Source organism: Citrobacter sp. C1 (assembly GCF_014596895.2).
In the GTDB taxonomy this organism is placed as follows: Bacteria; Pseudomonadota; Gammaproteobacteria; order Enterobacterales; family Enterobacteriaceae; genus Citrobacter; species Citrobacter gillenii.
On sequence record NZ_CP115035.1, the window covers coordinates 2,585,097 to 2,813,875 of the forward strand.

Here is a 228,779-nt window from a genome sequence, read left to right on the forward strand (position 1 = left end):
TTTATCAATCATCCGTATTTATACGCCCTATTATCCTTCGATAATGTGATTTGTAACGCACTAAAATTAGGTAAAACGTTTTATCTTCTCGCCATCATTCGTTGGTCGATTTTTTACAAGGAGTCGTTAGATGACGACGAGAACCACACCAAAAGTCACGTTATGGGAATTTTTCCAGCAGTTGGGCAAAACCTTTATGTTGCCCGTAGCACTGCTCTCGTTTTGCGGGATCATGCTGGGGATCGGCAGCTCATTAAGCAGCCATGATGTCATTACGCTGCTCCCCGCGTTGGGGAACCCGATGTTGCAGGCGCTGTTTACCTGGATGAGCAAAGTCGGATCCTTCGCATTTAGTTTTCTGCCGGTGATGTTTTGTATCGCTATCCCGCTTGGCCTGGCGCGCGAAAACAAAGGCGTTGCGGCCTTTGCCGGTTTTGTCGGCTATGCGGTAATGAACCTGGCCGTCAACTTTTGGTTAACGGCCAAGGGAATATTGCCCACCACGGATGCGGCGATCCTCAAAGCTAACAACGTGCAAAACATTCTGGGGATCCAGTCGATCGACACTGGGATCCTCGGTGCGGTAATCGCCGGGATCATTGTCTGGATGCTGCATGAACGTTTCCACAACATTCGCCTGCCGGATGCGCTGGCGTTCTTCGGTGGTACCCGTTTTGTGCCGATTATTTCGTCGGTAGTGATGGGACTGGTCGGGCTGGTCATTCCGCTGATTTGGCCGTTCTTCGCCATGGGTATCACTGGCTTGGGTAACATCATCAATAGCGCCGGTGATTTTGGTCCGATGCTGTTTGGTACCGGTGAACGTCTGCTGTTGCCGTTTGGCCTGCATCACATTCTGGTGGCCTTAATTCGCTTCACTGAAGCTGGCGGTACGCAGGAGGTGTGTGGTCATAGCGTTAGCGGCGCGCTGACTATTTTCCAGGCCCAATTGAGCTGCCCTACCACTCAGGGCTTCTCTGAAAGTGCCACGCGTTTCCTGTCCCAGGGCAAAATGCCGGCGTTCCTCGGCGGTTTACCGGGCGCTGCGTTAGCGATGTACCACTGTGCTCGCCCTGAAAATCGTCACAAAATTAAGGGATTATTAATCTCCGGCCTGATCGCCTGCGTGATTGGCGGTACCACCGAACCTCTGGAATTCTTATTCCTGTTCGTCGCACCATTGCTGTACGTTATTCACGCACTGTTGACCGGACTGGGCTTCACTATCATGGCTGTGCTTGGCGTCACTATCGGCAATACCGATGGCAACCTGATTGACTTCGTGGTGTTTGGCATCCTGCACGGGTTGTCCACCAAGTGGTATCTGGTACCGGTTGTCGCTGCTATCTGGTTCGCGGTGTACTACGTCATCTTCCGCTTCGCCATCACCCGCTTTAATCTTAAAACACCGGGTCGTGATGTCGAAATTGCCAGCAATATTGAGAAAGTCATGGCAGGAACGCCGGGCAAATCAGGCTATAACGTCCCGGCTATTCTGGCGGCGCTGGGTGGCGCTGAGAATATCGTCAGCTTGGATAATTGCATTACCCGCTTGCGTCTTTCCGTGAAAGATATGTCGCTTGTGAACGTGCAGGCACTGAAGGACAATCGCGCGATTGGTGTCGTTCAACTCAATCAGCATAACTTGCAGGTCGTCATCGGTCCGCAGGTCCAGTCGGTGAAGGACGAAATGACGGTTCTGATGAATACCGTACAGGCATAAGGGCAACAATATGTTTGATTTCTCAACTGAAGTGGACAGGCACGGTACCTGGTGCACCCAATGGGATTATGTCGCCGACCGGTTTGGTTCAGCCGACCTGCTACCATTCACCATCTCAGATATGGATTTTGCCACCGCACCATGCATTCTCCAGGCGCTGACGCAGCGCCTGTCACACGGTGTGTTGGGCTACAGTCGCTGGAAAAATGATGATTTTTTGGCGGCAATTAGCCACTGGTTCCTGACCCGCCATAACACCCAAATCGATCCGCAATCTGTAGTTTATGGCCCCTCCGTCATCTATATGGTGTCGGAGCTGATCCGCCAGTGGTCATCAACGGGTGACGCGGTGGTTATCCATACTCCAGCTTACGATGCGTTTTACAACGCCATCAAAGGCAACCAGCGTACAGTGCACCCTGTTGCACTGGAGAAACGTGCGCACGGCTGGTATTGCGATATGGCTAAGCTGGAAGAAACCCTCTCGCGGCCTGAAAGCAAAATTCTTCTGCTCTGTAGTCCGCAGAATCCGACCGGCAAGGTCTGGACCCGAGATGAACTGGAAACCATGGCCAGCATGTGTCAACGGCACGGCGTGAAGGTCATTTCCGACGAGATTCATATGGACATGGTATGGGATCAACAACCTCATATCCCATGGAGTCAGGTTGCTCGAGGCGACTGGGCGCTGCTCACATCCGGCTCCAAGAGTTTTAATATTCCGGCGCTAACCGGGGCTTACGGGATCGTTGAAGACGCCGATAGCCGTAACCACTACCTTGCGGCGCTAAAAAGCCGAGATGGCCTTTCCTCACCTGCAGTACTGGCGCTTACCGCGCATATTGCTGCTTATCAGCACGGCGCCCCGTGGTTGGATGCGTTACGCGATTATCTGGCCGCTAATCTGCACTATGTCGCACATGAGCTTAATGCTGCGTTCCCTGAGTTAAACTGGCAGATCCCACAATCAACTTATCTGGCATGGATTGACCTGCGTCCGCTCAATATTGATGATCATGCGTTGCAGGATGTACTCATCCATCAGCAAAAAGTCGCGATCATGCCGGGATATACCTATGGTGAAGAAGGTCGCGGTTTTGTCCGTCTGAATGCCGGATGTCCGCGTGCAAAACTGGAAAAAGGTGTGAATGGGTTAATAAACGCTATTCGTTCGCTACGCTGACTGTATTTGCGCAATGAGCCTTTTCATTGCGCAAATTTTACCTGCTGGGGAATCCGCCTTCTTTGTTACTCTCTCACCATTGCACAATAGGGCAATGTGAGAAAAAACAGTATTTTTCAGCTAACCGTGTATAGTGGGCTTCCACTCAAATCAGGAAGAGCCTATGTCTGAACGTAAAAATGTGAAATCCCGCCGTAATTTTCTTATCAAATGTCCTTGCCCTAACTGCACCGCGCATTCTGAACACAGTTTTTCTCGCGTACAAAAAGGTGCCATGTTGATTTGCCCGCAGTGCAATAAACTATTCCAGGCCGATACCAAACTCGTCGCGTAAACTGCTATTCAGATAACCGCTGCTCAAAACAATTATCATGAATTGCGGTTATCACAGCATAAATCATCACTCCGAATCTCACGACATCTGTCATCTATAATTTCAGCAAATATCACGCCTAAATTAGGCTATTACAAAGCGAATACCTACTTTCTGGATGGTTTTAGCGGATGATGTTTCTGTTGTATAATGGTGCGCACTTTTACTAAAAACAAAGAGTGCGACCATGATTGATAAATCCCTCCCCTTAACCGACATCCATCGCCACCTTGATGGCAACATTCGTGCGCAAACCATTCTCGATCTTGGCCGTCAGTTCAATTTAACGCTTCCCGCTCAAACGCTGGAAACGCTGATCCCGCACGTGCAGGTCACCTCGACAGAACCGGATTTAGTCAGTTTTTTGTCGAAGCTTGACTGGGGCGTGAAGGTACTGGCCTCGCTGGATGCCTGCCGCCGCGTGGCATTTGAAAATATTGAAGATGCCGCCCGTAACGGGCTGCACTATGTGGAACTGCGCTTTTCGCCCGGCTATATGGCGATGGCGCATCAACTCCCCGTCGCGGGCGTGGTTGAAGCAGTGATTGCGGGCGTACGTGAAGGCTGCAAGGCTTTTGGCGTGGAAGCGCGCTTAATTGGCATTATGAGCCGTACTTTTGGCGAAGCCGCTTGCCTGCAGGAACTGGATGCGCTGTTAGCACACCGTGACCACATTACCGCACTGGACCTGGCGGGCGATGAACTGGGTTTCCCAGGCAGTCTGTTCCTGTCTCATTTTAATCGGGCGCGCGATGCAGGCTGGCACATTACCGTGCACGCTGGTGAAGCAGCAGGCCCTGAAAGCATCTGGCAGGCAATCAGAGAACTGGGCGCTGAACGTATTGGTCATGGCGTTAAAGCTGTGGAAGATCGTGCATTGATGGATTTTCTTGCCGAGCAGCGAATTGGCATCGAATCCTGCCTGACCTCCAACATCCAGACCAGCACCGTTGCTTCACTGGCTGCACATCCGCTGAAGACGTTCCTCGAACAGGGTGTGTTGGCCAGTCTAAACACCGACGATCCCGCGGTTCAGGGCGTGGATATTATTCACGAATATACCGTTGCTGCTCCAGCTGCAGGGTTGAGCCGCGAGCAGATCCGTCAGGCGCAAATTAATGGTCTGGAAATGGCGTTTTTGAGTACTGAAGAGAAACGTGCGTTGCGTGAGAAAGTCGCAGCGGCATAACGATGATAGTGCCGGATAGCGCTAACGCTTATCCGGCATTTCCGCAATCAGGCAAGACACAACGTAGAACGATGTTTTGCCGATTCAATACCCAGCTCAATCAGTTCCATAATTTGAATGGCCTGTCGTGCTGGAACCGGGTTTTCACCATTGCCGTTCAGTGCATCACGGATACCCGCATAATAAGCCGGATAGTTACCCGGCACGGTTAACCAGGTCTCTTCCACACGTTCTTCGCCTTCGACCCGCGTCAGCACGCCATCGCGCATGTCGTAACCCCAGTCTTCCTGCGGCAAACGTTCACCATTTTTTAAACGTTCTTCCTGCGGATCAAGACCGTATTTCACATAGCTCCCACGCGAACCGTGCACGATGTAGCGTGCCGACTCGGCGGCAGCCAGCATCGTGCCGTGCAGAACCACCCGACGCTGAGGATAAGTCAAAATGGCGTGGAAATAATCTGTCGATTGTGCGCCAGGACGCAACTGCGCAAGGTCCACCGTCAGGCTGACGGGCAAACCAAACAGGTTAATGGCCTGATCCAACAGATGAGGCGCTAAATCGTACCAGATACCGCTTCCTGGACCGCCCTGTTCACGCCAGCGGTCGCGGACCTGCGGACGGAAACGATCGAAGTGGGATTCAAAGTAAGCGACTTCACCCAACACTCCGTCTGCCAGCAGGGCTTTCAGCGTCAAGAAATCACTGTCCCAGCGGCGGTTATGGAAAACAGACAGCACACGACCCAGGCTACGCGCCAACGCATCCAGCTCGCGAGCTTGTGACAGTGTCACGGTAAATGGCTTATCAACAACCACGTGTTTACCCGCTTCCAGCGCTGCTTTAGCGAGCGGGAAATGCGTGTCATTCGGCGTGGGGATCACAATCAGGTCGATGCTGGGATCGTTAAACAGATGCTTAGGCTCACTCACCACCGTAACAGAAGGCCAGTCCGCCTTCACTTTTGCTTCGTCACTACTGGATACCGCGGCCAGCTCCAGCCCCGGGGTGCCCACAATCAGAGGGGCATGGAAAGTTTTGCTGGCATAGCCATAGCCAATCAGCCCAACGCGGATGTTGTCACTCATGTTATTGCCTCTCAATTCAGGACCGACCTATTTCACACCATACATCGCAACGTCACAACAGTTTAATAACCTTTGCAGGGAAAAGGTTGTTTCTTAACTTAAGTCAAACATATGCCACTTAGCGATAACTTGCTGCGAAAAAGTCGTCGAAATCGTTCCCAATGCTCTTGCCGTCTTACTTATTGATAAGTAACATTTGCCTCCTGTGTTTAAGGATAAATCAAAGCAAATGTCGTCAGTAATGAATCGTCTTATTGAGTTAACAGGTTGGATTGTTCTCGCGGTTTCCGTCATCCTTTTAGGTATTGCCACGCATATCGACAACTACCAGCCACCAGAACCAACGGCTTCGGTGCATACGGTGCAGAAAAAATAACCCACGGCCTCCTTTTTTAACCCAGCAGTCATGCTGGGTTAGGTTGTAACAGCGTCATTTCTATCAAAAATAGCGAATTGTGCAGTCCCCCACCTTGGCACTTATTGCCTGCGATAGCGAAGCGCGTTACCCTTTGACCGGGTGCTCAGCGTGCCTGCGTATCTATCAGTACGAACACTCTTATTTGTATCTTTGCACACCCTGCGTTTTTATCTGTGCAACCTTGTTTATTTTTTAATATTAACTACTCCGTTGGTGTTATTTTCTTAATATGGATCTCCACATATGACTGTTCAGGATTACTTATTAAAATTCCGCAAAATCAATTCCCTCGAAAGCCTGGAAAAACTGTTCGATCATCTTAACTACACGCTCACCGACGATCGCGACATTATCAATATGTATCGCGCGGCGGATCACCGCCGGGCGGAGCTAATCTCCGGGGGACGCCTGTTTGATATCGGCCAGGTGCCAAAATCCGTCTGGCATTATGTGCAATAAATAAGAAAGTAGCGCTCATCGTTAAAAGCTTTATAATAATCGCCCCAAAATGAATGGCATGTTTGTTTGCACGCGTAAATCTGGAGAAGAGATGACGACGACACCGGCACAACGTATCGGAGGCTGGCTACTTGGTCCACTGGCCTGGCTGTTAGTGGCGTTGTTGAGCGCTTCGCTGGCGATCCTGTTGTATGTAACTGCGCTGGCAACTCCGCAAACGTTTCAGACGCTCGGCGAACAAAGCGCCACTAATTTACTGTTATGGGGCGTTTCCTTTATTACCGCTATCGCCATGTGGTACTACACGCTGTGGCTGACTATCGCGTTTTTCAAACGCCGACGCTGTGTACCTAAGCACTACATTTTATGGTTACTGATCTCCGTGTTACTGGCTATTAAAGCCTTTGCGTTTTCACCTGTTCCGGATGACTTTGCCGTCCGCCAGCTACTGTTCCCGTTGTTGGCTGCTGCATTGCTGGTGCCCTATTTCAAGCGTTCGCAGCGCGTGAAATCGACGTTTGTGAACCCGTAATAACCCTACAGTTAACCTGTTGTCGCCTGTTGTAGATTGTCAGATAATAGGCGGCTTTTTTATTTCAGGCCGAAAAATGACTGATTACCTGCTGCTGTTTGTCGGAACTGTACTGGTCAATAACTTTGTACTGGTCAAGTTTCTGGGTCTCTGCCCGTTTATGGGCGTTTCCAAAAAACTGGAAACGGCGATGGGCATGGGCCTCGCCACGACCTTTGTAATGACGCTGGCATCGATTTGCGCATGGCTGATTGACACCTGGATCCTCATCCCGCTCGATCTCATCTACCTGCGTACGCTGGCGTTTATCTTAGTCATCGCCGTGGTCGTGCAATTTACCGAAATGGTGGTGCGCAAAACGAGTCCTGCTCTGTATCGCCTGCTGGGGATCTTCTTACCGTTGATCACCACTAACTGTGCGGTACTGGGCGTCGCGTTGTTGAATATCAACCTCGGTCATAACTTTTTACAGTCGGCGCTGTACGGTTTTTCCGCTGCCGTCGGCTTCTCGCTGGTGATGGTACTGTTCGCCGCCATTCGCGAGCGCCTCGCCGTGGCTGATGTTCCGGCACCTTTTCGCGGTAATGCGATTGCGCTGATTACCGCCGGTTTAATGTCATTGGCCTTTATGGGCTTTAGTGGTTTGGTGAAGCTGTAATGAATGCTATCTGGATTGCCGTTGCTGCAGTGAGTCTACTGGGTCTGGCATTCGGCGCTGTTTTAGGCTATGCCTCCCGACGTTTTGCCGTTGAGGACGACCCGGTCGTTGAAAAAATCGATGAGATCCTTCCGCAAAGTCAATGTGGCCAGTGCGGTTACCCTGGCTGTCGCCCGTATGCGGAAGCGATTGGCTGTCAGGGCGAAAAAATCAATCGCTGCGCCCCCGGTGGTGAAGCGGTGATGCTAAAAATTGCGACGCTGCTGAACGTCGATCCGCAGCCTATTGATGGCGAGGAACAGGACGTTACGCCGGTGAGAATGCTGGCGGTCATTGATGAAAATAACTGTATTGGCTGTACAAAGTGCATTCAGGCCTGCCCGGTTGATGCCATCGTCGGCGCGACGCGTGCGATGCACACAGTCATGAGCGATCTCTGTACCGGATGCAACCTGTGCGTTGATCCTTGCCCGACTCAGTGTATTGAATTACGTCCGGTTGCCGAAACGCCTGATAGCTGGAAGTGGGATTTGAACACTATCCCCGTGCGCATCATTCCCGTGGAACAACATGTTTAAGCTATTCTCTGCATTCAGAAAAAACAAAATTTGGGACTTCGAAGGCGGCATTCATCCGCCCGAAATGAAAGCCCAGTCAAACGGCACGCCGCTGCGACAAGTACCACTGCCGCCGCGTCTGGTGATTCCGCTCAAACAGCATATTGGTGCTGAGGGTGAGCTGTGCGTAAACGTCGGTGACCACGTCCTGCGCGGCCAGGCGCTGACGCGTGGACGAGGCAAAATGCTGCCAGTGCACGCGCCAACCTCCGGCACCGTTGTGGCCATTGCTCCGCACTCCACTGCGCACCCTTCAGCATTGGCCGAGCTCAGCGTCATAATCGATGCTGATGGCGAAGATCGCTGGATTGAGCGTGAAGGCTGGGCTGACTATCGTTCCCGCAGCCGAGAAGAGCTTATTGCCCGTATTCATCAGTTCGGCGTTGCCGGACTGGGCGGTGCTGGTTTCCCTACTGGCGTAAAACTGCAGGGCGGCGGCGATAAAATTGAAACATTGATCATCAACGCTGCGGAATGTGAGCCCTACATTACCGCTGACGATCGCCTGATGCAGGATTGTGCAGCTCAGGTGGTGGAAGGCATCCGAATTCTGGCCCACATTCTTCAACCGCGCGAGATCCTGTTGGGGATTGAAGATAACAAACCGCAAGCGATATCAATGCTGCGCGCGGTGCTGGCGGACTCACATGATATCAGCCTGCGCGTTATCCCAACCAAATATCCTTCCGGCGGCGCGAAGCAGTTGACCCAAATTCTGACCGGAAAACAGGTCCCACACGGTGGACGCTCCTCGGATATCGGCGTCCTGATGCAAAACGTCGGTACGGCCTATGCTATCAAACGCGCCGTGATCGACGGAGAACCGATCACCGAACGCGTCGTAACGCTGACCGGCGAAGCCGTTAGCCGTCCAGGCAACGTCTGGGCACGTTTAGGCACGCCTGTTCGCCACCTGCTTGATGACGCAGGTTTTTGCCCTTCCGCAGAGCAAATGGTCATCATGGGCGGCCCGCTAATGGGCTTCACCCTCCCCTGGCTTGATGTCCCCGTAGTGAAGATCACCAACTGCCTGCTGGCGCCATCTGCCAGTGAAATGGGTGAGCAGCAGGAAGAAAAAGGCTGCATTCGCTGTAGCGCCTGCGCCGACGCCTGCCCGGCCGATCTCTTGCCTCAGCAGCTTTACTGGTTCAGTAAAGGACAGCAGCACGACAAAGCAATCGGTCACAATATCGCTGACTGCATTGAATGCGGTGCCTGTGCGTGGGTATGTCCCAGCAATATTCCGCTGGTGCAGTATTTCCGTCAGGAAAAAGCTGAGATTTACGCCATAAGCCAGGAAGAAAAACGCGCCGCAGAGGCAAAAGCACGATTCGAAGCCAGACAGGCACGCCTTGAGCGTGAAAAAGCCGCGCGTCTTGAACGTCATAAAAGCGCCGCCGTTCAGCCTGCCGCGAAGGACAACGATGCCATTGCTGCCGCACTTGCACGGGTGAAAGAGAAACAAGCACAGGCTTTACAACCGATTGTTATTCAGGCCGGAGAGAAACCGGATAATAGTGCAGCCATTGCCGCCAGAGAAGCGCGGAAAGCACAGGCCCGGGCCAAACAGGCGGAAAATGTGCCTGCTAACGACAGCACCACCGATACCGATCCGCGCAAAGCCGCGGTAGAAGCCGCTATTGCCCGTGCCAAAGCACGCAAGCTTGAGCAGCAACAGGCCGTCGCCGAGACTGCAGAACCGGTTGACCCGCGCAAAGCCGCGGTAGAAGCCGCCATTGCCCGCGCCAAAGCACGCAAGCTTGAGCAGCAACAGGCCATCGCCGAGACTGCCGAGCCGGTTGACCCGCGTAAAGCCGCGGTAGAAGCCGCTATTGCCCGTGCTAAAGCACGCAAACTTGAGCAGCAGGTTGTCGCCGAGACCACCGAACCAGTTGATCCACGCAAAGCCGCCGTTGCGGCCGCTATTGCACGCGCTCAGGCTAAAAAGGCCGCCCAGCAGCAGGTTGTTAACGAGGAATAAATGGTATTCAGAATCGCAAGCTCTCCCTATACCCATAACCAGCGCCAGACATCGCGTATTATGCTGCTGGTGTTAATTGCCGCGTTACCGGGGATTGCCGCTCAGCTTTGGTTTTTTGGTTGGGGCACGTTGGTACAGATTTTTCTCGCCGCCATCAGCGCCATTGCCGCTGAAGCAGGCGTATTGAAACTGCGTAAACAGCCGGTTGTCGCTATTTTAAAAGACAACTCTGCCTTGCTCACCGGGCTACTGCTTGCCGTCAGCCTTCCGCCGCTGGCCCCCTGGTGGATGGTGGTCCTGGGTACCGTATTTGCCGTGATCATTGCCAAGCAACTGTATGGCGGCCTCGGGCAAAACCCGTTTAACCCGGCGATGATCGGCTATGTGGTTCTGCTTATCTCCTTCCCGGTGCAGATGACAAGCTGGCTTCCCCCGCATGAAATTGCGGCCACGGTACCGGGATTTGTTGACGCCATTAACGTCATTTTTACCGGACATACCTCAAGCGGCGGTGATATGAACACCTTACGCATGGGTATCGATGGCATTAGCCAGGCGACGCCGCTTGATACGTTCAAGACATCGTTGCACGCCGGACGCACGGTAGAACAGGTTATGCAGTACCCCATTTACAGCGGGATGCTTGCAGGCGCAGGCTGGCAGTGGGTAAACCTGGCCTGGCTGGCGGGCGGCGTCATGCTATTGTGGAAAAACGCTATTCGCTGGCATATTCCGGTCAGTTTCCTGCTGTCGCTCGCTGTCTGTGCGACGTTAGGCTGGCTTTTCTCTCCCGAGTCGCTGGCGTCACCACAGCTGCACCTGCTCTCTGGCGCAACCATGCTCGGTGCGTTCTTTATTCTTACCGATCCCGTTACGGCATCGACGACCAATCGCGGTCGGCTGATTTTTGGTGCACTTGCCGGTCTGTTGGTATGGCTGATTCGCAGTTTTGGTGGGTATCCGGATGGCGTGGCCTTTGCGGTATTGTTGGCAAATATCACGGTCCCGTTGATTGATTATTACACCCGCCCTCGCGTGTACGGACATCGCTAAGGACACCCTATGCTGAAAACGATTCGTAAACACGGTATCACTCTGGCACTCTTTGCCGCTGGCTCTACGGGCTTAACAGCGGCAATCAATCAGCTGACTAAGTCTACGATTGACGAGCAGGCAACGCTGCAGCAAAAAGCGCTGTTTGATCAGGTTCTGCCAACTGACCGCTACAATAATAATCTGCGCGACAGCTGTTATCTGGTCGCGGCCCCGGCGTTGGGTAAAGGGGTGCACCGTGTTTATATCGCCCGCCAGGACGAGCGACCGATTGCTGCCATCCTCGAAGCCACCGCGCCAGACGGCTACTCCGGCGCGATACAACTGCTGGTTGGTGTCGATTTTAACGGTACTGTGCTGGGTACGCGGGTCACGGAGCATCATGAAACGCCCGGTCTGGGTGATAAAATCGAGCTTCGACTGTCCGACTGGATAACGCACTTTAGCGGCAAAACGATCTCTGCTGAAAACGATCCTCATTGGGCGGTGAAAAAAGATGGCGGTGACTTCGACCAGTTCACCGGTGCCACCATCACCCCCCGCGCAGTCGTCAATGCGGTGAAACGCGCGGGCCTGTATGCACAGACGCTGCCTGCACAACTTCCTCAACTTCCCGCCTGTGGAGAATAAACCATGAGCGAAATTAAAGACGTTATTGTTCAGGGATTGTGGAAAAACAACTCCGCACTGGTACAGTTACTTGGCATGTGTCCGCTGCTGGCAGTCACCTCTACCGCAACCAATGCCCTTGGGTTGGGACTTGCTACCACACTGGTTTTAACGCTAACCAACTTGACCATCTCTGCCCTGCGCCGCTGGACGCCGTCTGAGATTCGTATTCCTATTTATGTCATGATCATCGCGTCGGTAGTCAGTGCCGTACAGATGCTTATTAACGCCTACGCCTTCGGGTTGTATCAGTCGTTGGGGATCTTCATCCCGTTGATTGTGACCAACTGTATTGTGGTTGGTCGTGCCGAGGCCTTTGCGGCAAAAAAAGGCCCCGCACTCTCCGCGCTGGATGGGTTTTCCATCGGAATGGGGGCAACCGGTGCGATGTTTGTGCTGGGCTCACTGCGCGAGATTATCGGCAACGGCACGTTGTTTGATGGCGCTGATGGTCTGCTGGGTAGTTGGGCAAAAGTGCTGCGCATTGAGATTTTCCATACAGACACACCGTTCCTGTTAGCCATGCTGCCGCCAGGCGCGTTCATCGGGCTGGGGCTGATGCTGGCCATCAAATATCTTATTGACGAGAAGATGAAGAAACGTCGCGCGCAGGCTGCGTTAACAGACGTTCCGGCGGGTGAAACAGGGAATGTGTCATGAACAAAGCAAAACGGCTGGAAATACTGACGCGCCTGCGCGATAACAATCCGCACCCCACCACCGAACTCAATTTTACGTCGCCGTTTGAGCTACTGATTTCGGTGCTGCTTTCGGCGCAGGCGACCGATGTCAGCGTCAATAAAGCCACCGCAAAACTGTACCCTGTCGCTAACACCCCAGCCGCGATGCTGGAACTTGGGGTCGACGGCGTAAAGTCTTATATTAAGACCATCGGATTGTTCAACAGCAAAGCGGAGAACGTGATTAAAACCTGCCGTATTTTGCTCGAACAGCACAATGGCGAGGTTCCGGAGGACAGAGCAGCACTGGAAGCGTTGCCTGGCGTCGGGCGTAAAACCGCCAACGTGGTGCTCAATACCGCCTTTGGCTGGCCCACTATCGCTGTCGATACTCATATATTTCGAGTGTGTAACCGAACACAATTCGCCCCAGGGAAAAACGTCGAGCAGGTCGAAGAAAAGCTGCTGAAAGTCGTTCCCAGTGAATTTAAAGTCGACTGCCATCACTGGTTAATTCTTCATGGTCGCTACACCTGCATTGCCAGGAAGCCGCGCTGCGGCTCCTGTATCATTGAGGATCTCTGTGAATTCAAAGAAAAAGTCGACATCTAATGCAATCGGGGTAACGTTCGTTGCCCCTTATTACCATAACGATTAGTTATGCACTCTCCAATCGCTTAATCCCCGACAATGATGCCATGCTATTGCGTATATCTAATGCAATATTCTTGTGCTTTAACACCTGAGCAGGTTAATCGTTTTTTTAGTAGTAGAAATTTCTATTCATACGTGATCAAGATCACATTGATAATGTGATGTTAATTTTTCTTATTTTTATAGTTAAAATGACAATCAGATGACCTATTCCCGTCGATTCGATACAAAACATTACACTGGGTATTTTTCAGATAATGGCCTATATCACTGGATTCAACACTGAATAGCAGAACATATCGCCGCTTTGCCATTTTCGCCCCCATTGAACAGTGAAAAAAACTGCCATTTTTCAATTGAAGAAATTTAACGCTAGATAACATTTACCTGCCCCGATGATTTCACCACCTTGGATATATGTAACAGAGTATTACAAACCTCTTGTCTGAAGGGGCAAGATAGTGAACATTACTTGCCGTTTCCCCTCCCACTATAACAATCGGACGGATGAACTTGACTCATCACGTACCTGAACACCCCCGTAGATATGGGATGTAAAAAAAGAGGTAAAAGTGTCTACTGCAAACAATAAACCAACTGAAAGCGTGAGCTTAAACGCCTTCAAACAACCAAAAGCGTTCTATCTCATTTTCTCAATTGAGTTGTGGGAACGTTTTGGCTACTACGGCCTGCAAGGGATTATGGCCGTCTACCTGGTGAAACAACTGGGTATGTCAGAAGCGGATTCCATCACCCTTTTCTCCTCCTTTAGTGCCCTGGTTTACGGCCTGGTGGCTATTGGCGGCTGGTTAGGTGATAAAGTTCTGGGTACTAAGCGTGTCATTATGCTGGGTGCCATTGTACTGGCTATCGGTTATGCGCTGGTCGCATGGTCCGGTCATGATGCTGGTATCGTTTATATGGGTATGGCGGCCATCGCGGTCGGTAATGGCCTGTTTAAAGCGAACCCATCATCCCTGCTTTCTACCTGCTATGCCAAAGATGACCCGCGTCTTGACGGTGCATTTACTATGTACTACATGTCCGTCAACATCGGTTCATTCTTCTCAATGCTTGCTACTCCATGGCTGGCGGCACGATACGGCTGGAGCACCGCGTTCGCACTCAGTGTCGTCGGGATGCTGATTACCGTCGTAAACTTCGCATTCTGCCAGCGTTGGGTTAAACAATACGGGTCTAAACCAGACTTTGAGCCGATCAACTTCCGCAACCTGCTGCTGACCATTGTTGGCGTGGTGGTGTTGATTGTTATCGCAACATGGTTACTGCACAACCAGGGCATTGCACGTATGGTTCTGGGCGTCGTGGCTATGGGTATCGTGTTTATCTTCGGTAAAGAAGCCTTCGCCATGAAAGGTGCCGCACGTCGTAAAATGATCGTCGCCTTCATTCTGATGCTGGAAGCGATTATCTTCTTCGTGCTGTACAGCCAGATGCCGACATCACTGAACTTCTTTGCAATTCGTAACGTTGAGCACTCTATTCTGGGCATCGCGTTCGAACCTGAGCAGTATCAGGCACTGAACCCGTTCTGGATCATCATTGGTAGCCCAATCCTTGCCGCTATCTATAACAAGATGGGTGACACCCTGCCAATGCCGACCAAGTTTGCTATCGGTATGGTGCTGTGTTCCGGTGCATTCCTGATCCTGCCGCTGGGTGCGAAATTTGCCACCGATGCGGGTATCGTTTCCGTTAACTGGCTGATCATTTGCTACGGTCTGCAGAGTATCGGTGAACTGATGATCTCTGGTCTGGGTCTGGCAATGGTTGCGCAGTTGGTACCACAGCGTCTGATGGGCTTCATCATGGGTAGCTGGTTCCTGACCACTGCCGGTGCAAACATCATCGGTGGCTATGTTGCTAACATGATGGCTGTACCGGAGAATGTGACCGACCCACTGATGTCTCTGGAAGTCTATGGTCGTGTGTTCCTGCAAATCGGTATTGCAACGGCAGTTATCGCTGTTCTGATGCTGCTGACAGCACCGAAGCTGAACCGTATGACTCAGGACGATGATGTCAGCGAGAAAGCCTCTAAGACCGCAACAGCGTAATTCTCAGGGAAACTTCTTTTCAGGCCGCTAACTGATGTTAGCGGCTTTTTTTTTGGCTGAGGTCGCACTACCATACGATATACCTCAGCCAAAAGGAGTTACCGATGAAACTGTTCTACAAACCGGGCGCGTGTTCTCTCGCTTCGCACATCACGCTTCGCGAAAGCGGTAAAGATTTCACCCTTGATGGTGTTGATCTGATGAAGAAACGCCTGGAAAACGGCGATGATTTTTTCGCGGTAAACCCAAAGGGACAAGTTCCTGCTCTGCTGCTGGACGATGGTACGCTACTAACCGAAGGCGTGGCCATCATGCAGTACCTGGCCGATTCGGTACCCGATCGCCAGCTTCTTGCCCCAACCAGCAGCCTCTCGCGTTACAAAACGCTGGAGTGGCTTAACTATATTGCGACAGAACTGCATAAAGGCTTTACGCCATTATTCCGTCCCGATACGCCGGAAGAGTACAAGCCGACCGTACGCGCACTGCTGGAGAAAAAAATGCAGTATGTGAACGATTCACTGCAGGACAACCCGTGGATCTGCGGCCAGCGTTTTTCCATTGCAGATGCTTATCTGTTCACCGTACTGCGTTGGGCGTATGCCGTGAAATTGAATATGGCAGGATTAAGCCATATCGAAGCCTATATGGCGCGGATGGCTGAGCGCCCGGCAGTGGCAGCGGCGCTTAAGGCAGAAGGGTTAAATTAATGGTTGTTGCCGGGTGGCGCATGCTCACCCGGCCTACAGCCAAACAAACGTAAGCCCGATAAGCGTGAGCGCCATCGGGCATTGATTACAGCTGCGTAGCGCTAAAATAGTGTTCTGGTTTTGCAATGCGATCCTGTGCAGCAACGACCTGCAGTTCATACTCATGCATCTCTTTGGTCGCAATCATAATCTCATACACCGCCGCCGTTACATGCTCAAGCGCCTGCTGCACCGTCGCGCCCTGTAACAGTTTTACCAGTAGCAAACCGCTGGTCACATCACCCACACCCACAGGCTGACGCGCACCAAAATCCACCAGCGGACGACTGATATGCCACGCCTGCTCAGCGGTGACCAGCAGCATCTCGAAACGGTCGGGACTCATCCCTGCGCGAGCAAGATGTTTCACCAGCACCACCTCAGGCCCTTGAGCAATCAGCTCACGCGCCGCTAATACCGCTTCATCCACGTTGGTCACCGCGTGCTCGCAAAGGATCTCAAGCTCTACCAAATTAGGCGCGATAATATCGCTGGCCGGCAACGCGTGGCGCACGTGAAACTCGGCGACGCCCGGTGCGACAATACAGCCTTTTTCCGGATGTCCCATCACGGGGTCGCAGAAATACTTCGCCTGTGGATTAGCCGACTTTACCTGACGGACAATTCCCAGAATATGTTCGCCCTGCTCTGCTGAACCGAGGTAGCCGCTCAGCACAGCATCACAAGTTTTAAGTTTATCGATATCGGCAATACCCTGGACAATTTCGGTCAGGTGGCTGGGCGGCATCACGCAGCCGGTCCATTTGCCGTATTGGGTATGGTTAGAGAACTGAACGGTATTAAGAGGCCAGACGTTGGCGCCAAGACGGCGCATCGGAAATTCTGCTGCACTGTTGCCCGCATGACCAAAAACAACGTGGGACTGGATGGCGAGGATATTCTTCATTTTTTTACCTGAACAAAAATAAGGGAGTGATTTCTCACTCCCATTCCTTAACGCATTATTTCCAGCAAATCAGACAATAGTTCTTTTTGCCGCGGCGCAGTAACGTGTAGCGCCCAAACAAAATGTCACTGTCCTGGAAGAAGTATTCCGGATCTGACTGTTTTTCACCGTTGATGGTTACCGCATTCGACGCAATGGTCTTACGCGCCTGGCCGCGAGACGGCTGCAGTTCTGAGTCCACCAGCGCCTGCATCAGATCGGCACCTTTTTCCATTTCGATCATCGGCACGCCATCCTGCGCCAACTGCTCGAAATCGGCTTCGCTGAGATCGCTTAAGTTCCCGTTGAACAGGCATTCGGTGATGCGTTTTGCCGCCACCAGACCTTCTTCACCGTGAACCAGACGCGTAACCTGCTCCGCCAGAACATACTGGGCACGCGGCGCTTTACCGCTGTTCTTATCTTCTTCTTCCAGGGCATTGATCTCTTCAATGTCCATAAAGGTGAAGAATTTAAGGAAGCGATAGACATCAGCATCGGCGGTGTTAATCCAGAACTGGTAGAACTTGTACGGACTGGTTTTCTTCGGATCCAGCCAGACTGCGCCACCTTCCGTTTTACCGAACTTGGTCCCGTCTGCTTTGGTGATCAGCGGAACCGTCAGGCCGAACACCTGATTCTGGTGTAAACGGCGGGTCAGATCGATACCGGAGGTAATGTTACCCCACTGGTCAGAACCCCCGATTTGCAGCGCCACACCGTGCAGTTTGTTCAGGCAGGCGAAGTCATACCCTTGCAGCAGGTTGTAAGAAAACTCGGTAAAGGAGATGCCCTGATCGTCACGGTTCAGACGCTGCTTCACCGCTTCTTTGTTGATCATCTGGTTCACAGAGAAATGCTTGCCGATATCACGCAGGAAAGTCAGTACATTCATACCGCCAAACCAGTCGTAGTTGTTCGCAGCAATCGCGGAGTTGTCGCCACAGTCGAAATCGAGGAACGGTGCAACCTGTTTGCGGATTTTATCCACCCACTCTTGCACGGTGTCTTCGGTATTCAGTTTACGCTCGGCGGCTTTAAAGCTCGGGTCACCAATCAGACCGGTTGCACCACCTACCAGTGCGACAGGCTTATGGCCTGCCTGCTGGAAGCGTTTCAGGCATAACAATGGAACCAGATGCCCCAAATGCAAGCTGTCAGCGGTAGGGTCGAAGCCGCAATAGAGCGCGATCGGGCCTTGCGCCAGTCGCTCTGCTAACGCTTCTTCGTCCGTCACCTGGGCCACCAGCCCCCGCTCTTGCAATTGTTTAATCAAGTTACTGCTTGCCATCAAAATCTCCATGTATAAAACGACTGCACCTTTGCCGGTACACGACTTTTCGCCTGATGCGAAAGAGACATAGAATAAAGCGCCGGATTCATCAGTGCCAGCGCTTAAAACAAGAATTTTGCATCTTTAGGGGGCCAGGCGATCGATTTTCCACGCGTTGTCTTCACGCTGGTATAAAAAACGATCGTGTAAGCGGTTTTCGCCGCCCTGCCAGAACTCCATTTGCTCAATACTCACGCGAAAACCGCCCCAGAAACTTGGCAGCGGGACTTCCCCCTGCTGAAACTTCTGCTTCAGTTCAAGAAATTTGCTTTCGAGAATACCGCGTGCGGAGATACGACTGGACTGTTTTGATACCCAGGCGCCAATTTGGCTGTCGCGTGGGCGACTGTGGAAGTACTTCACTACCTCAAGCGTAGAAAGACGTTCGGCCTTACCAATCACCATCACCTGCCGTTCCAGCGTATGCCACGGAAACAGCAGGCTAATGCGGGGGTTATGCTCTATCTGGTGCGCCTTACGGCTGCCCATGTTGGTATAAAATACCAAACCTTTGTCATCATAATGTTTGAGCAACACGATGCGCTGGTACGGCTGGCCGTTTTCATCAACGGTGGCCACTACCATGGCAGTCGGATCGGCGAGTTTGGCGTCACAGGCTTGTCCGAGCCAGCGCTCAAAAAGCGCAAGCGGCTCGGCGGGAAGATCGCGGCGGCGAAGACCGCCTTTCGTGTATTCACGGCGCAGATGCGCGATTTGCTGCAATTCGTCGTTATCAGACATGATGTTTGGGCTACGGATTGTCAGTGGGTGACGCTATTGTGCGCCGCCCAGGTGAAAATCTCAACGCTTCGGGTTCTGTAACTGACAGTTATTTAACACAACTCTGTCACGTTTATAGACCGTCGCGCTGTCGCCTTTAGACCAGAAGACATAGATGCCATCGGTGTAACGCGCGCCCGATGCTGATACACCCTGTTTAAGATTCACTAACTGATTATCGTAAACAAAGCTTGCCGTTTGTTGGGTATTGTTCAATTTCACGGTCAGCGGTTTTTCATCACAGCGATATTCGAGGGTATCCGTTTGCATACGCTCGACAAATTGGTTGTAGACACTACAGCCGGTAAGCAGTACCGGCAAACATACCAATAACAGTTTTTTCATAGCCCTATCCTGAAGACATTCCTGGTCCCGGAGGGGAATAACCCCCTCCCTAACATCCCTAGTTTACCGGCATCGTCGCCAGGATAATTTCAGTTAACTCTGAGTTCGTGGGTTTGCGGGAAAAATAGCGCCTAAAACGCTGGACTCCGTCGCACCGGTAACTGAGGGTAAATTACCCGGTAATCCCGCCAGTGTGCGCCATGCCAGCCAGGCAAAAGCTAACGCTTCCATATCATCCCCGCTAATACCGGCTTCATCGGTCGAGGTCACTTCCGTGCCGGGCAACAGTGCCGCCAGGCGCATCATCAGCAGCGGATTACGGCTTCCACCGCCGCAGACCATCAAGCGCTCGCAGCCACCGCTCAACAGGACCTGCTCGGATATCGTCACCGCCGTCAGTTCAGCAAGCGTCGTCTGCACATCACGCGCGGCCAGTCCCGGGAACTGCGCCAGATGACGTTCGATCCAACCATAATTAAAGTACTCGCGGCCGGTACTTTTAGGTGCCGGCGCGGCAAAATAGGGATCGCTCAGCATGCTTTGCAACAACGGAAGAATAACCGTACCTTCGCAGGCCCATTGCGCGTCTTTATCGTAAGGTTTTCCACATTGCCGCCAGATCCAGGCATCCATCAGTATATTACCAGGCCCGGTGTCATAACCGCGTACAGGGCGCTGAGGAATAAGCAGTGACAAATTAGCTATACCGCCGATATTCAACACCATCCGACGCTCAGTTGGGTGCGCCAACAGCGCCTGATGAAAAGCGGGAACCAGCGGTGCACCCTGCCCGCCTAGCGCAATATCACGCCGGCGAAAATCGCCGACTACGGTGATGCCGGTATGCGCCACAATCTGGTTGTTGTCGCCAATTTGCAGGGTATGCGGCGCACTGCCTGTCGGCTCATGCCAGACGGTTTGTCCGTGGCAGCCAATTGCGACAATATCCTGCGGCTTTAATTTTTGCTGCGCCAGCAGCGCATTTACCGCCTCGGCGAATAAACGCCCCAATTGTGTATCCAGTTGCCCATACTGCGAGAGGGTGAGTTGCTGCCCCTGGCAGATATCGAGAATGGCCTGTTTCAAATGGAGAGGGATGGGCCAGGTCAGACTCGCCTGCTGCGCGACCATCGTTTCATCTATTGCTGCCAGCACAACATCAACACCATCAAGGCTGGTTCCAGACATAACACCGATAAAACGGCCCGATTTCATACGTCATCCTTTTAAACACGTTAGCCTTGACACTCAACCATAAAGTGCTGATTAATTCCATGCTTCGTTGATGATTTTTGATGGCTAATCATGACAAGCTGCCATCTATTCAATCAATTTGATGAATGATTCGTTTATACTCAGTTAACCTGATTTCGGTTAAGATTTTCATACTGTTCCAGTAGAACATGTGACCTTAGGCTCACAAATGCCATATAATTTAACCATGAAGGGTGCTTTATTAGCGTTTCGTGGTGTAAAGGAGAGTTATAAATGATTAAACGTGCACTGATTGTTTCATTAATGGGATTATCTTTAGCGGGTTGTGTTAACAGTGATAGTCTTTCAGGTGACGTGTATACCGCATCCGAAGCGAAACAGGTGCAGAACGTAACCTACGGTACGATCGTTCATGTCCGTCCGGTGCAAATTCAGGGTGGCGATGATGCCAACGTCATCGGCGCGATCGGCGGCGCTGTACTCGGTGGATTCCTTGGTAACACCGTCGGCGGCGGTTCTGGTCGTTCATTAGCTACGGCGGCAGGTGCGGTTGCAGGCGGCGTAGCAGGTCAAAGCGTCCAGGGTGCGATCAATAAAACACAGGGTGTGGAACTGGAAATCCGTAAGGATGACGGGAACACCATTATGGTGGTGCAGAAACAAGGCGCGACCAAATTCGCTTCAGGTCAGCGTGTTGTGATGGCCAGCAACGGCAAAGAAGTTACCGTTTCTCCGCGCTAATCGAATTTACGTGTGGTCAGTCAGATACTGGCCACACGTAGATTTTCGCATCAGCCCTGAGACTGTAGCTCAATAATATTGTGTTCCAGTCGGGCAACCAGTTTAATCAGCAGATTAATTTCCTCGGTTGAAATCCCTTCCAGAATCTCTCCGCGCGTTTTGTTGATAACCGCTTCCATATCAGCGATCAGCGGCTCGGCTTTCTCCGTCAGTTTAATTCTCTTTGCTCGACGATCGCTGGCGCAAGTCTGTCGTGAAATGAGTCCCTTTTCTTCCAGTTGGTCGAGCGTACGCACCAGAGAAGGCTGCTCAATCCCTATCGCTTTAGCCAGCTGGATCTGCGATTGATCCGGTGGCAGCTGATGAATGTTGTGCAGCGTCACCCAATGCGTCTGCGTCAACTCCAAAGGCTTCAGGCGATGGTCAATCAGAGCACGCCAAATGCGCACCAACCGTGCCAGATCAGAACCTAGTGGCGATTCCAATTTCATCTCCTTATAATTAGCTTGCTAAGTTGTTATGCTGATTTTAGAATAGTGTGCAGCATTTGTATTCCCAAAACAAATGTATTGCCAAATTTGCTTACCGGATGACATTTTTTCAGACATTATGCGTTAAAGAGACTGATTGTCCCTTTTTTTGCTAAACCTATAGCAATGCTCTCTTCCGTCAAGGATTTTGCCCGTGAAGTTTATGTTTAATGCAACAGGATTGCCCCTACAAGATTTAATGATCGGTGCATCTGTTTACTTCCCTCCACTTTTCAAAGCGTTTATCTGCGGATTTATCTTCTGGTTGGTTGTTCATCGCGTACTGCGCGACTGGATGTACTCCGGCGAAATCTGGCATCCCTTGTTAATGGATCTGTCGCTCTTTGCGCTTTGCGTGTGTCTGGGCTTTGTTATGCTGATTGTGTGGTGATTATGTCGCTCAAAACCGTTAAATACTTCTCCACTATTATAGTCGCAGTTGTTGCCGTTCTCGCGGGTTGGTGGATGTGGAATTATTATATGCAGTCCCCCTGGACGCGCGATGGCAAAGTTCGTGCGGAGCAGGTCAGTATCACCCCACAGGTTTCCGGCAGCATTACCCAACTCAATATTAAAGATAATCAGTTTGTTAATGCAGGCGACGTGCTGTTTGTTATCGATAAGACGCCGTTTCATATTGCTGAACTGAATGCACAGGCGCAGCTGGCGAAAGCACAGTCCGATCTGGCAAAGGCTAATAACGAGGCCAATCGCCGCCGTCATCTGTCGCAAAATTATATCTCTGCCGAGGATCTGGACACGGCCAACCTCAACGTGAAAGCGATGCAGGCAAGCGTGGAGGCAGCACAGGCCCAATTACGGCAAGCGCAGTGGCAATTGACCCAAACGGAAGTTAAAGCTCCTGTCGCTGGTTGGGTGACGAATCTTTCTACACGCGGTGGCGATTATGCCAGTACCGGTAAACCCCTGTTTGCGCTGGTCGACAGTCGTTCATTTTATGTGATGGGCTATTTTGAAGAAACCAAGCTCCGCCATATTCGCGAGGGCGCACCGGCGCTGATTACATTGTACAGCGGCAATATAAAGTTACAGGGTCACGTTTCCAGTATTGGTCGTGCGATTTACGATCAAAGTGTAGAGAGTGATTCCGGTCTGATTCCTGACATCAAACCCAACGTACCGTGGGTGCGTCTGGCGCAACGGGTGCCCGTGCGTATCGAATTTGACGCACTACCGCACGATGTCACACTGGTTTCAGGTACCACCTGCAGCGTGTCGATTGGTCAGAAAAAATGAAACGGCTTCACCTGACGCTGGGCAATTTACCGTGGTTGAAAGCCAACGCGGCACAGTGGCGTTACGCGCTGCGAAACACCATCGCGATGTGCCTGGCGTTAACATTCGCCTATTACCTGAATCTGGATGAACCCTACTGGGCGATGACCTCCGCTGCGGTGGTTAGCTTTCCCACCGTGGGCGGTGTCATCAGCAAAAGTCTGGGCCGCGTGGCAGGCAGTTTGCTTGGTGCCACGGCGGCATTGATTATTGCTGGCCACACCCTCAATGAACCGTGGTTATTTTTACTCAGCATGTCGGCCTGGATTGGTTTATGCACCTGGGCCTGCGCGCACTTTACCAACAACGTGGCCTACGCGTTTCAACTGGCAGGCTACACCGCGGCTATTATTGCGTTTCCGATGGTCAACACCATTGAGGTTACGCAACTGTGGGATATTGCCCAGGCGCGCGTGTGCGAAGTGATGGTCGGGATACTCTGCGGGGGCATGATGATGATGATCCTGCCCAGCACGTCTGATGGTACAGCGTTGCTGACGGCGCTGAAAAACATGCACGCGCGTTTGCTGGAACATGCTAGCTTACTCTGGCAACCCGAAACCACCGATGCGATCCGCTCAGCCCACGAAGGGGTAATCGGCCAGATTCTGACCATGAATCTGCTGCGTATTCAGGCATTCTGGAGCCACTATCGCTTTCGACGGCAGATTGCCCTGCTCAATTCACTGCTGCATCAGCAACTGCGTCTGACCAGCGTGATCTCCAGCCTGCGCAGAATGCTGCTTAACTGGCCAAATCCTCCTGCTCACACCCGGGAAGTCATCGAACAGCTACTCAGTGCACTGGTGAAATCCGATACCGATAGCTACACGGTAGCCCGCATTATTGCCCCCCTGCGTCCGCAGGACTCCCACGACTACCGGCATGTCGCCTTCTGGCAACGGCTACGTTATTTCTGCCGAATTTACCTGCAAAGCAGCCATTATCTGCATTTGCTGGAAAAAGGCGTGACCGCCGAGCGCATCAGCGTGAACCGCACGCCGGGCCTGGCTCGCCATACCGACAACGCGGAAGCCATCTGGAGTGGGTTACGTACCTTCATCACGTTGATGGTGATTGGCGCGTGGAGCATCGGCGCACAATGGGAATCCGGCGCGGGTGCGCTGACGCTGGCGGCGATTAGCTGCGTACTGTATTCCGCCGTTGCCACCCCGTTCAAATCACTCTCACTGCTGATGCGCACGTTAGTGCTGCTGTCATTGTTCAGCTTTGTGGTGAAGTTCGGTCTGATGGTACAAATTACCGACCTGTGGCAATTCATTCTGTTTCTCTTCCCACTGCTCGCCACCATGCAACTGCTAAAGCTGCAAATGCCTGCTCTGGCGGGGCTTTGGGGGCAGTTGATCGTCTTTATGGGATCGTTTATCGCCGTAACCAATCCGCCGGTGTATGACTTCGCCGATTTCCTGAATGATAATCTGGCAAAAATAACCGGCGTAGCGTTATCCTGGTTGGCCTTTGCTATCCTGCGGCCAGGCTCAGACGCGAGAAAGAGTCGTCGTCATATTCGCGCCCTGCGCCGGGATTTTGTCGATCAGCTCAGTCGGCATCCGGCACACAGCGAACATGAATTTGAGTCGTTAACCTATCATCATGTCAGCCAGCTCAGTAACAGCCAGGATGCGCTGGCGCGGCGGTGGTTATTACGCTGGGGCGTCGTGTTGCTGAACTGCTCGCATGTGGTGTGGCAGCTGCGCGCCTGGGAAGCGCGCTCCGATCCGTTGGCCCGCGTCAGAGATGTGTGTATTTCACTGCTGCGCGATGTGATGAGCGAGCGTGGCGTCCAGCAGCGTCCACTGAATGCCACGCTTAACGAGTTACAGCGCATCTGCGATACGCTTGCACATCATCATCAGCCTGCCGCACAAGAGCTGGCGGCGCTTATCTGGCGTTTACACTGTTCGTTGTCTCAGCTTGAACAGGCTCCGCCGCCAGGCACGCTGAGCCGTTGATTATTTGATAACCCCGCAGGCGTAACGCGCCCCGCCACCGCCTAGAGGTTTTGGCTGATCGGACATGTTATCGCCACCCACATGGACCATCAGCGCCTTACCTTTGACCTCATCCAGTGATTTCAGGCGTGGGGCGGTAACAGCCGTTGTGGCGTGACCTTCGGCATTGACCACCAGCAACGGTAGGTCGCCCATGTGCCCAGCCCCCTCCGGACCTTCATGTTTTCCGGTTTTATGCGGGTCAAGATGTCCCCCTGCCGATTCAGCGGCAGAAGCTTTGCCTTCTTTAATCGCAGGCTGACAGCTGCCGTTGGCATGGACATGGAAACCATGTTCTCCTGGCGGCAGTGCTTTCAGGTCAGGCGTAAACGCCAGCCCTTGCGCAGTTTCAGAAATAGTTACTGAACCAATCGACTGACCTACCCCTTGCGAAGTCACCAGGTTCATCTCAACTTGCTCACTGGCAGCCTGTGCGCCCGCACAGGCCAGTAAGGTGATTATGGCGATACTCAAACGCTTCATACGACCTCCGTCACTATGTGTCTGACTGATAAGTGTAAACCAGTGACGCAATTTTGAGCGACGGAACGCCGAAAACGCGATTACGGTACGTCGTAACCCAACGCGGCTTTACGGATACGGAACCATTGCTGGCGGGACATGGTTAACGATTCGGCCTCAATAGCAGCGCGAACGCGCTCAATTTTCCCTGAGCCAATAATCGGCAGCGGCTGTGACGGTAGACGAAGGATCCACGCATAGACCACCTGCTCAATGGACTGCGCATTCAATTCTTGCGCAATGGTGGCGAGTTCATTGCGCAGCGGTTGGAAAGCATCATCATTGAACAGTCGTCCACCACCCAGACAGGACCAGGCCATTGGCCGGATACGCAGTTGTTGCAGCTGATCTAAGGTGCCATCCAGCAGCAGTGGCTGATGCACCGGGGAAATCTCAACCTGATTGGTTGCCAGCGTAAACGGCAGACGTGATTGCAACAGGGAAAACTGCGCAGGCGTAAAGTTAGACACGCCAAAGTGACGCACTTTGCCGCTATGATGCAGTTTCTTAAACGCCTCAGCCACTTCGTCGGCATCCATCAGCGGATCGGGACGATGGATCAAGAGCAGATCAATATGGTCGGTCGCCAGCAGTTTCAGCGACTGCTCCGCGCTGGCAATAATATGGTCGCTGTCGGTGATGTAGTGACCGAGGGTATTTTCCGCCCGTGCCGTGGTGGCAATACCGCATTTGGTCACGATCTGCATTTTTTCACGCAGATGCGGAGCCAGCTTCATCGCCTCGCCAAACGCCGCTTCGCACTGGTATCCACCATAAATATCAGCGTGATCGACGGTGGTTACGCCCAGGTCAAGATGTTCTTCAATAAAGCTGACGAGCTGGCGCGCGGACATATTCCAGTCCATCAGCCGCCAGTACCCCATGACAAAGCGAGAAAATTCCGGGCCTTGCGGCGCAATAGTAATACGCTGAACCATAGCAGCTTCCTTAACAATGAGTGTGCATCGAGTATACGCAATTACGCTTTTAAAAGAGTGAAGGTTGTTGCGGTTCTTCTGGCGGGCTGGGATTGTTTGCACGTAATTTACGCATCAGACGCTGACGACAAAGACGCAGCACATCCTGCTTTTCGGCATCGCTCATTTTCTGCCAGTTAAAGCGCTCATCCCGGCTACGAAAACATCCACGGCAAAAGCCGCGTTCGTCGGACTGGCAGATCCCGCGGCACGGGCTCTGGACGGGGAAAAACTCCAGCTGTTCGGCCACATCCCCTCCTTACGTAAGATAGTTATACCTATTGAAGACGCTAACTGAATTTCTGGCAAGCGCTATTGCATTAGACCGACTGGTCTATTACACTCCATGCCATGAACAAAGCAACTGAACACGACACACGCGAACATCTTCTGGCAACCGGCGAGCAGCTTTGCATGCAGCGCGGTTTCACCGGTATGGGTTTAAGCGAACTGCTGAAAACCGCCGAGGTGCCCAAAGGGTCGTTTTACCACTATTTTCGCTCTAAAGAAGCGTTTGGTGTTTCCATGCTTGAACGCCATTACGCGGCCTACCACCTTCGGCTGGCCACACATTTAGCATCGGGTGCCGGTAACTACCGCGACAGAATCCTCGCCTACTATCAGGAAACCCTGAATCAGTTTAGTCAACACGGCATTATTAGCGGTTGCTTAACGGTCAAACTGTCGGCTGAAGTATGCGATCTCTCTGAAGATATGCGTACGGCGATGGATAAAGGCGCTCGGCACATTATTACCCTGCTGGCGCAAGCGCTGGAAAAAGGTCGCGACACACACTGCCTGTCGTTTAGCGGCGAACCGCTGCAGCAAGCGCAGGTGCTGTATGCGCTGTGGCTCGGGGCCAACCTGCAGGCCAAGATGTCTCGCAGTGCCACCCCACTGGAAAATGCGCTGGCACACGTTAAAAACATTATTGCAACGCCTGCCGTTTAACAGGCGTTTTTATTTACCCAATCGCTAGACGACCGGTCTATTCATACCTGGAGTTAATATGTCATCTGAAAAATTGTTTTCCCCGCTGAAAGTAGGAGCCATCACGGCGGCCAACCGCGTATTTATGGCCCCACTGACGCGCCTGCGTAGCATCGAACCTGGCGACATCCCAACTCCGCTGATGGCCGAGTATTATCGCCAACGCGCCAGCGCTGGTCTTATCATCAGCGAGGCCACTCAGATATCTGCTCAGGCAAAAGGCTACGCCGGTGCGCCGGGATTACACAGCGCAGCACAAATTGAAGCCTGGAAAAAAATCACCGCCGCCGTCCACGCTGAACAAGGTCATATTGCCGTACAGTTGTGGCACACCGGTCGTATCTCTCACGTCAGCCTGCAGCCGAACGGACAACCGCCAGTTGCCCCTTCTGCCATCAGCGCCGGTACCCGTACCTCGCTGCGCGATGAAAACGGTATGGCAACGCGTGCCGACACCTCAATGCCGCGCGCCCTGGAAACCGACGAAATCCCGGGCATCGTCAATGATTTCCGTCAGGCAATCGCCAACGCACGCGAGGCTGGCTTTGACATGGTTGAGCTGCACTCTGCCCATGGCTATTTGCTACACCAGTTCCTGTCACCCACCTCTAACCAGCGTACCGATCAGTACGGCGGCAGCGTCGAAAATCGTGCACGTCTGGTGCTGGAAGTCGTTGATGCCGGTATCAAAGAATGGGGCGCAGACCGGATTGGCATCCGCGTATCCCCAATCGGCTCTTTCCAGAACGTTGATAACGGCCCGAATGAAGAAGCCGATGCGTTGTACCTGATTGAACAGCTGGGTAAACGTGGTATCGCTTATCTGCACATGTCCGAACCAGACTGGGCCGGCGGAGAGCCGTATAGCGATGCGTTCCGCGAGAAAGTTCGCGCGCGTTTCCACGGTCCGATTATTGGTGCTGGTGCCTACACCCCGGAAAAAGCAGAAGCGCTGATTGAGAAAGGGTTGATCGACGCCGTCGCCTTTGGCCGCGCCTATATTGCCAACCCGGATTTGGTCGCACGTTTGCAGCACAAAGCAGAACTGAACTCGCAGCGCGCAGAGAGTTTCTACGGCGGCGGTGCAGAGGGTTACACGGATTATCCGACCCTGTAATTGCGCAATCTCCGTTCTGGCATTGATAGCGGCGCAACAACGCCGCTATACTAAAACAACATATTGAATGTACTAGCCATTTTTGAAGGGGAAAAAGATGCGTTTACTTCATACCATGCTGCGCGTAGGTGACCTGCAGCGTTCCATCGAATTTTACACCAACGTGCTGGGCATGAAGCTGCTGCGTACCAGTGAAAACCCTGAATACAAGTATTCTCTGGCCTTTGTCGGTTACGGTCCTGAGACCGATGAAGCCGTCATTGAGCTGACCTACAACTGGGGCGTCGACAAATATGACCTGGGCACTGCCTACGGCCACATTGCTCTGAGCGTAGACAACGCCGCAGAAGCCTGCGAGCGCATTCGTCAGAACGGCGGCAACGTGACGCGCGAAGCGGGTCCGGTCAAAGGCGGGACGACGGTTATCGCATTTGTAGAAGATCCGGACGGTTACAAAATCGAACTGATCGAAGAGAAAGACGCAGGCCGCGGCCTGGGTGACTAACCACCCCTCGGGCGCAGATCGTCTGTGCCCGTAGTTTTATACTCATCATTTTGTCATAATACGCGCTGCAATTTTCCCGTATTAAGAGACCCAGATGTCCGATAACGCTCAACTTTCCGGTCTGTGTGACCGTTTTCGTGGTTTTTATCCTGTCGTCATTGATGTAGAAACAGCGGGATTTAACGCCAAAACCGATGCGCTGCTCGAGATTGCGGCCATCACGCTGAAAATGGATGAACAAGGCTGGCTGATGCCGGACATGACGTTGCATTTCCACGTCGAACCGTTTGAAGGGGCAAATCTGCAACCAGAAGCACTTGCGTTTAACGGTATTGATCCGAGCAACCCGTTGCGCGGCGCGGTCAGCGAATACGACGCCCTGCACGCCATCTTCAAAATGGTGCGTAAAGGCATCAAAGACAGCGGCTGCAATCGGGCGATTATGGTTGCGCATAATGCCACCTTCGATCACAGCTTCATGATGGCAGCCGCCGAACGCGCCTCGCTGAAGCGCAACCCATTTCACCCGTTTGTGACCTTTGACACTGCGGCCTTAAGCGGTCTTTCGCTCGGGCAAACCGTACTGTCTAAAGCGTGTCTGGCTGCAGGAATGGAGTTTGATGGCAACCAGGCGCACTCTGCGCTGTATGACACCGAACGGACGGCAGTGCTGTTTTGCGAAATCGTTAACCGCTGGAAACGTCTTGGTGGGTGGCCCCTGCCAATGCCTGAAGAGGCATAAGCGGACCATAAAAAAAGCGACCAGACTGGTCGCTTTTTCGTTTCTGCTGATTACTCAGCGTCCGGCTCTTCGGTTTTGTACTTCGCCGCAGTCTCTTTGATAAGCTGCTGCAATTCACCGCGCTGGTACATTTCGATTAAAATGTCGCAGCCGCCAACCAGCTCACCATCAACCCACAGCTGCGGGAAGGTTGGCCAGTTTGCGTATTTCGGCAACTCGGCGCGAATATCCGGGTTTTGCAGAATATCAACATAAGCAAAGCGTTCACCACAGGCAGACAGCGCCTGCACAGCCTGAGCGGAAAAACCGCAGCTTGGCAGTTTTGGAGAACCTTTCATGTACAGGAGAATCGGGTTTTCAGCGATCTGGCGCTGGATTTTTTCGATAGTGGTGCTCATTATCTTGCTTCCTTAACTTCTTTTACGGCAGTAGTCTGACATTGTAACGGGTCTGACTGACAACGGAAAATAACATTTTTCTTACGGTTATTATTTTATCGCCAGTCGCCATAAGTTGCATTCAGAATCTTACTTATCCCTTTTATGCACAAGGAATTGATTATCCCTTCGCCAGTATTGGCGTTGATTGCTGTTTTTTTTTGCGGTCGGTAACGAAACACTATTTTAAACAAAAAAAGCTATTAACTTTCCCCGTTTCTATAGATTAGAATCATCAAGTTTTGAAAATCACACGCAGGCATGATAGACCTGCCCTAACAGAGGACTGCTCAGTGGCGCGGATAAACCGGATCTCGATCACGCTCTGTGCTTTGCTTTTTACCACACTCCCTTTTACGTCAGTGGCCCATGCTTCGAAGCAGGCCAGGACGACACCTGCCGTTTCCCACACGCTCAAAACGGTAGATAAAAAGAAAAGCGCGACAGCCAGTAAAAAAGTCACACAAACCAGCAAGAAAACGGCAAAAAAAACCACCAGTAAATCCAGCACCAAAACCGCTTCCTCTTCCAAAAAACGCACCGCGACACCTGCAAAAACAACCAAAACGGTCAACCGTCGCAGTAAAGTCGCAACAACACAAACCGCTGCGGTCACCTGGACTGAAAAATGCACCCCGCGCAAAGGTCACAAGCCGCGCTGTGTAAAAGTAAAATCAACAGCCCCGGTAGCCCTCGCTGATGCCCATAAAGTGAAAGTGCAAAAAGCGACCAAAACCGCGATGTCTACTCTGATGAACCAGATCGGTAAACCCTACCGCTGGGGTGGCTCTTCGCCGAGAACCGGTTTTGATTGCAGTGGTCTGGTTTATTACGCGTATAAGGACCTGGTGAAGTTCCGCATTCCGCGTACTGCCAATGAAATGTACCACCTGCGCGACGCAGCACCGATCGACCGCGATGAACTGAAAAACGGCGATTTGGTCTTCTTCCGTACCCAGGGCCGCGGCACCGCCGATCACGTTGGTGTCTACGTTGGCAACGGTAAGTTTATTCAGTCACCACGTAGCGGTCAGGAGATCCAAATCACCTCCCTGAGTGAAGATTACTGGCAGCGCCACTATGTGGGCGCTCGTCGTGTCATGACGCCAAAAACAATTCGCTAAAATCTTACCCTACAGTATGTGCTGTAGGGTAAGTTCTTCTTTTGCATAACCTTTCAATTTGCTACCCTATCCTTACTCACAATGAGGCTATTGTGTGTACTCAATATAAATAATAAGGAGAGAAGCAATGTCGTTCGAATTACCTGCATTACCGTATGCCAAAGATGCTCTGGCGCCGCACATTTCTGCTGAAACGCTGGAATACCACTATGGCAAACACCACCAGACTTACGTTACTAACCTGAATAACTTGATCAAAGGCACGGCGTTTGAAGGCAAATCACTGGAAGAGATCGTACGTAGCTCTGAAGGTGGTGTGTTTAACAACGCGGCTCAGGTCTGGAACCACACCTTCTACTGGAACTGCCTGGCACCCAACGCGGGCGGTGAACCGACCGGTGAACTGGCTGAAGCCATTGTTGCATCTTTTGGTAGCTTCGCTGACTTCAAAGCGCAATTCACCGATGCGGCGATCAAAAACTTCGGCGCTGGCTGGACCTGGCTGGTAAAAGGTACTGATGGCAAACTGGCTATCGTTTCCACGTCAAATGCCGGAACACCGCTGACCACCGATGCAACGCCGCTGATGACCGTTGATGTGTGGGAACACGCCTACTACATCGACTATCGCAACGCGCGTCCTGGCTACCTGGAACATTTCTGGGCGCTGGTGAACTGGGAGTTTGTTGCGAAAAACTTCGCAGCATAAAAATGATAACGCAGAAGGGACTCCCTTCTGCGTTTTAGCGTTAGTTCGTGACGCTGCAGGCCTCGTCAGGCTGTTTTCTCGCGGAGACAAAGACCAGTAGCAACGCCATCCCAGCCACAATTGCCCCCATCACCGGGACAAAACTGTAACCTAAACCACCCGATATCACTGCGCCACCCGCCGCCGCACCTAGCGCATTCCCCAGATTAAACGCACCAATGTTGACCGAGGATGATAAGCCCGGCGCGTCGCTGGCAACGCGCATCACACGCATCTGTAACGGCGGAACTACCGCAAAGGTTGCCGCACCCCAGACTACCATGCTGATGGCTGCACCCAATTCACTACGCGCCAGTAACGGGATTGCCAGCATAATCACCATCAATAGCAGTAAGAAGCCTTTCAGCGTGCCGTTGACTGAGCGGTCCGCCAGTTTACCGCCCAGATAGTTACCGATTGAGAACCCGACGCCAATCAGCACCAGCATTCCGGTTACAAAGGCAGGCGTGGCATGGGTGATGCTATGCAGCACCGGTGAAATATAGGTATAGAGCGTGAACATCGCACCGGCTCCCAGCACAGTAGTCAGCAACGCTGACACCACCTGCGGGCGCATGAGCACCGCCAGCTCTTTGCGCACGTTCGGGCGCTCCCCTGCTCCGCCTTTCGGCAACGAGAAGAACAGGCTGACCATCGAGATAACCCCCAGACCCGCCGTTGCCATAAAGGACATGCGCCAGCCGATGGTTTCACCCAGCCAGGTCGCTGCAGGAACGCCGCCAATATTGGCGATGGTGAGTCCCATAAACATGGTGGCGACAGCGCTGGCCTGTTTGTGCTTTGGAACCACGCTTGCCGCTACAACCGAGCCGAGACCAAAAAAGGCCCCATGGTTAAGACTGGTCAGAATACGCGACAGCATCAGAGTAGTGTAATCGGGAGATAACGCCGACAGCACGTTGCCGAGCGTAAAAATCGCCATCAGAAAAATCAGCGCATTGCGGCGCCCGCGATGAGAAAGCAATAAGGTCATTAACGGTGCACCGACCATCACCCCTACCGCATAGGCGCTAATTAGCATCCCTGCCGCCGGAATCGAGACATCGACGCCTTTAGCGATGACGGGTAATAACCCCATCGGAGAAAACTCCGTCGTGCCGATACCAAACGCCCCTATCGCCAGCGCCAGTAGTGGATAATTTATTTTCATACAGCGACTCCGTAACGTCGAGCCGTAGCACGACACAGAATAAGAGTCAAAAGCATGACATTGATCGCAAAAATAATAAAGTTAACAAAAATGCAAAAGACTTTTGCTTATTTGCAAACAATAGCAGTGGGAGGACGGGTTGGCGGGATGAGGGAGATAGCTCTCCCTCGGCGATACATCAATGCAGCGCGGCGGTTAAACCACTGGCAACAATCAAACCCAGAACAATAATGGTGGTGACTAACGAAAATTTCAGATCGGTGCTCATCAAGTTTTCTCCTTTTTATTCCCACACAAAAAGTGATATTGCGCATTTTTGCACACTTGAAGGTAAAAATCTCTCACGATTTATATTGATAAATGCTTTTAACTCTTCCCCTTTTCGTAAAGATCAGACAAAATTCCACGCTTACTTGATTAGCGTACCGGCCATTGACCCCTTCCTGACGTTCCGTGTCGTTTTCCTGGCGTACCGCAACCCTGATGTTGCGCGAAGGGTGTGTGAAGGCAAACGTTTACCTGGAGTATTCTCAGGAACTTAGGATATGGTCTGGAGTGAGATGTAATGGCAACAATTAAAGATGTAGCGAAGCGAGCAAACGTTTCCACTACAACCGTATCACACGTAATTAACAAAACACGCTTTGTCGCGGAAGAAACGCGCAATGCCGTCTGGGCAGCAATTAAAGAACTACATTATTCCCCAAGCGCGGTGGCACGCAGTCTGAAGGTGAATCACACTAAATCGATTGGCTTGTTGGCGACCAGCAGCGAAGCCGCCTACTTTGCGGAAATCATCGAAGCCGTTGAGAAGAACTGCTTCCAGAAAGGCTATACGCTGATTCTGGGCAACGCGTGGAACAGCCTCGAGAAGCAGCAGGCCTACCTCTCCATGATGGCGCAGAAGCGCGTAGATGGTCTGCTGGTGATGTGTTCTGAATACCCGGAACCTCTGCTTTCCATACTCGAAGAATATCGCCATATTCCGATGGTGGTGATGGATTGGGGCGAAGCCAAAGCCGATTTTACCGATACGGTCATCGATAACGCCTTTGAAGGCGGTTATATGGCAGGCCGTTATCTGGTTGAACGCGGTCATCGCGAGATTGGTGTGATCCCAGGGTCTATGGAGCGTAACACCGGCGCCGGACGCCTGGCGGGCTTTATGAAGGCGATGGAAGAAGCGCTGATTAAAGTGCCTGACAACTGGATTGTCCAGGGCGATTTTGAGCCTGAATCCGGGTATCGCGCCATGCAGCAGATCCTCTCCCAGTCGCACCGCCCGACCGCCGTCTTCTGCGGTGGTGATATCATGGCGATGGGCGCACTTTGCGCCGCTGATGAGATGGGCCTGCGCGTCCCGCAAGATGTGTCGCTGATTGGTTACGACAACGTGCGTAACGCCCGCTTCTTCACCCCGGCATTAACCACCATTCATCAGCCAAAAGATTCGCTCGGTGAAACGGCCTTTAACATGCTGTTAGACCGTATCGTGAATAAACGCGAAGAGTCACAGTCTATTGAGGTGCACCCGCGCCTGGTAGAACGTCGCTCCGTGGCCGATGGTCCGTTCCGCGATTATCGTCGATAATCTGTTGTGCGGGAGCCTTACTCTGGCTCCCGCAGCCACTCTTTATTCAACGTTTCACTGTCCCCTAAATAGTCCAGCAGCCATCTCAGTGCGGGTGACGTATCGTTTTGCTGCCAGGTCAGGCAACACGCGGCATCAGGAAAGGGATTTTCAAGCTGTAGTGCAACCCATTTTCCGCTGTCGATCCACGGTTTGGAAAAATGCGTCGGCACCATCCCAACACAGAGCCCAGCCGATAAGCAGGTGGCAGATGACTCCCAGTCAGGCACTACCACCCGTTTTTGGTTATCCAGTAGCCAGGTAATACGTTTTGGCAACGTACGGGAGGTATCTTCTCGTACCAGCGACGGCCAGTTGCGCAACGTATCGTCACTGAGCGGTCCCGGCATCGACGCCAGCGGATGATGACTTGCCACCACGCAGTTCCAGCTCAACATTCCCATATCGCGAAACGTATAGCGCCCCCCTACCGGAATAGCCTGCGTCGCGCCAATCGCCAGCTCCACGCGCCCGTCCGATAACGCATCCCAGACGCCGTTAAACACCTCCTGAAAAACGATTAACTCCACATCATCAAAATGACGGTAGAAATCCACAATCATCTGCCGGGTCCGCTCCGGCCTGACAATATTATCGACGGCAATCGCCAGTTGCCCACGCCAGCCGTTGGCAATTTGCTGACATTGTTGGCGAGTGATCTGCATTTTTTTGATAACAGAACGCCCTTCTTTTAAAAACCACGCCCCGGCGGGGGTTAATTCCACATCCCGATGGCGACGTTCGAAAAGAGGCACAGCCAACCACTCCTCCAGTTGACGCACGGTATAGCTCACCGCCGAAGGCACGCGGTGCAACTCCTGGGCGGCAGAACTAAAGCTGCCGTTGCGTGCGACTGCATCCACCACTTCAAGGGAATATTCTGACCACATACTCTGCCTGCAAAAAATTTGAAATCAATAAGCAAATATTAGCGTTTCACAGCAAGAATTTCACTCACTACACTCAGCGGCACTGTTCTATTGCTTATAAAGAGAAATAATGATGCAACCTGGAAAAGGGTTTTTAGTCTGGCTGGCAGGTCTTAGCGTGCTCGGTTTTCTGGCAACGGATATGTATTTGCCAGCATTTGCGGCTATTCAGTCCGATTTGCAAACCCCAGCATCAGCCGTCAGCGCCAGCCTTAGCCTGTTCTTAGCGGGTTTTGCCATCGCGCAACTTCTGTGGGGGCCACTCTCCGACCATTATGGCCGCAAGCCTATTTTGCTACTGGGCCTCTCCATCTTCGCGCTGAGCAGTCTTGGCATGCTTTGGGTCGAAAACGCCACCGGCTTGCTGGTGCTGCGCTTTATCCAGGCTGTGGGTGTCTGTGCGGCGTCGGTTATCTGGCAGGCGTTGGTTGCTGATTATTATCCCTCGCAAAAAGTGAACCGTATCTTTGCCACCATTATGCCGCTGGTCGGGTTATCTCCCGCGCTCGCGCCATTATTAGGCAGTTGGATCCTGATGCATTTTTCCTGGCAGGCTATTTTTGCCACCCTGTTTGCCATCACCCTGATCCTGATGCTGCCGGCCCTGCGCCTGAAGCCCACGGCTAAAGCGCGTGACGATAGCCAGGATAAGCTCACCTTTGCCACCCTGCTGCGCTCCAGAACCTACCGCGGCAACGTGCTGATTTATGCGGCCTGTTCCGCGAGCTTTTTCGCGTGGCTGACCGGCTCGCCGTTTATCCTGAGCGAGATGGGCTATAGCCCGGCCGTCATTGGCCTGAGCTATGTGCCGCAAACCATCGCCTTTTTGATCGGCGGATACGGCTGTCGTGCCGCCCTGCAAAAATGGGAAGGTCGTCAATTACTGCCGTGGCTGCTCATTCTGTATGCGGTGAGCGTTATCGCTACCTGGGCGGTCGGCTTTATTCACCACGTTGCGCTGGCCGAAATCCTGATCCCATTCTGCGTGATGGCAATAGCGAACGGTGCTATCTATCCGATTGTCGTTGCTCAGGCTTTGCGTCCCTTCCCACAGGCAACAGGACGTGCCGCAGCGCTGCAGAATACGCTTCAACTGGGCTTATGCTTCCTGGCAAGTCTGGTTGTGTCGTGGTTGATCAGCACGCCGCTATTCACCACCACCGGCGTCATGCTGTCTACGGTGTTGCTGGCCGCGCTGGGGTACAAAATGCAGTCGCAGAAAGAATGTCGCTCTCACGCTGATGAGGTTTCTACTGCTGCGCCCGGCGAATCACATTCATAGCGCTTGAATAATTAATTAGCGGGCTAATATTTTTTGATTGAACCCACAAAAATTCAGGCCTATACTGATTTCCAGTTGTTACAAAAACGATAATTTTTATGTGTTAACGGGAATACGCATGTTCCCGCTTAACCACGGATGGCCTTTTCGGTAAGGGGTTCTCCCTTCCTCTGTTCTACGTCGGAAAACAGATTCGCGGATTCATTCCGTGAGATTTCTCACAAAGCCCAAAAAGCGTCTACGCTGTTTTAAGGTTCTGATCACCGACCTGTGATGGAGAAGCTATGAGTTCATCGTGTATAGAAGACGTCAGCGTACCAGATGATGACTGGTATCGAATCACCAGTGAATTATTAAGCCGTGCGGGCATTACCATTAATGGCACTGCACCGGCAGATATTCGCGTTAACAACCCCGATTTTTACAAGCGCGTTTTACAGGAAGGTTCGCTGGGTTTAGGTGAAAGTTATATGGATGGCTGGTGGGAATGCGATCGGCTGGACATGTTTTTTACTCAGGTTTTACGTGCCGGCCTTGAAGGCCAACTCCCCCGCCACTTTAAAGACACACTGCGAATCGCCGCCGCGCGCCTGTTCAATTTACAGAATAAAAAACGCGCGTGGGTTGTCGGAAAAGAACACTACGATTTAGGCAACGATCTCTTCACCCGCATGCTTGATCCCTACATGCAATATTCCTGTGCCTACTGGAAGGACGCCACGACCCTGGAGTCAGCCCAACAGGCGAAGCTCAATATGATCGCCGAAAAATTACAGCTCAAACCGGGGATGCGCGTGCTGGACATCGGCTGTGGCTGGGGAGGCTTGTCCCAGTTTATGGCCGCCCATTACGGCGTCAGCGTCGTGGGGGTGACCATTTCTGCCGAACAGCAGAAACTGGCACAAACACGGTGTGAAGGGCTGGATGTCACTATTTTGCTTGAGGATTACCGCGACCTGCACGATCGTTTCGACCGCATTGTCTCCGTTGGCATGTTTGAGCATGTGGGTCCAAAAAACTATAACACCTATTTTGATGTTGTCGATCGCAATTTAAAACCAGAGGGTCTGTTTTTGCTCCACAGCATTGGATCCAGAAAAACCGACAATAACGTCGATCCGTGGATCAATAAGTATATTTTCCCGAATGGTTGCTTGCCGTCCGTGCGCCAGATTGCGAAAGCCAGCGAGCCGCATTTTGTGATGGAAGACTGGCACAACTTTGGCGCCGATTACGATACTACACTGATGGCCTGGCATACGCGCTTTATGGCAACCTGGCCTGAAATCACCGATCACTACACCGAGCGCTTTAAACGTATGTTCAGCTACTACCTCAACGCCTGTGCCGGCGCATTTCGCGCCCGTGATATTCAGCTCTGGCAGGTGGTGTTCTCACGTGGCGTAGAACACGGTCTGCGCGTTCCACGCTAGTCATTCTCGCCCCCGCCTTCAACGGGGGCCTGGAAACGCGCCGGCTTAGACTTCGCCGGTGACGTGATTTACTGCACTTTCTTTTGCCGCCAGCACGCGCTCAACGGTATCCACGACCGCCTGCGTTTGTGGGTCGATTTCGATGTTGACCCGAGCCCCCAGTTTTTTCTTACCAAGCGTCGTACGCTCCAGCGTTTCCGGGATCAAATGCACGCAAAAACGCGTCGGTGTTACTTCGCCAACCGTCAGGCTGATACCATCAATGCCGATAAATCCTTTGTACAGGATATATTTCATCAACGACGCATCCTGCACCTTAAACCAGATCTGACGATTATTTTCTGAGGTCAGAATTTTTGATATCTCAGCGGTAGTCATAATATGGCCTGACATTAAATGCCCGCCGATCTCATCGCTGAATTTTGCCGCGCGCTCTACGTTGACCCGATCGCCCACTTTAAGCTCGCCCAGATTAGTAATACGCAGCGTTTCTTTCATCAGGTCAAAGCTGATGTGATTGCCGTTAATGTCGGTCACCGTCAGACAACAACCATTGTGTGCCACCGATGCACCCGTCTCCAGGCCATCCAGCATGTATTCCGGTAACTCCACTACATGCGTACGAAAATTTGGTTTCTCATCAATAGACACCAGTTTCGCGGTGCCCTGCACAATACCCGTAAACATACCTCTAACTCCTGAACGTAATTAAGACATATCTGTTGTGCACAATAGCAGGTGAAAATTGCCGTTGCCAGCAATGCACCGCCCCCACCTGTTTTTTCACTGGAGAATTACGTATTCCTCGCTACAATAGACTGCAATTTCCCCTGTATTTTCTTCTTGCTGCCCTCTCAGGCGGCTTTTTTAGTCTCTCAAATAACAACAATATAATGGTGTAAACGTGCAAAAGTATGTAATCGAAGCGCGTCAGTTATTAGCTCTGGCAATTCCGGTGATTCTTGCGCAAATCGCCCAAACCGCAATGGGGTTCGTCGATACCGTCATGGCGGGTGGATACAGCGCGACGGACATGGCTGCCGTCGCTATCGGGACCTCCATTTGGCTCCCGGCCATCTTATTTGGTCACGGACTCCTGCTGGCATTGACGCCAGTCATTGCGCAACTTAACGGATCGGGTCGCCGCGACCGCATTGCTCATCAAATACGCCAGGGTTTCTGGCTGGCGGGCAGCGTATCTGTGCTCATTATGGTGGTGCTCTGGAATGCGGGATACATTATCCGCTCCATGGATAATATCGATCCGGCGCTGGCCGATAAAGCCGTCGGCTACCTGCGCGCGCTGTTGTGGGGCGCGCCTGGCTATTTATTCTTCCAGGTAGCTCGTAACCAGTGTGAAGGTCTGGCCAAAACCAAACCGGCGATGGTGATGGGGTTTCTCGGCCTGTTGGTCAACATCCCGGTTAACTACATTTTCATCTATGGGCATTTTGGCATGCCAGAACTCGGCGGCGTAGGCTGCGGCGTTGCCACTGCGGCGGTGTACTGGGTGATGTTTCTCGCCATGTTGTCCTACGTTAAACGTGCGCGCTCAATGCGTGATATTCGCAACGTCCGCGGTTTCCAGAAACCCGATACCGCGGTGATGAAGCGCCTGATCCAGTTGGGCTTACCGATTGCGCTGGCATTATTCTTTGAAGTAACGTTGTTCGCCGTAGTGGCATTGCTGGTTTCCCCGCTGGGGATTGTAGACGTGGCCGGACACCAAATCGCGCTGAACTTTAGCTCGCTCATGTTCGTTCTTCCTATGTCGCTGGCAGCCGCCGTAACGATTCGCGTGGGTTATCGTCTGGGCCAGGGGTCAACGCTTGATGCCCAAACTGCAGCCAGAACCGGGTTGGGCGTCGGTGTTTGCATGGCGGTGTTAACCGCAGTGTTCACCGTGACCCTGCGTGAGCACATCGCCCTGCTCTACAACAATAATCCTGAAGTGGTGACGCTGGCTGCCCAGCTCATGTTGCTGGCCGCCGTGTATCAAATATCGGACTCGATTCAGGTCATTGGCAGTGGGATCCTGCGTGGTTATAAAGATACGCGCTCCATTTTCTTTATCACCTTTATCGCTTACTGGGTGTTGGGTTTACCGAGCGGATATATCCTCGCACTGACCGACCTGGTAGTTGAACGCATGGGTCCAGCAGGTTTCTGGATCGGCTTTATTATCGGTCTGACCTCTGCTGCAGTAATGATGATGCTGCGCATGCGTTATCTGCAACGCCAGCCGTCCGCCATTATTTTACAACGCGCGGCGCGATAACACCCCGCAATAGCCGCCCCCCGGCGGCTATTGTCTCCACCCTATTCAGAACGGACTGCCATTGTGGGCGTTGATCGCTTCTCCGCTGACAGGATGCTTAAAATGCAGTTCGCTGGCATGCAGCATCAGTCGTGGCGTCCGTTCTGTACCCGGCAACAGACGCCCCCCATACAGATCGCAGCCCCAAATGGCGTATCCCAGATGTTGACAGTGAATACGCAACTGATGGGTGCGACCGGTTTCGGGGAAAAGCTGTACCCGCGTTAACGGCAGTACAGTCCCGTCTTCCAGCGGATGATTAAAGCGCTCGACAACCCGATAGCGGGAGCGCGCGGGTTTGCCGCTGATGGCGCATATCGACATCAGCGGAAACAGCGCCGGATCCTTGGCAATAGCAGCGTCTATCACCCCTTCATCCTCGCTCAAATGCCCACAGAGCAAGGCGCTATACACCTTGGTAACAGCGCGCAGGCTGAATTGCTGGCACAGCGCAGCATTGGTAGCCTTATTGCGGGCAATCACCATCAGCCCGGAAGTGCCAAAATCAAGTCGATGCACCAGCGTGCAGCCGGGATAAATCTGAACCAGCCGGTGATGTACCGAGTCGATATTTTGCGGATTTTTTCCCGACAGGCTTAGCAAACCGGTGGGTTTATTGATAAGAAGCAGATGGTCGTCCTGATAGAGGACCTCTATCTCGTCATGGCACGGCGGAGCAATAAAGGTATCAAAGAGAGTAGACATCAGGCAGCCATGATAAAGTACGGGAGCGGATCATAACGAATTTTCAACCGACTGGCGAATCAGCGATCTTTTGCCGTTTATTGTGCAATAAATTAAAAATAAGATACTGACTTACCCGCATCAGCGTTATCCATGGAGGAATTATGTCAAACACACTATTGCAGTTGCACTTTGATTTTCAGGGCCCGTTTGGCGAAGAGATGTCACGCCAGCTTGTCGACCTGGCAGAATCCATTAACCAGGAGCCTGGCTTTATCTGGAAAATCTGGACAGAAAACGAAGCAACCCAGGAAGCCGGCGGCATCTACCTGTTTCAGGACAAAGAAACTGCGCTGGCATATGTTAAAAAGCATACAGCCCGTCTGAAGCCGCTGGGTGTGCAAAACGTGCAATTCAAAATCTTTAATGTCAATGAACCGTTAACGCGCATTAACCACGGCATGGCTGAGTAACATTGTTGCTTTATCACAGGCAAAATAGAGGGCGGCTTTACGTTCAAGCTGCCCTTTAGCAGGAGGTTATGTACTCTTAGCCGACATGACTGCTATCCTTGCTTGTAATAAGAGATCGTCTGGCACATCAAGCATTGCGCTCTTCTGAATGGTGCAATATGTTATCGCTAATCTCTTGTAACTCATTGATCAATCTTGCCACATGAAAACCATCGCACACGGAATGATGTACCTGAACGGCGAGGGGTAACATTACTTTTCCATCCTGGTTGTAGTATTTCCCAATAGTGAACATGGGGGAAAAAAAGTTCTGCATGTTGGCAACGTTGATATTGAAACTGGTAAAACTTACCCAAGGAATGGCCGACACGAAAAATATATTTTCCAGCGACTCTCCCTTAGGCCAGTAAGAAAGGTTATTACCATAACGTGCCATGTCTTCTGCATAAACATGTTGAAAGTGATGAATATTGCCATCGTAGTGACTCCATAATGATGAAAAGGTCTCCGTTTCATTATGGAAAATCGTATAACTTGGATGAACTTCATTCCATATGACAAGCTCATTGTCCTTTATCGCCATACGAAACTCTGTATGTCTGTTTACGACTTTAGAAAGCAGGAAAATAATAGTAGGATAAAATTTCCAGCCAACCTCTTTTATATGTTTTAACAGCGCGGTAATGTCTAAGAGAACTGTTTGGTTAATTGTGCTTTGAGCAAAGGTCTGAAATACCTCAAAATGCTCCTTCCTTGCCCAACAAGATAAGTCAACTGGCGTATATTCTGGGATTATTTTTTTCATTTTTAGTAGCCTTTAATAAGCACGCATACAGACCCGAACCATTTTGGTTGCGAACGCATTCGTGAGAGTAGCGCATCCTTGTAAATAAGGGAAGGAAATGATAACCCTTTAATATATAAGATGATAAAGGGAGACGTATCGCCTCCCTTGAAGTATTGAACGCGAGCACTATCAATGCGCTAACACGACAACGCTGTCAGTTGCGTATCGTTTATCATTCGAACCAGCAACGGTTGCCATTATCTGCCTGGGAGGCATCGGGGATTTCATCACAAGGCGGCAGAGTGAATCCGTCTCGAGTCACATAATGGCTATGATTTCCTGCTTCTTCATTATAACCCTTATTGTTTTTATGATGATGGTGGCCAGCTCCCTGATAATCATCATTTGCAAGAGGTACCACACAGCCATAGAGGGAACCACAAACCGCAGAAACCATCAGAATTTTAAAAATAGTTTTCATTGATCAACTCGATAAAGATGAAGTGTTATGATGTAACCTACTAAACAGACTACCGCCCACAGTATAAAAATAGGATTATTCATTATTTTAAATTTACGCCCTGTACCTGATCATTAGACTGATTAACGTCTAAAATCATCCGTACACCTTCTTTTGAGACAAATTCTAAAGGTGCGTTATCATCCTGTTCCCAGCCATTAGCAACCAGTAGGGGAACAACCTCACTCAATTTTTTACCGGCTACAGCCTGATCTATAGTGCGTTCAGCGGGGGCTAATTCCGCGTGATGGTGTTTCATGTTTTCGCGTTTACTTTTATGAATATCACATGTGCCGTTACCATCAGTAACTTGTGTGCAACCTGATTTCTCAAGCTGGCTACGGTATGAGGCGCTAATAGCGTTAGCATTACCCACCACAGACAAACAAAGCAACACCATAATTAATTTTGCTTTCATTACATTTACCCTTTGTGTATATCGTCAATGTTTTTTTACAGATCACTCAATCATACCGCCACGTATTTTATGCTTTAAAAAGCTTTTCTTTATCCATGGCGATAAACTACATATTTCTGAAGAACATCCCCCCTATATCCAAAATAATTCGAATTTCATAAAGTCAGTAATTGTGTGATAAATTCGTCAGGAACGAATTTGAACAGCCGAAGGCTGGCCCCCGGTGTGGGGTCTTTTATTACTTGATGATCTGGGCATTTGCCACAAATCCTTTTTTATCCTCAATGACGCGCATCAGGTGAGCGCCTTTTTTCCAGTCGCCATCTGCCTGCTGACGCCAGCCACGCTCTATCAAATATTCTTCTGCGGCGATCCCTTTGAGGTTGATAATATTCTCAGCCTCTTTAACGTACTGCGGCACGTTGGATTCATTTACCGAGTTAGGTGTATGCTTCACGGCGTTTTTTGCATTCTCTGCCTTTGTTTTGTGGATGTCGCACCCCTTGCCAGCATTCATCTCGTTGCAGCCGGAACGCTCCAACTGGGCACGGTACTGTGCGTTGATGGCGTGCGCTGGTGCGGTGGTCATTGCGACTAAGGTCAGGCTAGCGATGAGTACTTTTTTCATTCTTTGGTTTCCAGTTCGTTAAATCCGTTGCACCGCGTCCACGGGCGGTAGTGATATTTAGCGTGTTGAAATATGACCGTCTGGTAAATTCAAGTCAACGGCTGAAAACACCTTGAAATTTGTTCGTTAAATGTTAAAAGCAGCATCTATTTAGCGCATTTACTTCATATGAAAGTTATCATAACAAGTGGGAAATCAGAAGAACGATGAGAAGACACAGTGATATTGAAAGGAAAATATGGTGGCATTGAATACATAAAAGTGAATCTGCATTACACTATGCTCACTTTAATTATTAGCACTGACAATACATTACGATATATAATAAAAATCGGTTTATAATATATTAATGTATACATTCACACCTTCCCAGTCATTAACTTTTCAATTTCCCCACTCGTCAAGTATCTCCTCTTAGCAATAACCCTCTATCATCTCTGTCCATATCTGTAACAACCCCTTAAAGAGGGATGCGTATTTATCTCTAAAGGAGTAGTAAAAATAGGACTAAAGATTGATGTAAGTCAATTGGCATCGCGTATTTTTATTTGTGAGCGTCCTTGCGCACAAGTGTGGTATTAAAAAGACAAATTTTAGAATAGAACATTATTCCAGTAAGGTTTATGAGTAACAGGTTATGGTTACGGCTTCCGACAGGGGTTCAGCTCACCGTGGGTATTGCGTACAATGCAGGGTCGATACTCTCTGGAAATGGCTGTGGCGAATACTATGAATCTCAATCGCGGTTGTTATTTGCTGCTGATCCTCGCCGCGATCGGCAGCCTGTTTACATCTCATCCCTTTATTATATGGTTACTGCTCGCCAACGTACTGACGCTGGTGATTTACGGCATGGACAAAATGGCGGCGCGAAAAGCCTGGCGCAGAGTGCCAGAGTTCACATTACTGATGTTTGGCGTTGTCGGCGGATGGCCCGGCGCGATAGCAGGTCAGCAACTCTTTCGCCACAAAACACAAAAACAGCCATTCAAAACCTACTTTATCATCAGCGTATTATTGAGCATCTCCGTGATGGTAGCGGTGTATCAGCTCTATCCTTTTTCGCCTTTCTGAACATTGGCTACGCGCGAACTATACAGCTTTACAACATCTGCCTGATAAAGTCGTGGAGATCGTCGCTGGCCAACTGACATTTTTCAGGTGAAGGATGAATAATCAGGTTCTCTGAGTACCCGTTAAGCATGGCAACGAACTGGCGTGTAACACGTTCGGCATCCAGCGCCCGGAACGCTTTCAACCCCACACCTTCACGAATAATGTCGGCGATCATTTCCATCCAGCAATTCATATTGCGCTCTGCAAGCTCTGCGTAAGCGGCGTCATGGCTCGCCAGACGCCATAAAGAGTCATAAAGCTGCCAGACGGCATCCGGACCTTCAGGAAGGTAGTATTTGATCAATACACTTAACTTTTCGTGAGGTTCGCGCCCGGCTAACGATTCGGCTAAATCGTCCAGCTCTTGTTGCATAAATCTTTCCAGCGCGGCAAGGCACAGTGACTGCCAGTCCTTAAAGTAGTGATAGATATGGCTGCGAGAAAGGCCGAGATGTTCCGTCAACTCCCGGGTTGTCACCTTCTCTATCCCTTTTTCGATAAACAGCGCCACCGCGCCATCCAGAATTCGTACTCTCAACTCTTCTGTCTTTTTTTTCATCAATTCACCCCGCATTGACTTTGAGCAACCGCTCAAATACACTCGACCTGCAATAATTGAGCAACCGCTCAATTATTAATTTTAACAGAATCACAGATAATGATAAGCCTGAAGAGTCACGATAAATCCACATCCTTATACAGTGCAGTTGGCACGCTTAAGTCTCTGGCCCGCCGCCACCGTAAAAAACTCCTGGTCACATTTCTTCTCGTAGTTGCCGAGAACCTGACGTATCTGCTGTATCCGCTAATGGCCGGCTTTGCCATCAATGCAATTATTGCGGGTAACGCCTTACACGCGGTTTTTTATGCAGTTGTGGTCTTTATTATGTGGGCCATAGGGGCGGCTCGTCGGAGTGTTGATACCCGTACATTTACCCGGATCTATGCTGAGTTGGCTGTTCCCGTCATTCTCGCTCAACGTCGGGACAATCAAAATACCTCGACCATTGCAGCACGGGTCGCGCTTTCCCGCGAGTTCGTCGATTTTTTTGAAAAGCATCTGCCTGCGCTGATCACCTCGATCGCCTCTATTCTGGGGGCTGCCATCATGCTGCTGGTTATAGAGTTGTGGACGGGTGTGGCCTGCCTTGTCATTCTTGGTTTTTTTTCACTGTTCCTGAGCAGCTATACGCGCAAAAACGAAGCGCTTTTCCTGCGATTAAATAATCGACTCGAAAAAGAGATAGCCATGGTCAATAGTGCCGCCGCCTCCCCGCTCGGCAAACATTACCGCCTGTTGTCCAGGCTGCGTATTTGTTTATCCGACCGTGAGGCGCTGGGTTACTTGTCCATTGGCATTGTGGTCGCTCTGTTATTTGGCATGACGATCCTCATCATGACGTTCGGCGGCGGGGCTGATGCGGGTCACATTTACTCTGTGATGACCTATATGTGGATGTTTGCCATGAGCCTGGATGATGCTCCGCAGTTGCTGGAAAAGTATTCTCAGCTCAAAGATATTGGTAAACGAGTAAACACCGGACATGAATAAACCCCGGTAGACTCGCGTCCATTTCGCTCAGCGTGCCCTGGCACGCCGACAGTTGCAGGTTGGTAAATCCGCTGAACAGTTCTATAGTCGGGACTGCTTCTTATTTACAGGATCCACTAATGCGTTTTAACGGACTGACCAAAGGTTTTTTCATTTTCATTCTCGCCCTGGTGACGTGGGCGTTCTTTGATGTGCTGTCCCCTTACTTTTCCGCCATTCTGTGGGCCGCGATATTAACCACTATTTTTAATCCGGTGAAAAACAAACTGCGCAGTGCGCTGGGCGATCGCAACGGGCTGGCGTCGCTTATCACCATTGGCATTATCTGCCTGATTGTCTTTATTCCCCTGATGGTGATCCTGTCATCACTGGCTATCGAACTGAACGTGGTGTACAGCAAGCTGCAACAGAACGACACGCAGTTCCCGGAAGTCGTCACCGCGATCCTGTCGTATCTCCCTGACTGGGCCAGAGGATTCCTTGCGGACCACCATCTGGATAACGTGGCACAAATTCAGCAAAAGCTCTCCGATGTTGCATTACAGGGCGGGCAGTACCTCGCCGGCAGTGCATTCCTGATTGGCAAAGGGACATTCGGCTTTGCCATCAGCTTTGGCATCATGCTGTATCTGCTGTTTTTCCTGCTCAAGGACGGGCCGTACCTGGTGCGTCAGATTCTGGATTCTTTACCGCTGACCGATTTCGCTAAACAGCACCTGTTTGCCAAATTTGTCGGTGTCACCCGTGCCACGGTAAAAGGCACAGCGGTGGTCGCGGTGGTTCAGGGCACACTCGGTGGCATTGCTTTTGCCATTGTGGACATCGACGGCAGCGTTCTGTGGGGCGCATTGATGGCGTTTCTCTCACTGGTGCCTGCAGTGGGTTCAGCCATTGTCTGGGTACCCGCGGCAATTTTCCTCTTTGCCACACAGCAGTTGTGGCAAGGACTGTTTATCGTCGGATTCTTCGTCATTATCGTCGGGCTGGTAGACAATATTTTGCGCCCATTGCTGGTGGGCAAAGACACCAAGATGCCCGATTATCTAATTTTGATCTCCACCCTCGGCGGGATGGAGATTTACGGTATTAACGGGTTTGTCATTGGCCCGTTGATCGCGGCACTGTTCCTTGCCTGCTGGAATCTGTTATCCGGGCGCGATCACGAGGGCAACGTGGAGGAGATCGATAAAGACTTTATGGAAGAAGGAAAAAATCCTCCAGATTTATAACGGTATGACGATAACAAAGGGCGACCACGGGGTCGCCTTTTTATTGTCACGCAAAATCATACGTTTTCTATAATTTCAATCATGCACATTCATTACTCGTCGCAAAAGGAATAAACAGGTGCGAATAGCCACAATCACCAACTGGGCCTACAGTGCGACGGTATGCCTGACCCTCGCCTCCGGCGTGGTCATGCTAATGGCGTCAAACGCCGATAACACCGAACGACAGGCGGTAGAACAGCGGTATATATTCGATCAGCTGACCGAAGAAGTTGAAATTGACGCCTGGTCACTGTCCGATCTGGCGCGCCTGTATGTGGTCAGTAAAGATCCTGATGCGTTGCAAGCCTACCAACAGAAAGAGACCTCGCTAAAAGCCGTTGAGCACCGATTGACGAAACTGAAGGATACCGGAGCATCAGGGGAAGAATTGGCGCTCCTGCACGAGGGATTGCAAATTGTTGATACGCTACAGAACGAACAACAGACGGCGATCGAAAGCGTCGCGCGCGGAGAGCAGGCGCAGGCTATCGCCCTGCTCTTCGGTAAATCCTATGAGCAGGAGCTCGAACGGACGCAGGATAAAATAGACCATTTCCGCCAGATGCTCGACAGCCGCGCCCGCAACGCCATTGAGGACGCCACGCAGACGTCCCGTACACTGCGCACGCTGTCTGAAGTGATGGTCGGACTGACGGCACTGCTGTTTTTGTTTGTCCTCGGCTTTATTTTAAAACGTCGGGTGCTACGCCCCGTCGTGCGACTGAGCGACGTCGTTCATCGACTGGCCTCGCAGGATTACGCGGTTGAAACACCTAACTTTAACCAGATTGATGAAATCGGCGATATGGCACAGGCCATCCGCATTTTTCGCGAGAACGGCCTGGTACGGCAGCGGCTGGAGAAAGAGCGTGACGCCGACTGGGCGATACGCGAACTGCTGGCACGGATGACTCAGCGCTTACAGGGCTGTGAGAACTTCGCTGACGTTATCAATGTTGCACAACTGTTCGCGCCGAATATTGCTCCCGGTGTCGCCGGACGCCTCTACATTCTTGACCGGGAACCGTGGCAGATGCGCTGCGTCGCTGAGTGGCTTTCTCCGCAGGGAAAAGCAGATGCCTTCCACCCGGACGAATGCTGGGCCGTGCGTCGCGGGCAGAGTCATCCCCCGGTCCACGGCGAGCCGGACATCGCCTGCTACCATCTGCCAGAGTCATGTCAGGATCACACGCTGTGTGTGCCGTTGATTGCTCAAGGTGAGGCTATCGGCCTGCTCTCATTTCAGAATCTCAGCGATGATACCGCGCCTTCCCGCGCGTATCTGGAACTGATGGCAGAAGCGCTCGGTCTGGCATTAGCCAATCAGCGTCTGCGCGATGCGTTACTGGAAAAAGCACTCTACGACCCGCTGACCGGTCTGCGCAATCGCCATCATCTGGAAGACACTTTGCGCACCCAGATGGGCCAGGCGATACATAATCAGACACCCATCAGTTGCCTGATGATTGATATTGATCACTTCAAAGATGTCAACGATCGGTTCGGCCACGAGGCGGGCGATGGCGTTATCAAGGGCGTTGCCGCGATTATTCAGCGCGCCATACGCGACAGTGGGATGGCGTTCCGCTACGGTGGTGAAGAGTTTCTGGTCCTGCTCAGCGGCATGGGTGAAGAAGAGGCTAACCGCATGGCGACGGACATCTACAACGGCGTGCATGCGCTTACGCTGCGCTTTGGGACGTCGGACATCAGCCATATCGACGTGTCTATTGGCGTTGCCAGCTACCCACAGCACGCCCAAAGCGACAACCTGCTGCGCGCCGCTGACGTGGCCCTGTATCGCGCCAAAGAGTTGGGCCGATCGCGAATCGTGAGCTTCGGTATGCTGCAAGCGAGCTAAACGCGGGCATATCGCGATATGTTATTGCCTGCAAGAGCATAAACCAATACGAAATTGCACGTTGTCATGGCATGGTAGAGCGTGAGATGACCGGAGAACAACAAGAGGACTATACGATGAAGCACATTGATTTTTACATGATAGATGCCTTTACCAACACCACTTTTGGTGGCAATGCCGCCGCAGTGTGTCCTCTTACAGAATGGTTGCCCGATGAGATATTATTAAAAATGTCTCAGCAACATAACCAGTCAGAAACCGCCTTCTTTGTCACCACCGATAGCGGCTTTGAGCTACGTTGGTTTACCACTCAGGGTGAAATCAATTTATGCGGGCATGCCACACTGGCTGCTGCACACGTCATCTTTGAACATCTTGACTACCCGGACACCACAATTCACTTCGAAACCCGATTTGTTGGCCCGCTGACCGTGACCCGCAGTGGCGAATGGCTGACGCTTGATTTCCCCGCCTGGAATACCGAATCGGTTATACCGCCGCCTTTACTATTGGAAACGCTGGGTATCACGGAATACAAAGAAGTCCGCGTGGCACGTGATTACATGGTCGTTATGGAGAATCAGCAGCAGATTGCAGCAGTACGCCCGGATATTCACGCTATGCTTCCGCTGGGAAAAATGGTCTGCATTACGGCGCCAGGCGATGGGGAATACGATTTTGTCAGTCGTTTCTTCTGCCCAGGCGAGGCCGTTGCGGAAGACCCTGTCACAGGTTCGGCACATAGCATGCTCATTCCATACTGGGCTGAGAAACTGAACAAAACACAGATGCTGGCACGCCAGGTGTCCGAGCGCGGCGGGGATTTACGCTGCAAGTTAGTGGGCGATCGTGTCCATATTGGTGGTCAAGCCACAACGTATCTGACAGGTAAAGTACAGTTGCGTGAGAACGCGCGATAACAACGGTTGTCACGCCAATCAGCTCGCAGCGTGCATGGCTTTACCTCTTCATCACACCATGATATGTTCATTAAATGAATACAAAACACGATGTAAACAGCGTTAATAACAACCTGTGGTGGCAGCCTTCTTAAAGGCGGCCAGAATGTGTTTTCCCCATTTTAAATAACCGCCGAAAGGCGGTTATTTGCATTTGAAAGACCCCTTTCGGTTTGATGACTAAGGAGTCTGGCATGAACAACAAAACCATTATTCTTACTGGCGATCGCCCAACCGGCCCATTACATCTCGGCCACTTTGTTGGCTCGCTACGCCAGCGTGTTGCCCTGCAACGTGATTATCAACAATTTGTGCTGGTCGCGGATCTTCAGGGGCTTACCGATAACGGCAGCAATCCGCAAAAGATCCGCAATAACATCCCCGAAGTGCTCGCCGATTATCTTGCCGCGGGGATTGATCCTTCACTCACGACAATTTGCTTGCAGTCTGCTCTACCGGCGCTTGCTGAACTGACTGCGCTTTATATGAACATTGTTACCGTGGCGCGCGTAGAGCGTAACCCAACGGTAAAAAATGAAATTATGCAAAAAGGGTTCACCCGCTCTTTGCCGGTTGGTTTCCTGGTTTACCCGATCAGCCAGGCGGCAGATATTACGGCCTTCAAAGCCAACGTTGTTCCCGTCGGCGACGATCAATTACCGATGCTCGAGCAGACTAACGAAATTGTACATAAGATGAACAGCCTGTTACCGACTCCCGTTTTACAGCATTGTAAGGCAATGCTCAGCGAAACCAGCCGCCTCCCGGGTATCGACGGCAACGCCAAAATGTCGAAATCACTTGGCAATACGTTGCTCCTTTCTGCCAGCGAAGAGGCCATTCATCGCGCGGTCAGCGCCATGTACACCGACCCTCACCATTTAAAAGTGACCGACCCGGGGCAGATAGACGGCAATATAGTGTTCACATATCTGGACGCATTTCACCCGAACAAAGCAAAAGTTGCGGAGATGAAAGCGAACTATCAACAAGGCGGGCTGGGGGATAAAACCTGTAAAAATGAGCTGGAGGTGTGTTTACAAGAACTCATTGCCCCCATGCGAGAACGCCGTGCGACCTACATCCAGGATAAGGGCATGTTGATGGCGCTATTGCAAAAAGGGAGCGAGCGGGCGCACGACGTCACGCAGAAAACAGTAAGGGAAGTGAAGTGTGGGCTGGGATTACCCGTTTTCTGACACGCGCAATTTCCCGCTTCTCAGCAGCGCCATCTCTTGCTTGCAGAGCAGCACCACAGCCTGACGTCCCTTGACACGGCGGGATGTCAGAGCCCTTTTCACCGTACGGCGACTCGCGCCAGATTCCAGCATCTGAAAACACATCAGGGAGAGCGTCGGATTATTTTTCATCAAAAATTCACTTGGTTGAGTTAGCCAGTAGCGTTGCGGCAGAAAGCGGACATTTTACGCTAATCCGGGCACGGCTTAAACCCGGTCTACGGGTAGGTCCTGTTGCAGAATTCCCCATGGTGAAACCGAACAAAAAACAACCAGGCTGATATAATTGAAGAGCGGCCATGTGCGTAATCAAGCTAAGGAGGTGCGCAATGGACAAAGCAGATGTGAAATCATTCGATATACCAGATGAGGTTCGCGAGTTTGCGAATGGACGACTGGAACTTCTCAATATCGGCGGAGCCATCGTCGGACGTGCGGTGCTGGAGCCCGGCTGGCGATGGGCGACATCGATCCAGTCGATAGCGGGAACAAAGAGTTGTGAAGCCCCGCATTTTCAATACCACGTAGCCGGGGTGCTGCGGGTAAAAATGGACGATGGCAGTGAATTTGATTGCCGCCCCGGCGATCTGTCACGCATCCCTCCAGGGCACGATGCCTGGGTCGTCGGGGATGAGTCGGTGGTCATTGTTGACTTTCAGGGCATGGTCGACTGGGCCAGACATAAAAATACCGGCTGTAACGACTCGCCATAACAGCAAAAAGCCCCGGATGTTCGCGACATTCGGGACTTACTGGAGTGGTTCTGATTCTCCCCCGCACGCCTGACTTGTGCACCCAAAGGATCGGGTGAATAAAAAACACGCTGCAAAATCAACAAAATATAATCAACTTGCTTAATTACTCTGCAATCGCGTGAAAACATGCAGAAAAACACAATTTCCCTCTTGCCTCATTCGGTCTGTGCCGCTAATATTCGTCCCCGTTGTCACCTACAACGTTGCGTTCATAGCTCAGTTGGTTAGAGCACCACCTTGACATGGTGGGGGTCGTTGGTTCGAGTCCAATTGAACGCACCATCTTGCGTCCGTAGCTCAGTTGGTTAGAGCACCACCTTGACATGGTGGGGGTCGGTGGTTCGAGTCCACTCGGACGCACCAAATCAATTCCCGTTGATTTGGTGCTTACTCTCTCGTCTTTCTCTATACTTTCTTGTTTTTCAAAAAAACACTCTTACGTAATTGCTATTTGGCCTTCAACAATTGGCTGTGGCTGCCTGCTTTCCTCACCGTCTTACAGGCAACCATCCGTTAAGAAAAACGCCTTAATTCACATCCGCTATACAGACCACATGACTGCTTTTCCTGCTATTCGTCACTATCCCGTTACTCATATTCAACGTATTTTTACTGCCCAGTTCATCTATCCAGTAAGGTGCGTTGACCCAGTTGCCACCAAAGTTGTACAACGGCCCCCACTCGCTCCACCAGCGTCCGGTTGAAGCCGCTCGCTCGCCGTTGCGGGTCGATTCCTCTGCAGTCGGCCGACGATAGCCATCATCTTGTTTACCACACCAGTCATTATTAAATCCTGTTGGATTGCCGTCAGTGATTAACCACTTCGTGACCGTGAAGGTATAAGCATAAGACCCACCGTCATTTTTCGACCGTATGGTAATGGTGGCAGTTTTCTCTGCGCCTTCAGGCCGACGGTTAAACGTCACCACACCCTTATCATCCACGCTTAACCACGAACGATCGTCATGCCAGGAATACTCCCGGTTGCTGGCAGCATTGCCATTCATGCGCAACTGGAAGCTGGCACCAACCAATCCGCTGCGAGGAAAACCGCTGTCGGTATCAAACGTGGCGCCATTGACGTGAATAGTCGTGTTCCCAGGGAGGACGTTGCTGCCGCCTGGTGCCACTTGCTCGCTGACCGTACTGACCATTGTCCCCATTACCGTGTCATAGCTTGCTGGCGTGGCTTCCACCACCAGATAGCGATTTACATCCTCTGCAACGGGGGTATAACTTTTTTCAACCGCGCCTGGAATTGCCGTTTTTCTGGCCGTTCCTGCGGCGTTATCCGCACGAAACCACTGAAAACGCGACCGGTCGGGAATCGTCTCATTCCCCTGATAAAGATAGGAAAGCGTGACATCTTCCCCTTCGCGGGGCGCCGGTATCGCTAAATTGACGATCGCCGGGAGCGTGTCCGGCGTACCGGTTTGCGCGCACACCACTGTCTGTCTGCTGGCGTTTGCCGCCGCGCTACTACGCCCATCGGTAAAAGCATTAATCACCGCATGGTGCGTATCATTGAGCGCGCGTGTCGTCCAGATAGCGTTACGTCCAGCAATGCCATAGGTATGCCGTAAATCGCCTTTAGAATCTTGCCCCACACGATTTGCCCGAGTATAGGTCACAAACATATCCTGCAGATCGCCCTCATCTGGTAAACGCATGCCGTTGTTCGCACAGTGCATATACGCATCCCCCCAGCGCAGCGCTGGCGAAGCATAATGAAACGCGGCCGACAAGTCTGCTCGCGCGGGTAGCACCGGCGCGTTCGCGTTTGGGCTGACAAAAGGCGCATCCGGTCGGTCGGGATCGGAAGGTTCAATCTCAACCGGCAACACCTTAACCGTCAGGTAGCGTTTATTCTGCGCGGGGCCGGGCGTGTAAAGACGCTCATTCGCCCCTGAGATTACCTGCTCGTCGGCCAACCAGCGAAACAGGGTCTCTGATGGACTTTCCTGCAAACCATCAGGATCGTGAAGTTGATACGCAATCTCCAGCGTATCTCCCTGAGCCGGATTTAATCCCGGCGCAGAGGTGTTAATCACCTGCAGTTGACCGGCCACGGGCGGGCGTCCTTTTACCGTCTCGGTCTGTGCTGTCACCGCCAGGGCTTCCGTGGCGACAAAAACAACCAGCACACCCGCGGCGCTGCGCAGAGTGAGCGCGACACTATTCAGCTTCATAGCTCTGGCAATCCGAATGAACGGCGATTATACGCAGCAGCGCTTGAACACTTCGCTGCTGCACAATGGGTGACATTAATTCACCTCGATCTGTATCTTACGTTTCTGATCCCCGGCTACCGGTTTGTAAGTCTTACCGTTCGCACCAGGAATATTTTGGTATACGCCAGAACCAATCGCGGTCTCAATCTTCCACTGGTAGGTGCCAGCATCACCGGCGCTGCCGTCAGCCAGTTGTACGACGGCGCTAAGTTCAGTATCAACCTGCGGGAAGCCATTCACTGCGCCATCAATCTGTACGGCGATCGGCGTTGATGCAGAAGCCGCTGACAGCTCATTTGACGCAACTGCGATACCGGTATCCGGATCGGTTATCGTTGGATCAGTATGCGGCGTAACCAACACGGTGATCTTTTTGCCTAAATCACTCGCCGTCACGGTGTAGGTATCACTGGTGGCGCCCGAAATATCTGCCCCATCCGCCTGCCACTGAAAGGTTCTTTGCGATTCTGCATCCCCGTCCGGGTCGCTGAACGCGCCTTGCTGGCTGATGGAAATCACATCGCCAATGTCGAAGACGCCGTTGCTGTTGGTATCAGCAGAAACAATCGTGCTCTGGGTGATAACCGGCACGCGTCCTTTTACGGTATCGGTTGGATCGGACAAGACGGCCAGGGCGGGAAATGACAGGATTAACATCGCGCTACTGGCGGTTAAGGTAAAGTTTTTGCGTTTCATTTGCGTACTCAATAATAAAAAGGGATTAAGGCGTCAGCCGGGAAATTACGGGTTTCAGGGTGATTCTTGTGTTTCCACGCGCAAAGCACGTTTTTGCCATTCGCCAGACACAACATAGATACGGCCCGTCGCCTGTGGAATCGCGGTGAACTGGTTACTGCCTGCAGCGGTTTCCCCCTGCCACTGAAAATGTTCTGGCTGCTCCTCGCAGACAATTTCACCGCACATGACGACAGCGGATAAACGGTCGCCCACCTGCGGATGGGTGGTCAGCGCTTGCCCATTGCGTAGCACTTTCACCGATGATGCAAAGGGGGCAAAATTAACCGACACGTGCTCGCCGCGACGATTAATTAGCGCCACAACCTCGCTGCGTCCCGCAGCAGTGCTCGTCAGGGTCGCTGTTATCACGCCGTTCGCATCGGTCACACCCTGTGCAGAAGCACGTACGCCGTGGCTGGCCTTAAATTTCACCTGCTGCCCCGCCACAGGATTACCAAACGCATCCCTGACGGTCGCGCTGACTTTATTTTCAGCAGTGCCGTTAGCTAATGCGTTGTCCGCTATGATGCGCAGGTCGCCAGGGAAAATGGTGGCGCTGCCTTCATCAGACAGAAAGGTGAGTTCAACCTGCTGGACATGTCCGTTTAACATCACCGACACCACGGATTTTCCGGCGATGCGGTTGGTCACCATGGCCATTGCTTCGCCTTCGCTATTAGTCATCACCGAGGTGGGTACTGCCGCCCCGTTAGTCGCCACGAATCGCACCGCCTGCGCGCTGGCCGGACGCCCATCCGCATGGTGTATGGTGACCTTCACCTGATTCGCCGATCTGCCATTGGCCGGCGCATTGTCTGCCACCACCTGCGTGACGCCCTGCCCGGCCTCACCCACTTTTGGCGTGAGCGTAACGCTCACTGGAGTAACCGCAAAGTGATGGTCATTCACGTTGACAGAAATCTCGGCCACGCCCGCTGTTACGCCAGATAACGACGCTTTATACAGGCCGTTATGGTTATCCTTAGCCTGACTGATAGTCGTGCCCTCCAGAGGACTGGTGAAGGTCACTTTTTGCCCGGTAACCGGGTTGCCCTGCTGATCCCTTAATAAAAAGTGAATAAATGATTCAGCATTGCCATTCGCTTCAATACGTTCAGGGACGACATTCAGTTGAGATTTCGCTGGATCCAGGCTGTCATCATCAACGGCAAAACTCGTTTCAACTTCCTCTGTGCTGCCGTTAAGTTCGACAATCACCGTGACCTCACCCGCGACCCGACTGGTCAACGACACCGAGGCCTCACCGTTAGCATCGGTGGTGGCTGCTGGGGGAATATCCGCATGATTGTTCGCGTACAGTCGTACGGTTTCACCCGCAGCAGGCGTCCCATCCGCGTTAAAGGTGGTGACTTTGATGACATTCTCATCTACACCATCCGCCAGCGCATGATCGTCAAGCACCACCACAGCCTCAAGACTGACCGAATTGTCATCACGTACCAGCTTGACCACCGTCGGCGCGATAGTGGTCAGAAACCCATTAACATGCGTCCTTATTTTTGCGTTTCCGGTTGCGGTACCCGTCAATGTGGCGGTATACGTACCATCCTCCCGGTTAGTGACGTTGCCGATCGTCGTTCCGGCGAGGCTACTGGTAAATCGGACGTTTTTTTCTTTCAGTGGGTTCCCGCTGCTGTCGGTTAACTGCAGAACCAGAGTCGATTCCGCGTTACCATTGGCGGATATTCTTCCCGGCGTCGCATTTAAAGAAGATTGCTGCGGGTCGACAGGGTTACCGGTGGAGATGAGGGTAACCGGACGGCGCAAGGTCTTCGCCACAACATTTCCCTGCATAACCTGCACCACGCCTTTCCCGGCATGAATACCGCTCAACTTTGCACGATAGATACCCGGCGCGACTTCACGCACTACTGTGGAGGTGGTATTGGGCACACCGGACACCTGAAACGACACGTTCTCGAGGCCCGTTACCGGCTCGCCCTCGCTGTTATTGGCTTTGTAGGTCATTTCAGCAACATCTTCGCCATCGGCCCGAATCACCGCCGGGTTCACCAGCAACACCGAGTACATTTCATCGACACCCGAATTCGCCTGGCTATACAATACTTTCGCGCTCTGGCTCAGTTCATGCACCCTGGCCGTCGCCGTTGCCTGACCCGCAACGTGAGAGACCACGCTGTACATCGCCCGCCCAGCCGCATCGCTCATCACATCCTCAGCGGTGATACTGCCGTCGGCGAATGTCATTCCCATGGTGATATTTTTTCCGCTAACCGGTTTGCCGTCATCATCGACCAGGGTTGCGGTCACAGTAACCGGCGTTTTACCATCAGCGGGCGCACCGTTACCGGTGACCTGTAACGCATCGCCAAACGCCAGATTTACGGGTAGAACCTCAATCAGCAAGGTCTGGGCATTACTGGTATTCCCTTCGGTATCCTCTGCCATCGCAACGACGCGATACTGGTTTGCCGTCCCGTCTGAGGATGGCGAGCGTTGGTAAGGAGGCAATGTCAGTGAAAACATATTCACGCTCAGCTCGCGAAACTCTCCGCCAGCCGCCAGAAAGGCCGCGTTATCCCAGGTGACCTGCGCCAGCGGGTATTCACTCGTGACATCGGTCGAAATCGTATGCACCGTATATTCAGCGTCCTGAATCGCCTCTTCAGAAAGCGTCAACTGCACAAGATCCTGTGCCTGATATTCCAGAGTGATGACATTATTACGATCAACCAGGCTGTAGCGGCTACCTTCCAGCTCGCGCAGAGAGGCCACTTCATCAGGCGAAAGTTGAGACTCCAGGGTTTCACCCGGTCGCCACGCCAGCTCCATTTGCACGCTGGTGTCTCGCTCATCACCCTTTTCCATACTCTGCTCAATACCCAGCGTCATCAGTGGGAACGGCGTCCAGGTGATACCGGTCGTGAAGGCCCAGGCATTTTTCTCACGTTCGTCTTCGCCAGACAGCCCGACCTCATCGCCAAAATACTGCTCATAGATAAACTTGCCGCCAAGGTGCGGATAGTCAGGCAACCAACCTTGCACTCTGACATCAAAACCGTTCGCCGGGCGTTCGTCATAATTTTCCACGTCTTTCGAGGCCTTCCAGTCAGACAGTCTGAAATACCCGTTGGTAGCAAGTTGAAAATAGTCGCGCCACAGTTCAGCCCCAACGCCAAGGCGACGATGATCGCCACTCAAATCGGCGTCATAAAAGGTATTAAATCCCAGCATCCAGTCATGGCTGAAATGACGTACGCCCACGCCAACGTTCAGCGTATTACGGTCGTCCTGATTCTGATAACCCAGTTGGGTGAATAAGACATTCGTCTGTGTTTCATATACCGGCACCAGCCAATCTACGCTGCTGTCATCAAGGGAAAACTGTTCGCCGACATTCAACTGCGCCCGTACCGTGCCAAACTGCCCTAACCAGCCAGTGACTGTTTCATTCGCTTTACTGTTAATTTCCGAACGGACCAGACCGCTGGCCGCTTGTGCCGCATCGCCATTTTCCAGAATATTCGCCAGGCCCGAAGCACCGCTGGCAAGGCGTTTAACCCCGGTGTCGTTTTCCTGTTCCTGGTGTAGCTTGTCACTCTCGCCTGCCGCCTTATTCCCACCGGAGGCTGGGGCCGGAATATCAAGCTCATCACCCTGACCTAATTGTTCAAACGGTTTGTTAAATGTTCTGAATTGGTTGAAATAGCGCAGTTGGGTGGTTGTCAGACCTAAGCGTTCGGCAACGGAATCCGTCGTTTCTTCGGCCTGAAGCACATATACGACAGAAGGTCGTGCAAGTAATTCGCTTTGCCATTGCGACGATTGAGGTTCGCTTGTTATTGTTGCCAGTACCGGCGTCGTAATGATCGACAGGTGTACAATCAGGCAAAGCCATGCAGTTCTTTCGATCATAATAAGTGTGCAACTTTTACAGAGGGCTCAGGGTTTAATTTGTAATAAAAGTGAATAAAACGTTATTCATTCGGTAAAATTTGCTTAAGTATTAACTCGTTATCCCTGAATCCAGCCTGTGACCATAAATTTGCGCGGTATTCTAGTCAGATTCACCTCATGCGTCTCGCAAACAATGTGCATAACATTATGCGTAATAGATATAATGCGTTACCTACACTCCTGCAGTAACCTTAAAATGGGTAGAAACAGGCTTTATCTACCGCCCACCCATTATCAAAATAGTCATGAACCCCGTAACAACACGTTTATTCATTGTAATTTTCGCATTTTGCTTTTTTGTTTTCTTACACAAACCATGCTATCTTTTAATGGATAAGAATTGGTTAAAATATTATTGTGCAACCGTTTAAAAGGTATGTTCACGTAACATGCCTGCGCTATTTTTGTTGGCTGGACTGTATACATTCAATTTCAAAAGACACTGGCCGAAGCCGTGCGGGAATGTATACAGATAATATTCACAAGGCATATCTGAGGTCTCAGTGGTCCAGAAAATCAGCTTTAACGATAACGAACTCCGTATCCTTTATGAACTTTCGTGTACCCGTAGTTTGAGTCTGGCTGCGGAAACGCTAAAAATTGCGCAACCCAATATCAGTAGAACCTTACAACAACTGGAGGACCGTTTTGGATTCTCCGTGTTCGATCGCTCTTGTCGGCCGATAAAATTGACCCGTTTCGGTGAAGAGCTTCTCCCCTACGTCAAAAAACACATGAAGTCATGTGAAGATATCCAGAAGTTTACAATGGCCTATAAGCTGGCGTCTGATGGGTTTGTCAGGATCCATGCCCCTACCGGTCAGCTGTTATTTATCTCCAAGTACGTCATTCCTGGGTTGAAAGCGCAGCATCCGGAAATTAAATTAATGCTGACCACCAGTAACCTCAGCAACGCTGAATTTACCCTTGGCGTCCCTTTTAGTGATGACTGCGACATCTTGTTTACGCATTCATTGCCCGACAATGACGAACTTATTGCGCGAAATATCGCATCGATTCCGGCCAATATATATGGCACCCGCGACATGATTGCGAGATATCCGATCCACTCCATTGAAGATTATGGACACAGTCCCTGTATACTTTTTTTCTCACATATGGAAGACAATCATAACATCTGGTATATAAATGACGACTCACATAAAGAAATAAGAAAGATAATCATTAGCGGTGATTTTGCCTGCGATAACTCGTATGCCGCAATCGAACTCGCCAAAGCGGGTCTTGGTTATTTATTTATGCCCGAGTTGATCATTAAAGAAACAGATATCGACGGTCTGGTCCCTACACTTCCTGATAACTTCTCCACCCATCTGGATCTGTTTGTGATTTACAGTAAAAAGACACAGCAGCCTTTCCGGGTACAGCTAATCATTAATTCAATTGTTAATATCTTAAAAAAATTATTACCCAGATAATTATTGCCATTTGCATCGAATAGTTGGTCATATACAATATGATGACGTTTAAGATGTCTATCATTCATTTCGGACCTCGAATTCAGGACTCGCTACATTATGTCATGCCCCATCACGCTCTTCGCTGCTGGCAGTTTACGGCTGGCCTTTACCCCGCTGCTAAACCAGTTCACGTCTCTAAGCGGAATTGACGTTTGTGTGGAATACGGCCCGGCCGGATTATTACGCGAACGTATAGAAGCCGGTGAACCTTGTGCCTTATTTGCCTCGGCCAATCGTGCACATCCGCAGCAGTTGCTGGCCAGCGGTAGGGCACTGTCCGCGCATACCTTTTGCTGGAACCAACTGAGCCTCACCACCCGCAAAACCGGCGAATGGCTGGAGTTACTGCGAGATCCAACCCTGCGTATTGGCACCTCAACCCCCGGCTGTGACCCTTCCGGGGATTATACCTGGGCATTATTCGACAGCCTCGATGTGCTCGAACCCGGCCTTGGACAGCGCCTGCGCGAACGCGCTATTCCCCTTGTCGGTGGCCGTGACACGGTTAAGGTGCCAAATGGCGAACTGGCCAGCGCGTGGATTATTCGCCAGGGCCTGGCGGATTTGTTTATTGGCTACGCGCACTATGCAACAGCACTTGCCGGGCAGCCCGATATTCGCTGCGTAACGATCCCCACGGACCATAACATTCGCTGTGAATACCAGCTGGCGGTGCTCGAGGCGTCTAAAAACGTCAAAGCGCTGGTTGATTTTATCCTCGCGCGCGACGGACAAACATGTTTGGCCAGCGCCGGTTTTAAAACACTTAACGATGAATGGTAAACAGCGGCGCGATAAACGGCGTCGGATGCGGGTCCACGCTAAATTTTCGCATCGGTAAACCGTACGCCTGGAACAAATTATCTTCCGTCACAATCTCCTGAGTTGGCCCCGCCAGCCATCTCCCCTGCGGCAACAACAGCAGCGTATGACTGGCTATCTGTAGTGCATGCTGCGGATCGTGCGTTGTAAAGAGAATGCTGCAGCCCTGGCGATACGCCAGATCGCTGATAAGCTGCAGCACCACCTGCTGATTAGCTAAATCCAGCGCGGAACAGGGTTCATCAAGCAACAGCGTTTGACAATCCGTGACCAACGCCCGGGCGATCATTACCAACTGTTGCTGCCCGCCGGAAAGTGAACAAAAGGTACAGGACGCAAGATGCGCAATATTGAGCTGCTCCAGCGCCTGCATCGCCCGCTTTTTATCCTGCTGGCCCGGTTGAGCAAATAACTTTACATGCTGCGCGCGGCCCATCAGCACGACATCGCTAACGGTGTAGGGAAACGGTAAGCGCGTATGCTGCGCCACAATACCCATTCCCCCCTCACTTTGTATGTTTCCACCCAACAACGGCAGCGTACCGGTCAGCGTATCCAGCAACGTGCTCTTCCCCAAACCGTTACGCCCGAGCACGGCCCAGATATTGCCTTTCTCACAGCGGAACGTGAGCGGCGCAAACAACGGCATCCGGTAGCCATACTCCAACTGATCGACGTTAAGTGCGGCAGATATCATCGTATCCCCCGTCGGCTGGACTGAATCAGCAAAAAGGCAAACAGCGGCGCACCGAGCAAGGCGGTGATGATCCCCAGAGGAATTTCCGTAGGTAGCAGCGTGCGGGCAATATCATCCACCACAATCATAAAACCGCCGCCCAGCCAGAAAGCACAGGGGAGTAACCGACGGTGATCAACGCCTACCAGCAGGCGGGCCAGATGCGGGATCACCAGACCCACCCAGGCAATACTGCCGCTGACGGAGACCTGCGCCGCAACCAGCAATGCGCAGCACAGCAACACGCCGCGCCGCAGCGGAACCACCGCCACCCCGAGCGCTTTGGCGTCTTTATCGTTGAGTGATAACAGGTTGATTCGCCAGCGCAACTGGTACAACAGCATGGCCGCAATGCCGACCGGCACCGCCAGCAGCCACACTTTATGCCAGTTGGCGGTCGCAAAACTGCCCAACAGCCAGAATACAATGCTGGGTAACGTCTCTTCGGTATCGGCCTGGTATTGAATCAGGCTCACCAGCGCGGCAAAAAAACCACTCAAAATAATGCCCGAGAGGATCAGCACCAGCGTGTTTTCCAGCCCCTGTAGCGCGGCAATGGTATATACCAGAATCAACGCCGCCAGACCAAAGAAGAACGTCGACCCCATCATCAGGAACGGATCAAGCCCAAGCAAAATCGCCAGCGTACCGCCAAATGCTGAGCCAGAGGTCACCCCAATAATATGCGGGTCCACCAGCGGATTATGAAACACGCCTTGCAGCGTAGCCCCACATAACCCCAGCGCGCCGCCCGCCAGCAGTGCCATCAAAATACGCGGGAGTCTGACGGTCCAGACGACCTGGTGCGCCATACCCTGCGAGTCTGCGTAATGGCTCAACAGTGAGAACACATCGCGCAGCGACAGCGGATATTGCCCCACACACAGTGAACCAACACCCAGCAGTAGCACCACGGTAATCAGTATCGGTTGCAGGGGGAAAGCGCGATTACTTAGCGGCATCGGACTGCCAGTTCACGCGGTAAAAACGGTGGTAGTAATCCTGTGCCTGCGCATCAACATCGATGTTTTTATAGGCATTCGGATAGAGTTTTTTTGCCATCCAAAATTCACCCAGCGCCAGCGCTTCCGGCATCGGATATCCCCAGGCTTTGGCGTATTCCGGCATCAGCCAGACGCGATGATTTTTTACCGCATCGATGTTCTGCCAGTTGGGATCGTTTAGGATCTCCGTCACCACCTGCGGGTAGCGGTCCTGGACAAAAATCACCTGCGGGTTCCACGCTAACACCTGCTCCAGCGAAACCTGCCGCGCGCCTTTAACGCTCGCCGCAGCCACGTTTAGCCCTCCGGCATGCTGCATCATCAGGCCCGTGTACTTTCCGGCACCGTAAGTCATGAGATCGGGGTTGGCCATATAGATACGGACTTTTTGCGCCTGTGCAATCGCCGCCACCGGCGCATTGAATTTAGCCCTGGCCGAAAAAACGTAGTCGATCAGCGTTTCAGCCTGCGGTTTACGTCCCACCACGTCGGCAATCAGGCGAATCCCCTGCTTTAAGCCTTCGTTGTAGACCTGCTCTTCGTCAGCCATAGTCGGGTTCATTTTGTTCTGCTGGCCAGCAGCATCCTGACGTAATGAGATAGCCACCACCGGAATCCCGGCATTCTGAATCTGCTGAATCATCTCGGCAGGTGCATAGTTGGCAACAAACACCACTTGCGTGTGGGTAGCCAGCAGGCTTTCAATATTCACGCTGGTGAGATCGCCCGGCGTCGGCAGGGTCGTAATCGTCGGCATAAAGCGGGCGAACGCCGGTCCAAGCTGTTTTTTCCAGCTCGACATCACGCCGACAATGTCCTGCGTGGCATCCAGTTGAACCAGAATATTCAGCGTCTGGTGTTGTAACACCACCACCTTATTGACGCTATCGGGGATCGTGACCTGGCGGCCAAGCTGATCGGTTATCGTGCGGTCTGCCTGCGCCGAAAACGCAAACAACATGCTGGCGCATACCAGCAAAAATGAACGAAGAGTTAACATAGACACCATCTGGACAGGAGAAAAACCGATATGCATTAAATTATATAGCGAGGTATCTGGCAACGCTTTTCCAATAAATCAGGTAACTCTACCGATAAAGATCAATTGACGTTGAGAAACCCACAGGAACAAAAAAGCCGACGATGTGTACCACCGTCGGCCAGGGTTGACGCTATACGCGCACTATCATGATTTAGTGACGGATTTAATAATTTCCAGCGCTTTTACGAACTGATCCTGCGGAATGGTCAGCGGGTAAAGGAAACGGATCACGTTGCCGTATTGGCCGCAGGTAAGCAGCAGCAGTCCCTGCTCAAGGGCTTTCTTCTGTACGCGTTGCGCCGTGGCTGCAGAAGGCTCTCCGGTGCTGGCATCACAAAACTCAGCGGCAACCATCGATCCTAACCCACGCACTTCGGCAAGTTCCGGACACCACGCACGGGCATCGGTCAGCGTGGCACGCAGTTGTTCACCCAGCGCTGCTGCTCGCTGGCACAGTTGCTCATCATGAATGATATCAAGCACCGCGTGAGCGGCCGCCACGGCGAGCGGGTTACCGGCATAGGTACCGCCCAGACCACCCGGTGCAGGGGCATCCATAATTTCGGCTTTGCCGACCACGCCAGACAGCGGCATACCGCCCGCCAGGCTTTTCGCCATGGTCATCAGATCGGCTTTGTGGGCGTAATGGTCCATGGCAAAAAGCTCGCCGGTGCGGGCAAAACCACTCTGGACTTCATCGGCAATCATCACAATACCGTGCTCATCGCAGATGCGACGAATAGCGGCAACGAATTCAGGTGGGGCCACCACAAAGCCCCCTTCACCCTGGACAGGTTCGAAGATAATCGCTGCGACCTGGCTGGCGTCGATATCAGCTTTAAACAGACGCTCGATGGCTTTTATCGAATCTGCGGTGGTGATGCCCTGCAACTCAGAAGGATACGGTGCGTGGTAAACCGATCCCGGGAACGGCCCGAAGCCTTTTTTATACGGTGCGACCTTGCCGGTCAGCGCCATCGTCATATAGGTACGGCCATGAAATCCCCCGCCAAACGCGATCACGCCGGGACGGCCGGTGTGCGCGCGGGCAATTTTAACCGCGTTTTCGACGGCTTCTGCGCCGGTGGTAAAGAACGTGGTTTTACGCAAACCGTCAATCGGCGCGGCCGCATTGATTTTCTCCGCCAGCGAGACGTAGCTTTCGTACGGGACAATCTGATAGGCCGTGTGGGTAAAGGCTTGAAGTTGCGCTTCAACCGCCTGCACCATACGAGGATGACGGTGTCCAGTATTCAGGACGGCAATCCCGGCAGCAAAATCAATATATTGATTGCCTTCGATATCGGTAATGGTGCTGTTTTCTGCCGACTGGGCGAAAAAGTCACACATTACGCCCACGCCACGCGGGGTTGCATCCAGACGACGTTGTTGCAGGTTTTTATTATTCATTCTCTACACCTTGTTCATAAACACATTCAGGGTTGAATTACCCTTTAAATCTAGACGCCATCTGGTACTTTAATCGAGAGCCAAATCGTTTTATTTTAAGGATCCAAATGCGTTCACTTGCCGGAGATGTGATCAAGCATGCATTTAGCCAGCAAACCGACGAGAAACTGCACCGGCGTTTGTATGCCGCCATCTGCAGCTGCATTCTTGAAGGCAGCTTGAAACCCGCCACCCGTATGCCACCTTCGCGCGATCTGGCGGGCGAACTGGCGTTATCGCGCAATACCGTCTTGCGAGTGTATGAGCAACTGCAAGCCGAAGGGTATATTTCTGCACGTACCAGCAGCGGCACGTTTGTCACCGACAGCGTGCTGGACAACCTCGCGCAACGGCCCGATAAAAAAAACGCGCCCCCCGCACAAGAAGACCGCGCCAGCCTGTCCGCCCGCTGCCTGGAGCTGCTCGGTAATGCCAGCGCCAGCCCGCGCCAGTGGGGGGCGTTTATTCCTGGCGTTCCGGATGTACAACATTTCCCCCACCGCACGCTTAAAAAAATTCAGGACCGGCTGGCAAGACGCCTGCGCCCGGAGTTTCTCACCTATGATGCGGCGGGTGGCGACGGTGAACTAAAAGAAGCGCTGGCGGACTATTTGCGTACCGCGCGCGGCGTCAGGTGTGCTCCTGAACAGATACTGATCACCGAAGGCATTCACCAGGCGTTGGATCTGGTGACCCGCACCCTGTGTAACCCTGGCGATAACGCCTGGATTGAAGAGCCAGGCTATTGGGGAATCAAAAATATTCTGCGCATCAACGCGGTTAACTTCTCGGCGATGGCGGTTGATGAACAGGGCATGGTACCGCCAGTGTCGTCAGCGGTGTCCCCGAAGCTGATTTTTGTGACACCGTCACATCAGTATCCGCTGGGGTCGGTGATGAGCCTGAGCCGGCGACGGCAGTTACTGTTTCGCGCACGTGAAACACGCAGTTGGATCGTGGAAGATGACTACGACAGCGAGTTTCGCTTTTCGGGGCAGCCTATTCCTTCACTGCAAGGACTGGAGGAAGAAAGTCCAGTTATCTACATCGGCACATTCAGCAAAACGCTCTATCCTGCCCTCCGACTCGGGTATGTTGTGCTGCCCAAACCGCTCGCTGCACCGCTGAAGAAAGTTCATAACGACCTCTATCGCGGCGGACACCTTTTGATTCAGGCCGCGCTGGCAGAGTTTATCCGCGAAGGCTACTACGCCGCGCATATCCGTAAAATGCGCCAACTGTACAGCCGCCGTCGTCAGACGCTGGTGGACCTGATCGCCACGCAACTCGGAGAGGATTATCTGGGACCGTTCAACAGTAACGCCGGGCTGCATCTGATATTACAATTGCCAGCCCATGCCGACGACAGCATGATTGCACAGCTGGCGAATACGCAGGGGTTATTGGTACGACCGCTGTCACGTTACTACGTCAACGAAGAGAAACGCAGCGGTCTGTTGCTGGGTTTTGCCAGTATTGAAGAACATGAGATGGCCGCGGCGTTTTCCCGGTTGGCGGGCATTATCAAGGCAAACGTAGGATAAACGTTGCCGGATGGCGTCACTAACGCGTCTTATCCGACCTACAATACGGTTTTTATAGGTCGGATAAGCGCAGCGCCATCAGGCATAACGCTTAGTGTGTAGCTGGTTTAAGTCCGGCAAGCTCCTCCTGACTGACCTCGCCATTGCCTTCACCCCAACTTTTTCGTACATAGTTGATCACATCGCGCATCTCAACTTCGGTCAGCAATCCGTTATACGCTGGCATCTTAAACGACACGTTGCCCCGCGTGGTCGGCGTTTCCGCGCCCTGCGAAATCACCCTGAACAGCGGGGTCGGATCGTCAACCATCACCAGCGGATTGTGGATCAGTGACGGCGCGTTGTTATCCGTGCCCTTGCCTTCCAGACCGTGACAGGTCGAGCAATAACGGTTGTAGACCACTTTTCCCGCCTGCGGTGAATTCGACCAGGACGCCGTGGTGGTGCCCGCTCGTGTCGTCTCCGGTTTGGCGTTTTTCAGGCTCCGCAGATACTGTGCAATCGCTGCAGCATCTTCATCCGTCAGGTATTGCGTACTCTCACTGACGACTTCAGCCATTGAACCCGAAACCGCAGCATGCTTGCTTTTACCGGTCAGTAACAGCGACGTTAACTCCTGCTCAGACATCCCGGTGCCCCGAAGGGACGGCGCATACCAGCCGTCAATCATCGCCCCGCTCAGGTACTGTGCATCGGCATGAGTATAGGCTTTCTCATTCATCGCCATTCCCCTCGGGGTATGGCAGGAGCCACAGTGGCCGGGTCCTTCAACCAGATAAGCTCCGCGCTGGATCCGCGCGGCACTGGGATCGGTACTGTTGCTACCTACCGCAGCCGTTGCAGGAGCGTCGGTAAAGAGCCAGTTCCAGATATGCAGCGGCCAGCGGGCTGAAATCAGCCAGGGGATCTCATTCTCTTTATTTGCTGTCGCAGACGGCGTGACATCATGCATAAAGTAGCGATACAGCGCCTGGACATCTTCGTCGGAGAGCTTTGCGTAAGACGGATATGGCATGGCCGGGTAAAGCGGATGGCCATCTTTGGCAATGCCCTGACGCACCGCTTTTTCAAAATCCTCGTAGGAATAGTTACCGATGCCGTGGGTTTTGTCCGGCGTGATATTTGTCGAGAAAATATCACCGACCGGCGTGGGAAACTTTTTGCCCCCTGCCATCGCGTCCCCACCCTCAGCGGTGTGACAGGCTACACAGTCTGAAATTCTGGCGATGTACTCACCGTGAGAGTCCGCGGCGGAAACCGTCGCGCTAAACAAACAGGCGACAAGAACGGTTACATTACGCATAGATCACCTCATACCCTTGAGTTCGTTAACCGCCCGCAATGCCTGATCGATCGCCGCATGTGCATACGCGCTCCAGTCGGCATCAGAGTTAGCAATCGCAATTCGGCCGATGGGTTGGCGTGCCCGCTCAACAACCTTCTCCATTTCATCCATGTCGTCGAACAGCGGGTTGGCGTAATAGGCATAGCCATGTGCCCAGCGGTTAACCGTAATAGCCGCGATATCACGTTGATTGTCAAAGCCTGTCGAGCCAAACATCTCCTGCAACTGGCCACGGATCATCTCTTCATGCGCAGCAAACGTGGTCCCCAGCAGATAGGCCCGTCCCAGGCGGAATTGTTCTCTCGCCGGTAGGTTACTGCCCGGATAGGTTGGCACATAGACCATATGAATCACCATCGGATCGTCTGGGGTCGCCGGGTGCTGATAGCCGCCAATGCTGACTGGATAGTCGAGCTTAATGCGGCTGTACGGCGCAGCCGGGGAATAAAACTCATGTACGCCGAGTTGCTTAAACGCCTGCCAGTTTTTCACCACTACGTTGGTGTAAACCAGCGGCGCCTTTACGTTCAGCTTGAGGTCTGCCTGCTGTTGTTTCGGCATTTCCGGCACCAGGTACGGGATCATCATGTTATAACCCGCCATGATGGCATTTTTTGCGTGCACTCGATGCAATTTGCCGTCACGCAGATAGGTTACGGCCACGCCGCCCGGCACGTTGGCCGCATTAATCACGCTACTGTTGAGGCGTAAACGCGTGGTATTTTCCGGCAGATCCAGCTTTTCGTAATGCAATCTGGCGAGGACGGAATCCTCCATGGTGGTCCCCGGCAAGGCATCCGGGAGCATATATCTGACCATTATTCGTGCCAGTCCCGCGTTGCCATCGGGGAAGTGATAAACATACGGCTCTTCGAGGTCGGCCAGTGACTCGCCGTCCAGCGGCGGCAGACCTAACGCTTCCATGCCCGGTAAGGCGCATGCCCGGGCATCGCTACAGGAAATGCCCTCAATGCCGATAGCAAAGAAATCGTTGGAGCGCTGCTGGAAATAGAGCAGTGCCATTTTGCTTAAACCGACTTTCGTGGCCAGAAATTCACTGTAGCTGTGGGTATCCAGCCAGCTACTTTTCTCCTCGACCGTCATGCCCGGAAGGTAGTCGCCAGGGCGTACATGCAGGTCGATAAGCGCTTTTCGGTCGCTCTCACTCAACGGAAAATCATTGATAAAGTCTTCAATCTTACGACCGTTGAGCCGGTCCGGTGGAATATCGTCGGAAACAGCGCGTCCCGGATCGCCGCTGACGATTTTGGTCTCGCCAAAATTCTTTTTGTCGAAAAAGACGCCGCGACTGAGCTGCCAGTCTGGATAGAAGTTGACGTCAAAACTCTCTTTGAGCTTGGTGGCGCTCACGCCGAGTGTTTCCATCAGCTTTTGTACGTCCGGGCTGAAATTATGCGCTGGCGACTGAAACGACTCACTGCCGCCATAGCCGATCAGTTTTTTTCCGGCTGTGCTAAATTCGTTACGTTTGGCGTGGCCGCCAAAATCATCATGGTTGTCGAGGATCAGAACCTTGCTGTTTTGCCCGACAAGTTGCCGCCAGAAACATCCGGCCGCCAGCCCGCTAATGCCGCCACCAACCACCACCAGGTCGTACTCTTCCTCGACCGGAAGCGCCGTTAAATCAAATTTTTTCTGTTCCCGGCCCAGCGCGTGAGCCATTTCAAACGAGCCCGGATGGTTACCACGCAGCCCCGTCAGGCTGGGAGGGTAATAACTTCCATCGATAAATTCATGTTCTTTTCCTGCCGCTCTGACCATATCCAGAGGGGTCAGCCCCGCGGCGATGGTGACCGCCACACCGTTGAGAAAATCACGTCGGGTAATTGCCATTAACTTGTCCTTTTGCCACGCACACACTGCCCTAAACACAGCACAAATGAGAGGGTCCCCCTCTCACAAGGGGGACCACCGACTACTTCACTGGCTTGAGTTCTTCATCCAGTTTTTTAGAATCATAATAATCACCCTGCCAGGTGATTTTTCCTGCCTTAACATGAATATAGCTGACGCCTTCAAATTTGATCGGATTATTTGTCGGCGGACTTCCTGCCCATTCGCCGCTATTTTTACCCGAGAACTCCCAACGAAATGCCACGGTATCTTCGTCATAGACGGGTTTGCCGACCATTTTCCAGTTCAGATCCGGGACCGCCTTAATGAATGCTCCAATCACCTCTTTCTCGGCTTTTTCCCTGCCAGTTATCGGCTCCCCGGCGGCGGCATCGTAATAGACCGCGTCGTCGGCCAGATACTGCGCTGCGAGCGGCGCGTTATGCGCATTCCAGGCCGCCATATACGCTTTTACGGTGTTCAGCGGGGAGCTGTCTGCCAGACTAAACCCCGAGAACATCACCAGCGACAGCGCAGCTATTTTTAATGTTTTCATCGTATTACCCGCTATTCAGAAATATCGCACATGATATGTTTCACTCGGGTGTACTCATCGAGTGAATAAGAGGAGAGATCTTTACCGTAGCCGGATTTCTTGAACCCGCCGTGCGGCATTTCCGCACACAGTGGAATATGGTTGTTGATCCACACCGTGCCAAAATCGAGGTCAATGCAAAAACGCTGTGCGCGGCCGTGGTTACCGGTCCAGACGCTTGCGGCCAGGCCGTATTCCACATCATTGGCTTTGTGCAACGCGTCTTCGTCAGTCGAAAAGGACTGAATCGCCATTACCGGACCAAACACTTCATGTTGAATGGCTTCGTCGTGCTGATGCAAACCGGAGATGATGGTTGGCTCAAAGTAGAAGCCCGGTCCGGGCCCTGCTCTGCCACCCGTTTCAATTTTTGCATGCGCAGGCAGACGCGCAATAAAACCTTGCACCTGCTCCAGTTGGTTCCGGCTATTCAACGCGCCATATAGCGCATCCCTATCCTGCGGGGGACCAAATTTGATGCTTTTTGTTTTCTGGATCAATTTTTCCAAAAACTCAGCATAAACGGACTGCTCGACGAGAATTCGCGTGGCGGCAGTACAATCTTGCCCGGCATTGAAAAAGCCGGCGGTAGCGATCGTCTCAATCGCCCTGTCGATATTCGCGTCGGCAAATACCACGGCGGGCGCTTTACCGCCCAACTCCAGATGGGCTTTGGTCAGGTTTGCCGCCGCCGACGCGGCCACCTGTAGACCCGCACGTACCGAGCCAGTAATCGAAACCAGTGAGGCCGTCGGGTTCGACACCACCAGCGAACCGGTTTTGGCTTTCCCTAATACCACATTAAACGCCCCTTTCGGGAACAGCGGCGCGGCCAGCTCAGCCAGCAGCAGCGTGCTGACCGGCGTGGTGTCACTCGGTTTAAGCACCACCGTATTTCCTGCCGCCAGCGCAGGGGCTATCTTCCACACCGCCATCATAAACGGGTAATTCCACGGCGTGACTTGCCCCACAATACCCAGCGGTTCGCGACGAATGGTTGAGGTGAACCCGGCAGAATATTCACCGGCAGCCTTCCCTTCAAGGCAGCGCGCGGCACCGGCAAAAAATCGAATGGCGTCGCAGGAGGCCGCGATCTCTTCTTTCTCAATAAAATGGCGCAGCTGTCCAGTTTCCTGACTCTGGGCGTTAACCAGTCGCTCTACATTGCGTTCGATTTCATCAGCCAGTGCCAGAAGCGCTTTTTGCCGCTGTGCGGGCGTCGATTTCTTCCAGATACTGAACGCGGCAGCGGCGGCCGAGTAGGCCAGATCGACTTCTGCTGCCCCACCATTGGGCGATAACGCGTATGTTTCACCGTCCACCGGGCTGACCAGCTCAAACGCGTCTTCGGTACTGCCCGCCACGTAGTGTCCGTTAATAAAATGCTTCAGGGTTTTCATGACTGTCTCCTGCCCGTTAATACATAAAGAATCTTATGTAATATATATATTGTAAATTTTTTTCAAATGCGCAACATTGACAGTATGATAAACGTCGCATTTTTAACTTAAATTTTACATTTTCGCGGTAAGGTTATTCATCGTCATTTGACGCTAACGGGACACACATCCGCCTGTGCAACGGTTCTGTGCATGGGCAGGTAAAATAACGCGACCATTCTGACCTTCCTTGCCTGACAGGCTTGTGTTAGAAAGGGTTGTTGTTTCAGGGAATTGAGTGCAGAAAAGATTATGATTACTCATGCGGTCATATTTGCGCCTATCGGGCAGGTCAGTCGTTCCGACCAGATTGTGCAGCGCCTTTCAAACGCCATCATTACGGGATTGCTCGAGCCAAAAGAGCAACTGCCCAACGAAACCGACCTGGCAAAGATGATGGGCGTCTCACATATCACCATCAGAGAAGCACTCAACACGCTTCGGGCTAATAATCTTATCCATACGGTTCGTGGCCGAAATGGCGGCAGCTTCGTTTGCGAAAATATTGATGGCAAAAATAGCGTCCTGCATCCGTTTAAATCGATTGGCACCGATTACCTTTCCGACTTAGGCGAAATGCATTGCGCCATTATCAGCCACAGCGCCAGGCTGGCCTCCCGGCGCATGACCAATGCGGATATCGCTAAATTTCGCGAGTTTGTTGAGGTGTTAAGAAAGGCTGATTCACCCGAATTAATGACCCAGGCCGATATGCGTTGCCTGCTGGCGATCGCCGCCAGTTCGCATTCAGCGCGGCTGGCGAATCAGGAGCTGCAGGTGCAGGCGGAGTGGGCTTCGCTGGTCGCTATACTCTATCGTTCTGGCACTATTCACGCCGAGATCATTGCGCTCTATTCGGCGCTGGCCGATGCGCTGGCCGCGCATAATGAGACAGAATCGGTGCAATTTGCCACCCAGATTATCGATACCTGTACCTATTATCTTATTGAAAAAAAGCTGAAATATAACGCGAACTGACCATCAGTGAAGGCAGGAAAGACCATGAGCTCTTCGACATCCCTTAGCGCATTAATCCGTAAAATTGATGATATTACTGTCTCTACCGTAGAGTCTACCGTTGCGCTGGCGAGGAGCATCCACGAGGCGATTGCCGGTGTACAAAAAGGCTCGGCAGAGGTGGTCCTCGACCCGGCAGTGAGAGCCACTGTTCAGCAGCACATTAAACACACGCTGAATCACAATCACTATTGCTCGGGTGCCGGATTCGCCAGCCATATTGAGAATACGCCAACCCGCAACGAGTATTGGCTGCTGGAGTGGTGGTATAAGAAAGATAACGGTCTGAGTCAGGCGCATCTGGATTTAGATCAGGCTACCCAACAGCGGCTGGATTTCAGAACCTTCGAGTGGTTTAAGCATTCTCCTCCTGCAGGTGAAGCCTATATTCACGGGCCTTACGTCGACTATATCTGCAACATTTCTTACACACTGACCTCGGCGGTGCCCGTTTACTACCATGACCAGTTTCTTGGCGTCGCCGCTGTCGATCTGCTGGTTAGCCAGATCGAGGCAGAACTGCTCTCCTGCCCTCAACCTTACTATGTCATTCTGACCAATCTGGAAAACCGGATTATCTTTTCCAGTTGGCCGCGCTGTCGCGTGGGAGAATTACTGTCACCGATGAATACCCGTATTGTGTATCAGAGCGACTACTTCATTCTTTACCACTATCAACACTAAGGGGATAGGCTCTAAGGGCCCGAAGGCCCTTTGTTTAATTATCCTGCCCCATATTGAGCTTGTTTGCGTAGGCTATCGCATCATTTTCCGGCGCAGCAGAGCGACCAAACGGACGCGTCATGAACATGTAGATAAGCCCCGAACCCACCACAATCGCCAGGCCAAACAGCACCGTCCAGCGGTCGATGAAATCACTGCTGTCAGCGGGTTGGGCCAGCAGCCAAATCCCGCACAACCCGTAAGCTAACGCCAGCACGTTAACCAGAGTCCCCCAACCACCGATGGTCCACTCACCCGCCGGTTTCCAGCCTTTCAGGCGCTGGCGCAGCGCTGCCAGCACGACCATCTGGAAGGAAATATAGATACCGATAACGGCAAACGCGGTAATGCGCGACAGATTATCGGGCTGGAAATAGACCCAAACACAGATAATCACCGGCAGTAAGCAACTGACCACCATGGCATTATCGGGAACACCATTTTTAGAGATTTTGGACATCCACTCGCTTCCCGGCAGCATTCTGTCACGGGAGAAAGAGAAGATAAGGCGGCTCAGCGCAGCCTGGAGAGACAGAATACACGACAGCATGGCGATAATCGCGACGATGATAAAGACCGTCGCGCCGGTTTCCCCCAGGGCCTCATTGAGGATAGCCGGGATCGGATCGGCCGTTTTACCGTTGACAATACTGACCAGATTCGGCGAAGCCAGCAGATACCCCATGACGGAAATAATGGCCGAGATCGCACCAAACACGATACTCAGGATCATCGCAATCGGGATTTTTTTGCTTGGGTTCTTCACCTCTTCCGCAACGTTGCCGCAGGCTTCAAAGCCAAAGAACATAAACAGGCCCATCAGCGCGGCAGACATAAAGGCGGTGGAGTAGCTCCCGTCCTGGGCCAGCACGCCCATTGAATCAAATATCACCGAGAATGGCTGTGAACGGTGGAATATCAGCAGGTAAATCCCCAGCGCAATCACGCTGACGATCTCACACCAGAAACCAATTTTGGCGACCCGGGCAAGATTCTTTGTCCCGGACATATTCACCGCCATCATCAAGAGCAGCAGCACCACGGATGTCAGCAGCATGGTGGCCGGAGTCTGACCATAGTGGAATAATGACTCGACGAAGGTTGAGGTGTATTCCGCGATTGAGGTGATGGTCACCACCAGCGCCCACAGGTAAATCCAGGCGGCGATCCACGCATATTTTTTCCCCCACAACCTTCTGGCCCAGGGATACAGCCCTCCGGTAATCGGATACTGAGACGCCACTTCGCCAAACACCAGCGCAACCAGAAGCTGCCCACAGGCGACGATTAAAATCCACCATACCGCCGGTGGCCCTGCCAGCGTTACGGCAAGCGCAAACAGCGAATACACGGCGGTGAGTGGCGACAGGTAGGTAAAACCCAGCGCAAAGTTAGAGATAAGTCCGATCGAACGGTTGAACTGCTCTTTGCCATCTTTTTGAAAATTATCGTTTTTATTATCAGGTATCTGTTCCATATCTCTTTCTCTTTTGTGGAATAGTCACAGGGGTTAACGATTAATGTATAAAAGATATTAAGTTATATGTATAGTGATTTTGTCATGATATTGTTAAAAATGATCGCACATCACGTTCCTGAATAAACAGGCTTGCCGCATGATTGCGAAACATATTATTAACATTTTTGCGAGTTGTGACGGGTTAAAAAACGGACAAAAAAGAGGGGGTTAGCGAGGTCCGCCGCGCACCGGAGCGGTGTTTCAGTTCAGGGGCGCGGCGTTGGCGTGCATGTCAGGTTATCGGTTCGGACAACACCGACAAACCGAACTGTTCAATAAAGCGATCGACTGTATTTTTATCCTCATCCGTTAAGGTCCAGCCGGGTTTTCGACAATACTCATCCTGAGCGCCGCCAACCGACATCTGTGGACCACGCTACCGGAAAAATACGCACATCTGATTTGATAGTCGCCTCTAAATCGCAAGAATCGCTGCTGTTCAGCAACATTTTTGCAATATAATAAGGGGGATGTTAAACGCTGAACCTGAACAGGTGACTGATGGAAATTGATCTCGATAATCTGGTCTTTGATGGGCTCGATGAAGCGCAAGAGCGCAATGCGGAACGTCTGGAAGATGCAGACAAAAAAGCACAGGAAATGATTGCGGATAATGACTGCGGCGATGCCTGCAAAATCTAATCCCTGAACCGGCGTAATGCCGGTTTTTTTATCTCCAGTCTGCGTGTATAGCGCAATGCTTCAATCAGCTGTGCAAAGGCAGAGGTGTGCTGTTTGCGGCTGGGATAATACAAATAATAACCCGTAAACGGCGCGCCTGGCCGTCTTTGAGATAATAGAGATCGTTAAAATTATCACGCAGCATGACTGGCCCCCAATTCCACATCGGTTATCGGTTTATGGTACAGGCCCGCATGGAAATACAGTAGCGTTTCTGGATAATTTGCATTGTATTTACCCATTGTTAACAGCTATTTCACTAATATCATTTTGTATATAGATAAGAATTTTTTCTTATTTTGCGCCATCGATAAGTTATGGGAGCGTTAATAGCACAAACCAATAACTACAGGGATTTCATATAATGATGGCAACGAAAATTCAGCGCGCTAAAAAATCAATCCTGGCACTTAGCATATTGTCCGCGTCGGGCATGATGGCTTCGCAGGCTCAGGCCGATCAACTGGCCGATATCAAAGCTGCAGGCGTGGTGAAAGTCGCGACGTTCGACGCTAACCCACCGTTTGGCTCTGTTGATGCGAAAACACATAAAATTGTCGGCTATGACGTGGATTTTGCCGAAGCGCTGGCAAAATCACTCGGTGTAAAACTGGAACTGGTAGCAACTAATCCGGCCAACCGCATTCCGCTGTTGCAATCCGGTAAGGCCGATTTAATCGTTGCGGATATTACGATTACGCCGGAGCGGGCGCAGGTCATCGACTTTTCGGTCCCCTATTTTGTCACCGGACAGCAGTTCCTGGTGCCCGCAAAATCCCCGGACAAGCTTGATGATTACAGCAAGGCACGCATCGGCGCGGTGAAAGGCACTACCGGTGAACAGGCGCTACATCAGCGCTTCCCACAGTCACGCGTGCTGGCCTACGACGATATTCCGCTGGCGCTGACCGCACTGCGCAATGGCAATGTTCAGGCCATCACCCAGGACAGTACTATTCTGGCGGGCCTGTTAGGTGGCGCACCGGATAAAGCAGATTTCAAAATTTTACCTGACCTGCTGAGTAAAGAAGAGATCGGCGTAGGGGTGAAAAAAGGCGAAACGGCGCTGTTAAACGCGGTAAACGACGAGCTGCTGAAGCTTGAGTCGACCGGTCAGGCGGCCAAAATCTACGATGTCTGGTTTGGGCCTGAAACCAAAAATCCCCAGCCCCGCGCCTTTAAAATAGAAGCGAAGTAATATGCTCTCAGGTCTGTTTCCTCGCTCCGCAGCGCCAGCTGCGGATTTTACGCAGTTGCGTCAGGCGCGGGTCGAGCTGCGCAATGTGCATAAACAGTATGACGCACAGGTGGTGTTAAATGACGTTAACCTGACCGTGGAGCCCGGTGAAGTGGTCACCATTCTGGGCCCTTCCGGCTCAGGGAAATCTACGCTTATTCGCCTGATCAATCAGCTTGAATCACTTAGCGGGGGCGATATTTTCATTGATGACCACCCGATCGGCCAGCTGCGCGGCGCGGCCTTACGTCAGTTACGCAGTCGCATTGGTTTTGTGTTCCAGCAGTTCAATCTTTACGCACATCTGACGGCGCAGCAGAACATCTCGTTGGCGCTGGAATATGTTCACGGCTGGAATAAAACGGAGGCGAAACGACGCGCGCTTGAGCTGCTGGAACAGGTCGGACTGGCTGACAAAGCCGAGGCCTACGCCGCACAGCTTTCCGGCGGTCAGCAACAGCGCGTTGCCATCGCCCGCGCCCTGGCCTCCTCCCCACAAATCATCCTGTTTGATGAACCCACTTCCGCGCTGGATCCCGAAATGATCGGCGAAGTGCTGCTGGTGATGAAAAACCTCGCCCATAGTGGCATCACGATGATTGTCGTCACTCACGAAATGCATTTCGCCCGCGAGATTGCCGATCGGGTGGTTTTCATTGATGGCGGCGACATTCTCGAAGTGGCGCCCCCCGAGGCGTTCTTTACCCGCCCACAGCACCCAAGGACCCGACGCTTCCTGAAAAAAGTTCTCGACCCGTTACATCAGGAGTCATCGTTATAATGCACGCAATGGACTGGCAGGGAGTGCTGAGCGGGCAACCTCTGCAATGGATAATGTCAGGTTTTCTGACCACGCTATGGGTGACACTGGCGGGGATAGTACTCGCCACATTGCTGGCCATCTTACTGCTCGGCCTGCGCCTTTCGGGTAATCGCATCGCCGGTGGCATAGTCAGCGTGTGGGTTTCAGTTTTTCGCAACACGCCGTTACTGGTACAACTGATGTTCTGGTATTTCGCCGCATGGAATCTGCTTCCCCGGGGGGTAATTACCTTCATCAATGCTGAGCACCCGTGGTCCATTCTGCCGGGAGAGGTCTGGTGGTTAACGCCGGAGTTTCTCTGTTCGGCCTGGGGGCTGGGGATTTTTACGTCAGCTTTTTTGGTGGAGGAAATCGCCTCCGGTTTACAGGCGGTGTCCAGCGGGCAGCGGGAAGCCGCCGTGGCGCAGGGTTTTTCTTCCTGGGCGACCTTTCGGCATATTCTGTTGCCTCAGGGCCTGGCGAACGCCTGGCAGCCAATCGTCGGGCAGTATCTCAATTTAATGAAGCTCTCATCGCTTGCCAGCGGTATTGGTTTCGCTGAACTGACCTACCAGGTTCGGCAAATCGAGAGTTATAACGCCCACGCACTGGAAGCGTTTGCCGTCGGCACCGGGCTGTATCTGCTCACTGGGCTTGTGCTGGGAATGCTGCTCACGCGACTTGGCCCTCGGCCCGTACCGGCAAAGCGATCTGCGGTAAAAACCCACATTTTGAGCATCCGGAGTCCACAGCATGATCGCTAATATTTCGGTGATTACCGACAATCTGGACTATCTCCTGTGGGGACGCGCGGCACAGGGACAGCCGGGGGGAGTTCTGCTCACGTTACTGATGGCAATTGGCGCTGCGGTGCTGGCGCTGCCCGCCGGGATTCTCCTCGCCTGCTGCGCGTGGCGGTTCCCGGGCGTGGTGCGCAAGGGACTGTTTGTCTGGGCGGAGTTTATTCGCGGCATTCCGCTCATTTTTGTCATTTTCTGGATGTGGTACCTGCTGCCCGTGCTGACAGGCAGCGATCTGCCAGGGGCGGCGACCGTCACACTGGCGCTAGCCTGGTTTACCGCCGCCTCGGTAATGCACTCCGTGTATGCGGGCTTAAACGCGCTGCCTGGCGGTCAGTATGAGGCGTCAGTGGCTCAAGGATTTCGCCCATTTCAGACGTTGTGGCTGATTTTACTGCCACAGGTGCTGCGTAATATTCTGCCATCGCTGACGGGGATTTTTATTGGGTTACTAAAGGATACGTCGCTGGCGTTTATCGTCAACATCCCTGAACTGACGACGGTTGCCGGTCAGGTGAACAGCCGCGTGCAGATTTACCCGGCTGCGATTTTTGTCTTTACCGGACTGGTTTACTACCTGCTGTGTTTTGGGCTGGAGAAAGTCGCCCGGCATCGGTTCGCGCTAAAATAATGCCACGGCTCAACAGGCCACGAACTGGTGGTCGTCGTTGAGCCGGTATTTCACACCGGCACGGATATTATTCTCACCCTCGATGGCAACGGCAAACCGCATTCTCTCCCCGTCGTGATAGGCAAGCGCAGCACATCCACCGGGGCCGAGAATGATTGAATCGACCTCGCCGGTACTGGCAACGACCGCATTTTCACCGCTGGCAATAATGTGCACATTGTCAGCACAGTTAGCAATCTTTGACTCAGGGCCAAAGCTGGCGATCTGCGTGAGATCGCCGCTGCTGGCAATACGGCTGCGCTCGCCCAACGAACTGATACGCACACGCATGCCGGTACTGGCGATGCGCGTGCCGTTTCCCACGCTGCTGACGCGCGTGGAATTTCCCGCAACCGCAATTCTGCTGCGATTGCCGGAGCTGCCGACATGCGTATTGTACCCCACGCTGCCAATGCGGGCGCTGTACCCCGCGCTGGCAATCTGTGCGGCGTACCCGGCGCTGGCGATTTTGACGTTATCACCTGCACTGCCAAGGCTGTCGCTGTCCGTTGCACTCGCCAGCTGTCTGCCATTGTCGTCTGCCGTTTGCGGGCTGGCTAAACGCGCCATCGCGAAAATATCCTGCTGCACAAAACGTGCTTCATCCAACCATTTAGACCAGCCATATTCCACGAGGCTGTCCGCCCAGTCGCCGAAACCCTCTCGCTCAAGCGCACGGTGAACATCCGCATAGCTGCCACCGTCCGGAAACGAACGCAGAAACCAGCGGTACAACACGGGCCCGACGCGCCAGGCCCGTAAGTCACTAGAGGTTATCATCATTGCTTAATGCCGATGATAGCCATCCACCATGCACCTGAAGGTTTCGCCCGGTGTGCGTCCCGTGGTGCAGAGATAAAGATGTCCAAAAATGAAAAACAGACTCACTATCGCCAGCGCAAAGTGCGCCTGCAGCAACCAGTAACGCACACCCGGGAACAGATCGCCCACCGCTTGCGGATACAGCGACAGCAAACCAGAAATCAGCAACAGCGGTAACAGTCCGTACATTACGCCGACATAGGCCGCCTGCTGTAACGGGTTGAACTTAGACCGCGTGGATGCCGGGAACGGGTGTGCCTCACCCTGCATAATGCCAAACAGATAAAACCGCGTCTGTCGTTGCGCCCGCCCAATCCAGCCCTGGCGTTTAATCATATAGTGATGCCCGTTGCCACCGATCAGGTTGATCAGCACAAAGCCAATCCAGCACGCCAGCAGCAAGAAGCCACAGATTTCGTGCACAGCATGCAGGCTTTTCATTACCGGGGCGCTGACGGCAGAAAAGTGGTTGAGCAGGCCACTGCCCAGCAGCAGTAAAAACAGCAGCGCATTCGACCAGTGCCACAGGCGGACCGCCTTAGAGTACAGATAAACTTTCTCACCGTGCCCGGCTGACGCTTTATTGGCAGAGCGAAAGCGCAACATGGCGTGTAGCGCCAGCACCAGCCACATCCCCACCAGCATTAACCCGGCAGCCACCAGCCAGACGGGCCAGTAGTCGGGCTTAAACAAGGGGACGTACTGCGCAAGTTGCGCATGAAACTGTTCGGCATTCTGCGACGCGTTCATACATTATCCTTTTTAATCAAATGTTGACCGAACCGACGATACAGATGGGGTTTCCCGGCGCCTGCCAGCTGATACTCGTAAAACTTGTTTTCGCGCAGCCAGGCCTGAACCTGCGGACTATCTTCGCGCCCAAATATCAGCGCATGTTCCGGGCACGCATTCACGCAGATAGGCGGGAAGCCTTTTGCCAGACGTGACTCGGCGCAGAAGTCACATTTGTCGGCCACTTTGGTTTGCGGATTAAGATAGCGAACCTGATAAGGACAGGCCCCTATGCAGTAGCTACAGCCAATGCAACGCGCGGCGTCAACCCGCACAATCCCATTCTCATCGCGCCAGGAAGCACCGGTCGGACACACCTCAATACAGGGCGCATCGTCACAATGCTGGCAGGACTGGCGGAAATAGTGATACAGGGTTTCGTTGTCGTTATCCGACACCGGAATATGGGCAATCGACAAACGGCTACCCTGGGCTGGAACATGGTTGGTTTTTCTGCACGCTCGGGCACAAATATTACAGCCGTTGCACAATGACTCATCATGAATCATGACATAACGAACCGCTTGCGTATTTTTGGCACTTGCTAACAAGGTTTGGCCTGGGCCGGTGAAAAAAATCACCGTCCCCATGCCAATGACAAATTTTCGTCGGGTGAAGGACATCGGGTTATCCTCTAATGCTGTGACAGTGATCGTCCACACGTTCCATGACATTTACCTGATCAATTCAGGGGTTCTGGTACTGCTCAACCTCAAGCCATTCACACAGGCCGTACGCCTTGCCGTAGCGCATAAAGCGCTCGCTAAACAGATAAGGTTCCGCATTCGACGCTTCCACAACGCGTATATCTGCGTAATCCGGGTGCGTTTCCATGGCAGTCAGCGCCGCGGCTATCTGTTGAGGTGCAAAGTGATACGGCGACTGTCCGAGCATGGCGACCTTATACGGGCGAGGATACGTTCGGCAGTCAAAGCGCACCGCCTCGGCGATCGCCCGGCAGATATCGTTTTCCACCACCTGCACGCACATGTCGGCATAGTTAGCCGTCATGGTCTGCGTCGAGTAGAAATACACATCTTCCGCACCCTGCACGCAGGTAATATCCGCACTTCCCGCCTGCTCATGCATGGCGTCCAGCAGCAGCGTAAGGTCTGTTTCAGGCATTGAATAAGGTGGCTGCAAAAACACACCGCGCGCCACCAACTGGCCCGACGTAGAGTGCTGGCGGATAAAATCCGCCATTATTGACTCCGCCGTCACCGGCTCTTCGACCTGCGGCGTGTTGCTGTGCTCTACGGCCGGGTGTAACGCCTGTAGCCACTGTCGTTTTTGGCTATCCACCTCATCAGGAAGCGCTATACACGCTTCCTCATCGGCGACCAGAACGTCGCTCACGTTAGTCATCTCGCGTTCCTTACGCCGGCAGCAGATTCTGCGCAGCCAGATCGGCTGCCACATCCTCAAGACCGAGGCGATTCAGGGTTTCACGCGTTGGGCAGCCGAGTTCCGGGTCCCAGCCCATTTCCTGATAGAACATCGTCAATGACTGGCGCATATCTTCCCGATCCATTTTGTCGGTCCCTTCGGTAAACACCGGGATCTTAGGATCTTTGTCGAAGACCCAAGAGCAGATAAGATCGTGCTCATTGCGCATATCTTTGGTTTGCATCAGTTTCACTGTATAGGCACGGTGCAACGTAAAAATACGCTCGGCGGCGAGATCCAGGCTTGCCTGCGTTGTTTCATCACCGGTTACCGCCTGGAAGAATTTCGCTTCCAGATCCAGATCCCCACGATAGTTTCGACTCTTCAACGGCGACACCGTCATCGGCCAGACCCAGTTGCACAGCGTGACGGCGTTATGGAGACAGACCTTCAGCAGCGTCCATTTGGCATATTTAATTTTGGCGGCGTTGATTGGGGTGTAGTTTTTTGTTTCGTCGTAGGCATCCTGTGAGCCAAACAACTCACCCGCCACTTCACGCTGTAATTTCAACGGCAAACCAGAGCCGATAAAGTTGATGTGGGTGTGCGCCATGCAGTCACGGTTAAACATGCAGTTGGTGATCGCCCCCACCTGTGCCGAGGCCTCGTTAGCATGGTGAACAGGAAAACCAAACGGCGACCACAATTTGTTTTTGGCATAGCCCCAGTACTCGTCGCCTAAATTCCAGCGTTCGGCAATGGCATATGACCCATCTGCAAGGTGGCTGAGTTCGCCGACGCGATGCGCCAGGCGGTAGTAGAAATCTTTAATAAAATTAGGATCGCCCGCTTCCAGCTGATCCCAACGGATCTCGGCATACTCTTCAGCCGGCAGCACGCGTTTAAAAACGCCTTTGGCGTAGCAGTAGGTAAAATCACGGTGCAATTGCCCGTAGTTACACCAGATACCGTAGTCGTCGAACAGGTTCAGGCCAACCAGATTCCCCACCACGCGGCCATCATCTTTCTCGTCAAAATCTTTCGGGCCGTTCGGGAAAATCGTGGTGTGCACGAAGTTCGCCACGCAGGTGTTACCACCGGTACTCGGTACACCAAAATCTTTAACACGCGGGACGTTGAGCTGGGTCATACAGCGAATCGGGCATGAGTGACAGCCGCTCATTTTGACCGTGTATTTTTCTGCGGCCGGTCCGAGATCGAACACCGACTTGTAGGTACGAAAGCCGACGGTATTTTGGTTGCCTGGCGGGATTTCCCCCGTTTCAATCGGGCCGCCTTCCGCCGCGCCCCAGAACAGCCCTTTACGCGCCGTCCAGCGTGAGTTTGGCGATGAATATTCAGCCCACGCCTGTGGCGTGCTCGGCACCACATGGTTGTTGTTAGCGCCGATAAGCTCGGTCATCATGTAATCGTTCAGCCGCTTCATCTCTTTGCGATCGGCGATGTTGACCCCTTTTGTGCCTTCAACCGCAATGGCCTTCAGGTTCTTCGAGCCCATCACCGCACCGGTGCCAGCACCGCCGCTGTGGTTGCGGCTGTTGATCATACAGGACAGAGGTACCAGATTTTCTCCCGCCTGACCGATGGCGGTGACGCAGGTTTCCGGGCTGGTGATGCGACAAATTTCTTCGGTCGTAGCGCGTGTACCCTTGCCCCACAGGAAGTCGGCTTTTTCGATGCTGACTTTGTCGTCTTTGATATTGATCCAGACAGGCGATGCCGCCTTACCTTCAATCACAATCGCGTCATAGCCGGCAAATTTCATTTGTGCCGCAAAGAAGCCGCCCATATGGGCATCAACGACTAAATTACCTTTGGTAAAGGTTGATAATGAGGTGATATTGACGCGTGAACTGCAGGGTGCGCCCGAGCCAGTGAGGGGACCGGTGGCGAAAACCAGTTTATTCCCTTCATCAAAAGGTTTTGTGCCTGGCGGGACTTCGTCGTACATAATTTTATAACCAAAGCCCATCCCACCGACAAATTTTTTAAATTTACTGGAATCTTCCACGGTGATATTACCCGTCGTGAGATTGACCCGTAAAATATTACCTGTCCAACCATTAGCCATCATGTTTTCCTTTGCTAGAAGGTTTAATAGATATACCCGTCATTTTGCTGGCCGCATTTCCGTACATAGCGGCAATTTTTTGGCAATTAATGACGCGTATCAGGCAAGCCTGCGATCCATCAAACGGTAATCTCTTTCCATTCGATAATTTTTAATGCTCCAGTCGGACAAGCATTGGCGCATTCCCCACACAACACACATTTCGAGGATTTTTTAGTTTCGGTATTCACGGTCGCCATCATCCAGGGACAGGCCGTGGTACACGCGCTACAGCCAATACAGCGCTTGTGATCCACCGCAATACAACCGTCTTCCTGTTTCCAGGTAATTGCGCCTATCGGGCAGACAGCCATACATTGCGGATCTTTGCACTGGCGGCAGGTATCGGCGGTGTAGTTTAAATCGCCGTATAGTCCGCCACCGGAACCGACACCGTTGTCACCAAAGAAAAAGTTGCGATGGATTTTGATACGGGAAAAGAAGGTGCCAACGGCGCCATCGTTATAATTCGTACAGGAAATTTCGCAGCGGTGGCATCCTGTGCAGCGTGCACGTTGCGTCACCAGCACTCCTTTCGGCGTGTTAATCAGCCCGACAGTGCCGCTATCGACATCTTCCTGCTTACAGCCAAAAAGTGATAACAGTGCGGGGGCAATGGTTAACCCTGCCAGACCTTTTCCTGATATCCGTAGAAATTCAAGTCGCGTTAAACCACAATCTAAAAATGGACGATCAACCTGGTTCATTTATTTCGCATCCTCTTCGCAAACGCTGTAGCAGCAACACATCCAGTGCTCATGTTTATACGCGCCGGGCAGGCCAAATCGGGCCACTGATGTTGCCGACAACACGTGATATTTTTGCCCTAACCTGATCGCATCAATGACGGTGGTTAAACGGAGTGAATCTTTACCCTCAAGACAGGAATAACCCTTTAGGGTTAGGCGGATAAATAATGTGGTTATTCATAGCCTGTAACCTTGATCGTTATCAAGTAAAAACGGGAAGGAGAATAATTAATGCGGAGTGATATTTATTATCATTAAGGCAGGTTGAAATAGTATTTCATCTGCATTACAAATATTTGTGATTACACCTCCAAATATAAGCGTTTGTTTTAATCGATATATAATATAATACATAACGACAAATACATTTTTCTGCACTTTTTATTTTCAAAGATGAATTATATATATTGATAGAATACCGTGGCAGAATTACAGGGCGGTAGCCTTTCTCCACCGCCCTTTTCAGGATTAACCGGCTAACGCTTTAATCACCGTCTCCATGGCCTGTTTTTCTAACTCACTGCGTTGCACACGCTGATTGGCGAGGGTGGTTCTCAGTACACCGGCAATGACGATATGCTTAGGCTCTTGTCCCAGATCGCGCATTTCCAGTACTACTTTACCAACAACTCTGCACATCTCGCGGTACAGTTCGTCATCTTTGGTCTGATTACCCATATTTGCCTGCTCGTCATTAGCTCAAACCAACAGCATATATCAGTCTGGCTTATTAGACAAAAAATCAATGAAAATCAAATAACTGTCATGAATCTACAGAACCTGCTGGAGTCGGTGAACCAGCTCAGCCAGGCTCCCCGCCTGCATTTTTTCCATCACTCTTGCCCGGTGAACCTCAACGGTACGGACCGCAATATTCATTGCATCTGCGATTTCCCGGTTCATCAACCCTTGTGCCACCAGACCGGCCAGTTGGCGTTCCTTTGGGGTAAGCTGTTGGTAGCAAGCGACAATCTCATGGCGCGTGCATGCCGTAATGGAAACCTGCAGAGCATGTTCCAACGCGACCTGAAGTGGTCCGGCAGAAACCGGCTTTTGCAGAAAATCGACCGCTCCACGTTTCATTTGCGCGACCGCCATCGGTACATCGCCATGCCCGGTAAGAAAGACCACCGCCAGCGTGCTGCCGCGCCGTAGCATCTCGTCATGTACACCTTGTCCATCCAGTCCCGGCATACGCATATCCAGCAATACAACCCCGACCTGATGCAGATTGACCTCGGCCAGGAAGGTTTCTCCGTGCTGCCAGCACCGGACCTCGTATCCCAGACTTTCCAGTAAAAATGCGCAGGCCTGGGTGACGGCTACATCGTCATCCAGCAGATGAATGATCGCCACAATCGCCCCCTTTCTGTGTTGGCTTAAAATGTAATCTTACCGCGACACCCGCCCGACCATCTGGAGCCTGTTGATTGTTGATGCTAATCTCGCCGCCGGCATAGCGAACCAGGCGTTGGCATATGACCAATCCCAGCCCCATTCCTTCTTTGCGGGTAGTCATAAACGGTTGGAACGCTTGATAAAGCTGAGTTTCATCGATTCCCCCGGCGTTATCCTGTACCTGTATGCTGATACCGTCGTCCTCATGTTGAGCGGTAAACCACACCGTGCTGGCCCCTGCCTGAGCGGCGTTAAGCACCAGATTTGCCAGTACTTGTTCCAGCAGAACGCTGGGCAGCGTCAGCGTTAAGTTTGCGCTGACCGTCGTTTGCAACGTGACGTCAGGGAATTGCTGTGTCATACGCAATAATTGCCACACGTGGTGGACAGCATCACGGATGTTGATCGCCTGCCAGTCATCCGTCATTACTGGATTGCCCTGGGCCTGGCTGGCCCACAGACGCAGATTGCGCAACGTATCGGCCCCCCGCTGTGCCTGAGCATCTATCTGTTCAAGCGCAGGTAACAGCGGATGCTGTTGATCCTGACCGCGCAGGCGAATCAGGCAGCCTTGCGCATAGTGACGGATAGCCGAGAGCGGCTGGTTAAGTTCATGGGCAAACCCGGACGTCATCTCGCCGAGGACGCTCATCTGACGCGCGGTTTCCAGTGCCTGCTCCTGCTTGCGCAACAGCACATTGTTACGCTCCAGCAGCCTGCCGCGACGACGGACCAACAGCATCACCCAGATGTAGTTGAGTGTGAGCAACAGCAGAACTACCGCTGCTGCCCCCATTACCAGTTGATGCTGGATAAACCAGCTTTTGATATCCAGCCACAGTTGACGCTGCTGCGGGTGCTGACGAACGTCACGTAGTAACGTTTCGACCTCGCGGGTCGAGGCGGGAGCTCCCCAGCGAAAAGGCGCATCTTGTGGTGCATTAAACAGAACCCGGGTGAAGCGATCGGCAAGTTCATCACTCACTGCTGGCAGTGCGGCGAAGGACCAGTCAGGATAAAGCGGCGTGCTGCTCAGGCAGGGAATCGACGTCGGATGGTTGAGCACCACCTTAAAATCGGCTTTATGGATCAGCCCTTCTTCATCCATTTTTTCCAGCAGACACACCGGCACAATCACGGCCTGAACGGCTTTCTCACGCAATAAATACACTAACGCATCGGCAGGAAAACCCGTGAACCTCAGGCGCAAATCGCGCTCCGGGCGCAATCCCGCATCGATAAGCGCTTTATAACCCAGCAAATAGCCGCCAAATGCCTGGGCATCGATCGCCCCAACCGTTTTGCCGATCAGATCGTGTGCCGACGCGATCTCTCCGTCACGCCTGACCAGGATCGCACTACCAATCACATTGCTGGTCGCTTTTCCGCCGCGGGTGGAGCGTAAGGATGCCAGCCAGCGTAGCGCTGCGCGGTTGTTTAACTGCACAAACTGCGCCGGATTGGTTACCACAAACTGCACGGTTCCCCGGTTCACGGCATCTTGCATCTGGTGCAGGTCCAGCGGTTGAATATGAAACCGTTCACCGGCGATTTGCTGATTCAGCAGGGTTTCCAGCGGCTGCCAGTGATTACGTGTGGTGACCTCCCCACGCATGGCTAAGACGCCAATGTTCCATGTCTGCGCCCAGGCCGCTCCGCTCAGCATCCACAACGCTGCCAGCACCGTCAGGCAATGTACTACTTTACATCTCACGCCATTATCCCTGTCATTTATGTTGTTTTAGATCAACAACAAGCCGGGTATGTGGTTAACCACAATAGAGTACCCCCCGCCACGATTTTTACACTGTAAATCATCAAGATTCTTTATTCATCACACGCAAACCAACGGCGTGACCAATGTTTCGTTGTTGCATTGTGACGGGAGAAAATATGGACAGCAGTAAACGGCAGTTTCTCCAGCAACTGGGCGTTCTGACCGCAGGCGCATCCCTGGTTCCCCTGGCTCAGGCCGAGTTTCCCTTCTCGTCAGAACGCCACGAGGGGTCGCGCCAGCATCGCTACGCCATGTTGATTGATCTGCGGCGGTGTATCGGCTGTCAGGCCTGTACCGTCAGTTGCGCCATTGAAAACCAGACGCCTCAGGGCGCGTTTCGTACCAACGTCAACCAGTATCAGGTACAGGTTGAGGGTCAGCAAAGCGTCACCAACGTGCTGCTGCCGCGCCTGTGTAACCATTGCGATAACCCACCTTGTGTGCCCGTTTGTCCCGTGCAGGCCACCTTTCAGCGCGAAGATGGCATTGTAGTGGTCGACAATACGCGCTGTGTGGGCTGCGCCTACTGCGTGCAAGCCTGCCCATACGATGCTCGGTTTATTAACCATGAAACGCAGACCGCCGACAAATGCACATTTTGCGTGCACCGCCTGGAAGCCGGGCTGCTCCCGGCCTGCGTGGAGTCCTGTGTGGGCGGCGCGCGCATCATTGGCGACATCAACGATCCGCACAGCCGGATTTCACGCATGCTGCACGAACACCATGACACCATCAAAGTCCTGAAACCGGAAAGCGGCACCTCGCCTCACGTGTTCTATCTGGGGCTAGATGACGCCTTCGTCACCCCGTTGATGGGACGTGCTCAACCCGCTCTGTGGCAGGAGGTTTAAATGACCCATTCACTGATTATCGAAGAGGTGCTGGCCCATCCGCAGGAAATAAGCTGGTTGCCCTGGGCGGTACAGTATTTCTTTTTCATTGGCATTGCCGCCTGCGCGGCGCTGTTCGCCTGCGTGCTCCACTGGCGTAAAAAAGCGCAGCCGCAGCTAGAAAACCTGACGCTGCTGATCGCCCTGACCTGTGCCATCACCGCCCCGCTGGCGCTGACCGCGGATCTGCACCAGACCGCGCGCGTCTGGCATTTCTATGCCTATCCGACACCGTGGTCATGGATGCCGTGGGGGGCACTGTTTTTACCGTTGTTCACCGGGTTTCTCGGGCTGTGGTTTCTGGCGCAGCAGGTCAAACGGTTTACGCATAAAAGTTACAGCGTCACTAAATGGCTAGCTGTGGGCAGCGCGCTCTCAGCCATTGGATTATTGGTGTATACCGGCCGCGAAGTCTCCGTCGTGCAGGCGCGTCCCATCTGGTTCAGCTATGCCTTCCCGCTGGCGATGTTCCTCAGCGCGCTGCAAACCTTCTTCGCCCTGCTTATCGCCAGCATAAACCGCGACAGCACACTACCGCGCAAACTGGCATGGGGGCAGATTGTCACGTTGATCGCCCTGGCCATTGTGATGGCGTGGTGGGTGAGCGGCGATACGCTTTCCGGGTCGGCGATTCGCCAGTGGCTGGATGTCGCCGCGTCTGCACGGCACTACGCCATCGGCTGGGTAGTGCTGTGGGCTGTCTCACTGGCACTTTGCGGATGGGTGTTACGTCACCCATCGTCATTACCGCTGCGCATTACGCTGGCCTTCAGCGCCATGGCGCTGTGCTGGCTGATGCGCTGGACGATACTGATTCAGGTGCAGACCATCCCCAAATTTAACGCGCAATTTAATCCGTACTCCCTGCCCGGCGGCACAGATGGCTGGCTGGCCATTGTAGGCACCTTTGGCCTGTGGGTTGCGCTACTCATTATTGTTCATGAAGGCCTCAACGCGATCGCAAGGAGAATGCAACATGGCTAATTTAACCCGTCGTCAGTGGCTTAAAGTTGGTCTCGCCGTTGGCGGGATGGTGACCTTTGGCCTGAGTTATCGGGATGTGGCAAAGCGCGCGATTGACGGTTTGCTGGATGGCACCTCGGGGAAAATCACCCGCGATCGCATCTTCGGCAATGCGCTGATCCCCGAAGCCAACGCCCAACCGCGCTGGCAGCAGGATCCGCAGCAGGTGATCGCCATGACCCAGTGCTTCGGCTGCTGGACCCAGTGCGGTGTGCGAGTCCGCGTCGACAGCAAAGCGGGGAAAGTTCTGCGCATTGCGGGCAACCCCTACCACCCACTGTCGCATGAACATCACATTGATTCGTCGGTTCCGTTTGCCACGGCAATGGAACAACTGGCGGGCGAAAGCGGTCTTGATGCGCGTTCCACCGCCTGCGCCCGGGGCGCAACCCTGCTCGAAGGCCTGTACAGCCCGCTGCGAATTCTGGAGCCGATGAAGCGCGTCGGTAAACGTGGCGAAGGTAAATGGCAGCGCATCAGCTTTGAACAGCTCATCAAAGAGGTGGTGGAAGGCGGCGACCTGTTTGGTGAAGGTCACATTGACGGCCTGCGGGCCATCCACGACCCCATCACCCCGTTAGATGCTAAGCACCCCGGCTTTGGCCCGAAATCCAATCAACTGCTGGTCACCAATACCAGCGACGAGGGACGCGATACGTTTATCCGCCGTTTCGCACTGAACAGTTTTGGTAGTAAAAACTTCGGCGCGCACGGTGCGTATTGTGGGCTAGCGTATCGGGCCGGTTCCGGCGCGCTAATGGGCGATCTGGATAAAAACACCCACGTCAAACCGGACTGGGATAACGTTGAGTTCGCGTTATTTATGGGCACCTCCCCGGCGCAGTCCGGCAACCCGTTTAAGCGCCAGGCTCGCCAACTCGCCAGCGCCCGCTTACGCAATGATTTCGAGTATGTCGTTGTCGCACCCGCCCTGCCATTAACCACAGTACTGGCTGACGATCGCGGTCACTGGCAGCCTGTGCACCCGGGGAGCGACTCGGCGCTGGCAATGGGAATGATCCGCTGGATCATCGAAAAGCAGCGTTACAACGCCGATTACCTCGCCATCCCTGGTGTCCAGGCCATGCAACAGGCCGGAGAAAAAAGCTGGACCAACGCCACGCATCTGGTGATTACCGATGAGATCCCAACGCTTGCCGGACAGCATCTCACGCTCGCCCATCTGAACACCGACGCGCCTGGCGAACCGCTGGTCGTTAACGAGACCGGTGACATGGTAGCAGCCAGCAGCTGTCAACGCGCACAGCTGTTCGTGACCCGCGAAGTAACGCTGGCCGACGGGCAAACCGTGACGGTCAAAAGCGGATTCCAGCGTCTGAAAGAGTCTGCCGAAAAGCTGTCACTGGCGCAATACAGCCAGCAGTGCGGCGTGTCGGAGGCAAAAATAGGCGCGCTGGCGGACGCCTTTACCCGTCACGGGCGTAAAGCGGCGGTGATCACCCACGGCGGGATGATGGCAGGCAACGGATTTTACAACGCCTGGGCGGTGATGATGCTGAATGCGCTGATTGGCAACCTCAGCCTCGAAGGCGGGGTCTTTGTGGGCGGCGGTAAATTCAACGGTGCCACTGACGGACCGCGCTACAATATGGACAGTTTCGCCGGAAAGGTGAAGCCGAAAGGCCTGAGCATCGCGCGCAGTAAAACCGCCTATGAATCCTCGGAAGAGTACCGTAATAAAGTGGCTGCCGGACAATCGCCCTTCCCGGCGAAAGCCCCATGGTATCCGTTTGTCGCCGGGCAGTTGACCGAATTACTCGTCTCGGCGCTCGAAGGCTACCCGTATCCGCTAAAAGCCTGGATCTCCAACATGACCAACCCGTTTTACGGCATTGCAGGGCTGCGTGGCGTAGCGGAAGAAAAGCTCAAAGATCCGGCTCGTCTGCCTCTATTTATTGCCATTGATGCTTTTATGAACGAAACCACCGCGCTGGCGGACTATATTGTCCCGGATACCCACAACTTCGAAAGCTGGGGATTCAGCGCCCCGTGGGCAGGCGTGGCGAGCAAGGCCACCACCGCCCGCTGGCCGATTGTTGCACCCGCCACCAGCAAAACCGCCGACGGCCAACCAGCATCCATGGAGTCATTTTGCATCGCGGTGGCAAAACGCATTGGGCTGCCGGGCTTTGGCGATAACGCCATTACCGATCCGCAGGGCAATCACTATCCGCTGAACCGCGCGGAAGATTACTACCTGCGACTGGCCGCCAACATTGCGTTTATGGGTAAGGCGCCGGTCGCCGAAGCCGCGCCGGAAGATATCTCGCTGACCGGCGTGACGCGGATCCTGCCGGTCATCACCGACACGCTAAAAGCCGACGAAGTTCGTCGCGTGGCGTTTGTCTACTCGCGCGGTGGTCGTTTTGCGCCAGATAAGAGTGGCCGCACCGATAACCGCGTCGGTAATGCGTGGGAGAAACCTCTGCAAATCTGGAACGCGGATGTCGCCGCACACCGCCATGCGATCACCGGCGAGCGCTACAGCGGCTGTCCGGCCTGGTATCCTTCCCGCCTGTCCGACGGGCGTTCGGTGGACGAATTGTTTCCGCAGCAGGAATGGCCACTGAAGATGATCTCCTTTAAGTCCAATACCATGTCCAGCGCCTCGGCGGTGATCCCACGTCTTCACCATCTCAAGCCTGTGAATCTGGTGGCGCTCAACCCGCAGGACGGCGCGCGTTATGGTGTGTCACACGGCGACACGGTGCGCATCATCACGCCGGGTGGACACGCACAAGCGCAGGTCAGCCTGCTCAACGGCGTTATGCCGGGCGTTATCGCAATTGAACATGGCTACGGACATAAAGAAATGGGGGCGGCACAGCATACGCTTGACGGAGAGCCGATGGCGTTTGATGAAAAGATTAAATCGGGGATTAATATTAACGATTTGGGTTTTGCCGACCCGACGCGTCAGGTGGCCAATACCTGGCTGGACTGGGTCTCAGGAGCGTCTGTGCGCCAAGGGCTACCGGCGAGAATCGAGCGAGTGCAACTCTAGCGCCGGATGGCAACGCTACTGCGTTTTACCCGGCCTACAGACGTTGTAGGCCGGGTAAGGCGAAGCCGCCACCCGGCAGAAAGTGGATCAGTTATTTACCGGGATCACCGCGCCTTTATATTTGGTGCGGATCCAGTCCTGAATTTCTTTTGAGTGCAGTGCGTCAACCAGCGCCACAATATCCTTTTTCTTCTCATCGCCGCGATGCACGGTAATGATGTTGGCATACGGGTTGTTTTCGCCGCTTTCGACAGCAATCGGATCTTTCACCGGATCCAGCCCGGCATCGATAGCGTAGTTGGCGTTGATCACCACTGCATCGCCTTCATCGTTGTTATACATCTGCGGCAACAGTGCCGCTTCAACGTTAGGCAGGAACTTCAGCTTTTTCGGGTTCTCAACGATGTCGCTGATGCGCGCGGTGACTTTATCAACGCCTGGCTTGAGCTTAATCACACCCTCTTTTTCGAAAATCGACAGAATGCGCCCTTCTTCGGACACCGCATCACGCATGATGATCTTTCCGCCCTCCGGCAGGTCCTTCAGCGACTTTACCTTTTTAGAATAGATACCAATCGGCTCAATGTGAATCGCCCCGGCGCTGACGAAATCATAGGTCTTATCACCCGCATGATCCTTCAGTACGCTGTTCAGGTACGGAATATGCTGGAAGTAGTTGGCGTCAATCTCACGCCCCGCCAGCGCGGTGTTTGGCAGAATGTAGTCCTGGAACGGTTTAATCTCCAGCTCGATCCCCTGCTTTGCCAGGATCGGTTTCGCCTGTTCGAGGATCTCAGCGTGCGGCACGTTGGACGCGCCCACGGTCAGCGTATCTGCCCACGACGCAAAGCTCAGGGCGCTTAAGGTGGCGGCGGCGAGTAATGTCAGTGATTTTTTCATGATAATGGTTTCCGTATTTTATTAGCGTTTATCTAACAGAGAGGTGATCACATCGCCGCAAAACTGGATGATGAAGACAATAACCAGAATGGTCACCGTCGCCACCAGCGTAACGTCGCTGTGGTTGCGCTGGAATCCTTCCAGATAAGCCAAATTCCCTAAACCACCGGCACCAATCACACCAGCCATTGCGCTGTAGCTAACCAGGGCAATCAGCGTCACGGTGATACCGGACACCAGAGCGGGTGATGATTCCGGCAGTAAAACCCGAAAAATAAGCGTACTCAGACGTGCCCCCATGGAGCGGCTCGCTTCAATAACGCCTTTATCTACTTCACGCAGGGCAATTTCGACCAGACGGGCATAGAACGGTGCGGCACCCACGATCAGCGCGGGTAGCGCGGCGTTGGCACCAAGAATGGTGCCTACCAGCGTTTTGGTCACCGGGATCAGCAGCACGATCAAAATGATGAACGGGATTGAGCGGAAAATATTCACGATCAACGAGATGGCGCTGTACAGCGTGCGGTTCTGATACAGGCCGCCACGCGCGGTCAGAAATAGCGCCAGTCCGAGCGCAATACCCAGTACAAAGGTCGCCACACCGGAAAGCACGGTCATGTAGAGCGTTTCCTGAGTTGCCGCGAACAGTTGGTCCCATTTCAGATGGGGAAACAGGGAATCAGCCATGTTGGATAACCTCGCCGTCAACGTCGCTGTGGCGCAGATCGGCCAGAATATTGTTGAGTTGTTCTTCAGTGGCCACCACGTGCACCCACAGTTGACCAAACGCGCCATGGGCGGTTTGCGTCATCTTGCCGTGCAAAATGTTAAACGGCAGGCCGTAGCGCAGGGTCAGCTCCCCGACCACAGGCCGATGGGTACGCTGTCCGGTAAACGTTAACTTAATCACCGCACCGCCGAGTTCGCTTGCCAGTTGCGGATTAAACTCATCTTCCTCGGCATATTGACTTACCTGACGGACAAACTGACGGGTGATCGGCTGCTGCGGGTGGCTAAACACGCTGAGCACATCGCCCTCTTCAACCACTTTGCCGTTCTCCATCACCGCCACGCGATCGCAAATTTTGCGCACCACGTGCATCTCATGGGTGATCAGCACAATGGTTAATTTGAAACGCCGGTTAATATCGAGCAGCAAATCCAGGATTTGATCGGTGGTTTGCGGATCCAGCGCGGAGGTGGCTTCGTCGCACAACAGCACGTCCGGGTTGTTCGCCAGCGCACGAGCAATCCCGACACGCTGCTTTTGCCCACCGCTGAGCTGCGACGGCCAGGCGTTTTCTCGACCATCCAGCCCGACCAATGTAATCAGTTCGGCCACACGTGCTTTAATTTTTGCTTTTGGTACACCGGCGATTTGCATTGAGAAGGCAATGTTTTCGCTGACGGTCCGCGACCACAGCAGATTAAAGTGCTGAAACACCATGCTAATTTTCAGTCGTGCCTGGCGTAACGATTCCCCGCGCGCCGTGGAGATATTGTGACCATTGACGGTCACGCTGCCGGAAGTTGGCTGTTCAAGGCCGTTAAGCAGGCGAATCAGGGTGCTCTTACCGGCACCGCTGTAGCCAATAATTCCGTAAATCTGCCCCTGTTCAACCGTCAGGTTGACGTTATCGACAGCGGTAATAGCAAGCCTGCCTGGCGTAAACACTTTCGAAATATTTTTCAGGACAATCATGTCGTTTGGGTATCCGCTGCTGCTTATCGTTATCCTGCTAACGCTTTTGGCTGTTTAGCAGTATGGATGTCCAAACGAGTGTAATCAGGGAAATGGGCTTTTGATATGAATTAAAAAGAATTTGATATAACTATAAGGAATAACTGTTTTGCACTATTGTCGTTTGCAAGAGCCGGGAATGAAGAACCTCGTGTTGTTGCGCAACAGACCACCGCTGCGGACAACCTCTTTATCCATAGCAATGAACAAATTCGTGAATATTTTTTCGTGAAACTGCACAGAACGCTTTTGAAACACCGTTTCCATTTTCCTTTTAGATAATTTTCAGCGTATAATGCGCGCCAATTGTCTCTTGAATGGTTTCAGCACATTGACCTGTAAAACTCAACGACTACAAAACTCTCCTACCCGTTGGGCTGAAACGCAAGCACACATTCCTCTGCACGCTCTTTCGATGTCACCTATCCTTAGAGCGAGGCATCACAACTTTCGTAACTCAGGTTTAGCTTCCCATCCGTGCGCGACGGAAGCCAGATTTCCATATCCTTCTCAACTTAAAGACTAAGACTGTCATGAAAAAGACGAAAATTGTTTGCACCATCGGTCCGAAAACCGAATCCGAAGAGATGTTAACCAAAATGCTGGACGCGGGCATGAACGTCATGCGTCTGAACTTCTCCCACGGCGATTACGCAGAACACGGTCAGCGCATTAAGAACTTGCGCAACGTGATGAGCAAGACCGGCAAGAAAGCGGCCATCCTGCTCGACACCAAAGGTCCGGAAATCCGTACCATTAAACTGGAAGGCGGTAACGACGTTTCTCTGAAAGCGGGTCAGACCTTCACGTTCACCACCGACAAATCTGTCGTAGGTAACAACGAAATCGTTGCTGTTACTTATGAAGGCTTCACCAATGACCTGTCCGTTGGCAACACCGTGCTGGTTGACGATGGTCTGATCGGCATGGAAGTTACCGCAATCGAAGGTAACAAAGTTATCTGTAAAGTGCTGAACAACGGCGACCTGGGCGAAAACAAAGGCGTTAACCTGCCGGGCGTTTCTATCGCGCTGCCAGCACTGGCTGAAAAAGACAAACAGGACCTGATCTTCGGTTGCGAGCAAGGCGTTGACTTCGTTGCGGCGTCCTTTATCCGTAAACGTTCTGACGTCATTGAAATTCGTGAACACCTGAAAGCGCACGGCGGCGAAAACATTCAGATCATCTCCAAAATCGAAAACCAGGAAGGCCTGAACAACTTCGACGAGATCCTCGAAGCGTCTGACGGCATCATGGTTGCACGTGGCGATCTGGGCGTAGAAATCCCGGTTGAAGAAGTTATCTTCGCGCAGAAGATGATGATCGAAAAATGCGTACGCGCACGTAAAGTGGTCATCACCGCGACTCAGATGCTGGACTCCATGATCAAAAACCCACGTCCGACCCGTGCTGAAGCCGGTGACGTGGCAAACGCCATCCTCGACGGTACTGATGCAGTCATGCTGTCTGGTGAATCCGCTAAAGGTAAATACCCGCTGGAAGCCGTTTCTATCATGGCAACCATCTGCGAACGTACCGACCGCGTGATGACCAGCCGTCTGGACAACAGCCATGACAACCGCAAACTGCGTATTACCGAAGCCGTTTGCCGTGGTGCTGTAGAAACCGCTGAAAAACTGGAAGCTCCGCTGATCGTCGTAGCGACCCAGGGTGGTAAATCCGCTAAAGCCGTACGTAAATACTTCCCGAACGCGACCATTCTGGCGCTGACCACCAACGAAGTGACTGCGCGTCAGCTGGTTCTCAGCAAAGGCGTGGTGCCGCACCTGGTGAAAGAAATCGCTTCTACTGATGATTTCTACCGTCTGGGTAAAGAAGTTGCGCTGCAGTTAGTTGAGCGCGGCCTGGCACAGAAAGGTGACGTTGTAGTGATGGTTTCCGGTGCGCTGGTACCGAGCGGCACCACCAACACGGCATCTGTTCACGTGCTGTAATAATTCCATCGGGAATTAATTTGCCTAAAAAGCGCCCTTGCGGCGCTTTTTTTATTTCCGCGTTAGCTACTATTAATAAAAAATCAAATCGGATTTCACTATCTAATTAGAGATTATCTAAGATGAATCCGATGGAAGCTTTCTGTTTTCACTCGGGTTTTTAGCCGTTTTTGCACAATTCGATGCTTCTTTGAGCGAACGATCAAAAATAAGTGCATTCGCATCAAAAAAATATTCTCAACCTAAAAAGCTTTGTGTAATACTTGTAACGCTACATGGAGATTAACTCAATCTAGAGGGTATTAATAATGAATCGTACTAAACTGGTACTGGGCGCGGTAATCCTGGGTTCTACTCTGCTGGCAGGTTGCTCCAGCAATGCTAAAATCGATCAGCTGTCTTCTGACGTTCAGACTCTGAACGCTAAAGTTGACCAGCTGAGCAACGACGTGAACGCAATGCGTTCCGACGTTCAGGCTGCTAAAGATGACGCAGCACGCGCTAACCAGCGTCTGGACAACGCAGCTACTAAATACCGTAAGTAATAGTATCTGTGTAATAGAAATGGCGCACATTGTGCGCCATTTTTTTTGCCCTTCATTCCTCCTTCCCTGTTACTGCATCGTCCGCACGTCCCCTGCTTCTGGCAATCCATTCTGTGCCGACTTCACCTCTGGCCCGTTGGCCACAATCGGTGCCTGCCCGGCCGTAACGGTAACCGGATAACCTGCCCGACGATACAGCGCCCGATCCACCAGCCCCAGGTCTACGGCTTTACTGTCTTTAAACTGGGTAAAACCGGCAGGCAGTACATACGGCATGGTCTGTACGTTTTGTTCTTCCTCTGGCGACAATGGTCGGTGCACTTCAACATAACGCATGCCGTTAGGCTCGATGGCGTACTTTATCGGCTCATTAATCACTCTGACCGGCGTGCCGGTTCTGACCTGAGCAAACAGGGCTTTGATGTCCGGCGCGTTCATGCGGATACAGCCAGAGCTGACGCGCAGGCCTACACTATCGGGTGCGCTGGTGCCGTGGATGAGGTATTCACCGTTTCCATGCGCCAGACGCAGCGCAAAGCGTCCTAACGGGTTATTGGGCCCGGCGGGCACTACAGGGGGTAGCGTAATGCCGCGCTCTAGAGAACGCTTACGGATGCCTGGTGTTGGGGTCCATGTAGGGTTAGGGATTTTCTGTCCCACCCGAGTTTCCATCACCGGGGTCTCCAGTCCCTGTAAACCAATGCCAATCGGGAATACCTGAACAATATTCTCTCCCGGCGGGAAATAATACAGACGCAATTCTGCCAGATTAACAATAATACCTTCGCGCGGCGCATCCGGTAACAGCAGTTGCGAAGGAATCGTAATCAGGGTGCCGGGGCTGGGTACCGGGGCGATCGTATTATTCGCTTCGAGGATCAGCATCGCGGCGGTATCAAAGCGGCGGGCTATTGCCTGCAAGTTTTTATCGCCTTCCTGCACGGTGTAGGTTTGATTCTGCCCGACAAGACGACTGTTCGCCGCAGGCAAAGGATAATCGACCGCCCAGGCGGCCTGTATAGCGCTGTAAGCGCCAATTAGCATTAGAGTAATAATAGACGCGCGTTTCATACTCACTCACCCCCCTGGCGTTATTGCCGGATAACGGCTGCTGCGGTATCCGGCCGACGAGTCATTGCATAAATCTGCTCAGCGTTATCTTGCAAGGTTTGCCGGATAACGTGTTTTATCAGTTTAGCTAAGAGTTGCCGCTTGCGTACGAATAGCGCGAATCATCGCTTCCAGCCCCTGTGAACGCGATGGCGTGAGATGTTGCGTCAGTGCCATTTTCTCGAACCACGGACGCACATCAAAACGCACAATATCTTCGGCAGTCATTCGATCATATAAAATGAATACCACAGCAATCAGTCCTTTCACAATTGCCGCATCACTGTCGCCCTGTAATTCAATAATTCCGTCAGCATTCTGACGCATTGTTATCCATACCTGACTCTGACAGCCCTGAATACTATTTTTCTCACAGCGATCATCAGCATTTAATTCTGGTAAACGCTGACCTAATTCAATGATATACAGATACTTCTCTTCCCAGTTCGCGCAGCGCAGAAAATTACGCAACAACTTTTCTTTATCCGGTAGCGCAGCCATACCCCCTCCCTGTTATCCCAATAAGTGATGAATACGTTTAAGTCCCGTTACCAGTCGATCCACCTCTTCCTGAGTGTTGTACATGGCAATCGAGGCCCGGCACATCGCAGGGACGTTATAATATGCCATCAACGGCATAGCGCAGTGGTGCCCGGTGCGTACGGCAATACCGTAGTTATCAAGAAAACTACCTACGTCGTAGGCGTGGTGTTTACCGAGGTTAAACGCGATGACGCCCAGACGCGCCTGCGGACCGTACAACGTCAGATCCGGCACACTGGCCAGCTGTTCTAGCGCGTAGCACATCATGAACTGCTCGTACTCGCTGATGTTATCCAGACCCAGCGCACTCACATATTCAATGGCAGCGCCCAGGCCGATAATACCGCCGGTATTGGGCGTTCCCGCTTCAAAACGCCACGGCGCTTTCGTCCAGGTGGTTCCCTGGCTCAGGCTAACCGTTGCTATCATTGAACCCCCGCCTTCCCAGGGCGGCATCTCCTGCAACAGCGACTCACGGGCATACAGCACGCCAATGCCGGTGGGTCCATACAGCTTATGGGCGGAGAAGACATAAAAGTCGCAATCCAGCGCCTGCACGTCTACTTTATGGTGCATCACCGCCTGCGCGCCATCGACCAGCACTTTTGCCCCGTGCTGATGCGCCAGCGCAATCATCTCTGCTAACGGGTTTTCGGTACCCAGCACGTTGGATACATGGGTAATCGCCAGCAGTTGGGTGCGTTCGTCGAACAGAGTTGGCAGAGTATCCAACTGCAAGGTGCCATCAGCATTCAGGGGGATGACACGCAGCTCAGCACCCACGCGGGCACACAGCATCTGCCATGGCACGATGTTGGCGTGGTGTTCCATCTCACTGATGATGATGTTATCCCCCGCCCGCACATTGCTGGTGCCCCAACTGTTGGCTACCAGATTAATGCCCTCGGTCGTGCCACGCACAAATACCAGTTCTTCAGCGGAGCGGGCATTAATAAACAGCGACGCCAGCTTACGCACATTCTCCATTTTTTCCGTCGCCTGGGCGCTTAGGGTATGAATACCACGGTGAACCGCCGCATAGCCATGGCGGTAAAACTCAGCTTCGGCATCAATCACCTGATTCGGCTTTTGCGCGCTGGCAGCGCTGTCCAGATACGCCAGCGGCAGGCCGTTCACTTCACGGGTCAGGACCGGAAAATCGGCCCGCACTTTTTCAATCGGAAATGTCATGCTACGCCTCCCGGCAGGCGTTGGGCTATACGCGCCAGAACCTGTTGTTTAAGCGTTTCATCGCTCAGGGCTTCCGTCAGCTCAGCGGCAAACGCATAGAGAATCATCTGTTGAGCATCCTGCTGGCCGATCCCACGCGAGCGCAGATAGAACATCTGCTCATCGTCGATCCGCCCTACCGTCGCGCCGTGGCTGCATTTCACGTCATCGGCATAGATTTCCAGTTGCGGTTTGGTGTCCACTTCCGACAGCTTACCGAGCAGCAAATTATTGTTCGTCATCTGTCCATCGGTTTTAATCGCGTGCTGCGCCACGTTGATCAGACCATTGAACACCGCCCGACCTTTATCGCTGACGATGGTTTTATGCAGTTGGCGGCTGTTGCAATAGCCTTTGTTATGCTCAAGCCAGGTGCGGGTATCGCAGACTTCGTTTTTCACCGGCATCGCCAGACTGTTAATCCGCAGCGTGGTGTTTTCGCCGTTCAGTTGGGTGCTGGTGTTATGGCGCAACACCGCGTCGCCGAGCAAAAAGCTGTGGCTCACCGCCGTAGCATCTGCGCCCAACTGAATGTCGTTATGGGCGAAGTGATGGCTGACCGGGTTCTCAAACGCCAGCTTGATATGCTGCAAGTGGGCATTGGCCGCCACGTTCATCGTAACGCGCGCGCCGGTAAAGTGCTTCAGCGTGTTGAGGCTGACAAAATGTTCGATGAGGGTGGCTTCTGCGCCCTCCGCCAGTTCAAGGTGGTGGCGATAATGCGCGGTATTGACGTCATCGCCCGCCACTCCCTGGGTGATGTGCATCAACAGCAGTGGTTTCGCCGGGCGCTGATTACGCTTCACCTTGATATGCGTCACACTGCGCGACAGGCTTTCCGTCAGATGCAGAAAAACTTCTGGCTGAATCGGTGCCGGTAGCGACAGGTGCGCATCGTCAACGGTAATGTCAAAGCCGCTACCGTCCGTGCTGTCGCTAAGCGCTTCGCAGAATTGCCCGTCGACAAACACCAGACGCACAGCATCAATGCCAGCGGCTAACGCCTCGCACTGCGCCGGGGTTATCGCGGCAAGATGACTAACAAACTGGCTACTGGTTAATCCTTCCAGCGGCGTGTATTTCCAGTCTTCATGCTTACGCGTAGGCAGCCCAAGACGCAGCATCTGCTGTAAGTGCTGCTGCGCGTGCTGCGAGCGGGTTTCGCCCTGTGACTCAAACAAGTGATGCCACTGCTGCAGCACATTACTGCTGTTCACTAAGCCAGCCATATCCTTGCTCCTCCAGCTGTTTAACCAGCGTGAAATCGCCGGACTTAACAATGCGTCCCTGATACAAAACATGGACGTAATCGGGTTTGATATAGTCGAGGATGCGCTGATAGTGGGTGACAATAATGAATGAACGCTTGCCGTCGCGCAGCGAATTGACGCCATCAGCGACAATTTTTAGCGCATCAATATCCAACCCCGAATCAGACTCGTCGAGAATGCACAGCTGAGGCTCCAGCACCGCCATCTGCAAAATATCATTGCGTTTTTTCTCACCGCCGGAGAAACCGACGTTTACCGAGCGGGTGAGCAAATCCTCCGGCATTTTCAACAGCGCGATTTTTTCCTCCATCAAATCCTGGAAGTCGAATCGATCCAGCGCGTCTTCGCCACGGTAACCGCGCACTGCATTAAGCGCGGTTTGCAGGAAAAACTGATTGCTGACGCCGGGAATTTCCACCGGGTATTGAAACGCCATAAAGATGCCTTCACCGGCCCGGTCCTCCGGCGACAGTTCCAGTAAATCTTTACCGTTAAATTCCACCGTTCCCCCGGTGACGGCATAATCATCACGCCCGGCCAATGTTGCCGACAGAGTGCTTTTTCCTGAACCGTTCGGTCCCATAATGGCGTGAACTTCACCCGGGCGGACCTCCAGGCTCAGCCCACGCAGGATCGCCTTCTCTTCGACGCTGACCTGTAAATCTTTAATGCTTAACATGTGCTTTCCTTAAATTTTAACCGACGCTGTGTTCAAGGCTGATGGCGAGAAGTTTTTGCGCTTCAACAGCGAACTCCAGCGGCAGTTCAGAGAACACGTCTTTACAGAACCCGTTGACGATCATCGAGATGGCGTCTTCTTCGCTGATACCGCGCTGCAGACAGTAGAACAGCTGATCTTCACCAATACGTGAGGTGGTGGCTTCGTGTTCAAGCTGGGCGCTGTTGTTGCGACACTCTACGTACGGGAAGGTGTGCGCCCCGCAGTCCGCACCAATTAGCATCGAGTCACACTGGGTATAGTTACGGGCGTTGGTGGCCGTCGGCATGATTTTTACCAGGCCGCGATAGCTGTTCTGGCTGTGCCCGGCGGAGATCCCTTTCGAGATAATGGTCGATTTGGTGTTCTTGCCGATGTGGATCATCTTGGTGCCGGTATCGGCCTGCTGATGACCGCTGGTCAACGCAACGGAGTAGAATTCGCCGATGGAGTTATCGCCGCGCAAAATACAGCTGGGGTATTTCCAGGTGATGGCCGAGCCAGTTTCCGACTGGGTCCACGACATTTTGCTGTTTTCGCCTTCACACAGTGCACGTTTGGTCACGAAGTTCAGAATGCCGCCGGTGTTGCCATCGCCAGGGAACCAGTTTTGCACCGTCGAGTATTTCACTTCAGCATCTTTGTGGATGATCACTTCCACCACCGCCGCGTGCAGCTGATAGCTGTCGCGCACCGGAGCAGAACATCCTTCAATGTAGCTGACGTAGCTGCCTTCATCCGCCACCAGGATAGTGCGTTCAAATTGCCCGGTTTTTTCCGCGTTAATACGAAAATAGGTGGATAGCTCCATTGGGCAGCGCACGCCTTTCGGCACATAGATAAACGTACCGTCTGAGGCAACCGCTGCATTCAGCGCGGCAAAGAAATTGTCGTTGCCCGGCACCACCGTGCCGAGATATTTTTTCACCAGTTCCGGGTGATCATGAATGGCCTCACCGAACGAGCAGAAAATAATGCCTTGCTCAGCCAGCTTTTCACGATAGGTGGTCGCCACCGATACCGAGTCAAAAATGGCATCGACCGCCACTTCTCGCCCTTCACGTACCGGCACGCCAAGTTGTTCGAAAGCGTCCTCAACCTCTTTACTTAAAAACGCATTCGCGCCCGTTTGCTGTACCGCTCCCGGCTCGGAGGCGCAGGTCTCATCGCAGTTACCGCAGGAAGGTGCGGAGTAATAGCTGTAATCCTGATAATTCAGCTTATCGTAATGCGCTTTTAACCAGTGCGGCTCCTCCATCGTCAGCCACGCCTTAAACGCATCCAGGCGAAATGCCAGCATCCAGTCCGGTTCGTTGCGTTTCGCGGAAATCGCCCGCACGACCTCTTCATTGATGCCCTTCGCCAGTTCATCAGTTTTTAGTTGGGTGAAGAATCCCTCTTTATAATTGAGGTGTCCGCCAGCCCAGGTGTTGACATCGTCAGTTGCTTCAGTGTTACGCGACATAGTACCGCCTATACCCCAAAACTTTCGCCACAGCCGCATTCGTTCTGGGCTTTCGGGTTATGAAATTTAAATAACTGATTTAATCCTTCACGAACAAAATCGACTTCGGTTCCGTCAATAAACGGCATCGCCTGTAACGGCACATACAGCCTGGCGCCATCGGTTTCGAACACCAGATCGTCTTTTTCCGGTTGGCTGACGGTATCCAGCACATAGCCAAACCCCGCACATCCTGTTTGCTTCACGCCTAACCGCACGCCCAGCATATCGGGCTGTTTTGCCACCAGTTCACGAATATGCGCCGCTGCGGCTGGCGTTAACGTCAACCCACGCCATGCAAAATCGTTCGGATTAAATGTTCCTGAATGCAATTCCATAGGGTTACCTCGAGTCATTAACCTGCACGCTACAACACCATGTTAGTGATAATGATTATCACTTCAACCCCTGTTCAGCAGGGGCATTCGGGTTAACCGCCCTTTTTGGTTACTTTTATTAAGCATAGACCCTGCGGCGAGGGTTTACAGAGAGGGATTATTTTGTTCAATGCTTTGATAAATAATGGGTTACAAACCGTTAATCGTTCAGCAAGGTAAAACGCAAAAAGATGTATAGAAAATGTCTATTTAAGAGATAGGGGAAAGACGGAGAAATAGAGGTAACCGCGTGCAAAACAGCGCAGACAGACAATAAAAAACCCTTAAGGCTGCTCTATTAGCAGGCTTAAGGGTTCCGACCCCATCCGGCGCTTATCTCCGGCACTCACGATGGCTTAGCTCTTGAAGGGGCGATAAGAATAGTCTCACGACCTGACGCCGTGTTTTTAACACAAACTGCGGTTTGTCTGATTTACAGGCAGACGCAGCTCACATATTCAGACCAGAATCTCATGCAGGGCATCCAATAGCAGACGCAGCCCTGCCGGTTGATGCTCACGAGACAGGTATAAGCCGTAAATTGGCAGACGTCGCGGCTTGAGTTGGGGCAAAAGCCGGATCAACTGGCCGCGTGCCAGCCCTTCACGCGCCTCTTGTTCCGGCACCAGCGCAATACCCATACCAGCCAACGCCGACTCACATAATAGCGCAGAGATCCCCGCGCTGAGATTTCCCTTTATCGCCACCGATACAGCGTTGCCCTGCTCATCATCAAAGTGCCATGATTTTCCGGCAAACCCGCTGTAGTAAAGGCAATTATGCTGGGCGAGACAGTCCAGGGTTTGCGGAATGCCATGCTGGCGCAGGTAGTCCGCAGAGGCGCATAACACCGACTCACAGTCACCCAGACGACGGGCGATAGTACCCGGTTCAGGATTATCCGTAATGCGGATCGCCGCATCAATACGTTCACCGACCAGGCTCACCGGTTGATTGTTAATCTCAACCTCAATGCGCAGTTCAGGGAAACGCGCCAGAAAAACGGGCAGTACCGGCGCCAAAATATGCATCGCAGTAAAATGCGCGCAAGCCACACGTAGCGTGCCGGAAGGAATCTCTGCTGCGCTGGCGGCGCTGATATCCAGCGACAGCTGCGCCAGCGAGCGCGTCTTCACTAACGCCTCTTCCCCCGCGGGCGTAATAGTCAGCCGACGCGATGAACGGTGGATTAACCTTGCACCCGCCCATTTTTCCATCTCGTCGAGGTAGCGACTGACCATCGGACGGGAAAGCCCCAGCGCGCGCGCCGCGGCGCTCAGGCTGCCCAAATCGCAGATGTGGTTAAACACCGTTGCCGCCATGACTCTGTCCATTGCATCCCATCCGATCGTTTTATGAAACTCAGCATGTCCTGATAGAGGAATTCTAACAGATCCAAATATCCGTAAAATAAAGAACAAGAAAAAGACATTTCATCTGCAAAAGGTTATCCCCCATGAAAGTGAACGCCCTGGCCCTGCTGTTACCTCTGTTTGCCTCGCCGGTATTCGCCGCGCCACTCCAGCTTGACGTCTACAATCCCCAGGAAAAAGCTATTTTTCCGGTATCCTCAACGCTGGTGTCCGGCCCGAAAGAGGCCATTTTATTTGATGCGCAATTCAGCACCAAAGACGGTGAAAAGCTGGCGCAGATGATTCGCAACAGCGGCAAAAAACTGCAGGCCATCGTGATCACCTCTGGCGATCCGGATTTTTATTTTGGTCTGCAGCCGATTGTTAACGCCTTTCCCGAGGTAAAGATTTTGGCAACACCGCACGTCGTGGAGCACATTCGTGCTACCAAAGATGCCAAACTGCAGTTTTGGGGCCCGCAGATGAAAGACGGCGCACCAACGACGCTCATCGTGCCGCAGGTCACGACGCAGACACGCTTTACCATTGATGGTGAAACGCTGGAACTGCGCCGCTCAAATGATTACGCGGCCTATGTCTGGATCCCGGCTAACCGGGCGATCCTCGGCGGCACCGGCGTGGCTTCCGGTATTCATGTCTGGACTGCGGACACACAGTCTCCTGAACAGCGTCGCGCATGGCGCAACGTGCTGAGCGAAATGCAAACCTTACGCCCAACCGAGGTGATCCCCGGTCACTACATCGGCGAACGCCCGGCAGGCGATCAAGCGATCCGCTTCACCGGTGATTACTTGCACGCTTTTGAGCAGGCGCTGGGCGCAAAAAAAGGGTCTGCATATGTGATTAAAACGATGAAGGCGGCATGGCCAGGGCTTGCGGACGACAGCTCGCTGGAGCTGAGTGCGAAGGTCAATACCGGGGAGATGAAATGGTAAACCCGATTTAAGGCAAAAAATAACCCCGAACAGGTGTCGGGGTTTTCATCACGATAAGCATACTGGAATCAATGAACGCCGTGCCGCCAGGCAAAATAGATTTCTTCTTTGAGTTCAGTCGAAGAAAGCGCCAGTAAATCAGCAAACTCCAGCTCTAATTGTTTCAGTCTTTTCAGGTACTGAGCCGGTGAAAGATCGCTGTTATCACGACGTATAAATTCTATTGCCAGTTGGGCCGGGTCTAATTGGGTAGACATATCATCCTCGCTTGTGTTCAAAACCTGCACAGTATAGCACCTTTCCCTGCGCAGATAATGACCAAACGCAACATGCGTCACAAAATAGCGGTCGTCAGACGCGAGGTACAGCACAACCGTCCCTGTTCATCGAAGATTTCGATTTGCCAGACCTGATGGCGAGAACCGGTATGCAGCGCGCTGCACACCCCTCTCACTCGCCCTTCCCGCGCGGAACGGATATGGTTGGCATTGACCTCAAGACCCACCACTTTTTGATCACCTTGAGTGCATAAATAGCCGGCCACCGAGCCAATGCTTTCGGCCAGCACCACCGACGCGCCACCGTGTAACAGGCCAAAAGGCTGTTTGGTCCGGTGATCCACCGGCATTGTGGCTTCCAGCGTATCGTCACCAATGTGCTCAAAACGAATATCAAGCAGACCAACCATATTTCCCTCACCCATGGCATTGAGCGCCTCGAGTGAAACTTCACGTTTCCAGATCATCCAATAATCTCCAGCAGTGCCTGTAATGGGTGGCGAACGCCCGTACCTTCCACGCGTTTCACCTGGCTGCGACAAGAATATCCCGCAGCCAGACAGCGATTGCGCGGTAGTCGCTGCATCGCCTGATGCCATGATAGCTCATAGATGCCCAGCGAGTTCTGGTGATTCTTCACTTCATGACCGTACGTGCCCGCCATGCCGCAGCACCCGACACTGACGTTTTCCAGCTGCGCGCCAAATTTGGCAAAAATGGCCGCCCACTGCGCTGGCGCACCCGGCAGGGCCGTTACTTCGGTGCAGTGTCCAAAGAAATACCACGGCTCACCCGCAACAGCAGCTGGCTGCTGAGAGGCCAGGACGGTTGACAGCCACTCGTTCACCAACAGTACATGGAAGTCGCCACGCTGCTCGCCAAGCGCCAGCTTGTATTCATCGCGATAGCACAATACCAGCGCCGGATCGACGCCGACCATCGGGATGTTCAACGTCGCCACCCGATTGAGAAATTCAGAGGTCTTTTTCGCCGTTTTGGCAAAACGGTTTAAGAAACCCTTAATGTGCTGCGCCTTGCCATTAGGCGAGAACGGTAGCAGGACCGGCTGTAAACCGAGTTTTTCCACCAGGCGGATAAAATCAGCTACCACCTGCGCATCGTAATAGCTGGTGAACGGATCCTGGACCACCAGCACCGTGCGGGCTTTCTGTTCCTGACTCAATAGCTCGAGCTGTTCCAGCGTCATATTGGCGGAGCGGTGCCCGACCAGCTGACGTTGTAACGACGGCGCGGACAGTAGCGGCAAATCCACCATGCCAATATGCTTTTTGGCCAGCGTACGCACCAGCGGCTGGTTAATGAAGAAGTTGAATGTTTTTGGCGCGCGCGCCATTAGCGGCGCATAGCTTTCGACGGTTGCCACCATGTGATCGCGCAGCGGGCGTAAATAACGCGTGTGGTACAGTTGCAGGAAGCGAGAGCGGAATTCCGGGACGTCAATTTTGATCGGGCACTGCGTGGAACACGCTTTACATGCCAGACAGCCGGACATCGCCTCTTTGACTTCGTGCGAGAAATCGTACTCCCCCTTGCGCGCATGCCAGCTGTTACGCGTGCGGGCGATTAACGTGCGCAAGCTGGCACCTTTTTCCGGTAACTCTTTTTCCAGGCGAACCGGATCGATGCCGCGGTCAGCCAGCAGGCGTAACCATTCCCGTACCAGCGTTGCGCGTCCTTTGGGGGAGTGAATTCGGTTCATGCTGATTTTCATCGACGGGCACATGGGGCTGTTGGCATCGAAGTTAAAACATAACCCGTTGCCGTTACACTCCAGCGCCCCACGCCATTCCTGCCTTACGGCCAGTGGGATCTGGCGATCGTAGGTACCGCGTTTAACCGCATCGACTTTCATCATCGGCGCATCGACGCCTTCCGGTGGGCATATTTTGCCAGGATTCAGCCTGTTTTGCGGGTCAAACGCCGACTTCACCTTGCGCAGTTCACCGTACAATTCATCGCCAAAGAAAGCCGGACTGTACTCCGCGCGGAATCCTTTGCCGTGTTCGCCCCACAGCAGGCCGCCGTATTTTGCCGTCAATGCCACCACGTCATCAGAAATGCGTTTCATCAGCACTTCCTGCTGCGGATCGCACATGTCCAGCGCCGGCCTGACGTGTAACACCCCGGCATCCACGTGACCAAACATGCCATAGCTCAGGCCGTGGCCGTCAAGCAACGCACGGAACTCCGCGATATAATCCGCCAGATGTTCAGGCGGTACGCAGGTATCCTCCGCGAACGGAATCGGCTTGGCGGCCCCTTTTGTATTACCCAGCAGACCGACGGCTTTTTTGCGCATCGCGTAGATACGCTCCACGCCCGCCAGCTCAGTACACAGCTGCCAGCCAATGACGCCAGATTCCTGACGGGCAATTAAACCGTCCAGGCGTTCACACAACGCGCTGACCTGCTCATCAATCAATGCTTCGTCGTCACCGGCAAACTCGACGATATTCAGTCCCAACATTTCTTTATTCGGTACATCGGTAATCAGTTCGCTAACCGAATGCCAGACAATGTCTTCGCGCGCCAGATTCAGCACCCTGGAGTCCACGGTTTCTACCGACAGCGCGCGCGCGTCAACCATTACCGGGGCATTGCGCAAAGCGGAATCAAATGAGTCATATTTGACGTTGACCAGCCGCCGCACTTTCGGCAATGGCGTGATATCGAGGCGAGCCTCGGTAATAAATGCCAGCGTGCCCTCGGAACCGGTGAGGATGCGGGTTAAATCAAACTCGGTCATCTCATCGTTAAAGACGTGCCGCAGATCGTAGCCGGTTAAAAACCGATTCAGCTTCGGAAACTTATCCACGATCAGCTGACGATTTTCGCGACAGCGCTGGTAAACGGTCTTATAGATGCGCCCGATGGTGGTATTGGTGTTACCGAGCATTTCAGCCAGTTCCACCGGCATCGGCTGCGTATCAAGGATATCGCCGCCCATCAGTACCGCACGTACGCCCAGTACGTGGTCGGAGGTTTTACCGTATACCAGCGAGCCCTGTCCGGACGCATCGGTGTTGATCATCCCGCCAAGCGTTGCCCGGTTACTGGTCGACAATTCTGGTGCGAAGAAATAGCCGTACGGCTTTAGATACTGGTTAAGCTGGTCTTTTATCACCCCGGCTTCGACCCGTACCCAACCTTCCTGCGGATTGATTTCAATAATGCGGCTCATATAACGGGACATATCCACGATAATGCCCTGATTCAGCGCCTGACCATTGGTACCCGTGCCGCCGCCGCGCGGGGTAAAAATCAACGAGGAAAAGAGAGGTTCTGCCGCCAGACGGGCGATCAGCGCCACATCCGCCGTTGAACGGGGAAAAACCACGGCATCAGGAAGAAGCTGATAAATGCTGTTATCTGTCGACATTGTCAGGCGATCGGCATAGCTCGTTGCCGTGTCGCCCGTAAACCCTTGCTGCTCCAGCGCCTGCAAAAAATTAAGCACCAGTTGAACGACACCAGGTGCCTGAGAAATTTGTGGAATCATTATAGTGACCCTTTCCTGCGGTCTGTGTTGTGAATTTAATCGTTTGCGTGTTGCTTTGTTTGTTGTATCACATTTTTTTCTAATACGCCCGGCAGATTTAAAGGCAGAATCTGCCTGTTAAAAACCGCTGAAATTGCTCATCATTATAGGGTGGGGTTTTAGCGTTCACGTCGCGTCAACGTCCTGACGTACAGAAAAGGTGAAAAAGTATTTATGGTAAATTTCCGTCAGCCCAGGGATATCGCACAAGTGCTGCTCTCGGTGCTGTTTTTAGCCATCCTGATTGTGGCCTGTTTATGGATAGTGCAGCCCTTTATCCTTGGTTTTGCGTGGGCTGGAACCGTGGTCATTGCGACCTGGCCTATCTTGATACGCATACAAAAATTGTTATGGGGACGCCGTTCTCTGGCCGTGCTGGTAATGACCCTGCTGCTGGTCCTTTTGTTTATCATTCCCATCGCGCTATTGGTCAACAGTATTGTTGATGGCAGCGGACCGTTGATCCATGCCGTAACCGCAGGCGATATGACCTTGCCGGACCTGGAGTGGCTGAACAGTATTCCGTTAGTGGGTGCCAAAATTTATGGCGCATGGCACAGCCTGCTGGATATGGGCGGCGCGGCAATTATGGCCAAAGTGCGTCCTTATATCGGTTCCACAACGACCTGGTTTGTTGGTCAGGCCGCGCACATTGGTCGCTTTATGATGCACTGTGGCCTGATGCTGCTGTTCAGCGCCCTGCTCTACTGGCGCGGCGAGCAGGTGGCATTAGGGATTCGGCACTTCGCCTGTCGCCTGGCTTCTAAGCGTGGTGATGCTGCTATTTTGCTGGCGGCACAAGCGATCCGCGCGGTGGCATTGGGTGTGGTCGTCACCGCACTGGTGCAGGCCGTTCTCGGGGGTATTGGTCTGGCGGTAACGGGTGTGCCGTACGCCACGCTGCTGGCGGTGTTGATGATCCTGTCCTGCCTGGTGCAGTTGGGTCCTCTACCGGTGCTGATCCCGGCCATTATCTGGCTGTACTGGACGGGGGACTCCACCTGGGGCACGGTGCTGCTGGTCTGGAGTGCCGTGGTCGGCACGCTGGATAACGTAATCCGCCCGATGCTGATTCGTATGGGCGCCGATTTACCGCTGATCCTCATCCTGTCGGGTGTCATCGGCGGGTTAATTGCCTTCGGCATGATTGGCTTGTTTATCGGCCCAGTGGTCCTGGCGGTATCCTGGCGTCTGTTCTCCGCTTGGGTGAACGAAGCCCCGGCGCCAGGTAACGATCCGGACGAAATCCTCGAAGAAATCGCTGAAATCGAAAACAACAAATAACCCTGACATCAGGCGGCATCGCCGCCTGATTGTTTAACGCTGCTTATTGATGCTTCAGCACTCATTGCCCCAATCCCACGCCTCCTGCCTTAAAACCCTCATTTGTGTCGCAATTTCTTTACAGTTTTTAAACTATTGAGATGAATCTGATCGACGTGAAAAATCGACATGCCTACTATTGTCTCAAGGCTTTAGATCAACACATTGATTTATAAGCATGGAAATCCCCTGAGTGAAACAACGAATTGCTGTGTGTAGTCTTTGCCCATCTCCCACGATGGGCTTTTTTTTGCTCTCACATTCAGTAAAAACTGCAGGAATATTAAGAAAACAGGTCAAAACGTCCCCGGATACTTGCCCAAAGCTGATTAATCATTGTATTCATTTATCATATTTACACCACTCATTCATTATATAAACAATTGATTTTATTGATCATAACGCCATAATACCTCTTCAGCATGGAGGGTTTGACATGAAATATCCTTATCCCAATTCGGTTAACTGGAAAAGAACAAACGAAGGTGGCATAAGACGGTTAAGGCTGGGTGAGATTAACCTTGCAAGCTCACTGTATGGTTTCAGTATCCATTACAATCAAGTATGGATTCACTTAGAAAGCTACCTTCCCTTCAATCTGCAAAATTCTGGGCAAGCTATGACGCCGAATGGGGAGATGTGGTTTCGCCCAGAAAAATATGAACATGATTTTTCTATTGCGCCGGTAAAATCTCAGCACCTTTTCTTACATGAAATGATGCACGTTTGGCAGCATCAAAAGGGAATGTGGGTAAGGTTTCGTGGGTCTATGTCATGGGCTGCCGATTACACATATAATTTAGATAAACCTAACCTGCTTAATTACAGTTTAGAACAACAGGCAAGTATTGCTAGTGATTATTGGTTACTTAAACACTATGGTTTTTACGGTCACAGTAGTTTGTACATGTTAAGGGATTATAACCCATGCGAACCAGATAACATGGTATTAGCCAAGTATGATAAAGTTCTGGGGCCGTTTCCATCATGAATAAATCATTAGTGATTCTTCTTTTGGTGTTTAGCTTGACAGGCTGTCCCGGCGGTAATCATGAGGGTGCTGAATTTGGGGATCGTCAATCCATTTACATTGACAATCCACACATTTGCTTTTCAGTAAATCAGAATGATGTGTTAAGTAGATACACACTAGAGAGATATGGGAAAGAAAATAAGCAATTACTGATAGGGGAAAGAGTCAAACTAACCTACCCCGACACCTGCTTTAATGTAGCTTTAACAAGCGGTGTAAGTTATGCAGTTAGTTATATGTTAAACGGCAAAAATTACTATGATTCATTCATTATTGATATTGATGGGATTATTCACCAACTAGGGGAGTAAAAATGTCCTTACCCGCTTACGCTTATTTATATGATGAGAATGGTGTCCAGATCACAGGAAACTGTAAAGTATTGGGCAGGGAAGGCTCTATAGAAATAATGAGCAGTAGTTATGGTGTTTCTCAACCAGTGAGTTCACACACAGGTAGAATGGAGGGAACAAGACAGCATGAAGCTTTTACTATTCATAAACAGACAGACAAAAGCAGCCCTATATTAGCCAATGCGGTTTGCTTATCTAAACGCTTTCAGCAGATGATTATTCATTATTATGAAGCCAATGACGCAGGTATAGAAAAAGAAATATACAGAATAACGCTTGGTGATGTGGTAGTCATGTTCGTCAACGCATCTCATACTTACACCCCTGGTTCTAATAGTCCTAACATGATTGAAAGTATCGGATTTAGATTTAACAGTATTGAGTGGTTTTATCTTGATGGATTAATTAAATATGATGATGCGTGGAGTAAAACACCCCAGCAAAAGTGAATAAATACCAAGCCGGGACTGAGAGCCCACAAGCAGAATATCGCAGGCAGCTCAGTACAGGAAGAACCACTGAACCTTTTCCAGAAAAGAGCGATAAGATGAGTACTTATAGTAACGGCAGTTTTGAAGATTTAGGATGTGATTCGCCAAAAAAAACCTAAACATTCTGCCTGCCGTTTTTGTTGATTCATGTGAACCTGCGATGAACCCTATTTAACATTTACTCGCAGCTCACCACGCAGCGGCTCATCATCTGCCAATTCTTCGGCATAATCTGTAGCGTACCAACCACATTGACCGTCGTGCTCGCCCAGATGTTCGCAGATGAATTCCCGACCATCAGGTCGAACTCGCCAGGTTCAACCACCCGTTTGCCATCCCGGCGGGTGAAGTTAAGCATATCCACCGGCACATAAAAGGTCAGCGTCGCGCGTGCACCGGGCTCCAGCGTGAGGCGTTGAAACGCTTTCAGCTCTTTAACGGGGCGTACCATCGAAGCCACTTTATCGTGGACATACACCTGCACCACCTCACTTCCCCTGCGCTCGCCACGGTTACTTAACCTTACCTGCAAAGCAATCTCGCCTTCCACTGGGACATCCTTCGCCAGCGCTGCTACCTCCTCACAGGCAAACTCGGTCCAGCCTTTGCCGTAGCCGAAGGGATAGCGGGATCCAAAGTGGAACGCAAACGGCGTTCCGCCGCTTTTCAGTTTGTGATTGTAGTAATAGGGCATAGCACCTGCGCTTTTCGGCACGCTAACCACCAGCCTGCCCAGCGGCTCAGCCCGTCCGGTCAGCACATCGGCAATAGCCCAGCCACCTTCCTGACCCGGCGCCCAGGCCCCTAACAGCCCGGCGACATGGTCCTCCAGCCCCTGCAGGTTGTATGGCCTACCGCCTGTCATCACCACAACAACCGGTTTACCCGTCGCCACCAGAGCCTCCAGTAGTTGTTGCTGTACACCCGGCAGAGTGAGGCTGTCTGTATCCGAGCCTTCTCCCACCGTGCCGCTCTGGAAAAGTCCGGCCAGATCGCCGACACAGACCACCACCACATCGTTGCGACGGGCGACGGCAACCGCTTCAGGAATCAAACGTTGGTCAGTGGAGACCGGGGAGGACTGCATCAGTTTGCCACTGCTGTCACCGGGAAACACCGGTGCGCCCGCCAACCGTTTCTCTATGATATGACAGCCCTTCGCATAGTCGATATGGTCATCGCCCAAATAGTGGCGCAGCGCGGACAGCGGGGTCGTCACCTGCACGGCGCTGTCGGCCATATCGCTGATGATCAGATGCACCGGGAAGCTGTAACCACTGAGCAGCGCCAGCGGATCGTCCGCCGTGGGGCCGATCACCGCAACGCGCGGTCTGCCCTGCAGCGGCAAAATACCGTTATTTTCCAGTAGCGTTATCGAGCTAGTGGCAACATCACGCGCTGCCTTGCGTGCCTCATCGGACTGTAGGTCAATCGCGGATACATCGGTATACGGCTGTTCGAACAGGCCAAGTCGGAATTTCTCCGTCAGGATGCGGGAGACAATCTCATCGACTTTGGTCATGGTCATCAGTCGACGCTCAACCGCCGTAGCTAAATGGCGGGCGCAGTCGTCTTTCGGCAACTCAACGTCCAACCCGGCATTAAAGGCCAGCGCTGCAGATTGCGCAGCATCATGCGACACGCCATGATGCTGATGCAGCAAACTCACACCACCGTAATCCGCCACAATAATCCCATCAAATCCCCATTGCTCGCGCAAAACGGTGGTTAACAGATAATTGTCACTGTGCCCCGGCTGGTTATCAATATCATGATAGGCAGGCATTACCGATCCGGCATTGGCCAATTTAACCGCCATCTCGAACGGCAGCAGGAAGGTATCGTTAAGCTCACAGAATCCCAGATGCACGGGCGCATGGTTGCGCGCACCTTCGCTGAACGAATGCCCGACATAATGCTTCAGCGTCGCCAGCACATCGCGTTTTTCGCCCTGTAAGCCCTGCACATAGGCACAGGCCATTACCCCCACTAGCCATGGATCTTCACCAAAGGTTTCTTCCGTCCTACCCCAGCGGACATCGCGTTAGACATCCAGCACCGGTGCCAGCCCCTGGCGGCATCCGGTTGAACGCGCCTCCAGGCCAATCTGCCTGGCGGCACGCTTGACCAGTTCAGGATCCCAGGTTGAACCGTAGTTCAGCGACGAGGGAAACAGGGTGGCACCTTTACATAACAACCCCACCAGGCACTCCTCATGAAACAGCGCGGGAATGCCCAGTCGCGTCTCTTCCACTAACATCTTTTGTAAACGATTCGCCGCCCGCACGCCCGTTTTTGCCTCAACGATATGGGTACCCAGCGGGCGCGTAATCTGTCCAACACCCATTCTCAGTCGCTCGGTGAGTGCCGCCTGACCGCTCACACCGGCAAACTCGTCACTCATGTCGCTGCGTTCCCGGTGGTCGCCCTTTTCAGATAGCACCAACCAGTAAGCATGCATTTGCGCGAATTTCTCTTCAGGTGTCATGCGCGCCAGCAAATCAGCCACGCGTTCGTGCACCGACCGTTTTGCATCCTTGTAAATACTCATCATTGTAACTCCCCTCTCTCCATCAACCATTGCTCTGACAAGTATCGAGAGGCGCGACAACGTGAACAATTGCGGAAATAGCCAGTGGAATTATGTTATTTAGTTAATGTGATCGGCCGCAAGGGGTGATTTACTCGCGACCTGAAAGGTCAATCCCCGTCGTATTCACAGATCAATAACAAATAATATTGCACAAGATAGTGTGACTCTCTTCAAGTCGAAATATCCGCAGTAATGTTATTACTACTCCACCGTTTTTATTAAGTGATGACATGATGAACGCATTCGAATTGCAGGCATTCCGCCACCTTTTTGCGCTATCGATTGAAGAAAGTGCGATTTATATTGCAGGTGATGGCAATGTTACCGCCTGGCAACAATGGGAAAATGGTGATCGTGATATACCAGAGATCATTGTGCAGCACTGTGCAGAAATGAAAGCAAAGCGCAAATTGCGAATTAATGCCATCATCGAAAAAATCAACAATCGTATTGGTAATAATACGATGCGTTTTTTCCCCGACCTGATGTCTTTTCAGGCGGTCTATCACGACGATAATTTCCTCGACTGGAAAATTTATCAATCGACGGCAGTTGAACTTTTTGCCCATGACCTCGAGCGTTTGTGCTAGGAAACCGCGACGCCACACCCTTTAGCCTCTTCGCTGAGTAACACATTATGAAAAATACCTATTTCTCCACTGCGATAGGGCTGTACCTTAATTATCTGGTACACGGTATGGGGGTCATTTTGATGAGCCTCAATATGTCCTCACTGGAACAACAGTGGCAAACCAATGCGGCAGGCGTGTCGATTGTCATTTCTTCTCTCGGCATTGGTCGATTAAGCGTCTTATTACTGGCGGGTTTACTCTCCGATCGCTATGGGCGCAGGCCGTTTATCCTGCTCGGCATGACCTGCTATCTCTGTTTCTTCGTGGGTATTATCAATACGCACAATATTTACATTGCCTACGCGTTTGGTTTTTTAGCCGGGATGGCGAACAGTTTTCTCGATGCGGGAACTTACCCCAGCCTGATGGAGGCATTTCCCCGCACCCCCAGCACCGCGAATATTCTGATTAAAGCCTTTGTCTCCAGCGGCCAGTTCCTGTTGCCGATGGTCATCAGCCTGTTGGTGTGGGGCGAATGTTGGTTTGGTTGGTCCTTCCTGCTGGCGGCAGGCATCATGATTTCCAACGGCATATTTTTATTTCGCTGCCGATTTCCTGCGCATCCGGGACGCCAACCCACCGTCAAGGAAGCACCCGAAACAACGATGGCTACGCATCGTTGTTCCCTGATCGATCTTGGCAGCTACACCCTGTACGGCTACATCTCAATGGCCACCTTTTACCTGGTGAGCCAGTGGCTGGCTCAGTACGGTCAGTTTGTCGCTGGCATGTCCTATACGTTATCCATCAAGCTGTTGAGCGTTTACACGTGCGGTTCGCTACTGTGCGTGCTGATCACCGCCCCGCTGGCGAGGAAGGCCGAACGCGCACCGACGCTGTTAATGCTTTACACCTTCATCTCGTTTATTGCTCTGCTGGCGGTCTGCCTGCACCCTACACCAACGGTGGTGATCGCGTTTGCTTTTGTCATCGGTTTTTCATCTGCTGGCGGCGTGGTGCAAATCGGGCTAACGCTGATGGCGGCGCGCTTCCCGCATGCCAAGGGTAAAGCCACCGGGATCTATTACAGTGCGGGCAGTATTGCCACTTTCACCATTCCCTTGATTACGGCAAAACTCTCACAATCCAGCATTGCCCATATCATGTGGTTTGATACCGGCATGGCTGCCATCGGCTTCTTGCTGGCACTGTTCATTGGTTATCGCAGCCGCATGGCGACAAAGTATCCATTAAAAATGGCGCCACTCGCCGAATAGCACGGATGCAATATTGTTCCCCCCGTCTGCAAAATAATTTGCGGACTATTTAAAACAACAGCAAAACGGCAACAGGAAGAATTAATTTCACACTTTGCTATGCAATATACCTGGTCACTTAAGCGTCATGCTATGTAGGTACAGCATCCGTCACTCGGTATAGTAATGACATCATCATCGCAATCAATATTATTACGATGAAAACTAACCCTATTAAAATCTGCAAGGAGTTATGCGAAATGTCTCAGAGCAAGGCTTTTAATACGCCATTTCTTCTGGCAATAACCTGTATTTATCTCAGTTATTTCCTGCATGGCATTAGTGTCATTACGCTGGCACAAAACATGACTTCCCTGGCAGAGAAATTTTCCACCGACAATGCGGGGATTGCCTATTTAATTTCCGGTATCGGATTGGGCCGCCTGGTCAGTATTTTATTCTTTGGCGTACTCTCCGATAAATTTGGTCGTCGGGCTATTATCCTGTTAGGCGTCATTCTTTATATGCTGTTCTTCTTCGGTATTCCCGCCAGCCCAAATCTGATGATTGCTTTTATTCTGGCGGTTTGTGTGGGCGTCGCCAACTCCGCGCTGGATACCGGTGGCTATCCGGCGTTAATGGAGTGCTTCCCCAAAGCGTCCGGTTCGGCGGTTATTCTGGTGAAGGCGATGGTGTCTTTTGGGCAGATGATCTACCCGCTCGTTGTCAGCACCATGTTATTGAATCATATCTGGTACGGCTATGCCGTCATTGTCCCGGGCATCCTGTTCGTGGTGATTACCTTAATGCTGCTCAAGAGTCGCTTCCCCAGCCAAGTGGTGGACGCAGGCGTGGCGAAAGATCTGCCGCAGATGAACAGTAAGCCGCTGGTGTGGCTGGAAGGTGTGGCATCAGTGATGTTCGGCGTGGCCGCATTTTCAACCTTTTACGTCATCGTGGTGTGGATGCCGAAATACGCCATGGCTTTTGCCGGGATGGCCGAAGCCGACGCGCTGAAAACCATCTCTTACTACAGTATGGGTTCCCTGGTCTGCGTGTTTATTTTTGCTGCACTGCTGAAGAAATTAGTCCGTCCGATCTGGGCCAACGTCTTTAACGCCGGGCTGGCAACGATTACAGCAGCGGTTATCTATTTGTACCCCTCGCCGCTGGTTTGTAACGCAGGCTCATTTCTCATCGGGTTCTCTGCCGCTGGCGGTATTTTACAACTGGGCGTCTCGGTGATGTCGGAGTTCTTCCCGAAGAGCAAAGCCAAAGTCACCAGCGTTTATATGATGATGGGCGGCGTTGCTAACTTCATTATCCCGCTGATCACCGGATACCTGTCTAACATCGGCCTGCAATACATTATTTTGCTCGATCTGGTCTTTGCCCTGCTGGCATTTATCACGGCCATTATCGTCTTTATCCGTTACTACCGCGTATTTGATATACCCAAAAACGATGTGCGGTTGGGCGAACGTTATTTTCAATAAAGAGTTCACAAGGAGTTAAAAATGGATGTTACTGCAAAATATGAACTGATTGGCCTGATGGCCTACCCCATCAGACACAGCCTGTCGCCAGAAATGCAAAATAAGGCGCTGGAAAAAGCCGGACTGCCGTTTACCTATATGGCATTTGAAGTCGATAACACAACCTTTGCGGGTGCCATTGAAGGGTTGAAAGCGTTAAAGATGCGCGGTACCGGCGTCTCGATGCCCAATAAACAGCTGGCGTGCGAATATGTCGATGAATTAACCCCAGCCGCTAAACTGGTCGGTGCCATCAATACCATCGTCAATGACAATGGCTATCTTCGTGGCTACAACACCGACGGCACCGGCCATATTCGCGCCATTAAGGAAAGCGGCTTCGATATAAAAGGCAAAACCATGGTACTGTTGGGCGCGGGCGGTGCATCGACCGCGATCGGCGCACAGGCCGCCATTGAGGGCATTAAAGAGATTAAACTGTTTAACCGTCAGGATGATTTCTTTAGCAAGGCGCTTGAGTTCGCCAAACGCGTGAATGAAAACACCGACTGTGTGGTGACCGTTATCGATCTGGCCGACCAACAGGCGTTCGCCGAGGCTCTGGCCAGTGCAGACATTTTGACCAACGGCACAAAAGTCGGCATGAAACCACTGGAAAACGAATCCATTGTTAGCGATGAATCGCTCCTACGCCCGGATCTGCTGGTAACCGAATGCGTCTACAATCCGCATATGACCAAGTTACTGCAGCAGGCGCAGCGTGCCGGTTGCAAAACCATTGATGGTTACGGCATGTTGTTATGGCAAGGTGCTGAGCAGTTCAAATTGTGGACCGGGAAAGATTTTCCGCTGGAATACGTTAAGCAGGTTATGGGGTTTGCCGCCTGACGGGCAACAATCTGTGAATTTTTAAAGGGTAATCAATGAAAACCGTAACCGTAAGAAACCTCGTGATTGGCGAGGGTGCGCCGAAGATCATTGTTTCGTTAATGGGTAAAGACATCGCCACGGTAAAAACCGAAGCGCTGGCCTACCGCGACGCGGACTTCGACATCCTGGAATGGCGTGTTGACCATTTTGCCGATGTCTCTTCCACTGACGCGGTGCTGGAAGCGGCCCGCACAATCCGCGACGTGATGAGCGATAAGCCGCTACTTTTCACCTTCCGCAGCGCCAAAGAAGGCGGTGAACAGGCGCTGTCTGTTGCAGACTATATTGCGCTTAACCGTGCGGCGGTGGATAGCGGGCTGGTGGATATGATCGATCTGGAGCTGTTCACCGGCGATGAACAGGTCAAAGCCACCGTCGAGCATGCGCACGCGAAGCAGGTCTTGGTGATTATGTCGAATCATGATTTCCACAAAACACCGGCAGCAGAAGAGATTATCCAGCGGCTGCGTAAAATGCAGGAGCTGGGCGCAGATATCCCGAAAATTGCGCTGATGCCACAAAACAAGACAGATGTCCTGACGCTGCTTAGCGCTACGCTTGAGATGCAGGAGCACTACGCCGACCGCCCAATCATTACTATGTCGATGGCCAAAACCGGCGTAATTTCGCGACTGGCGGGTGAAGTTTTTGGTTCTGCGGCGACCTTTGGTGCGGTGAAAAAAGCCTCAGCGCCCGGGCAGATCTCGGTTTCCGATTTGCGCAGCGTACTGACCATTTTACATCAGGCTTAATAACAGAATATTTCTGTACTGTTTTAAATACCCCCCTGCCCTGTTATTCATATCATTTTGAATATCGGGCAGACGGTTAGTTATTTTTAAAATAAATAAATTTCTTTTATCGAATAAAACGATAGGCAGCCTCACGCCTGTAACCTGGAGTTTATATGAAACTTAACAGACCTGAACGTATTAACGGTCGGGTGCCGGTATTATCGGCAGCGGATGCAGTTGATTATATTCCTGATGAAGCCACGCTCTGCGTATTAGGCGCCGGCGGCGGTATTCTGGAGGCCACCACATTAATTAGCGCACTGGCCGAAAAATATAAAACCTGCCAAACTCCGCGTAATTTATCGCTAATTAGTCCGACGGGATTGGGCGATCGCGCCGACCGGGGTATTAGCCCGTTGGCACAAGAAGGATTGGTCAAATGGGCGCTATGCGGACATTGGGGGCAATCACCGCGCATTTCCGATTTAGCTGAACAAAATAAAATCGCCGCCTATAACTATCCTCAGGGCGTATTGACGCAAACGCTGCGTGCAGCCGCAGCCCACCAGCCGGGTATTCTGAGTGATATTGGGATCGGCACGTTTGTTGACCCCCGCCAGCAGGGCGGCAAGCTCAATGACGTAACCACCGACGATCTGATCAAACTGGTGGAGATAGACAACAAGGAGTACCTCTACTACAAGGCCATCGCGCCCACCATCGCCTTCATTCGCGCTACTACCTGTGACAGCGAAGGCTACGCCACTTTTGAGGATGAGGTGATGTACCTCGATGCGCTGGTGATTGCCCAGGCCGTGCATAACCACGGCGGCATCGTCATGATGCAGGTACAAAAAATGGTCAAGAAAGCCACCTTACACCCCAAAGCGGTGCGGATCCCGGGCTATCTGGTGGACATCGTGGTGGTTGACCCTGATCAGACCCAACTGTACGGCGGGGCGCCGGTTAACCGTTTTATTTCCGGCGACTTTGTCCTTGATGACAGCCAGCAAATCGCCCTGCCGCTCAACCAGCGCAAACTGGTGGCCAGGCGCGCCCTGTTCGAAATGCGCAAAGGCGCGGTGGGTAACGTTGGGGTCGGTATCGCTGACGGTATTGGTCTGGTTGCTCGTGAAGAAGGCTGCGCCGACGACTTTATTCTGACGGTCGAAACCGGCCCAGTGGGAGGGATAACCTCGCAAGGCATTGCCTTCGGTGCCAACGTTAACACCCGTGCCATTATGGATATGACCACGCAGTTCGATTTCTACCACGGCGGCGGTCTGGATGTGTGCTATTTGAGTTTTGCTGAAGTGGACAGCCACGGCAACGTCGGCGTACATAAATTCAATGGCAAGATTATGGGCACCGGTGGATTTATTGATATTAGCGCCACTTCCAAGAAAATTATTTTCTGCGGCACACTCACTGCCGGAAGTCTGAAAACAGACGTCGCCGACGGCAAGCTGAATATTGTCCAGGAAGGTCGGGTGAAAAAATTCGTCAGTGAATTACCTGAAATAACCTTCAGTGGAAAAATTGCTCTCGAACGCGGATTAGAGGTGCGTTACATCACCGAACGTGCCGTCTTTACCTTAAAAGAGGATGGTCTCCATTTGGTAGAAATTGCCCCCGGCGTTTCTTTGCAAAACGATATTCTGGACAAAATGGATTTCGCCCCGGTTATTTCCCCTGAGTTAAAACTGATGGACGAAAGATTATTTATCAATACCCCCATGGGTTTTGTCTTGCCCGACGCAGCCAATTAAAAGGAGTACCCTAATGGACTTTTCGTTAACTGAAGAACAAGAGCTGCTGCTTGCCAGCATTCGCGAACTGATCACCAGCCATTTTCCGGAAGAATATTTCCGCACCTGCGATCAGACCGCCACCTACCCAAAAGAGTTTATGCGCGCCCTTGCGGATAACGGTATTTCGATGCTGGGCGTGCCGGAAGAGTTCGGCGGCATACCGGCAGATTATGTCACCCAGATGCTGGCGCTGATGGAAGTGTCAAAATGCGGCGCTCCGGCATTTTTAATCACTAACGGGCAGTGTATTCACAGCATGCTCCGTTTTGGTTCCGCCGAGCAGTTACGCAAAACGGCGGAAAGCACCATGGAAACCGGTGATCCCGCATATGCGCTGGCGTTAACCGAACCGGGTGCCGGATCTGACAACAACAGTGCCACCACCAGCTACACGCGAAAAAACGGCAAAGTGTATCTCAACGGGCAAAAAACGTTCATTACCGGTGCTAAAGAGTACCCGTACATGCTGGTACTGGCCCGCGACCCGGAGCCAAAAGATCCGAAGAAAGCCTTTACGCTGTGGTGGGTCGATTCCAGTAAACCGGGTATTAAGGTGAACCCGTTGCACAAGATCGGCTGGCACATGTTAAGCACCTGCGAAGTCTACCTCGACGACGTTGAAGTTGACGAAAGCGATAGGGTTGGTGAAGAAGGCATGGGCTTCCTCAACGTAATGTACAACTTCGAAATGGAGCGGCTGATCAACGCCGCACGCAGTACCGGCTTTGCCGAGTGTGCCTTCGAAGATGCCGCGCGTTATGCTAATCAACGAATTGCCTTCGGCAAGCCGATCGGCCACAACCAGATGATCCAGGAAAAACTGGCGTTAATGGCGGTTAAAATCGAAAACATGCGTAATATGGTGTTGAAGGTCGCCTGGCAGGCCGATCAGAAGCAATCACTGAGGACCAGCGCTGCGCTGGCAAAACTGTACTGCGCGCGTACGGCGATGGAAGTGATTGACGACGCGATTCAAATTATGGGAGGACTGGGGTATACCGATGAGGCTCGCGTGTCCCGCTTCTGGCGCGACGTACGCTGTGAGCGCATTGGCGGCGGCACGGATGAAATCATGATTTACGTTGCGGGCCGTCAGATCCTGAAAGATTACCAGAACAAGTAAGCGTTAATGGCCCGGTAGGCGTCAAACTTACCGGGCACGCAGAAAACCGCTAATTAGATCTCCGGCATCAGGCATTCCTGCTCAAGCAGATTGTTTTTAAATTGCTTGCGATACTCGCTGGGCGAGCAGCCTACGTGGCGCTGAAAGAGTTTGGCAAAGTGATCGACATTTTCATATCCCACTCGCCACGAAATTTCTGCCAGTGATGATTCGGTATTGGTCAGAGAAAATTTAGCCTCCGTCATTCGCCGCTGAATAACATAATTAATCGGTGAGATCCGATACTCTTTAGTAAATTCATGACAAATGTAACTAACGCTGGCGCGAAATTTTTTTGACAACTGTTCAAGTGTAATTTTTTCCCGAAAGTTGTTATTTAAATACACCAGCACATCTTTAATTAAGATATCTTTTTTAATATATCCCTGCTCCGAACGGTACGCATTTTTGAAATTTTCATAATACAGCACGGTTAACGCATAGGCGAAAGCTGCGTAAGCCGTCGAGGTCGGGTTATTTTTGCTTCGTGGCAGCATAATACTCAGTTCATTAAAAATACTTTTAATCACCTCCTTTCCCTGTCCGACGCTGATAACCGGGCACGAATGCGCCTGCAGCAGTTGGTTATCCTGCCAGCCGTTAAAGCGGAATCCTGCCAGTGCGCAAGTGTAGGTGGTAGCCGGTGCGCTGCTGTCAGACGCGACCGCATGCAGCCTGCCTTGCTCTATCACCACAATATCGCCGGCGTGGGCAACATACAGTGACGAGTCGATAATGAACCTGGCGACACCTTTTTTGACATAAATGAGCTCGGTTTCATTGTCATGGACATGGTGGCCTGACTCCCAGTTCGGATCGTCGCTGATGACGAAGCGTGAAAACACAGGGGTTTTCCCCTGCTCAAAAAGGGTTTCCATGGCATTATCAAAACATCGTTGATACATGACAACCTCCACCTTAAGACCGGATAATTTTGGATGAATAATAGCGATGAAATAAAGAGACTGAGCATGTTATACAACGTTATTTCACCCTGAAGAAACAAAATTATTGGGGCCTCCTGCAAGATGGTACGCATAGTCAACAGGCATTATCCGCACAGCTTATTAACGTTTTAAAATTAATAAAAAGCATAAATGTTATTATTTAGCCGTCAATTATTCACATAACAGAAACATAAATAATCATATGTTGATTAAAAACATGATGCATTTCGCAATTTTCACATCCTGCGCGTTTTTTCTGTTTATTGCCGCCCCCCATGACGTTTAATCAGCGCTTATCAGTAAAGCGTCCGGTCGACACTTTTTTTTGCAAGATTGTTGGAAACGAAAACAGATTGTCCCGTCGAAAATGCCCCTCACCTGCCGCACACTAATTTCAGTCAACTTTCCCTACTGCCGATAATGACGCTCCCCGTCATCATCTGAACATGATTCACCGGAGATGCCATGAAAATAGTCACCTGCTTTAAGTTGGTCCCTGAAGAACAGGACATTGTCGTTACCCCTGAGCGTTCGCTTAATTTCGACAGAGCCGAAGCCAAAATCAGCCAATTTGACTTAAACGCCATCGAAGCCGCAGCGCAACTGGCTGCAGAAAGTGACGAGATCGTCGCCTTAACGGTTGGCGGCTCGCTGTTGCAAAACTCCAAAGTGCGTAAAGACGTCTTGTCCCGCGGGCCGGACAGCCTGTTTATGGTCCAGGATGCGCAACTGGAACATGCACTGCCCAGAGATACCGCCCAGGCGCTGGCCTGCGCCGCAACAAAAATCGAATGTGACCTGATGTTATTCGGCGAAGGGTCGGGCGATATCTATGCACAGCAGGTGGGCTTGCTGGTAGGCGAACTCCTGCAGTTGCCCGTCGTCAACGCGGTGAGCAAGATTGAACGTCACGGTGAGCGGATTCTGGTCGAGCGCACGCTTGAGAACGAGATCGAAGTGCTTGAACTCCCGCTCCCCGCCGTGCTTTGCGTCACGTCAGATATCAACACGCCGCGCATTCCGTCAATGAAAGCCATTCTTGGCGCCGGGAAAAAAGCCGTCACCCCCTGGCAGGCCAGCGATATTGGCTGGACGCCTGTGCCGCCGTTAGCGGAACTGGTGGCAATAACGGTTCCGCCACAAACCGAGCGTAAACGCATCATTCTGGAAAATGATTCAGCGGACGCCATTGCTGAACTGGCCGACCACCTGAAAAAAGCCCTGAATTAAGCCCAACGGAGAGAAAACATTATGAGTAAATTAGCCAACGTCTGGGTATTTAGCGATAACGCTGAACGCTACGCAGAATTAATGACCGGCGCGCGTCAATGGGGTGAACAGGTCCATATCATTGTGCAAGGTAGCGAGCAGGCAAATCAGGTTCTGCCGCTGGGGGCCGATAGCATTATCGTGCTTGAGCAATCTTCCGGCTTACAGCGCATTGAAAACTATGCCGAAACCTTCACTTCGCTGCTGCAAGATCACAACGGTTTACTGCTGATGCCCGCCACCAAGCGCGCGAAATCCCTTGGCGCGCGTCTGAGCATTCAACTCAATGCGGCGATGGTGAATGACGCCACCTCGGTAAGTCTTGATGCTGGCGCACTGTTCGTTGAACACCGCATGTATGGCGGTCTGGCATTCGGTAAAGAAAAACTCAATAGCGCGCTGGCCATAATCACGCTTGCATCCGGCGTACTGGAGTCGAGCGAGGCCAACCCGGCACACACCTGCCCTGTTACCGCTGCGCCGTACATCCCCCCTCGCCATGAAATTATGTGTCAGGAGCGTCGCGCCAAACCCCTGAGCAGCGTGGATCTCAGCAAAGCCAAACGCGTGGTGGGCGTCGGCCGCGGTCTGGTGGCACAAGCCGATCTGGAGATGGTACATAAACTGGCGGCCGTGCTGGGCGCAGAGGTCGGTTGTTCCCGTCCGATTGCTGAAGGCGAAAACTGGATGGAGCGCGAACGCTACATTGGCGTTTCCGGCGTGTTGCTGAAATCTGACCTGTACCTGACGCTGGGCATCTCCGGACAAATCCAGCATATGGTCGGCGGTAATGGTGCAAAAGTCATCGTCGCCATCAACAAAGATAAAAAAGCGCCGATCTTTAATTATGCCGATTACGGCCTGGTGGGCGATATCTACAAAGTTGTGCCGGCCCTGATCGAACAGTTAAGCCGCTAACCCCCCTCATTTAATCCACATCTCCCGCTGCGCTCGCGGCGGGAAGGGAGCATAAGCATGTCAGATGAAAAATTTGATGCCATTGTGGTTGGTGCTGGCGTGGCGGGAGCGGTCGCTGGCTACGTAATGGCAAAAGCCGGACTGGACGTACTGGTCATCGAGCGCGGAAACAGTGCGGGCAGTAAGAACATGACCGGCGGGCGTCTCTATGCACATAGCCTTGAAAGCATCATGCCAGGATTTGCCGAGGAAGCGCCTGTCGAACGCAAAGTGACGCGCGAAAAAATCTCTTTTCTAACCGAAGAAAGCGCCGTCACGCTCGATTTTCATGGTGAAAAAAACACGGCCGCAACGCAGGATTCGTACACGGTTTTACGCAGCCGTTTTGACCCGTGGCTAATGGATAAAGCCGAACAGGCCGGCGCGCAGTTTATTCCAGGCGTACGCATCGATGCATTACTCCGCGAAGGTAATAAGGTTACGGGCGTTCAGGCCGGTGACGATGTTCTGGAGGCTAACATCGTCATCCTCGCTGACGGCGTCAACTCCCTACTCGGTCGCTCGCTCGGCATGGTCCCGCCCGCTTCAGCACACCACTACGCCGTCGGCGTTAAAGAGTTGATTGGCTTGCCGCCCGCGGTCATTGCAGACCGTTTCAATCTTTCGGGCAACGACGGCGCAGCCTGGCTGTTTGCCGGTTCCCCGTCAAACGGCTTGATGGGCGGTGGTTTTCTGTACACCAATCAGGATTCAATTTCTCTGGGCCTGGTTTGTGGGCTGGGCGATATCGCCCACGCAACGAAGAGCGTTCCACAAATGCTGGAAGACTTTAAGCAGCATCCAACCATTCGTCCGCTGATTGCCGGGGGTGAACTGCTGGAATATTCGGCGCATATGGTGCCAGAAGGCGGCCTGGCAATGGTGCCTAAACTGGTCGATGACGGTGTGATGATCGTCGGCGATGCCGCCGGCTTCTGCCTGAATCTGGGGTATACGATCCGCGGTATGGATTTGGCCATTGCCTCCGCAGAGGCTGCGGCGAAAACGGCTATCGCGGCGAAAGAACGCCAGGATTTCTCCGCCAACAGCTTGATGGAATACAAGCGCTCCCTCGAGCAGGGTTGCGTCATGCATGAGTTGCAGCATTTTCGCAAGATCCCGGCACTGATGGAAAACCCACGTCTGTTCACCCAGTACCCGCGCATGGTGGCGGATATTATGAGCAAAATATTCACCGTTGACGGACGTCCGACGCCCCCAATGCGCAAAAGGATCATGCCCCATGTAAAACGCATTGGGTTAATGAACTTACTGAAAGACGGCATTAAGGGAGCGACCGCGTTATGAACCAGAACAACACCGTGAACGTTGACGTCAAGCTGGGCGTCAATAAATTCAACGTTGATGAAGGACATCCGCACATTATTCTGGCCACCCACCCGGATCTGAACGAGTTTCGCAAACTGCTCTATGCCTGCCCCGCCGGACTGTACAAGCAGGACGAGGCCGGAAATATCCATTTTGATTCCGCCGGATGTCTGGAGTGCGGAACCTGTCGGGTGCTGTGCGGCGAAACAATACTTGAACAATGGACGTACCCGCTCGGCACTTTTGGCATCGATTTTCGTTATGGATAACGGATATTGCCAGTTGCAGGCCGGATAAGGCCCAGTCGCCGTCCGGCAAGACGTATGCCGCAATCATCCAGGGACAAAGCAATGAGTGTCAGATTAACGTTTAACGCCGAGCGTCGTCATGCCTGGCGACAGCAAGGACTGTGGGGTGATGCCTCACTGGGCGATTACTGGAGCCAGACCGCCCGGGCCGTACCGGATAAAATTGCCGTGGTCGATAATCACGGCGATGCCTACACCTACGCCGCACTCGACCGCGCCGCCAGCAGCCTGGCCACCTGGTTTTTAGCCAGCGGCATTCAACCCGGCGATCGTGTGGCCTTCCAGTTGCCGGGCTGGTGTGAATTTACCGTGATTTATCTGGCTTGCCTGAAAACTGGTGCCGTTTCCGTACCGCTACTGCCTGCCTGGCGCGAAGCAGAGCTGGTATGGGTGCTAAACAAATGCAAGGCGAAGCTCTTCTTTGCGCCAACCCTGTTTAAACAGACTCGCCCGGTGGATCTGATCCTGCCCTTACAGAATCAGTTGCCGCACCTGCAACAAATTATTGCCGTGGATAAACTGGCCCCGGCAACTGCTTCGCTGGCGCTAAGCCAGCTTCTGACCTCCCCCCAGTTAACCCACACCGTTAGCGTGCACGCCGACGCGTTAGCCGCCGTGCTGTTCACTTCCGGCACAGAGGGTATGCCAAAAGGAGTAATGCTGACTCATAACAATATTCTCGCCAGCGAACGCGCCTACTGCGCCCGCCTTAACCTCAACTGGCAGGATGTTTTTTTAATGCCTGCACCGCTGGGGCACGCCACCGGTTTTCTGCACGGTGTCACGGCCCCCTTTTTAATCGGCGCACGTAGCGTGCTGCTGGATATATTTACCCCAACAGCCTGTCTTGAACTACTGGAGCAACAGCGCTGTACCTGCGTCCTCGGCGCCACGCCCTTCGTCTATGACATGCTGTGCTGCGTGGAAAAACGGCCTTACGACCTCTCATCGTTACGCTTTTTCTTATGCGGGGGCACCACCATTCCGCAGAAAATTGCCCGCGAGTGTCAGCAGCGCGGCATTAAGTTGTTAAGTGTTTACGGCTCGACCGAAAGCTCACCGCATGCAGTGGTGAATCTCGATGATTCGCTTTCCCACATGATGAATACCGACGGCTACGCCGCTGCGGGCGTTGAAATTAAAGTGGTTGACGAGGCACGTAATACGCTGCCGCCTGGCGTGGAGGGCGAAGAAGCCTCGCGCGGGCCGAACGTGTTTATGGGCTACCTTGATGAACCCGAAATGACTGCCAGAGCACTGGATCAAGACGGCTGGTACTACAGCGGTGACTTATGCCGTATGGACGAGGCGGGCTACATTAAGATTACCGGACGTAAGAAAGATATTATCGTGCGCGGTGGCGAAAATATCAGCAGCCGTGAGGTTGAGGACATTTTATTGCAGCATCCGCGTATTCACGATGCCTGCGTGGTGGCAATGCCGGACGAGCGTTTAGGGGAAAGGTCGTGCGCTTACGTGGTGCTTAAACCGCCACATCACTCGCTGTCGCTGGAATCGGTGGTGGCCTTCTTTAGCCGCAAGCGGGTAGCAAAATACAAATATCCAGAACATCTGGTGATTGTCGATAAACTACCACGCACCGCCGCCGGTAAAATTCAGAAGTATCAACTTCGTCAGGATATTATTCAGCGCCTGAGCAAGGTATGAATGCCGGATGGCGACGCTCTCGCGCCTTATCCGGCCTACGAATAATGCTGACCGTAGGCCGATAGGGCATTTAAGCCGCCATCCGGCAGGGTATTACTTGTTCAGTTCCGCAAGGCTCAGCCAGGTCTGTACGACGGTGTCCGGGTTCAGCGACAGGCTGTCGATCCCCTCTTCCATCAGCCAGGCCGCGAAGTCTTCGTGGTCAGAGGGGCCCTGACCGCAAATACCCACGTATTTACCCTGTTTCTTGGCCGCGCGAATCGCCATCGACAGCAGCGCTTTCACCGCGTCGTTACGTTCATCAAACAGTTCAGACACCACGCCGGAATCACGGTCCAGACCCAGCGCCAGCTGCGTCATGTCGTTCGAGCCGATAGAGAAACCGTCGAAGTACTCAAGGAACTGCTCAGCCAACAAGGCGTTGGATGGGATCTCACACATCATGATGATCTTCAGCCCGTTCTCACCACGCTTCAGACCCTGACGAGCCAGTTCTTCCACCACTGCCTTGGCCTGCGCCACGGTACGCACAAACGGCACCATCACTTCAACGTTAGTCAGTCCCATCTCGTTGCGCACACGTTTCACCGCGTCACATTCGAGTGCGAAGCAGTCGCGGAAGCTGTCTGCCACGTAACGGCCTGCCCCGCGGAAGCCCAGCATCGGGTTCTCTTCATGCGGCTCGTAACGCTCGCCGCCGACCAGGTTGGCATACTCGTTGGACTTAAAGTCTGACATCCGCACAATGACGCGTTTTGGATAGAACGCCGCACCCAGCGTCGCGATCCCTTCGGTCAGACGACCGACGTAGAATTCACGCGGCGAATCAAAACCTTTCATCATTCCGCGGATTTCGTTTTGCAGTTCCGGCGTCTGGTCATCAAATTCCAGCAGCGCGCGAGGATGCACGCCAATCATGCGGTTGATGATAAATTCCAGACGCGCCAGCCCGACACCTTCGTTTGGCAGGCAAGCGAAGTCGAATGCACGGTCCGGGTTACCGACGTTCATCATCACCTTCAACGGCAGGTCCGGCATCGTTTCGACGCTGGAACTCTTAACGCTAAAGTCGAGCATATCGGCATACACGTAGCCGGTGTCACCTTCGGCACAGGAGACGGTCACATTCTCGCCTTCCGTGATGCGATCGGTTGCATCACCACAGCCTACTACCGCCGGGATCCCCAGTTCACGGGCGATGATTGCCGCGTGACAGGTACGACCACCACGGTTGGTGACAATCGCCGCCGCTTTTTTCATGATCGGTTCCCAGTCCGGGTCGGTCATGTCAGTAACCAGCACGTCACCAGGTTCAATGCGGTTCATTTCGCTGATGTCATGAATGACTTTTACCGGACCCGCACCGATGCGGTGGCCGATAGCACGGCCTTCAGCAATGATTTTGCCCTGCGCATGCAGCGTATAACGCTCCATCACCTGGCCGCGAGAACGAACGGTTTCCGGACGCGCCTGCACAATAAACAGCTTGCCGGTGTGACCGTCTTTCGCCCATTCGATGTCCATCGGACGACCGTAGTGCTTCTCGATTTGCACCGCCTGCTTCGCCAGTTCCTGCACTTCCTCGTTCGTCAGTGAGAAAATATCGCGCTGTTCCTGCGGCACATCTTCGATCGTCACCTGTTTGCCGTGTTCCTGGGTCGGCGCGTAGATCATGCGGATTTTTTTCGAACCCATGGTGCGACGTACGATAGCCGGACGGTTAGCCGCCAGGGTCGGTTTGTGCACATAGAATTCATCCGGGTTAACGGCACCCTGCACCACCATTTCGCCCAGGCCCCATGCGGAGGTGATAAACACCACCTGATCGAAGCCAGATTCTGTGTCGATAGAGAACATGACGCCCGAAGAGGCCAGGTCGGATCGCACCATCCGCTGAACACCAGCAGAAAGCGCTACGCCGCGGTGGTCATAACCCTGGTGCACACGGTAAGAAATTGCACGGTCGTTAAACAGCGAAGCAAAGACGTGCTTGATGGCCACCAGCACGGCATCAAAGCCCTGGACGTTGAGGAACGTTTCCTGCTGACCGGCAAATGAAGCATCAGGCATATCTTCTGCGGTGGCGGAGGAGCGCACGGCAAAAGAGGCATGGGCATCGTCCGCGGAAAGCTGCGCGTAGGCATCACGGACGGCATTTTCCAGCTCAGGCTGGAAAGGAGTGTCGATAATCCACTGGCGGATCTGCGCCCCGGCTTTGGCAAGCTCGGTGACATCGTCGATATCCGTTTTATCCAGCAGTTCATAAATGCGCTGGTTTACACCGCTTTGCTCCAGAAACAGGTTAAACGCATCGGCGGTCGTTGCAAAACCATTCGGTACGGAAACACCCATACCTGAAAGGTTAGTAATCATTTCACCCAGGGAGGCATTTTTGCCTCCAACTCTGTCTACATCATTCATGCCGAGTTGGTTATACCAAAGCACCAGCGGTGACGAGCCATTGTTGGACATCGAACAATCCTTATATATGAACGAGGTTAGGAAACTCAATTTTGCGTAATTATCTTTGCATATTTACCGCGGCGAAAAAAACGGTGAATCGTTCAAGCAACTTTATTTTTTATTTTTTCAGATTGTTTCCGCATTTGCGCAAACCCGCGAGCGGCACGGGATCACCACAAAAACAGTCGGTCTAAACATTCGTTCCGAAAAATGAAATGTACTTTTCAGTAAATATAAAAATACCGTTTCATTTTATAAAATGGCGACAACAATATTCGCTTCTGACGCATTTTAATTTATGCTTTCAGAGAATTATATCTGCCCCCAGGATGAGCAAAATGGATAATGCTGTTGATCGTCACGTATTTTATATTTCTGATGGCACGGCCATCACCGCAGAGGTATTGGGCCACGCAGTGATGTCGCAATTTCCGGTTACGATCAGCAGTATTACGCTGCCGTTTGTTGAAAATGAGAGCCGCGCCCGCGCGGTGAAAGACCAGATTGACGCCATTTACCAGCAAACGGGCGTACGCCCGTTAGTGTTCTACTCCATTGTATTGCCGGAGATTCGCGCAATCATTTTGCAAAGCGAGGGCTTCTGTCAGGATATCGTCCAGGCGCTGGTCGCACCGCTGCAACATGAGATGAAACTCGACCCGACTCCAATCGCTCATCGCACGCACGGACTGAATCCCGGCAACCTCAATAAGTACGACGCGCGCATTGCCGCCATTGATTACGCCCTCGCCCACGATGACGGTATTTCGTTGCGCAACCTCGATCAGGCGCAGGTTATTTTGCTCGGCGTCTCCCGCTGCGGTAAAACGCCAACCAGCCTGTATCTGGCGATGCAGTTTGGCATTCGGGCGGCGAACTACCCCTTTATTGCCGATGATATGGATAACCTGGTACTGCCCGCGTCGCTAAAACCGCTGCAACATAAACTTTTTGGTCTGACCATTGATCCGGAACGTCTGACGGCGATCCGCGAGGAGCGTAGAGAAAACAGTCGTTATGCCTCGCTGCGTCAGTGCCGCATGGAAGTAGCCGAAGTTGAAGCGTTATACCGTAAAAACAAGATCCCATGGCTCAACAGTACCAACTATTCGGTAGAAGAAATTGCCACCAAGATCCTCGATATTATGGGACTAAATCGTCGTATGTACTAGAATGCTAGTGCAATGGTTCATTTTTTGTTAGCATAAACTTTGGCTTGCGAGGTGTGACACGCCTCGCACTTGAAATCAGCAGGGATTGGTTTATCGTGATGCGCATCACTTCCCGGTAGTCCTGCCGTTGAAGCAACAAATTTCTGAGACACGTAATGAACCGAACTGATGAACTCCGTACTGCGCGTATTGACAATCTGGTCACTCCCGCTGAGCTGGCGCAACGGCATCCTGTGTCGTCCTCTGTCGCTCATCACGTGACGGATTCCCGACGCCGGATAGAAAAAATACTGAATGGCGAAGATCCTCGTTTGCTGGTGATCGTGGGTCCCTGCTCGATTCACGACCTCGATGCGGCCCTGGAATACGCCACGCGCTTGCAGACGCTGCGCACCCAACACCAGGCACGCCTGGAAATCGTGATGCGGACCTATTTTGAAAAACCGCGCACCGTCGTGGGCTGGAAAGGCTTAATTTCCGACCCGGACCTGAACGGCAGCTACCGCGTTAACCACGGCATTGAGCTGGCGCGTAAACTCCTGCTACAGGTCAACGAGCTGGGGGTCCCTACGGCCACCGAATTCCTCGATATGGTCACCGGCCAGTTTATTGCCGATCTGATCAGCTGGGGCGCTATCGGCGCACGTACTACCGAAAGCCAGATCCACCGTGAAATGGCCTCTGCGCTGTCCTGCCCGGTTGGGTTTAAAAACGGGACGGATGGTAATACGCGTATCGCCGTCGATGCGATTCGCGCTTCCCGCGCCAGCCATATGTTCCTCTCACCGGATAAAACCGGTCAGATGACCATCTATCAGACCAGCGGCAACCCGTACGGGCATATCATCATGCGCGGTGGTAAAAAGCCGAATTACTTTGCAGAAGATATTGCCGCCGCCTGCGATACGCTGCATGAATTTTCGCTGCCGGAGCATCTGGTCGTCGATTTCAGCCACGGCAATTGCCAGAAGCAGCATCGCCGCCAGCTGGAGGTGTGTGATGACGTCTGTCAGCAAATTCGCAATGGCTCAACGGCCATTGCCGGGATTATGGCAGAAAGTTTCCTGCGCGAAGGGACACAAAAAATCGTCAGCGGTCAGCCGCTGGTCTACGGTCAGTCCATAACCGACCCCTGCCTGAGTTGGGACGATACCGAACTGCTGGTCGAAAAACTCGCGGCTGCGGTGGATAGCCGCTTCTAACTTTTTCGCCGGGTAGCATATGTTACCCGGTGACAATCCCTTGTTTTCCTCCTGTTTTTTCCTCTTTTTTGCTCAAAAATCGCTCTCGTCACAATTTTTTCACAAAAAGGCTTGCCGCAAATTTTTACTTTGATGATAATGATTATCATTGTTACATTGATTGTTATTTTTAAACACTATGTCACGTATGGATAACACAACGGCAACGCCTGCAAAAAAGAAGACACCACCCCCTACCCCCGTCGCTGAGCGTCGAATTGACAGCAAAAGCCTGCTGGGCAATGAGGGACGTGTGATCATTGAGCATGACGGGCAGCATTACCTGCTGCGCCAGACCCATGCCGGAAAACTAATTTTAACGAAATAACCCCACACATTTCGCCAGCCACCCAGGTTATCCCCAGGCAGCCAGCGCTTTTCGAGTTTCTAATGGAGAGTTGCTATGCCTTACCTGCACACCGCGAGGATGCGCCCATCGCTGCTGGCGCTGGCGATCGTCTGCAGTCTTCCTGGCGCCGCCTACGCGGCGGTTGAAGACATGACCGTTACCGCGACCGGCAATGCTCGCAGCGCCTTTGAAGCACCGATGATGGTCAGCGTCATCGACGCGACGGCCCCGGAAAATCAAACCGCCAGCTCCGCCGCAGACCTGCTGCGCAGGGTCCCCGGCCTGACTCTTGACGGCACCGGTCGCACCAACGGCCAGGACGTCAATCTGCGCGGCTACGACCGACGCGGCGTGCTGGTACTGGTTGACGGCGTCCGTCAAGGCACTGACACCGGACACCTCAACAGCACCTTCCTCGATCCTGCCCTCATCAAGCGTATTGAAGTGGTGCGCGGCCCGTCCGCGCTGCTGTACGGCAGCGGCGCGCTGGGCGGCGTCATTGCCTATGAGACGGCGAATGCCAGCGATCTACTGGGTGCGGGAAAAAACAGCGGGTATCGCGTGTTCGGTACCGCTGCCACGGGGGATCACAGCCTCGGGATGGGTGCCAGCACGTATGGCCGCACCGATACGCTGGACGGACTGCTGTCCTGGTCCAGCCGTGACCGGGGTGACCTCCGTCAGAGTAACGGCACCACCGCGCCGAACAACGAAGCGATTAATAATATGCTGGCGAAAGGCAGCTGGAAAATTGACAACGCCCAGACGTTGGCCGGCTCACTGCGCTATTACAACAACGATGCACGGGAACCTAAAAACCCGCAGGTCAGTGACGCTGACAGCAGCAATCCAATGACCGACCGTTCGACGATCCAGCGCGATGCCCAACTGACCTACTCGGTAGCCCCGGCGGATAATAACTGGCTGAATGCCGATGCGCGCATTTACTGGTCTGAAGCGCGCATTAACGCACAAAACCCGGATGCCACCGGCGAGTTTCGTAAGCAAACCACCACAGGTGGGAAGATTGACAACCGTACGCGCCTGTTTAGCGACACCTTTGCCGCACATCTGCTGACATATGGCGGCGAGTACTATCGTCAGGAGCAAAAACCAGCGGGAGCCACTACCGGTTTCCCACAGGCGAAAATTGATTTCAGCTCCGGCTGGCTACAGGACGAAATCACCCTGCGTGACCTGCCGGTGACCTTGCTGGGCGGCACGCGTTATGACTCTTACCGCGGTAGCAGCGACGGTTACGCGGACGTCGATGCCGATAAATGGTCGTCCCGCGCAGGAATGACCGTAACCCCAACCGACTGGCTGATGCTATTTGGATCTTACGCCCAGGCCTTCAGAGCGCCAACCATGGGCGAAATGTACAACGATGCGAAACACTTCTCCATCGGTCGCTTCTACACCAACTACTGGGTACCTAATCCGAATCTGCGCCCGGAAACCAACGAAACGCAGGAGTATGGTTTTGGTCTGCGCTTTGACGATTTGCTGCTGGCGAACGATGCCCTTGAATTTAAAGCCAGCTATTTTGACACGAAAGCGAAAGACTATATCTCCACCCGCGTCGATTTCGCCGCCGCAACGACGATGTCCTACAACGTTGCTAACGCCAAAATCTGGGGCTGGGACGTGATGACAACTTATTCCACCGATCTGTTCAGCCTGGATCTGGCCTATAACCGCACGCGCGGCAAAGACACCGACACCGGTGAATATATTTCCAGCATTAACCCGGACACCGTCACCAGCAAGCTAAACGTGCCTGTCGCGCACAGCGGTTTCTCAGTTGGCTGGCTCGGTACCTTTGCCGACCGTTCAACCCATATCAGCAACAGCTACACTAAACAGCCCGGCTATGCGGTCAACGACTTCTATGTCAGCTACCAGGGGCAGCAGGCGCTGAAAGGCATGACCACCACGCTGGTGCTGGGTAACGCCTTTGACAAAGCGTACTGGTCGCCGCAGGGCATTCCACAAGATGGACGCAACGGCAAAATTTTCGTGAGTTATCAGTGGTAATCACTTTGCCCCGGACACCGGGGCAGCAATCGGAAAGGAAGAGGCAATGAATTACTACACCCGCTGGCTGGAACTGAAAAAAGAACATCCTGGCAAATACGCCCGTGACATCGCAGGTCTGTTGCATATCAGCGAAGCTGAACTGACCTTTGCGCGCGTTGGTCATGACGCCTGGCGCCTGCGCGGTGAGGTGCGCGAGATCCTCAGTGCACTGGAGGCCGTGGGCGAAACCAAATGCATTTGTCGCAATGAATACGCGGTGCATGAAGTTATTGGCGCGTTTACGAATCAACACCTGAACGGCCATGCTGGGCTCATTCTGAATCCGCGCGCCCTCGATCTGCGCCTGTTCTTGAATCAATGGGCCAGCGCATTTCACATCAGCGAGAACACCGCTCACGGCGAGCGCCAGAGCATCCAGTTTTTCGATAGTCAGGGCGACGCGTTGCTAAAGGTCTACACCACGCAGCATACCGATATTGCTGCCTGGGGCTCGCTGCTGACCCGTTTCATCTTTGCGGAAAACCCACCGCTGATGCTGCAAACACTCGAAACCGCCGTTTGTGGCGTTAACGCAGACGCTACGGCGGTAGATGCAGAGTGGCGCACCATGACCGATGTGCACCAGTTTTTTGGCCTGCTGAAACGCCACAACCTAACCCGTCAGCAGGCCTTTCGCCTGGTGGGTGACGATCTGGCCTGCAAAGTGGCGAACAGTGCGGTGGCCCAATTGCTGGAAACTGCACGTCAGGATGGCAACGAAATTATGGTATTTGTCGGCAACCGCGGCTGCGTGCAGATTTTTACCGGCGTGGTAGAAAAATTGGTGCCAATGAAAGGCTGGCTGAATATTTTCAACCCGACCTTTACGCTGCATCTGCTGGAAGAGACCGTCGCCGAGACGTGGGTCACGCGTAAGCCGACCGCTGACGGTCACGTCACCAGCCTGGAACTGTTTGCCGCAGACGGTACGCAAATCGCCCAGCTGTATGGGCAGCGTACGGAGGGCGAGCCAGAACAGAAGCAATGGCGTACGCAAATCGACGCGTTAGCACCGAAAGGGCTGGCCGCATGAAGATACTGTGGGTCCTGATGGCGTTTCTGCCGCTGACGGCTCAGGCCGCGCCCGAAGAGAAAGTGGTTGCCCTCGGCGGTGACGTGACAGAGATTGTCTTCGCGCTGGGCGCGCAGTCATCCCTTGTGGCGCGGGATAGCACCAGCCAGTGGCCGGCGGCGGCAACGGCATTGCCGGACGTGGGCTATTTACGTCAGCTCAATGCCGAAGGGATCCTGGCCACCCGCCCTACGCTGGTTTTGGCCAGCGCGCAGGCGCAGCCCTCATTGGCGCTTGAACAGCTCAAGCAAAGTCAGGTCAACGTTGTTACGGTGCCGGCAGGTAATGCGCTTAGCGTGATTGATGAGAAAGTCCGGGTGATTGCACAGGCAACCCATCGTCAGGCTCAAGGCGAGGCGCTACGCCAAACCCTACGCCAGGCGCTGGCTGAACTGCCCTCCTCGGAACTCAACAAACGCGTGCTGTTCATTCTCAATCACGGCGGAATGACCGCCATGGCGGCCGGACAGCAAACCGGAGCCGATGCAGCCATTCGTGCCGCAGGTTTGCGCAACGCTATGCAAGGGTTTACCCGTTACCAACCCTTGTCTCAAGAAGGAGTGATTGCCAGTCAGCCCGATCTGGTGGTGATTTCCCAAGACGGCGTCAACGCGATGGGGGGTGAAGATAATCTGTGGACGCTGCCGGGACTGGCGCAAACGCCCGCTGGTCGTAATAAGCAGGTGTTGCAGATTGACGATATGGCATTGCTGGGTTTTAGCGTGCGTACGCCGCAGGCCATCCAGCAACTGCGTGCCAAAGCGGAGCAATTGCCCTGATGCCCTGGCGTATCACCTGCTCTTTGTGGATGCTGGCCGCTACGCTGGTCGTGATGACGATTGTGGCCACCGGTTTTGGCGCATTGCGTCTGCCGGTAAGCCTTTTCTGGCGCGAGGGAGATGGCGCGCTGCGTCAAATCTGGCTCACTATTCGACTGCCGCGCGTGCTGCTGGCGCTGGTGATTGGCGGTTCACTGGCGCTGGCGGGCTGTGTGATGCAGGGGTTGTTTCGCAATCCACTTGCCGATCCGGGCCTGTTGGGGATCAGTAGCGGAGCCGCCTGCGCCGTCGCATTGTGGGTAGTATTACCGGTCACCTTACCGGCGCTGCTGATGCTGTATGCCCCGATGCTGGCGGCATTTCTCGGCGCACTCGCCGCCACCGGAGTGATTTTTATCCTCAGTCAACAGCGCGACGGTTCGCTTTCACGCCTGTTGCTGGTGGGTATTGCCATCAATGCATTGTGCGGAGCTGCGGTCGGCGTGTTGTCGTGGGTCAGCAATGATGCGCAACTGCGCCAGTTGTCGCTGTGGGGGATGGGCAGTCTGGGGACCGCGCAGTGGTCAACACTGCTGGCGGTCACTTCGCTGATGCTGCCCACGGTGCTTTTCATCTGGCGTTTAGCCCCGACGCTGAATCTGCTGCAGCTCGGAGAGGAAGACGCGCACTATCTTGGCGTGGATGTCCGTCGGGTGCAGTGCATTTTACTGCTATGCAGCGCACTGTTAGTAGCCGCAGCCGTCGCGGTCTGCGGCGTAATTGGTTTTATCGGTTTGGTTATCCCTCATTTGATGCGCATGTGGCTTGGTAGCGATCATCAGGCGGTGATCCCAGGCTCTGTATTGGCGGGGGCATGTTTACTGTTGATCGCCGACACCCTCGCGCGAACAGCGGTTTCGCCCGCTGAGATGCCGGTGGGTCTGTTGACCAGTATTCTCGGTGCGCCGTGGTTTTTGTGGCTTATTTTTCGTCAGCGAGGTCCGCATGGCTGAACATTTCATCGCCGAAAATCTGTACTATCATGTGGCGGATCGTTCGGTGATTCGCGACGTGTCACTGACGCTGACAAAGGGTGAACTGGTGGCGTTGATCGGCCCAAATGGTGCGGGGAAGTCCACGCTGCTGCGCCTGCTGACCGGCTTTCTGACACCGACAGCCGGGCGCTGCTTACTGAACGGAAAACCGCTGAATGACTGGCGTATACAGAGTCTGTCTCGCCATCGCGCAGTCATGCGGCAACAAACACAGATAGGCTTTGACTGGCAGGTCGAAGCCGTGATCGCCATGGGGCGAGCGCCCTGGACCCAACGACCCGAACCGGCGCTTATTGCTCAGGTGATGGCGATGACCGGATGTACACCGCTAGCTGGCAGGCACTACGCCGCACTTTCCGGCGGCGAGCAGCAACGAGTACAGCTTGCCCGTGCGCTGGCGCAGTTGTGGTGCGACGGCGCGCCGCGCGGCTGGCTATTCCTTGATGAACCTACTTCAGCGTTAGATCTCTACCACCAGCAGCAGCTGTTACGTTTGTTAACGTCGCTAACGGCTGCGGGGGAGTTACACGTATGCGTAGTCCTTCACGATCTCAATCTTGCCGCGCTGTGGGCCGACAAAATTATCTTGCTCCATGACGGACATATAGTCTCTCAGGGGACGCCGGAAGCCGTATTACAGGCCAATGAGCTGATGCGCTGGTACGGCGCCCAGCTTCACATTGGCCTGCACCCGGCTAACGCCTCGCCGCAGGTTTTTCTCGCCCGTTAGCTTGAACAACTGACTTCCAGCCGCTTACCCCAGTCTGGCGGACGGCTGACATAGTCATCATCCCTGTCGGCATACGGCGTGCGCAACGCAATGTGTAAGCGATGCAGTTCAGCGTAATCCCCCTGCTCTGCCTGGCTAATTGCCCGCTGCGCCAGCCAGTTGCGTAACACCATTGCCGGGTTGGCAGCTTTCATTTGCGCCTGTCTTACTTCGTCCGCCACGTTATCCTGTTGCAAACGTGAACGATAGCGCGCAAACCAGTCATCAAATGCTGCGCGGTCGATAAACTCATCGCGCAACGGCGAAGACGCACTATGTTGCTCCGTCTGACTCAGCATACGAAACGTTCGCGTAAAATCGCTTCTTTCCCGTGCCATCAGGCTAAACAGTTCGCTGAGCAATTCGTTATCGTTTTTTTGCTCGCTAAAGAAGCCCAACTTTTGTCGCATCCGCTGCCCATAACGGGTCAGCAGCGCCAGTTGATAGTTATCCAGCGCGTCATTGAGTGCGTCGGCCGCAATAAACGGCGACAGGGTTTGCGCCAGCCGCTGCAAATTCCACAGCGCGGCAGCCGGTTGATTATCGAAACTGTATCGCCCCTGGTGATCCGAATGATTACAGATAAAATCAGGCACATAGTCATCCAGAAAACCGAAGGGACCGTAGTCCATCGTCAGCCCCAGAATCGACATGTTGTCGGTGTTCATCACCCCGTGCGCAAACCCTACCGTCTGCCAGTCGGCAATTAAGGTCGCGGTGCGCGTGACCACGTCCTGAAACCACCGTTGATATTTATCCGCCTCGTCCTGCCAGTGCGGCCAATAATAGCGAATCGCAAAATCGGCCAGTTGACGTACTTTTTCGGGTTCACGACGATAGTAGAAGTGTTCAAAGTGACCAAAGCGCATATGACTTTGCGCCACGCGAATCAGCATCGCCCCGGCTTCTACCGTTTCGCGGTAGACCGGCGTGTCGCTGGTGACCACCGACAGCGCTCGCGTCGTGGGGATCCCGAGATAATGCATGGCTTCGCTGGCCAGACTTTCGCGGATCGTCGAACGCAGTACCGCACGCCCGTCTCCCATGCGCGAATATGGCGTAAGTCCCGCGCCTTTCAGATGCCAGTCAAGCGTCGAGCCATCGGCGAGCAGCTGTTCGCCCAGCAGGATCCCGCGTCCGTCACCCAACTGCCCTGCCCAAACACCAAACTGATGTCCGCTATAGACCTGCGCCAACGGCGACATGCCGGGAAGCAGCGTTTCACCGCCGCAAACGCCTGCGTTATTTTCACTATTAAACAACGTAGCTGGGATCCCTAATTGCTCAGCAAGCATATCGTTATGCCAAATTACGCGCGCATTTTTCAGGGGAGTAGGCGAAAGTGCCGTATAGGTTGCTGGCAATTCATCACGCCAGCGGGTGGTAAAAGACAGGGTCATAGGGCCTCCTGCCTCTAGTGTAGACTGTTAACGAACGGTTAAACACCGGCAAATGCAAGGGTTATCCTTGCATCAATGAGGTTATCTGCGCGGGTAATACAGCCGGCCATAGCGCACCCTGCATGGCGCTGAATCCCAGGGGCAATACCCGTTCGAGCATCTCCTGCGTATCAATGCCGCTGATGATTATTGATTCGCAGTCTGGGGATATTTGTGCCTGAATGGCGCGCATAAAAGGCTCAAACGAATTTTGCGTAATACGTTGTTGAATAAAGTGTTTATCCAGTACGACACGTTTGAACAGGCCATCAAAAATTGCACGCGTGGATATGCCTGGCGCACCGAAGTTGGTCAAGACTAATGGAAATCGCGCCGCTAATGCCGCCAGTATTGGATTTTCTTTACCCTTGTTTAACTCGGGAAAACTTTCATTAATGGTTAATTCAATAAATGAAAATCGTTCAATACGAGAAGCATATTCTGCATCTAATAATAAAGTATTAGCGACTGCCGGAGTTAAATTAAGCCACGCAGAAATGTTGCGTTGAATAAAAAAATGTTGGCATGTTTCGATTAATTCGAGTTTTTCGCTAAATAAACGACGCTGCTCATCGTCCGACATCCGAGGTATGACCAACCCTGATGGCATATGCACTACGCCGTCAGGACTAACAAAATGGGTGATGATGTCTACGTATTTAAGATCGCCTCCTGCACTTCTCGCAGGAAGAAAAGAGAGCTCAGAATGATAAAGATTATCCAGTGAAACTATCATTGTGCCAGCCCCGCTGCATGGGTGTAATCCGGCATCCTGTAGCAAAGGATGGAAAAATACGTCACATCAGATGCAAATTGAGGCTCTTTCATTTTTCCCTTTTTAGCCAGTAAATCGAATCCTTTTTTTTAGCTTATCCTGATTATAAGCTAATATCCAGCTTTGTACTTTTTAATAACTCGGCGTAAATCATATTTTTAGCAAAATACTCTCTTAATGCACAGGGTTATTGTCAGTGCAGCAGCTGAAGTGAAAGTTGACTTTAAATGGCGATGATGGAACTGCTTCATACATGACCAGCCCCATCACCCGGGAGATTTAAATACGTCGCGCCTGCCAGAAATTTTTACGCCAGTAGACATTATCAAGCGAGGAGCGCATCACGCCACGACTGGTGGAGGCATGAATAAATTGATTATTGGTATCGTAAATACCGACGTGTAGCCCGCTTTCACCCGATCCGGTTTTAAAGAAAACCAGATCGCCTGGCAGCAATTCATCTTTATCAATTTCGGTACCAATCTTTGACTGCGTGCGCGTATCGCGCGGTAATTGCAGGTCGAATTTATCGCGCATCGTCATCAGTACAAAGCCAGAACAATCCACGCCGCTCCGGCTCATGCCGCCATAACGATAAGGTGTACCACGCCAGTGCTGTAACTGGTCGTTAAGACCGGCAATCACGGCGATAGAGTCCGATAACCGGGCATTGGGTGCGGGAGCGCGATGGCTACTGCACCCTGCCAAAAACAAAGCTGTGATAAAAAGAAGCCAAAAACGCATGCAGGACGAATCCTCTATTTTTTATTCTTGCGCCAATTTAGCGTGGAAATAATGGGGTTTTCAAGAGCCCATTTAACTTAAGTGGTTGATATGAGCATTCTGTGGCCTTCGATATCCAGACGACGGAAGTTTACGCCATAAGCCTGAGAGAGATTAGCCGGCGTCAGCACCGCATCGCGTGTACCACTGGCCAACAACTTCCCGCGCTTGAGTAACCAGGCTTTGTGCGCATGACGCAGCGTATGGTTCAGGTCATGACTGCTCATCACAATTGCAATTCCCTGCTGACAGAGTCGGCCCAATAGGCGGTCCAGTGCATTTTGTTGCGCAACATCCAGACTGTTCATCGGTTCATCTAACAGCAACAGTTGGCCGTGCGGATTAGCCTGCGGACAAATTTGCAGTATTACCGCCGCAAGACGCACCCGCTGCCATTCGCCGCCAGAAAGCTGATTCGACCCACGTCCAAGTTTATCACCCAACCCAAGCGCGTCGGCCGTCTCCTGCAGCAAATCGGTACGCGTTTTATCAGGCTGATGCAGCGTCAGAAAATGCCAAACCGGCATGGCAAACGGGGGGTTTTGTTGTTGCGCAAGATAAGCGCGATGTTGCGCCAGTTTTGCCGCAGGCCAGTCATCGAGCGGCACATCACCCAACACGATGGTTCCTTCACCGGTCGTTAACCCCGCCATCCTCGCCAGCAGCGTGCTTTTTCCTGCGCCGTTGGGTCCGACAAGGTGTAGGATCTCCCCGGCCCTTATTTCACCGGAAAGCGGGCCAAGCCGGGTCGATTCCGCCACATTCTGGAGCTGCATCAAAGGAGACATTATTTTGCCAGCGTCGCGTTGATATGTTCCACAAGGATAGGGTCTTCAGGCGTCATATCGGGTGAAAAACGCTGTAAAACCTGACCATCGCGCCCGACTAAAAACTTCTCGAAATTCCACAGAATATCGTCCGGGTAGAGCGGCGCGCGCCCTTTGCTCGCCATGCGCGCATAAAACCCACTGTCGGCTGGCGCTACGGCGGTGGGCGCAGCGGCAATCAGCTTCTGATACAGCGGATGGCGCGCTTCGCCGTTGACATCTATTTTACTGAACATGGGGAAAGTAACGCCCCAGGTAGTACTGCACCAGGTTTTAATTTCCTCTTCACTACCGGGTTCCTGACCGAGAAACTGATTGCAGGGGAACCCCAACACGGTAAATCCCTGCTCGTGCCATGTTTTCTGCAGATTCTCCAGTTGCTCATACTGCGGCGTTAATCCACATTTTGAGGCAACATTAACAATTAACAGAACTTTTCCGGCATACGCTTGTAATGAGACGACATCTCCGTCGATAGTCGTCACTTCGGTATTGAAAATAGTGTCTTGCATAGCATCTCCAGGTGGATAGTCAGCGATCAATTTTCCGTGTTTAATCATAGTCCGAACCGCAGACGTCTAGCGCCCGGATTTTAACAATAACCAGATAAATACCGGTGCACCCATGGTTGCCGTTACCACGCCGATAGGCAGTTCAGCCGACGCCAGCACCAGACGTGCCACAACATCCGCTAACAGTAATGCAATAGCCCCCGCCAGCGCACAGCCAGGCAGCAATACGCGATGATCGGTTAATCCACACAGTCGCAGAATATGCGGGATAACCAGGCCGATAAAACCAATGGCGCCAGCAAGCGCCACGCTGACCCCCACCATCCAGCCAGTGGCCACCACCAGCAGGTTCCGCCAGAACCATAAAGGCAGCCCTAGCTGGCGCGCAGACGTCTCCCCCAGCGCCAGCATATTCATCGGCTGCGACTGACAGCAAATCCACAGTAAAACGGGCAGCAGCGCGACCATCAGCCAGGCCTGCTGCCAGTCAACACCGCCAAAGCCGCCCATCATCCAGTACATTAACTGTCGCAGATCAAAAGAGGTTGAGAAGTAGATAGCCCACGTCATCAAGGCGCTACAAATAATACCCAGCGCCACGCCCGCCAGCAGCAGACGGCTGGTCGACAGGTGGCGGCGGGCAAAACGCAGAAGGATAAGCGTGATGATCAGCGCCCCGGCAATCGCGCACAGGCCCAGCGCCCAGCCGGGTAACTGGCCCTGCCCCAATAGCACCGCGGCGATGAGTCCAACGCCTGCGCCGTTAGACACGCCCAGCAGGCCTGGTTCGGCTAACGGGTTTTCGAACAGCGCCTGCATCACAGCACCGGACAGCGCCAGCGCGGCACCGACCAGCAGTACGGCCAGCGTACGAGGAAGTCGAATTTGCCACACGAACAGATCGCCACGAGCGCTAAACCAGTTGCCGGGCGCAATCCACTGTTCGCCTGCGCACAGGCTGAGGATCGTTGCCAGCAGCATCAGCGCTGACAGAGACAATATCCAGCGTACATTTCGTCGCTGTTGTTGATGGGCGAAGGTCAGCATGTTTTCCATTCTGCTGAAAAGAGATGGGGGGGATTTTACGGTGCTGATTCGGTAGTGGAAAGGAAAAAGGCCGCAGAGCGGCCTTTTTAGTTATACCCGTCATACTTCCAGCCGCATGTGCGTTGGCTTTACTCGCTCACCCCAGTCACGTACTTATGTACGCTCCTGGAGATTCGCTGCGTCGCCGCCTTCCTGCAACTCGAAGTATTTAGGGTATATATACGTCATGCTTTTCACTGCCGCTTTGATGGCGGCGTAAGTGACTTAGCGGAACGTCAAATCACTCTTCTTTGGGCGTTGCGTTTTCGACCCGACTTTTTAACTTCTGTCCGGGTCTGAAGGTCACCACGCGCCGTGCTGTAATGGGAATATCTTCGCCCGTTTTCGGGTTACGTCCCGGGCGTTGATTCTTATCACGCAGATCGAAGTTACCAAAACCAGAGAGTTTTACCTGCTCACCATTTTCCAGAGCACGACGGATCTCTTCGAAAAACAGCTCGACCAGTTCTTTGGCATCCCGCTTGCTAAGCCCAAGCTTATCAAACAGATATTCTGACATTTCAGCTTTTGTAAGCGCCATAGGTTCAATCCCTCAATGATGCCTGGAATCGCTCTTTTAATGCCTCTACACATTTGGCGACGGTAGCGGCAATCTCCTCTTCTTCAAGTGTACGGCTGGTATCCTGAAGGATCAGGCTGATAGCGAGGCTCTTATAACCCTCCGCAACACCCTTACCGCGGTACACGTCAAATAAGTTTACGCCAACTACCTGATTTACGCCAACTTTCTTACACTCGGATAAAATATCCGCAGCGGGAACGTTTTCTGCCACCACCACGGCGATATCACGGCGGTTCGCCGGGAAGCGAGAAACTTCACGAGCCTGAGGCACCACGCGGTCTGCGAGCTTGTTCCACTCCAGTTCAAACACTAAAGTGCGACCGTTCAGATCCAGTTTACGTTCCAGCTCAGGATGAACAACCCCAATGAAACCAATACGTTCACCTTTCAGATAAATCGCCGCAGACTGGCCCGGATGTAATGCCGGATTGGCTTCAGCTTTGAACTGAATGCCACCCAGTTTACCGGTCAGGTCGAGAACCGCTTCCAGATCGCCTTTCAGATCATAGAAATCAACGGCCTCTTTTGCCAGGTTCCAGTGTTCATCATGACGGTTGCCGCAGATCGCACCTGCCAACATCAGATCCTGACGGATCCCGAGGTTAGCCTGGGTATCGGGAACAAAACGTAAACCCGTTTCGAAAATACGCACGCGGTTCTGCTGACGGTTCTGGTTATACACCACCGTAGACAGCAAGCCGGTCCACAGGGACAAACGCATTGCCGACATGTCGATTGAGATTGGGCTTGGCAGCAACAGCGCTTCTTCACCCGGATGCAGCAACGCCTGAACTTTCGGGTCGACGAAGCTGTAGGTGATCACTTCCTGGTAGCCTTTATCATTGAGCATGGTTTTGACACGCTTCAGCGATAAATCTGCTTCGCGATGCGTCCCCATGATCAGGCCTGCCTGAATAGGCGTATTCGGGATATTGTCATAACCGTATACGCGGGCAATTTCTTCGACCAGGTCTTCTTCAATCGACATGTCGAAACGCCAGCTCGGTGCAACCGCCAGCCACTCATCCTGGCCTTCCGTCACGTCACAACCCAGACGACGCAGAATATCGCTCACCTGCTCATCGGCAATATGATGGCCAATCAGACGATCCAGTTTGCTACGACGAAGCGTAATGGTTGCGCGTTTTGGCAGCGTGGCTTCGGTCGTCACATCGATAACCGGACCGGCTTCGCCGCCGCAGATATCAATCAGCAGACGCGTTGCACGCTCCATAGCTTTGTGCTGCAGTGCCGGATCGACGCCACGCTCATAGCGGTGAGAGGCATCGGTGTGCAGACCGTGACGACGCGCGCGACCCGTAATGGACAGCGGGCTGAAGAACGCACATTCCAGCAGGACGTTTTGCGTCTCATCATTCACACCAGAGTGCTCACCGCCAAAGATGCCGCCCATTGCCAACGCTTTGTTGTGGTCAGCAATAACCAGCGTATCCGCATTCAGTTTTGCTTCGCTGCCGTCCAGCAATACCAGGGTCTCACCCTCTTTTGCCATTCGCACAACAATTCCGCCTTCAATGCGGTCTTTGTCGAACGCATGCATCGGCTGACCCAGTTCGAGCAGTACATAGTTGGTCACATCAACCACGGCATCGATGGAACGGATCCCGCAACGACGCAGTTTCTCTTTCATCCACAGCGGCGTTGGTGCTTTAACATTGATACCTTTAACCACACGGCCCAGATAGCGCGGACAGGCGTCAACGGCTTCAACCTGGATTGGCAGCACGTCATCAACTGTCGCCGCCACTGGGACGATTTCCGGCTCAACCAGCGGGGCTTTGTTCAGTACCGCAACATCGCGTGCAACACCGATGATGCCTAAGCAGTCGGCGCGGTTCGGCGTAACGCTGATTTCGATAGTGTTATCGTCAAGCTTCAGGTATTCGCGGATATCGGTGCCAATCGGCGCATCCGCCGGCAGTTCGATAATCCCGTTATGATCATCGGAAATACCCAGCTCAGAGAACGAGCACAGCATCCCTTCTGACGGCTCACCGCGCAGTTTGGCGGCTTTAATCTTGAAGTCGCCCGGCAGAACGGCACCGATGGTCGCCACGGCGACTCTTAATCCCTGACGGCAGTTAGGTGCGCCACAGACGATATCCAGCAGACGATCGCCGCCCACATTAACTTTGGTGACACGCAGTTTGTCTGCGTTCGGGTGCTGGCCGCACTCAACCACTTCACCGACCACTACGCCGTTAAATTCACCGGCAACGGCTTCAACGCCGTCGACCTCGAGGCCCGCCATGGTGATCTGGTTTGACAGCGCATCGCTATCAATTGCCGGGTTTACCCATTCGCGTAACCACAGTTCACTGAATTTCATTGTTTTATCCTGCCTTTATTTAAACTGTTTGAGGAAACGCAGATCGTTTTCGAAGAAAGAACGCAGATCGGTGACGCCGTAACGCAGCATGGTCAGACGCTCCATACCCATACCGAAGGCAAAGCCTGAGTAGATTTCTGGGTCGATACCAACGTTACGCAGCACGTTCGGGTGGACCATACCGCAGCCCAACACTTCCAGCCATTTGCCATTTTTCCCCATTACGTCAACTTCCGCAGAAGGCTCAGTGAACGGGAAATAGGAAGGACGGAAACGTACCTGCAGATCCTCTTCAAAGAAGTTACGCAGGAAATCGTGCAGCGTGCCTTTCAGGTTGGTGAAGTTGATGTTGGTATCAACAATTAAGCCTTCCATCTGATGGAACATCGGGGTGTGCGTCTGATCGTAGTCGTTACGATACACGCGGCCCGGCGCGATAATGCGGATTGGCGGCTGTTTTTCTTTCATGGTGCGGATCTGCACGCCAGAGGTCTGGGTACGCAGCAGACGCGTAGCGTCAAACCAGAACGTGTCGTGGTCAGCACGCGCCGGGTGATGGCCTGGAATATTCAGCGCATCGAAGTTGTGGTAGTCATCTTCGATTTCCGGTCCCGTCGCCACGGTAAATCCGAGCTCACCGAAGAAGCTTTCAATCCTGTCGATGGTACGTGTGACCGGATGCAACCCGCCGTTTTCAATACGACGGCCCGGCAGGGAGATATCAATGGTTTCTTCTGCCAGACGTGCATTCAGCGCAGCATTTTCTAAATCAGCTTTACGCGCGTTCAGCGCCTGCTGTACCTGCTCTTTGGCTTCATTGATAACCGCACCTGCTGCCGGACGCTCTTCAGGCGGCAGTTCGCGCAGGGTTGTCATTTGCAGGGTCAAATGCCCTTTCTTACCCAAATATTCGACGCGGACATTGTCTAATGCGGCAACATCTGAAGCCTGGTTAATGGCGGCCGTTGCACTGGCAACCAGCTCTGCGAGATGTGACATGGTTTTCCTCGTTGTGTGGCGATATTCATATGTCGCTCATATATACACAAAATCATTCAAGTTGCATCCAGGCGGCAAGAGAGCAAAATGCAGCCAATACAGGGGCCGCTTGAAGGATTACGTGTATAAAAAAAGCCTCCACCAGGGAGGCTCTTAGGCGCTGTTTTCCGTTTCTTCTTTCACGCGCTAGCCTCCCGGATTCAGGTGCTAAAGTAAAAAAAGAAGCGGAAAATAGCAGCATTCATGCTTGCGTTACCTTATGTAGTAAAAACCGGACAACCTTTATTGAAAAGGCTTACGGGTGAATTGTCAACTAATTGATTACGCTACAAATAAAAGAGAGGGAGCCAAGCTCCCTCTTTTCACCGGCTTATGCCAGAGCTGCTTTCGCTTTTTCAACCAGAGCGGTGAACGCTACTTTGTCGAATACTGCGATGTCAGCCAGGATCTTACGGTCGATTTCAACAGAGGCTTTTTTCAGGCCGTTGATGAATTTGCTGTAAGAAATACCGTTCTGACGTGCTGCTGCGTTGATACGCGCAATCCACAGTTGACGGAACTGACGCTTTTTCTGACGACGGTCACGATAAGCGTACTGACCAGCTTTGATAACAGCCTGGAAGGCAACGCGGTATACGCGAGAACGCGCACCGTAGTAGCCTTTAGCTTGTTTCAAAATTTTCTTGTGACGTGCACGGGCAACTACACCACGTTTTACGCGAGCCATATGTGCTCTCCTGTATCTATATTCTTAGTAAAAAAATTAATTAAACGTTAACGGCTTATGCGTACGGCAGGCACGCGATAACCAGACCCAGATCGCCTTTAGACACGAGGCCTTTTGGACGCAGGTGACGTTTACGCTTAGTAGATTTTTTGGTCAGAATATGACGCAGGTTTGCGTGCTTACGCTTAAATCCACCACCACCGGTTTTTTTGAAGCGCTTAGCAGCACCGCGTACGGTCTTAATTTTTGGCATTTTAATAACTTCCACTTCGCATTGTTAATAAACGAAACATAGGCGAACAAAACCTGCGAAGCCCGTAGGCTCCACAGGAATTGCTACTTGAAGGCCTTACTGTTTCTTCTTAGGAGCGAGCACCATGATCATCTGGCGGCCTTCGATCTTCGTAGGGAAGGATTCGACCACTGCCAGTTCACTCAGATCGTCACGGACGCGCGTAAGCACTTCCATACCGATCTGTTGGTGAGCCATCTCACGGCCGCGGAAACGCAGCGTGATCTTAGCTTTATCACCCTCTTCCAGAAAGCGTACCAGGCTGCGGAGTTTTACCTGGTAATCGCCATCGTCGGTGCCAGGACGGAATTTAATTTCCTTAACCTGGATAACTTTTTGCTTTTTCTTCTGTTCCTTAGAAGATTTACTCTTTTCATAAAGGAACTTGCCGTAGTCCATAATACGACAAACTGGCGGTTCGGCGTTAGGGCTGATTTCAACTAAATCTACTCCAGCTTCTTCAGCTTTTTCGATAGCTTCTCTCAGACTCACAATACCCAAAGCTTCGCCTTCCAGACCTGTTAAGCGAACTTCCAGGGCGCGAATCTCGCCATTGATACGATTCGGACGTGCCGTTTGAACTCGTTTTCCGCCTTTAATACCTTATTCCTCCAGTTGTTGAAGACTGCGGCTGCGAATCTCTTGTTGCAGCTTCTCGATAACTTCACTTACGTCCAGGCTGCCCAAGTCTTTGCCACGACGGGTACGCACGGCAACTTTGCCTGCTTCTACCTCTTTGTCGCCACAGACCAACATGTAAGGGACACGACGTAAAGTGTGCTCGCGGATTTTAAAGCCAATCTTCTCATTTCTCAAGTCTGCTTTTACACGAATACCCGCATTTTGTAGTTTCTGCGTTAATTCGTTGACGTATTCAGACTGCGAATCGGTAATATTCATGACCACAACCTGAACCGGCGCAAGCCAGGTCGGGAAGAAGCCAGCGAACTCTTCGGTCAGGATACCAATGAAACGTTCCATTGACCCAAGAATCGCGCGGTGAATCATTACCGGTACCTGACGCTCGTTGTTTTCGCCAACATAAGAGGCGCTCAGACGAGACGGCAGAGAGAAGTCCAGCTGTACAGTACCGCACTGCCATGCGCGATCGAGGCAGTCATACAGGGTAAATTCAATTTTCGGACCGTAGAATGCGCCTTCACCCAGTTGGAACTCAAACGGGATGTTGTTTTCTTCCAGCGCAACCGCTAAGTCCGCTTCAGCACGGTCCCACATTTCATCGCTACCGATACGTTTCTCGGGGCGAGTGGACAGTTTGACAACGATTTTCTCGAAGCCAAAGGTGCTGTACATATCGTAGACCATACGAATGCAGGCGTTAACTTCATCACGAATCTGCTCTTCGGTACAGAAGATATGCGCATCATCTTGAGTGAAGCCACGTACGCGCATCAGTCCGTGCAGCGCACCTGACGGTTCGTTACGGTGACAGCTACCAAATTCCGCCATACGCAGCGGCAGGTCGCGATACGATTTCAGACCCTGATTAAAGATCTGAACGTGGCCTGGGCAGTTCATTGGCTTGATGCAGTATTCACGGTTCTCTGAAGAGGTGGTGAACATCGCATCCTTGTAGTTGTCCCAGTGCCCTGTTTTTTCCCACAGCACACGGTCCATCATGAACGGGCCTTTCACTTCCTGATACTGGTATTCTTTCAGTTTCGAACGAACGAAAACTTCCAGTTCACGGAAAATTGTCCAGCCATCGTTATGCCAGAACACCATACCTGGCGCTTCTTCCTGCATATGATACAGGTCAAGCTGCTTACCAATTTTACGGTGGTCGCGTTTAGCCGCTTCTTCCAGACGTTGCAGGTAGGCACTCAGCGCTTTTTTATCGGCCCATGCAGTACCATAAATGCGCTGCAGCATCTTGTTGTTGCTGTCGCCGCGCCAGTATGCCCCAGCGGTCTTCATCAGTTTGAAGTGATGACAGAAACGCATGTTCGGCACGTGCGGGCCACGGCACATATCGACGTATTCTTCATGATGATACAAGCCAGGCTTGTCATCATGGGCAATATTTTCATCAAGGATAGAGACTTTATAGGTCTCGCCACGCTTCACGAACGTTTCACGCGCTTCGTACCAGCTGACTTTCTTCTTGATGACATCGTAGTTTTTCTCAGCGAGCTCGTGCATCCGCTTTTCGAGCGCGTCGACGTCTTCCTGGGTTAACGTACGGTCAAGATCGATATCGTAGTAAAAGCCGTTGTCAACAACCGGTCCGATCGCCATTTTGGTGTGCGGCCAGAGTTGTTTGATCGCGTGCCCTAACAGGTGCGCACAGGAGTGACGAATGATCTCCAGACCTTCATCATCCTTAGCGGTAATGATGGAGAGTTTCGCATCCTGTTCAATCAGATCGGAAGCATCAACCAGCTCACCGTTTACACGGCCAGCGATAGTGGCTTTCGCCAGACCTGGACCGATGTCCAGCGCAACATCCATGGGACTTACAGCGTGGTCGTAATGGCGTTGGCTGCCATCAGGAAGAGTAATAACAGGCATGTTATATCCTTATTTGCAGTGGTGCCCCACACGTAAGAGCACATACAAAGTTTCACTATTTAAAATTTATCAAAAAGGTGTGGGCTGATTCCCGCTTCACTCTGCGAAATATGTCACGCATTACCTGACTGGCAACGCTGTAACCTACACCCGCTTTTTGATAACACCGCCTGACAGTGTACACGGCATTACGGGTCGTTCAAAGCGACAATCAACGCGCCATCTATGATGTAAATCAATTCACTGGCGCCCTGCCGTCTTTGTTACACTATGCGGTAATCATTGTTACTGACCAGGAAAGAACCATGCCAAAAAATCGCTTTGCCAAAAAACACTGGAAAATGGTTGTGGTACTGCTCGTCATTTGCGCGGCAATGCTGATGTTAAGGTGGGCAGCAATGATTTGGGGTTGAACCGTCACGCCGTTAATAAATGGTACTTTGCGTTATTTCGCGATGTACACAGATGCATCCAATAAATTAAAAAAGATATTTCAATATTACTTTACTGTTTATGACAAAATAAAAACCGGTACATCAATATCCGGTTTTTTCATTACGACATTTGGCTGAATAGACGTCTGGACACTGATGAAGATATTAAGACCATTCGCCAGCAACCAGGGTATGAACATTAAACGCATCATTCATACTTTGGCCAGTTGACTGGGAACCAGGAGCGATATTTGAACCTGCTTCCACATCAGAGGCATGCGTGATGCCAACTTGTGTCGTGTTATCAGACGGTGCGTTGGTGACCGGAACGGCTGCAAACACGCCGAAGGACAGCGCAGAAAGCACGATGACAGCAGCCGTCGCTTTGATATTTTTCATAGGTATCTTCTCTTACTTGAATTAATGCTAAGGTCTGAAGGCGATTAATTGCCTGTAGGTAAGAGTGTAGATCTGGCTCACATTTTTTCCTAGTCAATTTATTTATCAATTCGTGTCAAATAAATTGAATATGTACCCAAAAGAGTAATTATGGAGAAAGTATGAAGAAAAGTTTTTTTTCGAAAAAATTAAAATGCCGGTCAGAAAATAATAACACTGAAATTTTATTTGGTAAAGCCGGGCCATTTATTTGACCCGGTTTTTTACTACATACGATAGCCGAGCGAAACGGTCGTACGACGATCGGTATGTTCCGGTGCCGTAGCCGGTGGTTCTGAGTTCCAGGTGACGTTATAAGCCACTTTCAAACCGAAATGTTCGTTGATAGCCACATTTAACGCTGTTTCAGAGTTAAGCGTCGTATCTTCAGCACCAAACACCGACACCCCTTGTGTGAATTTGGTGGTGTCCGTCATCTGCCACGCATAAGCGCCTGACGCATAACCCAGCGGCTGCGTTTCGGTTGTGCCATCGGTGTGTTCGTCATAGCGTACGCCTGGACCGAATTCGAAACGGAAGCTGTGTACCGGCCCATTAAGGAACTGACGACCATAACCTGCAGTCAGTACGTCACGCTCGCGATAGCCGTTGTAGCGGTCGGTCAACCAACTGGCCTGTCCGAACAGATAATCATAATCCGTCATATTAAAACGACTACGACCACCTACGGCGTATTTCTCCGAAGAGCGTTCATCATTCGACGAGGTATTGCTGGCATTGCCCCATAGAGACCACGCCGTGGTTTCACCGTACCAGGTCATGGTGGTATCTGCGGTTAAAGAAGAACTTTTTGTGTTGCCTGACTGGGCGAGGTATCCCGCGTTCAGGTTACCTTCAAAGGGTTTTTTCGCGCTGGAGGGGTCATCCATGACAGTAAAAACGGAATCATCGGCGGCGGCATGCATTGACGCAAACACGCCCCCCATCAGCACGAGTGCTGCGGGTACTGTCTTCAAAAGCTTCATTTATAAAGAGTCCGTACAACAAAAAAAGAGACCATTACGGTCTCGGAAACTTTCATAGGGATCAATGACAAAAGCCCCTTGAAAGGTAACAAATTATAAAAAGACTCGAATAACATAGCAATAATTTCTTATTTCATTTTTTGAATAAGAGCGTTCTTAAACCGTAATTTTATTTATATATCTTTGCCGAGATAATTTTAAATAAAGATGCGATAAATCATGTTGTTAATTACTTCACTTTCGTCACATTAAGTGCCAGACTGAGGACAGCCTAACAGGAGGTAAAGATGGTACGTATCTATACGTTAACACTTGCGCCCTCTCTCGATAGCGCAACAATCACCCCGCAAATCTATCCCGAAGGTAAACTTCGCTGCACCTCGCCGGTTTTTGAACCCGGTGGTGGTGGTATTAACGTGGCCCGCGCCATTGCTCATCTTGGCGGAAACGCAACGGCTATCTTTCCGGCTGGCGGCGCTACCGGGGAACACCTGGTATCATTGCTTGCCGATGAAAATGTCCCGGTCGCCACCATAGAGGCCAAAGACTGGACCCGGCAAAATCTTCACGTCCACGTAGAATCCAGCGGCGAGCAGTATCGATTTGTTATGCCTGGGGCAACACTTACCGATGACGAGTTCCACCAGCTTCAGGATCAGGTATTGGAAATTGAGTCCGGCGCGCTGCTGGTGATAAGCGGCAGCCTGCCACCCGGCGTGAAGCTTGAAAAACTCACCCAACTTATTACTGCGGCACAAAAGCAGGGCATTCGCTGCATTGTTGATAGCTCAGGTGAGGCACTGACTGCCGCATTAACGCTCGGCAATATCGAACTGGTCAAACCCAACCTCAAAGAACTCAGCGCATTGGTTAACCGCGAACTCACACAACCTGATGACGTCCGTAAGGCCGCAGAGGAAATTGTGCACAGCGGTAAAGCGCAACGTGTTGTCGTTTCGTTGGGACCGCAAGGGGCACTGGGCGTTGACGGTGAAACCTGCGTACAGGTGGTACCCCCGCCGGTTAAGAGCCAAAGTACCGTTGGCGCGGGTGACAGTATGGTCGGCGCGATGACGCTGAAACTGGCACAGAATGCACCATTTGACGATATTGTTCGTTTTGGCGTAGCGGCAGGTAGCGCGGCAACCCTCAATCAGGGTACCCGTTTATGCTCGCAGGACGATACGCAGAAAATATACGCATACCTTTCGCGGTAATGCCCTTCCCCCTCATCATCAGGGGGATTTACCGACAAAACTGTCGACATACGTGTTATGCGTCTATGCTGAAAAATCACGTGATAACAAAGCAGTGGATCACGTGAACCCAGAACTGCAGCGCTCTGGCAAGGAGTGAAATAGCAACAAACATTACGTGCTTTTTCAGCGATAACGCGTCCACGGTGTGCGTTGGTTCGTGTTTTTTTACCGCATTATTGCGCTAACCTTATGATCTGGCAGACAACATGGGGAGAGACATCATGTGGCAGGCTATCAGTCGTCTTTTAAGCGAGCAACTCGGTGAAGGCGAAATCGAGCTGCGTAATGAACTGCCCGGCGGTGAGATCCACGCCGCATGGCATTTACGCTATGCGGGGCGCGATTTTTTCGTCAAATGCGATGAAAGGGAGCTATTAACCGGCTTTACTGCAGAAGCCGACCAGCTGGAACTGCTTTCCCGCAGCAATACCGTTTCAGTCCCCAAGGTCTGGGCGGTCGGTGCAGACAGAGACTACAGCTTTTTGGTGATGGATTTCCTCCCTCCCCGTCCACTGGATGCCCACAACGCCTTTATTCTCGGACAACAGCTCGCGCATCTTCATGAATGGAGCGATCAGCCGCAATTTGGCCTCGACTTTGATAATGCACTCTCTACCACGCCACAACCCAATACGTGGCAGCGTCGCTGGTCTACCTTTTTTGCAGAACAGCGGATTGGCTGGCAACTGGAGCTTGCCGCCGAAAAAGGGATCGCGTTTGGCAATATTGACGCCATTGTTGACCATGTTCAGCAGCGTTTGTCATCACACCAGCCACAGCCTTCACTACTGCATGGCGATTTGTGGTCGGGGAACTGCGCCCTTGGCCCTCATGGTCCCTACATCTTTGACCCCGCCTGCTATTGGGGCGACAGAGAGTGCGACCTGGCAATGCTGCCATTACATAGCGATCAGCCACCGCAAATTTATGACGGCTATCAGTCGGTTTCCCCCCTGCCGCTGGATTTTCTCGACAGGCAGCCTGTCTATCAGCTTTATACGCTGCTGAATCGAGCGATTCTGTTCGGCGGGCAACATATGGTGGTGGCGCAGAAAGCGATGGACAGGATACTGGCGGCTTAACAGATATATAGCGGAAGTTCTTTGCTAATCAGGCCCGCAGCTTTCGCGTGGGCCTGATAGTGACGCGCTTACAAAAAACCTAGTAGCGAAAAGAAGAAATAGCCAATCACGATGACGATAACCGGCAAAATATAGAGCGGGAATATTTGTAAGAAAATCGTATGATGCGGCACGACAATACGCGACTCAATCTGCTCTCGCGATAACCCTTCACTGCCCTTCGCCTGCTCCAGAATCAGCTGATCTTCAACGCCTTCACGTAAAAAACGAGCCTGACGGCTCATGCGAGCACCCGAATCCTGCATCGCCAGCCCGATAAAAATAAGAATAAAAATCAGCCAGAAAACCAGATTCAGTCCGCTTTGAAAATCAGGTGTCGGTGAGTTATACCAAAACAGGTTAAGAAAGGGAGTGTTTACCCGCATCATGTCAATCATCACGTGGGCAAAGTCGAGCATCACCGCGTTAATCCCCTCCTGCTTTTCACTGTGCGCATACATAAACTTCAGTACTGAAACCAGCGTTGAAATCAGCGCCGGGATGAAAACCACCCATCCCACCAGCCTTTTCAAGACAGCAATGCGTCCAGCTTGTTGATACGTCATGAGTTCCCCTTGATTAAGACGTGTCATTTTGGCCTAAGTTTACCCGTTGATAACCATTTTCGCCTGATCTTTAAAGGCGGTATAATCGAGGATTAGCCATAATGAACGCTGAGAGCCGGTTCACCCAGGCTCTTAATCCCTGCTGTTTCATGTTCAAAGGAGAGGTTGTGATGTCAACCCCGCGTCAAATTCTTGCTGCAATTTTCGATATGGATGGATTACTGGTCGACTCTGAACCCCTTTGGGATCAGGCTGAACTGGATGTGATCGCAAGTTTAGGCGTAGATATCACTCGCCGCCATGAACTGCCCGATACGCTGGGGCTGCGTATCGATATGGTTGTAGATCTGTGGTTCGCCCAGCAACCGTGGAGCGGCCCATCTCGCCAGGAGGTCACCGATCGCATTATCACCCGGGCTATCGCCCTGGTTGAAGAGACAAAACCACTGCTGCCTGGCGTACGTGAAGCCGTCGCGCTGTGCAAATCCCAGGGCTTACGAGTGGGTCTGGCATCAGCCTCCCCGTTGCACATGCTGGAAAAAGTGCTGACGATGTTTGATCTTCGCGACAGCTTCGACGCACTGGCCTCGGCAGAGAAATTGCCCTACAGCAAACCGCATCCTCAGGTCTACCTCGACTGCGCGGCAAAATTGGGTGTGGAGCCCTTATCTTGCGTAGCGCTGGAAGATTCTGTCAACGGCATGATTGCATCAAAAGCAGCACGCATGCGCGCGATCGTCGTACCTGCACATGAGAACCAGGACGATGCCCGCTTTGTTCTTGCTGACGTTAAATTGACCTCGCTGGCCGATCTCACCGTCACGCATCTACGCGGATAATTCCCTGATGGGCAATGGTTGCATTGCCCGTTTTGCCAGGTCAGTCATATTTTTGAAACGTTGTTTCATTTTTCATTGTATTTCCTGCCAGCCTCTCCTATTCTTTCACTCACAGCATGCGTTAAAACCATTTGATAGCCGGGGTGAATATGATTTTGGATGCTTTTCGTCTTGAAGGTAAAGTAGCAATCGTCACCGGATGTGATACCGGGCTTGGGCAAGGTATGGCGGTCGCGCTGGCGGAGGCCGGCTGCGACGTGGTCGGCGTCAATCGTAAAATTCCTGTGCAAACCGCTGAGAAAATCCATGCACTCGGGCGACGCTTTCTGACTATCCAGGCCGACCTCAGCCAGCAGGAGTCGCTGAACGATATCGTGACGCAAACGGTCTCCACCTTTGGTCGGATCGATATTCTGGTCAATAACGCGGGGACCATTCGCCGTGAGGACGCCCTGAGCTTTAGTGAGCAAGACTGGGATGATGTGATGAACCTGAATCTCAAATCCGTTTTCTTTTTGTCACAGGCCGTCGCCAGACAATTCCTGAGCCAGGGTCAGGGCGGAAAAATCATCAACATTGCGTCAATGCTCTCCTTCCAGGGCGGTATCCGCGTACCTTCCTACACCGCTTCAAAAAGCGGCGTGCTGGGCATAACCCGCCTGCTGGCCAATGAATGGGCCGCACAGGGTATTAACGTCAATGCCATTGCGCCGGGCTACATGGCGACCAACAATACGCAGCAACTGCGGGACGATGCCGACCGTAATCAGGAGATTGTCGACCGTATTCCGGCCGGACGCTGGGGAACGCCTGACGACCTGAAAGGCCCGGCAGTATTCCTTGCCAGCCGCGCCTCTGACTACATTAATGGTTATACATTGGCCGTCGACGGTGGCTGGCTGGCACGTTAATCGCTTATTTGTGACAAAGGGTTACAACGTCACCTCTTTCGCCTACTGTATAAAACCCCTATACTGTATGAATTGACAGTTTATTGGGTTTTATCATGACGGCGGAAGGCCACCTTCTTTTCTCTATTGCCTGTGCGGTATTTGCCAAGAATGCCGAACTGACGCCCGTTCTCGCGCAGGGTGACTGGTGGCATATTGTTCCTTCAGCTATCTTGACCTGCCTGCTGCCCGATATCGATCATCCCAAATCGTTGCTGGGGCAGCGTCTGAAGTGGGTCTCAAAGCCCATAGCCCGGGCATTTGGTCATCGCGGGTTTACGCATAGCCTGCTGGCGGTGTTTGCCTTGCTGGCGACGTTCTATTTGAAAGTACCCGAGACCTGGATAATCCCGGCGGATGCGTTACAGGGGATGGTGCTCGGCTACCTTAGTCATATTCTGGCCGATATGCTGACCCCAGCCGGCGTTCCTTTGCTGTGGCCCTGCCGCTGGCGCTTTCGTCTGCCGATCCTCGTACCGCAAAAAGGCAACCAGCTGGAGCGTTTTTTATGCATGGCGCTGTTTGCCTGGGCTATCTGGATGCCACAAACTTTGCCTGAAAACAGTGCAGTACGCTGGTCATCGCAAATGATTAATACGCTACAAATGCAGTTTAATCGTTTTATAAAACACCAGGCTGATTAAGAAATCGGCCAAAATGTCATTTTTGGCATAAACAATTCCATTTGAATATAAGAGGCAAGTCACAGTTCTGCTAATCTTGCGCCAACAGAATCACTGTAGTTCGGTGATACATAAAAAAAGATCAGGAGAACGGGGATGAACTTTCCATTAATCGCGAACATTATCGTGTTCGTTGTACTGCTGTTCGTGCTGGCGCAAGCCCGTCACAAACAGTGGAGTCTGGCCAAAAAAGTACTGGTTGGTCTGGTTATGGGCGTGGTATTTGGCCTTGCCCTGCATACGATTTACGGCTCAGACAGCCAGGTACTGAAAGATTCTGTACAGTGGTTCAACATTGTCGGCAACGGCTATGTTCAACTTCTGCAAATGATCGTCATGCCGCTGGTATTTGCCTCTATCCTCAGCGCCGTTGCGCGTCTGCACAACGCCTCTCAGCTGGGGAAAATCAGCTTCCTGACCATCGGGACGTTGCTGTTTACAACACTTATCGCCGCGTTAGTTGGGGTACTGGTCACTAACCTGTTCGGCCTGACGGCGGATGGACTGGTACAGGGTGGTGCTGAAACCGCCCGTCTGAACGCCATCGAAACCAACTACGTGGGTAAAGTTGCCGACCTGAGCGTGCCGCAACTGGTGCTGTCGTTTATCCCGAAAAACCCGTTTGCCGATCTCACTGGCGCTAACCCAACCTCCATTATCAGCGTTGTTATCTTCGCCGCATTCCTTGGTGTCGCGGCCCTGAAACTGCTGAAAGATGATGCCCCGAAAGGCGAACGCGTATTAACCGCTATTGATACCCTGCAAAGCTGGGTGATGAAGCTGGTTCGTCTGGTGATGCAGCTGACGCCGTACGGTGTTCTGGCGTTGATGACCAAAGTGGTTGCCGGCTCCAACCTGCAGGACATTATTAAGCTGGGCAGCTTCGTGGTGGCTTCGTACCTCGGTCTGGGCATCATGTTCGTGGTACACGGTATTCTGCTGGGTATTAACGGCGTGAGCCCGCTGAAGTACTTCCGTAAAGTCTGGCCGGTACTGACATTTGCCTTCACCAGCCGCTCCAGCGCTGCGTCTATTCCGCTGAATGTGGAAGCGCAAACCCGTCGTCTGGGAGTGCCTGAGTCGATTGCCAGCTTTGCCGCCTCTTTTGGCGCCACGATTGGTCAAAACGGTTGTGCGGGGCTGTACCCGGCAATGCTGGCAGTGATGGTTGCGCCGACTGTGGGGATTAACCCACTCGACCCAATGTGGATTGCAACGCTGGTCGGTATTGTGACCGTTAGCTCCGCCGGAGTCGCGGGTGTGGGTGGGGGTGCAACGTTTGCCGCACTGATCGTGCTGCCGGCGATGGGCCTGCCGGTTACGCTGGTCGCTCTACTGATCTCCGTAGAACCGCTGATCGATATGGGTCGTACTGCGTTGAACGTCAGTGGCTCCATGACTGCCGGTACGCTCACCAGTCAGTGGCTGAAGCAAACCGACAAAACGATTCTGGACAGTGACGATAACGCCGAACTGGCACACCGTTAAACCGGTTTCCTGAAGCGTAAAAAACCGCCGGAGTATCATGCTCCGGCGGTTTTTTTATATCCCATTAATTGCTCAGTTCGTTTTCCTGACGGACCTGGTTTGCCCAGCGTTGCGCCGACTCCGGAACCGTAAACGCAGGCGAACGTTGAAACGCCTCTCCTATTAAGACAAAAGCGACATATTTTCCGCGCAGTATCCATACGTCACGAAACGCATCCATTTTTATCGCATGCTCTGGTGGCGCGGGCTCCACACGCGGAACGTAGCTGATAACCTTGCGATTTTGTTGGCGAAGAGGTTTCATAATCAGTTGCTTCACTAAAGACAAATTCTAAAAATCAGAAAAACGCTATCTTAGCCGATTTTGCGCCCTGACGTCCTGCCTTGCGTGCGCTGTTTGCCTTGTTCATTACAGTATTCCCCTTCAACGGATCCCGGCTCACCTGGATGCGTGGTCTATAGTTAATGTTTTTGACAGCAACAACGACCCTTTCAGCAATGAAAACAGGAGACGAGTTCATGTCGCAGAATGACAAGCATCCACTCAATCACCCGGCACCGGTTCATGATGCCAGCGAATCCAGACCAGGGCTCGATTCCCTGGCCCCCGCAGACGGCTCGCACAAACCCGACGCCAAACCCACACCGCCGGGCATGCAGCCCACTGCCCCTGGTAGTGCGAAGGCCCCCGACACCGTTAATGACAAACTCAACTCACTGGAGCCATTTCGTAAAGGCAGTGAAGATTTTGCCCTGACCACCAATCAGGGTGTCCGCATTGCAGACGATCAAAACTCATTACGCGCCGGAAACCGTGGGCCGACGCTGCTCGAGGATTTTATCCTGCGTGAGAAGATTACCCATTTTGATCATGAACGCATTCCGGAACGAATCGTTCATGCCCGTGGCTCCGCCGCGCATGGTTACTTTCAGTCCTATGCCGATTTAAGTACCGTCACCAAAGCCGACTTCCTGTGCGAGACAAATAAGATAACCCCGGTTTTTGTGCGTTTCTCCACCGTCCAGGGCGGCGCCGGTTCAGCAGACACGGTCCGGGATATTCGCGGATTTGCCACAAAGTTTTATACCGAAGAGGGGATATTTGACCTGGTAGGAAATAATACACCGGTGTTTTTTATCCAGGACGCCCATAAATTCCCGGACTTCGTCCACGCGGTTAAACCAGAGCCGCACTGGGCTATTCCACAGGGACAAAGCGCGCATGATACCTTCTGGGATTACGTCTCTTTACAGCCAGAAACACTGCATAACGTGATGTGGGCCATGTCAGACCGTGGGATCCCTCGCAGCTATCGCACGATGGAAGGCTTTGGCATCCACACGTTTCGACTGATTAACGCGCAAGGCAAAGCCACCTTTGTACGCTTCCACTGGAAACCCCTGGCAGGCAAAGCCTCTCTGGTTTGGGATGAAGCGCAAAAACTTACCGGTCGAGACCCTGACTTCCACCGTCGCGATCTGTGGGAGGCCATCGAAGCCGGTGATTACCCGGAATATGAGTTGGGACTGCAACTGATTGCGGAAGAGGACGAGTTTAAATTCGATTTTGATCTGCTCGACCCAACAAAGTTGATCCCCGAGGAATTGGTTCCGGTTCAGCGCGTCGGAAAAATGGTGCTTAACCGTAACCCGGATAATTTCTTTGCCGAAAACGAGCAGGTAGCATTTCATCCAGGACACATCGTCCCCGGTATTGATTTCACCAACGATCCGCTGCTACAGGGCCGACTGTTTTCATATACCGACACGCAGATCAGCCGTCTGGGCGGACCTAACTTTCATGAAATTCCGATTAACCGCCCGACCTGCCCGTATCACAATTTCCAGCGCGACGGCATGCATCGCATGGATATTGATACCAACCCGGCCAACTACGAACCAAACTCGATCAATGATAACTGGCCGCGCGAAACGCCACCTGGCCCTAAACGCGGGGGTTTTGAATCGTATCAGGAACGTATTGAAGGCAGTAAGATACGTGAAAGAAGCCCCTCTTTCGGCGAATACTATGCGCACCCTCGCCTGTTCTGGCTAAGTCAGACGCCTATTGAGCAGCAGCATATTGTTGGCGGATTCAGTTTTGAACTGAGCAAAGTCACCCGCCCGTATATCCGCGAGAGAGTGGTTGAACAACTGGCGCACATTGATACCACCCTTGCACAATCTGTTGCCGACAACCTCGGTTTTGAACTAACCGACGAACAGCAGCAAATCGCCCCACCTGCGGACGTCAACGGGTTAACTGAAGCCCCATCACTCAGTTTGTACGCAGGGGCACAAGGCGATATCAAAGGCCGGATAGTGGCCATTTTGCTGAATGACGAGGTCAAATCGGCCGATATGCTCACCATCATGCAAGCTCTCCAGTCCCGCGGTGTGCATGCAAAATTGCTCTATTCGCGTATGGGGAACGTGGTTGCCGACGATGGCTCGGTGCTGAACATCGCCGGTACCTTTGCCGGTTCGCCATCACTGACCGTGGATGCGGTCATTGTGCCTTGCGGCAATATTGCGGATATCGACATACGCGGCGATACCCGTTACTACTTACTGGAAGCATACAAACATTTGAAACCCATTGCGCTGGCAGGCGATGCGCGTCAGTTGAAAGCCGTGCTGAAGGTTAGCAATCAGGGTGAAGAAGGGATTGTAGAAGCGGACAGCGCAGATGCGCAGTTTATGGATACCTTGCTGGCGCTCATGACCGCGCACCGTGTCTGGTCTCGCAGCGGAAAAGTCGACGCCATTCCGGCCTAAAAAAAGCGGCGCATTGACGCGCCGCAAACTCAGGAATTACACGTTCAGAAAACTGCCGAGACGATAACCGCGCTCCGCAATAGCATATTTCAATACCGGAGACGTCAGCACATCAAGTTCAGTTAAGCGGGGGTAACAGTAGGCGCTTTGTCGAATGATATTATCGACAAACGCCGGGTGGCACATCACTTCCAGCGAGGACTCGCCCCTGTCTGCTGAGGCGTCTAGCACCTGCAAAAACAGCTCTTCGGAAATCGCCTCGCCGTAAAACTCGCTGCTAAATCCCTGCGACGTGCGCAACGCAACAGGTAAGTCAGCAGCCTCAAACACCGTCTGACGATCGATGCGTAACGCAATACCGTGCTGGGCCGCAAAATTGGCCACTACAGGGAAAATCTGCGGGAACATATGCACATGGTGATGGCTATCCAGATGCGTCGGCTCCCGGCCGAACAGGTCGATGAAACGCTGATACTGTGCGGCCAGCTCGTGCGAAATTTCATCCAGCGGCAAGGTGTCCTCCTCGGCCATCTGCCAGATCCATTTCCCCAGCAGTCCGTCGCGGGTCAGCCCTGGCATTGCCGTCAGCGGTTTCCCCAGCGTCAGCACAAAGTGCATGCCAACAGCCAGTTCAGGAAGCTCACGACTCAACTGCACCGCATGCTCAATGGCCTCGCCGTTGACCAGCGCCGTTGTCGAGGTGACAACACCATGGCGACAAGCGTCAATAATGCCGTAGTTTTGCCCTTTGCTCAGGCCAAAATCATCCGCATTCACAATCAGTACGCGTTCCATAGCCGACCTCTATCAGTGTTGTTCGCTTTTGAGCGTCTCGATGCACCCGGCAAAGTTTGGCAGCCATTTTTCATGGGCAAGGATCAGTTCCCGCGCCAGAATTTCGGCATCACGGTCAGAATGCACCAGTGGGCTCAGATTTAACGCCAGCAGCACATCATTAAATTCACCGCTCAGTGCCGCATTACTCGCCGCCACCTCAAAACCTTTAATGGTATAGATAAGGCCAAGCACTTTCTCATCAAAATGCGTGATCCGTGGATGCGGGGTCGCGCCATTGCGCCCCAGCGTACAGGTCATCTCAACCGCCCAGTCCGCAGGAATGTTGTCTACATGACCATGGTGAGGAATGTTGACATAGTGCTCGGTCTGCTTGTCATTGTAGATGGCGTTGATCACCTCACACGCCGCATCGGAGTAATACGCCCCACCGCGCTGCTCAAGCTCCTTCGGTTTCACATTCAGTTCAGGATTTTTATACAGCTCAAAAAGTTGTTTCTCAACTTTTTGCACAACCTGCGCGCGTGCACCGCCCTTATAGTATTCACCCATTTCAATCGCAAGCATCTCTTTTGGCTTGAAGTAGTAAAGCAAATACGAGCACGGCAGCAGTTTCAGCGAGCGAATCAATCCTTCGCTAAACGGCAGGTCGAAAATGTTCTTCACGGTGGACGCTTTTAACTGCCCCGAGGCCACGCCGTCGAGCAGTTCGTCAAAACGTGACTCGCCGTTGACCAGCACATCTTTAATAAACACCATATGGTTCAGACCAAACAGATCGATAGATAAATCATCGCTCTCTTTTAACGCCAGCACGTCGGTAATAAACATTTTCATGCCGATCGGAATATTGCATACCCCGATGAATTTCTTAAAATTCGTATGGCGATAGACGGCTTCAGTGACCATTCCGGCCGGGTTAGTAAAGTTAATCACCCACGCATTCGGGCACAGTTCTTCGACATCTTTCACGATGTCAAAAATAACAGGAATAGTCCGCAAACCTTTAAACAGGCCGCCCGCGCCGTTTGTCTCCTGGCCCAGGTAGCCGTGGCTCAGCGGGATTCGCTCGTCCTGCTCACGGGCTTTAAGTTGTCCAACGCGCAGCTGCGTGGTCACAAAGTCAGCGTCTTTCAGCGCTTCGCGACGATCCAGCGTTTTATACAGCTTCATCGGCACGCCGGCATTGTCGATCATGCGTTGGCACAGGTCGAAAATAATATCCAGCTTCTCTTTACCGCCGTCGACATCAACCAACCACAATTCAGATACCGGTAATTCATGATAACGCTTAATAAAGCCTTCAAGTAATTCAGGGGTGTAGCTGCTCCCGCCACCGATAGTGACGACTTTTAATTTCTGGCTCATACTTTCTCCCTTCAGTGTCAAAACACTGACGTGTATTATGCTCAACCCGTTTGTCAGATATAGCGTGGCTGTCCCGACGCTATTTTGGGCAAGCTATAAAAATGGGTTATTGGCAAATAATAGCTACTGATTAAACTCAGTTAACTTCTTCCGGTAGCTATTGGGCGTAAACGACGTCAGTTTTTTAAACGTTTTAATAAACAGGCTTGGGCTGCTGTAACCAGACTCATAAGCAATATCCGTGACCGAATAGTTGGTCATTTCCAGCTGTTTTTTAGCAAAGTTAATGCGGATTTCATTAATAATCTGCATCGGTGTTTTACTGTAATAACGCTGGGTGGCACGAGTCAGATATTCCTGAGATTTTGCCGACAGCTGGACCATGTTTTCCAGCGCATTTTCGCTAAACTGACGTTTGTCGTGCATCGTTTCCACGGTCGCTCTCAGCCATTGTGGAATGTCATCCAACACTTGTTCTTCACGGTGATGCCGGAGTCGATTAATAATGTAGAAGGTGACCACTTCGACAAATTCATCCAGCCCGCTCTCGCGAAAGTTCAGTGATGCAATGACCGTTTCGATATAGGTGAGAAAGGAGTTATTCGCCCGATACACCTGCGATGCAACAAAACAAAACGGCAATAAAGGATGATAGTGCTGTTCAAAAAAACGCTTACTGATACCGACGTTAAGGATCCGCGTGGCGCCGAAATCATAGAAACTTTGGTGATGCGATCCCAGGGGGATAAAAACAAAGTCACCACGTTCCAGCAGCACACGTTTACCGTTGATTTCCTGATAATAGCGACCGGTTAATACCAGCGTAAATTCATAGTAATCGTGCTGATGCAGTCCACTGATACTTTCAGTTTTGTTATAGATAAACACATGGAAATTTTTGCCATTAAACAACTGCTGCTCGTAAACGGTTTTGATTTCCGGTGCGTTAATCTGTAATTGCATCATGCACTCCTCGCTATTTCAGCTTCTCGTGAAGCTCAATCAGTTCCGTCACCAGCTCGCGTGCCAGCATCGACGTCATCAGGTGATCCTGTGCGTGAACCAGAACCAGGCTCACTTTCATTTTACCTTCGCCCTGATCGCCTTCAATCAGTTTCGTTTGTACGAGGTGCGCTTCGTTCAGCGCCATTCGAGACTGTTCCATCATGGCCTTCGCCGCCTCAAAATCGCCCTGTTTGGCCATCTTGAGTGCGCCATAGGCCAGGCTACGCGCCTGCCCCGAATTGATGATAAGCCCCATCACCACTTCTTCAAGCTCTTCAGCTTCTGATGATGTATCCACGATATTTTCGATATCCAACATACTCTTTTCCTCTGGTCCAGTCCGGCATGACCGAGAGGCCATGCCGGATTAAATTTAGAATTTCAATGCGTTAGCGATATCTTCTTCGCTTTCTTCTTTATCAATGACGTTCTGCGCTTTGTTGGCGACGACGACGAATGGCAGATACACCAGCGTGGCGACCCCAAGGTTGAACAGTGCCACCAGCAGAGCCGCAACGCTACCGTTGGTGTTAAAGAACGCGCCTAACCCGGTTGGCATCGTCCACGGCGCAATATTGGTAATCGGTGGAATAATGCCAGTGTAGTAGGCTGCCAGCATAATCGCGGCCAGAATCGGTTGAACCAGAATAAACGGGATGAACATAACCGGGTTCATGATAATTGGCAGACCGAACAGAATCGGTTCGTTAATCTGGAAGATACCTGACGGCAGGGCCAGTTTCGCCACCTGACGATAATCCGGACGACGAGATGCCAGGAAGATAGCAATAATCAGACCCAGGGTTGCGCCGCTACCGCCGAGGAAGATGTAGGAGTCCAGCATCGGTTTTGCCCAGACGTGGAACGTCTTACCGGCTTCCAATGCTGCGTCTACAGAACCAAACTGTTGATAGATAGCGATGTTTTCCAGTGCCCAAGGCGTCATGATACCGCTGTCCAGCGCGGTCAGCGCCAGTGAACCGTGAATACCAAAGAACCACAGCAGCGGAACAAAAATCACGTAAGCCCAGCCCACTACGCTGCCCAGCGACGCCAGCGGAGTCGAAATAGAATCCATGATGATCTGGTGGAAGTTGGTGCCCCAGATTGCCAGTGCCCAGCCAATGATCCCCATAATGGAGAGAATGATAAATCCAGGAATCAGTGCTGAGAAGGAGCGCGAGACCGAGGCAGGAACACTATCGGGTAATCTGATAACCCAATTACGACGGACCACAAAGGTGAACATTTCTGCGACCACAAGACCGATAATAATACCGGAAATAATGTTCGCACCACCCAACCAGTTAGCACCAACGGCATAGGCTTCACCCACACTATAAGGCGTGACGGTCATAAAGGCTGCGACGGAGAGCAAACCTGCGGCCAGAGAGTCAACTTTGCGTTCATCGGCCATCGCCATGCCGATAAAGAAAGGCGCCATCAATGACATGATACCCAGCGTACCGTTATAAACGTTCCCACCGATACCTTTTAAGCTATTGAGATTCTCAATAGTCGAAGCATCAAGTCGGATACCCATTGAATAAAAAAACGACCCCTCCCCAAAGCTCAGGAAAACGTTATTGATTAATACAAACATGGCCCCTGCGAGGGTTAACGGCATTAAACGAATAAAACCGTTTTTGATTGCATTAACGTGTGGCTGCTTTCCAATTTTTACAGCAAAAGGAAGGAGTACCTTTTCAAGTGAAGCAATAGCGTTACTCATAGAAAAATACCCTTAAATACCGCAATATAATATTGCGGTGAATGTTAATGAAATAACTCTTTGACGGGAAATTTAAAAAATATAATTAATTTGCTGCGGCTTTTTTAATTGCTGCAACTGCAGCCTTAAGCACGCCTAAACCATCGACTTTGCCATATAACAGCGAGTCAATCACTTCTACAGGCTTGTTAGGTAACAAACGCTGAATTTCGGGTAACATATAAGCAATTTGCGGGCCTAATAACACGACGTCAGCAACAGGACCTTTTTCCCCAGCCAGCGTTTCAGGGAATGCTTCAATAATAACCGGCACTTCGTATTTTTCAGCCTGCGCACGCATCTTCGAAACTAACAAGGAAGTCGACATGCCCGCAGAACAAAACAGATAAATGTGTTTCTTTTCCATAAAAACGATCCTCATATGCGATTATCTGTCATCCAGACACTCCGCAAGCCATAACCTGCATCCATGCTCTGGGTAACTTGCGTCAGCTAAATTACTTTTTTAGGTGGCTGAAATGAGTATACGGGATTGCACCAGAGGATGGTATTTCCTTGACCAACTAAATTGTCTCTCATTGACCTGGCGTTATGACACCCCTCACATTTCAGGCAAATAATTCGCGACATTAAATAAGATCGTACGGCACAAAAAAACCGGCGCAATGGCCGGTTCCGTTGAGTGCTCAGGCATTAAGCAGTCGTTACTGCTTCGCCGCCTGCGGATCGGTGTCGTACTCGGCACAGGTCTGATAACCAGAATTAACCACGTGTCCTGTATCATCCAAAGCTACAAAATAGGTCTCTGCTTTACCATCTCGTTGACCCAGGATGTAGGTCTGACACGTCCCGCGAGCATGCACCATTGTCACTTCAGAAGACGGCTTGCCGGCAATCTGCGCAACCTGCGCCCGGCTCATCCCTTTCTTCACATCTTTCACCACGGGCTGAACAAATTGGTCTTTTGTACGATCGTAGGCCGTACACCCCGCCAGCATAGTCAATACCGCCGCTGTACCCAGAATTCCTGTTAGATTCTTGTTCATTTTCTCGTCCTCTTGTTTTTCAGCGTGTTATATAAGCCTGGAGCACAACAACACATTTTTCAAGCTTACAGATGAGTCTCACACCATTTCGGAAAAATCTATACCCTAAATAATTCGAGTTGCAGGAAGGTGGCAAGGGAGCGAATCCCCAGGAGCTTACTAAAGTAAGTGACTGGGGAGAACGAGTGCAGCCGACGCACATGCAACTTGAAGTATGACGGGTATATTAAAACAAAATACTGCGATATCAGGCTGCATCCCTTGTCGTTTGGACGTCAACGCGTTAGCTTTAACCGATCATATTTTTTGTCATTATTTTTTTCGGAGGGGTTAGATGACTCTGCAGCAAGAGATAATCCAGGCACTTGGCGCACAGCCGCACATTAATGCAGAAGAAGAAATTCGCCGTAGCGTAGATTTTCTGAAATCCTATCTGAAAACCTATCCTTTCCTGAAATCACTGGTATTAGGGATTAGCGGCGGTCAGGATTCAACGCTCGCCGGAAAGTTATGCCAAATGGCCATTTCAGAGCTGCGCGACGAGACCGGGAACGACGCGCTGCAGTTTATTGCCGTGCGCCTCCCTTACGGTGTGCAGGCCGATGAACAGGACTGCCAGGACGCCATCACCTTCATTCAGCCGGATCGCGTGTTAACCGTCAATATCAAAGCTGCGGTGCTGGCCAGCGAACAGGCATTACGTGAAGCCGGTATTGAGCTGAGCGATTTTGTGCGCGGTAATGAAAAAGCCCGTGAACGTATGAAGGCACAGTACAGCATCGCCGGAATGACCAGCGGCGTAGTGGTAGGTACCGATCACGCTGCGGAAGCGATTACCGGCTTTTTCACCAAATATGGCGATGGCGGCACCGACATTAACCCACTATTCCGCCTCAACAAGCGTCAGGGGAAACAGCTGCTGGCCGCGCTAGGCTGTCCGGAGCACTTATATAAGAAAGCGCCTACCGCCGACCTCGAAGACGATCGCCCTTCTCTGCCCGATGAAGCCGCCTTAGGCGTAACGTACGACAACATTGATGATTATCTGGAAGGCAAAATTCTGGATGATGCTATCGCGAAGAAAATTGAAGGCTGGTATTTAAAGACGGAACACAAACGTCGCACGCCCATTACGGTGTTTGACGATTTCTGGAAAAAAGCGTAATCCACCTTCTTGCATAACGCCGGACAGCAACAAAGCTTCGTATGTCCGGCGTCAACAACTTCACACATGTTGCTTTTTTAATCAACAATCGCCTGCTACACTGGATGAATAACCAGCATCCGGAGTAAACAGTGGTACGCCGCCAATCAGCCCCTCGTATTACCTTTGAAGCAGCTGCAATTTATGAGTACCCCGAGCACCTGCGCCCCTTTTTACAAGCGCTTCCGGCCACGCCCGGTGTTTATCTGTTTCACGGCGAAAGTGACACCATGCCGCTTTATATCGGTAAAAGCATCAATGTTCGCAGCCGGGTGATGGCGCATCTACGCAACGCAGACGAAGCGGCCATGCTACATCAATCCCGACGTATTACCTGGATTTGCACGGCGGGTGAAATGGGTGCCCTGTTGCTGGAGGCACGACTAATTAAAGAGCAACAACCTTTATTCAATAAGCGCCTGCGCCGCACTCACCAACTCTGTGCTCTGCAATTAACCGATCAACGCCTCCAGGTTATCTACGCGCGCGATGTGGATTTTTCACAGACCCCGAATCTGTTTGGCCTGTTTGCACACCGGCGCGCGGCGCTGCAGGCATTACAGACGGTCGCCGACGAGCACCAGCTTTGCTACGGTTTGCTGGGACTGGAGCCGCTAAGTCGCGGTCGCGCCTGCTTTCGCTCAGCGCTTAAACGTTGCGCCGGAGCCTGCTGTGGGAAAGAAAGTCCCGAGGCGCATCATCTGCGTCTGATGGCGGCACTGGAAAGATTGCGTGTGCTCTGCTGGCCGTGGAGCAATGCGATTGCGCTAAAAGAAAGCCGCGCAGAAATGACCCAATATCACATTATCAATAACTGGCTATGGCTGGGCGCGGTTTCATCGCTGGATGAAGCCGCTACGCTGGCACGAATGCCCGCCGGCTTCGATCAAGATGGTTACAAAATTCTCTGCCGGCCGGTAATGTCCGGTCACTATGACATTATTGAACTGGATCCGGCGAATGCCCCGGCATCCAGTTAATCTCACTAAACAACAGCTTCCCTTCCGCTTTTAACAACCGCAGCGTGTGCTTGCCGTCGTGCCAGCATGCGCCCTGGTCCGCCGTCAGTAACTTATCGCCCAACTGCCAGGCTCCGCTTAACACAAACACCACACCGCCGCGCGAACCAAAGGTGGTAAACGTTCGATCCGCAACCCTGACTTTGGCCTGGCAGACATCACGACGGGTCATAATATTGAAATCCATCGACATCTGACCTTCTGTCAGTTTGGCTTTGACTACCTGATCGCCCGCAAAGGTAAACGGTTGATGCTGTTTCAGGGTATGGCTGAAGGGATTGGCGCCTTCCAGAGTCACTTCGCCTCCTTCCAGCAGGGTAATCACTCGCTCTACGCCCGGGAAAAGAGAAAACTCACCGTTCGCGGCAATGGACGCGATACTTGCCCGCCAGTGAAAATCGCGGGTCGCTGGCGGAAAACAACAAATCTCTCGCGTTTCACCCGCACCATTGCGCCAAAGATTAACCGGCATTTTGCGGATATCAAAGTATTCCATCATCCCTCCAGAAAGGCGCGGTACGTCAGCATGACGCTCCCTGGCCGCCATAAGTTTACTCTGCACATTTATTGTTATCGGCAGCAGAGTTGATTTGCCTTAGCGAGGATGAGGACGTTTTAAGAAAAAAGATTAACGCGCTGATCCAGGTAGAATTTTCGCAGGCTTCAGGAGAATAGCGTGTCGGTTGCAGGGTGCAATAGGCTGGAAAGAAAAAACCGCCGATCCTGCCCACCTCGTTAAACGTGTTGTGGACAAGACCGGCGGTCTTGAGTTTTGATTCGCGCCGTCCTGAGTAATGCCCAGACACAACGCGAATAATGTAGTGTAGACGCTAATCGGTTACTCAGCAGCCTCTGGCATTTTACCTTTCTGCGCCGCGCGTTCTGTCAGACGCTTCTCAAAATTGGCATTAAACTGTTTTTTCTGTTCCGGCGTCAGGATGTTGTAAATCTTGTTCTGGGTTTCCATATGCGCCAGCATATTAGCTTTGCGCTGTTCTTCCATCTTCGCAATCTGCGCTTCAGCTTTCGCTTTGTCGAAGCTGTCGCTGGCGATGATATCGTGCATTGCACGGCGTTCTTCCAGCGGCGGACGTTTCATCTGATCGCGCTGGCCTTTCATAATGTCGCGGATCTGCTGTTTCTGCGCATCAGTCAGATTCAGATCTTTAAACATCATGTCGTGGTGCGGGCCAAACTTGCCGTTATGGTGCATCATCGGTTTGGCATCAGCCGGAGCGGTAGTTGTGGTATCAGCGGCGTGTGCCAGATTTGCAGCGCCCAGCGCCAGAGTAGAGGCAACAAACAGAGCAGTCAGTTTACGCATAATTTCTATCCTTCCTTTCAGTTATTCTGACGACATTCTTACGATGCTTATCTCATCGGATGTCGTGTTGACGAGATTAACTTTACCGGTAGAAGCGTCAATTAATCAGAGCAACGGTAAAACAATGAAAGTATAAAAAACAAATTCTCATCAATTATGGAGAAAAAAAGAATTAATTGCGCAGAATTGAAATTAAATATTACAACAGGATGATTTTGAAAGGATTATGGAGAACTATACATGAAGCCTGATTATTAATAAAGCAACTCACCAGGAATAATCCGTAATAACGAAAGCGCACACAAAAAAATACCCCCCGGAGATAAACCCGAGGGAAAGATATTGATTATAACCTTTCCAGCATCAGCCCCGCGCGTAAACCACAGGCCACGTTTGGGTTGGGAAACAGCACATATTCAACATCATGAGTAACAACAAAACGCGCATCGCCGTCCTGCGCCAGCAATGTGCCCTCGTTAAAGGGGGTAAAATTCAGCGTCTGATTGTTCATATGAAGAATAAAATCGTCGCTGTGTCGCGTGATTTGCGACACCACGCGATAGCGCAGCGGCGTGGTTTGCGTGGATGATGCACGCTCACCCTGCAACAAAGCCGCCAACGCCTCCGCCGTGTGAGCAAACTGCGTCAAATCGTTTTGCCCGAACGCCAGAGCCTTACCCAGCTCCAGCGTACAGGCCAGCGCACCGAAATGCTCGCCACTGAAATGGGTAAATGTCCCGCCCGGTGTCTGATGGAAAACCTGCGCCTCCAGTCCCGCATCCCCCAGCCACGATAGAAACCCTTCGTCCCAGGGCACGTTGCGCTGCGGCAGTACGCCAAAGCGCAGATGATGCGAACCGCGAATGGCGGTGTGCAGATCCAGATGCCAGCGCACGGACTCCCTGGTGCGCGAATAAAACGCTTCCAGGCACAGCTCAAGTTCGCGGGCGCGCCGCGTTTCACCGCTCTCGACAAATATCTGCCAGCGCCCGCCAAACATACGGTTCATGTCGCTATGGCAATAGCGCTTCCCCTCCGCCAGCGCCTGCGGATTGCCCAGAATCACCAGCAACCGCCATGTAAGCGTCAACTCGCCACGAAAAAGCGCGGACAGCAGCGCATCCAGCATCTCAACCGGTGCCGTTTCATTGCCATGAATACCTGCAGAGATCACCAGCGAACGATCAACCTCGGCGACCGGCGTCAGCTCCAGCATCCCGTGCCCTGTCCACCGCCAGTTAAAACCATGAGCCTCACCGTGGGTGATATCCGGCGAGGTTCCCGCGAGGGTCAGGGCCAGAAAGTTATCCATAGATCGCCCGCTCCTGCTGGAAAGGATACACCGAGCCGAGATTGAGCAGTTGCGTCAGCGAATCCAGCGCTTCGCGCCCTTCACGTAACAGCTGGGGGTCAGCAAGATCTGCAGCGGTAAGCCGGTCCCGGTAGTAACGATCAACCCAGTTATTGAGCGTATTGAACAACGTGTCGTTCATCATTACCGCCGGATTCACCGCCTGCAGTTCCTGTGACGTTAACACCACTCTCAGTCGCAGGCATGCCGGACCGCCGCCGTTCGACATACTTTCACGCAGATCGAATACTCGCAGGTCGTCAAGCGGATTATCCGCGTCCAGTAGACCGTTCAGATAGCGCCACACGCCCGCGTGCTCCCGACACTCCTGTGGTAAAACCAGCATCATTGAGCCATCATCACGGCTCAACAACTGGCTGTTAAACAGATACGTTGCCACCGCATCCGCCACCGACACCTCTGCAGCAGGTACTTCCAGCGCCGTAAACCCATCAACCTGAGCGCGTAGCTGGCTCAACAGCGCCTGCTGTCGGACAAATGCCTGTTCATGGCAAAACAGCACCTGGCGATTCGATACCGCGATCACGTCGTTATGGAACACGCCACTATCGATAACGTCCGGGTTTTGCTGGGCAAAGATAAGTTGATGCGGATTAACCTGGTTCAGCCGCGCCACCGCTTCGCTGGCCTCACGCGATTGTCTGGCCGGGTAGCGCCTCGGCTGTGACACATTCCCCTCCTCGCGACCGTAAACAAACAGCTGCACGCCAGGTGCACCGTAATCTCCGCCAAGGCGATTGTGGTTGGCCGCCCCTTCATCACCCAGCAGAGCCACCTGAGGTAGCGCGCTGTGGACCGCAAAAGCATGCTCATCACGGAATATCGCCCGTAATAACGCTTCGGTAGTCGGCGCTTCCAGTGAACGGTGGAATTTGTTGTTCAGGTTCGCCACCGTCAGATGCACTTTCCCATCCAGTGAATCGGCCGAAGGACAGACCGTGGCCGCATTCGCCACCCACATCGGCGAGGCCGAGCTGGCGCTGGAAAGCCAGTGTGGCGCCTGACGCGCCACCTTTTCCAGGATCTGCTCATCGCTACCGCTGAAGCCGAGCTGACGCAGAACCGGAATATACGGACGTTCATGCGGCGGGATCACCGCCTGAGGAAACCCGGCATCTGCCAGCGCTTTCATCTTTAATAAGCCCTGCTTCGCCGCCAGACGGGGATTCGACACCTGAAAACGGTGCCGGGTCGAGGCCTCATTGCCAAACGACAGCCCCGCATAATGGTGGGTCAGTCCCACCAGCCCGTCGAAATTGACCTCACGCGCTTTCATCGCTTTTCTCCACGAGAAAAATCCAGACCTGGGCTCAGCGTCGTCGGCAATGTTAATGCCGGTGACTCCAGACTCGCCATTGGCCAGGCGCAGTAATCTGCGGCATACCACGCGCTGGCACGATGGTTTCCTGAAGCCCCCACTCCGCCAAACGGTGCCGTACTCGCCGCCCCGGTCAACGGTTTATTCCAGTTAACGATGCCCGCCCGCGCTTCCAGCAACAGCTGGTCAAACTGATTGCGATCCGGTGAGACCAATCCGCATGACAGGCCAAATCGGGTGTGGTTCGCAAGGCTTATTGCCTCGTCGAAACTGTCATAACGCCAGACGCCGAGCAGCGGACCAAATACCTCTTCATCCGGCACGTTGGCCACACCGGTGAGTTCGATAATGCCCGGTGCCAGCAGCGACGTGCCCGCTTTTACCCGTCGCGGCGCCAGCAGCGTACGGCCACCTAACGCCTCAAGACGCTGCCAGGCATCACAGACGTGTTGCGCCGCCTGCTCAGATATCAGTCCGCCGATAAACGGTTGCGGCTCGTCATCCCACTTGCCGGGCAGTAAACGCTGGCTGACTTCAACCAGGCGCGCCAGAAACGCATCGCCCTGCGCACCTTTTTTTACCAGCAGACGGCGGGCGCAGGTGCAACGCTGCCCGGCGGTGACAAACGCAGACTGAATAGTCAGATGCACGGCGGCATCAATATCTTCCGGATTCTCAATAATTAACGGGTTGTTGCCCCCCATCTCCAGCGCGAGGATTTTTTCCGGCTGACCGGAGAGCTGTCGGTGCAGTTGATAACCCGTATTGGCGCTACCGGTAAACAGCAAACCGTCGAGATCCTCCAGCGCGCTTAGCGCCTGCCCGGTTTCGCGCCCACCCTGCACCAGGTTTAGCACGCCCGCAGGGAGTCCCGCCTGCGCCCACAGTTTAGTCACCGCTTCACCGGTCCACGGCGTCAGTTCACTGGGTTTAAAAATCAGCGTATTGCCCGCCAGCAGCGCCGGAACGATATGACCGTTGGGGAGATGGCCGGGGAAATTATACGGACCAAACACCGCCAGCACACCGTGCGGACGATGGCGTAACGTCGCCGCGCCGTCGGGTAATTCGTTGTATTGCTCCCCGGTACGCGTGTGGTACGCCTTTACGGAAATGGCGATTTTATTGATCATCGCCGTCAGTTCGGTGGCTGCTTCCCAGCGTGGTTTTCCGGTTTCTCTGGCGATAATGGTCGTCAGCTCGGCTTTGTTGCTCTCCAGCAATGTGGCGAATTTTTCCACCACCGCCTGGCGCGCGGAAAAGGGTTGCCTGGCCCAGCCCGCAAACGCCGCACGTGCGGCGTGGCATGCCTGCGCCACCTGCGTAGCATCTGCATCATGGCCTTGCCACAATACATCGCCGCCCACCGGATTAGTTTTAACCCGACGCTCGCCCTGGCCCGTTACCCAGTCGCCGTTTATCCATAAAGTCATACTGTTTTCTCCTCTGCACATAGACGAACGAAACGGACGTGGTCACCCGCATGGCACTTCAGGGCATCCAGCTGCGCTGCCGTCAGCACCAGCCGCTGGGTATGCGGATCGGCGCGCACCAGCATGACGCGGAAGTTATGGTAGTTTTCATTCGCCACCAGACAGGCCGGATACTCGCCCGGCGCGGGCTGACCTTCAGCCACCTCCACCAGCCGGCTTTTCCGAATCGCCCGCACCCGGTCGATATCGCATTCCAGCGTCGGTCCGCCGTCGAAAATGTCGACATAGTTGCGATAGCGGAAGCCTTCTTTCTCCAGTACCGCACGCGCCGGTGCCGTTTGCGGATGCACTTCGCCAATCACGCTTTGCGCTTCATCCGACAGGAAGTGGGTATAGATAGGATGCTTGGGCATCAATTCGGCAATAAAGGCTTTTTGCCCGGTGCCGCAAAGAAAATCGGCACGGCTAAACTCCATCGAAAAGAAGCGTTTGCCGAGGCTCTGCCAGAACGGGGAGTAACCATGTTCATCAATCACGCCACGCATCTCGGCCACCACTTTTTCATTAAACCGGTCGCGGAATGCCGCCATAAACATAAAGCGCGATTTCGACAGCAAATAGCCGTTGCCCTCTTTACGCCAGTCCGGATCAAGAAACAGGGTGCAAAGTTCGCTGCTGCCGGTGTGATCGTTACTGAGAAACAGCGTCGGCAGCGCGTTATAGACGTTCAACTCCTTCGAGGCATGGACCAGCGTCCCGACGCGATAGTTGTACCAGGGGTCGTTTAGCCCGACCGCCACTTCAATCGCGCAGATCCCGGCCACGGTACCGGTGGCACTGTCCTCGAGTACAAAAACGTAGCCCTGCTCACTTTTTGGCAGTTCGCCCTGCCAGGTTTGCAGTGAACGCTCAATACGCGCCATCAGCGTGGCTTCGTTAGCCGGAAGCGAGGTCAACCCACCGCCGGTCTTACTGGCCAACTGCATCAACGCCGTAATATCGGCGCGTTCAATGGGACGGATCACCATCATGATGAACCTCCTGCTTTAATACGTTCGCAGGCCAGCGCAAAGCGATCCAGTCCGCTGGCAACCTCTTCTTCGCTAACGTTCAGCGCAGGTGCAAAACGCACCACGTTACCGCCAGCAATCAGCACCATCACGCCGACATTGGCCGCCTCTTGCGAGATAAGCTTCGCTTTACCGGCAAACTCTGCATTCAGCACACAGCCGATCAGCAGGCCCAGTCCACGAACCTCACTAAACAATCCAAAACGTTCGTTAATGGCGTTAATACGCTCCACAAACCAGTCGTGACGCTGTTTCACGCCAGTGAGGATTTCTGGCGTGTTAACGATCTCCAGCAGTTTTCCGGCCACCGCAGAAGCCAGCGGGTTTCCGCCGTAAGTGGTGCCATGCGTACCCACCGTCATAACGCTTGCGCATGGTTCGGTAGCCAGCAGCGCCCCAATAGGGAACCCACCGCCCAGCGCTTTGGCCGTGGTCAGCAGGTCCGGCGTCACGCCGTAGTGCATATAGGCATACAGTTCGCCGGTACGTCCCACGCCAGTCTGCACTTCATCAAAAATCAGCAACGCATTGTGGCGATCGCAGAGTTCGCGCAGTCCCTGCAAAAAGGCCTTTGTCGCAGGCACCACGCCACCTTCCCCCTGAATCGGCTCAACAATAACCGCACAGGTGGTGTCATCAATCAGCTGGCTGGCAGAGTCAAGATCGTTATACACCGCATGGCGGATATCCGGCGGCAATGGCGCAAAATCCTGCGAATAGGCCGGCTGGCCCCCGGCGCTGACGGTAAACAGCGTGCGGCCGTGGAAGGCGTTTTTAAACGCGACGATGCCGCTTTTCTGCGTGCCAAAACGGTCGTGAGCATATTTACGCGCCAGTTTTAATGCCGCTTCGTTGGCTTCTGCGCCGGAGTTACAGAAGAAGACACGCTCGGCAAAGGTGGCATCAATCAGTTTTTTTGCCAGCCGCAGTACCGGCTCGTTAGTGTAGCCATTTCCGGTATGCCAGAATTTACCGGCCTGATCGTTTAATGCTTCGCGCAAAGCCGGGTGTGCGTGACCCAGCGCGTTAACCGCAATGCCCCCCGCGAAATCGATATACTCTTTGCCCTGCTGATCCCACAGTCGCGAGCCTTCACCGCGAACCGGCACAAAAGGAGCCGGTGCGTATACGGGCATCATCCATTCATCAAAATTTTCACGCGTAACTGACAGAGACATAGCGACCTCTACGGTAAATAAAAAGTTATTTATATGTTAATAAATATAGTGTTTGCGGTGTAAATGTAGAGTGCAGGGTTCGTGCCAGCCAGCAAAAAATATGCATAAACACGATGAGACAACGAAATATCAATAAGTTACGAACCATCAATATTCATCATATGTGCATATAAAGTGAATACGTTCGCCAGCGGGGTGAATAATTAGAGGAAAAAACGCAATTCTATTCAGTCGCCAAATATAATTCTGGAATTGTGATCGTATACGAAATTTTTCGGAAATTATTGCCCCATTCTGACGCGTATCGCGCCAAAACAGTGCAGTTTTTGCCCCATCGTTAACGCCATTAGCAATCATTGTTGGAATCAGGTGACAAGAAGCAGTCAGCCTGCGGAAATTCTGCTACCATCCTTGCACTATTCATCTTGCAAAGTGGCAGCGACTATGAAATTTGTCTCTTTTAATATCAACGGCCTGCGTGCCCGTCCTCATCAACTGGCAGCCATTGTCGAAAAACACCAACCGGATGTGATCGGCTTGCAGGAGACAAAAGTCCACGATGACATGTTCCCTCTCGAAGAGGTCGCAAAGCTGGGTTACAACGTTTTCTATCACGGTCAAAAAGGCCATTACGGCGTCGCGCTGCTGACGAAAGAAACGCCCATTTCGGTGCGTCGTGGCTTCCCGAACGATGACGAAGAAGCTCAGCGCCGTATTATCATGGCCGAAATCCCGTCTCCACTGGGGAATATCACCGTGATTAACGGCTATTTTCCGCAAGGCGAAAGCCGTGACCACCCGCTGAAGTTCCCGGCCAAAGCCGCGTTTTATCAGAACCTGCAAAACTATCTGGAGACTGAACTGAAGCGCGACAATCCGGTGCTGATCATGGGAGATATGAATATCAGCCCAACCGATCTGGACATCGGCATTGGTGAAGAGAATCGCAAACGCTGGCTGCGTACCGGCAAGTGCTCCTTCCTGCCGGAAGAGCGTGAGTGGATGGAACGACTGATGGGATGGGGTCTGGTGGACACGTTCCGTCACGCACATCCGGATACCGCCGACCAGTACTCGTGGTTTGATTACCGTTCAAAAGGCTTTGACGATAACCGTGGTCTGCGTATCGATCTGCTGCTGGCGAGCAACCCGCTGGCGGAGCGCTGCGAAGAAACCGGCATCGACTATGAGATCCGCAGTATGGAAAAACCGTCCGACCATGCGCCGGTATGGGCCAAATTCCGCGTCTGATCGCCTGAGCGTTGTCACTCTCCGGGCCTTGCCTGGAGAGTCGGTGTAGCCTGAGCAAAATCAAAAAAACCACGGTAATACATTGTTGCCAACGGGGATTTATTATATCTTCGCGCGCACTTTCGCTGGCGAAACGCGTTATTACCCTCGGTATTACAGGAGACCCCCATGAAAAAGAAGTTCGCATAAAGCAGAATACAGACTGCTGATCGTTGCGCTACTCCTCTGTGTCCTGGTGGGCGTTCTCCATTATTCTGGCCTGAGTGGCCTGATAACCCATTTCCACCTTTTACAAGATCTCATCCGCCAGAGCGGCATATACGGCTACGTGCTGTACATTCTGCTGTTTATCGTCGCTGCGCTGTGTCTGATACCCGGCAGCATGCTGGTGATCGTCGGCGGTATCCTGTTTGGCCCGCTGGTGGGGACGCTTGTATCGCTGTTTGCAGCCACCGTGGCCTCGGCGCTGTCGTTCTTACTTGCCCGCTGGCTGGGTCGCGATCTGCTGCTGAAATATGTCGGGCATACGGCCACCTTCCAGGCGATAGAAAAAGGCATTGCCCAAAGTGGTAGCGATTTTCTGATCCTCACCCGCCTGGTGCCGTTATTCCCGTACAACATTCAAAATTATGCCTACGGGCTGACCGCCATCCCATTCTGGTCATTCACCGTCATTTCTACACTCACCACCTTCCCCGGCCTGTTCATCTATACGCTCATGTCGCATGAACTCGTCAGCGACGGCATCACCCTGGCGTTTATGGTTAAACTCAGTATTGCTGGCATTATTTTATTTACCCTGGTACAGGCAGCCAAAGCCTGGGCCCGCGTGAAGCGTATTGATCCCTCTGTCCAACGTGAGTTAGCCGATAAATCATGAAGCTGAACAAAACGCACGTCATACGCTATTGCCGGACCGGGCTGATTCTCCTGTTATTGCTGGCGCCGATCGCCTGGGTATGGGTGCCCGGCGTCAGTGATTTTGTCAGTCACAGCCTGGCGGCATTCGCCACGGTTGACCAGCACGCCATTGAAAATCTCATTCGGTCATACGGTGCTCAGGCTGCGGTGGTATCGTTTTGCTTAATGATCTTACAAGCCATTATCGCCCCGCTTCCGGCGTTTGTGATCACCTTTGCCAATGCGTCATTGTTCGGCGCATTCTGGGGAGGCGTACTCTCCTGGACCAGCGCAATGGCTGGCGCGGCGCTATGCTTTTTCATCGCCCGTATTTTTGGTCGTAGCACGGTGGAAAAGCTGACCGGAAAAACGGTGTTGAATAGCATGGACGCCTTTTTTGCACGCTACGGCAAACACACTATTCTGGTCTGTCGCCTGTTACCTTTCGTTCCCTTTGACCCGGTCAGTTACGCCGCAGGTCTGACATCGATCCGCTTTCGTCATTTTTTCCTCGCCACCGGCGTCGGTCAGCTACCCGCGACACTCGTCTATTCCTGGGCCGGCAGTCTGTTAACCGGAGGAGCATTCTGGTTCGTGACCGGGCTATTTGTATTATTTGCGCTGACTGTGGTTATCTCCGTGGCGAGAAGCATTTATCTTGAACGGCACAGAAAACACGTCTGAGGCCCCCCTTAACAACTGGAGAGTGTATGCGTTATTGCTTATTGTGCCTGAGTTTGCTGTTTTCACCGCTGGCGACCTTCGCGCAAGATCACAGCTGGCAGCAGATCAAAAACGACGCCCGTGGCCAGACGGTGTGGTTCAACGCCTGGGGAGGCGATAACGCAGTGAACCAATATCTCGACTGGGTAAGCGGCGAGATGAAAACACATTACGCCATTAACCTGAAAATCGTGCGTCTGGCCGATGCTGCCGACGCGGTTAAGCGTATTCAAACAGAGGCCGCTTCCGGGCGTAAAACCGGCGGCTCTGTCGATTTACTGTGGGTGAACGGTGAAAACTTCCGTACGCTGAAAGAGGCAAACCTGCTGCAAACGCAGTGGGCGCAGACGCTACCCAACTGGCGCTACGTTGATACCCTGCAGCCTGTCAGCGAAGACTTCTCCATCCCTACAGAGGGAGCCGAGTCACCGTGGGGAGGCGCGCAGCTTACTTTTATCGCTAACCGTGATGTGACCGAACAGCCACCACAAACTCCGCAGGCGCTGCTGGCATTTGCCAAAGCGCATCCTGGTACGGTGACCTACCCGCGCCCCCCGGATTTTACCGGGACTGCATTTCTTGAGCAGTTGCTGATGGCGCTTACTACCCAACCACAAGCGTTGAAAATGGCGCCCGATACCGCGACGTTCGCTGATGTTACGGCTCCGCTGTGGCAGTATCTTGACACGCTGCATCCGTTTTTATGGCGTGAAGGTAAAGACTTCCCGCCTACGCCTGCACGAATGGATACGCTGCTGAACAACGGCGTACTGCGCTTGTCGCTGACCTTTAACCCCGCGCACGCGCAACAAAAAGTGGCCAGCGGTGAATTACCCAAAAACAGCTACAGCTATGGTTTTACGCAAGGCATGATTGGCAACGTGCATTTTGTCACGATCCCGGCTAACGCCAGCGCCAGCGCAGGGGCGAAAGTCGTCGCCAACTTCCTGCTCTCTCCGGAGGCGCAACTGCGTAAAGCCGATCCCGCCTACTGGGGCGACCCTTCGGTTCTCGACCCGCAAAAATTACCTGCGGCACAACGTGAAGCTCTGCAGGCACGGATCCCTAAAGGATTACCCACCGTGCTTCCTGAACCCCATGCGGCCTGGGTAAACGTACTGGAACAAGAATGGCTACGCCGTTACGGTACGCATTAATCCTGCTGATATGGGGCGTCATGGCGGTGATTTATTTGCCGCTGGTACCTGCCGCCATCGCACTTTTCACACCAGCGCTCTCCATCACTCATTGGCTGGCGCTGTTTGCCGATCCCCAGTTGCCGCAGGCGCTGATGGCGACGCTGGTTTCCGTGACGCTGGCGACCCTCGGTGCGTTGGTCATTGCCCTGTTGGCGATCCTCGCCATGTGGCCCGGCGCGGGCTGGGCGCGGCTGTGCACCCGGCTGCCGTGGCTGTTGGCGATTCCGCACGTCGCGTTTGCCACCAGCGTCCTGTTGTTGTTTGCCGAAGGCGGTCTGCTGTACCGCGTGTTGCCTTTTCTTACCCCACAGGCTGACCGCTACGGGATCGGTCTGGGCTTGACGCTAGCCGTCAAAGAGAGCGCTTTTTTGTTATGGGTACTCTCGGCCCTGCTCAGTGAAAAGCAGCTTGCCCGGCAGGTGACCGTGCTGGACTCGCTGGGATATAGCCGCCTGCAATGCCTCAACTGGTTGGTCTTACCCGCCATCGCACCGGCACTGGGAAAAGTGATGCTGGCGGCCACTGCATGGTCATTGTCGGCGGTGGATGTGGCGATCGTGCTGGGTCCGGGCAATCCGCCAACGCTTGCGGTGTTGAGCTGGCAATGGCTCACTCAGGGCGATGCCGACCAACAGATAAAAGGCTCGCTCGCCAGCCTGCTGCTGGTACTGCTGCTGTGTGTGTATGCGCTGGTTGGTTATCTGCTCTGGCGCAGCTGGCGGCGTACCCTGCCGGGGATTAGCGGGAAGCGTCAGCGTTTTTCATCCTATCCACTGGGGCGCTCACTGGCGCAACTGGTACCCGTAAGCGGCGTACTCTGCCTGCTGGTTCTGGCCCTGGTTGCACAGTATTCATTCATCGATAGCCAGACGTTATTCACCAGCCTGCAAGTGGGAATGATTGCCAGCGCACTGGCATTAATCACGCTGTTGCTATGGCTGGAATGGGGACCACAGCGCGGACATCGTTGGGTCTGGCTGCCGATTATCCTGCCTGCACTCCCGCTGGTCACCGGACAATATACGCTGGCGCTACACGCACAGCTGGATGGTCAATTGTTGACGGTTGTCTGGGGACATTTGCTGTGGGTCACACCGTGGATGCTGTTTATCCTCAAACCGGCGTGGCAGCGAATTGATCCGCGGTTAATGTTGATTGCGCAGACGCTGGGCTGGTCGCGGGAGCGCATCTTCTGGCAGGTGAAATGTCCACTGCTGCTGCGCCCGACGCTGATTGCTTTCGCGGTGGGATTTTCCGTCAGTATTGCCCAGTATATGCCGACCCTGTGGTTAGGGGCCGGACGCTTTCCCACGCTGACCACCGAGGCCGTTGCATTGAGCAGCGGCGGCAGCGCGGCACGGCTTGCGTCACAGGCGCTCTGGCAACTGCTGCTGCCGCTGTTGGTTTTCGCACTGTCAGCATTACTCTCCGCATGGGTTGGCCGCTGTCGACAAGGACTCCGCTAATGCTAATTGTGAAAAATGTTTCGCTACATCTGGGGCCTTGCGTTCTGCTCAACGAGGCCAATTTCGAGGTCAACAAAGGTGACATTGTCACTATTATGGGTCCCTCCGGCAGCGGCAAATCATCGCTGTTCTCGTGGATGATTGGCGCACTTTCTCCAACGTTTCAGGCGAGTGGCGAGCTGTGGCTTAACGACCGGCGCATCGACTCATTGCCCACGGCGCAGCGCCAGATTGGCATTTTGTTCCAGGATGCCCTGCTGTTCGACCATTTCAGCGTGGGGCAAAATTTGCTGCTGGCACTCCCCGCAAGTCTGAAAGGATCGGTCAGACGAGATAAGGTCGAGCGCGCCCTTGAGCGTGCCGGGCTGGCGGGGTTTTATCATCGCGATCCGGCGTCACTCTCCGGCGGGCAACGATCGCGTATCGCCCTGCTGCGCGCGCTGTTGGCACAACCACAGGCGCTGCTGCTGGATGAACCCTTCAGCCGACTGGACACCTCACTTCGCGACGCGTTTCGCCAGTGGGTCTTTGCCGAAGTGCGCAAGCTGGGTATTCCCGTGGTGCAGGTTACCCATGACGCGCAGGACGTTCCGCCCGCGGGCCGCGTTTTGCAGATGGCAAACTGGGCGTGAATGTGGCGATATGCTGCGTTAACGCAATGATTTTATCAGGCTGGCGGCACAGAATGTCGTCTTCTTTTTTTCAACGTCGGGCTATTCGATGAAACGTGTTTCTCAAATGACCGCGCTGGCACTGGCTTTAGGGCTCGCTTGCGCTTCTTCCTGGGCTGCTGAAACAGCACAGACGTTCACCCTCCACCAGTTACAGCAGCAACAAGGCGCGGCAATCGATACCCGTCAAAGTGCGTTTTATAACGGCTGGCCGCAATCGCTTAATGGCCCTTCCGGCCATGAACCTGCCGCCCTGAACCTGTCTGCCGCCTGGCTCGACAACATGAACGACGAGCAACTCACCGCCTGGGTTAAGCAACATCAGTTAAAAACCGATGCACCGGTAGCGCTGTATGGCAGCGAAAGCGACATGCAGGCCGTTAAAGCGCGTCTGCAGAAAGTGGGCTTTAGTCAGCTTTCCACGCTCAGCGATGCACTGCAGGATCCCGCGCGATTGCAGCGCCTACCGCACTTCGAACAGCTGGTCTATCCGCAGTGGCTACACGACCTGCAACAAGGCAAAGCCGTCACCGCCAAACCGGCCGGTGACTGGAAAGTCATTGAAGCGGCCTGGGGGGCACCGAAGCTCTATCTGCTCAGTCATATTCCGGGTGCCGGATACATTGATACCAACGAAGTCGAAAGCGAACCGCTGTGGAACAAAGTCTCCGACGCGCAGCTCAAAGCGATGTTGGCTAAACACGGTATTCGTCATGACACGACGGTGATTTTGTATGGCCGTGATGTCTATGCGGCGGCGCGTGTCGCACAGATCATGCTGTACGCGGGCGTGAAAGATGTTCGCCTGCTCGACGGCGGCTGGCAGACGTGGTCCGACGCAGGATTACCGGTCGAACGCGGCACGGCACCGACGGTTAAACCGGAGCCTGATTTTGGCGCGACGATCCCTGCCCAGCCGCAGCTGATGCTGGATATGGAACAGGCGCGTGGCCTGCTGCATCGTCAGGATGCGTCGCTGGTCAGCATTCGTTCGTGGCCGGAATTTGTCGGCACCACCAGCGGTTACAGCTACATTAAACCAAAAGGTGAAATTGCGGGGGCTCGTTGGGGTCATGCGGGCAGCGACTCCACGCATATGGAAGATTTCCATAACCCGGACGGCACCATGCGCAGCGCAGACGATATCGCCGCAATGTGGAAACAGTGGAACATCTTGCCGGATCAGCAGGTTTCCTTCTACTGCGGTACCGGCTGGCGTGCCTCGGAAACGTTTATGTACGCCCGTGCGATGGGCTGGAAAAACGTCTCGGTGTACGACGGTGGCTGGTTCGAGTGGAGCAGCAATCCGAAGAACCCGGTAGCCAGCGGCGAGCGCGGCCCGGACGCCAGCAAGTAATCGCTGATTATTCCTGACGCTGGATCGATTTCAGCGTCAGGTATCCGCTCCAGATCCGCGTGAACGTTGTCAGCCAGCACAGCGCGCCAAATACCCACGCCAGCACGGCAAAATAATCAGGGAACAGACAGCCCAGCACGAACAGCAATATCGTCTCGGTGCCTTCGGTCAACCCACCTAAATAATAAAACGATTTATGCGCATAACCGGGGTTATCAATCTGATGCTTCGCCGCCAGCGCGGCAAAGGCCAGGAAACTACTGCCGGTGCCGATAAACGCAAACAATAGCCAGCTGCCCGCCAGCGCATTCTGCTCGGGTGCCGCCAGAATAAAGCCAAACGGCACCAGCGCGTAAAACAGAAAATCGAGTGAAATATCGAGGAATCCGCCGGCATCGGTCAGTCCCCTGCGCCGCGCCAGCGCGCCGTCCAACCCATCAAACAGACGATTAAGCACAATGGCGACCAGCGCCGCCGAATACCAGCCTAATGCCAGAAACGGCAAGGCCAGCACGCCAATAGCGAAACCGAAGAGCGTCAGACCGTCCGGCGAAATACCGGGCTTATCAATCATGCGAGCGCACTGATGTAACAGCGGTTTTAACCGCGGATGAAGATGGCGGTCAAGCATGTGGCCGTCCTTTGAAACTGTCGCACAATCCCTGCGAAGGAATATCCAGCGCGGCGTTAAAGCGTGCCGAGAGATTTTGAAAGGCAATCAGCGCGGTCATTTCGGTAATCGTGTCATCGGTAAAATGCTGCTGCATTTGCGTCTTCAGCGCATCATCAAGGCGCGGCGGCGTGGCAGTCATCGCATCCGCATAGGCCAGCGCCACGCGCTCTTCTGCGCTAAACAGTGCAGACGATTGCCAGTTCGCCACCTGTAACACTTTATCCAGCGCCCCGCTGCGTTCGGCCAGCCGTAAGCTGTTGGCATCCACGCAGAACGCGCAATGACACACCTGCGACACCCGCGTCATCAACAGCGCGCGCATCACCGGGGTTAATCGCGCCCGTTTACGCTCCAGAAATCCGACAAACAGCGCGACCAGCCAAAACAGAAACGGCATACGCCCCCACCAGCGCGTGGGATGCAGCACGTCGCCGTAATGTTTTTTCTGCGTCGCGACAAGCGGTTTCAAACTGGAAGGGATACGCGTCAACGGTTTTACCCACGCCTGAGGATCGTTCAACGGTGACTCCTGAATACTTTAGATAAAACAAAGATAGCGATAGTATGTCACTTTCTGCTGTTAGATCTTGATGAATATGATGAAAACCCTCGATGTGGTCGCCGCTATCCTTGAACGTGATGGCAAAATATTACTCGCTCAGCGCCCGGCGCATGCGGATCAGCCGGGTATGTGGGAGTTTGCCGGCGGTAAGGTAGAGCCCGGCGAGAGCCAGCCGCAGGCGCTGAGGCGTGAACTGCACGAAGAACTCGGCATTGAGGCGGTTGTTGGGCAGTACGTTGCCAGCCATCAACGCGAAGTATCAGGCCGGATTATCCATCTGCATGCATGGCATGTGCCAGATTATCAGGGCGAACTGCACGCGCATGAGCATCAGCAACTGGTGTGGTGCCTACCTGAAGAGGCGCTGACGTATCCGCTGGCGCCTGCCGACATCCCGCTCTTACAGGCGTTTATTCTTTTACGCGACGCCAGACCAGCGGATTAGTGCCGATCGTTTTCTCATCGCGCTGGCATTGCAACAACACGCCATCAGCCTTGATTACCGCGCCTTCCGAATAGTTTTGATCCTGATAAACGCAGCACTGATTACAGGGCTGCGCCCGCTGACCGCTGGAACTGAACACTTCTTGCGGCACATTAACCTGCACATCCGGGCGATAAAGCTGATTTGCCAGTGCCGTGCTGGAGAGCATAACCAGCGCACCTGCCATGATAAAACGGCGCATACTCTTTCCTTTTAAACTGACCTCTATGCTCAGTATAACGGTATAAACCGGCTGAAACTTTAGTCCCTTCCCGCATCGTTTTTAGTTATGACCTACGCCGCAATATTAATTTCCTTAGCGAGGTTAATTTTTTCTTGCGTCCCGTCACACTGCTGATGTTATAGTCAAAAACTGCACAACACATAACATAAACATCAAAAATATAACCATATCAATACATAAGAGGTTCTTATATCTATGGATCAGACATGTTCTTTGGCGTCATTTCTCAACCATGTGCAAAAGCGCGACCCGAATCAAACCGAGTTCGCGCAAGCCGTTCGTGAGGTCATGACGACGCTGTGGCCGTTCCTCGAACAAAACCCGCGCTATCGTCAAATGTCATTGCTGGAACGTCTGGTTGAACCTGAGCGCGTGATCCAGTTCCGCGTGGTCTGGCTGGACGATCGTAATCAGGTACAGGTTAACCGTGCATGGCGTGTACAGTTTAGCTCGGCGATTGGTCCTTACAAAGGCGGCATGCGTTTCCATCCGTCGGTAAACCTGTCGATCCTGAAATTCCTTGGCTTCGAGCAGACTTTTAAAAACGCCCTCACCACGCTGCCGATGGGCGGAGGTAAAGGCGGGAGCGATTTCGATCCAAAAGGCAAAAGCGAAGGCGAAGTGATGCGTTTTTGCCAGTCCTTGATGACCGAACTGTTCCGCCATTTAGGGCCAGACACTGACGTTCCGGCGGGAGATATCGGCGTAGGCGGTCGTGAAGTCGGCTTTATGGCCGGGATGATGAAAAAACTCTCCAACAACAGCGCCTGCGTCTTTACCGGCAAAGGTCTGTCGTTCGGCGGCAGTCTGATCCGCCCGGAAGCGACCGGCTACGGCCTGGTGTACTTCACCGAAGCAATGCTTAAGCGCCATGGTCTGGGCTTTGAAGGCATGCGTGTCGCCGTTTCCGGCTCCGGTAACGTGGCGCAATTCGCCATTGAGAAAGCCATGGAGTTTGGTGCTCGTGTGGTGACCGCTTCCGACTCCAGCGGTACCGTGGTTGATGAGAGTGGCTTCACGAAAGAGAAACTGGCGCGTCTGTGTGCCATTAAAGACAGCCGCGATGGCCGCGTGGCGGATTACGCCCGTGAGTTTGGCCTGACCTATCTGGAAGGTAAGCAACCGTGGTCAGTGCCGGTGGATATCGCCCTGCCGTGCGCTACGCAGAACGAACTGGATGTGGACGCTGCGCAGATGCTGATTGCCAACGGCGTCAAGGCCGTGGCGGAAGGCGCAAACATGCCGACCACCATCGAAGCCACCGATCTGTTCCTCGAAGCGGGCGTACTGTTTGCGCCGGGTAAAGCCGCCAACGCCGGTGGTGTGGCGACATCAGGCCTGGAAATGGCGCAGAACGCCGCGCGTCTGGGTTGGAAAGCGGAGAAAGTGGATGCGCGCCTGCACCACATCATGCTGGATATTCACCACGCCTGCGTCGAGTACGGTGGTGAAAGCAAACAAACCAACTACGTGCAAGGCGCCAACATTGCTGGCTTCGTGAAAGTTGCCGACGCGATGCTGGGCCAGGGTGTGATTTAATCATCAGTCATGACCGCATTACAGGCCTGCCTCCTCTGAAGGCGGGCTTTTTTTCGCCGGACGTTTTCGCGGCGCGCTCTTTTTCTTCTCCACGCCAGCCGGCGCGGTTATCCCGCGGAATCGGCGTACTGGCGTACGTTTAGCCTGGTCAATCAGCTGATACAGCGTGTCCACCAGCGGCTGCATAAAGTCCTGATAGCGGCACTGCTTTTCACTGATTTGCGTCAGGATCGACTCCCAGTGCGCGGTCATATCCGGACGCGTTGCCATTTCTGGCAACGAATGGAACAGCGCCTTTCCGGGATCCGTCGAGTGTATATAGCGGCCCTTTTTCACCAGGAACCCGCGCTTAAACAGCAGTTCGATAATCCCCGCGCGCGTAGCCTCCGTTCCCAGTCCGTCGGTGGCGCGCAGGATCTTTTTCAGATCTTTATCCTGCACAAACCGTGCGATCCCGGTCATCGCCGACAACAGCGTCGCGTCGGTAAAATGGCGCGGCGGCTGGGTCTGGCGTTCCACCACTTCGCCCTTTTCACACAGTAGTTCGTCATCACGAGCCACCACCGGCAACGGTGTGCCGTCGTTTTCTTCGTCGCGCTCTTTGTTACCCAGCAGCGTACGCCACCCGGCTTCCGCCAGGAAACGGGCTTTAGCAACAAATTTGCCTTTCGCAATATCCAGCTCAATGACGCACTTGCGGAATACCGCGTCCGGGCAGAACTGCATCAGATACTGACGCGCAATCAGGTTGTACACCTTGGCTTCATTGTCATTCAGATTGATGGATGAACTACGCGCAGTGGGAATAATCGCGTGGTGCGCATCAACCTTTTTATCGTCCCAGCAGCGATTACGCGTATCGGGATTGACCGCAGGCTGCGGAAATAAATCCGGAGCGTGCACGCTAATCGCATTCATCACCGCATGGCGACCGGCAAAATGTTCTTCCGGCAGATAGCGGCTATCAGAACGCGGATAGGTAATCAATTTGTGGGTTTCATACAGCTTCTGGCAGATATCGAGCACGTTTTGCGCGCTCAGTCCGAAGCGTTTAGCGGCTTCAATCTGCAACGCCGACAGTGAGAACGGCAACGGTGCGGATTCTGATTCCCGTTTATCGTTATAGCTGGTGACTATCGCTGGCTGACCGTTGATGCGTTTCACCACATGCTCCGCCAGCGTACGGTTCAGTAAGCGCCCTTCTTCATCCTGATAAGGTTCACACGCCTCGCTCGGCTGCCAGATAGCGGTAAACCGCTCGTCGGCAGGTGTGACGATATGCGCTTTGACCTCAAAGAAATCTTTGGCGACGAAGTTTTCAATCTCTTCATCACGGCGCACCACCAGACCAAGCACCGGCGTCTGCACACGCCCCACGGACAGCACGCCTTGATAACCCGCGTTACGCCCAAGAATGGTATAGGCGCGCGTCATATTAATGCCGTACAGCCAGTCGGCACGCGCTCGCGCCAGCGCCGAAACGCACAGCGGGATGAACTCGCTGTTGGCGCGCAGACGAGAAATTGCCCGCTCCACCGCCTGTGGGTTAAGGTCGTTAATCAGACACCGTTGTACCTGATGACGCTTTTCCGGCGCCAGTTGCAGGTAATCCAGCACTTCATCGACCAGCAGCTGTCCTTCACGATCGGGGTCTCCCGCGTGAATGACTTCACTGGCCTCATGCAGAAAGCGCTTGATGACGTTGAGCTGTTTGGTGACGGAGGGACGCGGCTGCAGTTGCCACTTTTCCGGTACAATCGGCAAGTCGACCAGACTCCAGCGTGCATAGCGACTGTCATAGGCATCTGGCTGCGCCTGTTCAAGCAGGTGACCGATACACCAGGTCACCACTTGCCCATTTCCGCATTCAATAAAGCCATCACCTTTGCGATGTGGCTTAGGGAGCACATCGGCAATCGCGCGCGCCAGACTCGGTTTTTCGGCAATAAACAACCGCATCGAATTAACGGATCTCAACCATGGCGCGACCGCCACGTGCTTCAACCAGCTCACCAATCGCGGTGAGATCAATGCCAAACTGCGCGGCAACCGCTTTCACTTCAGCCTCAGATTCCGGTGTTACCGCCAGCAGCAGGCCGCCGGAGGTTTGCGGATCGCACAGCAGGTCTCGTACCGCCTGCGGCATCTCACCCATCAGATGCCCGTAGCTGGCAAAGTTACGCTGCGTGCCGCCCGGCACTGCGCCTTGCGCGATGTACTCTTCAACACCAGGCAGTTTTGGAATATCCTGGTAAACGATTTGCGCCTGAACGCCCGCGCCCTGACACATTTCGCTCAGGTGTCCCAGCAGGCCAAAACCGGTCACGTCGGTCATGGCTTTCACGCCTTCAATGTCCGCAAACGCTGCGCCCGCAATATTCATGCGGCACATCACTTCCGTCGCCAGCCCAACATGCTCAGGCTTAAGCAGCGATTTTTTCTCGGCGGTGGTCAACACGCCAATGCCTAGCGGCTTGGTGAGGAACAGCTTGCATCCCGCTTCTGCGGTGCTGTTTTTCTTCACGCGCTCGGTCGGGACCACGCCCGTCACGGCAAGACCAAAAATCGGCTCCGGGGCATCAATAGAGTGACCGCCCGCCAGCGCAATGCCGGCCTGGCGACAGGCGAAACGCCCGCCTTCGGTCACTTCACGGGCGACTTCCGGTGCCAGCTTATCGAGCGGCCAGCCCAGAATCGCGATAGCCATAATCGGTTTGCCACCCATCGCGAAGATATCGCTGATGGCGTTGGTCGCGGCGATGCGGCCAAAATCAAACGGATTATCGACTATCGGCATAAAGAAATCGGTGGTGCTGATAACGCTGGTGCCATTACCCAGATCGTACACGGCCGCGTCGTCGCGGGTTTCATTCCCCACGACTAAATTCGGATCAACAAATTTCGCCTGCTCGCTGTGCAGGATGGTTTCCAGCACTTTGGGGGAAATTTTACAACCGCAACCGGCTCCGTGGCTGTATTGCGTTAAACGAATAGCGTGCTCGCTCATGGACATCTCCTGTCATTGCAATCGGGCTATGGTAGCGCTCATTCCATGATGTGGTAAGAGTGACTGTCTGAATTCGGGTGTCTTTGCTCATAATCCAGACAGTTTAGCCGCTGAAATCAGAAATACTGGACGAATGCGCTCGGATCGGCAGGGTTAATCGTGGTGGATGCTTTAAGCTGTGGCGTGCCCAGATAGAGGAAGCCGACAATTTTATCCTGCGCACGACAGTCAAATGCCTCGCGCACCACTGCACTTTCGGTTAAAGCACCGCTGCGCCAGATCCCGCCAAAGCCTTGCGCAATCGCCGCCATTTGCATGGCCATTACCGCACAACCCGCTGACATTTCCTGTTCCCACAGTGGAACCTTGTCACTTTCTTCACATTTCGCCACCACCGCAATAATCAGCGGGGCACGAAACGGCGCAGTACGCGCTTTTTCGACAGCCTTTTCGTCGCCCTCTGCGGCAATAGCCCCTTTTTCGAGCACGGTGCTAAAACGCTCACGCCCTGCACCTTCAATCACAAAGAAACGCCACGGCTGCAGCGATTTGTGATCCGGGGCGCGCATCCCCGCCCGCAGGATATTTTGCAGTTGCTCACCCACGGGAGCGGGTTCAACAAGACGAGAGGCGCTACGGCGGGTAAGAAGTAATTCGAGTGCATCCATTTGCTTAACTCCAACAATGAAATTTGTTCACAAAATTAACACGTGAGCGGATTTTGTTACAGCGCCGGCGGTGATTCCTGCTGACAATTGCCTGCCGGGTCATTACGATAGCCACATCTTAACGCCTTCTCCGGTAAAACGGGGGGCGTGTTGTTCATCGGTAGGGAGAATACATGCGAACCCTGTGGCGTTTTATTGCCGGAATTTTTAAATGGACGTGGCGAATACTGAATTTCGTCCGCGAATGTGTACTGAACCTGTTCTTTATCTTTTTGGTCCTGGTGGGCGTGGGGATCTGGATGCAGGTCAGCAGTAGCACCTCCAGCGAACACGCGGAGCGTGGCGCACTGCTGCTCGATATCTCCGGCGTTATTGTCGATAAGCCCTCGAGCACCAGCCGCTTAAGTGTCATCGGACGTCAGCTGTTTGGCGCCAGTTCCGATCGCCTGCAAGAAAACTCACTGTTCGATATCGTTAACACCATTCGCCAGGCAAAAGACGATCGCAACATCACCGGCATCGTGATGGATTTAAAAAACTTTGCCGGGGCCGATCAGCCGTCCATGCAATATATCGGCAAAGCACTGCGCGAATTCCGCGACAGTGGAAAACCGGTCTTTGCCGTGGGCGATAACTTCAGCCAGGGACAGTATTACCTCGCAAGCTTTGCCAATAAAATTTGGCTCTCCCCGCAGGGTTCGGTTGACCTGCACGGCTTTGCGACCAACGGTCTGTATTACAAGTCTCTGCTGGATAAACTAAAAGTCTCCACCCACGTTTTCCGCGTCGGTACCTATAAGTCCGCCGTCGAGCCGTTTATTCGCGACGATATGTCCCCGGCCGCACGTGAAGCCGACAGTCGCTGGATTGGCGAGCTGTGGCAGAACTATCTCGATACCGTTGCCGCTAACCGCCAGATCCCGGCGCAGCAAGTGTTCCCGGGCGCACAGGCGATGCTTGACGGCCTGACGAAAGTGGGTGGCGACACCGCGAAGTACGCCCTCGACAATAAACTGGTCGATGCTCTCGCCTCCAGCGCTGAAGTGGAAAAACTGCTGACTAAACAGTTTGGCTGGAGCAAAACAGAGAAGAACTACAGTGCCGTCAGCTATTACGATTACACGCTAAAAACCCCGGCGGATACCGGTGACAGCATTGGCGTAGTCTTCGCCAATGGCGCGATCATGGACGGAGAAGAAACACCGGGCAACGTCGGCGGCGACACCACTGCGGCACAAATCCGTGAAGCGCGTCTCGATCCGAAGGTAAAAGCCATTGTCCTGCGCGTTAACAGCCCAGGCGGCAGCGTCAGCGCCTCGGAAGTGATCCGCGCTGAGCTGGCTGCAGCAAAAGCGGCAGGTAAACCGGTGGTGGTTTCCATGGGCGGCATGGCGGCATCCGGCGGTTACTGGATCTCAACCCCGGCAAACTACATTGTGGCGAACCCCAGCACCCTGACCGGCTCCATCGGCATCTTTGGCGTGATCAACACCGTTGAAAACAGCCTCGATTCCATTGGTGTACATACCGACGGCGTGGCGACCTCGCCGCTGGCCGATATTTCCGTCACCAAAGCGTTACCGCCGGAAGTGCAGCAGATGATGCAACTGAGCATCGAGAACGGCTATAAGCGCTTCATCACGCTGGTTGCGGATGCACGTAAGACAACGCCAGAGCAGATTGATAAAATCGCCCAGGGCCACGTCTGGACCGGTCAGGATGCAAAAGCGAATGGTCTGGTCGACAGTCTCGGCGATTTCGACGACGCTGTAGCAAAAGCGGCAGAACTGGCGAAACTGAAACAATGGCACATTGAGTATTATCAGGACGAGCCCACGTTCGTTGATATGGTCATGGACAGCATGTCTGGTTCCGTTCGCGCTATGCTACCAGAAGCCATTCAGGCCATGCTCCCGGCACCACTGGCCTCTGCGGCAAGCGTGGTAAAAACCGAAAGTGATAAGCTGGCCGCGTTTAACGACCCGCAGAACCGTTATGCGTTCTGCCTGACCTGCGCCAACGTCCGCTAACTCTTGACCCCTCTTCGGGATGAAGAGGGGTTTTTCTTTGAGACAGAAGAAAAGTCATGCAGAAGAAATCGATTTACGTTGCCTATACCGGCGGTACCATCGGTATGCAGCGCTCAGAACAAGGTTACATTCCGGTTTCCGGCCATCTTCAGCGTCAACTGGCATTGATGCCTGAATTCCACCGCCCTGAGATGCCAGACTTCACCATTCACGAATATGTCCCGCTGATGGATTCCTCCGATATGACGCCAGAAGACTGGCAGCATATTGCGGAAGATATTAAAGCTCACTACGACGAATACGACGGTTTTGTGATCCTGCATGGCACCGACACCATGGCGTTCACCGCCTCGGCGCTGTCGTTTATGCTGGAGAATCTGGGCAAGCCAGTTATTGTGACAGGGTCACAAATCCCGCTGGCTGAGCTACGTTCAGACGGACAAATCAATTTGCTGAATGCGTTGTACGTTGCGGCCAATTATCCGATCAATGAAGTCACTCTGTTCTTCAATAACCGACTGTATCGTGGTAATCGCACTACCAAAGCGCACGCCGACGGTTTTGACGCCTTCGCTTCACCTAACCTTGCACCTTTACTGGAAGCCGGGATCCACATCCGTCGTTTGGGCACCCCGCCCGCGCCGCACGGTGCGGGCGAGCTGATTGTGCACCCTATCACCCCGCAGCCGATTGGCGTGGTCACGATTTATCCTGGAATTTCCGCAGACGTGGTGCGTAACTTCCTGCGCCAGCCAGTCAAAGCGTTAATTCTGCGTTCTTACGGCGTGGGCAATGCCCCGCAGAATAAAGAGTTCCTGAAGGAGCTTGAGGATGCCAGCTCACGCGGTATTGTGGTCATTAACCTCACGCAGTGCATGTCCGGCAAGGTCAACATGGGCGGTTATGCGACGGGGAATGCGCTGGCACATGCGGGCGTGATTGGCGGTGCGGATATGACCGTTGAAGCAACACTGACCAAGCTGCATTATTTGCTGAGCCAGGGTCTGGACACGCAGGCCATCCGTGACGCGATGACGCAAAACCTGCGCGGTGAACTGACGCCGGATGATTGAAGGAGGAGTGACGATGGCACGAGCATTACTGCTGGTTGATTTACAAAACGATTTTTGTGCCGGAGGCGCACTTGCCGTTCCAGAAGGTGATAGCACCGTGGATGTCGCCAATCGCCTGATTGACTGGTGTTCGCTGCGCGGTGAGAAGGTTGTTTCCAGTCTGGACTGGCATCCGGCTAATCACGGCAGCTTTGCCAGCCAGCATCAGGTCGCCCCTTACACGCAGGGACAACTGGACGGCCTGGCGCAGACGTTCTGGCCGGATCACTGTGTACAGAACTCGCAGGGAGCGGCCCTGCACCCTCTGCTGAATGAGCGCGGCATTGATAAGACGTTCTTTAAGGGCGAAAACCCGCAGGTTGACAGCTACAGCGCATTTTTTGATAACGGTCGCCGTCAGGCAACGGAACTGAATGCGTGGCTTATGCAACAGCGTATTACCGACCTCATCATCATGGGGCTGGCAACCGACTACTGCGTGAAGTTTACCGTCCTCGATGCGCTGGAACTGGGCTATACGGTGAACGTCATTACCGACGGTTGTCGAGGGGTGAATATTCAGCCTCAGGACAGCACGCAGGCGTTTATGGAAATGGCCGCTGCGGGTGCAACGCTGTATACGCTGGCAGACTGGGAAGAAACTCAGCGTTAAGTTTATTGCCGGATGGCGGTGAAAATAGCTTATCCGGCCTACACATGGTCACTAATAAACTCTGATCCCCACGTCGTGCACAATAGGTTATGATTATCACCATCTGCTGCGCCTGACGTTGGCGCAGCTTTTCATATTCTACAGGAGCACGAGGTTTTATGGCTTTTATCCCTAAAAATTACGCCCGTCTGGAAGTCGGATACCGGGAAAAGGCGCTTAAACTGTTCCCCTGGGTCTGCGGGCGCTGTTCGCGCGAGTTCGTGTATTCCAACCTGCGCGAGCTGACGGTACACCATATCGATCATGACCATTCCAATAACCCGGAAGATGGCAGTAACTGGGAGATGTTATGCCTGTATTGCCACGATCATGAGCACTCGAAATACACCGAAGTGGATCAGTATGGTTCTACCGTGGTGGCAGGCGAAGATGCGCAGAAAGACGTCGGCGAGGCGAAATACAACCCGTTTGCCGACCTTAAGGCGATGATGAACAAGAAGTAAGACTTTGCAGGTCCGTTACGGTAAGCCGTGCCGGACCTGCGAATTCATGTTGTTTCCACAATCAGGATTTGAACGTCGCAATCGGCTCAGGCGTTATCCCAAATTCAACTTTCAGCTGCTGCTTACTCTTCATGACCATCTCACCGTTGGTGTCGATAGTCATATGCTGCGCATCGATATTGTTACGCGCCTGCCATAACATCACCAGTTGCATGCTGTTCTCTTTTTGTTCTGCCGTCAGCGCGACGCCATCCGGCCATTTTCCCAGCTCAACGGCCGTCGATAAGCGCTGATAAACTTCCGGCGTCATGCTGTTAATCATCTCATCAAGATTCATCTTAAACCCACTCCCGTAGAATAATTTGCTGAATCGCTTCTTCAGCCTTTAATCTGCTCACCGTTTTCATCGTCGGTAAAGTTCAAAGACGCTGAGTTGACGCAGTAGCGTTCACCGGTAGGTTTTGGACCATCCGGGAAGACATGTCCCAGGTGCGCATCACAGTTGCCGCAACGAATTTCAATGCGCTGCATGCCATGTGACGTATCCTTAATGTAACGAATCGCCTCTTCACTGACAGGCTCGTAAAAGCTAGGCCAGCCGCAGCCAGAATCATATTTTGTATCAGAACGAAACAGCGGTCTGTCACAGATCAAGCAGTGGTAAATACCGTCCCGCTTGTTATGCAGCAAACGCCCGGTAAATGGCGGTTCTGTCCCATGATTTTGTGTCACGTAGAACTGCATTTCGGATAAATTTTTCTTTAGGTCTTCTGGAGAAGGTTGATTAGCCATTTGCTCACATCTCGCTTTATCTAAACTCACATTGCGAGACAGATTCTAACAAAACATTAACACCGCAGGGCGAACTTTTGTTCTAAACTTGATCATTGCGAAATGGCAGCCTATAAATCGTGATAGCAATCACGTTTTTATCTTGATTGCCCTTTAAAATTCGGGCCGCCGCCCCCATGTGGTTTCAAGCCCAAAGGAAGAGTGAGGCGAGTCAGTTGCGCAAAGCTTAGGCAGCAGATTGATTTGTCGCAATGATTGACACGATTCCGCTTGACGCTGCGTAAGGTTTTTGTAATTTTACAGGCAACCTTTTATTCACTAACAAATAGCTGGTGGAATATATGACTATCAAAGTAGGTATCAACGGTTTTGGCCGTATCGGTCGCATTGTTTTCCGTGCTGCTCAAGAACGTTCTGACATCGAGATCGTTGCAATCAACGACCTGTTAGACGCTGACTACATGGCTTACATGCTGAAATATGACTCCACTCACGGCCGTTTCAACGGTACCGTTGAAGTGAAAGACGGTCATCTGATCGTAAACGGTAAAAAAATCCGTGTTACCGCTGAACGTGATCCGGCTAACCTGAAATGGGACGAAGTTGGTGTTGACGTAGTTGCTGAAGCTACTGGCCTGTTCCTGACAGACGAAACCGCTCGTAAGCACATCACTGCTGGCGCGAAAAAAGTGGTTCTGACTGGCCCGTCCAAAGATAACACTCCGATGTTTGTTAAAGGCGCTAACTTTGACAAATACGAAGGTCAGGACATCGTTTCTAACGCTTCCTGCACCACTAACTGCCTGGCTCCGCTGGCTAAAGTTATCAACGACAACTTCGGTATTATCGAAGGTCTGATGACTACCGTTCACGCGACCACCGCGACTCAGAAAACCGTTGATGGCCCGTCTCACAAAGACTGGCGCGGCGGTCGTGGCGCAGCACAGAACATCATCCCGTCCTCTACCGGTGCTGCTAAAGCAGTAGGTAAAGTACTGCCAGAACTGAATGGCAAACTGACTGGTATGGCGTTCCGCGTTCCTACTCCGAACGTATCCGTTGTTGACCTGACCGTTCGTCTGGAAAAAGCTGCTTCTTACGAAGAAATTAAGAAAGCAATCAAAGCTGCTTCCGAAGGCCCGATGAAAGGCGTTCTGGGTTACACCGAAGACGACGTTGTATCTACCGATTTCAACGGTGAAGTTTGCACTTCCGTGTTCGATGCTAAAGCAGGTATCGCACTGAACGACAACTTCGTGAAACTGGTATCCTGGTACGACAACGAAACCGGCTACTCAAACAAAGTTCTGGATCTGATTGCTCACATCTCCAAATAAGTTGAGATGAAAATCTGATCCAAAAAGGCGACCTCGGTCGCCTTTTTTTATGGTTTTCAACATCAAGGATTGCATCATGATTAATAAAATTTTTGCACTTCCGATAATCGAACAAATTTCCCCTGTCCTCTCCCGTCGTCAGTTGGATGAACTGGAGGTCGTGGTGGTCGATCACCCGCAGGTGAAAGCCTCTTTCGCCCTACAGGGCGCGCATCTTCTGTCATGGAAACCGACCGGCGAAGATGAGGTCCTGTGGTTAAGCAACAATACGCCGTTTAAAACGGGCGTAGCGCTGCGTGGTGGCGTCCCTATTTGCTGGCCATGGTTTGGCCCGGCGGCACAGCCAGGGCTTCCCTCGCACGGTTTTGCCCGTAATCTGCCGTGGACGCTGAAAGCGCACAACGAAGATGATAGCGGTGTGGTTCTGACGTTTGAACTGCAAAGCAGTGCTGAAACGCGTCAGCTTTGGCCGCATGAGTTTACGCTGTTAGCGCGTTTCAAAGTGGGTGCTACCTGTGAAATAGAACTGGAAGCCCACGGTGAATTTGAAACCACCTCCGCGCTGCACACCTATTTTAACGTCGGTGACATTGCAGCGGTGAAAGTAAGTGGCCTTGGTGACCGTCTGATCGATAAAGTTAACGATGCGAAAGAAGATGTCCTGGCTGACGGTATCCAGACGTTCCCGGACCGCACCGACCGCGTGTATCTGAACCCGGAAGCGTGCAGCGTCATCCATGACGATTCACTGAACCGCAACATCGACGTCGTACACCATCACCATCTGAACGTTGTCGGCTGGAACCCAGGGCCAGCCCTGTCTGTCAGCATGGGTGACATGCCGGACGACGGGTACAAAACATTTGTCTGCGTAGAAACCGCTTACGCGACCGCGCCGCAGAAAACCACCACTGAGAAACCTTCTCGCCTGGCACAAACAATTCGTGTTGCTAAGCGCTAAGATTTTGCCAGTTGCCTGATGGCAACTGGCGTTTTATCAGGCCATATCTAGCGGTGTTTTGGCTGCAGGGGCAGGAAAAGCCGAGTCTAACAACATCAACTCCTCGTCAGAAAGCGTCATATTTAGCGCTGCGGCATTCTGCTCAACGTGTGCGACATTTGCCGCCTTCGGAATGGCTATCACCCCCGGTTGTCGAATAACCCACGCCAATAAAATCTGCGCGGCGCTGGCCTTGTGCGCGTGCGCAATCTCACTCACCACCGGATTAGTGAGCAAATCTCTGCGTAAACGCCCCGCCTGGGCCAACGGGCTGTAGGCCATGACCGGTATCTGCCGTTGCTGACACCATGGCAGTAAATCAAACTCAATGCCGCGTGACGCCAGATGATACAGCACCTGATTCGTGGCACACTGCTGTCCACCAGTAACCTGCCATAGCGCCTGCATGTCTTCATAGTCGAGGTTAGAAACGCCCCAGCGGCGGATTTTCCCTTGCACGATCAACCTTTCCATCGCCTCAACCGTCTCTGCAAATGAAAAATTACCCGTCCAATGCAGTAAGTAGAGATCCAGATAATCGGTCTTCAGTCGCCGCAGGCTCGCTTCGCAGGCCGCGATGGCTTTCTGGTCCCCAGCATTCCAGGGATAAACTTTTGATACCAGAAAAGCGTCATCGCGTCGCCCCAATAACGCCTCGCCGACAATCTCTTCCGCTGCACCATCAGCGTACATTTCTGCAGTATCAATAAGGCGCAAACCCAGATCCAGTCCAGCACGCAGCGCCGCCACTTCAGCTCCCCGGCAATGGGCGTTTTCACCCATATACCACGTCCCCTGCCCGATAGCAGGAAGCGTGGCCTGCCCGGTAAACATCACCTGTTTATCTGTCATCTCACTCTCCTGTATTTTGCACCACAGTAAAGCAAAACAGTGCGCATGTGTCCTGTAATGGTGCACAAATTGCACCATCATCGTTTGGGCTATTTGTTGCCCGGCCTGCCAGCAGACAAAAAAAAGCCCGCTGTAATGCGGGCTTCTGTTTAGAATGGTCAGTTATCAGAACTTGTAGGTAATACCCGTAGAGATCAGACCCGTCCAGGATTTGTCTACCATCGGACTGTCGGTCACTTCATCAGACAGGTGGGTATAACGCGCCGTCGCGTATGCACTCCAGTTGCCGATGAAGTTATAATTTGCGCTCAGCTCCAGGTACGGGCTCCAGCTGCTATTTGGATCGTAGCTACGCAGGCCGCTGCGAGAGGATTCATGATGCGATACACCATAATAGTATTCGTTTTGGTTTTCGCTGTTCCACTCGACACCGATCCCCGGCGTCAGCGTCAGGCCACCGTTAGTGTAACGATATAACCACGCCAGATCCCAGACGATACCATTACTGTTGTCCAGCGCGTCTCCCGCAAGGCTGGTGCGCAGGAAGCCGTATTGCGTATTGTGGACGTAAGACAGACCGGCCATCATGGTGCTCTTACGTTTATCCAGTCGACGCAATTGACTGTTATCGCTGTCGCCCGGTTTAAAGTACATCGGTGACCAGTAAGCCATGACAGACAACTTATCGGTATTGTCATTCCACAGGTAGTAACCGCCCCCCAGCCCACGGAACCAGAAGTTCTCACTGTCATAGGTCACTACAGGTACCGGGTAAACGTCGTTATCGTATTGTTTATAAGCGTTCTCAACCACACCAACGCCCGCGCCCAGCGACAGGTCGCTTTCTGCTTGTGCTACGCTGGAAGAAGTGGCAATAAGCACGCCAAGTGCCAGAAGTTTGAGTTTGGTCACAGTCCATAATTCCTTATTCAAATGTAAAGCACCCAAAGTGTAACCGTCATTGCGTGACAGCCCAACTATTTTACGTATTCATCTCGTTATGTAACCCTCTAATTTCTCAGCGAGTGATGACATTTTACTTGCAGCCCGATGAACAAGGCATGAATTCCGCCCTATTTCTTTACATAAGATGTCTATTTTTTGCCGATGAGTTATTGATATGCCATTGAAATTCGTTTGCGCGCGCAGGCAAGTTTTGCAAATGCCATCTACGCTTAATTTTAGAAGGTGTATCACCGAATACGTTGATCTTCTGACCATCAAAATGGCATGAGAGTTGCTTATTTTTCCAGCAGCGACGTCGTTCAGTTTACCTCTTCAGGGGCCTCTACTATTCATATGAACGGCTCTTAACATGTGCTAAAAAACGAAAGGACGGCATACCATGAATATATTCGATCACTATCGCCAGCGTTATGAAGCTGCCAAGGACGAAGAGTTCACGCTGCAGGAGTTTCTTACCACTTGTCGGCAAGATCGCAGTGCTTATGCCAACGCGGCAGAGCGGCTATTAATGGCTATTGGTGAGCCTGTCATGGTCGATACTGCCCATGAACCTCGACTTTCTCGACTCTTCTCTAACCGGGTTATTGCACGTTATCCCGCGTTTGAAGAGTTTTACGGCATGGAAGACGCGATTGAACAGATTGTCTCCTATCTGAAGCACGCGGCGCAGGGGCTGGAAGAGAAGAAGCAGATCCTGTATCTGCTGGGGCCTGTAGGGGGAGGAAAATCCTCTCTTGCTGAGAGACTGAAGTCGCTGATGCAGAGGGTACCGATTTATGTCCTGAGCGCCAACGGTGAACGCAGCCCGGTTAACGATCACCCGTTATGCCTGTTTAATCCGCAGGAAGATGCACAAATCCTGGAGAAAGAGTACGGGATCCCACGTCGCTATCTTGGCACCATTATGTCGCCATGGGCCGCGAAGCGTCTGCATGATTTTGGTGGAGACATCACCAAATTCCGCGTGGTTAAAGTGTGGCCGTCTATTCTGGAACAAATCGCTATCGCCAAAACGGAACCGGGTGATGAGAACAACCAGGACATTTCCGCGCTGGTCGGCAAAGTGGATATTCGTAAACTCGAACACCACGCCCAGAACGATCCGGATGCCTACGGCTATTCCGGCGCACTGTGCCGGGCTAACCAGGGGATTATGGAGTTCGTGGAGATGTTTAAAGCACCGATTAAAGTGCTACATCCTCTGCTGACCGCAACGCAGGAAGGTAACTACAACGGGACAGAAGGTATTTCTGCCCTGCCGTTTAACGGCATCATTCTTGCCCACTCAAACGAATCTGAATGGGTGACGTTCCGTAACAACAAAAATAACGAAGCCTTCCTTGACCGCGTATACATCGTGAAGGTTCCGTATTGCTTACGCATTTCCGAAGAGATCAAGATCTACGAGAAATTGCTTAATCACAGTGAATTGACCCACGCGCCGTGCGCACCGGGTACGCTGGAAACGCTGTCTCGCTTTACCATTCTTTCTCGCCTGAAAGAGCCAGAAAACTCGAGCATCTACTCGAAGATGCGCGTTTACGATGGCGAGAGCCTGAAAGACACCGATCCGAAAGCGAAATCCTATCAGGAGTACCGGGATTACGCCGGAGTCGATGAGGGGATGAACGGTCTGTCAACGCGCTTCGCGTTTAAGATCCTCTCCCGCGTGTTTAACTTTGACCATGTAGAAGTGGCAGCCAACCCGGTGCACCTGTTCTATGTTCTGGAGCAGCAAATTGAGCGCGAGCAGTTCCCGCAGGAGCAGTCCGAACGTTATCTCGAGTTCCTGAAAGGTTATCTGATCCCGAAATACGCTGAATTTATTGGCAAAGAGATCCAGACCGCCTATCTGGAATCCTACTCCGAGTATGGACAGAACATTTTTGACCGTTATGTCACCTATGCGGATTTTTGGATCCAGGATCAGGAATACCGTGACCCGGATACCGGTCAGCTGTTTGACCGCGAGTCGCTGAATTCAGAACTGGAAAAAATTGAAAAACCGGCGGGTATCAGCAACCCGAAAGATTTCCGTAATGAGATCGTCAACTTTGTTCTGCGCGCCAGAGCGAATAACAGCGGTCGTAATCCAAACTGGACCAGTTACGAAAAACTGCGCACGGTTATTGAGAAGAAAATGTTCTCCAACACCGAGGAGTTGCTGCCGGTCATTTCGTTTAACGCTAAAACCTCAACTGACGAGCAGAAAAAGCACGACGATTTTGTCGACCGCATGATGGAAAAAGGCTACACGCGTAAACAGGTGCGTTTACTGTGCGAATGGTATTTGCGCGTACGTAAATCGTCTTAACATAAGTGCCCGGTGGCGCATGCGCTTACCGGGCATGCAAAACAATGTTCCGTAGGCCGGATAAGCGCCAGCGCCATCCGGCACTTACAGACATGGCGAACAGTTGGCAGTACGGGGGGCATATGACCTGGTTCATAGACCGACGTCTTAACGGTAAAAACAAGAGCACGGTTAACCGCCAGCGCTTCTTGCGCCGTTATAAATCACAAATTAAACAGTCGATCTCCGAGGCCATTAATAAGCGTTCGGTGACTGATGTCGATAGTGGCGAGTCTGTCTCTATCCCAACCGATGATATTAGCGAACCGATGTTCCATCAGGGGCGTGGAGGCCTGCGCCATCGCGTACATCCGGGTAACGACCATTTTGTGCAGAACGACCGTATAGAACGCCCTCAGGGCGGCGGCGGGGGTTCAGGAAGCGGGCAAGGCCAGGCCAGCCAGGATGGAGAAGGCCAGGATGAGTTCGTGTTTCAAATTTCTAAAGATGAGTATCTGGATCTGCTGTTTGAAGATTTGGCACTGCCGAATCTGAAGCAAAATCAGCAACGTCAGTTAACGGAATACAAAACCCACCGTGCGGGCTTCACCTCCAATGGGGTGCCAGCCAATATCAGCGTGGTCCGTTCCCTGCAAAACTCACTGGCGCGCCGCACGGCGATGACGGCAGGTAAACGTCGGGAGCTGCACGCGCTTGAAGCTGACCTGGAGACCATCGCCAATACAGAACCGGCGCAGTTGCTGGAGGAAGAACGCCTACGCAAAGAGATTGCTGAACTGCGGGCAAAAATTGAACGCGTCCCGTTTATCGATACCTTTGATTTACGCTATAAAAATTATGAAAAACGACCCGATCCTTCCAGCCAGGCGGTGATGTTCTGTCTGATGGACGTTTCCGGCTCGATGGATCAGTCAACGAAAGATATGGCCAAGCGGTTTTACATTCTGCTGTATCTGTTCTTAAGCCGTACCTACAAGAACGTGGAAGTGGTTTACATTCGCCACCATACCCAGGCAAAAGAGGTGGACGAGCATGAGTTCTTCTACTCTCAGGAAACCGGGGGCACCATCGTCTCCAGCGCGCTGAAGTTGATGGATGAAGTGGTGAAAGATCGTTACGATCCTGCCCAGTGGAATATCTATGCGGCGCAGGCATCAGATGGCGATAACTGGGCGGATGACTCACCGTTGTGCCATGAGATTCTGGCGAAAAAACTGCTGCCGGTGGTGCGATATTATAGCTATATCGAAATCACCCGCCGCGCGCACCAGACCTTATGGCGTGAGTACGAGCATCTGCAATCGACCTTTGATAACTTTGCCATGCAGCATATCCGTGACCAGGATGATATCTATCCGGTGTTCCGGGAACTGTTTCATAAGCAGAGTGCCACAAGTTGAGATGAACCATTGACGATCGGCCAGTTACGTACTGTTTCTGGCTGATTTTTCAACATGATACGCCCACTCTACGCCCAATACGCCGTTTACACTTGTCTCTGCCGCGCAACGCTCAACTCCAACGCTGAAATATCGCCAGATGACAACAGCGGTTGCAACGCCACCAGCGTCTCTTCCGCCAGTTGATACAAATCCAGCGCCAGCAATCGTTTAATATCCTCTTCGGGAAGTCGATATCTTATGATCTTCGCCGGATTCCCGCCGACAATCGCATACGGAGGTACATCTTTGGTCACGACAGCACCCGCAGCCACGACAGCGCCTTCTCCAACCGTCACGCCAGGCATAATCATCGCGCGCATACCTAACCAACAGCCATCCTTGAGAACCGTGTCTCCGCGAAACTGGTAGGCATCGTTGATGGACGCCATAAAGGGGTAAAGACTTATCCAGTCCAACCGGTGGGTACTGTTTCCCCCCATAACAATCACGCTCTCGGCACCAATACAGACGAAATTACCGATGATCAACTTATCCAGATGCCCGAGCGGTTCCCACTCTCTGCTAACCTCGTCGCCAAGTAAATATCGCACGACTGAAGCCTCAAAGCCTTTATCCCAGCAGTCGCTGTAATAACTGTGCGTCCCTTTAATTACGATATTGGGATTCGTCACTGTCTGGTGAAGATATTCCATTCTCGACCAGTGTTTTTCTGACATTCCAGTAGCCCTTTACTCAGTTATGTTCTTAACGCACATTACATCCTTTCTACCAGCGGATAGAAATCTTTATTTTCCCGCTGCATACGCTCAAACACTTTGCGTAATACGGTATTGGCGTCGCGTCTGAACGCCTCGTCATTACCCATCAGCTTGCTGGCAATATTCCAGCGGCGCGAAAACGCATCATACTCACCAACAATATCCGCCATTTCACGTTGAAATTGGGTACTGACCTGTCTGAGTTTACTATTCCCATCCTGTTCAATTTGAGGATAAAGAAACTGATCTTCCGCTGACAGATGCGTTTTAATGATCGCACTCATGCTCACGATCGCCGCAGCAATTTGCTGCGCATTGGATGATACCCCGGACTGGCTTAACGTACGTAGAAAAGATATTTTTTCGAGAATATCAACGTGCTGATGTTTCATTTTATCCAGATTCATCCCTTTATCCTTTTTATTTACCCTTTACGGAACAGCAGGCGATATAGTTAAGTTGGTGACGCTGTGCGCGGAAAAAACGGAACATCTTAAGAAAACGCTGGCGATTCTCATGCGTGCGTAGTCCGTTATAAGCAATTTTAAGGGCGCCGTTAAATCCCTCATCACGAATTAACCCCTGCGGCGACATTAGCGACATTTCACCATTTTGCTGTAGCACCTGTTCAAATCCCGCGCCCAGAAATAGATCGCGCCAGCCTTGCTGCGTCAGTGGACTCACATTTGACTTCACAACCTGCTGAAGCTGGTTTTGATCGCCCTCTCCCAGTTTTTGCGCCGTAAACATAATGTCATGGGTTAACAAGCGCCCACCAGGTTTCAGTACCCGATGGTATTCCGCAATCAACTTCGTCTTAGCCTTATCACCGTACATCGTGAGCATGGCTTCATTAATCACCACGTCAAAACTGTTGTCGGCGAAAGGAATAGTATTCGCATTAGCGGCCATGACATGAATGTGATTTTCCAGCCCATGGACAGCGACGTTATTTCTCGCCTTAACCAGCGCACTTTTATCCATATCAATGGCGTATACAGTGCAGCCAAAGCGTTGCACCAGTTCAATCGCCGTGGTCGCCATGTTACACGCCACTTCAAGCACCTGACTGTCTGACGTCAATTGCGACTGGCTGAACAGCCATTCTGTGGCTTCTATCCCCCCCGGGCGCAGGCGGGTTTTCCCCAGGCTGGCCAGAAATGTATGGCCTGCTTTTTCCATCGTACTCATCGGCCTGTCTCCTTTTCTATAAGTTGCATTATAAATACAACATTAAAGATTAAAGGTGAAGAGTACGAATGATTTTTATTACAAAAATAGCCAACAATGGGGCATTCCCATACCGTTAGAGTGGACGTTTAGCGTGTGATAAACTGAAGTATCGGACTTACAGGGCTGAAAAACATTATGAAATTTCATCATAAAGCGCTCCGGCACTTTATCTCCGTAAGCGTTATTGTTTTGACCTCTTCTTTTCTGGTGTACGAACTGATTGCCAGCGATCGGGCAATGAACGCCTATATGCGTTATGTCATTGAGAAAGCCGACTCTTCTTTCCTGTATGATAAATACACTAATCAGAGTATTGCCGCCCATTTAATGCGCCGTTTTTCATCGCCCAAAGCCCCTGTTTCTGCTGAACAACGAAAAGCACTGTGCCAGGCATTTGAGCACGTTAACGGCACGTACGGGCTGAATCTCACCTCACATAGCTACCTGCCGTTACGCGGTACTTTACAGACCCACTCAGCAAACTGTATTGAACAACTTGATGACATATTCTTGTTGCCCGCTTTCGACCAGGCGGTCAACGTCAATCGTGAACTGGTCGATTATGGCCATGGATTAGCCACACTGGAGTATAAATTTCGTTATTACATTGATTTAAATAATAACTATATCTATTTCTACAACCTGATTAACTCTAATCAGTTCACGATGAATCATTGGTCTTTTTTGCAAAAAGGCACGCTGGGAATTCACCAGAACGATATCGATGATGTTTTTACCGGCCGCACCGTCATTTCCAGTATTTATGAGGATGATCTGACGCAAGAAAAAGTCATGAGCTTTATCACCCCGGTCTATTACGCCGGTAAACTCAAAGGCGTCGTGATGGTGGATGTGAACAAGGACAATCTGCGGCATATTTTTTATACCAGCGATCGTCCCCTCGTCTGGCGTTATCTGAACGTCACGTTGTCTGACGTCAGTTCAGGAAAAGAGATCGTCATCAACCAGAGTGAATCAAACCTGTTCCAGTATGTGCAATATGTTAATGATATTCCCGGCGGAATACGGATCACACTCTCCCTTGATTTAATGTACTTTATTGTCTCTTCCTGGAAAATTTTCGCTTTTTACCTGCTGGCAACCGCGCTACTGCTGAATTTGGTCAGAACCCACTTTCGTTTGTATCATAACGTCCGGCGCGAAAATATCAGCGATGCGATGACCGGGTTGTACAACCGTAAAATCTTAACGCCAACGCTTGAGCAACGTTTGCAGCAACTGGTCAACGCCGGAACGCGGGTGACATTTATCGCTATTGATTGTGACAAGCTAAAAACCATTAATGACACGCTGGGACACCAGGAAGGCGATCGTATTATCACTATTCTGGCCAAAGCGATTCAAAACGCGATCCGCAAAAGTGATTATGCTATTCGCCTCGGGGGCGATGAGTTCTGCATGATTCTGATCGATTATCCTGCCGAGCTCACTCCTCAGTTGCTGGAACGGATCGACGAGAACTTACACATTATTGCGCCGGGGACCTCCGTTAGCTTTTCCGCCGGCATTTATAATATGCAGCCGGGTGACACCATTAACGATGCTTACAAAGCCTCTGACGCCCAGCTGTATCTCAACAAACAGAAAAAGCACCCTCGTTCGTGATACTTTTTCTGCGCAGGATTTTTATTGTGGTATCAGGAGTAAGAGATGACGGAAGTAAATACAGGTAATGTAACCCATCAACGTTTGGTCGCGTTATTGTCGGAACACGGCGCAACGTACCGCGTGGTCAGCCACGACGCCGTCGGCAAATGCGAGGCGGTATCAGAGATTCGTGGCACAGCCTTGGGTCAGGGTGCAAAAGCTCTGGTGTGTAAAGTGAAAGGCAATGGCGTCAATCAGCATGTGCTTGCTATTCTTTCTGCCGATCAACAGGCTGATCTGAGCCAACTCGCCAGCCATCTTGGCGGCTTGAGGGCCTCCCTGGCAAGCCCTGCTGAAGTGGATGAACTGACGGGATGCGTCTTTGGCGCCATTCCTCCCTTCAGCTTCCATCCTCAGCTCAAGCTGGTCGCCGATCCACTCTTGTTCGAGCGTTTTGATGAGATTGCCTTTAACGCCGGGGTGCTGGACAAATCGGTCATTATGGACACCCAGGATTACCTGCGCATTGCGCAACCGGAGTTAGTCACGTTTCGCCGCACGCAATAACACGCTATAACGCCCCGTTACCGGCACAGAAACGCACGGTTATGCGTTCGCCCAAATAGCGTATACATCACTAAAAAAAGCCTGTTCCACCACGCATTTGCGCGTACAGTAAGCAGGCTTATCTTTTTTGGCAAGGAAACTACGATGTTTGATGTCACTCTGCTGATCCTGCTCGGACTGGCAGCTCTGGGCTTTGTCAGCCACAACACCACTGTCGCCGTTTCAATCCTGGTGCTGATTATTGTCCGTGTCACCCCGCTGAACACCTTTTTCCCGTGGATTGAAAAACAGGGCCTGACTGTCGGGATTATTATCCTGACGATTGGCGTGATGGCACCGATCGCCAGCGGAACGCTACCGCCATCCACGCTCATTCACTCCTTCGTAAACTGGAAGTCACTGGTCGCCATTGCTATCGGCGTATTCGTCTCCTGGCTGGGTGGACGTGGCGTCACGCTGATGGGCAGTCAGCCGCAGTTAGTCGCCGGGTTGCTGGTCGGTACGGTACTGGGCGTTGCGCTGTTTCGCGGCGTCCCTGTGGGGCCGCTCATCGCCGCGGGTCTGGTTTCGCTGATTGTGGGGAAACAGTAGCCAGCCCCGTCAGATAACGGCCTGGGGTTTGACCCAGGCCTTTTTTGAACATGGTGATAAAGGCGGTTGTTGAATCGTAACCCAGCATGTGGGCGACCTGCTGGACGTTACGACCATCAACCAGCGCCTGTAATGCCAGAATCAACTGTAGTTGCTGACGCCAGCGGCGAAAACTCAGCCCGGTCTCTTTCACCACCAGCCGGGCAAGATTGCGTTCGCTCATCGCAAACACGCTAGCCCACTGGCCCAAGGTCTGCCATTGCGCGGGCTCCTGCGCCATCGTTGCGACCATCCTGCGAATTTTCGGATGATCGGAAACCGGCAGCTGCATTTGCTCCTGCGGTTGCTGCGGAAGTTCATCAAACAAAACCTGCGTCAGCCGCTGCGTTGACGGCTCCAGCCGCTGGGCATCGGTTCTGGTCGCCAGCGAAAGAATCAGTTCCCGGCAGAGTGGTGATATTTTCAGCGTGCAGCAACGTTCAGGCATCACCACCGCCTGCGGTTCAATAAACAAAAAACACAGCTCAGCGCCAACGGTGACGTGATTGCTGTGAGGGATCTCACCCGGGATCCACACCGCGTACTGGGGTGGCACCATCCACATGGCGTGTTCAACTTCACAGGTAATCGCGCCATACAATGCCAGGATCAACTGGCCTTTACGGTGCTGATGCAGCGGGCTGAAGAGTTCATCTTCCTGAGCCTGAATACAAAAAGCCACAGCGGCATCGTGATAGCGATCCGGTTCATACCCGTCCAGCCTCAGTCCCAGCATAACGTTGTCCGATTTTAGCGATAATCTGTCATTTTAGCTTGATTCATCCATGGTGTAAAAACGGTAAGGTATCGCCTCGCCTGACGATAAGAGAAAAAGATGACCTATTCCCCTTCCCCCCGCGGCAAACAAGGTGCGTTGCTGATTGCGGGTATCCTGATGATCGCCACCACGCTTCGCGTTACCTTTACCGGTGCAGCGCCGCTGCTGGATGCCATTCGCGCAGATTACGCGCTGACGACCGCCCAGACGGGGCTCCTGACTACCCTACCGCTGCTGGCCTTTGCGTTAGTTTCCCCCCTGGCGGCGGGCGTTGCCCGTCGATGGGGTATTGAGCGCAGTCTGTTTGCCGCCATGCTGCTGATTTGCGCCGGTATTGCCATACGTTCATTGCCCTCGCCGCCATTCTTATTTGGTGGAACCACCCTCATTGGCTGTGGGATAGCATTAGGCAACGTGTTGCTTCCGGGGTTGATTAAGCGTGATTTTTCACAACATGTCGCAAAACTTACCGGGGCGTACTCGTTGACGATGGGAGCTGCGGCCGCCATTGGCTCAGCTATCGTGGTACCGCTGGCGCTTAACGGATTCGGCTGGCGCGGTGCGCTGATGATGTTGATGGTCTTTCCGCTGCTGGCGCTGTTTATCTGGCTACCGCAGTATCGCCAGACGAGCCATGCCACGATGAGTAACTCGCGCGCGTTGCATTCCCGAGGGATCTGGCGCTCCAGCCTCGCCTGGCAGGTGACGCTGTTTTTGGGGATCAACTCACTCGTCTATTACGTGATTATCGGCTGGTTGCCCGCTATTTTGATTAGCCATGGCTACAGCGAGGCACAGGCGGGTTCACTGCACGGTTTGCTGCAACTCGCTACTGCCGCACCCGGCTTACTGATCCCTTTAATCTTGTTTAAATTGAAGGATCAACGCGCCATTGCCGCTTTGGTTTCATTAATGTGTGCGATTGCAGCCGCAGGATTCTGGCTGCTACCCAACCAGGCCGTGTTGTGGACGATTTTATTTGGCTTTGGCTCGGGCGCGACGATGATCCTCGGACTGACGTTCATCGGACTTCGTGCCAGTTCTGCGCACCAGGCGGCTGCGCTATCCGGTATGGCGCAGTCTGTGGGGTACTTGCTGGCGGCGTGTGGACCGCCGTTAATGGGCAAAATTCACGACCTCAACGGTAACTGGCAGATACCGTTGATTGGCGTCGCCCTGCTAGCGACGCTGATGGCTGTGTTTGGCCTGTATGCTGGACGCAGCCGTGAGATAACCTCGCCATAACGCATGGGGCAGGCTCATTGCAGACCTGCCCGACTTTTTATCCGCGCGCCGCGCGTAACATCGCCTGAACCAGCGGCACGGGTTTCCCCGCCAAGGCACCCCGTTCATGTTGAAAGAGCGTGCCAACATAAAAAGGATGCGTCACCAGTTCAATGGCACGAATATCTCCCGCCTCATCCCAGCCCGTCACGCGTAAATCCCCACGCTCCAGTTCGTCGGCAAAGGCTTGCGATACGCCGTAGTTGCAGTGATAACCTTCAGAGATCACCTCCTGATTGTAGGCTCTGGCGATCAGCGTATTCGCCCGCAGTTCGATATCATCCGTTTTTTCGACCAGCGAGCAGCTCAATGGGGCAATTACCATGCGACCTTCGGTATCCGTTTCTGCGTGTGCGGCATCGTGCCAACCCAGCACGTTGCGGGCATATTCGAGGATGGCATGCTGAAAACCACCGCAGGTGCCGAGAAAGGGAATACTGTTTTCACGGGCGTAACGAATAGCCGTCAGCGCACCTTCTGGATGCTGATACGGGCTACCGGGCACCACCCAAATAGCGTCATAGCCGACCAGGTCCTCACCGCTATTAATATCCGATGTGGTTAGCCAGTCGTAATCCGCCATTAATTCCAGCACCGCGGCAGCGTCATCAATAGCAAGGGGAATCGCCTGATGCGCGACAATGTCAGGGTTGTAGTCACCGACCAGCGCAATGCGAAGTGTATTTTTTACAGGGGAAATGTCCATGAGAGTTTCCTTGTGTCCAGACAATAAGGGACAACATAAGGAGCCTCACCCTACCGATATTTTGTTGTTTTCACAATCCCTTAAATTGAGAGTCAGTCGCGACAAAATGCTATAATGGTCACGTTTTACGATCTTAATGTACCGTAAAGACGATAATAAAACGTCTCCATTCGGTGACATAACGGAGCGGATTGAGAAATGAATATTCAATGTAAACGCGTGTATGACCCGGCTGAACAAAATGATGGTTATCGCGTTCTGGTCGACAGACTGTGGCCACGGGGGTTAAAAAAAACCGACCTGGCCTGCGATGAGTGGAATAAAGCGCTCACGCCCTCGACTGAATTACGCAAAGCATTTCATGCTGAACTTATTGATTTTAAACATTTCGCAGAACAATACCGCGCCGAGCTTGCTCAACAGCAGCAGGAAGGGAAACGGCTTGCTGACATCGCGCGTCAACAGACCGTCACGCTACTGTATGCGGCAAAAAATACGCAGCAAAACCACGCTCTCGTGCTGGCCGAGTGGCTACGTCAATGGTAGCAGGCTCTCACTGCGTTTTAGCCGGGTGATCTCTGCGCCAAAGCGCCCATTCGTCGATTACTTCTCCTCCGGGGAGCTTGCAGTCAGAACGTACCCCTTGCGGCGTTTGTACCGCAATCAGCGAACCTCCTTTTTGCTGGCAATAGACGGATGCCGGATTCGCCATACCCACTTTCGGTGGCATTGGTGCATCGGGTTGCGTCGAACATCCCGCTAACATCAGCATACCTGGCAACACAATAAACACAGATTTCATGACCGCTCCTGCAAATAATGTTATTGCGGCAGATTACCCTGACTGCCCGCCTACCTCCATGTTTTACTGATGCGTTTTCATTCTCCGCTTACATTTCATACAGTTCGGCTTGTTTCATCTTTCACAGTGTTGTTTTATCATGCAGGCATCACCGTCGTTGTTACTACTCAGGAGTATTTACCTCTCATGTCTGACATGATCCTTGCCAGAGTCTCACAATCATTAGCCACCGAGCAGTCTGTTGAGGGTCTGGTTCGGCAACTTCTGGAGATGCTGGAAATGGTGACTGACATGGAGTCGACCTATTTAACCAAAGTCGATTTAGATGCACGCCTGCAGCATATTCTGTATGCACGTAACAGCCGACAGATGCATATACCCGAGGGTTTGTCGGTGCCGTGGGATGAAACGTTGTGCAAGCGCGCAATCGAAGAAAACTGCCTGTACAGCGATAACGTCCCCGCTCGCTGGCCAGACTGTGCCGCCGCACGCGCGCTGGAAATTACCACCTTTTTGAGCACGCCTGTCCACCTTCCGGATGGGACATTTTACGGCACGCTTTGCGCCACCAGCCGGCAGCAACAAACGTTGAGCCAACGCGGAGAGCAGGTCCTGCATCTGTTTGCGAGTCTGATTGCCCAGTCGATTCAAAAAGAGTCACTGGTGGCGCAATTACGTGAAGCGAATGCGGCACTCATTGCACACTCCTACACCGACGCGCTCACCGGATTACCTAATCGTCGGGCCATTTTCGAAAATATGGAAACCCTCTTTTCGCTGGCTCGCCATTTGCAGCAAAAAATTATCGTCGCCTATATTGATTTAGATGATTTCAAGCTGATCAATGACCGTTTTGGCCATGAAGTTGGTGACCAATTTTTGATCCAGGTTGGGCAACGTTTGCGCCATGTGTGTAGTGAAAACGATATTCTCGGCCGACTGGGCGGCGACGAATTTCTCGTCGCGGGTCTGTCACAAAAAAGTGAAGAAGATCAACACACGCGCATGCAAAGGGTTAAAGACCAGTTGCAACAACAACTCTGCGGCGACTATCAGCTTGGCGCTATCAGCCTGTTTTATCCTGGCGCCAGCCTGGGCGTGATTGAAGTCGATCCGCGAGAAACCGACTTAAACTGTGCGCTTCATAACGCTGATAGCGCGATGTACCTGGATAAAAAACGCGAGGGCAAAACTGCTTTTGTCACGCATTAAGCCCTGTTATTCTGGCTCATCTTCACATAACGTTGGCTGGTGAAACCATGCGGATTGGTATTATTTTTCCTGTCATTATCTTCATTTCCGCCGTTGTTTTTTTATCCTGGTTCTTTATTGGCGGCTACGCCGCTCCGGGAGCATAACCATGAAAAAAACAACGCTCATCATGATTGGCGTCGCCATTATTGTGGTACTCGGCACCGAATTGGGCTGGTGGTAAAAAAATAAAGGCCACACGAAGTGGCCTCTATTTCAATATCTGTTTTGATTTAGCTTTTGACTTTTCTGTAGATAAACAGAACAACGAGCGCGCCGATAATCGCCACGGCAAAGCTGCCAAAGTTGAAACCATCCACTTTGCCAAAGCCAAGCAATGTACTGATCCAACCGCCAACGACTGCACCGATAACCCCTAAAATAATAGTCATAAAGAATCCGCCGCCGTCCTTGCCTGGCATAATCCATTTTGCCAATATCCCAGCGATAAGACCGAAAATAATCCATGAAAGTATACCCATTTTTTTCCTCGCTTATGTTTTTACGTGAACGATTGACTCGTTATTTAAAAGCATAGCATAGCGCCGAAAAATTAAAATTTGTGATCACCATCACCATGGATTTTCATCTTATTCCGATGTTTCATGATCTTAGATCACCGCAAATGGCGATCTTTTCTGACGTTTATCGTCATTAATGTCGTTTCGTCAGTGACTTTACGCTTAATTTCGCAGCCCAACCCTACCGTGACTACGTTTTCAATTCTGGCACACTTTATGCTTTAACAGCCCGTCACTACGATACATCGTAGCCCGTGACCTATTCACGTGGCTGCGTCTACAATTCGCGCTATTTCAGCATTTAACAGGTCTGTTATTGATGAAAAAAATCACCAGTGTATGCCCATACTGCGGGGCCGGGTGCAAGCTCAAGCTTGTTGTTGAAAATAACAAAATCATCCGCGCCGAAGCCGCTGAAGGGGTGACCAACCAAAACCAGCTATGTCTGAAAGGCTACTACGGTTGGGATTTTCTTAACGACACGCGCCTTCTGACTCCCCGTCTAACTCGCCCGCTGATCCGTTATGAAAAAGGGGGAAAGTTCACGCCCGTCAGCTGGGATGAAGCCATTCGCTACACCGCAAAACGCCTATCAGACATCAAAAATGCTCATGGTCCCCGCGCCATCATGACTACTGGCTCTTCCCGTGGAACAGGAAATGAGACCAACTATGTGATGCAAAAGTTCGCACGTGGCGTGCTCAACACCAACAACGTCGATTGCTGTGCTCGCGTATGCCATGGCCCTTCCGTTGCCGGATTGCAGGAAACCTTAGGCAATGGCGCAATGAGCAATTCCATCAGCGACATTGAAAATTCCAAATGCCTGCTCATCTTTGGCTATAACTGCGCAGACTCTCATCCGATAGTCGCCCGCCGGGTCATCAAAGCCCGTCAGAACGGGGCGAAAATCATTGTCTGCGATCCTCGCCGCATTGAAACCGCGCGTATTGCAGACCAGCACCTGCAGTTGAAAAATGGCTGTAACATGGCGCTGGTCAACGCCTTTGGACACGTGCTGATTGAAGAGCAGCTCTACGATCGTGAATACGTACAAAGGCATGCCGAAGGCCTGGAAAGCTATTGGGAAACCGTAAAGGACTATGCGCCTGAAACCGTTGAACACCTCACCGGGGTGCCAGCTCAACAGGTACGCCAGGCGATGCGCACCTTTGCCGCCGCACCGTCAGCGACGGTGATGTGGGGAATGGGCGTGACGCAGTTCGGCCAGGCTGTCGACGTCGTGCGTGGGTTGTCGAGTCTGGCCTTGCTGACCGGCAATCTGGGTCGACCTAACGTCGGCGTCGGCCCGGTACGCGGGCAGAATAATGTTCAGGGCGCATGCGACATGGGCGTGCTTCCCAATCAATTTCCGGGCTATCAGGACGTTACCGATCCCGCAGTGAGAGCGAAATTTGCTCAAGCCTGGGGGATTGACGTCAACCTGATGGATGACAAGGTGGGCACACGGATCACCGAAGTCCCGCATCTGGCGATTGAAGGCAAAGTTAAAGCCTACTACATCATGGGGGAAGATCCGCTGCAAACCGAAGCCGATTTGGGCCTGGTTCGAGAAGGCTTCAACGCGCTTGATTTTATCGTGGTGCAGGACATCTTCATGACCAAGACGGCGGAAATGGCCGACGTTATCCTGCCCGCAACCTCATGGGGCGAACACGGTGGCGTCTTTACCTGCGCCGATCGTGGTTTTCAGCGTTTTGAGAAGGCGATCGAACCCACCGGGGATGTGAAGCGCGACTGGGAAATTATCAGTCTGTTGGCGACCAAAATGGGTTACCCAATGCAGTATCAAAACAACCAGCAAATCTGGGATGAGATGCGCGAACTCTGTCCGCTATTCTATGGGGTAACGTATGAGAAAATGGGCGATATGGGCCATATTCAGTGGCCTTGCCCGGATCTCGATCACCCTGGCACCCCGTATCTCTATCAGAATAGTCGGTTTGATACCGCCAACGGTAAGGGCAAGCTGTTTGCCGCTCAGTGGCGAGCCCCTGCCGAAGTACCGGATGAAAAATACCCGATGGTGCTCTGTACCGTGCGCGAAGTGGGGCATTACTCCTGTCGTTCCATGACCGGCAATTGCGCGGCACTGCAGGCGCTGGCAGATGAACCGGGCTATGTGCAAATCAATACTCAGGATGCCGCCAAACAGGGGATCCGTCATCGTGACCTGGTGTGGGTGAGTTCCCGTCGTGGGAAAGTCATTAGCCGTGCCGATGTCTCCGAGCGCATCAATAGCGGAACGGTGTATATGACGTATCAGTGGTGGATTGGCGCATGTAACGAGTTAACCCAGGATAATCTTGATCCTATCTCGAAAACGCCGGAAACCAAGTATTGCGCGGTGAATATCGAACACATCACCGATCAACATTGGGCAGAGAAGTATGCTGCGCAATCATATAGCGAGATGAAGTCACGTTTATGTGAGGCTATTGCGTAAATAACAGTACACACAGCCTGAGTCTTTTGTTCAAGGCTCAGGCTGTTATTTCGATCACTTAGCCAGCAGTTGCTTGCCTACACGAACAGATGCGTATTCTTCCTTCTTATCTCGCCGCATAAAACCAAGGTTCATCAGAAATAATCCCACCATAAACGGCAGTTCATACAGCTCTTCAATAAGATCGCCGTAATGGGCATTATGCAGAAACAGTGGCGACAGCAGGCGATGATGTTCTACGGTGTCAGATATTAAAAATGCACAGGTGGTGATTGCCAGCAGCCAAATCGGCAGCGGTTCATTGCGTACACGACGTGCAATATCCTGCCGTAAGCGCTTCGACAATAACACTGGCAGAATAATCATGGCAATTAACACGACTGAAATGGTTCTGAACAGAAGTTTAGGATGCTCAGGGAAATAATCACGCCCCCAACTGGTGCTTCTGCCCAGTAAAACCAGCCACCACACTGCCGCCCACAGCCAAAATTGCTTCTCACCTTCAGGACGAGATAAAGGCCGAATATAGCTGAGTGTAAATATCGCACCAAACAGTAGCCACAGCGCCTGCCCATTTTCAATCCATCTGACAACGGTGCCGTTTAACAGAGGAAGATTCCAGTTTGCGGTGAACGGGATCGCGACGATGACCAATCCAAGAATGAGTGTGGGTAATGTAAGCTGGGTGTTCACTTTCATAAGCAAGATGTTCTGTAATGTTACTGTGTACCGATCATAACCCCTGTGAATGGTTGCCTATTAGCAATGAATGCGATGTTCTTAAGGTTTTCTTAAGAATTCTTTTTTCGGACTGTTTAGGTAACAAGTCACAGGATGTCAGTCAATAAAAAAACCGCAGCACGCTGCGGTTTTTTATATAAATCATAGAGTAACGGCGGTTATGGCGTTACCAGCCGCAAACATCGTGCTCATTTTCTGTATCGTACGAACGTACGGTATTCACCAGATCTTTGACCACTTCGGCTGCCACGTCGGGTACCAACAGCGTCATTGGCGCTTCCGTTTCATAATCAACAGAAACGCCATTGCTGTTATTGGTTACGGTGACGGTATAGGTTGCTTTACTCATGACTCACTCCTTGCCGGTACGCACGACTTTTCGTTGATTAGCACTCTCCATCAGAACCTCAGGCGCAACGAAAAAATCGATATTAAAGTAGGTGTCGTCGGTCATCACTTCGATGTTATGCCATTTTTCCGGTGGAAAAACGCCAAACTGACCGGCTTCAATAATCATCACCTCTACGGGCTCCGGGCTGTGCTCATCTGCGAATCCGAGATATTTGACCGCCCCCTGCATAACCGACAGTCGAGGATAAACCCCCGCACGGGTACCTTTATCAAGGTGGCGTTCGAAAATTCCGGCAGGCGCAGTGTCTTTGTTCCAGAACGGCGTTGAGCGTGTATGAATATGATTCTGTGGAATTTGAAGCATCTTTCTTCCCTTTTCCAGTCGACAACCAGCGAGCCTTATTGAATCGCTGCTGTGAACAGGGTACGCCTCAAAATATACATTTAAAATACCATTTATTGGTTAGTATTCTTACTGATGGGCAATGATAAGAATGGGGAAAACGCAAAGCCCGCCACCAGGAGCGGGCTAATGGCGTTAAGACTGAAGCGTCGCCAGACGGGCGGCAAATCCCACAAAAATTAAACCGATGAGAGAATTGCCCACCTTCGCCAGTTTCTTCTTGGTGCGAATATACTGCGTGACAAAAGCACCGGAGAAAATAAGGAAACTCAGATAGAAGAAGCTCACGATTTCAAGCGTAATGGCCAAAATAAAGAACGACAACCCTGAATGTGGTGCATTGACGTCAATAAATTGAACGAAAAACGACACATAAAACAGAATGGCTTTTGGATTAGTCAGACTCAAAATTAATGCACGTTTGAAAATAGCACCAAAGGGCGTTTCTTCGGCCGCAGTCTCCGTGGCCTTCGACTTTAACGTGGCATACAGAATCTTCGCGCCGAGATATAACAGATAAAAAGCCCCCAGATAACGCACGATATTAAACAAAACGGGCGTTGTTTTGATCAGTGCCGCAACACCTGCGTAGGCCAAAAACATCAGCACGGCATCACCGATGAACACCCCGCAGGCTGCAAGGTAACCGCCCTTCACCCCTCGCCCTACGCTGTTCTTCAGCACGAATATCGTATTGGGCCCCGGTACCAGTACAATAAAAATAGCCCCCACCAAATACGTCCAGTAATTCAGAACTCCATACTCTGCGAACACGTTAACCTCTTCCTGATAAAACACATGCACTTGCTGCGAGACAATATGCTAACGAATGCATCACCTGATGGAAAGAGAAGCTTATGAATAGCGCACTCTGTTGCAGAATATTTTTCGTTCCAGATTTGCAACGATGAAACTCATTTTTGCAACTACCCAATACCCCGGATAGCCACTACTGTTTATCAATAGATTTCGCCGTCGAGGCCCCCTCTCATCACCTGGAGAAAGAAAAAATGACGATTACCTATAAACGTGTGGATAAGGATCAGGCTGCCGTACTGTTGGTCGATCACCAGGCAGGTTTACTGTCGCTGGTCCGTGATATTGATCCCGACAAGTTTAAAAACAACGTGCTGGCGCTGGCCGATCTGGCGAAGTACTTCAAACTCCCCACCATTCTGACCACCAGCTTTGAAACCGGTCCTAATGGCCCTCTGGTTCCTGAGCTGAAAGCGCTGTTTCCTGACGCCCCTTACATTGCCCGCCCGGGGCAGATTAACGCCTGGGACAACGACGATTTTGTCAACGCGATTAAAGCGACGGGTAAAAAACAGCTGATCATCGCCGGTGTCGTCACCGAAGTGTGCGTCGCCTTCCCTGCACTATCGGCCATTGAGGCAGGGTTCGACGTGTTCGTGGTTACCGATGCGTCCGGTACCTTTAACCCGCTGACCCGCGACTCTGCCTGGAACCGTATGTCTTCTGCCGGCGTGCAGTTGATGACCTGGTTCGGTCTGGCCTGTGAATTACACCGCGACTGGCGTAATGACGTTGAAGGGCTGGGCACGCTGTTTTCCAACCATATTCCTGACTATCGCAACCTGATGACCAGTTACAGCACGCTGGCTTCCGGAAAATAATATCCGCAATTTATCAACCCGCCGTTATCGGCGGGTTTAAATACAGCCGGATGGGAATTAATGATGCAGCATCTCGTCAATCACCGCTTCTGCTTTGAGTTGATACGGATAATAGGTTGGCCAGTTGTCCATCTCTTCAAGCAGCGCTGCCTGTGAGGTATTTCCCATAAAGATGTGATAGTGGCTCGATTTGCGTGGTGCGATAATATGATCGCTAAATTGAACGTATTTCGGCGCCTGACTATTTGCCTCTTTGCACTCAAACAGATACCGCACACCTTTCTTGCCTGACGTATAGGTCAATATTTTGTATCCGGCGTAATCATATTTACACGACGCGACCTTATTACCCGTATGAAATTCCATCACACCGTTTTCGATACCGATAGTGTCCACGCTAGTGGCATAGCCTGTGCGGTAATAGGTTTTATACTCCTCCGCCGTTTTACTTTTATCCTTTTCGGCCTTCTGCTTGAATACCGGATCCAGTTCACCGCTCTGCAGATAAGGGTAAACAGACTGCCACACGCCATCCCAGTCGCTCAGAGCCCTGTCCTTCACATGGCTATTATCAAAAACGCCCTCTGACGCTTTTTGCTCTATTTCTGTCATCGGTGCGCCATGGGAATGGTGCCCATGTGCCAGTACCTGGCTACTGGCTAACAGCATCCCGAAAACAACCGC

At 52.6% G+C, this 228,779-nt stretch carries 227 protein-coding genes, 2 tRNA genes, 1 other RNA gene, 3 pseudogenes and 1 other annotated feature; of the genes and pseudogenes, 118 read left to right on the top strand and 115 right to left on the bottom strand.

Annotated features, from left to right (window positions below; translation table 11 throughout):
- Positions 1-130: 130 nt before the first annotated feature.
- The 4 genes from malX to add all read left to right on the top strand — a co-directional run bounded on the left by malX (position 131) and on the right by add (position 4,468).
- A complete protein-coding gene (malX, locus tag IB214_RS12440) occupies positions 131-1,723 on the top strand; it encodes a maltose/glucose-specific PTS transporter subunit IIBC (protein WP_117343074.1) in 1,593 nt (530 codons plus the stop codon).
- 10 nt (positions 1,724-1,733) lie between these two features.
- Positions 1,734-2,906, top strand: coding sequence for a MalY/PatB family protein (locus tag IB214_RS12445; RefSeq protein WP_117343073.1), 1,173 nt, complete (start codon positions 1,734-1,736; stop codon positions 2,904-2,906).
- 163 nt (positions 2,907-3,069) lie between these two features.
- Positions 3,070-3,240: a YnfU family zinc-binding protein gene (locus IB214_RS12450; protein ID WP_164496619.1), complete on the top strand. Its 171-nt coding sequence runs from the start codon at positions 3,070-3,072 to the stop codon at positions 3,238-3,240.
- Between the two features lie 226 nt (positions 3,241-3,466).
- Complete coding sequence (gene add, locus IB214_RS12455) at positions 3,467-4,468, top strand: adenosine deaminase (RefSeq protein WP_117343072.1); 1,002 nt, start codon at positions 3,467-3,469, stop codon at positions 4,466-4,468.
- A gap of 47 nt (positions 4,469-4,515) precedes the next feature.
- Here the strand turns inward: add and IB214_RS12460 are convergent, their stop codons facing one another.
- Complete coding sequence (locus IB214_RS12460; protein ID WP_096757129.1) at positions 4,516-5,556, bottom strand: oxidoreductase; 1,041 nt, start codon at positions 5,554-5,556, stop codon at positions 4,516-4,518.
- Between the two features lie 241 nt (positions 5,557-5,797).
- On the opposite strand from IB214_RS12460, the gene blr reads away from it, so the two are divergent.
- The 12 genes from blr to gstA all read left to right on the top strand — a co-directional run bounded on the left by blr (position 5,798) and on the right by gstA (position 16,065).
- Entirely contained in the window at positions 5,798-5,932 is a 135-nt protein-coding gene (gene blr / locus IB214_RS12465) for a division septum protein Blr (RefSeq protein WP_117343071.1), read from the top strand.
- A gap of 285 nt (positions 5,933-6,217) precedes the next feature.
- A complete protein-coding gene (gene ydgT / locus IB214_RS12470) occupies positions 6,218-6,433 on the top strand; it encodes a transcription modulator YdgT (protein ID WP_096757131.1) in 216 nt (71 codons plus the stop codon).
- Positions 6,434-6,524: 91 nt separating this feature from the next.
- Positions 6,525-6,965 (top strand): DUF2569 domain-containing protein, encoded by a 441-nt coding sequence (locus IB214_RS12475; RefSeq protein ID WP_117343070.1) that lies wholly within the window; start codon positions 6,525-6,527, stop codon positions 6,963-6,965.
- A gap of 76 nt (positions 6,966-7,041) precedes the next feature.
- A complete protein-coding gene (rsxA, locus tag IB214_RS12480) occupies positions 7,042-7,623 on the top strand; it encodes an electron transport complex subunit RsxA (protein ID WP_005121199.1) in 582 nt (193 codons plus the stop codon).
- Positions 7,623-8,201 (top strand): electron transport complex subunit RsxB, encoded by a 579-nt coding sequence (rsxB, locus tag IB214_RS12485; protein ID WP_117343069.1) that lies wholly within the window; start codon positions 7,623-7,625, stop codon positions 8,199-8,201. Before rsxA ends, rsxB begins: the two co-directional genes overlap by 1 nt.
- Positions 8,194-10,221: an electron transport complex subunit RsxC gene (gene rsxC, locus IB214_RS12490; RefSeq protein ID WP_117343068.1), complete on the top strand. Its 2,028-nt coding sequence runs from the start codon at positions 8,194-8,196 to the stop codon at positions 10,219-10,221. The genes rsxB and rsxC overlap by 8 nt, the downstream gene beginning before the upstream one ends.
- Entirely contained in the window at positions 10,222-11,274 is a 1,053-nt protein-coding gene (gene rsxD, locus IB214_RS12495) for an electron transport complex subunit RsxD (RefSeq protein WP_117343067.1), read from the top strand.
- A 9-nt stretch (positions 11,275-11,283) separates the two neighbouring features.
- Positions 11,284-11,904, top strand: coding sequence for an electron transport complex subunit RsxG (gene rsxG / locus IB214_RS12500; protein WP_117343066.1), 621 nt, complete (start codon positions 11,284-11,286; stop codon positions 11,902-11,904).
- 3 nt (positions 11,905-11,907) lie between these two features.
- Positions 11,908-12,603, top strand: coding sequence for an electron transport complex subunit E (locus IB214_RS12505; RefSeq protein ID WP_115258563.1), 696 nt, complete (start codon positions 11,908-11,910; stop codon positions 12,601-12,603).
- Entirely contained in the window at positions 12,600-13,235 is a 636-nt protein-coding gene (gene nth / locus IB214_RS12510; protein ID WP_096757138.1) for an endonuclease III, read from the top strand. The genes IB214_RS12505 and nth overlap by 4 nt, the downstream gene beginning before the upstream one ends.
- 614 nt (positions 13,236-13,849) lie before the next feature.
- Positions 13,850-15,355 (top strand): dipeptide/tripeptide permease DtpA, encoded by a 1,506-nt coding sequence (gene dtpA / locus IB214_RS12515; RefSeq protein ID WP_115258565.1) that lies wholly within the window; start codon positions 13,850-13,852, stop codon positions 15,353-15,355.
- Between the two features lie 104 nt (positions 15,356-15,459).
- The gene (gene gstA / locus IB214_RS12520) at positions 15,460-16,065 is read left to right on the top strand and encodes a glutathione transferase GstA (RefSeq protein WP_096757141.1); all 606 of its coding nucleotides are present in this window, start codon (positions 15,460-15,462) and stop codon (positions 16,063-16,065) included.
- A gap of 85 nt (positions 16,066-16,150) precedes the next feature.
- Here gstA and pdxY read toward each other — a convergent pair whose 3' ends face one another.
- The 5 genes from pdxY to anmK all read right to left on the bottom strand — a co-directional run bounded on the left by pdxY (position 16,151) and on the right by anmK (position 20,723).
- On the bottom strand, positions 16,151-17,011 hold the full coding sequence (gene pdxY, locus IB214_RS12525; RefSeq protein WP_115258566.1) for a pyridoxal kinase PdxY: 861 nt from the start codon (positions 17,009-17,011) through the stop codon (positions 16,151-16,153).
- A gap of 55 nt (positions 17,012-17,066) precedes the next feature.
- A complete protein-coding gene (gene tyrS / locus IB214_RS12530) occupies positions 17,067-18,341 on the bottom strand; it encodes a tyrosine--tRNA ligase (protein ID WP_096757143.1) in 1,275 nt (424 codons plus the stop codon).
- 126 nt (positions 18,342-18,467) lie between these two features.
- Complete coding sequence (gene pdxH / locus IB214_RS12535) at positions 18,468-19,124, bottom strand: pyridoxamine 5'-phosphate oxidase (RefSeq protein ID WP_096757144.1); 657 nt, start codon at positions 19,122-19,124, stop codon at positions 18,468-18,470.
- A gap of 60 nt (positions 19,125-19,184) precedes the next feature.
- Entirely contained in the window at positions 19,185-19,508 is a 324-nt protein-coding gene (gene mliC / locus IB214_RS12540) for a C-type lysozyme inhibitor (RefSeq protein ID WP_096757145.1), read from the bottom strand.
- Positions 19,509-19,601: 93 nt separating this feature from the next.
- Positions 19,602-20,723 (bottom strand): anhydro-N-acetylmuramic acid kinase, encoded by a 1,122-nt coding sequence (gene anmK, locus IB214_RS12545; protein ID WP_117343064.1) that lies wholly within the window; start codon positions 20,721-20,723, stop codon positions 19,602-19,604.
- Positions 20,724-20,996: 273 nt separating this feature from the next.
- Between anmK and slyB the strand changes: the two genes are divergently transcribed.
- A complete protein-coding gene (gene slyB, locus IB214_RS12550) occupies positions 20,997-21,464 on the top strand; it encodes an outer membrane lipoprotein SlyB (protein WP_096757147.1) in 468 nt (155 codons plus the stop codon).
- Between the two features lie 50 nt (positions 21,465-21,514).
- On the opposite strand, the gene slyA is transcribed toward slyB, so the two are convergent.
- Positions 21,515-21,955 (bottom strand): transcriptional regulator SlyA, encoded by a 441-nt coding sequence (gene slyA, locus IB214_RS12555; protein WP_269473706.1) that lies wholly within the window; start codon positions 21,953-21,955, stop codon positions 21,515-21,517.
- Between the two features lie 193 nt (positions 21,956-22,148).
- Between slyA and IB214_RS12560 the strand changes: the two genes are divergently transcribed.
- The 3 genes and pseudogenes from IB214_RS12560 to IB214_RS12570 all read left to right on the top strand — a co-directional run bounded on the left by IB214_RS12560 (position 22,149) and on the right by IB214_RS12570 (position 25,288).
- Positions 22,149-22,385: a DUF1656 domain-containing protein gene (locus tag IB214_RS12560; RefSeq protein ID WP_096757148.1), complete on the top strand. Its 237-nt coding sequence runs from the start codon at positions 22,149-22,151 to the stop codon at positions 22,383-22,385.
- 2 nt (positions 22,386-22,387) lie between these two features.
- Positions 22,388-23,251: an HlyD family secretion protein gene (locus tag IB214_RS12565; protein WP_117343063.1), complete on the top strand. Its 864-nt coding sequence runs from the start codon at positions 22,388-22,390 to the stop codon at positions 23,249-23,251.
- Positions 23,248-25,288: pseudogene (locus tag IB214_RS12570) on the top strand (FUSC family protein). The gene IB214_RS12565 and the pseudogene IB214_RS12570 overlap by 4 nt, the downstream one beginning before the upstream one ends.
- Here the strand turns inward: IB214_RS12570 and sodC are convergent.
- The 3 genes from sodC to IB214_RS12585 all read right to left on the bottom strand — a co-directional run bounded on the left by sodC (position 25,264) and on the right by IB214_RS12585 (position 27,051).
- A complete protein-coding gene (gene sodC, locus IB214_RS12575; protein WP_115258570.1) occupies positions 25,264-25,785 on the bottom strand; it encodes a superoxide dismutase [Cu-Zn] SodC in 522 nt (173 codons plus the stop codon). The pseudogene IB214_RS12570 and the gene sodC overlap by 25 nt on opposite strands.
- Positions 25,786-25,865: 80 nt before the next feature.
- Positions 25,866-26,762 (bottom strand): aldo/keto reductase family oxidoreductase, encoded by an 897-nt coding sequence (locus IB214_RS12580; protein ID WP_115258571.1) that lies wholly within the window; start codon positions 26,760-26,762, stop codon positions 25,866-25,868.
- Positions 26,763-26,811: 49 nt separating this feature from the next.
- Positions 26,812-27,051 (bottom strand): DUF1289 domain-containing protein, encoded by a 240-nt coding sequence (locus IB214_RS12585; protein WP_117343061.1) that lies wholly within the window; start codon positions 27,049-27,051, stop codon positions 26,812-26,814.
- A 101-nt stretch (positions 27,052-27,152) separates the two neighbouring features.
- Here IB214_RS12585 and IB214_RS12590 point away from each other — a divergent pair, with 101 nt between their 5' ends.
- The 4 genes from IB214_RS12590 to rnt all read left to right on the top strand — a co-directional run bounded on the left by IB214_RS12590 (position 27,153) and on the right by rnt (position 30,155).
- A complete protein-coding gene (locus tag IB214_RS12590) occupies positions 27,153-27,752 on the top strand; it encodes a TetR/AcrR family transcriptional regulator (RefSeq protein WP_117343060.1) in 600 nt (199 codons plus the stop codon).
- Between the two features lie 58 nt (positions 27,753-27,810).
- Complete coding sequence (locus tag IB214_RS12595; protein ID WP_117343059.1) at positions 27,811-28,908, top strand: alkene reductase; 1,098 nt, start codon at positions 27,811-27,813, stop codon at positions 28,906-28,908.
- Positions 28,909-29,005: 97 nt separating this feature from the next.
- Positions 29,006-29,413 carry a lactoylglutathione lyase gene (gene gloA, locus IB214_RS12600; protein ID WP_115258575.1) on the top strand — a complete coding sequence of 136 codons (408 nt, stop codon included), beginning with the start codon at positions 29,006-29,008 and terminating at the stop codon, positions 29,411-29,413.
- A gap of 94 nt (positions 29,414-29,507) precedes the next feature.
- The gene (gene rnt, locus IB214_RS12605; RefSeq protein ID WP_096757157.1) at positions 29,508-30,155 is read left to right on the top strand and encodes a ribonuclease T; all 648 of its coding nucleotides are present in this window, start codon (positions 29,508-29,510) and stop codon (positions 30,153-30,155) included.
- Positions 30,156-30,205: 50 nt separating this feature from the next.
- Here rnt and grxD read toward each other — a convergent pair whose 3' ends face one another.
- Positions 30,206-30,553: a monothiol glutaredoxin 4 gene (grxD, locus tag IB214_RS12610; RefSeq protein WP_003832760.1), complete on the bottom strand. Its 348-nt coding sequence runs from the start codon at positions 30,551-30,553 to the stop codon at positions 30,206-30,208.
- A gap of 332 nt (positions 30,554-30,885) precedes the next feature.
- On the opposite strand from grxD, the gene IB214_RS12615 reads away from it, so the two are divergent.
- Positions 30,886-31,716: a C40 family peptidase gene (locus IB214_RS12615; RefSeq protein WP_117343058.1), complete on the top strand. Its 831-nt coding sequence runs from the start codon at positions 30,886-30,888 to the stop codon at positions 31,714-31,716.
- A gap of 127 nt (positions 31,717-31,843) precedes the next feature.
- Complete coding sequence (gene sodB / locus IB214_RS12620; RefSeq protein WP_096757159.1) at positions 31,844-32,425, top strand: superoxide dismutase [Fe]; 582 nt, start codon at positions 31,844-31,846, stop codon at positions 32,423-32,425.
- Between the two features lie 40 nt (positions 32,426-32,465).
- Here sodB and IB214_RS12625 read toward each other — a convergent pair whose 3' ends face one another.
- Positions 32,466-33,635 carry an MFS transporter gene (locus tag IB214_RS12625; protein ID WP_117343057.1) on the bottom strand — a complete coding sequence of 390 codons (1,170 nt, stop codon included), beginning with the start codon at positions 33,633-33,635 and terminating at the stop codon, positions 32,466-32,468.
- A gap of 178 nt (positions 33,636-33,813) precedes the next feature.
- Positions 33,814-33,903, bottom strand: coding sequence for a cytochrome bd-I accessory subunit CydH (gene cydH, locus IB214_RS12630; protein WP_072036634.1), 90 nt, complete (start codon positions 33,901-33,903; stop codon positions 33,814-33,816).
- 297 nt (positions 33,904-34,200) lie between these two features.
- On the opposite strand from cydH, the gene purR reads away from it, so the two are divergent.
- Positions 34,201-35,226: an HTH-type transcriptional repressor PurR gene (gene purR, locus IB214_RS12635; RefSeq protein ID WP_117343056.1), complete on the top strand. Its 1,026-nt coding sequence runs from the start codon at positions 34,201-34,203 to the stop codon at positions 35,224-35,226.
- A 17-nt stretch (positions 35,227-35,243) separates the two neighbouring features.
- Here purR and punR read toward each other — a convergent pair whose 3' ends face one another.
- Entirely contained in the window at positions 35,244-36,155 is a 912-nt protein-coding gene (gene punR, locus IB214_RS12640) for a DNA-binding transcriptional activator PunR (protein ID WP_096757162.1), read from the bottom strand.
- Positions 36,156-36,267: 112 nt separating this feature from the next.
- Here punR and punC point away from each other — a divergent pair, with 112 nt between their 5' ends.
- Both punC and cfa read left to right on the top strand, forming a co-directional pair.
- On the top strand, positions 36,268-37,476 hold the full coding sequence (punC, locus tag IB214_RS12645) for a purine nucleoside transporter PunC (protein ID WP_096757163.1): 1,209 nt from the start codon (positions 36,268-36,270) through the stop codon (positions 37,474-37,476).
- A gap of 284 nt (positions 37,477-37,760) precedes the next feature.
- Positions 37,761-38,909, top strand: a complete 1,149-nt coding sequence (cfa, locus tag IB214_RS12650; RefSeq protein WP_117343055.1) for a cyclopropane fatty acyl phospholipid synthase — start codon at positions 37,761-37,763, stop codon at positions 38,907-38,909.
- Positions 38,910-38,954: 45 nt separating this feature from the next.
- On the opposite strand, the gene IB214_RS12655 is transcribed toward cfa, so the two are convergent.
- On the bottom strand, positions 38,955-39,596 hold the full coding sequence (locus IB214_RS12655; RefSeq protein ID WP_096757165.1) for a riboflavin synthase subunit alpha: 642 nt from the start codon (positions 39,594-39,596) through the stop codon (positions 38,955-38,957).
- A 217-nt stretch (positions 39,597-39,813) separates the two neighbouring features.
- Here IB214_RS12655 and mdtK point away from each other — a divergent pair, with 217 nt between their 5' ends.
- The gene (gene mdtK, locus IB214_RS12660) at positions 39,814-41,187 is read left to right on the top strand and encodes an MdtK family multidrug efflux MATE transporter (RefSeq protein ID WP_096757166.1); all 1,374 of its coding nucleotides are present in this window, start codon (positions 39,814-39,816) and stop codon (positions 41,185-41,187) included.
- A gap of 45 nt (positions 41,188-41,232) precedes the next feature.
- Here mdtK and IB214_RS12665 read toward each other — a convergent pair whose 3' ends face one another.
- Complete coding sequence (locus IB214_RS12665; protein ID WP_117343054.1) at positions 41,233-41,931, bottom strand: RluA family pseudouridine synthase; 699 nt, start codon at positions 41,929-41,931, stop codon at positions 41,233-41,235.
- Positions 41,932-42,074: 143 nt separating this feature from the next.
- Between IB214_RS12665 and IB214_RS12670 the strand changes: the two genes are divergently transcribed.
- Positions 42,075-42,383: a monooxygenase gene (locus IB214_RS12670; protein WP_117343053.1), complete on the top strand. Its 309-nt coding sequence runs from the start codon at positions 42,075-42,077 to the stop codon at positions 42,381-42,383.
- 127 nt (positions 42,384-42,510) lie between these two features.
- Here the strand turns inward: IB214_RS12670 and catA are convergent, their stop codons facing one another.
- The 4 genes from catA to IB214_RS12690 form a co-directional block, all read right to left on the bottom strand.
- Positions 42,511-43,188 (bottom strand): type A chloramphenicol O-acetyltransferase, encoded by a 678-nt coding sequence (catA, locus tag IB214_RS12675; protein ID WP_117343052.1) that lies wholly within the window; start codon positions 43,186-43,188, stop codon positions 42,511-42,513.
- Between the two features lie 214 nt (positions 43,189-43,402).
- On the bottom strand, positions 43,403-43,651 hold the full coding sequence (locus IB214_RS12680; RefSeq protein ID WP_135912098.1) for a hypothetical protein: 249 nt from the start codon (positions 43,649-43,651) through the stop codon (positions 43,403-43,405).
- 82 nt (positions 43,652-43,733) lie between these two features.
- A complete protein-coding gene (locus IB214_RS12685) occupies positions 43,734-44,108 on the bottom strand; it encodes a hypothetical protein (protein WP_115258584.1) in 375 nt (124 codons plus the stop codon).
- 238 nt (positions 44,109-44,346) lie between these two features.
- Positions 44,347-44,736, bottom strand: coding sequence for a hypothetical protein (locus IB214_RS12690; protein WP_117343051.1), 390 nt, complete (start codon positions 44,734-44,736; stop codon positions 44,347-44,349).
- Between the two features lie 729 nt (positions 44,737-45,465).
- Here IB214_RS12690 and IB214_RS12695 point away from each other — a divergent pair.
- Positions 45,466-45,810 (top strand): DUF1294 domain-containing protein, encoded by a 345-nt coding sequence (locus IB214_RS12695; protein WP_117343122.1) that lies wholly within the window; start codon positions 45,466-45,468, stop codon positions 45,808-45,810.
- A gap of 28 nt (positions 45,811-45,838) precedes the next feature.
- Here IB214_RS12695 and IB214_RS12700 read toward each other — a convergent pair whose 3' ends face one another.
- A complete protein-coding gene (locus IB214_RS12700; RefSeq protein WP_115258586.1) occupies positions 45,839-46,411 on the bottom strand; it encodes a TetR/AcrR family transcriptional regulator in 573 nt (190 codons plus the stop codon).
- Between the two features lie 99 nt (positions 46,412-46,510).
- On the opposite strand from IB214_RS12700, the gene IB214_RS12705 reads away from it, so the two are divergent.
- From IB214_RS12705 to trpS, 5 genes are all read left to right on the top strand, one after another.
- Positions 46,511-47,404 carry an ABC transporter six-transmembrane domain-containing protein gene (locus tag IB214_RS12705; RefSeq protein WP_181505844.1) on the top strand — a complete coding sequence of 298 codons (894 nt, stop codon included), beginning with the start codon at positions 46,511-46,513 and terminating at the stop codon, positions 47,402-47,404.
- Between the two features lie 119 nt (positions 47,405-47,523).
- Entirely contained in the window at positions 47,524-48,633 is a 1,110-nt protein-coding gene (locus IB214_RS12710) for an AI-2E family transporter (protein WP_117343050.1), read from the top strand.
- Between the two features lie 118 nt (positions 48,634-48,751).
- Positions 48,752-50,536, top strand: a complete 1,785-nt coding sequence (locus IB214_RS12715) for a diguanylate cyclase (RefSeq protein ID WP_117343049.1) — start codon at positions 48,752-48,754, stop codon at positions 50,534-50,536.
- A 116-nt stretch (positions 50,537-50,652) separates the two neighbouring features.
- Positions 50,653-51,456, top strand: coding sequence for a PhzF family phenazine biosynthesis protein (locus IB214_RS12720; protein WP_117343120.1), 804 nt, complete (start codon positions 50,653-50,655; stop codon positions 51,454-51,456).
- Positions 51,457-51,689: 233 nt separating this feature from the next.
- Complete coding sequence (gene trpS, locus IB214_RS12725; RefSeq protein WP_117343048.1) at positions 51,690-52,694, top strand: tryptophan--tRNA ligase; 1,005 nt, start codon at positions 51,690-51,692, stop codon at positions 52,692-52,694.
- Here trpS and IB214_RS12730 read toward each other — a convergent pair.
- Positions 52,680-52,865 (bottom strand): hypothetical protein, encoded by a 186-nt coding sequence (locus IB214_RS12730; protein WP_115258589.1) that lies wholly within the window; start codon positions 52,863-52,865, stop codon positions 52,680-52,682. The two genes, trpS and IB214_RS12730, sit on opposite strands and share 15 nt — an antisense overlap.
- 197 nt (positions 52,866-53,062) lie before the next feature.
- Here IB214_RS12730 and IB214_RS12735 point away from each other — a divergent pair, with 197 nt between their 5' ends.
- From IB214_RS12735 to IB214_RS12745, 3 genes are all read left to right on the top strand, one after another.
- Complete coding sequence (locus tag IB214_RS12735; protein ID WP_115258590.1) at positions 53,063-53,446, top strand: cupin domain-containing protein; 384 nt, start codon at positions 53,063-53,065, stop codon at positions 53,444-53,446.
- A gap of 247 nt (positions 53,447-53,693) precedes the next feature.
- A tRNA-Val gene (locus IB214_RS12740) sits at positions 53,694-53,770 on the top strand.
- A 4-nt stretch (positions 53,771-53,774) separates the two neighbouring features.
- Positions 53,775-53,851 (top strand) — tRNA-Val (locus IB214_RS12745).
- A gap of 164 nt (positions 53,852-54,015) precedes the next feature.
- Here IB214_RS12745 and IB214_RS12750 read toward each other — a convergent pair.
- The 3 genes from IB214_RS12750 to IB214_RS12760 all read right to left on the bottom strand — a co-directional run bounded on the left by IB214_RS12750 (position 54,016) and on the right by IB214_RS12760 (position 60,354).
- Entirely contained in the window at positions 54,016-55,677 is a 1,662-nt protein-coding gene (locus IB214_RS12750) for a hypothetical protein (protein WP_117343047.1), read from the bottom strand.
- Positions 55,678-55,752: 75 nt separating this feature from the next.
- Complete coding sequence (locus tag IB214_RS12755; protein ID WP_223240221.1) at positions 55,753-56,415, bottom strand: ZirU family protein; 663 nt, start codon at positions 56,413-56,415, stop codon at positions 55,753-55,755.
- Between the two features lie 54 nt (positions 56,416-56,469).
- On the bottom strand, positions 56,470-60,354 hold the full coding sequence (locus IB214_RS12760) for an inverse autotransporter beta domain-containing protein (protein ID WP_117343046.1): 3,885 nt from the start codon (positions 60,352-60,354) through the stop codon (positions 56,470-56,472).
- A 545-nt stretch (positions 60,355-60,899) separates the two neighbouring features.
- Between IB214_RS12760 and IB214_RS12765 the strand changes: the two genes are divergently transcribed.
- Entirely contained in the window at positions 60,900-61,835 is a 936-nt protein-coding gene (locus tag IB214_RS12765; protein WP_115258594.1) for a LysR family transcriptional regulator, read from the top strand.
- A gap of 99 nt (positions 61,836-61,934) precedes the next feature.
- Positions 61,935-62,660 carry a substrate-binding domain-containing protein gene (locus IB214_RS12770; protein WP_117343045.1) on the top strand — a complete coding sequence of 242 codons (726 nt, stop codon included), beginning with the start codon at positions 61,935-61,937 and terminating at the stop codon, positions 62,658-62,660.
- Here IB214_RS12770 and IB214_RS12775 read toward each other — a convergent pair.
- The 4 genes from IB214_RS12775 to puuE all read right to left on the bottom strand — a co-directional run bounded on the left by IB214_RS12775 (position 62,644) and on the right by puuE (position 66,891).
- Positions 62,644-63,396 carry an ABC transporter ATP-binding protein gene (locus IB214_RS12775; RefSeq protein ID WP_117343044.1) on the bottom strand — a complete coding sequence of 251 codons (753 nt, stop codon included), beginning with the start codon at positions 63,394-63,396 and terminating at the stop codon, positions 62,644-62,646. The two genes, IB214_RS12770 and IB214_RS12775, sit on opposite strands and share 17 nt — an antisense overlap.
- Complete coding sequence (locus tag IB214_RS12780; protein ID WP_117343043.1) at positions 63,393-64,397, bottom strand: iron ABC transporter permease; 1,005 nt, start codon at positions 64,395-64,397, stop codon at positions 63,393-63,395. Before IB214_RS12780 ends, IB214_RS12775 begins: the two co-directional genes overlap by 4 nt.
- The gene (locus tag IB214_RS12785) at positions 64,384-65,439 is read right to left on the bottom strand and encodes an ABC transporter substrate-binding protein (protein WP_117343042.1); all 1,056 of its coding nucleotides are present in this window, start codon (positions 65,437-65,439) and stop codon (positions 64,384-64,386) included. The genes IB214_RS12780 and IB214_RS12785 overlap by 14 nt, the downstream gene beginning before the upstream one ends.
- 186 nt (positions 65,440-65,625) lie before the next feature.
- On the bottom strand, positions 65,626-66,891 hold the full coding sequence (puuE, locus tag IB214_RS12790; RefSeq protein ID WP_117343041.1) for a 4-aminobutyrate transaminase: 1,266 nt from the start codon (positions 66,889-66,891) through the stop codon (positions 65,626-65,628).
- A gap of 107 nt (positions 66,892-66,998) precedes the next feature.
- On the opposite strand from puuE, the gene IB214_RS12795 reads away from it, so the two are divergent.
- Positions 66,999-68,474: a PLP-dependent aminotransferase family protein gene (locus IB214_RS12795; RefSeq protein WP_117343040.1), complete on the top strand. Its 1,476-nt coding sequence runs from the start codon at positions 66,999-67,001 to the stop codon at positions 68,472-68,474.
- A gap of 91 nt (positions 68,475-68,565) precedes the next feature.
- Here IB214_RS12795 and IB214_RS12800 read toward each other — a convergent pair whose 3' ends face one another.
- The 4 genes from IB214_RS12800 to IB214_RS12815 all read right to left on the bottom strand — a co-directional run bounded on the left by IB214_RS12800 (position 68,566) and on the right by IB214_RS12815 (position 73,668).
- Entirely contained in the window at positions 68,566-69,777 is a 1,212-nt protein-coding gene (locus tag IB214_RS12800; protein WP_117343039.1) for a cytochrome c, read from the bottom strand.
- Between the two features lie 3 nt (positions 69,778-69,780).
- On the bottom strand, positions 69,781-71,673 hold the full coding sequence (locus IB214_RS12805) for an FAD/NAD(P)-binding protein (RefSeq protein WP_115258602.1): 1,893 nt from the start codon (positions 71,671-71,673) through the stop codon (positions 69,781-69,783).
- An 82-nt stretch (positions 71,674-71,755) separates the two neighbouring features.
- Positions 71,756-72,229: an ester cyclase gene (locus IB214_RS12810; RefSeq protein WP_117343038.1), complete on the bottom strand. Its 474-nt coding sequence runs from the start codon at positions 72,227-72,229 to the stop codon at positions 71,756-71,758.
- 11 nt (positions 72,230-72,240) lie between these two features.
- On the bottom strand, positions 72,241-73,668 hold the full coding sequence (locus IB214_RS12815) for an aminobutyraldehyde dehydrogenase (protein ID WP_117343037.1): 1,428 nt from the start codon (positions 73,666-73,668) through the stop codon (positions 72,241-72,243).
- Positions 73,669-73,959: 291 nt separating this feature from the next.
- Here IB214_RS12815 and IB214_RS12820 point away from each other — a divergent pair, with 291 nt between their 5' ends.
- Positions 73,960-74,685: a GntR family transcriptional regulator gene (locus tag IB214_RS12820; RefSeq protein ID WP_115258605.1), complete on the top strand. Its 726-nt coding sequence runs from the start codon at positions 73,960-73,962 to the stop codon at positions 74,683-74,685.
- 24 nt (positions 74,686-74,709) lie between these two features.
- Positions 74,710-75,408, top strand: a complete 699-nt coding sequence (locus IB214_RS12825; protein ID WP_117343036.1) for a cache domain-containing protein — start codon at positions 74,710-74,712, stop codon at positions 75,406-75,408.
- Between the two features lie 34 nt (positions 75,409-75,442).
- Here IB214_RS12825 and IB214_RS12830 read toward each other — a convergent pair whose 3' ends face one another.
- Together IB214_RS12830 and IB214_RS12835 are read right to left on the bottom strand one after the other, a co-directional pair.
- Positions 75,443-76,924 (bottom strand): APC family permease, encoded by a 1,482-nt coding sequence (locus tag IB214_RS12830; RefSeq protein ID WP_117343035.1) that lies wholly within the window; start codon positions 76,922-76,924, stop codon positions 75,443-75,445.
- 274 nt (positions 76,925-77,198) lie between these two features.
- On the bottom strand, positions 77,199-77,330 hold the full coding sequence (locus IB214_RS12835) for a hypothetical protein (protein WP_255508612.1): 132 nt from the start codon (positions 77,328-77,330) through the stop codon (positions 77,199-77,201).
- A 137-nt stretch (positions 77,331-77,467) separates the two neighbouring features.
- On the opposite strand from IB214_RS12835, the gene IB214_RS12840 reads away from it, so the two are divergent.
- From IB214_RS12840 to IB214_RS12860, 5 genes are all read left to right on the top strand, one after another.
- The gene (locus IB214_RS12840; protein WP_096757192.1) at positions 77,468-77,608 is read left to right on the top strand and encodes a hypothetical protein; all 141 of its coding nucleotides are present in this window, start codon (positions 77,468-77,470) and stop codon (positions 77,606-77,608) included.
- A 403-nt stretch (positions 77,609-78,011) separates the two neighbouring features.
- Complete coding sequence (locus tag IB214_RS12845; protein WP_115258614.1) at positions 78,012-78,845, top strand: ABC transporter substrate-binding protein; 834 nt, start codon at positions 78,012-78,014, stop codon at positions 78,843-78,845.
- 1 nt (position 78,846) lies between these two features.
- On the top strand, positions 78,847-79,665 hold the full coding sequence (locus IB214_RS12850; RefSeq protein ID WP_117343034.1) for an amino acid ABC transporter ATP-binding protein: 819 nt from the start codon (positions 78,847-78,849) through the stop codon (positions 79,663-79,665).
- Positions 79,665-80,450: an amino acid ABC transporter permease gene (locus tag IB214_RS12855; RefSeq protein ID WP_117343033.1), complete on the top strand. Its 786-nt coding sequence runs from the start codon at positions 79,665-79,667 to the stop codon at positions 80,448-80,450. The genes IB214_RS12850 and IB214_RS12855 overlap by 1 nt, the downstream gene beginning before the upstream one ends.
- Complete coding sequence (locus IB214_RS12860; protein WP_117343032.1) at positions 80,440-81,117, top strand: amino acid ABC transporter permease; 678 nt, start codon at positions 80,440-80,442, stop codon at positions 81,115-81,117. The genes IB214_RS12855 and IB214_RS12860 overlap by 11 nt, the downstream gene beginning before the upstream one ends.
- 9 nt (positions 81,118-81,126) lie before the next feature.
- Here the strand turns inward: IB214_RS12860 and ydhT are convergent, their stop codons facing one another.
- The 9 genes from ydhT to ttrS all read right to left on the bottom strand — a co-directional run bounded on the left by ydhT (position 81,127) and on the right by ttrS (position 90,148).
- The gene (gene ydhT / locus IB214_RS12865; protein ID WP_117343031.1) at positions 81,127-81,939 is read right to left on the bottom strand and encodes a protein YdhT; all 813 of its coding nucleotides are present in this window, start codon (positions 81,937-81,939) and stop codon (positions 81,127-81,129) included.
- Positions 81,940-81,942: 3 nt separating this feature from the next.
- On the bottom strand, positions 81,943-82,728 hold the full coding sequence (phsC, locus tag IB214_RS12870) for a thiosulfate reductase cytochrome B subunit (RefSeq protein ID WP_117343030.1): 786 nt from the start codon (positions 82,726-82,728) through the stop codon (positions 81,943-81,945).
- Complete coding sequence (locus IB214_RS12875) at positions 82,725-83,393, bottom strand: 4Fe-4S dicluster domain-containing protein (protein WP_117343029.1); 669 nt, start codon at positions 83,391-83,393, stop codon at positions 82,725-82,727. The genes phsC and IB214_RS12875 overlap by 4 nt, the downstream gene beginning before the upstream one ends.
- A gap of 64 nt (positions 83,394-83,457) precedes the next feature.
- The gene (locus tag IB214_RS12880) at positions 83,458-84,135 is read right to left on the bottom strand and encodes a YdhW family putative oxidoreductase system protein (protein ID WP_115258619.1); all 678 of its coding nucleotides are present in this window, start codon (positions 84,133-84,135) and stop codon (positions 83,458-83,460) included.
- Between the two features lie 10 nt (positions 84,136-84,145).
- Positions 84,146-86,248 (bottom strand): aldehyde ferredoxin oxidoreductase, encoded by a 2,103-nt coding sequence (locus IB214_RS12885; protein WP_115258620.1) that lies wholly within the window; start codon positions 86,246-86,248, stop codon positions 84,146-84,148.
- A gap of 119 nt (positions 86,249-86,367) precedes the next feature.
- Positions 86,368-86,994 (bottom strand): ferredoxin-like protein, encoded by a 627-nt coding sequence (locus tag IB214_RS12890; protein ID WP_096757202.1) that lies wholly within the window; start codon positions 86,992-86,994, stop codon positions 86,368-86,370.
- Positions 86,995-87,504: 510 nt separating this feature from the next.
- Positions 87,505-87,714: a fumarate hydratase FumD gene (gene fumD, locus IB214_RS12895; RefSeq protein ID WP_096757203.1), complete on the bottom strand. Its 210-nt coding sequence runs from the start codon at positions 87,712-87,714 to the stop codon at positions 87,505-87,507.
- 93 nt (positions 87,715-87,807) lie between these two features.
- Positions 87,808-88,392, bottom strand: coding sequence for a tetrathionate respiration response regulator TtrR (gene ttrR, locus IB214_RS12900; RefSeq protein WP_115258621.1), 585 nt, complete (start codon positions 88,390-88,392; stop codon positions 87,808-87,810).
- Positions 88,367-90,148, bottom strand: a complete 1,782-nt coding sequence (gene ttrS / locus IB214_RS12905) for a tetrathionate respiration histidine kinase TtrS (RefSeq protein ID WP_117343028.1) — start codon at positions 90,146-90,148, stop codon at positions 88,367-88,369. Before ttrS ends, ttrR begins: the two co-directional genes overlap by 26 nt.
- 179 nt (positions 90,149-90,327) lie before the next feature.
- Between ttrS and ttrB the strand changes: the two genes are divergently transcribed.
- From ttrB to ttrA, 3 genes are read left to right on the top strand one after another with little or no spacing between them, the layout of a single operon-like run.
- The gene (gene ttrB / locus IB214_RS12910) at positions 90,328-91,062 is read left to right on the top strand and encodes a tetrathionate reductase subunit TtrB (RefSeq protein WP_161959032.1); all 735 of its coding nucleotides are present in this window, start codon (positions 90,328-90,330) and stop codon (positions 91,060-91,062) included.
- A complete protein-coding gene (gene ttrC / locus IB214_RS12915; RefSeq protein WP_117343027.1) occupies positions 91,063-92,085 on the top strand; it encodes a tetrathionate reductase subunit TtrC in 1,023 nt (340 codons plus the stop codon).
- Positions 92,078-95,149 (top strand): tetrathionate reductase subunit TtrA, encoded by a 3,072-nt coding sequence (gene ttrA, locus IB214_RS12920; RefSeq protein WP_115258624.1) that lies wholly within the window; start codon positions 92,078-92,080, stop codon positions 95,147-95,149. Before ttrC ends, ttrA begins: the two co-directional genes overlap by 8 nt.
- An 87-nt stretch (positions 95,150-95,236) precedes the next feature.
- Here the strand turns inward: ttrA and IB214_RS12925 are convergent, their stop codons facing one another.
- Genes IB214_RS12925 through IB214_RS12935 form a run of 3 tightly spaced genes read right to left on the bottom strand, consistent with a single transcriptional unit; the run spans position 95,237 to position 97,754 of the window.
- Entirely contained in the window at positions 95,237-96,049 is an 813-nt protein-coding gene (locus tag IB214_RS12925; protein WP_096757208.1) for a MetQ/NlpA family ABC transporter substrate-binding protein, read from the bottom strand.
- Between the two features lie 21 nt (positions 96,050-96,070).
- Positions 96,071-96,739, bottom strand: coding sequence for a methionine ABC transporter permease (locus IB214_RS12930; RefSeq protein ID WP_117343026.1), 669 nt, complete (start codon positions 96,737-96,739; stop codon positions 96,071-96,073).
- Positions 96,732-97,754, bottom strand: coding sequence for an ATP-binding cassette domain-containing protein (locus tag IB214_RS12935; protein ID WP_117343025.1), 1,023 nt, complete (start codon positions 97,752-97,754; stop codon positions 96,732-96,734). Before IB214_RS12935 ends, IB214_RS12930 begins: the two co-directional genes overlap by 8 nt.
- A 572-nt stretch (positions 97,755-98,326) precedes the next feature.
- On the opposite strand from IB214_RS12935, the gene pykF reads away from it, so the two are divergent.
- Both pykF and lpp read left to right on the top strand, forming a co-directional pair.
- The gene (pykF, locus tag IB214_RS12940; RefSeq protein WP_096757211.1) at positions 98,327-99,748 is read left to right on the top strand and encodes a pyruvate kinase PykF; all 1,422 of its coding nucleotides are present in this window, start codon (positions 98,327-98,329) and stop codon (positions 99,746-99,748) included.
- 308 nt (positions 99,749-100,056) lie between these two features.
- Positions 100,057-100,293, top strand: coding sequence for a murein lipoprotein Lpp (gene lpp / locus IB214_RS12945; protein ID WP_003029373.1), 237 nt, complete (start codon positions 100,057-100,059; stop codon positions 100,291-100,293).
- Positions 100,294-100,362: 69 nt separating this feature from the next.
- Here the strand turns inward: lpp and IB214_RS12950 are convergent, their stop codons facing one another.
- The 8 genes from IB214_RS12950 to IB214_RS12985 all read right to left on the bottom strand — a co-directional run bounded on the left by IB214_RS12950 (position 100,363) and on the right by IB214_RS12985 (position 108,380).
- On the bottom strand, positions 100,363-101,364 hold the full coding sequence (locus IB214_RS12950; RefSeq protein ID WP_115258626.1) for a L,D-transpeptidase family protein: 1,002 nt from the start codon (positions 101,362-101,364) through the stop codon (positions 100,363-100,365).
- 123 nt (positions 101,365-101,487) lie between these two features.
- Entirely contained in the window at positions 101,488-101,904 is a 417-nt protein-coding gene (gene sufE / locus IB214_RS12955) for a cysteine desulfuration protein SufE (protein ID WP_115258627.1), read from the bottom strand.
- A gap of 12 nt (positions 101,905-101,916) precedes the next feature.
- On the bottom strand, positions 101,917-103,137 hold the full coding sequence (gene sufS, locus IB214_RS12960; RefSeq protein ID WP_117343024.1) for a cysteine desulfurase SufS: 1,221 nt from the start codon (positions 103,135-103,137) through the stop codon (positions 101,917-101,919).
- Positions 103,134-104,405, bottom strand: a complete 1,272-nt coding sequence (sufD, locus tag IB214_RS12965; RefSeq protein ID WP_117343023.1) for a Fe-S cluster assembly protein SufD — start codon at positions 104,403-104,405, stop codon at positions 103,134-103,136. The genes sufS and sufD overlap by 4 nt, the downstream gene beginning before the upstream one ends.
- Positions 104,380-105,126 carry a Fe-S cluster assembly ATPase SufC gene (sufC, locus tag IB214_RS12970; protein WP_115258630.1) on the bottom strand — a complete coding sequence of 249 codons (747 nt, stop codon included), beginning with the start codon at positions 105,124-105,126 and terminating at the stop codon, positions 104,380-104,382. Before sufC ends, sufD begins: the two co-directional genes overlap by 26 nt.
- Positions 105,127-105,142: 16 nt before the next feature.
- Positions 105,143-106,630, bottom strand: coding sequence for a Fe-S cluster assembly protein SufB (gene sufB / locus IB214_RS12975; protein ID WP_096757217.1), 1,488 nt, complete (start codon positions 106,628-106,630; stop codon positions 105,143-105,145).
- Between the two features lie 8 nt (positions 106,631-106,638).
- Positions 106,639-107,007: a Fe-S cluster assembly scaffold SufA gene (gene sufA, locus IB214_RS12980; RefSeq protein WP_115258631.1), complete on the bottom strand. Its 369-nt coding sequence runs from the start codon at positions 107,005-107,007 to the stop codon at positions 106,639-106,641.
- A gap of 497 nt (positions 107,008-107,504) precedes the next feature.
- On the bottom strand, positions 107,505-108,380 hold the full coding sequence (locus IB214_RS12985; protein ID WP_115258632.1) for a LysR family transcriptional regulator: 876 nt from the start codon (positions 108,378-108,380) through the stop codon (positions 107,505-107,507).
- A 122-nt stretch (positions 108,381-108,502) separates the two neighbouring features.
- On the opposite strand from IB214_RS12985, the gene IB214_RS12990 reads away from it, so the two are divergent.
- Positions 108,503-109,354 (top strand): Vmh family MBL fold metallo-hydrolase, encoded by an 852-nt coding sequence (locus tag IB214_RS12990; protein ID WP_117343022.1) that lies wholly within the window; start codon positions 108,503-108,505, stop codon positions 109,352-109,354.
- A gap of 68 nt (positions 109,355-109,422) precedes the next feature.
- On the opposite strand, the gene IB214_RS12995 is transcribed toward IB214_RS12990, so the two are convergent.
- The 3 genes from IB214_RS12995 to IB214_RS13005 all read right to left on the bottom strand — a co-directional run bounded on the left by IB214_RS12995 (position 109,423) and on the right by IB214_RS13005 (position 113,152).
- A complete protein-coding gene (locus IB214_RS12995; protein WP_135912127.1) occupies positions 109,423-109,611 on the bottom strand; it encodes a YdiH family protein in 189 nt (62 codons plus the stop codon).
- 77 nt (positions 109,612-109,688) lie between these two features.
- Positions 109,689-110,099 (bottom strand): 1,4-dihydroxy-2-naphthoyl-CoA hydrolase, encoded by a 411-nt coding sequence (gene menI / locus IB214_RS13000; RefSeq protein ID WP_096757221.1) that lies wholly within the window; start codon positions 110,097-110,099, stop codon positions 109,689-109,691.
- The gene (locus IB214_RS13005) at positions 110,096-113,152 is read right to left on the bottom strand and encodes an FAD-binding and (Fe-S)-binding domain-containing protein (RefSeq protein ID WP_117343021.1); all 3,057 of its coding nucleotides are present in this window, start codon (positions 113,150-113,152) and stop codon (positions 110,096-110,098) included. Before IB214_RS13005 ends, menI begins: the two co-directional genes overlap by 4 nt.
- Before the next feature lie 213 nt (positions 113,153-113,365).
- On the opposite strand from IB214_RS13005, the gene ydiK reads away from it, so the two are divergent.
- From ydiK to IB214_RS13030, 5 genes are all read left to right on the top strand, one after another.
- Positions 113,366-114,475: an AI-2E family transporter YdiK gene (gene ydiK / locus IB214_RS13010; RefSeq protein ID WP_117343020.1), complete on the top strand. Its 1,110-nt coding sequence runs from the start codon at positions 113,366-113,368 to the stop codon at positions 114,473-114,475.
- Between the two features lie 185 nt (positions 114,476-114,660).
- Positions 114,661-114,768: antisense sRNA RprA (rprA, locus tag IB214_RS13015), an RNA gene on the top strand.
- Positions 114,769-114,950: 182 nt separating this feature from the next.
- Complete coding sequence (locus IB214_RS13020) at positions 114,951-115,505, top strand: type IV secretion protein Rhs (RefSeq protein WP_117343019.1); 555 nt, start codon at positions 114,951-114,953, stop codon at positions 115,503-115,505.
- On the top strand, positions 115,502-115,858 hold the full coding sequence (locus tag IB214_RS13025) for a putative T6SS immunity periplasmic lipoprotein (protein WP_117343018.1): 357 nt from the start codon (positions 115,502-115,504) through the stop codon (positions 115,856-115,858). The genes IB214_RS13020 and IB214_RS13025 overlap by 4 nt, the downstream gene beginning before the upstream one ends.
- Before the next feature lie 2 nt (positions 115,859-115,860).
- Positions 115,861-116,349: a type VI secretion system tube protein Hcp gene (locus IB214_RS13030; RefSeq protein ID WP_117343017.1), complete on the top strand. Its 489-nt coding sequence runs from the start codon at positions 115,861-115,863 to the stop codon at positions 116,347-116,349.
- A gap of 220 nt (positions 116,350-116,569) precedes the next feature.
- Here the strand turns inward: IB214_RS13030 and IB214_RS13035 are convergent.
- A pseudogene (locus tag IB214_RS13035) lies at positions 116,570-118,945 on the bottom strand (glycoside hydrolase family 3 N-terminal domain-containing protein).
- 272 nt (positions 118,946-119,217) lie between these two features.
- On the opposite strand from IB214_RS13035, the gene IB214_RS13040 reads away from it, so the two are divergent.
- From IB214_RS13040 to IB214_RS13070, 7 genes are all read left to right on the top strand, one after another.
- Positions 119,218-119,574, top strand: a complete 357-nt coding sequence (locus IB214_RS13040; RefSeq protein ID WP_117343016.1) for a YdiL family protein — start codon at positions 119,218-119,220, stop codon at positions 119,572-119,574.
- A 47-nt stretch (positions 119,575-119,621) separates the two neighbouring features.
- Complete coding sequence (locus IB214_RS13045) at positions 119,622-120,833, top strand: MFS transporter (RefSeq protein WP_117343015.1); 1,212 nt, start codon at positions 119,622-119,624, stop codon at positions 120,831-120,833.
- A 239-nt stretch (positions 120,834-121,072) separates the two neighbouring features.
- Positions 121,073-122,308 carry an MFS transporter gene (locus tag IB214_RS13050; protein WP_117343014.1) on the top strand — a complete coding sequence of 412 codons (1,236 nt, stop codon included), beginning with the start codon at positions 121,073-121,075 and terminating at the stop codon, positions 122,306-122,308.
- A 21-nt stretch (positions 122,309-122,329) separates the two neighbouring features.
- Entirely contained in the window at positions 122,330-123,196 is an 867-nt protein-coding gene (gene ydiB, locus IB214_RS13055) for a quinate/shikimate dehydrogenase (protein ID WP_115258641.1), read from the top strand.
- A gap of 35 nt (positions 123,197-123,231) precedes the next feature.
- The gene (gene aroD / locus IB214_RS13060; protein ID WP_117343013.1) at positions 123,232-123,990 is read left to right on the top strand and encodes a type I 3-dehydroquinate dehydratase; all 759 of its coding nucleotides are present in this window, start codon (positions 123,232-123,234) and stop codon (positions 123,988-123,990) included.
- Positions 123,991-124,145: 155 nt separating this feature from the next.
- Positions 124,146-125,741, top strand: coding sequence for an acyl CoA:acetate/3-ketoacid CoA transferase (locus IB214_RS13065; RefSeq protein WP_115258642.1), 1,596 nt, complete (start codon positions 124,146-124,148; stop codon positions 125,739-125,741).
- 13 nt (positions 125,742-125,754) lie between these two features.
- Positions 125,755-126,906: an acyl-CoA dehydrogenase gene (locus IB214_RS13070; protein WP_115258643.1), complete on the top strand. Its 1,152-nt coding sequence runs from the start codon at positions 125,755-125,757 to the stop codon at positions 126,904-126,906.
- A gap of 53 nt (positions 126,907-126,959) precedes the next feature.
- On the opposite strand, the gene IB214_RS13075 is transcribed toward IB214_RS13070, so the two are convergent.
- Positions 126,960-127,850 carry an AraC family transcriptional regulator gene (locus IB214_RS13075; RefSeq protein WP_115258644.1) on the bottom strand — a complete coding sequence of 297 codons (891 nt, stop codon included), beginning with the start codon at positions 127,848-127,850 and terminating at the stop codon, positions 126,960-126,962.
- 507 nt (positions 127,851-128,357) lie between these two features.
- Here IB214_RS13075 and IB214_RS13080 point away from each other — a divergent pair.
- The 5 genes from IB214_RS13080 (at position 128,358) to fadK (ending at position 133,423) form a co-directional block, all read left to right on the top strand.
- Positions 128,358-129,122 carry an electron transfer flavoprotein gene (locus IB214_RS13080; protein WP_117343012.1) on the top strand — a complete coding sequence of 255 codons (765 nt, stop codon included), beginning with the start codon at positions 128,358-128,360 and terminating at the stop codon, positions 129,120-129,122.
- A gap of 21 nt (positions 129,123-129,143) precedes the next feature.
- A complete protein-coding gene (locus tag IB214_RS13085) occupies positions 129,144-130,079 on the top strand; it encodes an electron transfer flavoprotein subunit alpha (protein WP_117343011.1) in 936 nt (311 codons plus the stop codon).
- A 57-nt stretch (positions 130,080-130,136) separates the two neighbouring features.
- Positions 130,137-131,426 (top strand): FAD-dependent oxidoreductase, encoded by a 1,290-nt coding sequence (locus tag IB214_RS13090; RefSeq protein WP_117343010.1) that lies wholly within the window; start codon positions 130,137-130,139, stop codon positions 131,424-131,426.
- Positions 131,423-131,716: a ferredoxin family protein gene (locus IB214_RS13095; protein ID WP_115258648.1), complete on the top strand. Its 294-nt coding sequence runs from the start codon at positions 131,423-131,425 to the stop codon at positions 131,714-131,716. The genes IB214_RS13090 and IB214_RS13095 overlap by 4 nt, the downstream gene beginning before the upstream one ends.
- Positions 131,717-131,797: 81 nt before the next feature.
- Entirely contained in the window at positions 131,798-133,423 is a 1,626-nt protein-coding gene (gene fadK / locus IB214_RS13100; RefSeq protein ID WP_117343009.1) for a medium-chain fatty-acid--CoA ligase, read from the top strand.
- A gap of 93 nt (positions 133,424-133,516) precedes the next feature.
- Here fadK and ppsA read toward each other — a convergent pair whose 3' ends face one another.
- Positions 133,517-135,895, bottom strand: coding sequence for a phosphoenolpyruvate synthase (gene ppsA / locus IB214_RS13105; protein ID WP_117343008.1), 2,379 nt, complete (start codon positions 135,893-135,895; stop codon positions 133,517-133,519).
- 329 nt (positions 135,896-136,224) lie between these two features.
- Here ppsA and ppsR point away from each other — a divergent pair, with 329 nt between their 5' ends.
- The 8 genes from ppsR (at position 136,225) to IB214_RS13145 (ending at position 144,342) form a co-directional block, all read left to right on the top strand.
- On the top strand, positions 136,225-137,058 hold the full coding sequence (gene ppsR, locus IB214_RS13110; RefSeq protein ID WP_096757238.1) for a posphoenolpyruvate synthetase regulatory kinase/phosphorylase PpsR: 834 nt from the start codon (positions 136,225-136,227) through the stop codon (positions 137,056-137,058).
- Positions 137,059-137,213: 155 nt separating this feature from the next.
- Positions 137,214-138,260 carry a 3-deoxy-7-phosphoheptulonate synthase AroH gene (aroH, locus tag IB214_RS13115; protein ID WP_117343007.1) on the top strand — a complete coding sequence of 349 codons (1,047 nt, stop codon included), beginning with the start codon at positions 137,214-137,216 and terminating at the stop codon, positions 138,258-138,260.
- A 178-nt stretch (positions 138,261-138,438) separates the two neighbouring features.
- Positions 138,439-138,627 carry a hemin uptake protein HemP gene (gene hemP / locus IB214_RS13120; RefSeq protein ID WP_115258651.1) on the top strand — a complete coding sequence of 63 codons (189 nt, stop codon included), beginning with the start codon at positions 138,439-138,441 and terminating at the stop codon, positions 138,625-138,627.
- Between the two features lie 75 nt (positions 138,628-138,702).
- The gene (locus IB214_RS13125) at positions 138,703-140,685 is read left to right on the top strand and encodes a TonB-dependent hemoglobin/transferrin/lactoferrin family receptor (protein ID WP_117343006.1); all 1,983 of its coding nucleotides are present in this window, start codon (positions 138,703-138,705) and stop codon (positions 140,683-140,685) included.
- Positions 140,686-140,731: 46 nt separating this feature from the next.
- Positions 140,732-141,760 carry a ChuX/HutX family heme-like substrate-binding protein gene (locus IB214_RS13130; RefSeq protein ID WP_117343005.1) on the top strand — a complete coding sequence of 343 codons (1,029 nt, stop codon included), beginning with the start codon at positions 140,732-140,734 and terminating at the stop codon, positions 141,758-141,760.
- Positions 141,757-142,578 carry a hemin ABC transporter substrate-binding protein gene (locus IB214_RS13135; RefSeq protein ID WP_117343004.1) on the top strand — a complete coding sequence of 274 codons (822 nt, stop codon included), beginning with the start codon at positions 141,757-141,759 and terminating at the stop codon, positions 142,576-142,578. The genes IB214_RS13130 and IB214_RS13135 overlap by 4 nt, the downstream gene beginning before the upstream one ends.
- Positions 142,578-143,570 (top strand): iron ABC transporter permease, encoded by a 993-nt coding sequence (locus IB214_RS13140; RefSeq protein ID WP_117343003.1) that lies wholly within the window; start codon positions 142,578-142,580, stop codon positions 143,568-143,570. The genes IB214_RS13135 and IB214_RS13140 overlap by 1 nt, the downstream gene beginning before the upstream one ends.
- Positions 143,563-144,342, top strand: a complete 780-nt coding sequence (locus IB214_RS13145; RefSeq protein WP_115258656.1) for a heme ABC transporter ATP-binding protein — start codon at positions 143,563-143,565, stop codon at positions 144,340-144,342. Before IB214_RS13140 ends, IB214_RS13145 begins: the two co-directional genes overlap by 8 nt.
- Here IB214_RS13145 and selO read toward each other — a convergent pair.
- The 14 genes from selO to thrS all read right to left on the bottom strand — a co-directional run bounded on the left by selO (position 144,339) and on the right by thrS (position 157,286).
- Entirely contained in the window at positions 144,339-145,781 is a 1,443-nt protein-coding gene (selO, locus tag IB214_RS13150) for a protein adenylyltransferase SelO (RefSeq protein WP_117343002.1), read from the bottom strand. The two genes, IB214_RS13145 and selO, sit on opposite strands and share 4 nt — an antisense overlap.
- A gap of 61 nt (positions 145,782-145,842) precedes the next feature.
- Positions 145,843-146,556 carry an EAL domain-containing protein gene (locus tag IB214_RS13155; protein WP_117343001.1) on the bottom strand — a complete coding sequence of 238 codons (714 nt, stop codon included), beginning with the start codon at positions 146,554-146,556 and terminating at the stop codon, positions 145,843-145,845.
- Positions 146,557-146,874: 318 nt separating this feature from the next.
- Positions 146,875-147,339 carry an NlpC/P60 family protein gene (locus tag IB214_RS13160; protein WP_096757248.1) on the bottom strand — a complete coding sequence of 155 codons (465 nt, stop codon included), beginning with the start codon at positions 147,337-147,339 and terminating at the stop codon, positions 146,875-146,877.
- 77 nt (positions 147,340-147,416) lie between these two features.
- A complete protein-coding gene (gene btuD / locus IB214_RS13165) occupies positions 147,417-148,166 on the bottom strand; it encodes a vitamin B12 ABC transporter ATP-binding protein BtuD (protein ID WP_117343000.1) in 750 nt (249 codons plus the stop codon).
- Positions 148,166-148,717, bottom strand: a complete 552-nt coding sequence (locus IB214_RS13170) for a glutathione peroxidase (protein WP_117342999.1) — start codon at positions 148,715-148,717, stop codon at positions 148,166-148,168. The genes btuD and IB214_RS13170 overlap by 1 nt, the downstream gene beginning before the upstream one ends.
- A gap of 66 nt (positions 148,718-148,783) precedes the next feature.
- A complete protein-coding gene (btuC, locus tag IB214_RS13175; RefSeq protein WP_096757251.1) occupies positions 148,784-149,764 on the bottom strand; it encodes a vitamin B12 ABC transporter permease BtuC in 981 nt (326 codons plus the stop codon).
- Positions 149,765-150,044: 280 nt separating this feature from the next.
- On the bottom strand, positions 150,045-150,344 hold the full coding sequence (ihfA, locus tag IB214_RS13180) for an integration host factor subunit alpha (protein WP_003030571.1): 300 nt from the start codon (positions 150,342-150,344) through the stop codon (positions 150,045-150,047).
- Positions 150,345-150,348: 4 nt separating this feature from the next.
- The gene (pheT, locus tag IB214_RS13185) at positions 150,349-152,736 is read right to left on the bottom strand and encodes a phenylalanine--tRNA ligase subunit beta (RefSeq protein ID WP_117342998.1); all 2,388 of its coding nucleotides are present in this window, start codon (positions 152,734-152,736) and stop codon (positions 150,349-150,351) included.
- Between the two features lie 15 nt (positions 152,737-152,751).
- Complete coding sequence (gene pheS, locus IB214_RS13190; RefSeq protein ID WP_045442121.1) at positions 152,752-153,735, bottom strand: phenylalanine--tRNA ligase subunit alpha; 984 nt, start codon at positions 153,733-153,735, stop codon at positions 152,752-152,754.
- A gap of 125 nt (positions 153,736-153,860) precedes the next feature.
- Positions 153,861-153,985 (bottom strand) — a sequence feature (Phe leader region).
- Positions 153,936-153,980 (bottom strand): pheST operon leader peptide PheM, encoded by a 45-nt coding sequence (gene pheM / locus IB214_RS13195; protein WP_001386830.1) that lies wholly within the window; start codon positions 153,978-153,980, stop codon positions 153,936-153,938. (Overlaps the previous feature by 45 nt.)
- A gap of 120 nt (positions 153,986-154,105) precedes the next feature.
- Complete coding sequence (gene rplT, locus IB214_RS13200; protein WP_003030578.1) at positions 154,106-154,462, bottom strand: 50S ribosomal protein L20; 357 nt, start codon at positions 154,460-154,462, stop codon at positions 154,106-154,108.
- A 55-nt stretch (positions 154,463-154,517) separates the two neighbouring features.
- Positions 154,518-154,715: a 50S ribosomal protein L35 gene (gene rpmI / locus IB214_RS13205; RefSeq protein WP_003030583.1), complete on the bottom strand. Its 198-nt coding sequence runs from the start codon at positions 154,713-154,715 to the stop codon at positions 154,518-154,520.
- A gap of 96 nt (positions 154,716-154,811) precedes the next feature.
- Positions 154,812-155,354 carry a translation initiation factor IF-3 gene (infC, locus tag IB214_RS13210; RefSeq protein WP_071830666.1) on the bottom strand — a complete coding sequence of 181 codons (543 nt, stop codon included), beginning with the start codon at positions 155,352-155,354 and terminating at the stop codon, positions 154,812-154,814.
- Between the two features lie 3 nt (positions 155,355-155,357).
- Positions 155,358-157,286, bottom strand: coding sequence for a threonine--tRNA ligase (thrS, locus tag IB214_RS13215; RefSeq protein ID WP_096757253.1), 1,929 nt, complete (start codon positions 157,284-157,286; stop codon positions 155,358-155,360).
- A 305-nt stretch (positions 157,287-157,591) separates the two neighbouring features.
- Between thrS and yniD the strand changes: the two genes are divergently transcribed.
- On the top strand, positions 157,592-157,699 hold the full coding sequence (yniD, locus tag IB214_RS13220) for a small membrane protein YniD (RefSeq protein WP_096757254.1): 108 nt from the start codon (positions 157,592-157,594) through the stop codon (positions 157,697-157,699).
- Between the two features lie 186 nt (positions 157,700-157,885).
- Here yniD and IB214_RS13225 read toward each other — a convergent pair whose 3' ends face one another.
- Positions 157,886-158,119: a hypothetical protein gene (locus IB214_RS13225; RefSeq protein WP_096757255.1), complete on the bottom strand. Its 234-nt coding sequence runs from the start codon at positions 158,117-158,119 to the stop codon at positions 157,886-157,888.
- A 266-nt stretch (positions 158,120-158,385) separates the two neighbouring features.
- Positions 158,386-159,144 carry a YdiY family protein gene (locus tag IB214_RS13230; RefSeq protein WP_117342997.1) on the bottom strand — a complete coding sequence of 253 codons (759 nt, stop codon included), beginning with the start codon at positions 159,142-159,144 and terminating at the stop codon, positions 158,386-158,388.
- 287 nt (positions 159,145-159,431) lie between these two features.
- Here IB214_RS13230 and pfkB point away from each other — a divergent pair, with 287 nt between their 5' ends.
- Positions 159,432-160,361, top strand: a complete 930-nt coding sequence (gene pfkB / locus IB214_RS13235) for a 6-phosphofructokinase II (protein ID WP_117342996.1) — start codon at positions 159,432-159,434, stop codon at positions 160,359-160,361.
- Positions 160,362-160,624: 263 nt separating this feature from the next.
- Positions 160,625-161,485: a fructosamine kinase family protein gene (locus IB214_RS13240; protein ID WP_117342995.1), complete on the top strand. Its 861-nt coding sequence runs from the start codon at positions 160,625-160,627 to the stop codon at positions 161,483-161,485.
- A gap of 68 nt (positions 161,486-161,553) precedes the next feature.
- Here the strand turns inward: IB214_RS13240 and IB214_RS13245 are convergent, their stop codons facing one another.
- A complete protein-coding gene (locus tag IB214_RS13245; protein ID WP_117342994.1) occupies positions 161,554-162,090 on the bottom strand; it encodes a YniB family protein in 537 nt (178 codons plus the stop codon).
- Between the two features lie 170 nt (positions 162,091-162,260).
- On the opposite strand from IB214_RS13245, the gene hxpB reads away from it, so the two are divergent.
- The 4 genes from hxpB (at position 162,261) to tcyP (ending at position 166,050) form a co-directional block, all read left to right on the top strand.
- Positions 162,261-162,929, top strand: a complete 669-nt coding sequence (gene hxpB / locus IB214_RS13250; protein WP_096757260.1) for a hexitol phosphatase HxpB — start codon at positions 162,261-162,263, stop codon at positions 162,927-162,929.
- A 149-nt stretch (positions 162,930-163,078) separates the two neighbouring features.
- The gene (kduD, locus tag IB214_RS13255; protein WP_117342993.1) at positions 163,079-163,840 is read left to right on the top strand and encodes a 2-dehydro-3-deoxy-D-gluconate 5-dehydrogenase KduD; all 762 of its coding nucleotides are present in this window, start codon (positions 163,079-163,081) and stop codon (positions 163,838-163,840) included.
- A gap of 95 nt (positions 163,841-163,935) precedes the next feature.
- The gene (locus IB214_RS13260; RefSeq protein WP_096757262.1) at positions 163,936-164,523 is read left to right on the top strand and encodes a metal-dependent hydrolase; all 588 of its coding nucleotides are present in this window, start codon (positions 163,936-163,938) and stop codon (positions 164,521-164,523) included.
- A 135-nt stretch (positions 164,524-164,658) separates the two neighbouring features.
- Positions 164,659-166,050, top strand: coding sequence for a cystine/sulfocysteine:cation symporter (tcyP, locus tag IB214_RS13265; protein WP_096757263.1), 1,392 nt, complete (start codon positions 164,659-164,661; stop codon positions 166,048-166,050).
- Positions 166,051-166,114: 64 nt separating this feature from the next.
- Here the strand turns inward: tcyP and cedA are convergent, their stop codons facing one another.
- The gene (gene cedA / locus IB214_RS13270; protein ID WP_244207865.1) at positions 166,115-166,357 is read right to left on the bottom strand and encodes a cell division activator CedA; all 243 of its coding nucleotides are present in this window, start codon (positions 166,355-166,357) and stop codon (positions 166,115-166,117) included.
- 212 nt (positions 166,358-166,569) lie between these two features.
- Here cedA and katE point away from each other — a divergent pair, with 212 nt between their 5' ends.
- Entirely contained in the window at positions 166,570-168,828 is a 2,259-nt protein-coding gene (gene katE, locus IB214_RS13275; RefSeq protein ID WP_117342991.1) for a catalase HPII, read from the top strand.
- Between the two features lie 36 nt (positions 168,829-168,864).
- Here the strand turns inward: katE and chbG are convergent, their stop codons facing one another.
- The 7 genes from chbG to osmE form a co-directional block, all read right to left on the bottom strand.
- Positions 168,865-169,623 (bottom strand): chitin disaccharide deacetylase, encoded by a 759-nt coding sequence (gene chbG, locus IB214_RS13280; protein ID WP_117342990.1) that lies wholly within the window; start codon positions 169,621-169,623, stop codon positions 168,865-168,867.
- Between the two features lie 12 nt (positions 169,624-169,635).
- Positions 169,636-170,991 (bottom strand): 6-phospho-beta-glucosidase, encoded by a 1,356-nt coding sequence (locus IB214_RS13285; protein WP_117342989.1) that lies wholly within the window; start codon positions 170,989-170,991, stop codon positions 169,636-169,638.
- A 123-nt stretch (positions 170,992-171,114) separates the two neighbouring features.
- Positions 171,115-171,957, bottom strand: coding sequence for a transcriptional regulator ChbR (chbR, locus tag IB214_RS13290; RefSeq protein ID WP_117342988.1), 843 nt, complete (start codon positions 171,955-171,957; stop codon positions 171,115-171,117).
- A 10-nt stretch (positions 171,958-171,967) separates the two neighbouring features.
- Complete coding sequence (gene chbA / locus IB214_RS13295; RefSeq protein WP_096757270.1) at positions 171,968-172,315, bottom strand: PTS N,N'-diacetylchitobiose transporter subunit IIA; 348 nt, start codon at positions 172,313-172,315, stop codon at positions 171,968-171,970.
- Positions 172,316-172,369: 54 nt separating this feature from the next.
- Positions 172,370-173,728 (bottom strand): PTS N,N'-diacetylchitobiose transporter subunit IIC, encoded by a 1,359-nt coding sequence (chbC, locus tag IB214_RS13300; protein ID WP_115258672.1) that lies wholly within the window; start codon positions 173,726-173,728, stop codon positions 172,370-172,372.
- Between the two features lie 85 nt (positions 173,729-173,813).
- Positions 173,814-174,134: a PTS N,N'-diacetylchitobiose transporter subunit IIB gene (gene chbB / locus IB214_RS13305; RefSeq protein WP_003832547.1), complete on the bottom strand. Its 321-nt coding sequence runs from the start codon at positions 174,132-174,134 to the stop codon at positions 173,814-173,816.
- A 298-nt stretch (positions 174,135-174,432) separates the two neighbouring features.
- On the bottom strand, positions 174,433-174,774 hold the full coding sequence (osmE, locus tag IB214_RS13310; RefSeq protein WP_117342987.1) for an osmotically-inducible lipoprotein OsmE: 342 nt from the start codon (positions 174,772-174,774) through the stop codon (positions 174,433-174,435).
- 334 nt (positions 174,775-175,108) lie between these two features.
- On the opposite strand from osmE, the gene nadE reads away from it, so the two are divergent.
- On the top strand, positions 175,109-175,939 hold the full coding sequence (gene nadE / locus IB214_RS13315) for an ammonia-dependent NAD(+) synthetase (protein WP_115258674.1): 831 nt from the start codon (positions 175,109-175,111) through the stop codon (positions 175,937-175,939).
- Positions 175,940-176,070: 131 nt separating this feature from the next.
- Positions 176,071-176,958, top strand: coding sequence for an excinuclease Cho (gene cho, locus IB214_RS13320; protein WP_115258675.1), 888 nt, complete (start codon positions 176,071-176,073; stop codon positions 176,956-176,958).
- Here cho and ves read toward each other — a convergent pair.
- The 7 genes from ves to IB214_RS13355 form a co-directional block, all read right to left on the bottom strand.
- Positions 176,918-177,493, bottom strand: a complete 576-nt coding sequence (ves, locus tag IB214_RS13325; RefSeq protein ID WP_115258676.1) for an environmental stress-induced protein Ves — start codon at positions 177,491-177,493, stop codon at positions 176,918-176,920. The two genes, cho and ves, sit on opposite strands and share 41 nt — an antisense overlap.
- Positions 177,494-177,835: 342 nt before the next feature.
- Positions 177,836-178,321, bottom strand: a complete 486-nt coding sequence (gene spy / locus IB214_RS13330; RefSeq protein WP_096757276.1) for an ATP-independent periplasmic protein-refolding chaperone Spy — start codon at positions 178,319-178,321, stop codon at positions 177,836-177,838.
- A 346-nt stretch (positions 178,322-178,667) separates the two neighbouring features.
- Positions 178,668-179,633 carry a succinylglutamate desuccinylase gene (astE, locus tag IB214_RS13335; protein ID WP_117342985.1) on the bottom strand — a complete coding sequence of 322 codons (966 nt, stop codon included), beginning with the start codon at positions 179,631-179,633 and terminating at the stop codon, positions 178,668-178,670.
- Positions 179,626-180,969 (bottom strand): N-succinylarginine dihydrolase, encoded by a 1,344-nt coding sequence (gene astB / locus IB214_RS13340; RefSeq protein ID WP_115258678.1) that lies wholly within the window; start codon positions 180,967-180,969, stop codon positions 179,626-179,628. Before astB ends, astE begins: the two co-directional genes overlap by 8 nt.
- Entirely contained in the window at positions 180,966-182,444 is a 1,479-nt protein-coding gene (gene astD, locus IB214_RS13345) for a succinylglutamate-semialdehyde dehydrogenase (protein ID WP_117342984.1), read from the bottom strand. Before astD ends, astB begins: the two co-directional genes overlap by 4 nt.
- The gene (gene astA / locus IB214_RS13350) at positions 182,441-183,475 is read right to left on the bottom strand and encodes an arginine N-succinyltransferase (RefSeq protein ID WP_117342983.1); all 1,035 of its coding nucleotides are present in this window, start codon (positions 183,473-183,475) and stop codon (positions 182,441-182,443) included. The genes astD and astA overlap by 4 nt, the downstream gene beginning before the upstream one ends.
- Complete coding sequence (locus IB214_RS13355; protein ID WP_096757281.1) at positions 183,472-184,692, bottom strand: aspartate aminotransferase family protein; 1,221 nt, start codon at positions 184,690-184,692, stop codon at positions 183,472-183,474. Before IB214_RS13355 ends, astA begins: the two co-directional genes overlap by 4 nt.
- A gap of 444 nt (positions 184,693-185,136) precedes the next feature.
- Between IB214_RS13355 and xthA the strand changes: the two genes are divergently transcribed.
- The 7 genes from xthA to IB214_RS13390 all read left to right on the top strand — a co-directional run bounded on the left by xthA (position 185,137) and on the right by IB214_RS13390 (position 192,259).
- Entirely contained in the window at positions 185,137-185,943 is an 807-nt protein-coding gene (gene xthA, locus IB214_RS13360; RefSeq protein WP_115258681.1) for an exodeoxyribonuclease III, read from the top strand.
- Between the two features lie 235 nt (positions 185,944-186,178).
- Complete coding sequence (locus IB214_RS13365; protein WP_244207864.1) at positions 186,179-186,823, top strand: TVP38/TMEM64 family protein; 645 nt, start codon at positions 186,179-186,181, stop codon at positions 186,821-186,823.
- Positions 186,820-187,527, top strand: a complete 708-nt coding sequence (locus IB214_RS13370; RefSeq protein ID WP_135953058.1) for a TVP38/TMEM64 family protein — start codon at positions 186,820-186,822, stop codon at positions 187,525-187,527. The genes IB214_RS13365 and IB214_RS13370 overlap by 4 nt, the downstream gene beginning before the upstream one ends.
- Before the next feature lie 26 nt (positions 187,528-187,553).
- Positions 187,554-188,723, top strand: a complete 1,170-nt coding sequence (locus IB214_RS13375; protein ID WP_117342981.1) for an ABC transporter substrate-binding protein — start codon at positions 187,554-187,556, stop codon at positions 188,721-188,723.
- Positions 188,696-190,231, top strand: a complete 1,536-nt coding sequence (locus tag IB214_RS13380) for a thiamine ABC transporter permease (protein ID WP_117342980.1) — start codon at positions 188,696-188,698, stop codon at positions 190,229-190,231. Before IB214_RS13375 ends, IB214_RS13380 begins: the two co-directional genes overlap by 28 nt.
- Entirely contained in the window at positions 190,231-190,863 is a 633-nt protein-coding gene (locus IB214_RS13385; protein WP_117342979.1) for an ATP-binding cassette domain-containing protein, read from the top strand. Before IB214_RS13380 ends, IB214_RS13385 begins: the two co-directional genes overlap by 1 nt.
- Positions 190,864-190,951: 88 nt before the next feature.
- Positions 190,952-192,259 carry a sulfurtransferase gene (locus tag IB214_RS13390; protein WP_117342978.1) on the top strand — a complete coding sequence of 436 codons (1,308 nt, stop codon included), beginning with the start codon at positions 190,952-190,954 and terminating at the stop codon, positions 192,257-192,259.
- 7 nt (positions 192,260-192,266) lie between these two features.
- Here the strand turns inward: IB214_RS13390 and IB214_RS13395 are convergent, their stop codons facing one another.
- Together IB214_RS13395 and IB214_RS13400 are read right to left on the bottom strand one after the other, a co-directional pair.
- Positions 192,267-192,890 carry a CDP-alcohol phosphatidyltransferase family protein gene (locus IB214_RS13395; RefSeq protein ID WP_117342977.1) on the bottom strand — a complete coding sequence of 208 codons (624 nt, stop codon included), beginning with the start codon at positions 192,888-192,890 and terminating at the stop codon, positions 192,267-192,269.
- Positions 192,883-193,452, bottom strand: coding sequence for a carboxymuconolactone decarboxylase family protein (locus IB214_RS13400; protein WP_117342976.1), 570 nt, complete (start codon positions 193,450-193,452; stop codon positions 192,883-192,885). Before IB214_RS13400 ends, IB214_RS13395 begins: the two co-directional genes overlap by 8 nt.
- A gap of 79 nt (positions 193,453-193,531) precedes the next feature.
- Here IB214_RS13400 and IB214_RS13405 point away from each other — a divergent pair, with 79 nt between their 5' ends.
- Complete coding sequence (locus IB214_RS13405) at positions 193,532-193,939, top strand: pyrimidine (deoxy)nucleoside triphosphate diphosphatase (RefSeq protein WP_117343117.1); 408 nt, start codon at positions 193,532-193,534, stop codon at positions 193,937-193,939.
- Here the strand turns inward: IB214_RS13405 and IB214_RS13410 are convergent.
- Positions 193,905-194,180, bottom strand: coding sequence for a YnjH family protein (locus tag IB214_RS13410; RefSeq protein WP_117342975.1), 276 nt, complete (start codon positions 194,178-194,180; stop codon positions 193,905-193,907). The genes IB214_RS13405 and IB214_RS13410 overlap by 35 nt on opposite strands.
- A 237-nt stretch (positions 194,181-194,417) precedes the next feature.
- Here IB214_RS13410 and gdhA point away from each other — a divergent pair, with 237 nt between their 5' ends.
- On the top strand, positions 194,418-195,761 hold the full coding sequence (gene gdhA, locus IB214_RS13415) for an NADP-specific glutamate dehydrogenase (RefSeq protein ID WP_096757292.1): 1,344 nt from the start codon (positions 194,418-194,420) through the stop codon (positions 195,759-195,761).
- Between the two features lie 18 nt (positions 195,762-195,779).
- On the opposite strand, the gene IB214_RS13420 is transcribed toward gdhA, so the two are convergent.
- The 3 genes from IB214_RS13420 to IB214_RS13430 form a co-directional block, all read right to left on the bottom strand.
- Positions 195,780-197,720, bottom strand: coding sequence for a DNA topoisomerase III (locus IB214_RS13420; RefSeq protein ID WP_117342974.1), 1,941 nt, complete (start codon positions 197,718-197,720; stop codon positions 195,780-195,782).
- A gap of 4 nt (positions 197,721-197,724) precedes the next feature.
- Entirely contained in the window at positions 197,725-198,768 is a 1,044-nt protein-coding gene (selD, locus tag IB214_RS13425; protein WP_117342973.1) for a selenide, water dikinase SelD, read from the bottom strand.
- A 116-nt stretch (positions 198,769-198,884) separates the two neighbouring features.
- Positions 198,885-199,436 carry an NAD(P)H nitroreductase gene (locus tag IB214_RS13430; protein WP_117342972.1) on the bottom strand — a complete coding sequence of 184 codons (552 nt, stop codon included), beginning with the start codon at positions 199,434-199,436 and terminating at the stop codon, positions 198,885-198,887.
- A gap of 173 nt (positions 199,437-199,609) precedes the next feature.
- Between IB214_RS13430 and sppA the strand changes: the two genes are divergently transcribed.
- The 4 genes from sppA (at position 199,610) to yajD (ending at position 203,694) form a co-directional block, all read left to right on the top strand.
- A complete protein-coding gene (gene sppA, locus IB214_RS13435; protein WP_096757297.1) occupies positions 199,610-201,466 on the top strand; it encodes a signal peptide peptidase SppA in 1,857 nt (618 codons plus the stop codon).
- A 56-nt stretch (positions 201,467-201,522) separates the two neighbouring features.
- Positions 201,523-202,539 (top strand): asparaginase, encoded by a 1,017-nt coding sequence (gene ansA, locus IB214_RS13440; protein WP_096757298.1) that lies wholly within the window; start codon positions 201,523-201,525, stop codon positions 202,537-202,539.
- A 13-nt stretch (positions 202,540-202,552) separates the two neighbouring features.
- Positions 202,553-203,191 (top strand): bifunctional nicotinamidase/pyrazinamidase, encoded by a 639-nt coding sequence (gene pncA, locus IB214_RS13445; RefSeq protein ID WP_117342971.1) that lies wholly within the window; start codon positions 202,553-202,555, stop codon positions 203,189-203,191.
- Positions 203,192-203,349: 158 nt separating this feature from the next.
- Positions 203,350-203,694 (top strand): HNH nuclease YajD, encoded by a 345-nt coding sequence (gene yajD / locus IB214_RS13450; RefSeq protein ID WP_003030690.1) that lies wholly within the window; start codon positions 203,350-203,352, stop codon positions 203,692-203,694.
- Positions 203,695-203,755: 61 nt separating this feature from the next.
- Here the strand turns inward: yajD and IB214_RS13455 are convergent, their stop codons facing one another.
- Together IB214_RS13455 and msrB are read right to left on the bottom strand one after the other, a co-directional pair.
- Complete coding sequence (locus IB214_RS13455; protein ID WP_115258693.1) at positions 203,756-204,031, bottom strand: YeaC family protein; 276 nt, start codon at positions 204,029-204,031, stop codon at positions 203,756-203,758.
- A gap of 41 nt (positions 204,032-204,072) precedes the next feature.
- Entirely contained in the window at positions 204,073-204,486 is a 414-nt protein-coding gene (msrB, locus tag IB214_RS13460) for a peptide-methionine (R)-S-oxide reductase MsrB (RefSeq protein ID WP_161959031.1), read from the bottom strand.
- 341 nt (positions 204,487-204,827) lie between these two features.
- Here msrB and gapA point away from each other — a divergent pair, with 341 nt between their 5' ends.
- Both gapA and IB214_RS13470 read left to right on the top strand, forming a co-directional pair.
- Complete coding sequence (gene gapA, locus IB214_RS13465; protein ID WP_096757311.1) at positions 204,828-205,823, top strand: glyceraldehyde-3-phosphate dehydrogenase; 996 nt, start codon at positions 204,828-204,830, stop codon at positions 205,821-205,823.
- 76 nt (positions 205,824-205,899) lie between these two features.
- Positions 205,900-206,784 carry a D-hexose-6-phosphate mutarotase gene (locus IB214_RS13470; protein ID WP_115258694.1) on the top strand — a complete coding sequence of 295 codons (885 nt, stop codon included), beginning with the start codon at positions 205,900-205,902 and terminating at the stop codon, positions 206,782-206,784.
- A 36-nt stretch (positions 206,785-206,820) separates the two neighbouring features.
- Here IB214_RS13470 and IB214_RS13475 read toward each other — a convergent pair whose 3' ends face one another.
- Both IB214_RS13475 and IB214_RS13480 read right to left on the bottom strand, forming a co-directional pair.
- The gene (locus tag IB214_RS13475) at positions 206,821-207,675 is read right to left on the bottom strand and encodes an aldo/keto reductase (protein ID WP_117342969.1); all 855 of its coding nucleotides are present in this window, start codon (positions 207,673-207,675) and stop codon (positions 206,821-206,823) included.
- Positions 207,676-207,840: 165 nt separating this feature from the next.
- Positions 207,841-208,587 (bottom strand): MipA/OmpV family protein, encoded by a 747-nt coding sequence (locus tag IB214_RS13480; RefSeq protein WP_115258696.1) that lies wholly within the window; start codon positions 208,585-208,587, stop codon positions 207,841-207,843.
- A 433-nt stretch (positions 208,588-209,020) separates the two neighbouring features.
- On the opposite strand from IB214_RS13480, the gene yeaG reads away from it, so the two are divergent.
- Both yeaG and IB214_RS13490 read left to right on the top strand, forming a co-directional pair.
- Entirely contained in the window at positions 209,021-210,955 is a 1,935-nt protein-coding gene (yeaG, locus tag IB214_RS13485) for a protein kinase YeaG (RefSeq protein WP_096757315.1), read from the top strand.
- A gap of 122 nt (positions 210,956-211,077) precedes the next feature.
- Positions 211,078-212,355, top strand: coding sequence for a YeaH/YhbH family protein (locus IB214_RS13490; RefSeq protein ID WP_096757316.1), 1,278 nt, complete (start codon positions 211,078-211,080; stop codon positions 212,353-212,355).
- Positions 212,356-212,441: 86 nt separating this feature from the next.
- Here IB214_RS13490 and IB214_RS13495 read toward each other — a convergent pair whose 3' ends face one another.
- The 3 genes from IB214_RS13495 to IB214_RS13505 are packed head-to-tail and all read right to left on the bottom strand — an operon-like array spanning position 212,442 to position 214,307.
- Positions 212,442-213,074, bottom strand: coding sequence for a CatB-related O-acetyltransferase (locus tag IB214_RS13495; protein ID WP_170973041.1), 633 nt, complete (start codon positions 213,072-213,074; stop codon positions 212,442-212,444).
- A 38-nt stretch (positions 213,075-213,112) separates the two neighbouring features.
- Positions 213,113-213,523 (bottom strand): hemerythrin domain-containing protein, encoded by a 411-nt coding sequence (locus IB214_RS13500; RefSeq protein WP_117342968.1) that lies wholly within the window; start codon positions 213,521-213,523, stop codon positions 213,113-213,115.
- A gap of 13 nt (positions 213,524-213,536) precedes the next feature.
- Complete coding sequence (locus tag IB214_RS13505) at positions 213,537-214,307, bottom strand: class I SAM-dependent methyltransferase (RefSeq protein WP_117342967.1); 771 nt, start codon at positions 214,305-214,307, stop codon at positions 213,537-213,539.
- A gap of 177 nt (positions 214,308-214,484) precedes the next feature.
- Between IB214_RS13505 and dgcJ the strand changes: the two genes are divergently transcribed.
- From dgcJ to IB214_RS13520, 3 genes are all read left to right on the top strand, one after another.
- On the top strand, positions 214,485-215,975 hold the full coding sequence (dgcJ, locus tag IB214_RS13510) for a diguanylate cyclase DgcJ (protein WP_096757320.1): 1,491 nt from the start codon (positions 214,485-214,487) through the stop codon (positions 215,973-215,975).
- Between the two features lie 45 nt (positions 215,976-216,020).
- Complete coding sequence (locus IB214_RS13515) at positions 216,021-216,524, top strand: YbaK/prolyl-tRNA synthetase associated domain-containing protein (RefSeq protein WP_117342966.1); 504 nt, start codon at positions 216,021-216,023, stop codon at positions 216,522-216,524.
- Positions 216,525-216,668: 144 nt separating this feature from the next.
- On the top strand, positions 216,669-217,115 hold the full coding sequence (locus tag IB214_RS13520; RefSeq protein ID WP_016152803.1) for a DUF441 domain-containing protein: 447 nt from the start codon (positions 216,669-216,671) through the stop codon (positions 217,113-217,115).
- Here IB214_RS13520 and IB214_RS13525 read toward each other — a convergent pair.
- Positions 217,098-217,890, bottom strand: a pseudogene (locus tag IB214_RS13525) (helix-turn-helix transcriptional regulator); the annotation flags it as partial. The gene IB214_RS13520 and the pseudogene IB214_RS13525 overlap by 18 nt on opposite strands.
- A gap of 99 nt (positions 217,891-217,989) precedes the next feature.
- On the opposite strand from IB214_RS13525, the gene IB214_RS13530 reads away from it, so the two are divergent.
- The gene (locus IB214_RS13530; RefSeq protein ID WP_115258702.1) at positions 217,990-219,177 is read left to right on the top strand and encodes a CynX/NimT family MFS transporter; all 1,188 of its coding nucleotides are present in this window, start codon (positions 217,990-217,992) and stop codon (positions 219,175-219,177) included.
- Positions 219,178-219,214: 37 nt separating this feature from the next.
- On the opposite strand, the gene IB214_RS13535 is transcribed toward IB214_RS13530, so the two are convergent.
- A complete protein-coding gene (locus IB214_RS13535) occupies positions 219,215-219,922 on the bottom strand; it encodes a CTP synthase (protein WP_117342964.1) in 708 nt (235 codons plus the stop codon).
- 198 nt (positions 219,923-220,120) lie between these two features.
- On the opposite strand from IB214_RS13535, the gene IB214_RS13540 reads away from it, so the two are divergent.
- Complete coding sequence (locus IB214_RS13540) at positions 220,121-220,468, top strand: DUF488 domain-containing protein (protein ID WP_096757324.1); 348 nt, start codon at positions 220,121-220,123, stop codon at positions 220,466-220,468.
- Between the two features lie 7 nt (positions 220,469-220,475).
- Here IB214_RS13540 and IB214_RS13545 read toward each other — a convergent pair whose 3' ends face one another.
- Positions 220,476-220,724, bottom strand: coding sequence for a DUF333 domain-containing protein (locus tag IB214_RS13545; protein ID WP_117342963.1), 249 nt, complete (start codon positions 220,722-220,724; stop codon positions 220,476-220,478).
- Positions 220,725-220,910: 186 nt separating this feature from the next.
- Between IB214_RS13545 and IB214_RS13550 the strand changes: the two genes are divergently transcribed.
- The 3 genes from IB214_RS13550 to yoaJ are packed head-to-tail and all read left to right on the top strand — an operon-like array spanning position 220,911 to position 222,159.
- Positions 220,911-221,936 carry a sensor domain-containing diguanylate cyclase gene (locus IB214_RS13550; RefSeq protein ID WP_115258706.1) on the top strand — a complete coding sequence of 342 codons (1,026 nt, stop codon included), beginning with the start codon at positions 220,911-220,913 and terminating at the stop codon, positions 221,934-221,936.
- A gap of 47 nt (positions 221,937-221,983) precedes the next feature.
- Positions 221,984-222,082 carry a YoaK family small membrane protein gene (locus IB214_RS13555; protein ID WP_096757327.1) on the top strand — a complete coding sequence of 33 codons (99 nt, stop codon included), beginning with the start codon at positions 221,984-221,986 and terminating at the stop codon, positions 222,080-222,082.
- Between the two features lie 2 nt (positions 222,083-222,084).
- Complete coding sequence (gene yoaJ, locus IB214_RS13560; RefSeq protein WP_099530266.1) at positions 222,085-222,159, top strand: protein YoaJ; 75 nt, start codon at positions 222,085-222,087, stop codon at positions 222,157-222,159.
- A 49-nt stretch (positions 222,160-222,208) separates the two neighbouring features.
- On the opposite strand, the gene IB214_RS13565 is transcribed toward yoaJ, so the two are convergent.
- Positions 222,209-222,457, bottom strand: coding sequence for a GlsB/YeaQ/YmgE family stress response membrane protein (locus IB214_RS13565; RefSeq protein WP_115258707.1), 249 nt, complete (start codon positions 222,455-222,457; stop codon positions 222,209-222,211).
- A 358-nt stretch (positions 222,458-222,815) separates the two neighbouring features.
- On the opposite strand from IB214_RS13565, the gene fdhF reads away from it, so the two are divergent.
- Entirely contained in the window at positions 222,816-224,963 is a 2,148-nt protein-coding gene (gene fdhF, locus IB214_RS13570) for a formate dehydrogenase subunit alpha (RefSeq protein WP_117342962.1), read from the top strand.
- 54 nt (positions 224,964-225,017) lie between these two features.
- Here the strand turns inward: fdhF and IB214_RS13575 are convergent, their stop codons facing one another.
- From IB214_RS13575 to leuE, 4 genes are all read right to left on the bottom strand, one after another.
- Positions 225,018-225,662 (bottom strand): hypothetical protein, encoded by a 645-nt coding sequence (locus tag IB214_RS13575; protein ID WP_117342961.1) that lies wholly within the window; start codon positions 225,660-225,662, stop codon positions 225,018-225,020.
- 208 nt (positions 225,663-225,870) lie between these two features.
- Positions 225,871-226,053 carry a DUF1869 domain-containing protein gene (locus tag IB214_RS13580; RefSeq protein ID WP_096757331.1) on the bottom strand — a complete coding sequence of 61 codons (183 nt, stop codon included), beginning with the start codon at positions 226,051-226,053 and terminating at the stop codon, positions 225,871-225,873.
- Positions 226,054-226,056: 3 nt separating this feature from the next.
- The gene (yeaR, locus tag IB214_RS13585; RefSeq protein ID WP_096757332.1) at positions 226,057-226,419 is read right to left on the bottom strand and encodes a DUF1971 domain-containing protein YeaR; all 363 of its coding nucleotides are present in this window, start codon (positions 226,417-226,419) and stop codon (positions 226,057-226,059) included.
- Positions 226,420-226,593: 174 nt separating this feature from the next.
- Complete coding sequence (gene leuE / locus IB214_RS13590) at positions 226,594-227,232, bottom strand: leucine efflux protein LeuE (protein WP_117343116.1); 639 nt, start codon at positions 227,230-227,232, stop codon at positions 226,594-226,596.
- Positions 227,233-227,468: 236 nt separating this feature from the next.
- On the opposite strand from leuE, the gene ycaC reads away from it, so the two are divergent.
- A complete protein-coding gene (ycaC, locus tag IB214_RS13595; RefSeq protein WP_096757333.1) occupies positions 227,469-228,095 on the top strand; it encodes an isochorismate family cysteine hydrolase YcaC in 627 nt (208 codons plus the stop codon).
- A 57-nt stretch (positions 228,096-228,152) separates the two neighbouring features.
- Here ycaC and zinT read toward each other — a convergent pair whose 3' ends face one another.
- Positions 228,153-228,764, bottom strand: coding sequence for a metal-binding protein ZinT (gene zinT / locus IB214_RS13600; protein WP_242461271.1), 612 nt, complete (start codon positions 228,762-228,764; stop codon positions 228,153-228,155).
- Positions 228,765-228,779: the final 15 nt, after the last annotated feature.

Excerpts from the sequence above, each read along its gene's own strand:
- IB214_RS12775 (WP_117343044.1), bottom strand. The coding sequence starts at position 63,396 with ATGATATCTGCCGCACTTAACGTCGATCAGTTGGAGTATGGCTACCGG.
- IB214_RS12710 (WP_117343050.1), top strand. The coding sequence starts at position 47,524 with ATGCGTTTTAACGGACTGACCAAAGGTTTTTTCATTTTCATTCTCGCC.
- IB214_RS13575 (WP_117342961.1), bottom strand. The coding sequence starts at position 225,662 with ATGAAAGTGAACACCCAGCTTACATTACCCACACTCATTCTTGGATTG.
- pykF (WP_096757211.1), top strand. The coding sequence starts at position 98,327 with ATGAAAAAGACGAAAATTGTTTGCACCATCGGTCCGAAAACCGAATCC.
- IB214_RS12690 (WP_117343051.1), bottom strand. The coding sequence starts at position 44,736 with ATGAAAAAAGTACTCATCGCTAGCCTGACCTTAGTCGCAATGACCACC.
- IB214_RS12595 (WP_117343059.1), top strand. The coding sequence starts at position 27,811 with ATGTCATCTGAAAAATTGTTTTCCCCGCTGAAAGTAGGAGCCATCACG.
- IB214_RS13550 (WP_115258706.1), top strand. The coding sequence starts at position 220,911 with ATGTCTGACATGATCCTTGCCAGAGTCTCACAATCATTAGCCACCGAG.
- IB214_RS12850 (WP_117343034.1), top strand. The coding sequence starts at position 78,847 with ATGCTCTCAGGTCTGTTTCCTCGCTCCGCAGCGCCAGCTGCGGATTTT.
- astB (WP_115258678.1), bottom strand. The coding sequence starts at position 180,969 with ATGAAAGCGCGTGAGGTCAATTTCGACGGGCTGGTGGGACTGACCCAC.
- blr (WP_117343071.1), top strand. The coding sequence starts at position 5,798 with ATGAATCGTCTTATTGAGTTAACAGGTTGGATTGTTCTCGCGGTTTCC.
- fumD (WP_096757203.1), bottom strand. The coding sequence starts at position 87,714 with ATGGGTAATCAGACCAAAGATGACGAACTGTACCGCGAGATGTGCAGA.
- lpp (WP_003029373.1), top strand. The coding sequence starts at position 100,057 with ATGAATCGTACTAAACTGGTACTGGGCGCGGTAATCCTGGGTTCTACT.
- tyrS (WP_096757143.1), bottom strand. The coding sequence starts at position 18,341 with ATGGCAAGCAGTAACTTGATTAAACAATTGCAAGAGCGGGGGCTGGTG.
- IB214_RS12880 (WP_115258619.1), bottom strand. The coding sequence starts at position 84,135 with ATGACTAACGTGAGCGACGTTCTGGTCGCCGATGAGGAAGCGTGTATA.
- catA (WP_117343052.1), bottom strand. The coding sequence starts at position 43,188 with ATGAAAAAAATAATCCCAGAATATACGCCAGTTGACTTATCTTGTTGG.
- cydH (WP_072036634.1), bottom strand. The coding sequence starts at position 33,903 with ATGAGCACCGATCTGAAATTTTCGTTAGTCACCACCATTATTGTTCTG.
- IB214_RS12590 (WP_117343060.1), top strand. The coding sequence starts at position 27,153 with ATGAACAAAGCAACTGAACACGACACACGCGAACATCTTCTGGCAACC.
- rsxG (WP_117343066.1), top strand. The coding sequence starts at position 11,284 with ATGCTGAAAACGATTCGTAAACACGGTATCACTCTGGCACTCTTTGCC.
- sodC (WP_115258570.1), bottom strand. The coding sequence starts at position 25,785 with ATGAAGCGTTTGAGTATCGCCATAATCACCTTACTGGCCTGTGCGGGC.
- IB214_RS12930 (WP_117343026.1), bottom strand. The coding sequence starts at position 96,739 with ATGGCTGATTCCCTGTTTCCCCATCTGAAATGGGACCAACTGTTCGCG.
- slyB (WP_096757147.1), top strand. The coding sequence starts at position 20,997 with ATGATTAAACGTGCACTGATTGTTTCATTAATGGGATTATCTTTAGCG.
- IB214_RS12800 (WP_117343039.1), bottom strand. The coding sequence starts at position 69,777 with ATGCGTAATGTAACCGTTCTTGTCGCCTGTTTGTTTAGCGCGACGGTT.
- sodB (WP_096757159.1), top strand. The coding sequence starts at position 31,844 with ATGTCGTTCGAATTACCTGCATTACCGTATGCCAAAGATGCTCTGGCG.
- IB214_RS12565 (WP_117343063.1), top strand. The coding sequence starts at position 22,388 with ATGTCGCTCAAAACCGTTAAATACTTCTCCACTATTATAGTCGCAGTT.
- nadE (WP_115258674.1), top strand. The coding sequence starts at position 175,109 with ATGACTCTGCAGCAAGAGATAATCCAGGCACTTGGCGCACAGCCGCAC.
- ydhT (WP_117343031.1), bottom strand. The coding sequence starts at position 81,939 with ATGATGATAACCTCTAGTGACTTACGGGCCTGGCGCGTCGGGCCCGTG.
- pdxY (WP_115258566.1), bottom strand. The coding sequence starts at position 17,011 with ATGAAGAATATCCTCGCCATCCAGTCCCACGTTGTTTTTGGTCATGCG.
- IB214_RS12830 (WP_117343035.1), bottom strand. The coding sequence starts at position 76,924 with ATGGAACAGATACCTGATAATAAAAACGATAATTTTCAAAAAGATGGC.
- fdhF (WP_117342962.1), top strand. The coding sequence starts at position 222,816 with ATGAAAAAAATCACCAGTGTATGCCCATACTGCGGGGCCGGGTGCAAG.
- IB214_RS13530 (WP_115258702.1), top strand. The coding sequence starts at position 217,990 with ATGACCTATTCCCCTTCCCCCCGCGGCAAACAAGGTGCGTTGCTGATT.
- IB214_RS13135 (WP_117343004.1), top strand. The coding sequence starts at position 141,757 with ATGAAGATACTGTGGGTCCTGATGGCGTTTCTGCCGCTGACGGCTCAG.
- yeaR (WP_096757332.1), bottom strand. The coding sequence starts at position 226,419 with ATGCTTCAAATTCCACAGAATCATATTCATACACGCTCAACGCCGTTC.
- IB214_RS12845 (WP_115258614.1), top strand. The coding sequence starts at position 78,012 with ATGATGGCAACGAAAATTCAGCGCGCTAAAAAATCAATCCTGGCACTT.
- selD (WP_117342973.1), bottom strand. The coding sequence starts at position 198,768 with ATGAGCGAGCACGCTATTCGTTTAACGCAATACAGCCACGGAGCCGGT.
- IB214_RS12825 (WP_117343036.1), top strand. The coding sequence starts at position 74,710 with ATGAGCTCTTCGACATCCCTTAGCGCATTAATCCGTAAAATTGATGAT.
- dgcJ (WP_096757320.1), top strand. The coding sequence starts at position 214,485 with ATGAAATTTCATCATAAAGCGCTCCGGCACTTTATCTCCGTAAGCGTT.
- menI (WP_096757221.1), bottom strand. The coding sequence starts at position 110,099 with ATGATCTGGAAACGTGAAGTTTCACTCGAGGCGCTCAATGCCATGGGT.
- chbG (WP_117342990.1), bottom strand. The coding sequence starts at position 169,623 with ATGGAACGCGTACTGATTGTGAATGCGGATGATTTTGGCCTGAGCAAA.
- IB214_RS12840 (WP_096757192.1), top strand. The coding sequence starts at position 77,468 with ATGGAAATTGATCTCGATAATCTGGTCTTTGATGGGCTCGATGAAGCG.
- IB214_RS12720 (WP_117343120.1), top strand. The coding sequence starts at position 50,653 with ATGAAGCACATTGATTTTTACATGATAGATGCCTTTACCAACACCACT.
- mliC (WP_096757145.1), bottom strand. The coding sequence starts at position 19,508 with ATGAAAAAACTGTTATTGGTATGTTTGCCGGTACTGCTTACCGGCTGT.
- yeaG (WP_096757315.1), top strand. The coding sequence starts at position 209,021 with ATGAATATATTCGATCACTATCGCCAGCGTTATGAAGCTGCCAAGGAC.
- IB214_RS13355 (WP_096757281.1), bottom strand. The coding sequence starts at position 184,692 with ATGTCTCTGTCAGTTACGCGTGAAAATTTTGATGAATGGATGATGCCC.
- IB214_RS13095 (WP_115258648.1), top strand. The coding sequence starts at position 131,423 with ATGAACCAGAACAACACCGTGAACGTTGACGTCAAGCTGGGCGTCAAT.
- gstA (WP_096757141.1), top strand. The coding sequence starts at position 15,460 with ATGAAACTGTTCTACAAACCGGGCGCGTGTTCTCTCGCTTCGCACATC.
- IB214_RS13490 (WP_096757316.1), top strand. The coding sequence starts at position 211,078 with ATGACCTGGTTCATAGACCGACGTCTTAACGGTAAAAACAAGAGCACG.
- IB214_RS13545 (WP_117342963.1), bottom strand. The coding sequence starts at position 220,724 with ATGAAATCTGTGTTTATTGTGTTGCCAGGTATGCTGATGTTAGCGGGA.
- punR (WP_096757162.1), bottom strand. The coding sequence starts at position 36,155 with ATGTGGTCAGAATATTCCCTTGAAGTGGTGGATGCAGTCGCACGCAAC.
- IB214_RS13505 (WP_117342967.1), bottom strand. The coding sequence starts at position 214,307 with ATGAGTACGATGGAAAAAGCAGGCCATACATTTCTGGCCAGCCTGGGG.
- IB214_RS12995 (WP_135912127.1), bottom strand. The coding sequence starts at position 109,611 with ATGTCTACCCAATTAGACCCGGCCCAACTGGCAATAGAATTTATACGT.
- chbC (WP_115258672.1), bottom strand. The coding sequence starts at position 173,728 with ATGAGTAACGCTATTGCTTCACTTGAAAAGGTACTCCTTCCTTTTGCT.
- IB214_RS12815 (WP_117343037.1), bottom strand. The coding sequence starts at position 73,668 with ATGAAAACCCTGAAGCATTTTATTAACGGACACTACGTGGCGGGCAGT.
- rsxB (WP_117343069.1), top strand. The coding sequence starts at position 7,623 with ATGAATGCTATCTGGATTGCCGTTGCTGCAGTGAGTCTACTGGGTCTG.
- IB214_RS13245 (WP_117342994.1), bottom strand. The coding sequence starts at position 162,090 with ATGACGTATCAACAAGCTGGACGCATTGCTGTCTTGAAAAGGCTGGTG.
- IB214_RS13125 (WP_117343006.1), top strand. The coding sequence starts at position 138,703 with ATGCCTTACCTGCACACCGCGAGGATGCGCCCATCGCTGCTGGCGCTG.
- xthA (WP_115258681.1), top strand. The coding sequence starts at position 185,137 with ATGAAATTTGTCTCTTTTAATATCAACGGCCTGCGTGCCCGTCCTCAT.
- sufE (WP_115258627.1), bottom strand. The coding sequence starts at position 101,904 with ATGGCTGCGCTACCGGATAAAGAAAAGTTGTTGCGTAATTTTCTGCGC.
- IB214_RS12860 (WP_117343032.1), top strand. The coding sequence starts at position 80,440 with ATGATCGCTAATATTTCGGTGATTACCGACAATCTGGACTATCTCCTG.
- thrS (WP_096757253.1), bottom strand. The coding sequence starts at position 157,286 with ATGCCTGTTATTACTCTTCCTGATGGCAGCCAACGCCATTACGACCAC.
- IB214_RS13405 (WP_117343117.1), top strand. The coding sequence starts at position 193,532 with ATGAAAACCCTCGATGTGGTCGCCGCTATCCTTGAACGTGATGGCAAA.
- rnt (WP_096757157.1), top strand. The coding sequence starts at position 29,508 with ATGTCCGATAACGCTCAACTTTCCGGTCTGTGTGACCGTTTTCGTGGT.
- IB214_RS12835 (WP_255508612.1), bottom strand. The coding sequence starts at position 77,330 with ATGTCGGTTGGCGGCGCTCAGGATGAGTATTGTCGAAAACCCGGCTGG.
- sufD (WP_117343023.1), bottom strand. The coding sequence starts at position 104,405 with ATGGCTGGCTTAGTGAACAGCAGTAATGTGCTGCAGCAGTGGCATCAC.
- IB214_RS13145 (WP_115258656.1), top strand. The coding sequence starts at position 143,563 with ATGGCTGAACATTTCATCGCCGAAAATCTGTACTATCATGTGGCGGAT.
- IB214_RS12810 (WP_117343038.1), bottom strand. The coding sequence starts at position 72,229 with ATGAAAACATTAAAAATAGCTGCGCTGTCGCTGGTGATGTTCTCGGGG.
- IB214_RS13230 (WP_117342997.1), bottom strand. The coding sequence starts at position 159,144 with ATGAAGCTTTTGAAGACAGTACCCGCAGCACTCGTGCTGATGGGGGGC.
- IB214_RS13390 (WP_117342978.1), top strand. The coding sequence starts at position 190,952 with ATGAAACGTGTTTCTCAAATGACCGCGCTGGCACTGGCTTTAGGGCTC.
- ttrA (WP_115258624.1), top strand. The coding sequence starts at position 92,078 with ATGGCTAATTTAACCCGTCGTCAGTGGCTTAAAGTTGGTCTCGCCGTT.
- gloA (WP_115258575.1), top strand. The coding sequence starts at position 29,006 with ATGCGTTTACTTCATACCATGCTGCGCGTAGGTGACCTGCAGCGTTCC.
- ihfA (WP_003030571.1), bottom strand. The coding sequence starts at position 150,344 with ATGGCGCTTACAAAAGCTGAAATGTCAGAATATCTGTTTGATAAGCTT.
- IB214_RS13555 (WP_096757327.1), top strand. The coding sequence starts at position 221,984 with ATGCGGATTGGTATTATTTTTCCTGTCATTATCTTCATTTCCGCCGTT.
- IB214_RS13070 (WP_115258643.1), top strand. The coding sequence starts at position 125,755 with ATGGACTTTTCGTTAACTGAAGAACAAGAGCTGCTGCTTGCCAGCATT.
- yajD (WP_003030690.1), top strand. The coding sequence starts at position 203,350 with ATGGCTTTTATCCCTAAAAATTACGCCCGTCTGGAAGTCGGATACCGG.
- IB214_RS12770 (WP_117343045.1), top strand. The coding sequence starts at position 61,935 with ATGTCATGCCCCATCACGCTCTTCGCTGCTGGCAGTTTACGGCTGGCC.
- IB214_RS12655 (WP_096757165.1), bottom strand. The coding sequence starts at position 39,596 with ATGTTTACGGGTATTGTGCAGGGCACCGCGAAACTGGTGTCTATTGAT.
- IB214_RS12450 (WP_164496619.1), top strand. The coding sequence starts at position 3,070 with ATGTCTGAACGTAAAAATGTGAAATCCCGCCGTAATTTTCTTATCAAA.
- IB214_RS12695 (WP_117343122.1), top strand. The coding sequence starts at position 45,466 with ATGAATCTCAATCGCGGTTGTTATTTGCTGCTGATCCTCGCCGCGATC.
- nth (WP_096757138.1), top strand. The coding sequence starts at position 12,600 with ATGAACAAAGCAAAACGGCTGGAAATACTGACGCGCCTGCGCGATAAC.
- zinT (WP_242461271.1), bottom strand. The coding sequence starts at position 228,764 with ATGCTGTTAGCCAGTAGCCAGGTACTGGCACATGGGCACCATTCCCAT.
- aroD (WP_117343013.1), top strand. The coding sequence starts at position 123,232 with ATGAAAACCGTAACCGTAAGAAACCTCGTGATTGGCGAGGGTGCGCCG.
- IB214_RS13515 (WP_117342966.1), top strand. The coding sequence starts at position 216,021 with ATGACGGAAGTAAATACAGGTAATGTAACCCATCAACGTTTGGTCGCG.
- IB214_RS12855 (WP_117343033.1), top strand. The coding sequence starts at position 79,665 with ATGCACGCAATGGACTGGCAGGGAGTGCTGAGCGGGCAACCTCTGCAA.
- IB214_RS12475 (WP_117343070.1), top strand. The coding sequence starts at position 6,525 with ATGACGACGACACCGGCACAACGTATCGGAGGCTGGCTACTTGGTCCA.
- IB214_RS13285 (WP_117342989.1), bottom strand. The coding sequence starts at position 170,991 with ATGAGCCAGAAATTAAAAGTCGTCACTATCGGTGGCGGGAGCAGCTAC.
- ansA (WP_096757298.1), top strand. The coding sequence starts at position 201,523 with ATGCAGAAGAAATCGATTTACGTTGCCTATACCGGCGGTACCATCGGT.
- IB214_RS12820 (WP_115258605.1), top strand. The coding sequence starts at position 73,960 with ATGATTACTCATGCGGTCATATTTGCGCCTATCGGGCAGGTCAGTCGT.
- selO (WP_117343002.1), bottom strand. The coding sequence starts at position 145,781 with ATGACCCTGTCTTTTACCACCCGCTGGCGTGATGAATTGCCAGCAACC.
- IB214_RS13455 (WP_115258693.1), bottom strand. The coding sequence starts at position 204,031 with ATGAATCTTGATGAGATGATTAACAGCATGACGCCGGAAGTTTATCAG.
- IB214_RS13500 (WP_117342968.1), bottom strand. The coding sequence starts at position 213,523 with ATGAATCTGGATAAAATGAAACATCAGCACGTTGATATTCTCGAAAAA.
- IB214_RS12505 (WP_115258563.1), top strand. The coding sequence starts at position 11,908 with ATGAGCGAAATTAAAGACGTTATTGTTCAGGGATTGTGGAAAAACAAC.
- IB214_RS13495 (WP_170973041.1), bottom strand. The coding sequence starts at position 213,074 with ATGTCAGAAAAACACTGGTCGAGAATGGAATATCTTCACCAGACAGTG.
- pheS (WP_045442121.1), bottom strand. The coding sequence starts at position 153,735 with ATGTCACATCTCGCAGAGCTGGTTGCCAGTGCAACGGCCGCCATTAAC.
- IB214_RS13430 (WP_117342972.1), bottom strand. The coding sequence starts at position 199,436 with ATGGATGCACTCGAATTACTTCTTACCCGCCGTAGCGCCTCTCGTCTT.
- IB214_RS13085 (WP_117343011.1), top strand. The coding sequence starts at position 129,144 with ATGAGTAAATTAGCCAACGTCTGGGTATTTAGCGATAACGCTGAACGC.
- IB214_RS12795 (WP_117343040.1), top strand. The coding sequence starts at position 66,999 with ATGCGTTCACTTGCCGGAGATGTGATCAAGCATGCATTTAGCCAGCAA.
- anmK (WP_117343064.1), bottom strand. The coding sequence starts at position 20,723 with ATGAAATCGGGCCGTTTTATCGGTGTTATGTCTGGAACCAGCCTTGAT.
- IB214_RS13020 (WP_117343019.1), top strand. The coding sequence starts at position 114,951 with ATGAAATATCCTTATCCCAATTCGGTTAACTGGAAAAGAACAAACGAA.
- sppA (WP_096757297.1), top strand. The coding sequence starts at position 199,610 with ATGCGAACCCTGTGGCGTTTTATTGCCGGAATTTTTAAATGGACGTGG.
- IB214_RS12625 (WP_117343057.1), bottom strand. The coding sequence starts at position 33,635 with ATGAAAATAAATTATCCACTACTGGCGCTGGCGATAGGGGCGTTTGGT.
- rsxA (WP_005121199.1), top strand. The coding sequence starts at position 7,042 with ATGACTGATTACCTGCTGCTGTTTGTCGGAACTGTACTGGTCAATAAC.
- IB214_RS12665 (WP_117343054.1), bottom strand. The coding sequence starts at position 41,931 with ATGTCTACTCTCTTTGATACCTTTATTGCTCCGCCGTGCCATGACGAG.
- IB214_RS13540 (WP_096757324.1), top strand. The coding sequence starts at position 220,121 with ATGAATATTCAATGTAAACGCGTGTATGACCCGGCTGAACAAAATGAT.
- astD (WP_117342984.1), bottom strand. The coding sequence starts at position 182,444 with ATGACTTTATGGATAAACGGCGACTGGGTAACGGGCCAGGGCGAGCGT.
- IB214_RS13225 (WP_096757255.1), bottom strand. The coding sequence starts at position 158,119 with ATGAAAAATATCAAAGCGACGGCTGCTGTCATCGTGCTTTCTGCGCTG.
- sufC (WP_115258630.1), bottom strand. The coding sequence starts at position 105,126 with ATGTTAAGCATTAAAGATTTACAGGTCAGCGTCGAAGAGAAGGCGATC.
- IB214_RS12755 (WP_223240221.1), bottom strand. The coding sequence starts at position 56,415 with ATGAAACGCAAAAACTTTACCTTAACCGCCAGTAGCGCGATGTTAATC.
- IB214_RS13370 (WP_135953058.1), top strand. The coding sequence starts at position 186,820 with ATGAAGCTGAACAAAACGCACGTCATACGCTATTGCCGGACCGGGCTG.
- IB214_RS12785 (WP_117343042.1), bottom strand. The coding sequence starts at position 65,439 with ATGTTAACTCTTCGTTCATTTTTGCTGGTATGCGCCAGCATGTTGTTT.
- ydgT (WP_096757131.1), top strand. The coding sequence starts at position 6,218 with ATGACTGTTCAGGATTACTTATTAAAATTCCGCAAAATCAATTCCCTC.
- IB214_RS13470 (WP_115258694.1), top strand. The coding sequence starts at position 205,900 with ATGATTAATAAAATTTTTGCACTTCCGATAATCGAACAAATTTCCCCT.
- rplT (WP_003030578.1), bottom strand. The coding sequence starts at position 154,462 with ATGGCTCGCGTAAAACGTGGTGTAGTTGCCCGTGCACGTCACAAGAAA.
- IB214_RS12885 (WP_115258620.1), bottom strand. The coding sequence starts at position 86,248 with ATGGCTAATGGTTGGACAGGTAATATTTTACGGGTCAATCTCACGACG.
- ydiB (WP_115258641.1), top strand. The coding sequence starts at position 122,330 with ATGGATGTTACTGCAAAATATGAACTGATTGGCCTGATGGCCTACCCC.
- rpmI (WP_003030583.1), bottom strand. The coding sequence starts at position 154,715 with ATGCCAAAAATTAAGACCGTACGCGGTGCTGCTAAGCGCTTCAAAAAA.
- spy (WP_096757276.1), bottom strand. The coding sequence starts at position 178,321 with ATGCGTAAACTGACTGCTCTGTTTGTTGCCTCTACTCTGGCGCTGGGC.
- katE (WP_117342991.1), top strand. The coding sequence starts at position 166,570 with ATGTCGCAGAATGACAAGCATCCACTCAATCACCCGGCACCGGTTCAT.
- astE (WP_117342985.1), bottom strand. The coding sequence starts at position 179,633 with ATGGATAACTTTCTGGCCCTGACCCTCGCGGGAACCTCGCCGGATATC.
- chbB (WP_003832547.1), bottom strand. The coding sequence starts at position 174,134 with ATGGAAAAGAAACACATTTATCTGTTTTGTTCTGCGGGCATGTCGACT.
- IB214_RS12735 (WP_115258590.1), top strand. The coding sequence starts at position 53,063 with ATGGACAAAGCAGATGTGAAATCATTCGATATACCAGATGAGGTTCGC.
- trpS (WP_117343048.1), top strand. The coding sequence starts at position 51,690 with ATGAACAACAAAACCATTATTCTTACTGGCGATCGCCCAACCGGCCCA.
- IB214_RS13420 (WP_117342974.1), bottom strand. The coding sequence starts at position 197,720 with ATGCGGTTGTTTATTGCCGAAAAACCGAGTCTGGCGCGCGCGATTGCC.
- IB214_RS13395 (WP_117342977.1), bottom strand. The coding sequence starts at position 192,890 with ATGCTTGACCGCCATCTTCATCCGCGGTTAAAACCGCTGTTACATCAG.
- purR (WP_117343056.1), top strand. The coding sequence starts at position 34,201 with ATGGCAACAATTAAAGATGTAGCGAAGCGAGCAAACGTTTCCACTACA.
- punC (WP_096757163.1), top strand. The coding sequence starts at position 36,268 with ATGCAACCTGGAAAAGGGTTTTTAGTCTGGCTGGCAGGTCTTAGCGTG.
- hxpB (WP_096757260.1), top strand. The coding sequence starts at position 162,261 with ATGTCAACCCCGCGTCAAATTCTTGCTGCAATTTTCGATATGGATGGA.
- rsxC (WP_117343068.1), top strand. The coding sequence starts at position 8,194 with ATGTTTAAGCTATTCTCTGCATTCAGAAAAAACAAAATTTGGGACTTC.
- pheT (WP_117342998.1), bottom strand. The coding sequence starts at position 152,736 with ATGAAATTCAGTGAACTGTGGTTACGCGAATGGGTAAACCCGGCAATT.
- IB214_RS12700 (WP_115258586.1), bottom strand. The coding sequence starts at position 46,411 with ATGAAAAAAAAGACAGAAGAGTTGAGAGTACGAATTCTGGATGGCGCG.
- yniD (WP_096757254.1), top strand. The coding sequence starts at position 157,592 with ATGCCAAAAAATCGCTTTGCCAAAAAACACTGGAAAATGGTTGTGGTA.
- malX (WP_117343074.1), top strand. The coding sequence starts at position 131 with ATGACGACGAGAACCACACCAAAAGTCACGTTATGGGAATTTTTCCAG.
- IB214_RS13130 (WP_117343005.1), top strand. The coding sequence starts at position 140,732 with ATGAATTACTACACCCGCTGGCTGGAACTGAAAAAAGAACATCCTGGC.
- IB214_RS13040 (WP_117343016.1), top strand. The coding sequence starts at position 119,218 with ATGAACGCATTCGAATTGCAGGCATTCCGCCACCTTTTTGCGCTATCG.
- IB214_RS13380 (WP_117342980.1), top strand. The coding sequence starts at position 188,696 with ATGGCTACGCCGTTACGGTACGCATTAATCCTGCTGATATGGGGCGTC.
- IB214_RS13080 (WP_117343012.1), top strand. The coding sequence starts at position 128,358 with ATGAAAATAGTCACCTGCTTTAAGTTGGTCCCTGAAGAACAGGACATT.
- ttrB (WP_161959032.1), top strand. The coding sequence starts at position 90,328 with ATGGACAGCAGTAAACGGCAGTTTCTCCAGCAACTGGGCGTTCTGACC.
- IB214_RS13260 (WP_096757262.1), top strand. The coding sequence starts at position 163,936 with ATGACGGCGGAAGGCCACCTTCTTTTCTCTATTGCCTGTGCGGTATTT.
- IB214_RS13030 (WP_117343017.1), top strand. The coding sequence starts at position 115,861 with ATGTCCTTACCCGCTTACGCTTATTTATATGATGAGAATGGTGTCCAG.
- IB214_RS13050 (WP_117343014.1), top strand. The coding sequence starts at position 121,073 with ATGTCTCAGAGCAAGGCTTTTAATACGCCATTTCTTCTGGCAATAACC.
- sufS (WP_117343024.1), bottom strand. The coding sequence starts at position 103,137 with ATGACATTTCCGATTGAAAAAGTGCGGGCCGATTTTCCGGTCCTGACC.
- IB214_RS13065 (WP_115258642.1), top strand. The coding sequence starts at position 124,146 with ATGAAACTTAACAGACCTGAACGTATTAACGGTCGGGTGCCGGTATTA.
- ttrC (WP_117343027.1), top strand. The coding sequence starts at position 91,063 with ATGACCCATTCACTGATTATCGAAGAGGTGCTGGCCCATCCGCAGGAA.
- IB214_RS13090 (WP_117343010.1), top strand. The coding sequence starts at position 130,137 with ATGTCAGATGAAAAATTTGATGCCATTGTGGTTGGTGCTGGCGTGGCG.
- IB214_RS12705 (WP_181505844.1), top strand. The coding sequence starts at position 46,511 with ATGATAAGCCTGAAGAGTCACGATAAATCCACATCCTTATACAGTGCA.
- aroH (WP_117343007.1), top strand. The coding sequence starts at position 137,214 with ATGAACCGAACTGATGAACTCCGTACTGCGCGTATTGACAATCTGGTC.
- IB214_RS13535 (WP_117342964.1), bottom strand. The coding sequence starts at position 219,922 with ATGGACATTTCCCCTGTAAAAAATACACTTCGCATTGCGCTGGTCGGT.
- IB214_RS13565 (WP_115258707.1), bottom strand. The coding sequence starts at position 222,457 with ATGGGTATACTTTCATGGATTATTTTCGGTCTTATCGCTGGGATATTG.
- rsxD (WP_117343067.1), top strand. The coding sequence starts at position 10,222 with ATGGTATTCAGAATCGCAAGCTCTCCCTATACCCATAACCAGCGCCAG.
- IB214_RS12805 (WP_115258602.1), bottom strand. The coding sequence starts at position 71,673 with ATGGCAATTACCCGACGTGATTTTCTCAACGGTGTGGCGGTCACCATC.
- IB214_RS12780 (WP_117343043.1), bottom strand. The coding sequence starts at position 64,397 with ATGCCGCTAAGTAATCGCGCTTTCCCCCTGCAACCGATACTGATTACC.
- IB214_RS13170 (WP_117342999.1), bottom strand. The coding sequence starts at position 148,717 with ATGCAAGACACTATTTTCAATACCGAAGTGACGACTATCGACGGAGAT.
- IB214_RS13155 (WP_117343001.1), bottom strand. The coding sequence starts at position 146,556 with ATGATAGTTTCACTGGATAATCTTTATCATTCTGAGCTCTCTTTTCTT.
- IB214_RS13520 (WP_016152803.1), top strand. The coding sequence starts at position 216,669 with ATGTTTGATGTCACTCTGCTGATCCTGCTCGGACTGGCAGCTCTGGGC.
- chbA (WP_096757270.1), bottom strand. The coding sequence starts at position 172,315 with ATGTTGGATATCGAAAATATCGTGGATACATCATCAGAAGCTGAAGAG.
- fadK (WP_117343009.1), top strand. The coding sequence starts at position 131,798 with ATGAGTGTCAGATTAACGTTTAACGCCGAGCGTCGTCATGCCTGGCGA.
- pncA (WP_117342971.1), top strand. The coding sequence starts at position 202,553 with ATGGCACGAGCATTACTGCTGGTTGATTTACAAAACGATTTTTGTGCC.
- slyA (WP_269473706.1), bottom strand. The coding sequence starts at position 21,955 with ATGAAATTGGAATCGCCACTAGGTTCTGATCTGGCACGGTTGGTGCGC.
- sufA (WP_115258631.1), bottom strand. The coding sequence starts at position 107,007 with ATGGAATTGCATTCAGGAACATTTAATCCGAACGATTTTGCATGGCGT.
- IB214_RS12750 (WP_117343047.1), bottom strand. The coding sequence starts at position 55,677 with ATGAAGCTGAATAGTGTCGCGCTCACTCTGCGCAGCGCCGCGGGTGTG.
- phsC (WP_117343030.1), bottom strand. The coding sequence starts at position 82,728 with ATGAACGCGTCGCAGAATGCCGAACAGTTTCATGCGCAACTTGCGCAG.
- IB214_RS12680 (WP_135912098.1), bottom strand. The coding sequence starts at position 43,651 with ATGAAAACTATTTTTAAAATTCTGATGGTTTCTGCGGTTTGTGGTTCC.
- IB214_RS13075 (WP_115258644.1), bottom strand. The coding sequence starts at position 127,850 with ATGTATCAACGATGTTTTGATAATGCCATGGAAACCCTTTTTGAGCAG.
- IB214_RS13475 (WP_117342969.1), bottom strand. The coding sequence starts at position 207,675 with ATGACAGATAAACAGGTGATGTTTACCGGGCAGGCCACGCTTCCTGCT.
- gapA (WP_096757311.1), top strand. The coding sequence starts at position 204,828 with ATGACTATCAAAGTAGGTATCAACGGTTTTGGCCGTATCGGTCGCATT.
- IB214_RS12890 (WP_096757202.1), bottom strand. The coding sequence starts at position 86,994 with ATGAACCAGGTTGATCGTCCATTTTTAGATTGTGGTTTAACGCGACTT.
- pdxH (WP_096757144.1), bottom strand. The coding sequence starts at position 19,124 with ATGTCTGATAACGACGAATTGCAGCAAATCGCGCATCTGCGCCGTGAA.
- add (WP_117343072.1), top strand. The coding sequence starts at position 3,467 with ATGATTGATAAATCCCTCCCCTTAACCGACATCCATCGCCACCTTGAT.
- sufB (WP_096757217.1), bottom strand. The coding sequence starts at position 106,630 with ATGTCGCGTAACACTGAAGCAACTGACGATGTCAACACCTGGGCTGGC.
- ppsA (WP_117343008.1), bottom strand. The coding sequence starts at position 135,895 with ATGTCCAACAATGGCTCGTCACCGCTGGTGCTTTGGTATAACCAACTC.
- IB214_RS13025 (WP_117343018.1), top strand. The coding sequence starts at position 115,502 with ATGAATAAATCATTAGTGATTCTTCTTTTGGTGTTTAGCTTGACAGGC.
- IB214_RS12985 (WP_115258632.1), bottom strand. The coding sequence starts at position 108,380 with ATGGACAGAGTCATGGCGGCAACGGTGTTTAACCACATCTGCGATTTG.
- kduD (WP_117342993.1), top strand. The coding sequence starts at position 163,079 with ATGATTTTGGATGCTTTTCGTCTTGAAGGTAAAGTAGCAATCGTCACC.
- IB214_RS12445 (WP_117343073.1), top strand. The coding sequence starts at position 1,734 with ATGTTTGATTTCTCAACTGAAGTGGACAGGCACGGTACCTGGTGCACC.
- IB214_RS13140 (WP_117343003.1), top strand. The coding sequence starts at position 142,578 with ATGCCCTGGCGTATCACCTGCTCTTTGTGGATGCTGGCCGCTACGCTG.
- pfkB (WP_117342996.1), top strand. The coding sequence starts at position 159,432 with ATGGTACGTATCTATACGTTAACACTTGCGCCCTCTCTCGATAGCGCA.
- IB214_RS13005 (WP_117343021.1), bottom strand. The coding sequence starts at position 113,152 with ATGATTCCACAAATTTCTCAGGCACCTGGTGTCGTTCAACTGGTGCTT.
- puuE (WP_117343041.1), bottom strand. The coding sequence starts at position 66,891 with ATGAATAATAAAAACCTGCAACAACGTCGTCTGGATGCAACCCCGCGT.
- ves (WP_115258676.1), bottom strand. The coding sequence starts at position 177,493 with ATGGAATACTTTGATATCCGCAAAATGCCGGTTAATCTTTGGCGCAAT.
- ppsR (WP_096757238.1), top strand. The coding sequence starts at position 136,225 with ATGGATAATGCTGTTGATCGTCACGTATTTTATATTTCTGATGGCACG.
- IB214_RS12950 (WP_115258626.1), bottom strand. The coding sequence starts at position 101,364 with ATGAAACGCGCGTCTATTATTACTCTAATGCTAATTGGCGCTTACAGC.
- cfa (WP_117343055.1), top strand. The coding sequence starts at position 37,761 with ATGAGTTCATCGTGTATAGAAGACGTCAGCGTACCAGATGATGACTGG.
- IB214_RS13240 (WP_117342995.1), top strand. The coding sequence starts at position 160,625 with ATGTGGCAGGCTATCAGTCGTCTTTTAAGCGAGCAACTCGGTGAAGGC.
- IB214_RS13580 (WP_096757331.1), bottom strand. The coding sequence starts at position 226,053 with ATGAGTAAAGCAACCTATACCGTCACCGTAACCAATAACAGCAATGGC.
- IB214_RS13385 (WP_117342979.1), top strand. The coding sequence starts at position 190,231 with ATGCTAATTGTGAAAAATGTTTCGCTACATCTGGGGCCTTGCGTTCTG.
- IB214_RS13375 (WP_117342981.1), top strand. The coding sequence starts at position 187,554 with ATGCGTTATTGCTTATTGTGCCTGAGTTTGCTGTTTTCACCGCTGGCG.
- ydiK (WP_117343020.1), top strand. The coding sequence starts at position 113,366 with ATGGTAAATTTCCGTCAGCCCAGGGATATCGCACAAGTGCTGCTCTCG.
- grxD (WP_003832760.1), bottom strand. The coding sequence starts at position 30,553 with ATGAGCACCACTATCGAAAAAATCCAGCGCCAGATCGCTGAAAACCCG.
- IB214_RS12990 (WP_117343022.1), top strand. The coding sequence starts at position 108,503 with ATGAAAGTGAACGCCCTGGCCCTGCTGTTACCTCTGTTTGCCTCGCCG.
- IB214_RS13045 (WP_117343015.1), top strand. The coding sequence starts at position 119,622 with ATGAAAAATACCTATTTCTCCACTGCGATAGGGCTGTACCTTAATTAT.
- hemP (WP_115258651.1), top strand. The coding sequence starts at position 138,439 with ATGTCACGTATGGATAACACAACGGCAACGCCTGCAAAAAAGAAGACA.
- btuC (WP_096757251.1), bottom strand. The coding sequence starts at position 149,764 with ATGCTGACCTTCGCCCATCAACAACAGCGACGAAATGTACGCTGGATA.
- IB214_RS13160 (WP_096757248.1), bottom strand. The coding sequence starts at position 147,339 with ATGCGTTTTTGGCTTCTTTTTATCACAGCTTTGTTTTTGGCAGGGTGC.
- tcyP (WP_096757263.1), top strand. The coding sequence starts at position 164,659 with ATGAACTTTCCATTAATCGCGAACATTATCGTGTTCGTTGTACTGCTG.
- osmE (WP_117342987.1), bottom strand. The coding sequence starts at position 174,774 with ATGAACAAGAATCTAACAGGAATTCTGGGTACAGCGGCGGTATTGACT.
- msrB (WP_161959031.1), bottom strand. The coding sequence starts at position 204,486 with ATGGCTAATCAACCTTCTCCAGAAGACCTAAAGAAAAATTTATCCGAA.
- IB214_RS13410 (WP_117342975.1), bottom strand. The coding sequence starts at position 194,180 with ATGCGCCGTTTTATCATGGCAGGTGCGCTGGTTATGCTCTCCAGCACG.
- IB214_RS12875 (WP_117343029.1), bottom strand. The coding sequence starts at position 83,393 with ATGTCCTTCACCCGACGAAAATTTGTCATTGGCATGGGGACGGTGATT.
- ycaC (WP_096757333.1), top strand. The coding sequence starts at position 227,469 with ATGACGATTACCTATAAACGTGTGGATAAGGATCAGGCTGCCGTACTG.
- IB214_RS12685 (WP_115258584.1), bottom strand. The coding sequence starts at position 44,108 with ATGAAAGCAAAATTAATTATGGTGTTGCTTTGTTTGTCTGTGGTGGGT.
- IB214_RS12925 (WP_096757208.1), bottom strand. The coding sequence starts at position 96,049 with ATGAAAAAATCACTGACATTACTCGCCGCCGCCACCTTAAGCGCCCTG.
- IB214_RS12580 (WP_115258571.1), bottom strand. The coding sequence starts at position 26,762 with ATGGTTCAGCGTATTACTATTGCGCCGCAAGGCCCGGAATTTTCTCGC.
- IB214_RS12730 (WP_115258589.1), bottom strand. The coding sequence starts at position 52,865 with ATGAAAAATAATCCGACGCTCTCCCTGATGTGTTTTCAGATGCTGGAA.
- btuD (WP_117343000.1), bottom strand. The coding sequence starts at position 148,166 with ATGTCTCCTTTGATGCAGCTCCAGAATGTGGCGGAATCGACCCGGCTT.
- IB214_RS12935 (WP_117343025.1), bottom strand. The coding sequence starts at position 97,754 with ATGATTGTCCTGAAAAATATTTCGAAAGTGTTTACGCCAGGCAGGCTT.
- gdhA (WP_096757292.1), top strand. The coding sequence starts at position 194,418 with ATGGATCAGACATGTTCTTTGGCGTCATTTCTCAACCATGTGCAAAAG.
- IB214_RS12460 (WP_096757129.1), bottom strand. The coding sequence starts at position 5,556 with ATGAGTGACAACATCCGCGTTGGGCTGATTGGCTATGGCTATGCCAGC.
- IB214_RS12760 (WP_117343046.1), bottom strand. The coding sequence starts at position 60,354 with ATGATCGAAAGAACTGCATGGCTTTGCCTGATTGTACACCTGTCGATC.
- chbR (WP_117342988.1), bottom strand. The coding sequence starts at position 171,957 with ATGATGCAATTACAGATTAACGCACCGGAAATCAAAACCGTTTACGAG.
- astA (WP_117342983.1), bottom strand. The coding sequence starts at position 183,475 with ATGATGGTGATCCGTCCCATTGAACGCGCCGATATTACGGCGTTGATG.
- IB214_RS12670 (WP_117343053.1), top strand. The coding sequence starts at position 42,075 with ATGTCAAACACACTATTGCAGTTGCACTTTGATTTTCAGGGCCCGTTT.